Here is a 162,067-nt window from a genome sequence, read left to right on the forward strand (position 1 = left end):
AGTGGATTCATTCTTTACGTGGAATGGTGTACGTTATAGCGTAGCTGCCAACGAAGACCTTTTTGATTCTGTGAAAGGTAAGCCTGGCGTAGTAATTTCAAAAGACACTACTTTCCTGAACGATTTCCTGCGTATCCCTTGCTATACCCAGGATGAGAATGCTGACAATAACCAAATTGGTGGTTTGAATGAAAATTATAATAGTATCCTCTTTAACCAGACCAGCAGACCGATTACCACTAATCTCTATATTAACGCCACTGCACTGAGTTCCAACCAGGTGGAGGCTATTGCACCAAAAGGGCGTGTACTCGTGTACGTGAAATCTGTTTCCAGTCAATATTACGACTTCCTCTTAACCTATGAGAAGGTGAAGCGCAACCCAGGATTGAACAGTCTAATCCAGGCAGTTCAATTGCGTAATAATACTTCCGGCGGCATTGGAATTGTAGGTGGTAGCAACCAGGTACTATACCAGTTATACTACGACGAATTATAAACTTGGTCCCATCCAATACAAAAAGGCGCAAATCGGATATTCCCTCTTTGCGCCTTTTTCATTTCCCCTATTAGGGCGAGTTAATATTATAACGGCATCGTATATATGTTATCGCTTGGATTCACATCTGCCGACCAGGTATTTCCCAAAATTACGGTATTGATTTTTTGGGGAGACGTAAAGTCCACGCGGACGGTCTTCTCGCCATGCTCCCAGCAAGCGATTGTTCGGTGCAGCTTTTGGGTAGTACCATCCTTAAATACAATGGTCAGATCTACCGGTACGGGTTTAGTTCCTTTGGAAGTTACCACCACAGAGCAGTTTTTCCCCTGTTGTTTCACGGAAGTAATGGCTAGGTCTGGATAGCCATCATCGAAGAACCAAATTTTCCAAAACCAGTTCAAATTGCGGCCAGATCCCACATTCATACAATTGAAGAAATCATAAGGCTGTGGGTGTTTGCCGTTCCAGGAGGCAATATAATAGTGTAAAGCCTTCAGGAATAAACTGTCGCCCAATAGATCCTTCACATAGAGATATCCCAATGCAGGTTTTGGATAGGAATTGACCATGTAGGATTCTGTCAGTTGATTGGAGGCCGTCATAATGGGCAGGTCTTGAGAACGGCCAGCGATGGCGTTATAAGGCGCCATACCGTAATTATCTATGATAGTGGAATCAATCATTGGAGAAATGAGCCATTCTCCGATAGTAGCCCAACCTTCGTCCATCCAGGCGTATAATGTTTCATTGGTACCCATGTAAAAAGGAAACATAGTATGCATGATTTCGTGATCTGTCAGTTCGATGGATTGTTCCTTGCTGGCCAGGGCATTATCATTGACCATCATAGGGTATTCCATCTGATCAAGTCCTTCGAAAACGGTTTCATGCGGGTAAGGGTAAGGCCAGCGTGGGAAACGATAGCTCATACTTTCCACTGTTTTCCTGGCATAAAAAGGTACGCCATCGAAATCATCATGGTCCTCATTATACACAGCATCCACGCGGGTTCTGCGTTTGGTTTTCGGATCTACTTCCACACTACTTGATTTCCAAACATAATGATTGCTGACAGCGAAAGCAAAATCGGTTACATTATTTGCTTCATAATGCCAGGTATTGGAAGTACTGTTCTTGGTGATGTTGCCATTGGCCAAGTCGGTACTGTCGATGATAGAGATAATGTCGTTGTTTTTCTCTGCCTGGGCAATGCGTTGTAAGTATTTCGGCTGTAAAACCTCAGCGCCATTTTTCAGGTCGCCGGTAGCCCAGGCCTGGTAATTACCAGGCACGGTAATGTCTACACGGAAATTACAGAAGTCGTTATAAAACTCAGTGGTACCGATATAGGGGATTTTGTCCCATCCATTGATATCATCATAAACGGCTATACGCGGAAAGAAGTAGGCAATAAAATGAGCGCCCGTGTCTACCATACCTGTACGGATATGGGACGTTTCGTTCAGTTTATAGGAAAAATCAAGTTCCAGCTTCAATTGCCCCCCAGGTAAGGTTTCAGGGATATCTAACTGTAAGTTGGTACCGGACGACTTTAAGCCCCCCATACTGATACCATTGACCTTCACATTAGCGAGGGCCACACCATCTCCCATATCACTGGCCGCTATAGGCATACCACGGAGGCTACCATGCTGGAAGAGGTTCGGGAATAGTTTGATATTGAGATTGCGGAGTGTATCCGGACTGTTGTTAGTATACACAACAGTTTCAGATCCTGACACCAGCCTACTTTTCGGAGCAAAAGCAACTTTAATATCATAGTTGGCGCGGTTTTGCCAATACTTTGGGCCTGGAGCACCTGTAGTGCTGCGGGTTCCGTTCTCATAAGCCTGCCTGATATTCCTCGGCATATACAACTGTTGAGCAGTTGCCTGCTGGAACATGGTTCCCAGCAGTATGATAAATATTAATCTTGACTTCATATATTTCTGTCTGCCAGCCAAAATTAATGAATATGCAGCTACTGTATGGAATCTTTACGTGCCGGAATACTATCATGTAGCGGGCTGCGGGAAGAATCTGCCGGGACCGTATGTAAACTATCGCTTGTCTGTGCCAGGGAATCCGCCACTGGTCCGGATTTCTTAATGGGCGCTGTGGGGGCTGTATTTCTTTTGCGGGTATAATCCGAAGAATAACCGTTGCGTTTAAGATCCTTCATTGTCTTTTTATCGAACAGGTATTTCGGATGTTTTTCTGGCCTCAGGCCGTCATCAAATTTGGATTCAGCGCCCATGGCTGGGGCGGTGTACACCTTACTGGAGGTATTGCAGGCCAGCAGGAAACAAATGGGGATCGTATACCTCTTTTTCATGCACTACATCTGGGAAAAAGTGAGCATGGGCAAGGGAGCAGGACCTACGAACAATAACGGGATACCTTACACGTTTATTATCCGGTTAAGTAACTATCGGCCATTTTGAAAATCAATCGGCCTGTATTAAATTTAGCGTAAATTCATTGAATGCCCGCCCCATTGGTCCTGAATATTCTTAAATTTAATCTCTATTTTGTTATTATCACAACGCTATGAAAGTATCTACAACAAGCTTCCCCAGTGTGTTTGAAACCGCCTTTGGGAACACTGAAAACTCCAGTAAAGATTTATTGAACGGTTTAAAAATTAAAAAGGACGAAACATGGTACCTGGTAGGTAACATGGCCAAGCGTGGAGGTATTAATCCCGGCAGAGTGACGAATGCTTCTCCCCAGGAGGAAGACTATGAGATACTGTTTAAGGCAGCCCTGCTGAATACCATCGATAAGGTACAGCAACCGATCTCGATTACGATGGGCTTCCCCTTCTCTACTTATAATATCTATAAAGCTGCTGCAGAACAGTTTTTAAGTAAAAGACATTTCCTGGTTGATTATGATACGCAGACCTTTAACAACAAAGGTGCTTTCAAAAAAGGGATGTTTGATATTGAACGATATGAAGTGATTCCTGAGATTGTAGGTGGTATTATTGGTTTGAAAAAAACGATTCCTGAACCACTGGAAAACTTTATTGCCATTAGTTTTGGATTTGGTACCATTGAAGGTGGCATGGCTACCGGCGACGGTCTGATTCATCGTACTTGCTTCAGTTCTCATGGCATCCGTTACGCGATCAATAACCTGACTCGTGAACTGAACCAGAAGCATTATCTGGAGATGAAAAATGAGCATCAGGTAGACGACGCTTTTATGAAAGGCTCCATCTTTACCAATCGCAAACGCATTGACCTACGCGAGATGAGAAAAGGCGTACTGACACAGTACTACAAGGAAGTTGTATCTCCGCTCATGCGTAAATACTTTACAGACCTGGATTTTGAAACTTGCGAAAAAATCTACCTGATGGGTGGTGGCGCACATTATAAAGAATTAACAGACGCCTTCGCAGATGAATTCAGAGATTTTATCCCAGTAGAAGTAGCTCCGGAGCCTGAAAAACTCGTGAGTGTTGGTTATCTTTACAATTCGCTGCGCATTTCAGATAACAAACAACACCGTAGTGTAGGTTTGGATCTGGGTAATGCTAGCTCCATTGTATCCTATTTTGAGGATGAAAATCGGCCAGCACCCACTCCAACTACAACGGCTGCTGCTGATACAATTCCCATTAACCTGTAAATTGTTTGTGTGATTAACGTTCAACATTTATTCCGTAACCTGATTCGTCCCGGTGCTTTCCGCATTCCTAAATCCGTAACTGTCAATGGCGGTATAGACGCTACTATTTCTGGCCGTATAGATGGCCATGTACGCGGGAATGTAAAAACCACGGGGAAGTTAATAATCAGTGAAAACGCCAGTATCAAAGGGCATATATATGCCACAGATTTGGTTATTTACGGAAAAGTATTTGGCGACGTTTATATCAGCAATAAGGCATATGTCACCACTAAAGCATTCGTGAAGGGGGATGTCAATGCCATGATTCTTGAAATTGAGGAAGGCGCTGTAGTAGAAGGCGCCATCCGTAAAAATATCCAGGCAGTGCAGCAAACCGAGGAACCGGTAGTTGCATTGCCTGTAATGGAAGCCGCTGCACCCACCGTTGTTATTCCACCTCCGCAGCAGGAAGAAGAACAAAATAGTTCGTGGTTCTGAGTTATCTCTTTCCTTTGAGCGGTTCCAACAAATAACCCAATCCGTTCATCTTTATCACCAGCAATGTTTCCAGGAGCATTCCCAGCTTTCCGGCAGGAAATCCTTTGCGCTGAAACCATTCCAGGTAGCTGACCGGCAGGTCGCACAGTATGGTATTTTCATATTTGCCAAATGGCATTTTCATAGTCACTAGCTGTTTTAGCAGCTCCGGGTTGGGTTGTGCCAGTTCCATGCTTATCTTTTGTGCAAAGAAAGGAAAGTTTACATAAAAAAAGTGCCGCATCAATTATGATACGGCACTGATAAAAACAAACAACTGAAACTAGTATTATCGACTGAGCAAGCCTTCATTCTGTAATGCGTCCGCTACCTTTTGGGAGAATGCCTTACCAAAAGAGGCCATGCTACCCGGATTAACGGTTTCTGATTGTCCGGACCATACTAACTTACCATCTCTGTTCAGATCGTAGAGGTTAGATTCAAGGAAATAGGTTTTATCAGTTGTATAGTAGCCAGGGCTGTATAGGGCGCCATACATATATCCATAGTAACCCCAGAAGCTACCATACCAACCATATGCCGGATAAGGCGCATACATATATGTACCAGGCACATAGCGTGTTTCTGATTCCTTTTTGACAATAGAGGCCGTTAAGATAGCGGCATATCCCGCTGCACGGATTTTATCCGCCATATCCTTACGGGATACTTCATTTTTCGGATCAAAATTCGGAGGGAACATATCCAGACTTCTTCCTGTAACGATCCCTTTCTGCGCCAAAGTAGCAGCCAGGTTTGTTTCTATTGTTTGCCGGGCACCCATGTCAGAAGACAGACTGGCAATCAAGATTTTGTGATATCCTCCCGCAGGAGCATCATTTGATTTCCAGGTACCGGTCATATGCACAGTAGTACCGCAGGCTCCTAGTAATAATACCAGGGCTAGGGCTACAAAAAGCTGGCATTTTACAAGATGTTTGAAATATTGGGAATACATAGTGCATTTTTTAATGGGTGAACAGTTGTTACACTGCTGTCATTCCTATCTATGACAGGTTTTCTATTAACAACAAGTGCCAGGGTAAAATGTTCTGGAGGGAAGCGTTTAAGCTTTGCCGTTACAGGCTCAGGGGTAAAATATTTAATATGGGGACGTTGTCAGAAAGAGAGAATTTTGATATTTTTGCAAAAATTGTTTTATTTTTAGATAAAATCTAAATCCAATAGCCTAAATGAGCCACCAGTTAAATATTGACAAATTAGACCTACAAATAATATCTGAGATGTCCAACGATGCCAGCATCTCCTATGCAGAGCTGGGTAAGAAACTTTTCGTGTCAGGTGGCACCATCCACGTACGTATTAAAAAGCTGCATGAAATGGGTGTTATCCGTGGTACCCGTTTGCAGGTGAATCTCCGCGCCATTGGATACGATGTATTGGCCTTCATAGGCATCTATCTGGAGAAAAGTTCCTTGTATGAAAACGTTGCGAAACAGTTGTTAAAAGTTCCACAAATTGTACGTCTGAACTACACTACAGGCGCCTACAGTATGTTTGCAGAAATCATCTGCCGCGACAGTGCGGAGTTACGTAAGATTCTGCAAGATGACCTCCAGCATATAAAAGGAATAGAGCGGACCGAAACTATTATCTCCTTAGAAGAAAGCTTCAGCCGCCCTATTAATGTGAGTGCTGCCATGTAATTACATGGTACAGCCTTCAATGAAACATTTCGTTTCTGCTTCTGCGCATCACTCTATGTGGGCGATACGCCAGCAGGCGAATATTCTTTTCGATTTCTGGATTGTGTACAACAGGACGGGTTTCTGGAGCCAGTTCGTCTTTAATGGCAACAGTAAATGCTTTGCGGAAAAAATTAAATTTGAACATAGTACTGGTTTTGCCCTGCAACCGGCATCACCAGTGGAGGAGACGGTTACAGGAGATGAAATAAATTGTTTTTCGTTGCAGGATCTGAGTCCATGTATTTTTGTTTTGATACGATGCAAAGGTAAGCAGAGAAGTAATGCGAAACTGTTAGAATCATTGTAAAAAGTTATTAGAAAGCTCTTAGAAATACGAAATCCCGGTACACTGGCGGTGTACCGGGATTTTATTTTTGTAACCAAATTCTACTTTATTCGGTGGTGGCTTGTTTGCGCGGGTCTCTCGTACCAGCATAAAGCTCATATTCCAGCAGACGACAATCCAGTGTGCTATTATAGAACTCGATGCGTCGTTTTGCTTTGAGTCCTATTTTCTTTGCCAGGTCGAGGTTTCCGGTGAATATATATCCAAAGTATCCACCACAGCGTTGTTTCATGAAATCACCGATACGGCCATACGTTTCTTCCAAAGCGGTAATTTCTCCGAGGCGTAAACCATATTCCGGGTTCATGAATACCACACCGCCGCCATTTTCTGGCACTGTGGTAGCAGCGAAATCACAGACTCTGAAGGTAATCATATCATCTACACCTGCAGCCCTGGCGTTTTTACGGGCATTTTGAATAGCCTGTTCACTAAGGTCTGTGGCAATAATTTTGAGTCCGGGTACTTCCACGATCTGTTTTTCCAGTAATCCTCTCTCCTCTTGATATACGGTATCATCATAACCGTTGAGGTGCATGAATCCGTAGTTATCCCTGAAAAGTCCGGGCCTGCTGTTGGTAGCAATAAGCGCGGCTTCTATAGCGAGTGTTCCGGAACCGCACATTGGATTGATAAAAGGCGATTTTCGGTCCCAACGGGAAGCCAGGATGGTGCTGGCCGCCAGGGCTTCCAACATAGGCGCTTTTCCTGGAATTTTCCTGTAACCATGACGGGCAAGAGAATCCCCAGAAGTATCGATAAAGATTTCAGCGTCTTCATTTTTCCAGAAGAGGTTTACCACAGCCCCAGTAAGCTCTGCACCGGTAGATGGCCTTTTGCCGGTTTTCTCCCGCAGTCTGTCTACAATCGCGTCTTTTACACGCAGATTGGCAAACATACTGTTGTTGATCGTCTCATTCAGCACATTGCTGGTAATGGAAAAGTAGCCATCTGCTTTGAGGATATTTTCCCAGGCGTAGGCTTTCAGTTGCAGGTAAATTTCATCTGCATTCTGTGCCTTAAATTGTTTCAGGCTATAGAGTACCTGGCTAGCACAGCGCAGGTTCAGATTGAGCCGGATACAGTCGTTAATGGTTCCCTGCAAACGTACCCCTGTAACAAAAGTATCTTCTAGGGTGAATCCTAGATCTTTTACTTCCTGTTCCAGGTAAGGAGTCAGGCGCTTATTACATGTGATGGTAATGGCGCCACTTTTTGTATATAAAGACATAATGGGCGCAAATTACCAATTAATTCCAGATTTCGTTGGCAGCAGTTAGTATTACTGGTGCACCGTCGGTAATGATGATGGTGTGTTCGTGTTGTGCAGTTACGCCTCCACGATTACCGGTGAGCGTCCAGCCATCCTCTTCCTGGTTAGCGAAATTAGATTGCGTGGCGATGAAAGTTTCTATGGCCACTACCCCATGTCTTTTGAACCGACTTTTATTTGCATGGTCGTAGCAGTTAAGAATATCAGCGGGAGACTCGTGTAACTTTTTACCAATGCCATGACCTCCAAGGTTACGAATAACAGAATAGCCAGCGTGACGGGCCTCATTCTCGATGAGCCTACCGATTTCACAAATGCGGATACCACTGCGGATAGCATGGATCGCTTTATGGAGGATTAGTTTGGAAGCATTCACTAGTGGCTGATAGCCGTGGATGTCTTCCCCTACCACAAAGGAACCGCCATTGTCGGACCAGTAGCCATCCAATTCTGCGGAGACATCGATGTTTACTAGGTCTCCTTCCCGGATGATTTTTTCAGCGGTAGGAATGCCATGGGCAATTTCATGGTTTACGCTGATGCAAGTCCAGCCAGGAAATCCGTAGGTCAACTTGGGTGCGGAGTTGGCCCCGAATTTTTGCAGCAATGCGCCTCCATATTCATCAATCTCTCGGGCACTCATGCCGGGCTTGGTAAATTTTCTCATTTCTTTCAGCGTATGGGCCACAATTTCGCTGATACGCTGCATACCATTGAGGTCAGATTGAGACGTAATAGACATATTGTTTTGGTATTTTAACAGGTTTCCGAATGGGTCTACAAATCTAACGAAAGTTATGGGGGTAATCTATATACTTTGCCGGAACAAAATCTGTCAGCCAAACATTATTTTCCGACAGCCAGAAAGTAAGTCCTTCTGCATGCATCTCAGCGGTACGGATGGTCAGGATAACAGGAGCGCCATGTCTGCTACCTACTTTAATCGCGGTTTCCCTATCAATGCTCAGGTGTACATGTTGGCGTGACATCCGTTTGATACCATCCGCTTTGATCTGCGGGATCGTACTACCAGTGGTTCCATGATACAAGAAAGCGGGTGGTACTGCTGGTGGCAGTGCCAGGTCGATATCTATACTATGGCCCTGACTAGCCCGGATGAGGGTTTTGGATTCATTGAAAGCAAACCGTTGTTTCTCGTTGGTGGATACGATTTCCTCCAGTTCCTCCATGGTGAAGCGGTAGCTAGCTTTATGGATTAGTTCCGCAACATCTGCCCATCCGTTGTTATCCAGGCGCAAACCGATTGCGCCTGGACTATGTCTTAATATTTTACTTAGAAATTTACTATGCGTTTTCTTTTCAGCTTCATTCATCTTATTAAATCTTAACTATAACGTTCCTGCGATACATGATCGCAATAGGTATCCAGATAAGGAATACCAGGAATAATGCGCTGGCCAGCGAAGCATTGTATGGAGTGAACAGGTTGTTCCACACCGCCTCATTTAACCAGCTTTGTAAAGAGCCTTCCCCTATTGGGATCATGCTCATAAATTTGGGTACCAGTGCCGATAATACATAGGCAGTAATCGCATTTCTGCCGAAGGCCACAAATGGGGTCAGGTATTTATTCCGTTGTTGTACATCTATCAGCCAATAGCAGGTAGCCAATGCCATGGTGCCTAGTCCACCGGTGTACAATACGAAGGAGCTTGTCCATAGCGACTTATTGATAGGGAAAAATGGGTCCCACATCAATGCCAGTACGACGGCAATAAATCCATACACAAACATCCAGCTTACCTTTACGGCATCCTCTCTGTCTTTTCTTCTGAGCCAGGTACCTACCATAACCCCGAACAAGCCAGTGCTGACAGCAGGAATGGTACTGAGCAGGCCTTCGGGATCCCAGGTTTTACTTTGCGACCACAGGTGTGCAGGTGTAAAGATCAGTCTGTCTAGCCATGCTCCCAGGTTCGCTTCTGGTTCCAGGCTAGGCACGCCTGTACCAGGAACAGGGACCACCGTCATCAGCAGGCAATAGATAATCAGTAGTGATCCGAATACCCATTGGATAGTACGTTTGCTGGTTTTGATATACAGGATGGCAATCACACCAAATACTACACCTATACGCTGCAATACGCCTGGGAATCGTAGGGTCGAGAAATCCCATTTGAACATTATTCGCAGCGCCATTCCGATAAGAATCAGGATAGCCGCCCTTCTCAGCGCATGCAGGATAAGTGTACGGTGTTGGGTGGGATCTTCTTTTTTGGATCCCATAGCATACGGTACAGAAACGCCTACAATAAACAGAAAGAAGGGGAAGATTAGGTCTGTTGGTGTACAGCCATTCCATTTACTGTGTTCCAGTGGGGCATACACATATTTCCAACTGCCTGGGTTATTTACCATAATCATGGCGGCAACGGTGATGCCTCGGAAAAAATCGAGCGATAGTAATCGCGGTTTGGTTGAGTTAGTCATGCGGTTTTTATGATCTCCTCAATTTATATAATTTCCTGAGAGAATCATAAAGAAGCGGATGAACGTACTCAATACTACGCAGCCGGTGTGCTTTTCCGATATTTCTTCACCAGGAACCAGGTAATAGCGCCCAATATCAAGAAAGGCCAGATCGTGATCAGGAACAAGAATAGGTTACGTAAAATCTCTGTTCCATCTATCAGCGCATTTTTCAATTCTGTACCAAAGCCCGCTCTGGTCGCCGCTGCCGGATTCACTTCCACTACGATATCAGCTCTGTCGGGCTGGAACATAGCAACTGTAAGGGTCGCATTATTTACATCATCCATCAAGGAAAGGTTATTCAACTCCCGGTCTATCACCTTTTCTTCCTTTTCGTCTTTATACTTGGCAATATCCAACGAAGTCGCTTTTTTATCTGGTTTTGGCGATTGAATAACTAAGTTATTACGCAAGGAATTAGATAAATACTGCATGGTTTTATCCTCATCTTTCAGGGTACGGTGATCTATATACGTAGCCATGCCGGATAATACATGCACCACGGAATCCATACGGTTTACCGGTACACGCAAGGTAAGCTGTGCAACGGTACCGTACATACGAACATGCATAAGCGAATCAGCGGAATAGGCCACATACTTATCTTGGGTAACCGTATTCTCCTGGTGACTCTCTACCACTACTCCATCTAATTCCTTTGTAACCCGCTCCAGCGTGGTAGTAGCGTCGAATACATTTTTCACGCGGCAACGTACATCGGCGGTGCGTACACGTTTGCGGGAAGCCGCATTCAAAGATGCAATATCAGTGGCAAAAGCTACAGAATCAGCTTTCTCCGTGATTTGTTCTGCATTTGATTTGGCTACCTGTACAGTTGATGCGGAATGATCTGGGGCTGCATTACAGGCAGCAAGGGACAGGGCGGGTAGAACCCACAGTGGTATGGACTTTCGCATGGATGAGTGATTTACCTTTTATACTCAAAATCCAGTGGAGGTAACCCAATGACTTGTTAAAAAAATAAAAAGTAAATAGGTTTTTATAAAATGTTGACGTAGGTTTGCGCCTCGCAACTGGTTGTTAAAGTCGTACTGACTGTAACATTAAAAGGGAATCCGGTGCAATACCGGAGCTATTCCCGTAGCTGTAATCCTGTTTTCATCACCTGAAAACTTTTTTCGGAATTACCTCTGCCACTGTACTTCTTTCTAGTGAAGTACGGGAAGGCCTCCGAAAAGAAGGAAAGCCAGAAGACCTGCCCGTTTGCCTCCATCGTCCGTCACTTTCGGGAGAAAAGAAGGATGAATGCCATACGCTTTTTCGTATGCACTATCATGATAAACAAGTTTGCTGCACGCAGTATCGCGAGCTGTTGCACCAACTGTTTTTATATGTATCGTAAAATCAAGAGAATGAACAAAACTGTACGTTTGATGAAAACGCTGCGCCATATTGATGTCCGCAGTTACCAACTGAAACGCCTATACGGCGCACTGTTTCTCGCTGCCACCCTGGTAATGGGATCCTGCAAAAAGGAAGATAAAGTAATTAGCACTCCTTCCAAATATGATAATGGATTCTTTGTTGCAAATGAAGGCTGGTTTGGGCATGAAACCGGAGATGCACATTTCTATTCCTACACAGGCGACTCTCTCTCCTGGAACGTATATAAAACCTCCAATCCTGGCGACAGTCTTGGTTCTGCGGGCAACACCCTGGATTTCGCGACTATCTTCAACAACAAAATGTACTTCGTGGTAAAAGCTGGCGGTCCATTGGCCGTAGCGGATCTTAACACCATGAAAGTCTACAACCGTAACAATACGCTCCCTAAAAACGATGGTCATGCTTTTGCTGGTATTGATCAGTACAGAGGACTGCTGAGCACTGGCGACGGGGTATATCCAGTAAGTCTTACTACACTGGCCATTGATAAAAAGGTAGACAGCATCAGTAGCTATACGGGCGATATCCTGGTAGCTGGTAAATATGCGTTTGCACTGAGCCAGAAAGAAGGTATCGTAGCCTTCAACACCAGTGATTACAAATTTGCAGGCCGTTTCGGCAATGCCAACCAGGGCTTTGCTAGAGCGAAAGATGGGGATGTATATGCAGCCACCGCTGATTCTATGGTACGCATCAATCCTAATACCCTGGAAAGATCTACTGTAAGTCTGGGCTTTAAAGTAGCCTCTCCATGGGGTGCATGGCGTCATGCCAGCATCTGCGCCAGCACAAAAGAAAATGCCATTTTCATTGCGCCTGGTACTGGGTTTACGGGTGGTACTAAAGCATACCGTTATGTGATTGGAGATCCAACTTCCTTGGCTCAGCCTTTTATTACATTGCCTACTGGTCAGTACTTCTATGGTTCTGCTATTGGTTACAATAAGGCTACCAACGAAATCATTGCCTTAACTATTAATGGCGCTTACAGCGGTAATATTAATCGCATTTTATTCTATGATGCCACTACTGGCGAGCTGAAGAAAACTGTTACTTATAATGGCTGGTACTTCCCTGCCATGCCGGTTTTCCGCCCATAGGCTGTTGTTTTTAATGTGGTATAAAAACAGTAGTGTATAAAAACGAGAAGAGACGTCTGCGACGTCTCTTCTCGTTTTTATTTTTTTCGTCGTGCCTGCCCGCTGGGCAGGCACGACAGAAAGGAGTGTTTTGCCTCGATTCCCTTTGGACAAATTTGATGATTAACTGCCCGCTGGGCTGGCACGACAAGCCAGCGTGTTTTACCTTCATTCCCTTTGGACAAATTTGATGATTAACTGCCCGCTGGGCTGGCACGACAGGCCAGTGCGTTTTACCTTATGAAACAACTAGTACACTTCTTTTCCAAATGGTGCAAAGGTAAGCGTGAGCAGCTTGAAATGCTGCCTGGCGAAGGGTATCCCGATGATAGTGATTGCCAGCAGTAATCCGAATACGAGGTGTCCTAATGCGATCCAAATGCCACCAGCGAATATCCAGATGATATTAAATAAGGTAGACAAACATCCTGTAGGTTGCTGTCTTTCCCTCACTTGTGCGCCGAAAGGCATGAGTGTCAACAGACCGATTTTGAAGCATTGCAATCCAAATGGTATTCCGATGATAGTAATGCAAAAGCCAAAGCCTACCACAAAATATCCTAGGGCGCAAAAAAAGCCGCCAAAGATCAGCCAGATTAAATTTCCTATTAAACTCATGTAATTAGATTTCTTTGATCATCCAGACGGTGCAGGCATCGTGACCGGAGTTACCCAATGGTCCAGGCAGGTACTTGAATCCATTTTTTTCATACATCGCCACCGCCCGGGTCATTTCAGGAAATGACTCCAGGTACAAGGAGTTATACCCTGCTTTTCGGGCAGCGGCATAGCTCTCTTCCAGCAATTTAACGCCTAAGCCCTTTCCTCTGGCCGCAGGCGAAAGAAAAAAACGCACCAGTTCCGCACAGCCTTCCGGCAACCCAGGTGTTGGGTAAATACCGCAGCCTCCAATGACCGTGTCTCCCAAAACTGCTACACAATAATACGAGCCAGGTGTTTGAAAAAGCTGAAACAGGTTATCTGTAGTCGGGTCTGAATGGGCAGTTCCTTCTGTTGGCACATCAAACTCCTCTATTCCTCTGCGGATTATATTCGCTAATAACGGGTTATCCTCTGGGCGAATATTCCTGAATGTGATTTCCATCAGGCTACACTTATTTTTATGACTACTTTTTTTACTGCTACGGGAACGGCTATACGCAAATTAGGCATATGCAGATCTGTAGGGAAAAATATCGCAAACTGACCGGCTTTCAGATGGGTATAAAAAGCTGGTTTCTCCGCGAACAGCATATAATCTTCCGTTTCGGAATAAGCCTTTGAAGGACTTTTATCTCCCAGAAAATCATGCCCTATTCTCTCTTCTCCGTTTACCACATACTGGATATCGATGTATTTGCGGTGGGCTTCCATTTGTTCTCCGGCTTCTTCAATGGTGTCGTATTCATTTACGATAGCAAAGATATGGGTACCATCAATTTCATACTTTCCTTTTTCCACTTTACTGAAGTCGGTCTGGCGGAGATAGTCAAACGCTTTTTCAAATTTCGCTCCTAGCACATGATAAAGCGTTGCACGGTCTAATGTATCAAGAATCATAAGTAATTAAGTAAAGGAGGAAAGATACATCAGTTTTTGCAGCAATGGAATGAAAATAAAAAAATTATGTTGCTGGTAGGAAGACATCGATCCGCGTGCCTGCTCCTGGTTCACAACAGGCGTAAATCCGGCCTCCGTGCATCTCGGCAACCCGTCGGCATAATGCCAATCCAATGCCGTTGCCGGCATAGTTTTCCTGCTCGTGGCCTCTGTAGAACCTATCAAATATCCTCTCGGCCATGGTGGGATCAAATCCTATTCCGTTATCGGTAAATCGTAGTCTTAAAAAGCGGATGCCGGGCGCCAATCCAGGGACAGCCATTTGTTCTTCGTCTGTCATTACTTGTGCAGTAATGATCACTAATGGCTGCTTCTTGCAGAACTTCAATGAATTATTAATGATATTTTGAAACAGCCTATATAATGGAAAATGCATCCCTTGGATACAAGGCAGGTTATCACAATGAATATCTGCTTTTCTTGCCTTGATAATGGGTTCTAAATCCTGTAATGCCGTATCCATTATCTGTTGGAGATCTACAGTGGTCAACACGGCATCTGTCAGCGGTAAACTGGACCATGCCAGCGTTTCCGCTATCAGTTTGGATATACGGGAGGAGGTAGCTGCAATACGTTCCAGCCAGGGCATGGTAGGCTTCCCGGCTTCCTCCTGGGCTTTTGCCGCCTGCGTATAAGTTTGGATATTCTGCATGGGTATCTGCAAATCATGGCTGGCCAGATGAGCGAATTCGCGCAGTTCTTCATTGGTATTTTCCAGCATTTTGACCGTACGTTCCAGCTCTGTTGTTCTGATTCGCACTGTCTCTTCTAGTTCCATTTTTAATTGATGCGTGAGCGTGATATCCAAGATGGTCCCAATCAGTCTTTCTACTTCTTCCCTATCATTGAAATAGGCGCGTCCTCGCATATTGATCCACTTGGTGGCATTATCATCATAGCGACTGATGGGGAATGTAATCTCAAAATACCCATTCTCCCTGTGTTTCATGGCACCGTTGATCGCTTTCTTAACAGGGGTGAGGTATTCTGGCCATATGCGGCTATACAACATATGGAGGTTAATGGGGAGCGCAGTGGAAAATCCGAAGATAGCTCTCGCGACGGCAGAAAGCTGTAGTTGTTCTGTCATTACCTCTAGGTCCCATGTACCTAGATTGGTGGCTGCCACTGCCTGTCGAAACCGTTCCTCCCCTTCCTTCACCAGTTGCTGTAGGCGATTGCTAGGAGTAAATTCGCGGGCAATTACAGACACGCCTTGTAATTCCCCGGAGAGGTGTACAGGAGATACCGTTAGTACTAGGTCCAGCGTCCGACCATCCCGAGACAGTCGTTTGGTTATATGGTGGCTTATTTGTTCTCCCAGGGAGATCCTTTGTCGCAATAGCCGGAACTCCCCCGCTTGATCTGGCGGAACGATTAGGCTGATATGTTTTCCTAGCACTTCTGTGGCCGTATAGCCGAAGAGTGTTGCTGCACCATTGTTCCAACTGGTAAATAATCCGTCTGGGGAGAGACTGTACACTGCATCTGTAGTATTGGCTACAATAGCCGCCAGCAGGGAGTTTTGGTCGTTATAGGTAGCTGCAGCCGGCGTCGCAACACATAACACTGCCAATGGTGCTTTGTTACGTCCATAAAGAAGATGCGTATTCACTTGTACCATTCTGCGGCTACCATCATTTTTTTCCAGGATGACCGCCTTTCCCTGGCAGGGTTGCTGGTGCAACCAGGTATAGGCTGCTGGCGTTTCTGAAGGCAGTAATAATGTACCATTGGGAGAATAAGCACGAACACTAATACACCATTGATCTTCGCCTAGTCGGGGCATTCTACCGGTGAGGATCACGACATGTCGATTGACTGCCCGCAGATATCCGTTGCGGTCACATAGCCAGGCTGCGGCTGGAAAGGCTTCTAAGATAGCATGACAATCAACGCCTTCTGCCTGAAGTTCCTGTTCAAAATGTGGTGGAATGGCAGGTACAGTTGACGTTGTATCAAAATTACTTTTCATACGTGGGCTGATACATTCGATGGTAAACCTGATACATTGGTTTTACCACAATAAAAAATACAGGTTCCGCGGAAATACAGCAGGTATGGGGAAGAAATGGGGAAATGAGGGAAAGTTGCAACCTACAGGCGGTCTGCACCGCCTGCATAAACCAGTATTACTGGCAGTTACTTAGCTAATTTTACCCTTAAAGCTACTGGGCCTTTGGGACCGTTACCAACTTCAAAAGTCACTTTCGCGTGCTCCTTTAATTGGTCCAACGCTTCTTTAATGTGGACAAAATAGCTTTCCTGGTTACGGGAATCTTTAATAAAGCCGTAACCTTTTGACTCATTAAAGAAGGTTACTACACCGTTATGAATCGGATCTTCCTCTTCTTCCACCTGTCTTGCCACACCAATTTGTATATCTTCAACGTTTACTTCCTTACGTTTTGAAGGATCGGGTGGCGTACTAGTGAGATTGCCATTTTCGTCCAGATAAGCCATCATATCTTCCAGGCTTTTTCCTTTGTTCTTGTTAGCCTGGCGTTCAGCCTTTTTCTCTTCCTTCTCTTGTTTCTTTTGTTGTTTCTTTTTCTCAAGATCTTTTTTACCGAAGGTTTCCTGTGATTTTGCCATATGCATTGACCCTTTTTTTACTCGGGGGAATTCGGGTCGTTACGAAGATAAGAAAATTATCTGCCATACAGCAGCAAAAAGCACCGCCGGTAATAACAAAGCTGAGATTTCGGCTTTTTTTAACGAGATTCGTACGTAAAATATTCCATATGAAACTCTTCGGACGCAAACGCCCAGCTTCCACTGAAAAAAAATCGATCTTGCGGGAATGGCTCAATGCTGGCTTGTTTGCCATTGTGGCCGCTACGATTATCCGCATGTTCATTTTCGAAGCCTATTGCATTCCTTCGGGTTCTATGGAACGTACGCTACTGATCAATGATTACCTTTTTGTGAGTAACATAAGTTATGGCCCGCGTTTGCCCATGACTCCCCTAGCGATACCGCTAGTGCATAACAAAATGCCTTTTACCACCTATACCCCTTCTTACAGCACTGCATTTCAACTGCCATATAAGCGACTGCCAGGATTTACTTCCGTGAGCAGAAATGATATTGTGGTATTTAATCTGCCTCCTGGTGATACCGTAGCTTTGGAAGTGGAGAGTTCTACCAGCTATTACGAACTGGTGCGCCAAATGGGACGCGAGCAGGTATGGAACCAGTTCCATATATTGGTTAGGCCGGTAGATAAAAAAGAAAATATTATCAAGCGCTGTGTCGGCGTACCTGGCGATACCATCTCTATCAGCAATAGTATTGTCAGTGTTAATCATCAGCCTGGATATAATGCTCCTACTGCAGAAATGCAATACCTTGTACAAACAAACGGGGAAGTGCTGAACCCTGTTCGCTTGAAGGAAATGGGCATCATTGATGAGCCAATGGCTACCGGACAGCCAGGATTGTATCTCTGTAATCTCAGTACCACCGATGTGGAAACCATGAAAACCTGGTCTATCATTAAGAGCCTAACACCGTATACAGATCAGGAAAATGCGGATCCGGCGCTGTTTCCATACGATACCGCTCAGTTTCACTGGAACCAGGATAATTTCGGTCCGGTGGTGGTTCCTGCCAAAGGCGCTACTGTTCAATTGACTACCGCCAATATTCCGTTATACCGCAGAATCATCCGTATTTATGAACACAATGACCTGAAAGAGGAAAATGGTCAGTTCATCATTAACGGACAGCCTGCCACTTCCTATACTTTCAAAATGAATTACTACTGGGTAATGGGCGATAACCGCCACAATTCCATAGATTCCCGCTACTGGGGATTTTTACCGGAAGATCACCTGGTGGGTAAGGCATGGATTACTTGGATGAGTTATGATCATGATGGCATCCGCTGGAGCCGGATCTTGAAAGCCATCCAATAATTGCTAGCTTATTACGGAAACATGCTATCATTTTATTCTAAAGCCATTCTTCTGTTTGAGGGATGGCTTTCTTATTTTTATCATCTCAAAAATTAATATATGCCGGAACCCCGCGATTATAATACCATCAGTCCTTCCGCGAAGGCATTGCTTTTCCTCAAAAGCGTGACCCAAATACCTTATGCGCTGGAAGCGGCCACCATCGTGCATGCACCTGAACCTTTCCATCCGGATTTTGCAATAACACAGCCTTACTTCTGGGCCAGGGTTTTGCATTTTGAAGACCGCTACTGGAGTATTAATCAGCTATTGGAAGAACTCCCTATTCATAATATCTTGGAACTCTCTTCTGGCTTCTCTTTCCGAGGATTAAATACGGCGGAGCAACCAGGGTATTATTATATAGACACGGATCTGCCAGACCTGATTACCACCAAAGTGGCTTTGCTGGAGCAATTGCACCCCGGCCCGCTGGCAGGTAAACTGGAAGTACTGCCTTTGAATGCATTGGATGAAGCCGCTTTCGAAGCAATTGTAGCGCGATTTCCGCCCGGCCCTATAGTAATTGTAAACGAGGGATTGTTGATGTACCTGGATCCGGAAGAAAAGAAACGGCTATGTCAAATCATTCATAAAATCCTGCAAAAACGTGGTGGCTACTGGATTACAGCCGACATCTACACCCGCGAAGAAGCAGCATTTACCGCTAAGTTGTATAGTCGCCCTGATGATCCGTTGATGGCCTTTTTGAAATCCCATAACATCGAAGAGAAAAAGTTTGAGACCTTCGATAGTGCCAAATCCTTTTTCAATGAGATGGGATTTGAGATAGACAAAGAAGCAGAGAAAGACAATACGCGATTAAGCAGTCTCCCCTACTTCCTGAAATCCTTAACGCCGGACCAACTGGAAAAGGTCAAAGCCAGGAAGAAATCCCGTGCCACTTGGCGATTAAAGCCCATGGATTAAGGCTTCACCGCCTTTGCCAATATATTAACTACACTCACCAATTCCTTGTTATTCAGCGATGCGAAACCGAAGCGCAAACCGTTGAGGGGTTTTGACTTATAGGCATAATGGTAGCCATAACTCATGGAAAGCCCGAAGGTGCCTGCTTTGTCGGCGATGGCAGGTATTTTCAAGTGTTTGGCAAATTGTAGCCAGATGGCCATTCCTCCTTGTGGCAACCGGAAGCTCGCCGCATCGGGTAAATGCCTGATGAGTAGTTCTCCTGCCAGGTCGCGGCGTTCCCAATAGAGTTTGTTTGCTTTCTTCAGATGCCTGTTGATACTGCCATTTTCCAGCATGCCTGCTAGGGCTTCTTCCACCAGGTTATCGCCTCCGATGTCTATCAATCGGCGCAATGCCGCTGCTTTTTGGATAAACTTCTCTGGGGCGATCATAAACCCAATGCGTAAAGAGAGGCCGAGGGATTTTGTAAAAGAGCCCACATAAATCACATTACCGCCATGGTCTGCACTGGCCAATGGCACAATAGGGGCAGCGGAATAATGGAAGTCGAAGTCATAATCATCCTCAATCACTGCTAGTTTATACTTGCGGATGATTTCCAGCAATTTCATGCGCCGTTCCGCGCTGAGCGTGACGGTGGTAGGATGATGATGATGGCTGATGATATAGAGCATCTTTATTTTCTTCGTGCGGCATAACTGTTCTACCGTATCCGTGTCTATCCCCTCATCATCCACCGGCACCCGGATGATATTGGCACCCAGTTGCTCAAAGGCAAGATCTGCATAAAAGTAATTCGGACTCCCAACGATAATATTATCATTTTTCTGAACCACCATCGAAGCCGCCAAGTATATACTCATCTGGGCGCCGCGGGTGATCATTACATTTTCTTCCCGAATGTTAAGTCCTCTGGTATCAGCGAGATATTTCAGCATCTGATTCCGTAAATACATATTGCCTTCTGCCGGGCCAAAGGCCAGGTATTTATGATAAGCGGGGCGTTGAATAATAGATCGGCATTCCCGCGCCCAATCGTCGAGGGGAGCCAGCCGCGCATCAGGGAAACCATCGTTGAGCACCAGTTTTGCGGTCGGGAGATTACGCTTCAGTAGCAATGAAGGCGCCTCATATATCGGAAATGCCGGTCCTTCTGCATAAGCATGATGCGCATTATTATAAGAACGTGGTTTTATTTCCGGAAGGTTTAACGATACCATCATCCCCTTTCTAGGGATGGCTGTGATCCAATCCTGCGCCTGTAATTCATCATAGGCCGCTATGACCGTTTTGCGGTGGAGCGCCAATAATTCTGCTAGTACCCGACTTCCTGGAAGATAGGTCCCTGGCTGGATGAGGCCATCCCGGATGAGGGAAATGAATTGGCAGGCTATCTGCAAATAGACCGCTTGGCGACTGGATTTATCAATTCGAATCAATGTTTTATATGGCAGCATCTGGACTACTTATTAATCATTAACTGGACTACTTGCATAGTCCAGATCAAATATACATTTGTATCATTAAATCATAAAAGAAAGACGAACAATAGTATGGAAGCATTAAGATTTAACCTGGCAGAAGTTTATCCAGAGGCCTATAAAGCCTTAGCAGCAGTAGAAGCGTTAAAAGCTAATTCCAAATTAACTCCTATTCAGAAAGAACTGATAAAGATTAGGGCTTCCCAGATCAACAAATGTGCTTTCTGTATCAATATGCATACAGCGGACGCTCGTAAATACGGCGAAACAGAAGCCAGGATTTATTTACTCAACGCCTGGAGAGAAGCGCAGGTATATACCCCCGAGGAACGCGCTATACTGGCGATGACAGAAGAAGTGACGGAAATCAGCAAGCATGGACTGAGGGAAGAAACCTATCAGGATGTAGTGAAACATTTCGGTATAGACGGAACGGCTCAAATTTTAATGATGATTATTGCCATCAATAATTGGAACAGGGTGGCAATTCCTCTTCATTATCTGCCGGAGGTAAAATAATCGTATATGCGTAAGGTTTATTATGCCGACTCAGATGAAGCCATCATCGGTTGCATTGACACCATCCTAGAATTGCGGCCAAAGCTGCAACGGGATAAAGTGCTTGGTCAAATAAAGGACATGCAAATGGATGATGGCTATATGTTGATTTATGCCATGGCGGACGATGATCACTCTAAAGTGGTCGCCATCGCAGGGTTTCGGCATCTCAACAAATTACTCTGCGGCAAACATATTTATATTGATGACCTGTCTACCCTACCGGAATATCGTGGTAAGGGCTACGGTTCCTTACTGTTAAATCATGTGAAAGAACTGGCTATCCGGCAAGGGTTGGGAAGTGTACGTTTGAGCTCTGGGTACATCAACAACGATGCACACCGACTATACCTACAGCATGGGTATATTATGTCGGCCCATAATTTCATGCTGAAGCTCTAACATTGATACATATAGATTGATACAGAATGAGTTGTGCATAGGTTCTACTTATGGGCAGCTCATTCCACTTTGTCGTAATTCGCCCTTTCCAGGTGACGCAAACCACCCCTTAAATTGACGTTTTCACACAGCATCGAAACAAGATGGTAAATGGATATTTGTAATCTGAAAATCCATTTTACTATGCAAACGAAACACAAAGTAGTATCACCAGCAGAATGGGATCTTGCCCGCAAATCCTTGCTGGTAAAAGAAAAGGAACTAACCCGCATGCGGGATCAGGTAGCCAAAGAAAGAATGGCATTACCCTGGGAGCATGTCAACAAAACCTACGAATTCAATGGTGCACAGGGAAAAGAAACCCTCTCCGACTTATTCGACGGCCGCAGTCAGTTGATAATAGTGCATTTTATGATGGGGCCAGGTTGGGCGGAAGGATGTCCGGGATGTTCCTTTAATGCAGACAGTATTGATGGTTCTTTACCGCACCTGCTCAACCATGATGTGAGTCTGGTAGTGGTTTCCAGGGCGCCGTATGAAGAAATTCAGCGTTTTCAGAAAAGGATGGAATGGAAATTCAAGTGGGTTTCCTCCCATGACAGTGATTTCAACTATGATTATCATGTATCCTTTACACCGGAGGAATTGGATAAAGGAGAAGTCTATTATAACTATGCTAAGATACCCAACAAAGCATCAGAACTGCCAGGAATGAGTGCGTTCTACAAAGAGGAAGATGGAGAAATTTATCATACCTATTCTGCCTATGCAAGAGGTACGGATATAATGGTAAATACCTACAATTACCTGGATATTGCTCCCTTGGGAAGGAATGAGGACGGGCCTCAGACCATGGATTGGATGAAACACCATGACAAGTATGTAGTGCAGCCAGTCGCTACGGGCAACGGCAATTGCTGTCACTAAATACCTTGCCATGCAGCATTCTTGTAATTGCAACCGGGTGAGGAAAGTGCGCCGGCCGCTTATCCGGCGCCTCCTCCATTTCATTCGATGGGCCACACCAGGCGTGGTTCTGGCACTGATACCCAAGTGTCCTGTATGCCTCGCCGCCTATATAGCTTTGGCTACCGGTCTTGGTGTACCGATTACAACGGCCAGATACCTACGCTGGGGGCTTATCGTTACCTGCATTGCAGCGCTGCTGTATCTCTCCTTTCGGTATTTACAGTCCAGGCGCCGACGCAGTTACTCTTGACGGTGTAACCGTATAGGTATATTTCTCTTTCGCGGATGGCTTGATGGCTTTCAAGTGAATGCGGTAAATATTATCTCCCCATTTCTGCTTAATCCCTTCATCCTCCATTTTTGTCAATGCCACCTTTTCCACGCTGGCATTGAGTTTAGCAGCAGGGTAAGTCACTTGGTAATCACGGCCTTCTCCGTGAATAAGCAGTACCCCTGGGGATACTATTTCCACGGGGAAACAGGTCATGAGGTATTGGGTGAGACTATCTGTTTTCGTTAGCACCACCTGGTCTTCAATCACCGCTTTCTGGTTTCTCTTCAACTGAACCGTCCTGTTCCAACTGCTGATCCCTGCTTCTTTCGGATAGGCCTCCGCGATATTCAACTGCATTGTACTAGCGCCTGCATTATTGGTGCTGCTTACATTCGTTGCTTTAAATGCAGGGCCTGGCCTTTGCGTATATCCGTTAACGGTAGGCAGGTTATGATAATCGGAGCAGTTGAACCAGATGTCGTAACGCTTGTCGGAGAAGGTTCTGGCAGTGTAGGTACCACGTCCTACATCTATCAGTACTGGTAGCCCATCGTAATACACAATGAAATTTCCGACATCATTATGGTTATGGCTTTCATCATTGTTGCCTCCTTTCGCGGCCACATAAAAACCTTTGGTAACGCCGCCTTTATCACGAGCGATCATTACTTCCAGATCAGGCCACCAATTGTTTGCAGGCAATGGGAGTGATTTCTCTGCACGCTTGAATTCATCCTGCATAAACAAGGAGAAAAGATTACGGTAATACATATACGTTCCTTTCCAAGGATTATGTTCGGTACGTACATAATACGCGCCGAAGCGCATCATATCTGGATCTTTTACATCTTTACCAAAGCGATAAATTAAAGCACCATTCATTCCCGGACGCGGGTCGGCGTCAGCAAAATCAATAAAATAATCTTCACTGATCTGTGCCTTATAAATGAACTGTGCCATATGTTTCACCTTTTCATCCGCCAATACATACTGGAAAGCATTGGCAGTGGCCAGGTTGAGCAGGCAGATATTATCATATAGTGAGGCAGCGGCTCCACTCCAGTATCCCGGGCCTTCATCGCAGCCACCATCCTGCGGATATGGGTTCAGGAACTGATCCAGTGTACCCAAGATTTTGCTGACAGTGGCGGCACGTTTTGCTTCATCGTGTTCCAGCAACAGCACTGAACATAACCAGTTGGAGGAAATCCAAGGATTCCAGTTATTAGGTCGGCGCCCACTACCACTGGAGCCCATCCAACCATGATGCTTAGTCATGAGCGGTACAAAGATCCTGCGATTGGTTTCGTCGTATATGCGTTTCCGTATTTGCGGCGAAACCGCGTCTAACTTATCACCCATAAAATAATCCACCCAGCCCAACAATTCTGCCGTTTCTGCGGAAAACAGCTCTACAAAAGGATTTGCAGCATCTGGCAGGCCGTTAATTTCCTTTGTGCGAGGCAGATGAGCAGATGCGCCCCAGAAAGATTCTTCACAAACAGACCATATCCCATTGACGATATCATCTGTAAAACGGCCTTTATCTTCATACACTTCCGCCATCATTAATGTGGCGAGTACATCTCTTTTCTTGTTGGCAATTTCCTGGTAATCCCTGCGGTTACCGGTTCTGACGATCAACAGCGAAGTGGTTGCCGGAATACCGGGCCATTCATAATGCAGGTAGCTTTCTGCCAATCGGATGGTCTTGGCTGCCAGTGCGGTATCCACATTCGTCCATACCTGACGGTTGCTACGAGCAGGGAATGGCTCCCAGCGATCCCGCGGAATTAAACGCGTACGTAGTTCTTGCTCCGTAAACCGGCCACTCATCAGGTTTTGCGCCTGTGAGGCAACTACCGCAAAGAAGCAGCAGCCCAATAAAAACAGTTTCTTTTTCATACGTGACTAGTAGGTATATTTTCGTTCAGTACTGATGTCTGTTTGCTGTGGGAGATGCCCGTTTAAGGAGAAGGTATTGTCTTTAAACGTCCCGTTGGCAGTGGCGTAGGAAGCAATACCATAGCCACCATTGCATTGCAACACATTGTTTCTTACTTCTATATTTTTATTGGGTGCGTGTAAGCACGGAAAGATCATTCCACCTTTGTCATTCGCTTCTAACAGTGATCCCGTAATGGCTATATCGCTACAATTCAATGCCAGCAAGCCATACATCGCGTTACGCCCCATTTCACAATTTTCTAGTTTGATATTACTTGACTTATCCAGCACCAGTCCGCAGCCATAAGGAGCACCCACCATCCGACTACTATCTACACGTGCATCTGTGGCATGCGTGATATGTAGGTTATGCAGTAATCCTGCTCCTGGCACCACGCTGGAGCCATTTTCATTGAAATCACATCTTTTGATACAGATATGTTCCCCGCCGAAAATTTGTACACCGGCATAGGTGAAATTCTTTACCGTAATATATTCGAGAGAGATATTGCGGAACAACGTTGGCATTTCGGAACGGAAAATAATTCCACCGCGACTCCCATTCGGTTTCCAAGACCGGCTGCTGTTGGGATCATTGCCATAATCCAGGATTGCCATGCCGTCTAGTACTAGGTTGCGGAGTACTACATCATGCATATCATTGCTGGCATTGGTCATTACATCCCGATCGCCGGAAGCCGGATCTATGTGGAGAATCGTACCAGTACCTTCCCCCACCATCGTCAGGTTGCTGGGAATTTTTAGTGTAGCCGTTACCGTATAGACGCCTGATTTCAGGAGTAAAGTTTTGCCAGTACCGGCGGCTTTCTCCATAGCTTCTTGCAAACTATCAGTAGGTGTAACCGTTATCACCTGACCGGAAACTTGGGGCTGAAAGCCTGTGCCAGCGCCGGCCATGTAATGCATTAGGGATATTTTAGGGAGGATATTTTTTTGTACAGTCATAGGATTTCGCGTGTGTACCAGGATGCTCCTGGAAGCTGTGAGTCGGACGGAGTCTGCCACAGCGAATGTTGCAGGAAATTTTACTTTCATCGCGGCAGCATAGCTGACAGCAGGTTCATAGAAATCGCTGAAGCGCATAGCGCGATCGGAGATTTTACCATAGGCAGACACGTGCCTGCCTAGCAAGTAAGCGGCCGTATATTCATAGCCTTGGAGCAAGCGGTGATTGGCTACCTCAAAGAGATTAAGTCCTTGTGTGAGGGCAATATGCGCTGCACCGGCAAATTCTCCAATTCCTAATTGCACATGCCCCTGATCTCGGAGGGTTTCCTGGCATTGGCCTGTTGGATAGATATAGCGGCAAAGACTACCATTTACAGGTCCATGGTAGTAATGATCTACAGCGTTGTTAAATAACTGCCTATCGTCCAGGAATATTGCCATCGCCATTAACGTATGGATCATTGCCGCATCCCAATTACCATTGGCCTGCGGGTAATAGTCTTTTATAACGGGGTAATAAATAGTGAGGAGCATGCGTTTAAAGGCATCCTGTTCGGCAGTAGGCCATTTAGCATCGGTATACTTCAGGATTTCAGCCGCATTGCAAAGCACATGACCTGTCCAGGCCACCATTAATTTGGCATCATTGTAATCGAAGTCCCACAAGTTTTCGGACCAGGCATGTAGGAGTTGCATGGCATTCGTCGCATATTGTTTTTTGCCGGTAATGTACCAGGCCACTGCATAGTCGTAGGCTAGTCCGGCACTTTTGCTGAGGTCTACCCCGCCAATATTCGGGCGGCCATAAGGGCCTCGCATCACATGTGCAAAAGGTTTGACTTCATAGGCTGTATCCAGATTGGTCATCATTCTGTCGAAGGCCCCTTTCCAAGGCTGCTTTCCCGCCAGGACCATGGATTTCATGTAAGCCAGGTCTTCGGACGACTGGTTAATACCTGGATGTTTGAAAGTAGACTGTCCCATCAGGAGTGCTGGGAACAAGAGTAGCAACACAACTAGTTTTTTCATAACGTTTCCTCCTTAAAAAGGCAACGGGGACTATTTTCATAATCCCCGTTGCGTATAGGCATCCAGGTTATTTCATTGTATAACGCTTGATGCTGATCGTCATTCTCTTTTTTGTATCATCCACCACATTGAAGTAGATGTATGCGCGGTATTTACCGTCTGCAGTTTCTATCCATGCACCTGCTTCCTGTTTAATGTTCAGGAAATAATCCGGTGTATTGGTGAAATCCTGCGCCAGGAAGTCTGGGTCGTCGATAAATATACCGTAAGGCAGGCGGGCCAGTTGCTGATCACGCAGGTTAAAAGCTTTTACCAGGCGTACATCATTTGTGGCGCCAGCCGGCACTACAAAATCCGTCAGGTAGTCTTTAGGTGCTGCCGGTGCTACCAGTGCATGTTTGTAAGTAACCGTCGTGAATGTACGATACATGTAGATCAGGTCAATTTTGGCAGGATCTACAGGTTGGCTTCTGCGGTATACTTTCATATCGGCAATGGAGATATAGCTGGAATCTGCGTCGGTTACCCCGAGGTCCAGCGCCATATCCATTTTGGAAACCGAATAAGGGCCCATTTTATAAGTAACCGTTTCACCGTTGCTGCTTTTCGCAGTGAAAGTGAAAGACACCTGTTTTCCACGTGCTGCATCTGGCGCTTGATAGAAGAAACGCAGGGTAGCCGCATTGGTATCTACTGTGAAGTTCGTCGTAGTGACGTTACCGTTAGTTACGGAAGGATCGCCGATTTTCACCGGAACATCCACCCCGCTGCTATTGGTATAAAAGGACCTGTTTTCCAGGTAGGTGCCGGCTCCGCCAGGGATGCTGGCTTCCACCTGTGCAGACACCAGTTTACCTTTTGCTTTTGGAATAGCCATCGCGTAAGCGAATTCGATATAGCCGCCTACCACATTTGGTCCCAGGGATCGTTTGATACAATCGTTTTGCAGTTGGTTCTTTGGAGTAGGCACTGCATAGTCATCATTCTTGGAACAAGCAGCGAATAGCAGCACGATTCCAGCGAAAAATGGTATATATGATTTGAAATTGATCGTCATGGTTCAGTGTTTACCTTGTTTGAACAGTAATGATTACTTTATAGGTTTTTCTGATCTGCCTGTTGCCGGAAATAACCGTGTATTGACGGGGATTAGCGAGGTCAGAGAAATCAGTTTTACCGGTAACTTTCGGATTCAGTTTGCAATCCTGGGCCAGGGAAAACTGCGGCCAAACACTTCTCAGATCTGTTCCGTACAGTACTTCCTGGTTGATCGTACCTGCAGCCGTATCGATTACCGGCGCTTTAGATCTAACCGTTTGGAAATCGGGTCCTAGCAGTTCGAAGTTGGAAACATAGCAATCCGTGCGGGTAGTGATCAGCAGGCCATCTTCATCCACCGGGGTATCGTCCTTTTTGCAACCAGACAAGATGCTGATGCAAGCCATGAATAATGCGCTGATGATAATATATTTTTTCATACAATTCTTTTTAGAAGGATCAGTCAATTATAACCATGGAGTATTCTGCGTCAGGTTCGGGTTACGATCACGTTCACTCTGTGGTATTTTGAAAATATAGGCTCTGGTATAGTCCCTGTCAATCGCATTGTTGTAGTAGCGATCGTTCTGAGCGCCTTGCGTATCCAGCAGGTAACGGCCAGTAGCGCCTACGCCGCCCCAAACTCTTTCCAGTGCTCTCCAGCGACGGAGATCGAAGCCGCGTTGTCCTTCTGCCACCAATTCAATGATTCTTTCTTGTTCGATAGCAGAGAAGAAGGCATTTTTGTCTGCGTATTTTGCTGCGGTCAAAGGAGGCAGGTTACCACGATGACGTACTTTGTTTACCAGTGCTACCGCATCGGCTTGAGGGCCCAATAATTCATTGGTTGCTTCTGCGTACATTAGGAACACATCTGCCAGGCGCATAACAGGGTAGTTGTAATCGCCGTCACTACGGCCTTGGCCAGCATAGTTGCGAATGAACTTACGGAAGATGTAACCAGATTTGGTACCGTCTGTGTTATAGGTGATATAATCGACTCCACCCAGGGTAATTTTAGCGCCCCAGTTTTTATAGATGTATGGTGCTAAGCCGGTAGATTTCAGAGAAGCCATACCCATGATTTTCTCATAATCCCACAGCATACTAGCTTTCATGCGGTAATCGCGATTAGCATAGCTGGCAGGATTCACAGCGGAATTGAGCGCTGTTCTGGCGCCAGCTTTCGCAGGGTCCATTGGCACCAATTTCGGAGCGAAATCGCCGGTAGTGGTTAACTGATATCTGTCTGCAATTTCATAACGCGGATAGATCCAGTTCTGCGCACTTTCTTGTGTACGTCCGCCGAAATCACGCATCAGCTCCTCCCCTTGTCCGGTGTTGGTACCGCCGTGGGTAAAGGTCATGATCATTTCCGCATCGCCATTAGCGATAGGTTGGAACAGGTAAAAATAGTTAGGCAGGATATCGGCGCCGCCTAAAGTATCGATATTTCCTGGTTCTCCGCCACGGAAGAGGGTCAGGCCGTAATCATTGATAACGTGACCAAAATCGGCAGCAGCCGCAGTAAAAGCAGCAGTAGCGGCAGCAGCATCCGGTTTGAAAGTTGTCAGTTCAGGCCAGCCGTTTTTATTCCAGCAAGCCCAGAAGAGTTGCAGTTTACCGCGGAAAGCCAGTGCAGCAGGTTTTGCAGCACGACCTACCTGCGTGGCTTTTGCAGGAAGGTTATTGAAAGCGTAGGTAAAATCGTCCATGATAGAGTCTTTCACCTGTGCAATCGGCATGCGTGACAGCGAAGCAACATCGCTGTTATTGGTATTTACTTTCGTAAAGTAGGGAACATCGCCCCACATAGAGATCAGGCGGAAATACGTCATACCACGCAGTAGTCTTGCTTCCGCAATGATGCGCTGGAGATTGGCCGCATTACCTATTTTCCTGTTGATCAAGTCCTGCGTATTGACGATCACATAATTGGCCCTGTTAACTGAGCCATATAGTCCTTCGAAATAGTTATCGAATCTATCGCCGTATGATTGTGGGGAATAACCCGCACTATTGGAAGGGTTATACTCCTTTGCATTGGAGGAAGTGGTGGAAGTACCACGTGTTTTCGTGTATTCACCCTGACCATCGAAATAGTAATCGCGGTCGAATACGTTTCGGGTGGCATTATATGCGCCCATTAACGCATAGGTAGCATCATCTTCTGATTGCCAGAATTTATCCACGTTCACTTCCGTGGTTGGCATCTGGTCCAACAGGTTCTTTGTACATCCGGTAGCGAAAATGGCGAGAGTACTAGCTACCAGTGCAGTTTGTATAATAGAGATTGATTTCTTCATGATAATAATTTTAGAATCCTACATTCAAGCCTACAGAATAAGATTTCAGCAGCGGATAGGCTGTGTTCTTGTTACCACTCGCTTCAGGATCCAGGCCGCGGTAGCCGGTGATAGTAACAATGTTTTCAGCGGAGCCATAGATTCTGACACTGTTAATTTTCAGCAGTTTCATCAGGTGTTGAGGCAGGGTGTATCCCAACTGAATATTTTTCAGGCGGAGATAAGCCGCGTTATCCAGCCAATAGGTAGATTCATCGCGGTTACCGCTGTAACCACCGAGGCGAGGCCATGCCCCATCGCGGTTATCAAGGCTCCATGGATTATTCCAGTGATCCCAGGTAGCAGCATAACGTTGCGCAGAGAAGTTGGTATTGTTGTAGTTATTCAACCAGAAATCTTTTCTGCCAGCAGCGCCTTGCACCAGGAAGTTGAAGTCGAATCCTTTCCAGCCCACATTACCACCCAGAGAGAAGTTGGTAGTAGGGCGGTCGCGTTGGAAGTTTTTCTGTGCTACTTTATCATTACCATCTACGATACCATCGCCATTTACATCGTTACGCAGGATATCACCTGGGGAGGCGCCTTGTGGAGTGGCATTGTATATATCCTGCCAGGTTTGCGCAATACCTCTGTCGGTGTAAGTATACACGAAGTGATAAGGCATGTTCAAGAAGGTATAACCACGTCCGAGGTATTCATTCCATTTTTCCAGGTTGGTACGGTTGTAGGAAAAGTTACCAAAGAGGCCGTAACGGATGCCGTTACTTAACTTATCGCTCCATCTCAGGTTCAGTTCCACACCGCGGTTGCGCAGGTTACCGATATTTTTACGAGGGGCGTTATAAGCGCCTGTTAACAGGAGAGACATATCAGAAGGTCTGTTCATGTTGGTGGTCAGGCGATCATAGTAATCCAGTTCCGCGTTGAGTCGACTCTCGAAGAAACCGAGATCCAGACCGAGATTGAATACAGAAGTGGTTTCCCAGGTCAAGTCTTGGTTGACCATTTTCTGGTATACCAGGCCTTTCTGGATATCTTTATCCAGGAAGTAAGTAGCCAGGGCGAGGGTGGAGAGTTGTTCATATCTGCCTACGCCGCTGTTGTTACCCAGGGTACCGTATGAAGCGCGCAGTTTACCATTACTCAGCCAATTGCTGGTGTAAGGTTTGATAAAGCCTTCCTCTATAAAGCGCCAGCCTAGGGCTGCAGATGGGAAGAAGCCATATCTGTGGCCAGGTAGGAATTTGGAGGAACCATCAGAACGGAAATCCAGTTCCAGCAGATATTTATCGTAAGCCGTATAGTTAACGCGACCCAGATAGGAACGAAGACCTTCCGTACTAGAGTTACCGCCTGCACTCATGATACTGGTCAATGCCGCATCAATTTCATGGAGATTAGGATAGATACGATCGTTGCGGCTAGCGCTCAGATTGCGGTCGTACCAATACTCTTCACTATATACGCCGAGAATGGTGAGGTCATGATTTTTATTGAAAGCCTTGTGGTAAGTCAGGCCACCGTTCAACTGTGTTTTGTACCCAGAACTGGTGTTATTGGAAATCCCCGCGTTTGTACCATAGTAAGTACGGCTTCCGTTGGACATTGTCTGGAAGTTATAGGCGATAGTTGGTTGTGCAGCGGAATAAGCAAACTGGTTATAATATGCCAGTGAGTAATCCACTTTACCAGTCAGTCCTTTGATAGGCTCCCAGGAATAATACACATTGGCATTCAAACCTTGACGGTTTTGGTTAGTCAGTGCTTGCGTATATCGCATGTATGGGTTGAAAGCTTGCGCATCTTCGCCATAAGCCATGGTACCACCAAATTTTCCGGTTACTGGATCATATGGCGTAATACCTGCGATCGCATATTGGAGATCCACGTTTCCACCATCAGCATCGGTGAAACCTTCTTCCATGGCGTAGACATACTTCGTCCAGTTACCGGCGAACTTCATACCCACGTTCATATTAGAACGCAGTTTATAATCGAAATTGAAGCGTGCGTTATAGCGTTTAAAGGTATTATTGATCTGTAAACCTTTCTCATCTTGAACGCCGATTGAAGCGAAGAAATTCGAAACATCATTTCCACCGCTTGCAGAGAGGTTATAGTTCTGGTTGATACCATTATGCATGATAATGCTCCACCAGTCTGTATTTGGATAGGCCAGTGGATCGAGCATACTCATCGCCATCCACTGATCAATAGTACCATCTTTGAAGTTTAACAGATTGCGTGCAACACTTACCTGCTGGAGACGTTGTTCCAGTGTGAGTGCGCGGGCATAATCTGCCATGAAATTATACGATTTGGTAGGTTGTGTTACACCATAGTATCCGTTGAAATTGAACTGCGTTTTCTTCTGTCCTTTACCAGATTTGGTAGTGATGAGAATAACTCCATTCGCAGCACGGGAACCATATACAGAAGCAGAAGTCGCGTCTTTCAGTACAGAAATGCTTTCGATATCATTCATGTTGATGGAATTGATATCTACATCTGGCATACCATCCACTACTATCAATGGTTTAGCGTTATTTACCGTACCCAGGCCGCGGATGACCAGGTCTGCGCCGTTTTTACCTGCCATACCACTGGATTGTGTGGCAGAGAGGCCAGGCACCATACCTGAGAGTGCAGAAGAAGCGTTGGAAACAGCGCGACCAGCCATTTGCTCATCCACTTTGATAGCAGAAACTGCACCCACCATATTTACTTTACGTTGGGTACCATAACCGACTACCACTACTTCACCCAGCGCTTTCTGGTCGGCCATCATTTGCTGGTTTAATGTTTTCTGATTGTTATAGGCCACTTCTTTGGGTGTGAAGCCCATAGAAGAGAACACGAGTACAGGTGATTTAACGGAGCTGGGTATACGTAATGAGTATGCTCCTTTTTCGTCTGTAACGGTACCGTGCGTGGTACCTTTGATTGCGATGGTTACTCCTGGTACAGGTTGTGATTTTTCATCCGTGACGATACCCGTTAAAACGTGGTACTGGGACGGCTCTTGCTGAAAGAATGCAGCGGCCACATAACCGGATGCACCGGTCGCCGCATGAGCAGGAGCAGTATACGTCAGCCCGGCTGCGGGTATCAGTGTCAGCATCATCCAGTGTAAACGTAGTTTACCCGATGAAGAACGTGGTAAATAGTGAATCATTAGGTATTAATTTTTTAGCAATAAAAAGGCCGTACCGGCAGCACCGGCAGCATACAGAAGATTAATCCATGATAAAATAGCAATAGAAAGCCTGAGCCGGTAGCCGACTAAATCGATTTTGGCAACAGCAAACGTTTGCATGAAAAATGGCGTGTAGCCCTCTTCACTCGTCAATGAAATTTCATACGTGGGAAGATTTTAGTTGTTTCTCTTTAGTTGATTTAGTTGATTATGGAATTTATTATATCAGTAAAACAGTACATCATCAAAAATACAAAAAGCAATCGATTGAAATAAATATTATTTTAACAAAATCTTGATGCTTGGGGCGCATTTTGATACTTTCTAATAAAAATTAGGGGAATTGATAAAATTGTATATTAATTGACTAGAATAATACCAGGAAAAACCTAGCCCCTGAGATATAATTTTGCGTTTATGCAAACAAAGCAGCAAACGTTTCCGTAAAAATAGTATCAAATTGTCTAGGATAGAATAGCAATAAGGATTGCCATCAGGAAGTTTTCCGATAATTGATTACAGCCCAAGTATTGAGCACCAAAGCAAAGATAATGAGATAGATAAATTCCATATGCACATCCTGGAACGTACTGCCCTTCAGCATTACCATGCGTACCACTTTAACAAAGTGTGTAACCGGTATCAGACTGGAAATAGTTCTTGCCCAAACTGGCATACTTTCAATAGCGGTAAACAAGCCACTCATCAGCGCGAAAATCATCATAAAGAAAAAGGCCACAAACATCGCCTGTACTTGATTGGCACTATAAGTGGATACTAGTAGTCCAAATCCCAACAAAGCGACCAAATAGACCGCTGCAAATGAATATAATAACCAAAGCGGCCCCACTGATACAATACCGTAAATAATCCAAGCCACCAGTAACCCAATTGTGAAGATAATCATACCGATGATCCAGAAAGGTATCAGCTTACCAGCAATAAACTCCCATTTGCGTATAGGGGTTACATTTATCTGCTCCATCGTACCTATCTCCTTTTCCTTTACCACATTCACCGCAGTTAAGAACCCTCCGATGAGGGTTAGTAGCAGCACAAATATACCAGGTACCATATAGTACTTATATTCCTCCCGTGCATTATACCAGATGGAGTAAGTCATTTGGATGAGCGGGAGATTAGCAGCTACCGGATGCGCGTCTCTCACAACATCCAACTCGGTACTCTGACTAAAATCATTGATAATATTATTGAGATACGCCCCGCCAATAGAGGCCCTCGCACCATTTATAGCATCAATCGACAAAGCTACCTGCTGCCGCCCCTCACGTACCAAATTGCGCTCAAAAGCGACTGGTATCTCCAGTACCACATCCGCCGCTTCCCGCTCTACATAAGTTAATGCATGCTGATACGAATCCGCGTAACCCACAATATGAAAATACCCGGAAGCGCCTATCTTGGAAAACATCCGAGCGGTCATACTACTATGATCATTATCTACCACGACTATACGAATATCTTTCACTTCAAAATTCGCCGCCATTGGCATAATGATCAACTGTATGGTAGGCATCGCAAACATCATCACCAGGATAATCCTGTCGCGCACAATCTGCCTGAATTCCTTTTGTAGTAAAAATCCCAGCCTTTTCATGAGAGCCTGGTTTTAAATTTCAATAATGCCAGTGACAACAATGCCGTAGTCATTCCTACCAATACCAGCGTTTCTTTCCATACATAACTGAATCCAAGTCCCTTCAGCATCACGGCTTTCACGATGAGATAATACCAACGGGCAGGCACTACGTTCGACAATAACTGCAACACATATGGCATATTATCCAACGGGTACAAAAACCCCGTCAATAGCAATGTGGGCAGCATCATGCCCATCATGGAAAGCAGCATGGCCGCCTGTTGTGAGTTAGCGATATTGGAGATCAACAGTCCTACTGATAAACAAGTAATGATAAACAAGGTGCTTTCTCCAAAAAGCAGTAGCATACTACCTTTAATGGCTATATCCAAGAAGCCGACGGACAACACCAGGATAAAAGTGAAGTTCACCAAAGACAATACCAGGAAGGGTATTGCCTTAGAGATCAATACCATGATAGGATTAAACGGCGATACCAACAGTATCTCCATCGTCCCTAATTCTTTTTCGCGCACAATGGAAACGGAAGTGAGCGTGGAACACACAATCATAAAGATGAGGGCGATCACGCCCGGTATAAAATTCAGCGACCCATTGCCTTCGGGATTATACAACATCCGTAACTGCGGTACTATTCCTGGCGGCGCATTGGCGCCAACCGCCAACGATTGCTGGTAGTCTCCCAAAATTGCTGTCAGATAATTAATAATCGTTTTAGCAGTATTCGGGTCTGCTCCATCTGCTACTATCTGCACATTTGCTTTTCCTTTATGTTGTAAATCTTCTCCGAACTGAGGGGGAAATATCACCACACACCTGACCACTCCTTTTCGGAAAGCGGCGTCTATCTCCTCTCCTGCCAGGGTTTTCTCCTCTGTGATAAAATATACGGACGATTTAATTTTATTGATAATCCTGGTAGTATTCGCATCCCTGGATTGATCGCTAATGATAATATGTGCGTTCTTCACTTCGCTGGTAAGGGCATATCCAAACAACAGTATTTGCGCTACCGGCAGCCCAAACATAATGAGCAATGTACGCCGATCGCGAAATACATGATAGAATTCTTTCCTGATAAATACCAACAACTGTTTCATAATCGTATCAGTCTGATGAACGTTTGGCGCCACGCGCCAACTGGTAAAATACTTCTTCCATATTATTCGCCTGAAAGCGGGCTTTCAGCGCCTGTGGCGCATCCAGTGCTTCAATCCTGCCATCCACCATGATCGTTACCCGGTTACAATATTCCGCTTCGTCCATATAGTGGGTGGTTACAAAAACTGTGATGCCAGCCGCTGCGGCTGCATATATCATATCCCAGAACTGTCGCCTCGTTACAGGGTCCACACCACCGGTTGGTTCATCCAAGAATACGATCTGTGGCCGATGAAAAATAGCCACAGAAAAGGCTAGTTTCTGTTTCCAACCTAATGGTAGCTCTCCTACCAGTTTACGTGATTCTTGTTGTAACCCCAACTGGGTGATCAGCTCATCGCTGCGTTCACGGATGGTTTTACGGGAGAGCCCATATACGCCGCCGTAAAATTCTATATTCTCCAATATGGTCAGGTTCTCATAGAGGGAGAATTTCTGACTCATATAACCGATATTTCGTTTGATGGATTCCTGTTGTTTGTAGACATCAAAACCTGCTACGGTGGCCGTTCCGCTGGTGGGGTAAGATAAACCACAAAGGATGCGCATCGCCGTCGTTTTGCCGGCACCGTTAGCACCGAGGAACCCGAATATTTCACCGCGACTCACCTCAAAAGAAATCTTATCGACTGCGAGGAAGTCGCCGAACCGTTTGGTCAATTCCTTGCATATGATCACCTGTTCAGCCATCGGTTTGTGTTTTACGATTCATTAAACGGATAAAAGTATCCTCAATTCCTGGTTCTATTGCTTTTACCTCCAACCCCTTATGGCCATGTGCCTGCGCGAATTGCAGCAGTGCCGCTTCATCGCCGGGTTTATCCGCTTTCATGGTCAGATGCAAATATTCTCCAAAAGCATAACAGGAGTCTACGGTATCGAGGGTACGAAAATCTTGCACTAGTTTGTAAATATCATCTGCCTTCGCAGCGTATAGTCGTACAGGATAGCTTTGAATAATCTGATCCGGCGTATCCACTTGCATAATACTTCCTTCTTGTATCAATGCAATGCGCTCGCACAAGATCGCTTCATCCATATATGGTGTAGATACCATAATCGTAATCCCTTGCGCTTTCAGTCGGTTGAGAATATCCCAAAACTCGCGCCTGGACACCACATCCACACCGGTTGTAGGTTCGTCCAGGAAAAGTACTTCTGGTTTATGAATCAGGGCACAGCAAAGCGCCAGCTTTTGTTTCATACCACCTGATAATTTCCCGGCACGTCGATCATTAAAAGGTTTTATCTGATCGTAGATATCTTTTATTACTTCATAGTTTTCAGCAATCGTAGTACCGAATAAAGTAGCGAAGAAAGTCAGATTTTCTTTGACGGTGAGGTCCTGGTAGAGGGAGAATTTACCAGGCATATAGCCTATCTTATCCCGGATTTTCCGGTAATCCTTTACTACATCAAGACCTTGAACGGATGCCGTTCCTTTATCCGCCAACAGCAAAGTGGTGAGGATGCGGAATATACTTGTTTTACCTGCGCCATCGGGCCCGATCAGGCCGAATAGCTCCCCCGACTTCACCTGCAGCGACACATTATCCACTGCATGCACCTTTCCCTCATTGTAGGTTTTCGTAACTCCTTCCAGGATAACACTATTCATGGACTGTCATTTTAAATGAGACCACAATGCTTCGCCGTACATGCCTATTTTGATAAAGCCGTCGTTCACCACTTTGATTTTTACTGCATACACGAGATTGGCCCGTTCGTTTTTCGTTTGAATCGTTTTAGGCGTGAACTCAGATTTATCCGAAATCCAGGTGATGATACCTTTATAGTTTTTATACTCTTTTTTTCCTTGGTCAATGCGTACCTGTACTTTTTGTCCCAGACGGATTTGCGGGAGTTGCGTACCATCGGCATAAGCGCGGAGCCAGATCGTATCTGTGTTTGCAATTTTATACAGCGGCTTTCCTATGGTGGCCAGCTCTCCTGCCAGGGCGTAGCGCGTTAACACCGTACCAGTGATAGGATTGATGATGAGTCCTTTTCGGATTTGTTCCTGGTATTGGGCTGCGGCCATTTGCAGGGGTGCTTGTTCGCTCAGCACTGTTCTGTTTTGTACGCGGGTATTATAATCATCGAGTGACATTTGTTGTTTGGTGGCATTGATTTGTTTACGCATCTGATCCACCTGGCTATTGAGGTCATCCAGTTGTTTCTGCGTAGCTGCGTCTTCCTTTACTAAATTCGTTGTACGCTGTTGCTCCCGCAATAACTGCGCTAGTTGGGATTCTTGCACCTCTAACTGCTTTGCCACCAGTTGGTTTTTCTCAAACGGACTGCTGGTTTTCTGTTGTAGCGCAGCGATGGAAGCTTGTACCTGATCTCGTTGGAGGGTAGGGATTTTCACGTCTATCTGACCAACGGTATCGCCTGCACGAAGCCCCGTTCCTTCCGGCGTCTGGAGGGCGAGGATTTCCCCGTTTTGTTGGGCGGAAACGATTACCTCATCTGCCTCGAAGTTACCGGCTGCATCATAAGGGACGCCTTTATTCCCACAGGAATTGAGCAGGAAAAGGATAGCTGCCAAGGAGAAAAATGATTTCATACTATATGAATTAATTACCGGAAGTAAATTTATGCTGATAGCTGGCCTGCAATAGTTGAAGTTTATGCAGGATGAGTGCTTGTTTTGCCAGATTTTCTGCGTTCAACTGTGCGATGTAATCATGTACCGTGATGACGCCATTGTCTAGTTGCGCTTTCGCAGATTGTTTAACAGATGCCCGTAGGGCGATAGCCTCTTCATCTTCCACAATGATCGCTCTATATTTACGCATATCGCCATCTTCCTGCGCCAAGGAAAGGCGCGTATTAAAGAGAAAAGTTTCTTCCTCCACCGTAATAGACTTACGATTATTCTCCAGGATGCGCTTGTTATTTTTGAGTCCGTATAAACTGCCCAGGTTCCAGTTCATGCGTAGTCCTGTCATATACCAAGGTCCGAAGCTGTTATCCAGGAAGTTTAGGGTAGGTCGGCCATAAGCGCCCTGGAAGAAAGCACTGAACTTAGGGAGATAATCCGCCTTCAACTGCTTTTCTTCTGTGTCCATTACTTTGCGGCGGTTCTTATACCAGTCCAATTCCGGCCGATGAATTTCCGCGGAGATAGGCTGTTCTACGGGCATTTGCAGTTGTGTATTCTCTGGTAGTTCTTTACCAATGAAGATGCCCAACATTTTCATATAGGCGCTACGGTTAGCCTTAAACGTAATGTCTTGGGAACGTGCCGTCGACATCTCCGCTTTCAGTTCATCTACATTACTCCTATAAGCGGTACCATTACGAAGCGATGCGCTTACCTTTTCAATGGCATTATTGAGATCGGAGATACGGAGTGCATTTTGTTTCAGTTGTTCATCCATTAGCAATACAGAGAAGTACAATTGATTGATACGATCTCTGATGGCATACATGTTCACCGTTACATTTTGTTTATCTGCCTCTTCGTTGGCGCGTATATTCTCTTTTCTATAGTGGGCGGCGCTTCCATCATAGATCGTTTGAGACACCTCTCCTACTATTTTATATTGATCCTTACTGAATACCGGCAACTTCACATTAGCGCCTGGAGGCAGGATATTAGGGAATTGTACCACATCCGACTGATAGGTAGCAGCGCCTGAAAAGCTGAGCTGTGGCAGGTATACCTTGCCTGCATTTTCCAGGGAATATTGGCTGGTGGTTTTCACCAGGTCGTAACGTTTGATGAGTGGGTAGTTCTCTCCGGCCAAACTATAGCATTGTTCCAGTGTGAGATCCTGCGCTTGCAGCGGTGCAGCGACCAGGACCCATACCACCAGTATCAGCCATGTATGCAGCTTGTATACCATGATACCTGAGATTAGTATATTGGAAAAAATGATCTGTTACATCATTGCTTTAATCCAGATGGCGACTTTCTTCTTCCGGTCTTCCATCATTGCTTTGAACATCTGCATATCCACAGCGCCCGACCGGATCAAGAGATGCCTGGCTACAAAGGGCAGGATCAGCATGCTCATCATATTCATCACTAGGTGCAGTGGTTCAATGTCCAGTTTTCCTTGTGCCCTTCTTTCCTGTAACTGTTTGACAAAATAGGAATGCAGCATCACGTTGTTTTCCACCAGTTCCTTTCCGATATCCGGTGAACTGTTTGCCACGCCATTCATCACAAACAGCGGCAGATCGGGATGTCCCATTAGCATATCCAGTAATTCTACACAAACGATATCGATCTTTTGTTCAGGTGTGGTATGTTCATCGTTGAGGTGCTTACGCATACCGGATAGTAACTGCTGTATGCCCTCTTTCATGATGATATCGAAGAGTTTCTCTTTGCTGCGGAAGTAATAGTTCACCAATGAGAAATTGATATCCGCTTCCGCCGCGATATCCCGCACCGTAGTGGCCGCGTATCCATTGCGTGTAAAGACGACCCTGGCCGCCTGTATAATCTTTTCCTCCGCAGAAGCGTCGGCAACTTTTTTCTTTCTAGCCGCTTTTGCCATTGTCTGGGATTTGAAATCAAAAGTAGCACTTTGATTAAAATTAAACAAATGTATTAAACAATTGTTCAAAATCGGGAGACACGATTCTCTTAAAAACAGTATAACAAACTAATCTACAATTAGTTATGAATTATTCTTAAGCAGGTTTATTTATTTTATAGAGGACGTGTGGCATCAATGGGTGGTGGGTTGGCAGACTGGGGTGGTTAAATATAGTTAAGAAGGTCATCCCTATTTTTTGCATGACTCTTTCTGAGCGTTGGTTGAGGGTGGCGGTAAAAGACACTACTTCCTCCAGGCCCAATTGATCAAAGCCGTATTGCAGGCAGCGAATGGCTCCTTCAGTGGCAAGTCCGGCGCCCCAGGCTTCGGCGCGCAGGCGCCAGCCAATTTCCACGCAGGGAGTGAACGTGGCTTCAAAGGCTGGATGTGAGAATCCGATGAAACCGATGAACTCCCCTGTAGCCAACAGATCAACGGCGTATAGTCCGTAGCCATACTTGGAAAAGTGTAGTTCCATACGATCCATCATAGCGCGTGTATCCGTAGGCGTTAGTGTATTGGGAAAGAATTCCATCACCGCCTCGTTGACGTTCATAGCTGCAAAGGGCGCTTCGTCTCCCGACAACCATCGTCTGAAACCCAGGCGGGCAGATGTAAAAATGTAATCTTTCATACCTGCAAGGTACAAAATAAGAAAATGGAGAGATGCCTGCGACGTCTCTCCATTTTCTTATTTTTTGTCGCCGCTGCCCACCGGGCAGCGGCAATAGGCATTAGATTTCAGTTTGCATTTACCACCCAGGATTTGCACTCAGGGCTTTATTCATATCTCTTTCTGCTTGTGGGATTGGCCAGAGATAATCCCTTGGATCGAGGAATACGCGTACCTCGCGCTTCATACGTTGCGTGGCGCTTGTGGTATAATCTGGAATATCATTCAGGTCTGTTTCAGAACCGGCGCCACCAAAGGAAGGAACAGCAGCAGGTGCAGCCACAGCCGCCGCAGCGCCATATATTGTCATGTTCATAGCCAGTTTACCTGTCTTCCAACGACGCATATCAAACAGGTGGATACCTTCTGTGGCCAGTTCCACCACTTTCTCTCTACGTACCAGTTGACGCAGTTTTTGCTGACTACCAGCTACCAGCGGGTCTACTACGGGCATGCCTGCACGCTGACGCACCCGGTTGATGGCATCTGTTACGGATGCATCCAACTGATTCAGTTCAATCTTTGCTTCTGCATAGGTAAGCAGGATTTCCGCAAAACGCATGTAAATGAAACCTGTTTTGGAGGTAAAGGCATCTTGCCCTTCATCCAAGGTATATTTCGCCCAAAGGTAGCCTACGCCGTTCTTCACGGGGCCATAGATATTGGATTTGTCCGCATTACTGCTATTATACCAGGTATTGCTCGTGAAGTTAAAGAAGCTGGTGGAATCTTTGTAAATGCTGTATACGCACCTTCTCATCGCACCACTCACTAGCATCGTGATCGTATCACCATCCATAGTAACCGTGCTTTTCAAGCGTGGGTCACGGTTTTTGGAAGGATTTGCAGGATTATACAGTGGAGATTCATCGATGCGTTTACCATCAATGCATTCAAAACGGTCTACCAATGTCTGAATAGGAAAACGACCACTTTGTGCCGATAAAGCACGAGAACCTTGCCCTACGGCAACGAGACTGGTAGGATTGGCCTGATCATCCGGGAAAGGCAGCATAAACAGGATTTCTTTACCCGCGTTTGTGTTCTGTCCTGCTTTTTTGAATAGGTTAGCAAATACAGGATTCAAACCATATTGCGCACTCTTGATCACATCATTAGCAGCGGTAGCCGCTACATCATAGCGTTGTAACAGCAGTGCCAGCTTGGCTTTCAATCCCAATGCGGCCCCTTTGTTCACCCTACCCTGATCCGCCATTTGCCAAGGTAGCTTTGCAGCAGCACTGTCCAGATCATTCAAGAGATAATCTCCTATTTTATTTTTGTCTGTTCTTACCTGGGTATAGAATTCTGTTGGCAGCAAGGGCTTGGTATAAAATGGTACATCCCCGTACAAGCCAATCAGATGGTAGTAGGCCCATGCGCGTAATACCAGTGCCTCCGCTTGCATGCGTGCATAGGTATCCGGCAGCATATTACCTTTTGCTCTTACCATACCATCCAATAGGTTATTGGCAAATGATACCGTTTTATACATCAACTGCCAGGAGGTTCCTATAGTACCTGTGGTGGCGTCATAGGCTCCCGCAGCGATGCCAGGGTTTCTTTCTAGCCCCAGCTCCGTGTATTGGTCAAACGATATTTGAACGGGAATGCTGTTGTTTAGGTTCCAGTAAGTGCTGCTGTAGACGCCTGTCAGGCCCAATGTCACCTGGGCTTCATTGGTATAATACGTGGATGAGGACGGGCTATCCAGCGGCTGTTTGTTGAGATCCTTCTGACAGGCACCGAGGGCAGTTGCCAGGAGGAAGAATATACTGATGCGTTTCATCGCAAAATAGTTTAGATAAATTAGAATTTCAGGTTAATGCCAGCGGTATACGTTTTCATAACAGGATAGAATTCCCCGTTGATGTTATTGATTTCCGGATCAAATCCAGGCGCGTATTTGGAATGCGTAAACAGGTTACTACCGCTCACGTATACACGCAATGAGTTGATTCTCGCAAACTTCAACTGCTTGCCATTGAAAGTATAGCCCAGTGAGACATTCTTCAATCGGAAGTAGGCCCCGTTTTTCATCCAGAAGGAAGAGGTAGGGAAAGAAGGATTCTCCGTCAGACGCGGATAAGCGGCATTAGGATTATTTGGCGTCCAGAAATCTTTCTGCCAGGTGTACATCGTACCGATGAAGTCTGCAGAATAGAATGCCCATGCACCTGTACCACTTACATAGTTATCTCTTTTGCCAACCCCTTGGAAGAAAACATTCAAGTCAAATCCTTTCCAGGATCCATTGAGGTTCAGGCTATACTCATAGTGCGGCATATTATCTCCCAGCACTACGCGGTCGTATCCATCAATTTTTCCATCTGGCGTACCATTCGGTCCACTGATATCTTTGTAGCGGATATCTCCTGGCTTGGTAGTACTCTGATAGAACGGCCCTTTCGTTACTTCTGCATCATTCTGGTAATAACCATCTGCTATATATCCATAATAACTACGTATAGGCGATCCCGGTGTAGTGATAAATGCGCCATCGATGATATTCACGCCACCCAGGTCTTTCACGCGGTTACGAACATCAGAGAGGTTCAAACCTACATTATAGCGGAACTCCCCTATATGATCTTTCCATCCCAAAGCCAGCTCCCATCCTTTGTTTTCCATGGAACCGATGTTGACATAAGGAGGAGTTAGACCCACATAATTCGGAATAGGTTTTTTCAACAACATGGCCGACACTCCTTTCTTATAATAATCGAAAGTGAGACTCAGCCTGTCTTTCAAGAACACCATATCCAGACCAATATCCTGCTGCGTAGATTTCTCCCAGGAGATCATCGGGTTGGCAGCAGCGGTTTGTGCGACACCGGAGTTATTGCGACTATTGAAATAATAGTTATAATCAGTGGTATTCAGCGTGGCTACGAAAGGATAATATTCAGGTAGGGACTGGTTTCCGAGGGAACCGTAGCTGGCTCTGATTTTCGCGAAGCTGATGACATTTGTTAGGCTGCTGAAGAAATTTTCTTGACTCAGTATCCATCCTGCGGAAACAGACGGATAGTATCCCCATTGGTTATGAAATTCCTGTGAGAAACGGGAAGAACCATCTGCCCTTCCATTCAATTCGAGGAGGTACTTTCCACGGTAGTTGTAGTTGAGTCTCCCAAAAAAACTCTGGAGAAAATACTGACTAGCGCCGCCGCTGTTGTTGAAGTTTTTCGTACCAATACCCATGTATGGATCATTGGAAGGAAAATCTGTACGGGAAGCACCCAGGGAAGAAACGCTGAAATCTTCCGCCTGATAACCCGCCAGCAGCTTCAGTTCATGGCCACCGAAAGATTTACTGAATGTACCCTGAATGGTATAGTAGTTCAGTTTATTATTTGAATAGCTTTCTGACAGCATGTTTTGTGCAGGATAATAGCTATCAAACGCCAACTGATTGCTGGTATAATCTGGGCGGTATACCGCATAGTTCTGTGTGAACTTCTTATTATGTGCGTTGTACGTATTGTTAGAGAACCAGGCTTCGAATTCCAGTTCTTTAATCGGTTTATATACGAGCGTAGCTTTCAGGATATTGGAAGGCGTTTCATTTAGATTGAAGCCGCTAGCTTCTGCTTGTCCGACGGGGTTGCGCTTAGCGCTTTGTCCGGCATCGCCATATTTTCCATCGGCGAATTTACCTGCCGCATTGGCTGGCATCCCCAGCATCTGTTTAATAATAAACTCCGGAGTAGCGCCACCAGGTTCGTTTCTAGCGGATTTATTATAGATGAAGTCTCCTTTCATACTTAATTTGTCGCTGATGCGGATATCTGCATTCATGCGCAAATCGTAGCGGGAATAGTAGGTATTGGGTGTAAGACCTTGTTGTTTCAGATAGGTGCCAGAAGCGAAGAAGCGGATATTTTCACTACCCAGACTCAGGTTCAGGTTATGATTTTGCATCATGCCTGTATTGGTCAGGATCAGTTTTTCCCAATCCGTATCGAAGTAATTGAAATTATCTGCCGGATGTTGTTTGTATTTATTGATCAGTGCAGTATCAAAAGCGAAAGCATTTGGATTGTTGGTAGTGTTCTGGCGAGCGATGTTCGCGTATTGCATATGCTCTATGGCATTCACTTTCTCTGGCAGGTTAGTAGCTGCCTGTTTGGCTACAAAGGCATTGTATTGCATGGCAAGTCCCTGCCCTTTTCCGCGGCGGGTAGTTACCAAGATTACCCCGTTGGTAGCGCGGGAACCATAGATGGCGGTGGAAGCCGCATCTTTTAGTACCGTCATGCTTTCAATCGTATTTGGATCTATTTGATCTAGGTTCATCTGCACACCGTCTACGAGGATGAGCGGGCTGGAACCTGCGTATACAGAGCCTTCGCCGCGAATGCGAATACTGGCGCCATCTGTTCCGGGTTTACCGGATTGTTGAGTCACCATTACGCCTGGAACAAGACCTTGCAATAGATTCGAAGCAGAAGCTACTTGTCTTTTGGTAAGATCTTCTGTTTTTAATACCGTGAGTGCGCCGGTGAGATTTGCTTTCTTTTGTGTGCCATAACCTACTACTACCAAGTCTTTCAGCGCAATAGCCTGACCGGAGAGTTGTATTTGCAAGTTGGTAGCGGTACCTACAGTTTGTTCCGTCTGGTTATATCCGACGATCGAACAGATCAGAATATCTTGCGGACCGGCATTGAGTGAGAATACTCCTTTGCCATCCGTTTGTGCCGCGATGGATTTTCCTTTCACCCTGACCGTAACCCCGGGGAGAGGTTCACCACTGTCATGGTCGGTGATTTTGCCGGATATTTTACCGGATTGCCCATGTACTGCGGTTGCAAACAGCATGAGCAGCATAAGACACGGGATAAGGAACCGTTCTTTCATATGCGTCTTTTTTTTAGTGATAGATAGCATCGTTGTGTAATTCATAAGTGAAATGACAATATTGATCCGGACTATGACATAGTCGGTTACGACGTCCGTGGACGCCTGTTTTTATTTTGGTTTCAGGAAAGTTTATCTGTGAAGACGTCCCTGATGTTTGGTTGATGTTCTAATACAGCGCAGTGTGAATATATATATTTTTATTAAACTACAATATAGTTAATATATTTTTTTATTAAGTTTATTTGGAGGTAAATGGAGGGTTGGCTGTCTCTATAATATCATAATTACATAATAATCAATCTATATAGACATATAAATTATTATATATTCCTAAAGTAAACGCCAAAAAAAAATTTAGCAGAAGATTAATAAAGTATCAGTTTGATAAATAATTTTTTTAAAAAGATTAGTTATTGCGCACAGTTGTAATCCAAGATTTGATCATTGTTTGTTCTTGTTCAGACAGTGGGTTGCCCTCTCCCATTGGCATTCTTTTCTTTACAAATACTTGTTGGTAGATATCGGCAGCATTGGTATCCATATTTTTCTTGTTAAAAACGCGATAAGGGTTTGCAACGCGATGGCAATAGTTACATTTGGTTTCCAGGACTTGCAATACCGCTTTTTTATCGGTGTCAGCATTCATACTAAAGAAGGCAGGTAATAAGAGCAGCAGTTTCATGTTCATTTTTATGTAAAACTACTGTGGCGCTATCTCGGGAAATAGAACGAAACCGACAGCCTTCAAAAAAGAGATAAAATATCAAAATGATTTTTGTTTGATTACATTTCGTTATCTTTAATGAATTATCGACCGCAAGACAGGTATTTTCCCCGAAAGCCGAATAACTCCCAAAACACCCTATTATAACCGCAAGCAACTACCATCTATTCTAACAATCGAGATTTATGCGATACTTATTGTCATTGTCATTGATTCTCTGTATCTGCACTTTTGCTTTTGCTCAGCGGCCTATTGCTGCAGCAGAGCTGTCTTTCGCCGCTATGGCGCGCGATTCTTGCAGGTCCGCCTTCTTACACTTCCTTGATAGTGCCGCTGTTAGTTTTTCTAAGGGTATTATCCGTAATGTGCATCCACAGTGGCTACAACTTCCTGAGCCACAAATTCAGCTTTTTGGAAAAGCGGTATATCATAATATGGCTCTTAGTGGCAATACCGAATTTACAACTAGCCCATCTGAGGGGAAAGCCACTAGCGCCACACCTAGCACCTCTTCCAACAGTATAGCTAATAAAAGTGCAGTACCCTCCGCTATCGGTGAGATCAGCGAAGTAGAGTCCTTATTTTTAAAGGACTATCAAACGGCTGGTAACCTGGCATTCAGTGAGTATATCACAAATGCCACCTGGTTTAACCTGGAAGGATATCCACCGCTGCACGACAGTACCAGTATTATGGAGGCTATTGGCGAACTACATAACAATATCACCTTCAAACCAGTAGCAGGCGGACTTTCAGAAGACAAAGACCTGGGCTACGTATATGGTTATACGTTAGAAGGTGCTAAAAGAAACAATTACATGCGTATCTGGTTTCGTACCAGTGCAGGGTGGAAAATCATCTTGCAGATTATACAATGGTAATGCTTACGCGAGATGCGTAGCTCCCTGGCCACTGGCTGCATCTTCCAATGCTTGTATGTCCAGTTTGGTCATCTTCAACATAGCTTCCATTACCCTGGCCGCTTTAACGCGGTCCTTATCTGAGAGCAACTGTCCTAGTTGAACGGGCACGATCTGCCAGGAAAGGCCGTATTTATCTGTCAACCAGCCACATTGATTAGGTACTCCCCCATCTGCCAAGAGTTTGGACCAAAGCTCGTCCACCTCAGCTTGCGTGGTGCAGTTTACAAATAGGGAGATCGCAGGATTAAAGGTAAATACAGGGCCTCCATTTAATGCGTAAAAGGTTTGTCCTTCGATCTCGAAGGTAGCAGACATCACACTCCCCTCTGGGCCAGGGCCCGCAGCAGTATAACGATTCATCTCTACAATACGTGCATTTTTAAACACGGAGATATAAAAATTGATGGCTTCTTCTGCTTGGTTATCAAACCAAAGAAATGGTACTATCTTTTGCATAAAAACAATTTTATAATTGCTGACAAAGAAACTTAAGCGCTTTAGGCAATGACATGGCTTATCTACATTTCTCCTCGTACAGTTTGTTCATCCATCCTATATTTGCTACTCACAAACCAAATTTAACTGCTATGAAAAAGAAATGGTTCACCAGGAGCAACATTTTTAATGCTATTTTCCTGTTGATCCTGGTAGTGGTCATCATTAATCCAACGGCCAAATCTTACGTCATCAGGGGTTTGATGAAGATCGGATTGTTTCAACCATCGGTGCCTACCACTGCTGGCGAACACATGCCAGATGCCTCTTTCAGCGATGAGTCTGGTCAGATGATGAGTATTACTGGTATGCAGGGTAAAGTAATTTTGCTGAATTTCTGGGCCACTTGGTGCCCTCCTTGTAGGGCCGAAATGCCCTCCCTGGATGCCTTGTACCAGGACTTCAAGGGCAATAATCAGCTTGTATTTGTAGCGGTAGATGCAGACAGCGACCTCGTGAAAGCGCGTCGTTTTCTAGAGGAGCACAACTATACACTTCCCGTCTATGCGGCCACTACCGCCATTGCCCGGGATGTATACAATGGTACATTGCCTACCACCATTGTTATCGATAAGAAAGGTAATATACGTGCCCGTTATACCGGCGCTAAAGATTATACGAACACTGATTTTAAAAAATTCCTATCTGCGCTGCTCGCAGAATAGACTGGTAAATACTACATCATTGATGTATATTAGCCCCCAATTTTATTGGACCTTTAATTAAACCATCATTTTATGGAATACAGAGTATTTGGAAAAACAGGCTGGAAAGTCAGCGAGATTGGATATGGTATGTGGGGAATGGCCGGCTGGACAGGCTCTGAAGAGAAAGAAGTGAACATGGCGCTGGATCGCTCCATTGAACTGGGTTGCAATTTCTTCGATACCGCCTGGGGATACGGAGAAGGCTTGAGCGAAGAAATACTGAACAAAACCATCCGTCGTCATCCGGGCAAACGCCTGTATGCCGCCACCAAAGTACCTCCTAAAAACCGTAAATGGCCATCCAGACCTGAATATAAATTATCAGATGTATTCCCTGCCGATTACATCATTGAATACACAGAAAAAAGTCTTAAAAACCTCGGTGTAGAATGCATCGACTTACAGCAATTTCACGTTTGGGAAGATAGTTGGGTACAGCAAGACGAATGGAAAGAAGCCATCACCAAACTGCAACAGCAAGGTAAAGTAAAACATTGGGGGATCAGCGTTAACCGCTGGGAACCAGACAACTGCCTGGAAACCTTGAAAACAGGGCTGATAGATGCCGTACAGGTCATCTACAATATCTTCGATCAGGCGCCGGAAGACAACCTCCTGCCTCTCTGTCGAGAAATGAACATCGGCGTGATTGCCCGTGTACCTTTCGATGAGGGTACCCTCACCGGCACCTTCACCAAAGAAACTACTTTCCCTGCTAATGACTGGAGAGCTAGTTACTTCGTTCCTGAAAATCTGAACAGCAGCGTAGAACATGCAGATGCCTTGAAGCCATTGATTCCCGCAGGGATGACCATGCCGGAAATGGCGCTACGATTCATTCTCAGCAATCCAGATATTGGAACTACCATTCCTGGTATGCGTAAACTGAGAAACGTAAACGCTAATATGGCTGCCAGCGATGGTAAAGGTCTCTCACAAAGCCTGCTGCAAGAACTGAAATCTCATCGTTGGGATAGAACGCCTACCGGTTGGTCTCAATAAATTTTTTCTGCAAAAAAATCGTCCCTGCCCCACTGGGCAGGGACGACAAGCTATAGCGTATTTCTTATTGCAGCTTAGCCAACCACAAAGAAGCATTTAAGTGTAAAGCCGGATGTGAAGTATATCCAGAAGGCACATCGCCAGACCAGCCATTATGCAGCGCATCATTGGGATCGCCGGTGCCATCATCCGCCGGAGAGCTATCACCGATAAATACTACTCTTCCGTTGCCGTAGGTAGACAGTAAGGCCATCACGCCAGTGTTACCATTCAGCGTGGCGCTCATTCTCCAGAACAGCCCTTGTACATTACCATTGACACTTGGATACAGAGTAGCTGTAGTACCATTGTAGAAGGCCAGTTTAGCAGCGGTACCTGCTGCTCCACCCAGTACTTTCTGCGCATAGCTATTGGTACCTGTGTACACCTTGGTAGTAGGCTGTTCGTTGATATCTACAGAGTCTACCACAAAGCCGAAAGGTTTGTTGTTATTAACGCCGTTGTTGCTCATAAAATCATTCCATACACGTGGACTATCGTATCCATCTCCATCCCGATCAGAAGGGTTATAGCCATTAGCATCCACGCCGGAAATATTCTGACCGGTATGATCAGCGATCATCATGAGTCCGCCGCCATTGGCAATAAAATTCATCAGCGCTGTTTTTTCTGAAGCTGTAAACAAACGGTTAGGTTCAATTACCACGAATACATCGTAGTTGCTGAGGTCCTGGGGATTGGTGGCATCGCCGTAAGTTATGGCGCCGCCATTAGGCAAAGATTCTACATATTGTCCTCTTTTCACGAGTTCAATGGCCCAAGAAGAAGTAGCCCCTCTCCAATAGGTTTCAGGCGTAGTGGCAGTAATGCCCGTGTAAGAAGGCGTAGGGAAACGCTGAGCGGCAGTTTCCACGGTAGTTCCGCCGGTATAAATGGGTACATTCTCGGTACCATCGGCATCTATCTGCCAGTCGGCACTACCGGCATTCTCTCTCTTACTGGCATCAAACAGGAATTTCTTTCCTGGCAATGGCGTACCGCCTCCACCACCAAAATCATTGATAACAATGTTGTCGATGTTGATACGATTGGTACCGCCACTCAGTTTACGGATTTCGATACGAGCATTTCCGGAAACGTTGATGGTGAACGTTTGCGTTTGGAGTGTAGCCGTAGACGTGATAGCGGCGCCGGATTGCGTCCAAGTAGTACCGCCGTCAGTGGAGTACCAGAGGCCCCAGGTGCTGGCGCCGTCTGTTCCGTACAAACCATGAGCTACAGATACCGTGCTGATACCAGTAGTTACGTCAAACTGCATCGTAATACGACCTGTATTACGGATGCGGGCCGACCAGGAGCCAACTTTGAGATCTGCGGCGAGATTGCCTATCAACGCATCAAATAGGTTCCATGAATTACCGTGCAACGTGACGTCATCACCCGCCGAGGAGCCCGCCGGGGCTACATCATAGGCTGTTTTGGGACTGGTAGTGCCTACCTCAAAATCCTCACTGAGTGTAACAGATTCCGTTTTTGCTTTGACAGTGCTCTCTGTTTCTGGCTTTACGGGATTGACATTTTTAGTACAGCTAACGATCAGACTTGCTGTGGCGACAGATAGCAGGAATAAAATCCTGAATGGAGTTTTCATCATAACGAAATAGGAGTTTAGAGAAATTTGGATTTGGTGGTGAAAGGGTTATTACGAGTACAATTTCAATGATCTATGTTAACTAGGGGTGTCGGGGACGTTAAGGCTATATTATTTCAATATAACGAAAATCCCTGGAATATTGCGCCCTTCTACGATCTCCTTCTTCTCCCGTTGTTTATAACAAAATATCCCGTCAGATTGTAATTAAACCGATTTACTGTAATCAGCATTTTCATGAAATCCACCACTACTCACCTATTGCTTTTTTGCTTATTTACGCTGTTGCTAATTTCCTGTAAATCAGGAAGGGTAATGGAAATGAATCGGCTACAGATGGAAAGCAATTATTGTGCACCCGCGCCTTCTTTGCATCCCAACAAGGAATATCATCCTTTGATGAACAAAGATTCTTTGCTGAACCAATACCCTGACTGGAAACCGCATACTGTATTAACTGCCAATGCCACCGGTACATTGGAGATGATTGCGCAGTTGCGCCAGATGCGCCGTGATACAGGACTTGCAGCTACTGCTCGAAGGGCTATTCTGCGATCAGATATTCAGCAGCGTTTAATGATTGCCGGTACTGAAATAGCAGGACTAGCTGCACAACTGGACTGTGAAGGAGAAAGGGCAGATCAATTGGGCCGCTATCTTGACGATATCAATGATACCCGCGATAATCGGCTCACCGTAGCATCCATTGCAGCCGGCGCTATTACTACAATCCTCACTATAAAGCTGAACGATGAAAGGGCACAGAATTTTGCAGCAGTAACTGGGGGCGCTATTTCAACAGGATTGGTATTGATGACCATTAATCCGGCTGGTAAGAAGATACGATTACGGTTAGATAAAAACATGTTATCTCCACTGTGGTATGAGAGTGACAGCAGCCACTATTATTCCCCGTTCATCTGGTATATGCTCACAGAGCCTATGTTTAGTAATACCGGTAAACATTCCCTGGCGGCCAGTATCAGAGGGCGCTGGCAGGAATATGATATGGGAACTGAGTTAAGCAAAAAAGAAGAACAAAAATTCTTTGGTAACGGTGGCGTATATACGGCAGATGATCTGCATACCAGGGCAGCCATGTTGAATGAATTGCAATCCTCTATTCGTTCTCTTAACCAAGACCTGCAAGACCTGATGCAGTTTTTGGAAGAAATTCCTATTCAGGGGACTTATTAAAAACGAAGGCCAGCTTCACTATGGGCGGGGACCATCCTTTTAAATATCACGTGTCTCCTTATATATTAAAAAAAATATTTCTATAACAAAAAAAGCTGGTTATCTTTACGCCTGAGATCATCCGCCTATGGGTGGACCATTCCTGTACCGATGCCTATGAATAACATCTACATTAAGAAAGTAGCGCAATTGCTATTTGCATCTGCGGCTATACTGATGAGCGATCCTGTGTCTGTAAAAGCAGCGGGCACACATTTCAGTAGTACCATGGCGGCAGCTCCCAGCATTGATAACCAAGCTTTTACTATTCGGGATGACAGTCCTGTTGGCGCCATTGTAGGCCAACTGACGGCTACCGGCAGTAACCTGCAATGGATCCTCGAAGATGATGGTAGTAAAGGCGCCTTTGACCTGGATGCCAGCGGCAGGCTGGTAGTAAAGGATGCAACCCGCTTACAAGCGAATCGTGGCAATATCGTCAGTGTATACGTGATGGTGAGTGACGGAATATCCAATAGCAATATGGCTGAAATTACGGTGGCTATCATGGATACTTACATGAATATACCGCCTACACTTGATCCTATTGCTGATAAAGGGGCGTGTGCTGGAACATCTGTGGATACTATCTTTCTAACGGGTATGTCTGCCGTAGAACCAGATCAGACCTATAGCTTGGTAGCGGTAGCAGATGCGCCTTTACTGCAACAGTTAAATGTGACCCATGAAGGCGTACTCACCTATCAACTGAAAGGTGGTATTTTAGGCGGTAGTTGCATAATTACTGTGATGATCAAAGATAATGGAGGCGTACGTAACGGCGGCCAGGACACGCGTTTACGCACTTTTACCCTAACCGTCAACCGACTTCCTAACGTCAGCATTGCAACTGATAAAGGTAGTATTATTGCTAAAGGCGATCAATTGACACTTACCGCTTCAGGTGGTGATCAATACCAATGGCGAGCAGCTTCCGGCATCGTTGGAGAAACCGGCTCCGCCAGTATTGTAGTAAGACCTGTATTCAACACCCGCTATATAGTAACGGCCACCAGTAATTTTGGAGGCTGTTCGGATACCGCTGCCATTGATATTCGCCTGTTAGGGGATTTTATTGTCAGAGCTAATAATGTAGTAAGTCCTAATGGAGATGGCCACAATGATCTCTGGAGGATTGAGAACATCGAAGAGTATCCCGTAAATGAACTGACCATTGTAGACAGAGCAGGAAGAACTGTTTATTCTCAGAAAAATTACAACAATACCTGGGATGCGCACATAAATGGGCAGCGACTGGCAGAAGGTACTTATTACTATATCTTCCGGGTAAAAAATCCAGTGACAAAAGCCACCGATGTAGCAAGAGGATTTATTACTGTAGTAGTGGGCGATTAATCTTCACCACTATTCTGTACAAACATAACAGCAATACCAATACAAAGGCCGCATGGGAAACTGTGCGGCTTTTTAATGCCCGCCATTGCCCAGGATAAGCCCAGTGAGGATACTTAGCGCTTTTTTCATTTCGTTCACCCAAGCAGCAGAAACTAGATCTCGTTGCGATTTATATTGCAACATGGCATGACCATATTCCAGGATCAATTGGTTGAATTCCGGTTGTCCGACTAGTACAGCCCCTACATACTCCTGGGATATAAAAACCTCTGCAGGCTTCATTCTACGACCTTCAAACCGTTCTACTGCATGTCTTTCCGGGACATCCATGCAATCATAAAATTTGAAATAAGCAGACGAAAATCCCCAGTTCTCCGACTGGCTAACAACGGTCATGAATTCCGGGAACAACTCATAGTCGATTGTATAAATAGCATTGACAAGTGGGTCAAACTCGGGTTTCATTCGTAACTCAACAGCATGTGGGTTATCAGTGCCATTGCTCTTTTTTAACACCCATTTCATCATGGCGTACCAACAGTTTGGCTTTGTGCTGAAATAATCATACCAAACATCTGTTTACAACGGGTAAACAAGATTAGTTATTGCGGAATAGTTACAGGATCTTTTGAGTCGATAAGTTGAAAATGTGGTTATTAACTCAAGCAGGTTTCATATAATCAAAAGCGCCCTTACGCAGATGTATACCATATTCCAGCCATGCTTTCATACAGGCGAGGAAGTTAGCCCAACCTTCGGTATTGCCTCTGAGCCACTTCAAGCCGGCATCTGTATTAGGCATATCTCCTTCGGTTACTTTTACAACAGTACTATTGCCACCACGGTCTTCTAGTTGTATATCTACTTTGAGCTGATTGCCTGGAGCGCCTTCCCATTCAAATATAATGGACACTGGCGCATGTACGGTGAGCACCTTTACAGGAATTTTGTCTGCGAATTCTGGAAATTTCCAGGTAACCGTATTACCCGCTTCTAGCTTACCAGTACCAGTTTCAATAAAATAATTAGACATTTCATTTGGGTCAACAATCGCCTGAAATACCGTTGCGATTGGCCGGGAAATCTGGATGCCCGCTTTTGCCTGTAGTTCATTCATAAGACATGATTTTAAGCTTACTAATTTAATGATTCTCACGCAAATGAAAAAGTCCTCATTTCCCAGCGACGCCTGCAGGCAAGGATAAAAAATGTAGGTGGTTTACCTGCCAGTCTGTTCAGAACCGATAACTAGTAAAAATTTTGACGTCTGGTTATTTTGTTTACCTTGAGGCATCAACATATTATAAAAATAGATAAACCATGAGAACCAATGAAACGCCAAGAGGATACGCCAGTTTATGAGCAGCTCACGCACCTGCTGAAGGAAAAATTAATGGAGCAACATTACCATGTGGAATTCAACCCTGAACGCATAAGTTTGATGGTGGATCATCAGGTAGAAGTGGTTGCTTCTGATGTAATCCAGGAGGGCTTACATCCCAATTTGACCAAGCTAGTTTTTGTGGTAATGCATCCGGAATATTTTCCGGACGGTATTGTAGAATACTTGGTAGGTGTAGGCACCACCCTACATGAAAAGTTGGAGTCAGGCATTGATAATTTCCTCAGCACGATATTTCCTCCTATTATGGATGGATTCAATGATACACATGATCCAGATCTCGACTTTAACGACCGGGATGGCATTCTGTGGCATCCAAAAGAAGGACAGATAGGCTTACAGGGCAATTGGGAAGAAGAACCAGAAACAGCCAGTATGCGTGAAATCCTGAATATATTTTTAAAGTCCATTATTCCCAACCAGAAATTTAACTGGTTAAAAATATATGCCGCCAAGGATGGTCAAGGCAATATCACGCATGAATGTAACCTGAACAATCAACCATGGGAAGCCGGCGCCAAAGTGGTAGCGGATTTCGCAGCAGATTGGAAGAACCCGAATATATTCTGTGGATTAAAGCAATTCATTGTATACAGGCGTTGTGATGCTTTTGATAATTAAGAGCGCGATCATATTGTTATAAAATAAGAGGCGGCACCCACGGTTACCGCCTCTTGACATTTCTCGAATAGATAAAACCGAATTATTATTTAATAGCAATTTGCTTAGTGGCTTTCACCTGCTGCCCGCTTTTGGGCACATTCAACTTCAGGACGCCATCAGCATAGGTGGCGGTAATACCGTCATCCTTCGTATTTTCAGGGAGCTTGAAAGATCTGGTAAAAGAGCTGTAACTATATTCACGGCGACTATACCTTTTCTTCTCATCTGCTTCTGTTGATTCATGTTTGGATTCCGCACTAATGGTGAGTACATCATCTTCTATGTTTACTTTAAAATCTTCCTTCTTGAATCCGGGAGCAATCACATCCACCACATAATTTTTTTCATCTTCGCTGATGTTTACTGCCGGAAGCTGTCTGGCAGCACGATCGGCTGGAAAAAAGTTTTCCCAGCTAAAGAAATCGCGCCAGGGATCATAACTGAGCGCACGACTTTGTTTTTCAGGAGCATTCATAAACATCGGTTAATTGAGTGAACAATAATTATGGTATGTAATTATTAAACACATTTGGCAGAAAATAGTTCCTTAAAAAGAAAAGAAAAAGGACGTTTAATGCGTAGATAACTATCTTTGCCGGATGGAAAAAATTGAAGTCGTACCTTATGATCCCCAATGGCCGGAGCAATTTCAGGCACTGAAGGAAATTTACTTACAGCGGCTGCAAGCCCTTTATCCGCGCATAGAGCACGTGGGCAGTACGTCGGTTCCGGGTCTGCCTGCAAAACCTATCCTAGATATAGATATCATCATTTCATCGGCAGCGCAGTTGCCAATTGTTACCAGTGCACTGGAATCGTTGGGATATACTTTCCGCGGCGATCTCGGCATTAAGGACCGTTATGCTTATGGCATTACTAGCGCCTATACGCCGGATACCGGCGATCAAACCCTTCGACCTAAACACAACCTATATTGCTGCGTGGATGGCAGTGTTAGTCTGCGTAATCATCTGCTGGTGCGTGATACCCTGCGCGCAGATGCACAGCTCCGTAATGCATATGGCCAACTGAAGGAAACCCTGGCTGCACAGGTAGATAACATCGATGACTACATCGAAGGAAAAAGTGCTTTTATCGGGAAAATATTATTGCAAGGCGGTATTGATGCCGATGATGTAGCAGACATCGAGGATCAGAACCGTAAGAAGTAAGGCTTACTTTCTTCTCAGGCGCGACTGCATCGTGTTCAAGATATTGACGCTTTCTTGTAGTCGCCCTGTATTAGCACTACCATCCACTGCCAGGTCTTTTTTGGTGACATCATAACCTGCCAGGAAAGCTTCTAGGTTGGAGAGGTATACCACCTGATCTCCATAGAGCATATTGTACATCTTTTCATTTAACCGGTCCCCTTCTGAACGGAGGTCGTTATTGGTGAGGTCTGTTACATCTCGCATGCGCTGCATGATACCAGACATTTTCTCTTTCATTATTTCCAGGGTAACTTCATCCTTCTTGCCTGGAGCGATATTATGACGGAAAAGGCTATCCGACAAACGTTTCCGGAACTGCATATATTCCGTGAGTTCCCGACTCAGGTTTCCGAATTTATCATTCAGATCTTCCTTTTTCTCAGCAGTGGCGTATTTGTCCAGCCCTTTATCCAAATGCTTCACCCATTCCAGTATGGAAACGGTGATATCGGATACAGGCGCTTTTCCGGTCGTCTGCGCCATAACATCAACAGTGGAGGCAATACATAACAGGCAGCCAACAATGCCACTAAAAAAATAACGTAAGGTATGTTTCATGATAGTATTAAAATGCTTCCCTAAGAACGTTTAATATTACACCATATTACTGAGACTGACATTATTTTTTTAACGCGCAAACGCGCAAAGGACTGGGCTTTGCGCGTTTGACGTATTTACTTACAATAGTTTCCCTCTATAAATAACAGGTGGCTCCTGGAGCATAACAGGAATTATTCCCACAAACGATTGAATATAGGGTTGCTGGTCATGCTGTGCCAGGCCTTCGGCATTTTCCCAAATCTCATGGAAAGTGAAAATGTTTTCATCCGTATTTTCTTGATGGAGGTCGTACTGTAGGCAGGCGGCTTCCTGTCGGCTCTGCTGCACCATTTGCAACAACTGCGTTTTTACTGCTTCCTGGTATTCTGGTTTACTTTTAATAATTGCGGTTAAATAGACTTTCATGTATAACTAATTTAGAACAGGTGCTTGTAACACGTGTTTATTCGAAAATACTTCGTTTAGATGGGCAGTATAGGCAGACACGTGTTTTTCTATCTGTACGTTTTTCTCCACATCATGGAAATGATAGCTCTTCAGTGGCGCCAGTCCAGCGAATGCATTCATGCGATGGAAGCCATTCATCACGCCGTCATCCACTGTGGTTTGATTAAAAAATTCACCTGGGAGTGTAAATGCCGTTTCTGGTGCATTCCAACTGCTAGTGAGCATATAATGCTTTCCGTGCATCATTCCACCTGTGCCATAGTTGATGGCTGGATTGGCGGATGAGCGACCATCGCTGGTATAGATGCCTGTATTATGCCCTGCGGTGAATACATCATCCAAATATTTCTTAAAGGCAAAAGGTACGGCAAACCACCAAATGGGGGTATGATAAATAATCACATCAGCCCATACAAATTTCTTCACCTCTTCATCTGGGTTATAATCGGCAGTCACATTAGTAATTTGGGCTTCATAACCTTCTTTGGCATCAAAGAAGCGCTTAGTGACATCGGTAATCGTATTGGTAAATTTTCCTCCGGAATGGCCAAATTCCTGGCCTGCATTTATAATTAAAATCTTTTTCATAGTCTTTTTTGCTGTTTGATGGTACAAAGGTAGATGCGCTCCATCAATCAGAAAAAGAATATAAATTATAGGTTAGTATTATAAAAATAATAGATCAACGATTAAACACGGGGATATTTGTGCGGCCACTATGGACTTCGGACTCGTAATAGGAGCCCATTTCCTTGATATAGCGGAGGTAATCGTAATCATTTTCGAAGCTCATCAGCATGGCATAAGTAGGGCGATACGCTACCATAAAGCTTTCCAGGAGTGGGGATTTGAGTCCAGTAATTTTTTGAACGAGGTCCTTATTGAAGCGGTAGTCCACATATTTCTCCTGTTCATCTCTTTGGAGGAATTTGCGGAACTGCTGCATGCGTTTGATTTTACCTATGCTGAAAAGGGCATCCAGGTTGATGCCGGCGCCCCCATTGCCGCTGGTGATATATTCCGGATGGAAGTCGAAATACTTGCGGTATTCTCGGCGGTTCTCCAGGGAATCGTACTGGTAAGACTTAGGTTTGGCCTTTACTTCTACTGTGGCGAGGGTTTTCACTTCCACCAGCAGTTTCATATCAAAAGGCCGGGTAAGGTTGATTTCCCTTACGGCGAATTTTTGGGTAGACTTACCTTGATAAGAAAAGCTAAGCGAATCGGTACGTGGGATTTTGATGGTATAACGGCCCAGGGAATCAGTGACAGCACCGGCTCCGGAGTTGCTGTGCACACTAACGCCCGACAAGCCCATAGTAGCTGTCTTTTCGTAGACAGTTCCGCTGACCTGCACCTGTTGTGCTAAGGCTACAAACCTTATCAGCACCAGCAAAAGTATCAGTAACACCTTTTTTACCAACGTAGATTCACTCATTTGAAGCACCAATCTAAGACAGCTAATAGATATAGACAAGTTTCTGACCTAATATTAACAAATCATTGCATTTGAACGGTTCGGAATAATAGATGGATACATGAGAAATATAATTAAATTTCCAGGAAGGCATATATATTTGAGCAGTCACATTTATATATCCCTATGCGTACTGTCTATTTTACACAACTATTTTGACTGCGAAAAAAATGGGAACAGGGGGATAACGTTTAAATATATACGAAGTTGCAAATTCCCTTTACTACCTTATAATAATTGACTATGGGACCAGGAGAAATCTTAGGCTCCAACAATTTACCTAGTCAAGATTAAAGCATCTATTTCTATGCCCACTGCATTTTCCATATGTATTCGAAAGTATTTCCGAATAATAAAAATTCGATTAGCCTTACTGTCGCAATACAGTAAAGCGATTATTATTATTGGATTGTTATTTTGTTTGATAATAATTGCAGCACTTGTGTTGGAGTTCTTTTTAAGGCCAACACTAGGATGGCCCTCGTATACTTCATCTCCCATCATCTACCTATTATTACTATTGGCTGCTTATTTAATGATAAATATCTTGTTACTATTAGGGTATAAAATGGCCATCCGATTTGCTTTCCTCGTACATGGAATAATAATCCTTACTACCCTATTTTTCTGTTTATTACTTGAAGGAGCGGATCACGTACTGTTGTTCTTCTTACTACCGCATATCCCCTTCTATTATGAATTATTTAAGATAAGGAAGTCATGGGAGACGGCTGTCTCTCATGACTAATCCTATACTTCATGTCAGGCAGGCTGCAAATCATCCGCCAAACCGCAATTTTCCTTAATAATTTGATACGTTGGATAATCAATTAATCCCCTATCTCCTCCCTGGTAAAAGGTTTCAGGATCAGCGGGCGCCAGTGGCAACTGGTACCGTATTCTCTCCACCAAGTCGGGATTGGAGATGAAAGGTCGGCCAAAGGCAATGATATCTGCCAAGCCTTCTTGGAGTCGCGCTTCCGCAGTAGCGGGCGTATATCCACCTGCGAGGATAATCAGTTGATGGAATCGTTGACGAAGATCTTCTAGGTATGCGTGAGGAATGGGTGGCTGGCCATTTACAGACTGATCTGAGAGGTGAATATATAAGATACCCAGTTTATCTAATTCCTCCGCCAGGTATTGATGGGTAGCCAGTTCCTCTGGATAGGTGGGCAGATCATTCAATCCTGAAAACGGCGATAAACGCAGGCCAGTGTGTTCTTTCCCGATAGCTATTGCCACACCTTCCATAATTTCCATTAGGAACCTGCTTCTGTTGACGATACTTCCTCCGTATTTGTCGGTTCGTTGATTGGTAGCAGGATGTAGAAACTGGGCCGGCAAGAAGCCATGTGCCCCATGGATTTCCACCCCATCAAAACCAGCTTCCATAGCGGCGATGGCGGCATCTACATGGGCTTGCACCATCGCGGCAGCCCCTGCTGTGGTCAGGGTATCAGGGACAGGCAATGGTACATGGTTTCCACCAGGGATACCGACCATACCGGCTGCCGCTACATTAGAAGCACCAACAGTAGGCAAGCCCTGTTGATTGGCCGGATGCCCTATCCGCCCTGTATGGACGAGTTGTATGAAAATGGTACCTCCCTGCTGGTGGACTTCATCGGTAATCTGTTTCCAGACTTTTTGTTGGGCGGCGGAAAATATGCCTGGATTATGCTGATAGCCAACCCCATTAGGGGCCACGGCGGTATTTTCTACTATAATTAATCCAGCGCTGGCCCTTTGTCCATAATAGATACGCATATTATCTGTAGGCATCGCGTCGCCGGTTGCTCTTCTTCTACTCATGGGCGCCATTGCAATCCTATTGCGGAAATGGTGACCACCTTTGGTCAATGGGGCGAGTAATTTTGCAGTAGTATTCATTGTTTCATCGTTTGTTGACACAAAGTTAGTTCCACCGAACACGGCAGAACAGTGATAAAAAAAGGTTTGTTTTGTACATTTACAGGTTATGACACAAAAATCGTTGCATAGTCCATTTGAAGTAGGCGTTTCTGATCTGGAACACTGGAATGAAAGGCCACTGGTACATCATTTCTTTGAGATCGTACAGGTGATGGAAGGAAGCGGTATGCGTACTCTTAATCGTAATAAATACCCTTATACCAAGGGAAATATATTCCTTTATACCCCGCTGGACTGTCGCGGTTTTGAAAGTGAAACGCCCACACAACTGTGTTCTATCCGATTTTCGGAGGTATTTCTTGGGAGTAGTAAATCGGCGGCCGACAAAGAACGAACCTTACAATGGTTAAAGCAGTTGGAACATATATTCTTCCACCATAACCGTTTTCAGCATATACAGATCACACATGGGGGCGATTGTCGGATGATTGGAGCGTTTATTCGGCAGTTGGTAACAGAATATGAGCAACAACGGGATTACCATGAAGAGAATCTGCAACACCTTGTTACCTTAATTCTGAATATCCTAACGAGAAATGTAACTGGCAGCAAACCTGCTACTGTAGCCACTATAGAAGAAGAACCATTAATCAACCGGATGCTGGTGCATATTCGTCAACATATTGGAGAGAGTGAGCAACTGAGGGTAGAGCATCTCGCCCAAACCTTTCATCTCTCTATTAATTATGTGGGAGAATATTTTAGAAAATTTACGGGAGAGAGTTTACAACAATATATTGCACAGTACCGGAATAAGCTTGTCCAGCAACGATTAGCGCATAGTGCTATTACTATTGGTCAGATCGCCGAAGAACTTGGTTATACAGATGAGAGTCATCTTAATCGCCAATTTAGAAAACATAATGGTGTGAGTCCGCTTATGTACAGAAAACAGTTTTTATCTGATAGCCAACAAGCATAAAAAGTAATTAGAATCCTTTCTAGTAGCTGATTAAAATACAATATAACGTAGAAGCATATACGAAAAAAAACACGGTGTAAAATATACGTTTGTACATTATTTACCACCGTGTTTTCACCCTATTTTTGTGAATGATCCGTTAACGTCTTTTAGCGATAAAAATAAACCACCTCTCAAAACAAGCCCCCACAAAGCATTTCATCGGAAATGTTTTTTTCACCCGAAGAAGTATTTAACAAAATTTTTAAAACGGTGATGGTGGTCATCAAACAGGAGTCGTAAAGGCTCTAAGTTTGTAATCGTAAACCGCATGCAAATCTTGCGAAACAATTTAAAGAATTTGTTTTTTTACCTCAGAACTTTAAACCCAAATAAAATGAAAGCATTGTTCTTATCGGCTGCAATTGCCATGGCTTCCATGAGCTGCTTCGCTCAGGCTTCAGATCACGCTACAATTCGCGTTGGTTTGTGTTTAACAAACATTATTGACATCGACCCTCCATGCAGTACATTGGTAGGTAACTTTGATGACGAACATGATTATGATCATGGTGTTATCTTGAAAAACACTAAGGGTGATCATGATGTAGACTACAAAGTTAGTTCTAACCGTGACTTCAACGTTACCATCAAAGCGGGATCCGCTAATTTCTCTTATCTGGGCACAGGTACAGACGACAACGTAATGCCTTGCAGCGTTCTGAAATATCACCTGCTCTCCAACAATACTGGTGGTACCAATGCAACTCCATCATTCTGGAATGCACTGACAGTTGCTCCTGCTCCTGTAATCAATGGTGGTGAAGAAGGTCGTAACAAACGCTTCTCACTGCAATTCAAAGCAGATCCAGGATGGAACTACACTGGTGGTCTGTATGGACTGGACGTAATCGTAACAGCAACACAGTTATAATTTCCGTCTCTATCACAGGTAAGCCTTTCCAGGCGAGAGGCTTGCCTGTTTTGTATTTTCAATGTACCCCAACCCCTCGAGATCATGAAATCTCAGTTGATCCGGCTATTGCTCATTGCACTTGTCATTAGCAATATCTGCTGCGTAAAAATATTTGCGCAGTCCGGTGAATCTTTGATGGTACAGCACACTGATTCGCTGGCAGCCAATAAAGACGCTCGATTTCTGTACAATAACTTTACGATAACAAATAAACTGAGCACCGAAAAGGAGTTTACCCTAACTTTACAGGTGCCGGAGTCTTGGAAATTAATTGCCCCGGTAAAAGATCTAACACATAAGCTTGGCCCCAATTCAAAGGTGACAATACCTGTCATCGTCATGAAGGAACAACGCACCTCAGCTAAATGGCTCCCCGTAATTGTGAATATTCGGGAAACTTCAGGCATATTTCATTCGTACAAATTCTACATTAAAGCGGATCCAATCAGCGCGTTCCGCGTGACACCTATTACCCAAATCGTACAGCTCCGTGGTACGGAGAGAGAGGTATCTATCACGACCAGGGTTAAAAACAGTGGTACGATTGAAGGCAATTATAACACTGAATATAAAGACAATAACCTCGGAATAAACCACAACGTAAAAATGAAACTTGCACCAGGTATGGACACTGTATTCACATATAAGTTCAGACTGAATGAAGTTCAATGGAACCGCCTGAAAACGGAACCCATAGCGGTTACTGTTGAAGAAGCCTCTGGTGAAAGCTTCATGAATATAGTGAATCTTGAAAAGGTACAGAGTTTACTCAAAGAGAATATATCTCCTTATCAAACTTTCCCTTTTTCCGTAGAAACTGGCTATATCAATTGGGATGGTCAAGCTACCTATTATGTTGGATTTGCCGGAGATATAGCATGGTCAGATAAAATGCTCTCTTTCTACTATCGAACCAAGCAGTATGGCATGGGTACCCGACTGGAGAAAAACGTATTTGGCGTTACTTATAATACGCCGAAGTGGAATCTGTATGGCGGAAACATGATAGACAGCAAATACTTCTACACTTTTGGTAATGGCGGAAGGGTTACCTATAAATTCACCCCTGATGACTTTATTTCTTTTGCTGTTGCCATACACAGACAAAATATCCCCTACTACGTCAATGATAATGCTACTATTACTGCACAGTATCACATCGGAAAGGTAAAGCTACTACAGGCCGTAGCTGCCAATCATGATACAGTTAACAAGTATAATAGTTTGTTATTTAACAATGAAGCGGTTATAATCAAGAATAATAACATTACCCTGCAATTAAATGCAGGCGTAGGTAAGAACTTCAGCACTATTTATATACCAACAGCACCACCTGATAAGATTGGGTATGCTGGCGGATATCTCTTCAGCCTTTCCAAGAAAAAATTCAATCTGTTCTCTCAGATGCAGTACAATTCAGACGATTATCCAGGACTGTATAGAGGACTACAGATTCAATCGCATTCCTTTACTTACAAAATGGGTAAAAATGGAATTGGCGCTTTTTATCAACAAAACCGCTCCCCTGTCAACATCCTCCGGGATACCGTATTCAATTCAGCGGCGCTTAGCTATAATGTCACCAAGTATGGTCTCAGTTATAGTCATAGTCTGCCCGGCGGAGCCTTTTCCATCAGTGGCGGAAAACTGGAACAAACCGCCCAATTTATAACCTCTTTGCCCAAATACAATTTTGGGGAGTTGGCATACCAGCAGAAATTTAATAAAACATCAGTCATTTATTTCAACAGCCTCAGCGGTTATAACCCGTCTTATGGCACTAATAATAAATCTGTTTTCATTACAAATACATTATTGTCAGCAAACTATAAATGGTTCGGAGTAAAAGGGTATTATATCCAAATTCCCTTATTCGACTCGGCAACAACTAAGAACTTCGCGAGTTATCAGCAGTCTATTCTGGCCGGACCGTATTTTAATTTCGTTTTGTTCAGGTGGCTTAAAACAAGTCTTTACTATAACTGGTCTAAAACAATATCTGACAGTATTACATACCACATCATAGGTGCGGATCTATTATATAGTAATCCTCATAACAACTTGGATGTAATGGTTAACGCATCTATTCCGCTGGAGAACAATGCAAATCCAGCGCTGAATGGGGTTAATACCCGGTATTTCAGTGTAATTATTACGAAGAAATTCAATGTGCCTATTGTAACACACAGAAAATATTTTACGCTCAACCTTTTACCGTTTAATGATGTTAATGGGAATGGCATCATGGATCCTGGAGAGCACACTTTACAAAATCTGGAGATCAGCATTAATGACATTCCGTTTATAACTGATGCAACCGGTAAAGTTACATACAAGAATATTGAACCGGGAACCTATAAGATAGAATTTCGGGCCATTAATACCATCAAAGGGCTTATTCCCGCAGCAGGCCTTTCACAGGTCATCCCAGTTAGCAAAGACATGACAGTTCAACTGCCTTTCAAGAAAAGCAGTGTTATCTCAGGACAATTAAAAATCCTGTCAGATTCTATAGCCCATACTCGTGTACGGCTGGAAAACATAAAGGTAACCGCAACAGATAGTGCAGGGGTAAGTTATAGTACACTTACGGATATGACTGGTGCATATTTTATCAATGTACCTGCTGGTAAGTATACTGTTTCATTAAACCCAGATGCATTTATAGATAAGGTAAGACCCAAAGCCATGGCTCATCCTGTAGACCTGAGTCATGAGATTGAAGGAACAGCAAATTTTGAGATTGTCGATAAAAGCCGGGAAATTAAATTCTTTAAACCAAAAACAAATTGATTACCAAGTACACCTCAGGAACTTAAACAACTAACCCCCAAGTCCGTGCTATACTAGACGTAGCCATTTTTTGGACCCCAATCGAATCTCCCAAAAATGATGACCATATCCTCTTGAATTGTTGATAAACCTCTTCAACAGTAATATTACGTACGCCCTTAACTATTCTAATTTATGCTGATGATGAAAAAAGTAATGATCGCTGAAGAAGTGGAACCGGGACCCACTGTTAATCCCGTAACAACAATCAATGAGTTGCTTAAACTGCAAATTGATGATGGTAATCTTTTACATCTGAAAAAGAAACGCATCATTTACAGCGAAGGCAAATCTGCCACCTGCATCTTCTATGTCCTCAAAGGCAAGGTGAAAACCAGCAAATGGAATGAAGATGGAAAGGAACTGATAACAGGTCTCTTTAATGAAGGAGATTTTCTCGGATTCCAAGCACTCATGGATGGAGGCCGACACCGGGAAACGGCCGAAGTCATGGAAGAAGCCGACCTCGTATTTATATCGCGGGAAGACCTTCATTACCTTTTCCAGTGTAACAATTCATTTCTGTTAGATATCATCAAAATTCTAACCCGCAATATTGCGGACAAACAAGAACAAATGCTACGCATGGCGTATAGCTCCCTGCGAAAAAAAGTGGGTGAAGCATTACTCCTTACGTATGAAAAGTATAACCCTTCCGGTTCAATTGATTTCAGTTTAAATATCAGTCGTTGTAACCTCGCCGCACTTGCCGGCGTTGCAAAAGAATCATTAATCCGCACACTCAGCGACATGCGGGATGAACACATCATAGACATCCAGGAAGGAAAAATAATTATACTCGATCATCACAAATTGGAACGCATCATTTATCATGAAGACATGAGAAACGGAAACGCTTAACTAAATTCAATCACCATGAAAGGATTGCTGCTGCTATTTATCAGCTTTCAATTGATGGCCCAGGGACAAGTACTACCAAACGGACAGGTACAAGGGCAAGGGAAACCTCAAACCCCTACTCCCGCTCCCACTGTAAATTCTACTGCCCCTACAGCCCAGCCCCCGGTTCAGACGCAAAACGCGGACCCAGGCACCGATAAAAGATCAGGCCTGTTATTCAGACCGTCCACTATTGACTTTCAGCTCAATTCAGGACAAACAGGTATAGGAAAGGTGGTTATTACCAACTTTCTGAGTACTAAAAAGCAGTTTCGGATCTACGTAGATGATTTTGTGCGGGACTCCGCTGGTGGCCATACCTATTCCGCAGGTGGCTCCATTCCGCAAAGCTGCGCTAAATGGATACAACTGGATAGAACCTTTTTCGAATTGGATACTGGTCAGACGATAGAAATACCTTTTAAAGTAGTAGCACCTCCGGATTCGCTTTCAAATATTGAAATGAAATGGGCGATGCTTTTCTTCGAGACAACACAGGAACAAATTGTAGAAGATGCAAAAGGCGTAAAAACCACTGTAATGGGAAGATTGCGCATAGGCGTACATATATATCAGACTTCCCCCAGTATTACAGATAAGGATATAACCATCGAAGGATTTAAACTTCCTACAGACAGCAACAGGACATGTGTAATTACGTGCAGAAATACAGGAAAAACGCAACTACTAGTCAAGAGCTATATCGAATTATCTAATACCGCCACCAATGAACGAACGAAACTAAACTTCCCGCTATTCCCCATGTTCCCTGGCCAGAAACGGGTACTCCCGTTCCAATTGCCGAACAACCTGCCGAAGGGAAAATATTCGCTGATAGGTGTGATAGACGCCGGCGGGGATGTTCCGATTGCAGCAGTGCAGGAGAACATTGATATATAGTACACCAGTAAACGCTTCATACATGGCCATCGCCAGCAGCGGTACCCTGCTGCGGGAAGTGGAAAGCAGCACCCCTCGGATGTTTATTGCTACACCAGGCAGTATCTACTGCCGATTCGAGGGAAGCTTTGCAACAGCTCCAGTCCAGGATCCTCAAGGACCTTTGGCTGGCTGCCACGAAAGGCCATGGTCGGGGGCCCTTATAGTTCGGACTTCTTCGACGGGAATATATCTGGATGATTACCTTCAAGGCCAACATCCTATTCATGCATTGCCTGGAATCCTGCCGGGTCAGGATTCAACCGGAGAAATACCTCCCGAAGGGGACTGGGAAATATCCCATGGCTGTACCCCCTTCGTATCCGCCGAAGAAGCCAGCTATATGGTAAAAGAAATTGAAAGAAACTACAGTATGCCTTATAGTGGATACCGCGCTTATATACCGCTACCATCATTTCTATGTTGGGTAGCATCCCATTCAATTATAGCTATTCCCTATGCAGAAACAGGGCCCCTGGCCCTGTTTCCATTATCTGACACAGCAAGTCAGTAGTAAATAAAGTAGTTATGTTTCCTCTTTTATACTGATCTACACTTGTCCTGATAACGGAAACGATTTAGCAACCAGGTCTTTATCTTGGACGGAAGGATAGTTGATATCCTCATCCGGAAAGAATATGCCAAATAACATATCATTACTTTATAATATATTACACAGATAAAATACTTATATATGTCCGATACCGGACCAACGAACGTTCACTAACGGACTATCAATCAATGGATGCCAGCGATGGGCCCTATAATAGAAATTATAAAAATTATTACTAAATTACACGCTCCCCGAACCCTGGCGTATTTTGTCAGGTTTTTACTACAACAAATGTTACGTGTTATGAATACCTTTAGTTACAAAATAACCCTGGATTTATCCAGTAATAAAAATCGCGCATCCCTCAAAACGAATTGAGATGTTGAAATTGATCCGGAAAATAATATTTGCCGGGGTGCCACCGGATGCAGGAAATAAGTATAACAGTGTGATTGTAATCAACGCGCTGGCTTTCCTCACCGCGGTATTTCTGGCGATCATTGGAACCTATTTTTACTTTTTGACCAACAGCATTTTCCTTATTACTGGGGTAATAATCGAATGTTGTTGCTTTGCTGTAGTGATCTATTTTAATCACAAAAAATTTTATGAGTTTGGCACCTTGGGTACGGTATTGATTCATACCGTGTTTGCCTGTTATTTCGGCGCCCTACTAGGCCCCGCCATGCCAGAAGCCTTGATCACGGCTTTTCTACTAACCTTTTTGATTGGCTCCTCTTTCACCGTATACAAACGTTGGGGAATACGTATTTTCAGTCTGGTCATGGCAGTACTGTTGTTTGCGCTCATCGCATTGAATAACCGCTATCATTTCGTAGAGCCTATTGCACTCAGTCTCGATACTACCAATAATATCAAAGTAATCTGTTGGGTAGCAATGTTGGCATTGATAGGATTCAGTACCTGGCTCCTGATCAACCAGAACGACCGCTCCTTAAAAGAAGTACAGCGATTGAATGAAGAGAAGGCCATTTATCATGCAGAGATCAACCATGAATTACGGAATACGGTACACACCATCTCTACCTTTGCAGACTTAATCGCCCATAATCACCTTACACCGGAAGAACAGGCGCATATTGTTAGTTGCTTGAAAAGTTCGTCTGAACAGGCATTGGATATTATCAACAATGGATTATTACTGACGAAAATCGAAGCTGGTAAAAATGATAAGGTAGTGGAAAGTGTGGTAGACATCACGCCATTCCTGCAAGATAAGGTCAATATATTCAAAGTGCTGGGAGAACTGGAAGGCAAACAAATCTTGCTGCACACGGATATCCACTCGGCTATTACCACAGACAGGCTTGCGCTGACTAAAATCGTCAATAACCTGTTGACCAATGCCATCAAACATAGCGGATCAGGAACTATCATTAAGGTAGATGCTGTCCAACAAAATAATGAACTGTTGCTGAAAGTGAGCAATCCCGGGCATATTGACCAATCCCGATTGGCCCAGTTGTTTCTGCCGTTCGACTCCGACAATCATTCCCGATACGATAGTACAGGACTTGGTTTGTATATCACCCATTATTTGGTGACCAGGATGCACGGCACTATAAATGTCACTTCCGAAAATGATACCATTACCTTTACCGTACAACTGCCAGTAAAGGAGGCCCAGCAAACCATTACGACAGAGGAGCGCAAAGAGGATATTGATTTATCAAGATTCAATATACTCGTGATTGAAGATGATTTGATGAACCAGGTAGCACTTTCTCGTACCCTCAGAGATAAACATGCAGTTGTTACCGTTACAGGTAGCGCGAATGAAGGCATCCACCTCATCCGAGAAAACAAGCCAGACCTGATTATTACGGATCTCAACATGCCAGATATGCTAGGTACAGATCTCATTTCTTATCTCCGACAAGACGATACCCTTCGACATATACCTGTTATCCTTATTACCGGTCAAATGATAGAACTGCCTGCCAACGGCTATTCCAATGGTATTGTAAGATTACACAAACCCTTTAAAGTAAAAGAACTCTATCAGGCAGTGCAAACCCAACTGCGCTGCTAACATGCCATTTTAAGCAAAAGGAAAACTCGCTGTCACACCATCCTCTTCCATTCTTCTAAACAAACGTATCCAGGTCCGATAAACAAATTTGCCCCCTGTAGCGTTCCTGATATTTATTGCCCCTCAACACCACTAGATAAGTTCCGATTGATTGGCCTTCTGCCGCAAATTTGTTGAAATCCCTGCTGCCTGGTAACAGGACTGATTTCCTCATTGCATAACACATTAAAAATAAATCAATTGTTTACTGCGGCCACATTTCAGCCTTGTTGGTGTAGAAGATTATTACGCAAGCCACAAGATTAATATATTTATCATATAAGCTCTTAATTTTTCTTTTATGCTAACTGTGAATGTACTATTTGAGATTCGTCTTATCTGGCGTTTTGTCAAAAACGACCTTATGGACACTATTGTCCCTTGTTTCATCACTTTTCTCACGGCTTGGTTTTATGAGGGCAGGCCAGTGAGCGACTTACCCCTGGCTATTTTTACTTGTACCTTGTATACGATGTTTTACATTCTCACATTCTGTGTAGCCAACCAGGTAAATTCGGAAGAAGAGGATGCCATCAACAAGCCAGACCGTCCCTTACCAGCAAAGCTGATTACGAGGAAAGCTGCTATTAAGCGACTCCTCATTTACAATCTCCTCTTTATGCTGATTTCCTGGTGGCTGCATGTGCTTTTATATGCAATCGCATGGCAGGTGATCACGGTAGTGCTCTGCGGCTGGGGAAGTAGACACTGGATCACTAAAAACCTCGTCTGTATTTCTGCCGGCACGGTGGCACTATTGGGCGCAGAATGGCAACTCGCCACCAATCACATCGGCCATAATGTTTGGCTATTTATTATTTTCCTCAGTGTATGGGCCGGCTTTGGCCTACCAGTACAAGATCTAAGAGATCAGGTGGGAGATGCCGTGATGCATCGTAAAACACTTCCCTTGCAGTATGGCGATGGTAAGTCCAGGAAAATGCTCTTCATTTATTTCCTTACCGTCTCTCCCCTACTCTATTATTTTGCTATCATCAGCCAAAACAAATACACCGCTTGGGTAATCACGTTGATTGTGGCACAATACCTCTACCATGCCGTTATTGCCTTCAGAGTGGTGAAATACCGGAACAGTAAGGCGGACGACAAAACCTACCACTATTTCGTTTACATGTTCATCGCGACCATCCCGGTGATCTGTTTCCTGAAATAATGTAAAAAATCCCAACTGGTAATTCACCAGTTGGGATTTTCGTATATACATCGCTGTTACTATGCGCTGGCTAATTCCAGGGCAGCAGTTTCCAGTTCATGAATGATGCGTCCTTTCATGGTAGTATTGATATAATCTTCTGCTTCCGCATAGGAGATATCATACTTGCGAGGAAGGTCCCGAAGATGTTCGGGGAATCGTTCCAATTTCTTATCGTAATAGAGGTCCAGTTTATCCGGCCCAGGCAGTTCATATTTCAGTTTCAACTGGAAACGGCGCAGTAGTGCGGGATCAATGAGGTCATAGAAATTGGTAGCACATACCAGCATACTATCCTGGGGAAAATAATCCACCAATTGTAAGAGGGTATTGACCAATCGGCGCATTTCGCCGGAGTCGTGATCATCCGTAGAGCGCATTTTCCCAATCTGATCGAACTCGTCCAGGAAAAGCACGGCTTTATCTCGGATCGCTTTATCGAACACCGTTTTTAGGTTATGGGAAGTTTCTCCAAGTTTGGAAGAAACCAATGTGCTCAGGTTCAAGATCACAATACTTTTACCCAAAGCAGCCGCAATGGCTTTGGCGGTGGTAGTTTTACCGCAGCCCGACTGTCCGTGGAGTAGTATTTTGTTATCTACTGGGAGCTCGTACTGCCGGAGGGCATGAATATGGCGGTGTTCTTTAATCACCTGTTCCAGGATAGCCTTGTTGGCATCGCTGAAGAAGACATCTTCCAGGTCAATTTTCCTGGGATCAATAATAATCAGATCAAATATGCTCATCTCACTAAATCTGCACGTAGTTATTGTTTGGGCTTCACCCAGTTTTCCCGGGTGATTTCATATACAAAATTATGTCGGTCTGGTTCTCCGTAATAGGCTACTTGTGCCTCTGCCACTTTTTCGGCTCCGATTCGCTGAATAGCCTGCTGGGAGCGGAAATTAGTAGCCCCGATATGAAAATGTACCTTATCTACAAATTGAAGGATATAATCCAGCATCAGTTTTTTGACGGAAGGATTAATACCAGTTCCCCAATAGGCTGTACCATAGAAGGTATAACCGATCATAATGGTATTTGCCGCAGCATCATAATCATAAAATCGGGAGCTGCCGGCTACTTTACCGGTGGCTTTGTCGATAATCTTAAATGCGCCGCCACTTTTCATAGCGCCATCGAAGAAAGATCTAAATACAGGCTCCTGCCAGCGATCTTTATTAGGATGCTGTTCCCAGATTTTAGGATCGGAGGCTACTGCGAACAGTTCCTCAAAATCTGTTGTTTCCAGCGGCACCAGCCTGGCCCGCTCATTTTCCAGTATGGGTTGTATGGAGAAATTCATATATAAATTATTCAGTCCACGCTTTTCAGCGCAGGACACAAAAATAAGTATTTACGCTGGATGTATTTTCGTTTAGCCGAGTACGTAATTGGCAAGCACCTTTTGTACTTCGTAAACGTCTACGGATTTGTTAAACTGTTTGACTATACTGGGATTGGCTTCGGAGGATACCCAGATTTTCAATTCTGCATCCAAATCAAAAGTGCCGGCTGTTTCAACACTGAACCGGGAGATACTCTTATAAACGATACTGCGATATTCAATTTTACTGCCTGTGAGTCCTTGTTTTTCCACGAGAATCAGGCGTTTGTTGGTAAAAAGGAAAACATCTCTAATCAGTTTGAACCCCATTTCAATATGCTCGGTGGCCGTCAGGAGTTTACTGTATTCCTGCACTAGTTCTTCCTGGCTGACAGCGCCGGCGTTCCCCATTAATCCCGAAAATAGGCCCATATCGTTGTTACTTTTTGGACTGGAAAGATATGATAAATTCGTACATTCGAAAGCCTTCTTATCATGAGGTATATACCCAATTTCACAACAACTTTTAGATCATGCTTCAACCAAAATTCCCGCAAACCTGCCAACAGTCCATGTTGTCACTTATCCGTCAGTTGTCGTTTATTGTATTAGTATGTTTTTTTGCCATGGGGGCCGATGCCCAGCAGAGTAGTCCGCCGGCAGTGCGATATGCTTCCGGACGGAAGGTCATCAAAGATATGAGTACCATCCTGAATCCGGATGGCATCCAGGAAAATTTTGAAGCGCCCATTGGTGGGATTAAGCAGTGGGTATGTGTACGCGGCCAGGACACCAGCAATCCAATTATTCTTTTCGTACATGGAGGGCCGGCCTCTCCTATGGCGCCTGTTATGTGGAGCTTTCAACGGCCCTTGGAAGAGTATTTCACGGTGGTGCAATACGATCAAAGGGCATCCGGAAAAACTTACTTGGCCAATGATACGACCGGACTAGGCGCCACTATTCGCGTTAAAACCTTTGTGGAGGATGCCATTCAATTGGCAGAATTGATTCGTAAAAAATATCATAAGCAAAAGCTGATCCTCGTAGGACATAGCTGGGGCACCATTGTAGCCATGCACGCCGCGTTGCAACGCCCGGACCTGTTTTACGCCTATGTAGGGATCGGTCAGGCGATCAATGTGATGGAGAATGAAAAACTCAGTTTTGACTTCGGCATGCAAGAAGCTATTCGTACGAAAAATGATACTGCTATCCAGGAGATGAAAACGATTGCTCCTTATCCTGGCAACAAGCCGGTAACTAGGGAACGGATTATCATTGCCCGTAAGTGGCCACAGTATTATGGCGGCTTAGCTGCCTACCGTTCGGAACCGCAGTATTTTTTCAGTGCGCCTTACCTCTCTCCTGAATATGCCCCAGAAGACGTACCTGCCATCGATTTGGGCAGTATGTTCACATTGGGCCGGGTAATGGATGAATTCCTGGCTACTGATTTCAATGGCGTAAAAGAATTTCCAATTCCAGTATTGATGTTTATGGGGAGACACGATTACACCACCCCGAACGCCCCTACTGATCGTTGGCTGAAGGCGGTGAAGGCCCCGTACAAGAAGGGTATCTGGTTCGAACATTCCAGTCACCTGCTTCCTATGGAAGAACCAGGTAAATTTCTGCTCTCCTTTGTGCAATATGTAAGGCCATTGGCAAAATAATCGCGCAGTTGTTTTGAAAATTCAATTAGTCTATTTACTTTGTAGACTAATTGAATTCTTCAAAGATAAACAGACAGATATGTCCAAGAAACCACTACATTTCGACACCTTGCAGGTGCATGCTGGCTATCAGCCCGATCCAACTACTCATTCCGCAGCAGTTCCTATTTATCAAACCACTTCTTATACTTTTGATAGTGCTGAACATGCGGCTGATTTATTTCAATTGAAGCAGTTCGGGAATATATACACCCGCATCATGAATCCTACAACGGATGTTTTTGAAAAGCGAGTGGCGGCATTGGAAGGCGGTGTGGGCGCATTGGCGGTGGCTTCTGGCCAGGCGGCGCAGTTTATTGCCCTACATAATATTCTCCTTCCTGGAGATAACTTTGTGACCTCCTCCTACCTCTATGGTGGCTCTTATAACCAGTTCAAGGTAAGTTTCAAACGTATAGGCGTGGATGCCCGTTTTGCAGACCTGGACAACCCGGAGTCGTTCGAAGCGCTGATAGACGAAAATACAAAAGCGTTATATGTGGAGACGATCGGTAATCCGGGCTTCGCAATTCCCGACTTTGAAAAGATCAGTGCCATTGCGAAGAAACATGATATTCCATTAGTAGTAGATAATACTTTCGGGGCGGCAGGATACCTGGCCAGACCCTTGGAGCATGGCGCCAATGTGGTGGTGGAAGCCGCTACCAAATGGATTGGCGGTCATGGCACTAGCATTGGTGGCGTGATTGTGGATGGTGGTAATTACAACTGGGGCAATGGGAAATTCAAACAATTCAGTGAGCCAGATGATGCTTACCATGGCATGAAATTCTGGGAGGTTTTCGGATCTCATAGTCCTTTTGGCAATATCGCCTATATCATCCGTGCAAGGGTGGCCGGACTCCGTTCTTGGGGCCCTGCCTTATCGCCGCAGAATGCGTTCCTCTTTATTCAAGGATTGGAAACCCTCTCCCTGCGTGTACAACGCACGGTAGATAATGCCCTAGCACTGGCCAAATGGCTCGAACAACAGCCGCAAGTTCTCAGTGTAAATTACCCAGGACTTCCAGGTAACAAATACCACGACCTGGCCAAGAAATACTTGCAAAACGGTTTTGGCGGCGTATTGAGCTTTAAAATTAAAGGCGGTAGAGAAGCGGCAGACAAGTTCGTACAGTCGTTACAGTTAATCTACCACCTGGCCAATGTGGGAGATGCTAAAACGCTTATTATTCACCCTGCCACCACTACGCACCAGCAACTCAGCGAAGAAGAGCAATTGAAGGCAGGTGTAGCACCAGGACTGCTACGTATATCCCTCGGCCTGGAACATATAGAAGATATCAAGGATGACATATCCCAGGCATTTGCGGCTATTGGATAGCAGTAAAGCCGTTTGGAGCACCGGTTGTCTCCCTAAAACAGACAACCGGTACTCACTTCTCCTCCAGTACGTGATAAATCTTTGTTTGTTATCTATATCAATATCCCTCTTAAAGCAAGTCGAGAACGCACTTAACGCATTATTCAGTTTATCAGGTAATTACACAACAGTTATTTAACTTTTCCTGGCAGTATTACTGCGGATAATTGCCAGATCATCCATAGGCTTTAATCCTGCCTGTTCCTGGATGTCAATAACCTTACGGTGAAGCATATACGCCGTTTCACTCATATTGGTATCGCATAAAAGGTAGTTAGGGATATCGTATTGCGTAGCATACTGGCCTTTGTCAAATGCCGACGCTACCAATGAAAGCGTCTGTTTCTCCAGGAAGGCTTTGTAGCTGATCTCTCGGGCAATTTTCCGAAATATACGGGCAGAAAGCGCTGTGGCAAACTGACTGTCGGTTCCAGAGGAGCAGCCATCCATGACGATAAAAAGATGGGTATTGGTGGAAAGGGCGTCTGTAAATAGGTAATCCTCACAGTGATGCGTGTGGAAGGCGCCCATATGAAGGGTGGTGTATACTCTCATAAAAAAAGCAGTGAAAGTTACCACTTCCACTGCTTTCTGAAAAAATTATTTCTTAGAAATCACAGGTTTTGATCAGTCCTTTTGCCAGGGTGATCTTCTTGGTTTCACCATCTTCTTTGATTTCAACAAATCGTTCCAGTCGGGTGGACCGGCCCACCAAGTAATCCTGATCATAGTAATAATTCGTCACCTGTTGCACAGGACCATTTTGGAAGACATCAGACCCGGTATAAACACGGGCGGTTTTCTGTTGATTGAAACTGTGAATCAACTGGATGAAATATTTTCCTGGTTTCAGTCCCTCGAAAACAAAACGGCCATCATCTCCAGAATAGGCTACCACACAGTATTTGTTTGCTTCGTCCGACATATATACACTCGTATTCTTACCTTCCTTTTTCTCTCTCAGCGCATACCATTCATCTAAATAAGGCGTTTCAGGGAAGAGTACCACTTTTACATTTTTAGCGCTGAAAATAAGTCCATCGATTTTGGTACAGGCCCTACCCATAATGGTGGAAGTACCTCGTTGCAAGGCAGCAGCCGCTAATTTCGGGTCGAAGGTACCTTCTGGAAAAATGCTCCGATGGCTATCACCGCCACTGGCGGTGATTTGGCCTCCCAAGTCAGCGTATTTCTTACGATCCAGATTAGCCTGTTTCTTGTTGCCGATAGCTTCATAGGCATCAGCGCGATTGCCATAGGCAAACATATTTTTGGGGTCCAGCTCAATTGCTTTGGTATAGTTGCTGATAGCGAGACTATACTGTTGCTTATTATGCTGGATCGCTCCCATATTCATATAGCCGTAGGAGTTATTTGGATTTATTTCAATTACTTTTTGAAAATCCGCCATTGCCTTATCGGGGGCCTTCAATTGGCTGGAATAGAGAATTCCTCTTTGAATGAGTACGTTTTCATTACGGGGATCTGCGGCTATGGCGCGATTGTAGTCGGTCATAGCGGAATCGTATTGTTGCCAGCGTTCAAAGATTTGCCCTCTGCTGAAAAGGTAATTTGGATTTTTGGGTGCGAGATTAATTGCTTTGCAGTATTCCTTGAATGCTTCTGGCACTTTATCCGTAGCCATGTACACCAGGGCACGGTTGCCATAGAGGGCAGGGTCTTTCGGCGTTATTTCTTCCACCTTCGCATAATCAGCCAGGGCTTGGTCGTAATGCCCCCATTTCTTATAGGCTACGGCCCTATTGAAATAGGCATCTCCGTCTTTAGGATCATAGGAAATGGCCTTTGTATAATCTGCGATGGCTAGTTCGTATTGGTCTTTACCTGAGTAGGCATTCGCCCGATAGCCGTAGCAGGCCCCATAACTGGGATTGATGGCCAGTGCTTTGGAAATTTCCGCGATACCGTCATCGTTTTTGTCATCGCGCAGGAGGAGGATCCCTCTTCTTAGGTATGCGATGGCCATTCTTTGCTGGAGGGAGATGGCTTTAGCGTAATCGTTCATTGCCGCTGCGGTGTTATGCAGACTTTCATCTATCAGCCCCAGGGCGTAATAATCCAGTGCTGTAGCAGGATTTGACAGCAGTTTATGGGCTTTATCGTAAGTTTTTGTGCTGAGATCCGGCTGTTGCTGGAACTGGTAGCAGGCAGCTTTCAGGGCGTAAAAGAGGCCGTTGTTCGGATTTAGGCGAATGGCCTGGTCATAGCTGGACTGGGCAGCGGTCAGGTTATTATCCAAGACCTGCGATCGGCCGGCAACGGCATAGGCCATAGCGTTATTGTGATCCGTACGGATAGCGGCAGCCGCTAAAGTGCCAGCTTGTTTAAAATCGCCCTCCATCATTTTGATGACGGCTTGGTCTGTCTGGGTGGTCTGTGCTACAGCAGTAGCTGTAGTGAAAGCAATCAAGGAAACAATGGGTACAATACGGTTTCTCGTTGATCTTAGCAAAAATGGAATCAGGAACATGGGTTTAAAATATGGTTCGATGGCCATCAAATGGTTTGCTAAGATAAAACTTTTCCGTTAGTGTGACTTACTAATTGCCGCATGACCGATCATGCCCAGGTGGGTATGTTTGAAATCATCAGCATATTTGAGACCGTATCCCATCATACGATCAAAGGAACTATGTGCAAAGAGCAATAACCCGGCGCTGAGCAGCATTGGGATAGAGAGCCAGTAGCCGAATGCCGCCACCAGGAGCGCCACTCCCCTATGGTGAAACAGGTTGTAGGAAAATGCGCCGACCCGTGGGCCAGCAAGGTACCCCAGGGCGGAGATATCTGGCAGGAGAAACAGGGGTATCCAAAGCCAGAAGGAAATTCCTGGGGTGAAATGCACCAGTAGGTAAATTGAAAATGCGGTGAGTAGGATTTCTTCCGTTTGTAATGTTTTTTTCATATAGCTTGTTTGTGGATGTAAAGTTATCTGGCAAACAGGCTCCTTCTCTTGACAAAAATCAAGAAGTTATGACAATTGCTTTTTCCTGATCCTGCTGAGGGTTTCAGGCGTCATACCCAACATAGAAGCCAGGTATTGTAGTGGTACTTGGTTAAAAAGACCAGGATGCATCCCAAAGAGCCATTGGTAGCGTTGCTCTGCGCTCATGGCCAAGAGATTGAACACACGGTCTTCCATATACGTAAAACAGCGGGCAATAAATCTCTTTTCCAATTCATGCCAGGAAGGAATTTTTTCGCCTAGCTGTTGATAGTCTTTTCGATGAATCGTAAATAGTTCACAATCTTCCAATGCTTGTATACTGCAGCGGGCAGGTTTTCCGAAAAAAAGTCCGTTCAGGTCTGTAACAAAATAGGCAGGAGTACCGATCCATTGCGTAACTTCCTTTTCTGGCAATTGCACAAAAAAGCGTGTGAGGCCGGAATGTTGAAAGCTAAGGGTATCGCAAACCTGCCCTGCTTTCAGGTAGTATTCCTGTTTACGGAGTTGTTGTGGTTGGAAGTAATTGGCAATGGCTGTCAGGTCATTATCCGGCACGCCAAAGAAACTGCTGATATATTGTTCTAATGCTGTCATATTCGTACTAGGAACGAAAATATAAAAACCTTAAATTACATGAAAAAATGCGTACCGGTTTTATCCTGATTACCCTGTTAATCTTCGGCGGAAAATTACAAGCACAAACCGCTGAAGATGAAGTCAAAGTAGCCGTTAATAAGTTATTTATTGCAATGCGCACTTCAGATAGTGCATTACTTAGTTCTTGTTTTAGTGCCAACGCTATTGTACAAACCATTGCAAAAGATCAAACTGTTAAATCCGACACCGTAGAAAGTTTTGCCAGTGCTATTGGGAAAGAGCCTAAAGGGCTACTGGATGAACGTATCTATTTTAAACAAGTGAGTATAGACGGTAACTTGGCCAGTGTATGGACTCCTTATCGTTTTTATCTCAAGGACCGTTTTCATCATTGCGGTGTAAATTCCTTTCAATTGGTAAAAACCAATGGCGTGTGGAAAATTCAGTACCTGATAGATACGCGTCGTAAGGAGGACTGTGTGGAGGAAAGTATGGTCGTGTCTCCCGGAAAATAAAATTGTTTTAAAACAACGACATCTGGGTTTCCTGGCTGCGAATGCCGAATACCTCTTTTACATCGCGGTAGAAAGCCGCTTCATGTTCACCTTCGTGTACATGAAGAAAGAAGAAGATGCGTTCCAGGCCGGCGGCAGTCCATGTATCGAGGCGTGATTTCCATTCCAGCAGGCGTTTGACGTCTGAGGGGTGATTACCTTTTGTCACGAAGCGCAGGAAAAGATCCGGTGTGGTGAGGCCCATATGTAGGCAATCCCTTCTGCCGGGAGTGTCTGTAATAACGGCGCCGATACACATTTCGCGGAGGGTTTTGAAATACTCTTTGAGTTCTGTGGGATTGTTATACCAATCCGCATGGCGTACTTCTACGAAGAAATCGATATCCTCTGGGAGTGAGTCTAGGTACTTAAATAGCGTGGCTTTGCGGGCGGGAGAAAATTGTTCTCCCAGTTGCAAAAACACGGGCCCTAGTTGATTACCGAAAGCGCGGATACCATCTAGGAACGCCTTTGTTTCTTCGGTGGCATTCAGTAGGGTGCTATGGTGACTGATCGCTTGTGGAAATTTCGGGCAGAAGAGGAAATCTTTATTTTTAATTTTCTCCATCCATTTTTGGATTTCGGCGGGAGAATAAATTTTATAGTGGGTGGCGTTTAGCTCCACGCATTGATAGATACGGCTGTATTCCGTCAGTTGGTTCGCGGCGGTCGTTCCTTTAGGATAAAGCGTATTGGTAAATTCTTTCCGTGTCCAGCCGGAAGAGCCAATCTTCAATGTGCCAGGTCCTGGTGTACCAGGAAGTGTACGGGAGGTGATGGGATGATCCGGTGGCAGTTGAATGATTGCCTGATCGTAATTTTTCCAGTTCGCGCCAAAGTCCATAGTAGTGAAAAATAAGTGCGCAAGATAACCATAAAAGGAGTGATATGCATCATTACCGCATTATACCGGCCATAAAAAAAGGATTATTCACTTTTGTAAATAATCCTTTTCTCATATTCTCCGAGAATGACCTTGCCGTAGATCGTTCGTGTCCAGCCATTTTCAAACCCGTGATTATTAGCGATCAGATAGCCTTTGCCGGCATCTCGCTTGATAATTTTGTGGGCATCGATGTAATGGCCTTTCACTTTGCAAAATACAATATCACCGATGTGGTATTCTTCCGCTTTCATAAAAGTAAGGAGTGTGCCGCTTTTTAATATGGGCAACATAGACGACCCGAAAGCCTTCATACGGCCGGTGCCGAGGGTTTCAAGGTCTGATTTCAATCGTTCAAATTTATTCATGTTACATTGTTTTTTTTCACGCCAAGACGCTAGGATGCGTGTAGGCGCAAAGGATTAAATATAGAGTAGCGCATGAAAGATATGCGCTGGATTATTGTTTCACAAACGCTTATTTTATATGCTATACAGCGATGCCACGTAAGCGCAAACGATTACATTCGCAATAGCGCGATGTTGTTGCTCGCATGGCAACACCAACAGCAAAGCAGCATCAGGCCTACGAAGGAGCTATTGCGTTGCGTCAGAAAATGAGATAGAAAAAGAAATGTGAGAAGAAGGTATGGACTGGGATCACCAACAATCTATCAAAATTTTGCTGGTGCAAATATCTAATTTTTTTTCATAAAAAAGAAATTAACTATGATGGGATCTTCGCGTAGCCGGCATGCTGTTTGCTCTGTTCGCTATACAACTATTCAGTGACTGAGTTGTTAGTTTTGGGTAGCAATTTTTTAGCAATCAAATTTTATCCTCATGACAACAAACCAAACAGTAAACAAAGATTGGAAACCCATCCCTCAAAATCCGAATCAGCCACCAGTACCCGAAGAAAGTGGCATCAGCCTATGGGACGCATTACTTGCACAACCTGATTTTTGGGAAGAGGATGAAGTAAAGGAAGAGGAAACACCTGCACCAACTGAGAAAAAAACTGGTGCATCAGGGCAATGAGAAAGTCGTATGACATGCACGCCCATACGACCATTTGTTAAAATTCAAAATAAGTTATTGCTTTTCCGTCTGGCGCTTATAGGAATGGCGCCCTGTAACAATTTCACTTTTTAACTACCGTCAGGTAACTACTTACATGAAATGTCTTGCTGCTGCCAGCTTGCAGGGATTATTAATTTTATAGTAAAATTTTCCAGAAGGGTTCGAATTGAATATCCGCAAAGCTCAACTGATGTAAATCTATATTTTCGTCGCTGATATTGGCAGACAAAAAGTCTTGTATACTACCAGGAAGCTGCCAATGTTCGTTGCGGGAGCGCTGCTGCCAGCCTTGTTTTCGCCAGATGAGTCGTTTTGCATTCATCACTTGGGCGAGTAATTTAGCTTGGGTTTGTGTATCCATATTCGCTTCTTCTGCCACTGCCAATACCGCCATCCATTCAAATGCGACTGTATTTAGGCGGTAAGTATCTCGTTCATTGCAAAGGCTGAAATATACATCGGGAGCAGATTCCAGCTTTGCGCATATCCCTCTTGAGGGAGTCCATATATCTAGAAAGTGAAATCGGCGTGGCCCTGAGTGGGCGTTCAGCGTCCATTTATCATGGCCGATATCATTCCAGGTTAGTCTTCCAGGTTTAAAGGCTTCCGAATATACAGAGTTGGGTTTGGGTACGTATTGAAAGGTTCCTATGCCTGTTTTTTTATAATAGGCAGAAGTATGGAGGACCGTATCTAGGACAGGGGCAATTTGTGTTTTCCATACATCCTGCTGCCATGGCGCGTTTGCTCCTGCTGTATCTCCAAAGAAGAGAAAAAGATTATAATTTCTGCTCCAGTTCATATTCCTTTCATTTTGAAACGGTGGTGATATGGTGCAATGGCTGTCTCCCTATAACCAGCATAGCACATAAAAAAGTAGCATACCTGTTGTGGTATGCTGCCATCAAATATCGGTAAATTATTGCTAATTGGGATGTCACTTAGTAGGCGCCTGTTTCGGTATTCCTTTTATTTTTTTGATCACACGAACGATTATGATCATGATTAGGTTCATGACCGAAGCCAGCATCATGAGTAACAGTGGATTTAGCATGTCTCCTTCTTTTACATGAAAATGCCTTCCCAAGGCTGGACACCAAGAATAGACATGGCAAGACAGTGGAATAGCAATGAGATCAGTAGCCATCATGACAAAACGAATCTGCTCTTTCCAGGCTATATTGCGTTCATGATATTCTTCAATGCGTATAGCAGACCACATCAAAAATAAAGCAGTAAAAAGGATGGCCCCTCCAATATCAATCGGGTTAATGGGGAAATGCAAACGATTCCAGCAGGTAAGCAGTACAACTATGAACGCAGCAATACTGTAACCTGTACGTAACTTTCTTTTGCTCATGGGACGGGTAATTTTTCCCGGGTTATCTGTCAGTGGGTACATGTTGGGGGATTGTTATGATTTTTTTAAGCATCCATACTATCAGCCATAGCATTCCATTTAATATACTGTATAGAAAGATGATGAGCAGTGGATTTATATAGGTCGTTTCATGAAACACGTTTTCAAATGCTGGAAACCATGAATGGATATACAAGGACACTGGAATAACTGCCAGGTCAATTACCATCATCGCTAGTGCAATTTGGTTTTTCCATCTTTTGTTTTCCCTATAATATTTTTCTATTCGTCTCCAAGACCCAAAACCAAACAGGGCGGATAACAGTATCACCCATACCATACCCATTAAAAAATCACCACTGTCAGGGTGATACTTGTTGAATTGAAAATGACACCAATAGGTAAACAGTACATCAAGGAAGACGGCAATACTATAGTCTATACACACTTTTCTTTTATTCATAGCCCGGGACGTTTACTCCTAACCGTTAGACTAAATTACTGCAATTCCGGGATGTTTTGTCGGGATTTCTACAGCATGGAAAGTTGTCTAAAGTAAGGTTGGGGTCTCAGCGTTACAGTTAAGATCCGTACCTTTAAAACAGAAAACGGAACGCATGATACACCTTATTCCAAAGGAAGTAAGTAATAATGAGGAACTGCAACAGATTGCAGCCCTTTCCCTGGCCAACAATGCGGCAGACTTGACAGCCGACGAAAAAGCGAAAGAAGGATTTCTCACCTGGTCTTATCAACTGCCTGTTTTACAGGAGTTACACAAAGTGGTACCTAGTATTATTGTGAAAGATGGCGATAAAGTTGCTGGTTATGCCCTGGTACTTACCCATGACGCCGCTCCTATCTATGAACCATTACAGGATATGATCCGTGTGTTGAACCCTATTCTCTATGCAGGCAAACCTTTGTCGGAACATAATTTCTACATCATGGGGCAGATCTGTGTACATCCGGATTACAGAGGAAAAGGCGTATTTCAACTGCTGTATGATTACCACCGCGAAAGATATGCAGCCCATTATGATTTTCTGTTGACAGAAATTGCCGTAACCAATTTCAGATCACAGCGGGCACATGAAAGAACTGGATTCCGCACCATACATACCCATACAGATAAATTCGGGGATTGGGATATCGTAGTTTGGGATCGGGGTCATGGCTTCACTACCCGGAAACCCTGATTGCTAAAGGAAGCATGGGGATTAACAGTGCCAATGTTTACCGAGTTGAAATAGTTACAGGAGTTTTTACTGCACCACCAGGAACCACCTCTTGCATGAACGACTTTACTATTTGGCTTATCCAGCGGGGCTTTACCGGAACAGAATTCAAATACATTTCCATAGACATCAAATAATCCCCACGGATTGGGCTTAAAGCTGCCCACTGGAGCGGTATACATATAACCATCGGAACTATCGGCCACCAGGTGGTTTCGGCCATGCCAGATATTTGCGTATCGGCTGATTTTTTCTTTTTTGTTGCCCCAGAAGTATCGGTGATCGCTGTTTCCTGCGCGGGAAGCTACTTCCCACTCATCGAGGGACGGCAGCCTGAAGCCGGCCCAATTACAGAAAGCGATGGCATCTGTGTAGCTAATAGTTGTTACTGGATGATCCATCTTTTCTTCAATACCTCCCCTACTCCTACCGTTGGGATAACGCCAATAGGCGGTACTATCTTCTATCCAGCGGAATTCCTCCAAGCCAGGTTCAAACACCAGTGCATTGTGTTTGCGTTCGGCCTCAGTTGTATAACCTGTTGCTGCTACGAATGCAGCAAACTGCGCATTCGTAATTTCGGTAACGGATATACGAAAACTATCTAAGGTTACAGTGCGCAGTGGATTGGAAAGGAAGTCTTTCTCCCCCACCTGGTACCGGGCTGCCGGCACCGTAATAAATACAGGCGGCTGCAGTTGCTGCGCCTGACAGTAACAAACCACGAACAACAACAACTGCAGCCACACATACTTCATACAATACTATTTATGGCGATTTTTATAGAAATCGTTGATACGCTGTAAAATGAGCGCTTCGTTGGCACTGTTATAATCGATAAAGGAACCATAGTCACTGCGTTCGCCGTATAATTTCTTATTGGTCACAGAAGCCAGGAAAGGTTCGTACTTGTTGTTTTTCATGAACAACAGGAAGATCGTCAAGATGTCATGATCCTTTTTATCTCGCAGGTAGAATTCCTGGAGGAATGGAATCATTTCGATCGCGTTCATTTCCACGATAACGGATTTATAGTTAGTGCCCAGACGTTTGCTACGCAAAGCGGATTCTTTGATGATGGCCACTACGGAGTCTTGATTGTCGCGGAACCAATCCATTTGGCGACTACTCCAATCCTTTTCATTGAAGGGGCTTGGAATTTCTCCGAAGATTTTCTTCTGTTCGTCCATGATAGGTGGGACCGCATCGCAGTTCTGGGCATATGTTTCAGCATGAATCATGTGATAGGTGAATTTCTCCCGGAGGGTTAGGCCGGCGTAAGCTTTTGGAGAGAGCGCACTGGTTTCGTCATTATCTGAATCTACTATACCGGCGATCAGGGCTTTCACCTTTGCGAGGCCATAAGGAGGGGTTGTTACCTTATTCCTGTAGTGATTGTATTCCTCACTTTCTTTGCTGGGTTCGCGGTAATCTTGTGCATGTACCGCATTCAATGACAACAGCATGGTTGCTGCTAAAAATATTCTTTTCATTCAATTTTCATTGTGGAAGCAAATGTATTATTTATTCTGAAAGCATAGCAAATAAAAAGGCCTGCGCCGAAGACGCAGGCCTGTGTTACGGAATTTTATTGCGGTTTAGATTAATCCTGCATCTTTCAGCATTTCGTACACCATGGTACCTTTGGTTTTATCGATGGCTTTTTTCTCAATATATTTCACCAAAAGTGGCACTTTAATATCGAGGATTTTCTTACCATCCATCATTCGTGCGGAGGAACTGAGCAAGGTGCGGATATCGAATGCCGAAGCAAATACTTCCGGCACTCCCCTATCTACATTCAGCAAGCGGTAAACGGCTTCCATAGCGGTGCGCACAGAGTATTCCGTCGTAAATACCGTATCCCGTGCTGTTTCCGCGAAGTTGCCTATGAAAGCGATGTTCACAGCGCCTTCTGGTACTACCTGTGGCCTATCGCCAGCAGCACGAGGCATGAAATAAGACATCGCATAAGGCATCATGCAAGGAATGGTATTGGCGGAATTAGCGGCCAGTTCATTGATTTCTGCAGGGGGAACGCCCATATGATACAGCCATTCTGCGGCTATTTCAATACCAGTGCACTCTTTCATCGGCTTCTTAATGAAATCTCCTGGTTTATCAGAAAAGAGGCCGTAGATCCATCCTACCAATTGATGCTTTCCCTGTGATTTGAAGTGTGGCTGGCGATTGAACGTCCAACTGAGTAACCAGCTAGAATCCTTTACAGATACAATTCCACCGGTAACTACCTTACCTGCAAAAGGGTCACGTTGACAGATTTTCTCTATGTAAGGAGGTATTTTATCGTCTAAGGTAGTGACAGTAGCGGAAACGAAATTAGTTTCCTGGATATTACCGCAGAATTTCATAGGGTTCCCGAAAGCTTTATCCTGCTTGGCCAGGTTCATCCAGAGGTTCCAACTACCGCCCAGCGAATCATCCATGATAGCGGCATTATGTTGATCCCCGTAGGTGGAGCATTCTGTGATACTGCCATTGGTGACAAACACTAGGTCATTTTCTGTTAGTGCGATTTCTTTTTTGGTTCCGCCTTCTTCATAAATGATTTTGCGGGCCACTTTTCTGTTATTAGAAGTTTGTACCTCTACATTTTTCACCTGGGAATCGTAGATAATATTCACGCCATTGGCTTTCAGGAAAGATATCAGTGGCAGTACTAGCGATTCATACTGGTTATATTTAGTGAATTTCAGTGCTGATAAATCAGGTAATCCACCGATATGATGGATAAAGCGCATAATATACCTTCTCATTTCCATGGCGCTGTGCCATTCTTCGAAAGCGAACATGGTACGCCAGTATAACCAGAAATTGGAATCGAAAAATTCCTGGCTAAAAACATCGGTGATACGTTTATCATTTAGTTCCTCTTCCGCAGTGAGGAAGAGTTGTATAATTTCTTCTGTCGCCTTATCGGAGAGGGTAAATTTGCCGTCTGTTTGTGCACTCTGGCCCTGCTTCATGGTGGCGCGCATGAGCGAGAAATTCGGGTCTTTCTTATTCAGCCAATAAAATTCATCTAGTACAGAAGCATCTTTAGTTTCCAGAGAAGGAATGGAGCGGAAAAGATCCCACAGGCATTCAAAATGATTTTCCATTTCCCGGCCACCTCGAATGATAAATCCTTCCTGTGGTTGAAAAATTCCATCCAGGCTACCCCCTGGCAATTTCAGTTCTTCGAAGATGGTAATCTTATCCCCTTTCATTTGACCATCGCGGATAAGAAATACCGCAGCAGCCATAGAAGCGAGTCCGGCGCCAATCATATAAGCCGATTTCAGCTCTACATTTTCGGGTTTCACAGGGCGTGCAAATGCTTCATAGTTTCCGTTACTGTAATACATGTCTTCCTTGTATTAAATCGTTAGCAAATAATTGCATTTTTCTCGTTGCTGATAAACAACAACTGTAAGGTCGGGAATGTTTAGGTAATAAATCCCCTTTTTCCGGGATTGATATAGCAAAAAAGATGATGTAATTTTAAAAGGAACCTTCATCTGTACGAAAATGAAAAAGAAAAACCATTCTAAATTGAAACTCACAAAAATCAAAGTGAGTGTACTGAAGAATGCACCAAAAGATAAGCTGAAAGGGCAATCTTTGGTGACAACTCAGTTTATTAGCTGTGGCGAAACCTTTTGGGTATGCTAGTTTCAAGCTGCTCTGTTGATTGATAAAAAAACGCTGTTGTTTGTTACGGCGATTTTTCTGTAGCAGGAAATGCTACAACTAAAAAAGCCCGTTGGCACAATGCTAACGGGCTGTTTGTTATATCAAAGCAATAATGGAATTAATAACTCACGCTATAAACAATATAGCTGGAAAAATCGTTCGGCGCATACTGCACTTTCAAGGCATAATTAGGCTTAGGAAATTTCTGGATGAGTGTTGGTACCGCAGTATAGATTGAGTCTAGTGTTGCTTGTACCTTATTATCATTTGGAATCAGTTTTGTTCCCAGATAGAAAAGTGTAGCATTTTCTTTTCTAAGAAATACGGCTTCACTAGGTGCGACAAAACCAAAAACAGGCAGTGTAAGCGTATCTTTCCCTTCGTATTTTTCCTTATAAATGGTAGCTAAATACTCCAACCAATAACCCGGTCCGTCTTGCAGCGGCTCTTTCGGCCTTACTACTTTTGCTTTAATGATGTAGGTATAGCCGGGCTCCCGTTGGAAATCATGTATGAAGGTGTAAAGCTTCACTTTTTTGTCTGCATTTAGGAAATAGCGTCCATCTCCGCCGGTAGCGTAGTGGTCTACAAACACACTCATTATCTGCCCGTCTTTCGGGCTATCGGAATTTTCTTTACGGCAGGCCACAAAAAGCAGGGCCAGGGCTACAAGCAAGTATAAGTGTTTCATCATAACAGTTACAGCATTGATAATGCAAGGCGTTTCAGATGGAACGCGTCGCTGCTACCAAAAGTTACTATTGAGGATGACGAATTAAAGGAAACTTATCATGAAGCAGTTACTCGCTTCACTTTTCGCTCAAAACGCGCTATCAGCCCGTCCCAATCTGCGCGGAACGCTTGGGTATCATATTTTGCTTTTGCATATTGATAGGTATCTGTAGAGAGATGCCAGTTAAAAATGGGCTCCAGGCTCTCGAAGCCGCTATCAATTACTTGATGCAGCACTTGCTGTTTACTGATATTGTTCGACTCGCAGTATCTATCGAGCCATGCGCCTCTGCCAATTTTCACATATGCCACCAATAGGTCTACTGTAATAAAAGTTGCCGGTACATATTCGATTTGAAAATCTCTAAATTGGATAGCTTCCAAGATAAGATCCGCATCATAGCAGCGTTCTGGGATATCATGGCGAAGCAATCCCCCATGTTTTACTGCGAGGTGGCATAGTTCAGGAGTGATCAATTCATCTGGCAAGTAGCGAAGTGCCATACCATTTATGGCTGCTACTTCAAAAGCCAATTCCGAGGTTAGCATTGCCGACGGAAAATATTTCAGTGCGCCAATTCCTTTTTGTAATGCGGCTTTGCAGAGGGCTGGTGTTTTATATTCGGCAGGTACCCGTTTTAAATCTTGGTAATCCTTTTGTACGCGGTGCAAATGCCATTCCGCATCCCGTGTAACAGGTGCCAGTACTACTTCTCCGGCGGCGAGGTCGCGTTGTATTTCTTCAAATGTTGTGGTGAGTGGATCGTTGAGTAGTTGGGATAATAACGGGGAGATAATGTCGTCTCCATTATCATCCTCCTGGCATGCGTTTTCAGCAGGCATTTCCGGGTCTCGATCGTTGTAATAGAACAGAGGGATATCTTTATTTGCCTGCGGCAGATGATAGTCGTTTACCACCATTACGGGTACACGAAAAACGCCGTCGCATTGCATCCAGCCGTGGTTATAATGTAGCAGGACCATTTCCTTGGCGGTGATATCTCCTTCTACGCGGGTCGGTGCGCCGCCAATGAGCAGACTTTGGCAGGTAATATTTCCTGTTACGTAGAGTATGGGGCCATAGTCGCCGGTATCATTGATGATATTGCCGCTCACATGAAAATCGCCATCGATGATATATCCTTCAATAGGATTACCATCTGGGCCATTGGGCAGATCATCCAACTCTAATTGGAAATGGCCGTTGATGTTCAGGCTACCCTCATGTACATAGTACCAGGTATCTGGGTCGGTGATATCGTGGAAGGCTTCCGGGCTTTCAAAAATGCGGGAAGCAAGTGGGTAGCGGGTTATAACAGTGGCTTTGGGCACCAGTTGAAATGTATGCAGCAAGATTTTTCCGTTTGATGATAGCTGCAATAATACAAAAAGAAAAATACATCCGTTGCTACTGCCCGTTGTAGCAACGGATGTATTTATGTTTATTTCAAAACAGTTGCCAGCAGTGCGTCCAGCCCTTCCATCGCAATGGCGAAGCCTTCTTTGAAGCCCATTTGAATAGTGGCTTCTAAATCTGCCAGGTCGTTGAAAGTGATATTAAAGGAAACGTGGGTATGATCCCCTTTCGCTTCAAAGTTTACTTCCCAATTTGCCTGCGGCATATCCGGCTTGATATTTCCATCTTTGTCGGTGAAAGCATCCTTGCTTTTAAACAGTTGCTGGTCGACAATCTTCGTATAGGTGGCCATGGCCCAGTGTTCCTCTCCTTGGGGGCCCACCATAGCGTATAGCCAAGTGCCGCCTTCTTTGAAATCTAGGTGTTTTGTCCTGGCTTTCCAGGGGTGGGGAGCCCACCATTGATCCAGGATTTCTTTTTTCGTATAGGCGTCCCATACGAGGGGTAGTTCTGCGGCAAATTCTCGGCCAACTGAAATGCGCTTCTGCGCTTTGTCGACCGAAAAATCGTAGGTCAGATTCCTGTTCATTTTTTGTCTTTTTTATGTTTTGTAATACTAAATCCTATTGATAACACCTCGTTTCCCTGATCTTTTTGCTTGGCCTGTCGTTGTGAGTGAATTGCATCTCATCTCGCAACCGTTCAGTTGCAAATATATGAAACTATTCGGTTGCACAAATATTTTTTTCTTTTATATAGTGAGCACAGCAGTGGTATTCGTGCCCCATTCTCTTTCCCAGACTTCATAAACTGGACCAAAGATGCCAATTGTTATAAAATTGACACATTTCAATGTTTCTATCTTTTTTTTCAATTCAATGCTCTACTTTCGTGTTCAGATTTTCAAAAAATAATTATGAAGCAAACAGTTCCTGCACTCGCGCTGCTTTTAATGCTCGCAGCATGTGGCGGTCCTTCTAGCGACCAAGCGAAGACCGAAGAGAAAAAAGAAGCCGCAGTATCTAGCGGTAATACTTACGCTATCGACACAGCCACTACGACTGTTGACTGGCGCGCTACTCACAAAGGTGGCATGGCTCCACGCTTTGGTACTATCAAAGTGATCAATGGCACCCTGACCGTAGAAAAAGGTGCTATAGCTGCTGGTAACTTTGAAATAGACCTGAATACACTGCAGGTAGATCCAGCTTCTATCACTGAAAAAGACAAAAAACCAGCTGACCTGGAAGGTCACCTGAAAAGCCCTGATTTCTTTGATGTAGCAAAACATCCACTGGCTAAATTTGTGATCACTGGCGTAGCTCCTTACGACAGCACTAAACAGAAAAGCCTGCTGCCTGGCGCTACTAACCTGATCAGCGGTAACCTGACTTTGAAAGACAGCACCCTGAACATTACTTTCCCTGCACAGATCGCAGTAAATGGTAATGATGTTTCTGCTAGCGCTAAATTCGTTATCGACAGAAGCGCTTGGGGTATTCACTACAAAACTGAAGGTTCTCCTGAAAACTGGGTGATCAGCAAGGATGTAGAAATCGGCTTTACCTTGAAAGCTGTTAAGAAATAATATCCATTAAGGGATTTTTTAAAAGTGAGTGTGACGTCTGCGACGTCACACTCACTTTTTTTATTTTCGTCGCCCCTGCCCGATGGGCAGGGGCGACAGACAGGAGATTTTGCGTCCATTCCCTTGATTAATTTGGGGGCAACCATTTCGTTTAGCCTTCTGAGTTTGCCCCTGGCAGGGGCGACAGACGGGAGATTTTTGCGTCCATTCCCTTGATTAATTTTGGGGCAACCATTTCGTTTAGCCTTCTGAGTTTGCCCCTGGGCACAGGCGACGCGTGTAGCCTTTATTTGTTAAGTCCTCTGACTGCCGCCCATGGTAGGTACGACAGAATTGAGATTTTTCGTCCATGTCTTTTGGCACCACTTTTTTTGTTTAACCTCCTAACTTTGCTATTTTAAATTTAACCCTTAGATTTGAAGCCATATTCCAATCCCAGCTTGGAGTAACAATTAACCCAAAATATCTTTATTTAATCATGAATGATGTGAACACACTGGCAGAAGCTTTGAAGAAAGGCCTGCTGGAAGACGCAAAACAACGGATTGACCAAGGTGAAAAACTTCCTAAAGATCTTCCCTCCCACGATCGCAGGTATATTTATGATCAGCTTGCCCGTGCCAAAGCCTATGATGTACTGCTTGGTCTTGTAAAAAACCGTAGTATTGAAATGGACCTGTATGAATATGAGAAACTGGATGGCTCTATTTATGAAAGCCTGTTTCGCAATATTGGCAACAGTTCAGATGATATTGCTTTCCTGGAAGCCTTCCTCCAAAAAGCCGATAACATCAATGATGCGGTTAACGGTAAAACATTACTAGCGCTGGCATTCTCCCTAAATGTTCCCCTGGAAATTATTTCGGTATTAGTAGATGCCGGTTGCGATATCCGTTATCGTAATAATGCAGAAGAAAATTACCTGTATGGTATTGTACAGGAATTTAGCATTAAGGAAGACACGGGTCTATCTTACCTCTCCTATCTCATCGAGCAAGGCCTGGATCCCAATGAAGGCAATATTGTACGGGAAACGCCGCTGCAGTTGGCAATAGGAAAAAATAAAACCAAATACATAGACCTCTTACTACAAAAAGGCGCAGATCCTAATCAACCTGGAAAGGATGATGAAACCGCCTATTACTATGCCCTCGTACACCAGGTTTGCGGTACAGCGATGTACGACCGCTTAGCACAATATGCGGCACCTGATTTTGAGGTTGCGAATAAAAATCAAGAAACAGTACTCGGAGGTACGCTACGTATGCGGAGTCGCGCTACGGAGTCCGATATCGCCATTGTGAAAGCATTGTTGCGCGACGGAGCAGATATTTATCAAACTTCTCACTATTACAACCAACCTAAAGCGGCACTCGACTGGGTAGCAGAATACCCGGCAGATATGCTGGAAGCAGTATTGGAAGCAGGCGTGGTGGAAATAGATCGTCGGGACGATGCGGGTAATACGCTGCTGCATAAGGTTTGCGGCTATAACATCAATTATGACCAGGAAGCCGCTCGGCAGTTATACCGTAAAGTAAAGCTGCTGATCGAACACGGCGCAGACACAAATCTCACCAATGATCGCGATCAAAGTGCAATGGATCTCGCTGCTCAGGACAACTTGAAAGCGAAGGTAGTTGAGTTACTTTTAAAACATAAAGCATAATACCATGTCCATGTCTTTTATTGTTGCCTGCGAAAGTGGCAAAAGGAAAATAGCGGAAATCCTCCTCGCCAACAACGAAGTGGATGTAAAATATACAGATGAAAAAGGAAGGACAGCGCTACATTATGCCGCACATCACGGCTACCAAGACCTGGTAAAACTCTTGCTGGAAGCTGGTGCCGATATGGACTACGAAGATCATAACGGAGAAACGCCCTTCTACTTTGCCTGTCTGCAAAAACAAAAACAAACGGCCCTTTTCCTGTTGGAAAAAGGTGCTAGAACAAATATCAACGACCTGCAAGGAAATAGCCTCCTGCACCTGACCGCCCGCACTGGTCAAAAAGAAATCATGGAAGCCCTGATCCATCAAGGCGCGGATGTCAACCTGGAAAATAACCAGGCGGAAACGCCTTTATTCATCGCTGCATCATGGCGTAATCGTGATATTGCCCAGCTATTGTTGGATAATGGCGCGCAGGTAAACAGCACTAGCAAAAATGGGGATAGTCCACTCATCGTAGCCGTTCGGGCGAAAAACCCTGCCATGGCCACTTGCCTGATAGAAAACCAAGCGGATGTGAATCATACCAATCATGTAGGAGAATCAGCGTTATTGATTGCCTGTTATGATACCAATAGGGCGCTTACCAATCTACTAGTAGAAAATGGTGCAGATGTATTTACCACTTCCACCGAGGGGCTGTCGCCTATCTGGTATGCTTGTGCCAATAACCAAAAAGAAATTGTAGCCCTGTTCTTAGACAAAGGTATAGACGTGAATTTCAGTCAACCCTTGTCTGGCAATACCACTACCATGAACAGTTACCTGGATTGGGTGGAAACGGCTAACAGTCTTTCCATTACTAGTGCCTTCAGCTTTAATCATACTTACACCTATGGCGGAGAGAGTATGTTGCATGTAGCCGCTAAAAACGGGCATTTGAGTATGGTGAAGTTACTGTTGGAGCGCGGCGCGAAGATCGATATCCAAGATGAATCCGGGAATACCGCTTTGCATTATGCCTCTTCTGCTGGCAAAAAAGATATTGTAAAATATTTATTGGAGCAGGGTGCAGATGCTACTATTGTGAATACCAAAGAGCAGAAAGCCATTGATTATGCGTCCATTAAAGGTTTCAATGAGATTGCTGCGCTCTTGCTCAGCTTCAATTCTCCTGCTGCAACGGCTACAGTTGCCCCAACAGCCGCTCCAGTAGCCGGTACCAATATCACCGACAAAAAGAAGGCACTGCTGGATTTGAAAGAACTCCTCGATGCGGGCATCCTTTCCCAAGAGGAATTTGACAAAGAAAAATCAAAAGTATTGAATGGATAAACCCATCACCGCCCTCATCATACGGGGGCGGTGGTTTTTCCGTATACCCCTTCCTGTTAGTCCGATTGCTTACATTTGACGCGTATGCGAAAACTGATCATTTTATTATTCGCCTTTCTGTCGTGGAATCTGGCCGTAGCATCTACTCCTGAAACCACTTTGGCTAAAACGCTGGATTCTTTATCCAGCACCCAGAGAGCATTACTATATCAATATGGCACCTTGCAGTCGTGGGCCGGCGCTCCAGTAGCAGATAGCTTCTGGAACAGCCACCAATCCGAGTTAGGCCGACTGAATAAAGAAAGTGCCGCTTTGCTGGCACAGGAACTGTTACATAATACTGACCTGGTGTATACTGTTAAAAAGCCTTCCCGATTACAGGCGTTGCGCGGCGTGTTTACCACATCCCGACTGTTATATGGACTGGCAGCGCTGATTGGGGCCTTTGCCGCTATACAGTTACTGGGAAAATATCTACCTGATTTTTTCAGATGGATCGTCCGATATCTTTCACCATTATTTCGTTGGCTATTTTCCCCTATCGCACTGACGTGGGAATTACTCCTGTTGGGTATTGCAGGGATTTTCCTGGGGCCATATATAACGGAAACGTACACACGCACTATCATTATTCACCTAGGCATTTTCTATATCTGGTCCCAACTAACGGCCATTACTACCCGACAATATCATCTCAAGTATTATAGCAAGTCGATCTGGGATAGTATTGATAACTATCGGTTATCGCCCTGGCAGACGTTTCTACAGGTATCCTTCCCTGCGTTTGCAACCACGGCGGGTATTCTATGGGTCATGCGAGCCACTGGGGATAAATGGTATCCATATGAAGTGATCGTTCCATTAATGATTGGCATCTATGCATTACCTCCTCTTAGAAGAATGGAACTGTTATTGAGCCGGGTGTTATTCCCTTTTGCCCAGGTCAATCTACGCCTGAAAGACCAGCGGCTGGCAGCTTTTGTGGTGATCTGCTTGATCGTTTGGGAGGTCATGTTATTTTTGCCGGTTATTATACCTGAAGCTTTACTGGTACTGAGTGTTTTTCTCTTGCTGATGCTGATCCTGTTTTCCATTGAAGACGTTAGCAACTGTGGCATGAAAAATTTCATATGGCTGCAAGTTATCACCTTATCGTTCTGTATAGCTGTTATCCTGGTGAGTTCGCAGTTGAGTATGCTGGTGCTCAGTTGGGCGGGGATGGGCGGATTACTGCTCTATGTGATGATTAAATATTGGGAGCTTCCTACCCTCTTTGGCTGGAGTTGGAAAAACAGAAACAGAAAAGCCTGGGGAGCGTTGGGAATGGCGGCCCTTATCTGGGGTATTGCCACGCTGATACGTATGCACCCGGAATGGTTTACCGTGTTTCCGGCGTAGTAGATGAGCGCGCAAAGCATACAAAGCGAAACGTGTCTCCCGTTAAAATAATTGTTGATTCCCGTCCATCGAAAGATAGACGGGAATTTATTTTTATCAGCCATCCAAGCGGTATAATTGTGCCGGCGACAATATTCTTTTCACCAGGAGCAAGACGCCCGCAATCAGCAATATGATAGTGATATAACCCGCTGCTAGTGATTGTTGCCCCTCCATATGGATCGCGTTTACTACAACGTAACTGGTAGCCGCTGTCACCAAATAGCCACCACCGCTGGTGAAGCCGCCTGCTGCGCCAGCATTTTCTGGGAAGCTGGTCAGACAGTGAGTAAAGTAGATGTTGTAAACGAATCCCATTAGGAAATGCATGCCTGCTACGAAGCACATCATGGATAACAGGGACGTATATACGCTGGCGCTGGTATACATGATCAGCGCCAATAATAGCTGTATCATGGTGGCGGTCCATAGTTTAGGGAACATTTTACGTTGGATCAAACGCTTGGCCAGCAAGCCTCCTAGCAACAATGATATACCAGAGGCCAGCGCACAATAGCCTGTTGTAACAGCGCTATGGCCGAAAGTTTTTTCAATGAGAAAGGGCGCCGACATCCCAAATACAATGGACATGGAGTAGCTAAACCCTATAATTACCACGCCTGGTGTGAAATCTTTTCGACTCATAAATCGGCCGTAGTTGCCGAGGATTGTCTTTAGATTCCATGGTACCCGCTGTAGTATCGTTTCTCCTCCGTATAGCCATTCCAGTAATACCATCACTACCCCATAGATACCCAAGAAAACGAAGTTGGCTCTCCAACCGAAGATATCCTGTAGGTAACCTCCGAGGAATGGCGCCAGGATAGGCGCTGCGGACCATACCACAGATAAGAGGCTGGTATAATGTTTTCGTTGTTCACCGCTATAGATATCTACAAAAAAGGAGCGTTTGGCTATCATTATCACAGAGATCACCATTCCTTGTAAAATACGTATGGCGAGGATCAAGTGAATATCATTGATAATGGCAATCAGGAAATTACTGAGGGTAAATATGATCAGGGCTATCAAGCCAGTCTTGTAGCGCCCGAAGCTATCAACCAGGCTGCCCAGGAATAGTTGGGACAAACCGTAACTGATGAGAAATACGGTGAGTGTGAGTCGTACCAAATCATTGGTGACGCCCAATTCTTTGGCCATATGCGGGAAGGACGGCACATAGATATCCATTGCCAGTCCGGATATAGGTATCAGTATAAATGCGATGTAAGTAGCGATTTGTTTGTTTTCCGCTTTAAGGTGTTTCATTTTGCCGGATTTAGAAACACAAAATTACAAGGACACTGTTGGAGTGACTTCTGCTATTCAAATGCAGAATTAAACAAATCAAATATTTACAAAAACATCATACTTCCTGGCGGAAAGCTTTAGGGCTTTTCCCGGTATGCTTTTTAAAGAGGTGATTGAAGTGTTGAGGGTATTCAAATCCGAGGCTGTAGCCTATTTCGGCGATGCTCCAATCAGAATGGCGAAGCAGGTCTATGGCTTCTGCTATGATTCGTTCTTGGATAATATGGGAGGTGGTGTTTCCGGTGCTTTTCTTCAGGCAATAATTGAGATAGTTGACATGCACATGCAATGTGCGTGCAAAATCATCTGGCCGAGAACGGATGCTGCCGTTATACGGAGAATCCACCGGGAATTGGTTATTGAGCAATTCGAAGAAAGCATTTACCAATCGGTCGCTGACAGGATGGCCACTCACAGCCCTTTGTGAGTAGCGGATTTTAATACCCAAGTGAACAATCAGCATGAGGATGTGATGGATCATGGCATGCTTCTGCTCATAGTCGCTGTGATAAGCCTCCTGGAGCATAGTGAAGAGCTGCAGGAATTGCGCATGCTGCTCGGGGTCCAGGAACAGGAACGGATATACGTTATCCGCAAAGGCGGCAGACAATTGTTTTAACTCTTTCTTCAGCACAGCGCTGATATATTTCTCATTGAAGAGGCAGATGAAACCCTCCTGGTCATCTGTCACGGTTTTCCAGCCGTGTTCCTTATTGGGACCAGAGAAGAAAATAGCGGGCTTGTCTATCTTTACTTCTCCTTTGTCAGTTATCAAAATGGCGTTTCCTTTACAGACGCATATTTTGAAATAATCCCTACGGCGGTAAGGCAGACTGACCAGGCAGTGTTTGCGTTTCAGGATATTGAAATGGGAGCTGCTGTCTTTTCCATTCAGCAGTTCTGTAGGGATTTGCCGGTTGGTAGACTCATAATACTGTAGGATGGTTTCCGCCTTCTCCATGAAATGAAAGTTAAACAAATCAAAGATAACGAAACTTACTCGTCCAGCGGTTCACAGTCGTCCAGTAGTTCAATGTCAGTGGGAGCATTGTCTGTGAAGATGACTACAATACCGTGGGGATCGCAGTTTTCAAATTTCCCTTCTGCAAAATGGATCAGCCAGTACCCTTCTTCATCATAGAAGGTGAATTCCGGGAACTCCAATGGAAAATCGGCTGTATCCAGCGATAGATAAGGGATTTCTTCGGCTTTGATTTTATATTTTTCGGGATATGCTTTAAAGTTATCCTTAATATAGTGAATAGCCTTTGTGAGGTAATCATCGGTTTGCCCTAATACCTGCGCCGCCGAGTGGATAATTTCGGGAGACAACTGCTTCTCTGTGGTTAAGAGGCTCACTGGGATAGGATCAGAGAACAGCTTGCTAGCATCATCCAGGACGGTTGACCAAAGGGATAGGTCGTCTGGAGCTGCTTTGGGCTGTAACTTTTCCAGTATCGCGATATATGGATTATTTGTTGGTGTCATATTTCAATGTATTTAAAATGGTCTAAAAGTATTACAACAAATCTGCCGTAATATTATGTTTCCCCAGGTATTCTTTTATCTCACTAAAATTATCCGCATAAAATAGTGTCATATGCTGTAGATGCTTGAAATGACGGACATCCTCGAAATTTTGAATGTTGAAGGTATCGTTCTCACCATCCCAGAAACGTAGCATATTCAAGTAGATGTCGTCTCCCCCATCCTGCTGAATTTCCGTAATTTCATCCGCAAATTTCCGGTCAATTTCCAGTGATTCAAAATAAGCAGTCACTTCAGGGATGAATGCGTATCCTTCTTTCTCTACATCGATTTTACGCGGCTGGTAATTCTCCACAAACTCATACAGGTCGAACACCGGCTGCAATAGATTTTTCTCGTACATCAACTGCTGGATAACAGCCAGTTTGAAATTGAAATCCGTGAATTCAATCTTCTCTCCGGTGATCGGTTTGAATTGATATTTATCACTATAGACTTTCGGTGCTGGGGCCACGTACTCTGTGATAGTTATACTATTGATGATTTGGTCATCGATATCAAAATATACATTCAAATTTCCGAGTATCAAGGTAGCACTGTCATCATTTTCGACGATCTTTCTCGCAGCATTTTTATGTGTCTGAAAATATTCCAAGTAACCGGAGCCATTCATAATAAAATCAGACTGGAAGCCGGTTTTAGGAGAAAAATCATACGTACGTGGATGTATATCCAACACAATCCCCTCGACGTCCTTCCCATTTTTGGAATAAGCTAATATGCCGCTATCATCCCATGTATAGATATGGTTATATTGCTTTTTGACATGGCGGGCATTTCCCAGCGTTTCCGTGAGACGGGTTACACTCACTGGAAATTGAATTTGCACATTATTTACTGTTAACTGGTTTTCAATAATTGCTATCTGCATAACATTACAATGGTTCTAATCCGTTAAAGGTAAGTATTTCAAACAAAATGATGTTGTAATAAAAAGCGCGAGTGACGTCTTCGACCTCACTCGCGCTTTTTATATTTTTTCGTCGTCCCTGCCCGCTGGGCAGGGACGACAAGCTTTTAGATTATATACTATTTACTTCGCTTCAATAGTCGTGGAGGCTCCTTGTAAGCCTTCGTCTGTTTGTACGTTCACAGTGATCTTTCCTTTTTGACCTTTCTTTCCTTTCACAATCACCTGTGCCATGCCGTTGAAGGTGGGCCTTACAGTACTGTAGAACGGTACAAATGAGGTAGCATCGCCGTTATCTGTAGCGGCAATCTCCCCAGGACCAGTGATCGAAAATTTCAGTTTGACAGCAGCTCTTGGAACCAGGCGATTATCGTTATCGCATATACGAACAGTGATATAGCAGAGATCCGAACCATCTGCCTGTAGAGAGGTAGTTTCTGCTTCTAGCACTACTTTACTCATTTTACCGGTGGTACGTACCACATCTGTTGCCCACTGCTGGCCATTTTTATAGGCTACCACTTTCACTTCGCCTGGTTGGTATATGATGCTATCCCAAACCAGTCGGAAGTCTTGCCCAGGGCGTTTTGTTTTCTTACCCTGACTTACGCCATTGACGAATAATTCCGCCATATCTCCGGAAGTGTATACATGTACAGGAACAATCTGTCCTACTCTTTCTGGCCAGTTCCAGTGTGGCATAATGTGAGCCATTGGCAACTCCGGACGCCAGTGCGCTTGGTAGTTGTAGTACCTATCTTTAGGGAAGCCGCACAGGTCCACGATACCGAAGTAACTGCTGCGGGAAGGAGGGTTTTTCTTTCTAATTGCTTCTAATGCTTCCTCCAGTTCTTTCCGTTTGGAAGAATCGGTACGGAAGTTTAGCAGGTTCGTTTCATCGGAGTTGAACGGCGTAGGCTCACCCAGGTAATCGAAGCCTGTCCATACGAATTCACCTAGCAGATGCGGGAATTTAGCATTGGTACGGAATTGTTCATCTGGGCTGCATCCCCATCCTGGCCATGCTTCATCGTAGGAAGTAGCCTGGAAATGGTCATATTTGGTACCAAAGAAATATTCTCCTCTGGAGCTAACGCAGGAAGATGTTTCACTGCCCATCGTAGGTTTATTCGCGTACCTTGGGTCTGCATCCCATTTTGGTTGTTGGGAGAAGAAATAATTTACACCCATAATATCCAAAGCAGTAACGGCGCCGCTTTCCCTTCCACCATCTGGATCATTGTATCCATTTGATACAGGACGAGTAGGATCGGCATGTTGTACGATAGAGGCCAGTTCATGCGTCAGCGCTGTGTCTCGCTGATCCATCACTTCATTACCGATAGACCAGATGATCACCGCAGGATGGTTCCTATCACGGTTTACCAGGGCCAGCAAATCTTTTTCGTGCCATTCAGGGAACAGTTTATTATAGTCATTTTTCAGCTTAGGTTTCTTCCAGGCGTCAAATGCTTCGTCCCATACCAGGAGGCCCATTTGGTCAGCTAGTTCCAGCAATTCCGGTGTTGGAGGATTGTGAGAGGTGCGGATGGCATTACATCCCATTTCCTTCATGATTCGCAACTGACGGCGTAATCCAGCAGTATTTACCGCTGCACCCAATGCTCCTAAATCATGATGGAGACAAACCCCTTTAATCTCCGTTCTCTTTCCATTCAGCAGGAACCCGTTCCTGGCGGTGAATTCTAAATGACGGATACCAAAGGTGGTATAATAAACATCTGGTTTCATGCCGCCGGTAGTAACCGTAGTTTTAGCGATGTACAGCGTTGGTTTTTCCAACGTCCATAATCCAGGTTGGGACAATTTCACCCCAGCATTTACTACCGCAACACTGTCTGGTAAGATTTGCACCGGCTTTTCCTGGAGAACGGCTACACGTTTACCTATCTGTTTACCTTCGGTATATTCGAAAATTTCTGTGGTCACTTTACTGTGGGCGGCAGTCTTGGATTGGTTGCTCACTTTTACGGCCACCTGTATAGCTGCCGAGGAATCGGCTACTTGTGGCGTGGTGATGCTAGTTCCCCAATGATCGGTATGCACAGGAGCTGTTTTCACCAACCAAACATGGCGGTAGATCCCTGCACCTGGGTACCAGCGGGAATCCCAGGACTCCGTATCTAAGCGTACTGCTACGGTATTGGGCTGTCCGGGCTTTACGAATGGCGTGATATCCATTCTAAAGGAGCTATAGCCATAAGGCCAAGTGCCCACGTATTGGCCATTTACCCAGATTTTAGCGTAGGCCATTGCTCCGTCAAAATCGAGAAAAATGCGGTTTCCTTTATCTTTCTTATCGATGGTAAACTGTTTCCTGTACCAGCCAATTCCCTTCCAAGGCAGTTTCCCAGATCTACCTGCCAGTTCTATACGGAATGGACCGGCAATGGCCCAGTCGTGCGGCAGGTTTAACTTTGTCCAATCTTTATCATTCCAGGTAGGTTGCTCCATCCCTTCAGGTTCGGGGCGTTTGGTACCATCTGCCTGCAATCCGTAGCGACTGAATTTCCAGTTATCGTCGAATAACTGGACATCGGCATTTCCTTCTCTGATGATCTTCGTTTGTGCATTAACGTGGACAGCAACGGCAGACTGCATTAACAATAATGCTAGGCCGGCTGTAAAGCGCTTCATACTGCGCCTACAGGCATTCTGATTCATTCCCAATTTGCTTTTGAATTTGTATCGCTAAAATTCGTAGAAACAACGGGATATGCCAAACAGAGAATTACCTATTTGTAAGCTTAAATTCACTTAACAGCCGGCTACACATAGCATTTCCTGGCAATTTACCCTAATTGCCTATCATACCAGGTCCCGAAGATCGGTTTCGTTTATGCCGCTACATTCTCTTTTGTGAGATCTGCGAATAGGACCATAAACACCATAAAGCTCCATAGCGTTGTTTCCCGGAATGCAAAAACCTCCTTGCCATCGGTGGTTTTGATGAAGTAGCCTTTCAGGCTGCTATGCTGCAAAGGTTGCAGGCTGGATAATGGGTACTGGGTACCATCCACTATCAAGTATTTACCATTAATCCCCAGTTGCTTTGATTGAGAATTTAAAAAGGTTTGTGTAGAAAGGGCTGTGAAGGAATTTTTCAGAGCGGTGGCACTCGTGATGTAGTTGAAGTTAGCGGTTTGCCCATCTTTAATTTGTTGCAGCAAATACTCACTTCTCTTTTTGGCATTAGCATTGATCAATTCCGCCAAATCGCCTCCATGGTTGATGTTGATCAACTCCCAGATATCACTGCCGGAACTTTTGAAAGCCAGGTTATTGGGGGCCATCGATTTCCCTGTAGTGAATAAGAACAGATCATGCAATCCCGCCAGTGGCATATAGTAAGTCTGGGATTTATACTGGCGCTCTACTCCGTTTTCGTATAACAGATAAACGGGGATATTCATTTTCTTTTTAGCGCTCACATAAAAGATGATCGCCATCACCATACAGAAAACAAAAATGAATTTTCCTGCAAACTCCGCGCCTGGCAAGGCAAAAGTCAATGCTATTCCGCAAATGGCCAACAATACAAAAAAGCCGATTAAGAGCCAGTAAACGCCCCACATAGCTTTGCTTGGTCTATACTCTTGTATGAGTTTACCTTTTTCCATAGAGATATGATTATTGAAATATATAATATATAAAACTGGGTTAATTGTAAGATGGTTAAATCAAACAAACTGCTGCGAATGTAGATTTTTATTTTGAAAAATCAATACATCCCTTTGTAGGGGGATGTATATCGAGGTTGCCGCAAGAATTCATATTAATTTAATATCTCCGCACCCTTTAATTACTCAATTTTGTAGGAATATCGCATGCTGCCAAAGTCTGTACACCATGAAGTTACTAATCATTGAAGATGAGCAATCGCTAACCAAGAGTATCCACAGTTACCTATTACAAAGCAATTTCCTCTGTGATGCCGCTTATCATTATGAAGAAGGCAAGGAAAAACTGGATACTAACGCTTACGACTGTATTATTCTGGATATTACCCTTCCAGGTGGCAGCGGGCTGGATTTGCTTCAGCATATGAAACGGAGGAAAGTCACTGCGGGAGTGATTATTATCTCTGCCAGAAATTCATTGGATGATAAAATTGCTGGTTTAGAATTAGGGGGAGACGACTATCTCACCAAACCATTCCATCTCGCTGAATTAACGGCCAGGGTCAATTCCATTATCAGGCGCAAACAGTTTGAAGGAAACAACATTATTGCGTTGGATAAACTGACCGTTAACATGCTGGATAAGACGGTAAAAAGTGGGACAGACGAAATTCATCTCACTAAAAAAGAATATAAACTCCTACTCTATTTCATCAGTAATCGCAATCGGATTGTCACCAAAGAGGCGATTGCAGAACATTTATGGGAAGAGCAAGCCAGTTTGGGATATAGTCTGGATTTCATTTATACCCATATTAAAAATCTCCGTAAAAAGCTGATGGATAAAGGTTGTCCGGATTACATCAAAGCCTTGTATGGCATGGGATACAAGTTTGCCGCAGACGAAACTCCGAGGGCATGAAGCTGATTGTACATTATAACCGTCAGAACTTTTTAATCCTGACTTTATTGTTCATCTTTTCCGGTATCAGCAGTTACCTACTTACCAAACAGGTACTCCTGTATGAATTAGACGAAAGCCTGGAATCCTCTATGGAAAGGGCAAAAGCGTATGTACGTGTCTCCCGAAATCTTCCCTCCTCCACTGTTTACGACAATTTGCGCATTGTTACCACTACTACCAACAAGCCTATCGATAGTCCTTATATCCTATATTCCGGCGAATATTATCCGGAAAATAACCACTGGCACCTGGGGCGCACACTGGAGTTTACGGTCTACTTGCAGGGACAGTTGTACAATATCAAGATCAGTAAGCCGCTGGAAGGGATTCGGCATATTACTTATGCCGTAGTGGCCATTACTATGGCCATGATACTATTGCTGCTAGCCATTCTTGCTATCATCAACCGGTTCTTTATCTCCCGGCTATGGAAGCCTTTTTATGAGACCTTGTATAGTCTTAAAAATTTCCGGTTGAGCAATCGGGGCACCATTGAATTCAAGAAAAGCAAAATCGATGAATTCCGCATCATGAACGAGCACCTTAGCATGGTCACTTCCAATGCCAGTAAGGAATATCACCTATTGAAGGAATTTACAGAGAATGCCTCGCATGAATTTCAAACCCCGCTCACGATTATACGCTCCAAACTGGACGTATTGATACAACAGGAAAATTTTACAGAAGAACAGGTGGAACTGCTTACAGACGCATATGGCGCGGTTACCAAATTATCGGCGTTAAGCCACTCCCTTTTACTGCTAACGAAGATAGAAAACAATCAATTCGGGCCACAGCAAGCGCTCAACTTGCAGGATGTTATTCAACGAAAAGTGAGTCAGTTTGAGGAAATATGGGAAGACTGCCAGCTCTCGTACCAATTGCAGGTTCACCCAGCAACCATTCAGATTAATCCAGATCTGTTGGACATCTTACTCAACAACCTCTTCAGTAACGCCACGCGGCATAATCAACCCAACGGCAGTATTCAAATACAGTTGCAGGACAAGTTCCTGAGAGTATCCAATACCGGGATCAAAGTGGCGCTGGACGGAGAAAAAGTTTTTTCCCGGTTCTATAAAAGCACGGTGAATAACCACAACAATGGCCTGGGTCTCTCTATAGTCCGACAGATCTGCATTTCCTCTCAAATCTCCCCCTACTATGAATACGCGGAAGAGCAGCATCATTTCATGCTGCGCTGGACTTAACCCAATGATATCCTTTGCTTCAGAATGCTACCAGAATTGTCTGCTAATTTGCGCCCCATAATATAGCGGAACATATGACCTTTCAGAAAATAGCACTTTCAATCCTACTACTTGTATCGACACATTTCCTATACGCACAAACGGCGAAGCCCGGATTCAAGGCAGTGGTCAAAGACGCCACCAGCCAACAACCGCTGGACCGCGCCACTGTGATCCTTACTATGACAGGCGGCAAAACGAACATCCCGCCGGTGTTTACGGATAGTACCGGTACCTTTTTGCTCAGCAATTTGGCCGCTGCTACTTATCAGTTGACCGTGGGATATGCAGGCTACGAAACCTATCATGAGCAGTTTACCATCAAAACTACCGACAAGGGAACTATTGAAAAGGTAATTCTCATGCGTACCAACACCAAAATGCTGAATGGTATCCAGGTGACGGCCAAGAAACAACTCGTAGAAAATAAAATCGATCGACTCGTTTACAATGTAGAAAGTGACGTCACTTCTCAGGGCGCCATGGTAGCGGATGTACTGAGGAAGGTACCACAAGTGACCGTAGATGCTTCCGGCAACGTAGAATTATTGGGTAATCCTAGCGTACAGTTCCTCATTAACGGTAAGCCCTCCACGATGTTTGGTACCAATGTAGCAGATGTATTGCAGTCTATTCCAGCATCGCAGATTCAGAGCGTGGAAGTGATGTCCAGTCCTGGTTCCAAGTACGATGCCAAAGGCACAGGCGGGATTATCAATATCATCCTGAAGAAGAATAAGTCGCAGGGATTTAGCGGTACCGTGAATGCCACTGCCGGCACCCGCCTGGAGAATGGCGCTATCAATCTCTTCTACAAAGCCAATAATATATCCGTTACCGGTTACTTTAACGGTAGCGCACAAACGACAGTACGTACAAAAACTTTCGTAGATCGTTACGCCACAGATACGCTCTCCAAGGATAAATATTATCTGAAACAGAACGGTGGAAATGACTTCAACCGCAGCAGCTATCAGACAGGACTGGGCATTGACTGGGCTGTGAGTAGCAAGGATAATTTAGCGTTCTCACTTAGCTATAACCATTTCAGCAATCGTAATGAAGGTAGTACGAATCAATACAGCAGCACCAGGGATATAAACGGGATTTTACTGGATGAAAGCTCCAATATCCGCGATGCAGGCACGAAAGTAAACAATGGTACTTTGGATCTCTCCCTGGATTATCGTCATAAATTCAAGCGCGATAAACAGGAATTATCTATTGTTTTGTTTAATAGTAACGGTGACAACCATACGTCATATTTTCAGACACAACATGGTATTAATGATCCCAACATTCTTTCTGGCTCACGCAGTTTGAATCCGGGTACAGACCATCTATATAGCGTAGCTATTGATTATGCACAGCCTATCACTAATAAATTTTTGTTGGAGGCAGGTGTAAAAACAGAAGCTGAAACCTTGTCTAGCACCGCTGGCGTGTATACGTTCAGTCCGAAGGAATCCGGATTTATTTATGATGACAAACAATCCTATAGTTCCGTATTTAAGCGTCAGGTGTATGCTGGTTACGTGTCTGGTACGATGAATTTGTTTAATTACTTGAATGTACTGGCGGGTTTCCGTTGGGAATATACCACCAATCATTCTACTTATGATAAAATTGGTCAGTCGAATGTCCCTGATTACAGCAATGCAGGTCCATCCCTGACTATCGCGCATACCTTCAAAGGGCAGCAGACCTTATCTTTCAGCTATTCCTACAGGTTGGAGCGTCCGGATTATCGCGATCTGAACCCATTTGTAAATCTGACAGATCCGCATAATATCACCATGGGTAATCCATTGCTGAAACCGGAAATCGGAAATGATTTTAAATTGGCATTTAACCAGAATTTCAGCGGTGATAATAACCTGAACATCGTACTCTTGTATACACGAAATAGTCCGGATATCAAGTCATATACCACCTTCTACGCAGATTACATGATTGGCGATTCGTTGTATAATAATGTAAATGTGACGAAGAGAGACAACATTGCATCTGAAACCCGTATTGGTACTAATATTTCAGGTACTATAAGCATTGGTCGCAAGATTACCATCCGTCCTAATGTACAGTTGTACAGGAGAGAAACGAACAATATTTACTCCACGCCTACGCATATCAGCGGGTTTGAATATAGATTTAACTTGAACAGCAGTTGGCAGATCAACAAAGATTTGGTAGCAGAAGTTTTTGGCAATTATAAATCAGGCATCAGATGGCAGGGCCGTACAGCGGAATTTTATTCCTATACATTGGCGGTGAAGAAGCAACTGTTCAACAATAAAGGCAGTATTGGCCTGGTAGCAGTGAATCCGTTCGCCAAATACTTGAAACAAACTACTATACAGGAAACGGATTACTTATACGCTACAAATCAGTTGTATATTCCTTACCGTTCTTTTGGGATTAATTTCATGTATAAGTTTGGTAAGATCAAGACCTCCAAACCTAAGGATACAGAGAATTTCCTCACGAAGCCACCGGTAGAGAACTAATAATAGCTATTCAGAATCCAAAAACCGCAAAGGACGTCTGCGACGTCCTTTGCGGTTTTTTTTTCGTTGTCCCTGCCCGCTGGGCAGGGACAACAAGCATAAGCGTTTTTATTTCGTAATACTGAAAGTATCCAGCTCCTTACCATCTTCTGCCACCTGACGGAAAGTAATTTTATTACCGTCTACATCCGCCACTGTAAAGGAATGTGTATGTGCGATATATTTGAAGGTAAACTTCTGCCAGGAATCAGTATCATGTTCCTGTTCTTCATTATATAGTTCCTGTCCGCCGGCGCCTGTTACCAGGTAGATGATGCCGTTCGGTTTTGTTTGTGTATGTCCATCGAATGCTTTGTCCAACGTCCATTTTCCAGGAACTACCCTACCACGGATGGTTTTATTGTCTTTTCCACCTACCAACAGGGTGCCTTTTTTCTCCGGTTGGAAAGTGAGTGGGAAGCTACGTTGATAGTTATGTACGTGACCGTTGAGCACCACATCTACCTTGCCCGCCTCCATTAATGGCGACAGCAGTCGCATTTGTTGTTGTTCAAAATGATCGATGGAAGAGCTGAAGCCCGGATGGTGGAATACAACGATTCTCCAGGCTGCATCTTTGGCTGCCAATAAATCATCGGTTAGCCATTTGCGTAAGGAATTATCTGTCCAGTCTACATAAGTATCTGAGTCGATGAAAGTCCAGTGCACATTACCATAATCGAAAGAGAAATTGCCCATTACCGGATAAGCTTTACCAGCCGCCGTTTCGAAGGCTTTTCTATTTTCAGGAGTAGCTTTAATTGCTGGTACGATAGGGCCGCCTTCCACCGCAGGAAGACCATTCAGCGGTTGATCCCAGAAAGAGTAGTATGCCAGGGCATCCGGGAAACTGTTAAGGTCTCTGGTATCGCCATCATGGTTGCCCAGGGCCGCCACAAAAGGAACAGTGCGCATCAGTGGGGCGCCTTCATTGCTCACAGTATCCGCATTATATACTGGCCAGAAGTTAGTGCGGTATTCGGATATGAGTCCGCGTTCATATACAATATCCCCTGGCACCACCACCAGGTCAGGATTTGCTATATGGGCTTGTTTTGCCAGCAATTTAGCGCTGGGAGTACCAGCGCCGATATCGCCAAAAGCCAAAAATCGGAAAGCCTGATCTTTTCTTTTAGGCGCTTTACCTTGGGCAGTGAATACTTGTTTCTTGTTTTTCAGTACTCGATAGCTGAAACTGTTACCAGTAGGGAGGTTCGTCAGCAAGGTTCTGTACACGAAGTGGGTATTTACATTCGCTACCGCCACACGGGTTAGTTCCGGCTTACCGGCTTTGCTCCAATTAGCAGCCCCGACAGCTTTCACTTCCACGTCCCAATTGGTACTGCTATCGGCGCTATGCCACATCAGCTCCATCGTACCAGGAGCAGGCTGATAGCCGATTTGCAGGTAAGGTGCTGCAATAAAATTAGTGTTCGTCTGTCCAATCGATCCTTTTGAAAAAAGGAGTAAACCAAAAAATAAATAATAAGCCTTATTCATCATATCAAACTTCATTACATTTTAGTGTTGATTGCCGTAGCCATTGAACTGATAGCAACCGATATCTTTTCCTGGAGGCGTGATTTCCGTAGCGCCGTAAATAGGATGTACTGGCACTTCCGCGCGTGGCGTGAAAGTCGTATAGCCTTTACCGATACAAGGGGAAGTGGCCTTCAGGCGGAAATTATATTTACCGACCGTAGAGATATCCCTCAAATTGAGGCCAGCCGGTAAAGGGCAAGGGCCATCCACAAACTGAGGGTTATTAGCACCGATGATAACAGGATTGGCGCTGTATGTAGCACCAGGCGTCCAGTTAGCAGGCAGGAAGGAAGAAGGTGTAGGAATATCTGTGGCAGGTGCTTTGCTGATACACACGCTGATAGCAGTGGTAGGATAAATATTATTAGCCACCGACATTGAATCGCAATACGTATAGTTGTAACCGTAAGTAAGGTTAGCCGTATCGGCAATAGGATTCTGCACTACTCGCAAACCGAATTTACAGTTAATAATCAGGTTATTAAATGCCATACCACCAGCGCCCTCTTCGAAGTTGATGGAGCCACCACGGCCGGCAGAAGATCTTCTGTAACCACAGTTCACGATGGTATTGTTGTATATACGGAGATTACTGTTTGGCACACCCGCAATCGCCCCTGCATTCGACAATTTAGGACCATTTGTAGCCATACCGATACACAGGTTATAAGCAAAATCACCGATCAGACCAGCTTTCCCATTTAGGGCCTCTCCTCCTGTATAACCGCATTTCTCGAAAGTATTCCGCATGATAGACACTTTCCCGCCCAGTATACGCAAAGGATCATCCACGCTGCCATATATCCAGGAGTCCTCCATCACAAATACCCCATGTGGGTTTTGGAAGAAAAGCGGATAAGGGCTGGTGTAGATTTGACGGATACCGCTGGCAGCAGGAATAGCTGCGCCACCGAATTCAATACGTGTCCATTTCATCACCATCAGCGGACAAGTAGGACCACCGATAATACCTACCCATTTACCACGGAGAGCCGGATCAGTATTAGGATCCGCGCCATAGGTATCTGTTTTGGTGATACCTGGATAGGTAAACAGATTAGGTTTCTGCTTCGTACCAAGGGAAATCAAAGTACCACGTACACCCAGGCCATAGTTGCCCGTAAAGTTGATAGTTACCCCCTCTTGGATAATCAGCGTATCATGTTCATTGACAAAAATATCGCCGCAAACGGTGTAGGTTTTACCGGCCAGCATGGTCCCTTTGATCGCATTGTTGAGGGGATCGGAGCCGAGACAGCCCGTATCGCTTACTGGAGAGGCCACTGCCTTCGGCGCCAGGTAGAGTTCTTTTTTATCGGCAGTCTTGTTGCATGCTGCTGCACCTAACAGCAATAGTAGACCAAAAAAGTTATTGAATATATTGTACTTCATGCGATAAGTTTTAAAGTTTGTATCTGAAACCAAACAGGAAAGATGTTTTGTAATAATCTTTCTGCACAATGATCCTGTTGTCGGCATCTGACTGCTGACTCAGCGGCACATTGGTTTTCTGGAGATAGTTATTGTACGACATATGCATACTGGTGATCGTTGGCGCATTCGTCAGGTTGACGATTTTTCCATAGCAAGTCAGTTTATCGAATAAACGCTGTTCAAAGGAAAGATCCAGTTGCGTAGTAGGTTGCAGCCAGTAGTGAAGACCAGCATAAGTATTCAGGATTGCCAATCGCTCCCCAGTATAGACAAATGCTACCTGAATATCAGTACCTGATTTCGGGCTTTTGTACAGTAATGACAAGTTACCGATATGATTGGCCTGTCCTTGCATAGGGCGGGTTTCAGAGACGTATTTGTCCGTAATACCTAACTGTGGATCGCGGTATTTATACAGCATGCTATCATTTGTAATACGGGAATGGGTATACGTATAGTTAGCAGAGATACCGAAAGAGCCAATATACTTGATAAATACAGCTTCAAAACCATAGTTCGTGGCCGCAGTACCGATATTTACGGGTTGGAATACCTGGGTATTGTAACCAAATCTTCTTACAGACAGCTCAATAGGATCATCGATTTTCTTATAGAATACGCCCAGCAACAGTTGGTCTGCCTTACCTGGGAAGAATTCATAACGGAGATCGAAGTTATTGGCAGTAGAGTGCTGCAGTCCTTCGGGGTTACCTCTTTCCTTAAAGAGCTCGTAGTTGTCTGGGCCATCTGGAATCAGTTCGGAGAACTGAGGGCGGGCCACCGCTTTATAATAAGCGAAGCGGAATGCTTGATTATAACGCAGTTGATATTTCAATTGCAGACTTGGGAGGTAGTCGGTATAAGTGATAGTACCTTCCTTATAATCCGCTGTAGCCGGCAATTGTGTGTTGTAATGCTGATAAGTATGTTCTACTCTCAGACCGCCGAGGGCTTCTAGTTGTTTTGTCAACTGCCATTTACCTTGCAGATAACCAGCAGTAATGATTTCTCTGAACGTATAGTTGTTACCGTTCAATTGGGCCGTAGCATCAGAACCGATGAAAGTAAACTTCGCATTATCAACGGTGGTAAACAGTTGGTTAGAACCTCCTGTACGCAGTGGGTTCAGGTTATAATAGTTATAGAAGTTATCGCGATTTTTATTCCTGTACAGCGCGCCTCCTTTCCATTCAAAAGCCCTGTTGAGCAGTTTCGTATCATTGGTATAGTTGGCATAGAAGGACACATCTTTATCGCTGTTTTGCATCCAACTGCGGGTCATAGCGTTAAGGATATCATCGCCCACCAGTTTCACTTTAGGACCGGTTCTATCTACGCTAAGGCCGCCATGGGAGAAAGCAGTTTGATCAGGGATCGTATTTTTCGCAATAGAATAGGCAGCGGACCAATCCACTTTGCTGTTATTGGTTACCTGGTGTTCGCCTTGGAGGGTCGCGTTGTAGATAGACTGATACTGCCAGGTAGTTCTGTACGAATAGGATAAAGTCTGGTTGATCGCATTCGTCGTATCAATAGATTCTCTCACCTGTTTATCATCCAGGTGAACATAGGTAGAGAATAAGGAAATTTTATTTCTTTCGTTGAAGCGGTAATCCACCTTACCGGTAGCGCCTATACGTTGCGTATGGGTAGAATACCTTCTTTCTCTTAAATATTCAAAAGACGGGATATCATCCACGTTGGGAGTAGTAGCAGTAGTGAATACAGAAGTAGCTGTACCGCGGTATTGGTCTTGGTAGCTACCGGAGAGAATCACACCCAGGTTTTTATTCTTACCAAATCGGTTACCGATGCTGATGCCCGCATTAGTATTGATAGGTGTGGATTTAGGTTGATAATTCAAGTGTCCCAGTGAAAATTCAGATTCATTAGCAGCATAGGTAGCGCCATGGATCTGGTTGGGCGACCTTTTATTCATAGAGCTGCTGGAAAAAGATTGGAACGGTTGGTCATTGAAGATATTGTTATATCCGCCACCAACGTTTACCTGCAGCAATTTAGTGGAGGGAGCGTCTTTCATGACCAGGTTAATGGTACCGCCGATAGCATCGCCTTCCATGGAGGGAGTCAGGCTTTTGCTGACTTCCAGTCTTTCCAGCAGTTCAGATGGAAAGAGGTCCAGGGGAATGAATCTGCTTTTATTATCTGGGCTAGGGATTTTGATATTATTAACGAGGGTATTGATATATCTTTTATCCATACCGCGGATGATAGGGTAACGTCCTTCGCCGGAGCTACTTTTCTCCACGGTAACGCCGCTGACGCGTTGTAGGGCGTTGGCAACAGTGATATCTGGTAGTAATTGTAAAGTCTTGGAAGAGAGGATGTTTACTAGTTGATAGGATTTTTGTTCCAGTCTTCTAGCGCCTGCATCTTCATTTTTGCCGCTTCCCACAACGGTTACCCCGGATAGGTCGCTGGAAACCGGTTTAGCGGGGATGTCCACTTCCACGATATCGGAGGGGGCTTTCAGGTGAAAGGGGCCAGCTTTGGCGGTAGAGTATCCGGTATAGGTAGCCACGAGTTCATAATCGCCGGGGTGGAGGTTTTTGAAGTGGAAAGTTCCATCCAGTTTAACGATTGCTTTACCGGAGGAGCCTTTCAGTACCACCGTAGCGCCGACGAGTGGTTCGCCGGTAGCCGCATCGGTTACTCGTCCTTTAATGGATTGGGAGTAGCTGTGAAAAGATAGGCATACGAGGGTAGCTGAAAAAATTAGTTGTGTGAATTTTTTTGCAGTGGCCATAAATAAATTTTAGCGCTACAAAAGTGAATAGGAAAAGTGGCATCCACTAGGGGTTTGGTGTGATTTCACTTAAACATAATTTTTTCATCATATTACCTTAACAATATCTACAGAAAGTAACCAGAATGTGGTGGTTTAAGGAGACACGAACTAATCGGGCAGCGGATGTTTCTCTCAGGATTATTCTAAGAACTTATTGCATATCAGCGTACAACGTATACCCCTTACCGATATAGTAGTTTATTTCCCATGTTATTGAAAAATTTTGGGTGGATGATGTGATTTTTTGGGATGGTTTGCGAATAATGAATAAACGGTTTGTTAACCATAAGCTATTTCATCCATGATAAAAGTGTACGCAGATACCTCTGTGATTGGAGGGTGCTTTGACAAAGAGTTTAAGGAGTATAGTTTGAGGCTGATGGAGGAGTTTAGATTGGGGAGTAAGCGGTTGGTGGTATCGGATTTGGTGATGTTGGAATTGGAGCCGGCTAGAGAAGAAATTAAATTGAAGATCGAAGAAATACCAGATGATTATAAAATTCAAATTGATGAGAATACCAAGGCCAGCGAACTTGCAGAAACTTATATCAGCGAAGGAGCGATTAATAGTAAAGATCATAATGATGCTTTGCATATTGCACTTGCAACTGTTAATAATATTGATATACTCGCAAGTTGGAATTTTAAGCACATTGTAAATCAAGACCGTATCCTACAGTATAATGCTATAAATTTACGATTTGGCTACAACGTTCTAAAAATCCAAACCCCACTTGAAATTTTAAATCCAGACAATCATGAACAAACAAAAACCTTATGACTGCGTAGCAGAAGTACGCAAGATCAGAGAAGCCATGTCTCTCAAATATTACGGTAATACTGAATTATTACTTAAGGATTTGAAGGCTGCCAGGGAGCGATTTAATGCAGAACAAAAACTCCTCCGTGAAAAAAGGCTAAAAAGAGAGCAAGAAAAAATCAATTCTGAGAATAAGGATGTTCAATTAGGGTTATAGTGATTATAATATGTTAATCGCGATCATTTTGATGATCTGTTACACATAAATTAATTAAAAATAGAATTTTCAGAATTAGGAAATCCTTTCTATTAACCATTCTAATTGCAAGTAATTATGAAGCACAAAAAAACTTATGACTGCGTTGCTGAAGTACGTATGATCAGAGATGAACTTGGGCCCAAACATTGGGCTGATGATGAATTATTCAAAAAATATCTGAATGATGGTGTGGAACACTTTCATCAGGATCAAAAAAGAATACGTGAAGAAAGATTAAAAAGAGAGAAGGAAAAAATTATTTCCGAGAATAAGAATAGGAATTTCCAACTAGGAAAATAGTATTTATAGTGCGCTACTGGCGATCATTTTGATGATCAGTAAATTTCAAAGGGAGGGATAAATCTAATTTTCAGAAATTAGAATAACAGCTTAATAAATATTTTAATTGTAGATTATTATGAAACACAAAAAAACTTATGACTGCGTGGCAGAAGTACGCAAAATTAGAGATAAGATGGCTCTTAAATATTGGAATAACGAGGAGTTATTATCTAAGGATTTGGACGCTGCGGTGGAACACTTCCATCGTGACCAAAAAAAAATACGAGAAGAAAGATTAAAAAGGGAGCAGCAAGCACTAATTGCGTAATGAGCCATGATGCTCGACCACAGATGGAATAGCCATACCAATAGTGCTTTAGTATATTATGATCTTAAACGGATTGTTGTAGACACTGATTCTGCATGGATTGTTGTAGCTGCTTGCTACACACATCCGCCGATACTTGCATAACCTCCACGAAAGGTTGCACTAGCATAATAACCCAATTCAATATACGATTGAGGCGGTGAAAAACCGCCTCAATCTATTAAGTATTATAAATCATCTGCATCTTCCGTCAGGTCAATTTTTCTGCCATCCAGATCTTGGATAACCGCGGCATATCCCCACTCCTGCTGTGCGGGCTCGGACACGATAACTGCGCCCATCTCCCGGAGTGTTTTAATCGTCTGTTCCAGGTTATCTACAACAAACCCTAAACGGGTAGTGACATCCAGCGTTACGATCCCTTTCGGCTGCGGATATAATTCCAATACAGGCGCACTACCTACACTGGTATAATGGAAGGGCCCGTTCCCATGCTGATGGTAATCAAACTGAAAGCCTAAAGCAGTGTAAAACCTAGACTGCTCGGGTAATTTATCTGTCTTGATGACGATTAAATTTAAATGCGCCATATCCGGATATATAATTGTACACTAAAGCTAATCAAACCAGGAAATATTTAGCCATTTATTTCCTAGATAGATACCAAGTCACTCTTTGGTACATTTTCAGCCTCCTGCAATTAATTAGGGAATGCTATTCTTACCCTACGCTTCTTTGGCCCTTTTAATGCTTATACCGCCCCTCTACAGCATAATACACCTATATACCGACTACCATGGTATTGCCTGCCAATCATGCGTAAAAAAGCCATTTTCAGGTACATCCTCCAGCGCCGCCCTAACCATGATGTTCGCCCCTTCCGGTACCTCCAGGCATGCCGCCGCAGTACCCATACCTGTTTTTACCCAACCAGGACTCACCGCAAATACACTGATCGCCGTATTCACCAAGAGTTCTCGCAGATAAATGGTGATCAGGTTAACCATCGTCTTGGAACTATTGTATCCAAAACGCTTGACATGATAAACGGGAGAAGTGAGATCCGATTGGTAATGCATACTACCTAATTCGCTACTCATATTGATAATCCGTCCGGCAGGACTTTCTTGCAGTAAGGGCAACAATGTTCTGGTGAGTTGCAAAAGCCCCCATACATTCGTTTCAAAGATGGATTTTACATCTGCAATATCCATACTCAATATCGTATTGGTAGCGCGCTCTCCTGTTTCAGTACTACTTCTGGTGCTGGTTACCGCTGCATTATTTATCAGCACATCCAGCCGGCCATATTTCGCTTTTACCTGTTCATAAATAGTACCCATACCTGCTGGCTCGCTCATAACCAGTGGCATAAAGTCGGCTTGAGGATAGTTTTGTTGTAATTTCGCTGTAATCTCATTTCCTTTTGAAATATCCCGCCCTGTGAGAATTACTGTCGCGCCTTGTTGTAATAACTGCATGGCTGCCTCCAGACCCAATCCCCTGGTAGCTCCTGTGATCAGAACAATCTTTTCTGTCATCGTAATTTGATTTAATGACAGCAAAATTAGCGGGGACACGTCTCCACGAAATTGCTTTAAAGCAATAAAAATATTAGCTTTTTACCTTCCGCCGTAACCGACTCAAAGTAGATGGTGTCACATCAATATAAGAGGCAAGGTACTTCAGGGGAACACGTTGCATAAAATTCGTACTCTTTAGTAACCGCTCATACCTTTCCTGTGGCGTTTCCAGTAATAGGAAATCCACCCTACACATACTTAGTAACAATAGCTGTTCCATCAGCTTACGACCAAATACCTGAAATGCAGGAATCTTATCGTATAATTGTTGCAAAGCATCATATGTAATACTAGCCAGGAGACTATCTTCCAAAGCCTGAATAGTATAGTCGGATCGCCGCTGCAAAAGAAAACTAGTGGGCTCAATTACTGGCATCTGCTCAAATATAAGCCAGGTAGTGGTTTCATTGCCACCTTTATCAACGGTATAACTACGAAATGCCCCTTGCAAATTAATAGAAAACAAATTGCAAGTCTGACCACTGCGTAAAATAACAGATTGAGCGTTCACGGCTGAAAAGGTAAACGCCTGTATTACAGCCTGAAGCTCCTCTCCAGACACCTTGCAATACTTATTGATAAAGCTTGTTAAAGCGATACTTGCCTGATCCATACTTACTCCTGTCCAAATGCAGATTTAAACGCATTGATATTAACGCCATCATGATTCCTATCCAATACAGCAAATACTACAGATTTAAAGCAGCGGCTATATTTACCTCCGGGTGCCAGATAAGTGGCAAAATATTGCGCCACTTTGCGAGGATCGTTTCTAAAAACGCCACAGCCCCATGCACCCAGTAACAGATGTTGCATGCCTGCATAGTACATTAAAGCCAGTACCTTGTCCATACGTTGGAGCATTACCGCCTCCACATATGGCAACTCTTCCCGACGTACATTCAATATAGCGCCTACATTGACAGCAGGACTTGTAACCACAGATAGTTGATACGGCTGCTCCAGCAAATCGCCGTCATCATTACGAAAGAAGACAACATCCGGGCTCCAAATCATGTAATCGGAATATAACATCGTAGATCTGTTCCTGTTATACTCGTACATTTCAAAGTTGGCCATCAAAGTGCCGTAGAGGGAGGAAGATAATGCCAAACTTTCTTCTTGTGCAACAGCACCACCCAAAAATCCACCACCTGGATTTTTAGCAGATGCAAAGTTAAGGCAGCCTACTTTCTCGCCCTGCAAAACCATACTGCTAGCGGCTTTTAGCACGGTGCTATTCTGTACAACAATTTTTGTTTCTTGATTTTCTGTAGCAATGCGGGCCGAAATTTGTTCCATCAGCATATCCAGATCCGCAGGGCTATACAACCTGCTTCCTGCCAGGGATGCAGTAAGCGCATCTTTGATCACTATCTTTTTGTCATTTGCATGGAAATATCCATGCTCCATAATTTCAAGCGTTTCTTTCGCTTTTGTAACTCGGGTTGATTTTTTCATCTTCGGGTTAATAAACTTAAAGCCGCAAAGATAGGGGATTTCAGATTATGTTATATGCGTAATGTACAGTACCTTTCAGCGTTAACCATTTATTTTACTATCGAAAACCATGTGATTATGTCTTTTCAAGCTTATCTAGACAACATTCAAAAGAAAACAGGAAAATCTCCGGAAGATTTCAAAAAGCTCGCTGATGGAAAGGGGTTTAGTGAGAAAGGAAAATTGAAACCAGGCGTAAAGGCAGGTGAAATTGTAGCCTGGCTGAAAGCGGATTTTGAACTGGGCCATGGCCATGCCATGGCAATTTATGCTTTACTGAGCGGGAAAAAAGAATAGCCATAAAACAAGCGGCCGGTAAAATTTACCGGCCGCTTGTTTGTTAAATAAATTTTATCGTCTTGATTTTTTAAGATCGATTACCTCGGTACCAGACCAACGGTCGTGCCATGGATAACATGGATTACCCAATGCGCTGAAAGCTTCGAATGGTACACAACGAGCGATACCACGAATAAACAGTTGCTTAACACTTGGTGTTACACCCGTTTCCGATACCACCGCAGCAGTTCCAGTCATTAATTTTCCTAATGTACGGCCACGAGTAATGATTTCCATCATACCCATGTAAAGGCCAAACAATACTAAGCCCAGTAGCTGATCCGCACCCGGAACCTCTTTTAAATTCACGAAAGATGCAACCACCGAAGGAGAGATCACTGCAATCACCCCCACAACTATAATAAAGAATAGATAAAAACTAATCGAGTCAATGACAGAGTTTAAAAAACGTTTACCACTCGATGCTTGTACTAGGTTCGGTTCATCATCAAAGATAGTCTGCTCTGACGATTCCATAGGATTGTTATATTGTGTGTTCATATCCTAAAGAAAATAAGACTTAATGACTTTAACAAGAGCACTGATAAAATTGACCATTAAGTTGTAGGTAGACACCACTATCCCAGCCCACCTCGGACACTCACTAAAATTATCAAGAGCACAATTAGCGTGATTCCCACATACAGCTTATCCTTCTCCAATGCAAATCCAATAAGGGAAAATATAACCCGCATAATAGGGGTCGCAAACAACATCATCACGCCTAACATGATAAGCGCAGTTCCTTGTCCGGCCCCAATCCCCTGAAAGACATGATGTAGAATACCAAGCATATTATTATCTTGCTCCACAAACTTCGGATGATGTACGATTTCCTGGCCATGCGCTGAAAGATATAACACTCCTCCCGCCAGTGCGATCCCCAGGGAAGTCCATACCCCCCAGCGAAGCAGGTTACCTATTATATATTGCAGATCTCTATCTTTTAAGTTTGCCATAGTATTGATTTTTAATCATGCTATTAAATCCTGCCGGTAATACCATTGTAAATCATTTGCAGGGCCAACAAGGTGATTACAATAGCAAAGAATATCTTCAGTTTTTCCGGAGAGGAACGAATGAGGATTCTAGCGCCTGTTAAGGCTCCCAACAATACGCCGATGACTACGGGCATGCATATATCCGGTTGGATATACCCTCGTTGCAGGTAAACTACCGCACTAGCCGTGGCTGTTACACCCATCATAAAGTTGCTCGTAGTGGTAGATACTTTAAATGGAATGCGCATGATGTTATCCATTGCAATCACTTTTAATGCGCCAGAACCTATTCCCAGCAAGCCGGAAAGCACTCCCGCTACCACCATCATCGCAAATCCACCCACTACGTTCTTAGTACCATATTTCATTAATCCTGTTGGCGTAGGATAATTGCCGTACAGTTTAAGTCGCGCTGCGAGGGGACTCGATTCCTTTAATACATGCACTGTTTTCTTCCGCAGCGAGTTCATAGCAGAGAATATCAGGATACATCCAAACAGAATAGCTATGAAATGTGTCGGCGCAATAGTAGCTAACAACGCTCCTACCACGGCGCCAATAGTGGTGGCTATTTCCAGGAACATGCCTATCCGCATATTCGTAATACCTTCCCGTACATAGGCAGCCGCAGACCCCGAGGAGGTTGCAATCACGGATACCAGGGCGGCCCCGATAGCATATTGAATATCTACTCCCAGGAACACACTAAGCAACGGAATAATCACCACGCCCCCTCCTAGCCCGGTCAGGGAGCCAATCAAACCGGCCGAATAGGCGCCAGCAAACAAGATCAATGTAAACGCTAAAACCGTCATTTTGTAACTCTTAAATTATGCTGCAATAAGGTATCTAAACATGCCAGGGCGGCGGATTCATTTTTATCGGCTACTGCCTGCAATAATTGTTCGTGTAAGGCCTGCGTTCGGCCAAACTGTACTACGCTGCCGGCGTCCCTTTGTTGGAATGCATTACGCAGCACCTTGGAAAAGCTGATAAAAAGATCTGCCAGTACACTATTCTGACTGGCTACTGCTAGTTTGGTATGGAAAAGGATATCCGCATCAATGGCCATCTGGTAATCACCCGCACTCACCGCCTCTTTACGTTTATCCAGGGCCTGTTGCATTTCTTTTAACTGCTGTTGTTTGCGATGCACTACTGCCAGGCGGATTATTTCCCGTTCCAAGAGGGTACGTACTTGGTTTAACTCCTTCTGTGCCGCCCTGCGGAGGCGCTGCTCCAAGGACTCCGCATCTACGCTGATTTCTTTTACATATGTCCCGGAACCTTGCTGTACATGCAATACGCCGTTACGGGCAAGCGTTTTAATGGCCTCCCTAATTGTGGACCTTCCCACTTTGAATTGAGTCATTAATTCCGGCTCGGCGGGGATCTTCGCTCCTTTCTTCCATTTACCAAGAGAGATGTGCTCTTGCAGCTTTTCAATGACTACATCTGCTAATTTCTCACGTTTAGACATGATTATAAAACATCTGATGTTTTACAAATATAGCCATTATACATTTAAAACATCAGATGTTTCAAAATAATTAACCAGTAAAAATTATAACTAATACGTAACAATTTATATTTTGATGCGTATTTTGTATACATTCGTCAAATCCAGATGTAATTTATTTTTATGAGAATATATGCGCTTTTGATGCTGCTGTGCTGCACAGTTTCCAGCTATGCCCAAAACACGATTAACAATTACAAATATGTAATCGTACCAGAGAAATTTGAATTCAGCAAGGAAGTAAACCAGTATGGATTAAATACCATCACCAAGCTACTACTGGAACAGAAAGGATTTACTGCCTTTGTTGGCAACGAGGAATTACCAGCAGATCTGGCAGCCAATAAATGTAATGCCCTCAGAGCAGAAGTACAACAACGAAAGGCCCTGTTTGTCACCAATCTCACCTTATTACTGAAAGATTGCCAAGGAAATATTGTCTATAAAGGTAAAGAAGGAAAAAGCAGAGAAAAAGATTTCGGAGTAGCTTATAATGAAGCCTTACGAGATGCATTTGCCTCTCTCAATGGGGAACCATACACCTATAACGGTACCACCTATACGACGCAGCAGACGGCCCCTGTTATTGCCGTTGCGGCCACACCTGCACCTACTCCTGCTACAGTGACTCCTACTGCTGCACCTGCCACACCGGAAATGAAAGTAGCAACTGGTACCCTATACGCCCAGGCTACTGCCAATGGTTTTCAATTGATTGATACCACACCTAAAAAAGTAATGACGCTGTTGAAAACTTCTGCACCGGATTATTTTATCGCAGACAACGGAATTAATAACGGTATCGTTATGAAGAAAAACGGTGAATGGTATTTTGAATATTATAAAGACAATAAGCTGATCTCCGAAAAGCTTATCATCAAATTCTAACAGACCAAAGAGTTATATACAAAAGAAAAAACCTCGTTCTCGATTAATAGAGAACGAGGTTTTTCTATTTTAGGATATCATATTCTAAATCCCATTTCCATTGCCATTGTCTTGAGGTCCTACTTCACGATAAGGCAGTTTATCTACTTTCCTGTAAGCCCAGCCAAATATGAGCGGGAATACCCACAAGGAGAACACCATCGCACAGAGAATACCTCCAATCACTACTCTCGCCAACGGCCTGGAACTCTCTGATCCAATACCATGGGAAATAGCTGCTGGGAATAACCCGATGGCCGCCATTAACGCCGTCATCATTACCGGACGTATCCTCGTATTCACACCCAATTTAATAGCATTATACAGCATATCCTTCCCTCGCATAGTGGCCAAGTTCTCCTTGAACCGCGTTATCAAGATGATACCATCCTGGATACATATACCAAACAAGGCGATAAAACCAATACCAGCGGATATACTGAAGTTGGTACCCGTAATGTGGAGGGCAAGTATACCTCCTACAAGGGCAAATGGTACGTTGGTAAATACTAGCAGGGCGTCTTTGAAGTTGCCAAACATACTAATCAGCAGTAAAAATATCAAACCCAAACTAATAGGCACTACTAATGCTAATCGCTTTTGTGCTCTTTGCTGGTTCTCGAAATCACCCTGGAACGCCATGGTATAGCCTCTCTTCAAATGCACCTTCTCTTTCACTTTCTCCATCGCTTCTTTAATGGTACTACCCATATCACGCCCGCGAATAGAAAACTTCAATGCGGCATAACGCTGGTTATCATCCCTGAAAATCAAGGCCCCCCCTGTCTTTTGCGTGATGGTGGCTATTTCCTTGATAGGTACCTTACTGCCGTTTTGTGTTGGCACCAGCAATTCCCCTATCTGGGCGGGCGTTCGTCGGAATTCTTCCGGCATCCTCACCCGAATATCAAATATCTTAATGCCTTCATACAACTGACTGGCAGGTACGCCACCAGGCCCTAATCCGGTCATCGCCATACTGATGACGGCATTGGCCTGCGAGGTAGCCACGCCATACAAGGCCATCTTTTGCTGACTGAGATTAATATCCAGCTCTGGCTGTCCTACGTTGTGCATGATACCCAAATCCTCAATACCCCTCACCTTCTTCAACACATTGAAATATTCAGATAGCTTCCCTTCCATATAATTCAGGGAATCTCCATAGATCTTCAATACGATACTTCCCTTCACCCCTGATACAGCTTCCTCCACGTTATCCATAATAGGCTGAGAAAAGTTCAGGTTCACACCGGGAATAACTGCTAATGCCTTGTTCATCGTATCTACCAGTTGCTCCTTGGAAATTTTCGGATTCCATTTAGATTCTGGGAACATCAATACGTCAAATTCATTATTGTAATAGCCCGTAACATCGGTACCATTATCCGGGCGCCCCGTTTGGGATACACAGTATTGCACCTGCGGGAACTTCATGATGATATCCCTGGCCTGCTTGGAAATTTCGACCGACTTATTCAAATCAATACTGTAATTGGCCTGGATACGTATCCAAATACTTCCTTCGTTTAATTCTGGTAAGAATTCAGAACCCAAGAATTTAAAGGAATAAATCCCTATTACCATTGCGATCATGGATAACACCACTACAATCTCTTTTCGCTTGAATGCCCGGATAAAACCCATCAACATAAAGCCCATCATATGATGCACAATAGGATTATGTCTTTCCTTGACATTTTTGCGCATCAACATGCTGATTAATACCGGTACGAGTGTAAGCGTGGTAATCAATGATCCCAATAACGCGAAACTGAGGGTATTGGCCAATGGGGAGAACATCTTACCCTCCACCTTCTGGAAGGCAAAAATGGGTAGCAAGGCCGTGATAATAATCACGTTCAAATAAAATGGACGCTTCCCAATTTCAGCGGCATTCTTGCGGATCAATCCCAACTTACTCAACTTATTAAACCGTTCCATCCCGACCTCTTTGGCCTTCGCATCCAAGACGACAAAGATCCCTTCCACCATCACAATGGTCCCGTCTAGGATGATCCCAAAATCGACTGCTCCCAGCGACAATAAGTTGGCGCTCATCCCCATGATATGCAAGCATATAAAGGCGAACAGCAACGAAATGGGAATGATAACCGCCACCACCAAAGTAGCCCTCCAATCGAACAAGAAGAGAGAAATCAATATGATTACCAGCACAATACCTTCTATCAGGTTATGCAGTACCGTATGCGTCGCATATTCGATGAGATTAGCGCGGTCATAGTAAGGCACAATGCGGGTATCAGGAGGTAATACATAAGCATTGAGATAATCGATCTTCTTTTTCAGGCTCTCCACTACCTCAGATGGATTTTCGCCTTTCCGCATCACCACAATCGCTTCCACCACATCCGGCTGATCTTTTACAGTTCTCTTTCCATCTTTATCAATGGTCCCATCGCTTCTACCAACCCAACCTAATCGCGGTATATTGGAGATTTCAACAGCAGCTACATCCTTTACCAGCAATGGTACGCCATTGTTGTTCTGAACAATGATATTTTTTATTTCTTCTATATCATTCAGTAATCCTATCCCACGTACTACGAAGGCCTGGTTATTCTGGAAGATCATGTCTCCCCCCACATTAATATTCGTATTCTGAACTGCTGTAAATACGTCTAGCGGCGTAAGTCCTAAATTGGCCAGTTTACCTGGGTCTACCTTGATCTCATACGCTTTGGTTTTACCTCCAAAACTATTGATATCACCTACCCCAGGTACACTCCTTAAATGACGGTCAATTACCCAGTCCTGCATCGTTTTCAGCTCTCTTACATCGCGGAAAGTACTGGTGATGGTATAGCGGTAGATCTCCCCGGTAGGCCCTGTAGGTGGCTGTACGGACGGTTGGACACCACCAGGCAAGGTGGCATTCGGCAGCAGGTTCATCACCTGCTGCCGGGCTTGGGCATCTTTGACATCATCATCAAATATCAGTTTGATAAACGATAATCCGAATATAGTAGTGCTGCGCAGACTTATTTTCTTCTGCACGGGGTTCATCGCTATTTCAATGGGAATGGTGACAAACTTCTCTACTTCTTCCGCACTACGGCCAGGCCATTGGGTAATGATGGTAATCTCTGTATTGGTAACATCCGGAAATGCTTCAATCGGCATATTGATGAAGGTGAACACCCCCGTGATGATGAGCAATACTGTAATGAATAAAATGAAATACTTATTCTTCAGCGAAAAGCCAATGATCCTTCTTAATATCTTCGTCATTGTATTGTATTAAAGGATTCTAAGAGTTTTGATGGACACGTGTCTCCCTATCAACTATTTAGTGCCTCATAAATCAAGATCACATCGGTGGCAATCACATGATCACCTTCTTTGAGTCCTGTGATATAAGTTTCACTACCGTTGGCGCCCAGTACCTGTACCGGGGTAATGCGTACATCCTTGTTGCTGTGATAAATCAACACATAATATTGGCTATGGTCAAACATCAATGCATGAGAGGAAATCGTTAATGCTTGTTTGTCCAATGGATTCAATACATTGACACTGGCAAACATCTGCGGTTTCAACAGGTAATCCTCGTTGGGAAGCACCACCCGCACCTTCATCACTTTGCTGGCAGGATCCAACACATTCAACATTTTATCAACCTTTCCCTTAAACACTTTATCAGGGTAAGATAACGTCGTCACATTCACGTTATCTCCCACATGAACGCGGGTAATATTGGACTCATAGACATTGGCCTGAATCCATACGTTTTTGAGATCAGAAATAGTGAACAGATTCGTACCATTATCCGTGCGGATAACGGTGTTATTGGTGATGTTTTTCTGAACGATAAATCCATTGATGGGTGACTTCACCATATATATACCCTGGCGATTATCTCCGTTGATTTTTAGAATCCGTTGTTGCATTTGCAACTGTGCTAATGCTTGATCATAGTTGGTTTGCGCTGTAGTCAGATCCAGTTGAGAGGCAAGCCCATTTTTAAAAAGATCCTTCGTGGCATCCAGTTGCTTTTTAGTACTGGTTACATTCGTTTCTGCTACTACCATATTATTCTGATAGCCTGCCATTTCAGAGCTTTTCACAATCGCCAGTACCTGCCCTTGTTTCACCATATCTCCTAACTGGGTAGTTACGTTTTGTACGATACCGCTGACAGGTGGGAAAATATTTACTTGGTTATCCTGGTTAAAATCCACCATCCCGGTGAGTGTGATGGCATCTACCACTGGCGTCATTTTAACGGTGTCCAGCTTCAATCGCTTCATCAACGAATCGGGAATTACATAAGCTTCTCTTTCATTGTTTTTGTTCTCATTCTTCGAACCACAACCAAAAGCTGTTGCCATGGCGATTATCAGCAACAATCTTGTCAAATTGCTCATTTTTGATATTGTCCGCATGGGGGTATGCATCTTTAATTATTAAAAAAACTAAAGCCAGTATAAAAGTTGATACTTTCTAAAGCATTTAACTTATTCAGTTGTATGCCATTGATTTGAAGGGTATTCTGTTTGTAGGAATCATAAAAATCCAAGAAGTCCAGCAATCCAATCGTACGTTTCTTATATGCATCGAGAGCCGCCGCTATCAGGCGACTGTAATCATTCTTAAAGCTGGGATCAATTTTCTGGAATAACTTATCCGCATCAATCGACTGTTGCAAAGACCTATAAACGTTTTCCTCGACGGTCATAGCCACACTTTGTTCGGATACCTCATTCATTTTAATCGTCGCTTTCGCAGACCTGATATTACCCTGATTGCGATTGAAGAAAGGGAGATCAAAGGCTACTCCCGCCATGAAGAGGTCATGTATGTAACTACCTTGTTTATCATAGTTCATGCTAAACGTAGGATCGGGAACCGCCAAGGCCTTTTGATAGCTGTAATTCATGCGACTGATCTGTGTATTAGTTTGTGCTATCTTAAGATCAGTCCGACGCTGATATGCAGAATCTATCAGCTCTGGCAGCGGATACTTCAAAGGATTCGCCGCTGCAACCATATTGGTATCTACCTGTGGTACCAAGTATGTCAAGTTCTTTACCTGCAAGATTAATTTCAACTCACTCTGCGTGTTATTGATCTGATCAATCAAGCCCTGGTATTCACTTTGCAAGCTATACAACTGGGCTTTCACCCGCACCACTTCCTTTTCAGAAATCCAGAATTTGTTTTCTTTAATCAGGTTATTGTATGCGTTGACCACTACCTGCAAACCATCAATTTCATCTCTATAAACCTTTGCGCTGGCCTGTAGAAAATAGATGGTAAAGAAATCCGTGCGCAGTGTATATCTCAAGGTGCGCATGAGATCATAGAACTGGTACTCAGATAGTCGAGTATTATATTGCGCCAGTTTAATGGCTTTATTCCTTTTGCCCGCTATAACTATTTCCTGGCTGACATTACTAGAAGCCTCTCCCGCAGGGGAAAATGGAGAAGGAAACAGCCTATTCTTAGGAGGAGGATCTATATTAGGATCATGTCCTACTAGGGCAGTGGAAAAAGAGAAATTCGGATTTGGATACAATCTGGCTTGTATTTCCAATGCCTTAACTACATCGATATTATATCGTTGGGCTAAAAGGGCAAGGTTATTCCTTAAGAAAAGATGCTCCGCACTGTCCAAACGGAGACTCATGGTATCCACAACTGGCAAGGGATAACCTTGCTGGGCTTTCGCCCCTATGAAACCCATGCAAAGGAAAATACAAACACGCAACATTTTAAATTGCATAGTCGAAAAATTAGGGAACATTTTATGGCGGAAAATTACAGAAATAGTATCTAGAGCCAGATTAAAAGATGATAAGAACCAAATTAGAAGGTTTTAATGTACAGTAAACGGCCTTAAGTTCTGGCCCCAGAATATGGACGGAATCCTTATTACTTATGGGTTCCGGCAAAAGTGTAATCCATCCCTAATGCATATACGATTTTTTGGTTACCTCTTAGCATATACGAAAATTTAATAGCTATAACACTTATTGTAGGCAGACTGTTTGTTCAGTTGTGCGGAATATTTTTAACCTACCGCTATACCATGAAATAAAAAAGGACAAGCTGTATAGCTGGTCCTTTTAAATCATGGGATGATGGGTAAGGATATTCAGAATCAATTGACTTCTATCTCCCTAAAATATAATAATTTAATTAAATATTCAGTACACCTCGGAACCCTCTTGCCGCATAATAGGAAGAGGCGCCATTGTGGTAAATAAAGACGTGATCATAACGGCGGTCGCCAAAGAGGGCGCCATCCAATTTCCTGATAGCTTCAGGGGTTTTCACCCAACTGGAGGTTTTTGTATCGAATTTTCCCAGGTCTTGCAGTTGGCGATACTGGTCTTCAGACAAGAGTTCAATCCCCATATCAGCGGCCATATCCATAGCTGAATTGGCGGGTTTATGCTCTTTCCTGGCATCCAATGCTGCCCGGTCATAACAGCAATTTCTACGCTCTTTGGGCGTTTCGGCGGAACAGTCAAAGAAGATGTATGCACCTGTTTTTTTATCCTGCCCCACTACATCTGGCTCTCCGCCTGTATTTTCCATCTCATGGAGCGACCAAAGTTTGGCAGCGGAGCCTTCCAGTCGGGATGCTACTTCCTCCCATTCTAGCCCCTTATGACGATGCATGTTTTTCCCGAAACGGGCTTTCAAGGTTTCCAGCAGTGCGGATTGCTGTGCGGATGATAACTTCCTAGTAGTGTTCTTCATAGCTTAATAGTGTTATTTATAGACAAGCATAGCTATAAAGGTAGGAAGTAATTGCAAAAATTTACAGGCTGGCATTAAGCATAAAAATCATTAATCTCATAGCTGCCAATGAATCTGTTGGGAATCAAAACCAGGTCTGCTTCACATAAATTATCATCCATAGACCGCATGGCAACAGGTGCTGCCACCACTACTGATTTGGCATGATGATGCTGGCAGAAATGAATAGCGGCAACTGCCGATGCCCCTGATTTAATACCATCCGTAATCAGGATCGCATTTTTCCCCGTCAGATCCGGAAACTTTTGACCAGCCCGCTGCTGTTCAATCTTTTTATGCATGACCTGTTTAGTCTTTTCCCTTAACTGCAAGTAGGCTTCCAGCTCCTCTGGCGGTGTTTGCGCCATTTCGTATAACTCTTCCTCCTCACATATTGCGCCCCATACATGGTCTTTGTTGGCAGGATCAGCCAGCTTCTGCACGAAAATTTCCATCGTAGGGATGTTCAAAATCTTAGCAATATAACTGGCCATATTTGCTCCTTCGTCATTGATGCCAATGGCTACAGATTCACCTTCCATCAGAGAGGCTTGCAGCAGGATAGCCATGGTTTCAGCGGCCTGTTGTCTGTCTTCAAACAGAATGTTCTTTTCCATAAAACACCGTTTTTAAAGGACTAAAAACAGAAGATTTTTCTACATAAAAACCGCACACAATTTGTGCCACAAAGGAATTCCAGGGATTGGGATATAGGGAGACAGCCAGTCCTCGATCGGCTGTAGTTACACAATGCCGCCTTCTTTAAACAATATCTGCGTAAAACCTGGTACCGTGGCTGAGCGGTTCCAATCGCGCTGTAGCTCGCATAAGAGTTGATTGACGGAGATGAGCTGTGCTCCAGCCTGCTCCATTCTTCTCAGGGCAGCATTATGCGCTTCATGAGAGGTACCTCCTACTGCATCTACCACTGGATACACACCATAACCCACTTTCAAGGCATCAATACAAGGAAAAGTAAGACAGGCTTCGGTCCATAAGGCCGCCATTATCAGCTTTTTCCTATCAGTAGCTGCTACCGCATCTCGGAATTCCTTGTCTTCCCAAGCATTAATAGATGTCCGATCATAGGACGGTAAATCCCTAATGACAGCTTTCAAAGGGTCGATGGTGTCTTTATTCTTGCCGGTAGCCACATTCACGGTAGACAATACAATCGGTAGGTTATACAATCGGGCTGTCTCAGCCAGTCGTACAATCTGTCTTATCAATAAATTCTGATCCATGGATTTAATGGAAGAAACCTGTACTGGCTGATAATCGATGATCAGAAGCGCAGCGTTTTCAGGCGTTAAGAGGTAATCTTCCTGGGGATTTCGAACGGGAGTGATACTGGTCATGGTATTTTAAATTTTAAGGTAAGTTTAATTTAAAACTCCTATGCCACTCCTTATGTTCAAAATCCGCACTTACATCCTCCAGAACAAGGGCATAAAAAAAGGGAACAGTGAAACTGCTCCCTTTTCTTAGTATGATAGTTATAATTATTCTGCGTCATTCTTTCCACCTTTCTGTGCATTCATTGCTTTCAACTGTGTAAGCTGATCAGGGGTGAGAATAGTCTGGAATTGCTGCTTACGGTAAGTAGAAATATCCTTGAAACCAGTACCGCCTTTCTGTCCGCTCGCTTTCAGGGCATCTTTACGACGAATGCATTCAGTATTTACGTCCAGTACTTTCTTATACTGATCGTCTGTCAGGTGTAATTTTGCTTTTAATTCATCTGTGTAGGCGATAGCTCTTTTTTCAGGAGCTGGTAACGCTTTAGGGGCAGCAGTTGGGGTTTTAACAGCGGCCTGTTTTACAGCAGCAGGTGCTTGTTTAGTAGTAGCAGATGCAGGTGTAGCAGTTTGTGCAAAGATTGGAGACGCCGCCATCATGATGGCCATTGCAGCAATTAACTTTTTCATGTGTTTAATTTGTTTTTGTATTTGTACGATGATAATTCAATTTTCTTGCCATTAGGCCAGAACTATATTTAATTCGGCTTAAAATCTCCTTAAAATGAGATAAAAGACCTGGCTTGTCGCGCTGCACCCACATAAAAATGTAGGCCTTCCATCACAAAATTCACCGCTTTCGCAACATTAAGTTATCGCTATAACAGCTTTCCAATAATATTGTTCAGCTTTATTAAAGTTGTTTCATCCATTAAGTATTTTGCTATGCCTTTTACTATTCATACTACCCACTCTCCAGACGGCACCGTCATCCGGTTCAAAGTAGCCCGCTATCAACATATAGCCATTCCCGTTAGCCTGATAGCTGGCCGGCCTATTTCCATAGCGGGTTAAAGGCGCTGGCAGTAGCATTACAACAACCGGATATCAAGACCTTGAATGGATGGACCATTATTCGCCAGAAGGGAATGTTGTCGCGCTAGCAAAACATTTGAAAAATTTCTTTGAAGACAAGGAATGAGATAGAAAAGCCAAATTTCACATCAAGATGTAGGCATTTCGTCACAAAACTCACCTCATCCGTAACAGATAATTATCCCTATGACAGCTTTTCAATAGTATTGTTTTGCCTTATAAACCCATTTTATGCGACTATTCATTATTGGAACATGGTGCCTTCTCTCCTTCGCCAGTAAAGCCCAACAGCGGGACTCAGCCCTGCAAGCCTATTGTAATACCTTATCTGCCCATCATCTTTATGATGGTAATATCGCCATGGCAGAAATGGGCAAAAAAGTATTTGCCTATGCCGGTGGATATGCGAACTATGCTACGCAACAGCCCAATACCTCACAATCCCGGTTTAACCTCGCTTCCATTTCAAAGATTTTCACGTCTACAGCCATTCTTCAGTTAAAAGAGCAAAGAAAATTAAAGCTGGAAGACGAAGTAATAAAGTACCTCCCCACGTTCCCATTTAAAGGCATTACCATCCGCCATCTGCTGACCCATACTTCCGGATTACCCAATCTGGAACTATATGAAGAAGTTGTGAAACAATACCCGGATACTGTGATATCAAATGCCGCTGTTTTACCGCTGCTGCAACAATGGAAGCATGGACTATACTTTCCTCCCGGCGACCAATTTCGTTACTGCAATACCAACTATACCTTACTGGCCTTAATCGTGGAAAAGATTACTGGAACCTCCTTCCCTCTTTATCTGCGTCAGCACATTTTCCTTCCTGCTGGCATGAAAGATACTTATGTAGCTGTTTATGGCAGTAAAACAGATACCCTCTGTGTGAAGCAACAAGTAAAACCAACATACTATGACTCCCTTTATTGCCCTTCAGAACAAGTGAAGCGCTATCGGTTCAGCGAATACAACAATCAGGCTAGTATAGGCCCATCCAATGTCATCACTACTGTAGATGATATGATCCGGTTTGATAATGCTTTCTTTAGTGGGAAATTATTATCATTAAAAACAGTGGAAGAAGCGCTTACACCATTAAAACTGAATAACGGGAAAGAATACACGGAGCAAATGGATACCATGGAAGGAGAAGGCAGCGGCCAGTATGGGCTGGGCTGGGAAATATTCCATCAGCCCAACTTTGGACGCGGCGTTGGACATGGAGGATTTAAGTTCGGACTAGCCACCTTCTATTATCATAATATGGACCGGAACCAAATGATAGTGGCTTATACCAATGGCAACAACCAATTTGGGAAGAATGTTACCTCCTGTTTTCAAATGCTCAACCACCTCCCAGCCCAGCAATTGGACTTAAGAAAATCAGCGGTTCGCGCCTATGCCAAAGCCTTGATAGAAAAAGGGCCAGATCATGCAGCATGTATGTTGCACCTCTATATGGCAGATACTACGCATTTCTATTTTAATAATAGGGAGATGAACTTCCTCGGGTATGATTTTCTGTATCAATGTAGCGCCCCAGGCCACCAGCAATGGTCGCTGGAAACGTTTAAATTGAATACCTTCCTCGATCCACACAACTTCAATACCTATGACAGCTATGGCGAAGCCTTACTGGAATGTGGCTATAAAGCAGATGCGATCCAGATGTATAAACGTTCACTGGAATTGAATCCCACCAGTGAAGATGGGATTAAAGCCATGAAGAAACTGGGATTGATGTAAGTTTCATTAAACGCTAACTAGAAAAATAGAAAAAACTATTTGATGGTATCTTAGGTAAAATAGCCACTTCTTTCAAATAGAGTATAGCCTTCACCGTTATAAGGATAAAGAGATGGGGAGACACCATCTCTTTTTTCTCTTCCACCACCCCTATGAACGTCCCTAACTACCTGAATCCAAGCCCATTGCAATTTTGATCGCACTTTGTTCGGTGTTTGTTTGCACTTTTTAGGCATTTCAACTTGGTCCTGCTTGCCTCCTATTATAGATTTGAACCCACTGACTGAGCCGGCTCATTTTAACCATTCCACTTTAAACATTCCACATATGAAAAAAAACAAGAACATCCCCTGCCTGCTGGGCATGCTAATCCTCCAAGCGGGCTTATGGACCTCCTGTTACAAAGCGGTTATAGATCCTCCCTATCATCAAATGAGTACTGTTGTCACTACTACGCGGTATTATATTGACAACAACGGATCCGACTCCAGCGATGGGAAATCCCCTTCCACTGCTTGGAAAACCCTTAGCAAAGTGAATGCCGTCACTTTCCATCCCGGCGATTCTGTGCTGTTTAAAAGAGGCGGCTCCTGGACAGGAACGCTCGTCATCAAAAGTTCCGGGACCAGCGACGCCAGAATTACATTCGGGGCCTATGGCGATGGAGAAAAACCCCAGATTATCGGGAACAACACTACATTGTCTGCAGTACTCATTCAGGATGCCAAGTACCTTACATTTGAAAATTTCGATGTTAGTCATCCACGAGCGGTGCGCCCACCGGATATCTCCCTCTGTGGTATCTATGTAGCCCTGGCTACCAACGGCGTTTACCCAGGGGTAGTTGTAAAGAACAATAATATCCATGATGTAGAGGGCATGCCGATTATGAACCGACATCTACAAGCAGGTATTTTTGTGCGGTCCAATGCCGCACAGGCGTACTTTGATAGTCTATTGATTGAAGGAAACAACCTGGATCGCTGCTCTTCCAGGGGTATCATGATGGGAGACGGTAGTAATAAGGACACGACCTTTTACAATAATAATGTGGTGATCCGGCAAAATGTGGTCAACAATACTGCCCTAGAGGGGATTATCGTGTATACCTCCAAGAACGTGCTGATAGAGAAAAACAGGGTCTTGAATGCAGGAGCGTATACCCTTGGCGTGAACATGAACATTGTACTAGCAGGTTTATGGGGCCGAGGTAAAAATATGACCATCCAGTATAACGAGGTCGCCTATACGCGACTTACCAACCCCGTACCATATGCCTCCATGGACTCAGAAGCATTCGATATAGACCTCAGCACGCCAGGATATACGATTATCCAATACAATTATTCCCATGATAATGAAGGCGGATTCTTTTTGCATATGGGCAATCCAGGGCCTGATTTCACTTATGGCATTGTACGTTATAATATTAGCCAGAACGATGGAAATGGCTTTAGCAACAGGGTTTTTGAGCTGCATGAGCATCCAAACGGCCTAGTAGTACCCATCTACATCTATAATAACACATTCTATAACGATGTAAAGATCGGGGTATTGGACCGTGCTGGTGGAACGGGTATTCATCCAGGATTGGAGTTTCGGAACAATATCTTCTATTCTGCCGCCACGCAATTCGATGATCAGACCAATATCGTATATGATCACAACCTGTATTATCCAGGCCCTCCTGCTACAAGCGATAATTATGCCCTCACCGCCAATCCTGCCCTGGTGGCGCCAGGTACGGGTGGTAGTGGCATGAATACGACCACTGGCTATAAGATATCGGCTAGCTCTCCAGTGATTGGAGCTGGATTCTTGATGAACAATAATGGGGGTAAGGACTTCTTTAGCCAAATGGTATCTGCTACGCTGAACCCAGCGATCGGTGCGGCGGAGAAGGGGAATTAATCTAGTTATCTATTTTTGGCATAAAAGAAGACCGGCGCAATGGCCGGTCTTCTTGCTATAAATAAGGTGCGATTATTTAATCTCCAATTTATCAAGTATGGCAAATACAATCCTGTCGCAGCGGATAAGGTGGAATGGAAATACCACATCGTTTTTGTAGAAGTTCGTGATATGCTCGCGGAGCATCATCTTGGCGCGGATTTGCCGGACTTTTACATTCACCCTGGAAATATCGAGGGCTTTGCTTGTTTCGGCCACATTCATCTGTTCCATTTCCCGGAGAATAAAAACTGCCCGGTATTTCTCCGGAATGCTTAGCAGCGCCTGCTCTAGCACTTTTCCCAGTTCTTTGTTAATCACTGCGTCAGCAGGGGTTTCTCTGGTTCTAGGGGCATCCTGGTGGTGCTCCACCACAGAAAGATCTTCGCTGGCGGCCTTTTTACCTTTCTTTAAATGCTGATGGCACTCATTGATCAGGATTCTTTTAAGCCAGGTACCAAATGCGGCTTCTTGTCGGAATTGACCCAGGTGCTGATAGGCATTGATATAGGTGAGTTGCATGACATCCTCTACATCCATATCATTGTTCAGGTAAGACATCCCAAGTCGGAATAGACTGGCGTTGTGGCGTCTCATTAGTTGCTCATACAACCGGGTCTCCCCTGCCAGCACTCTGGCGATTAGTTCATTGTCCGTTAGCGTTTCAATAGGTTGAATAATACTCATTCAATCGGGTATTAGATGGATAAGGAGAAAATAAGTTACAAAAAATGACTACATTTTGTAACCTTTTCTAAAATCTGTCCTCTAATTCTTTTGGACGAGCCTGTAAAAGGCTGACTATTAACTGAAACGACCCAAAAGCACAAATTAGAAAAATGCTTAAAAACCAAAACTTTAGACCATCTGGCGATTCACTCCCTCCGTTAACACATCAGCGTGTACAGGAATTGAAACAAACTCCTAAAGGTCAATGCATTATGCAAGAGACGTTCAATGCTTTCCCGGAGTTGGTCAAATCGCTTACGAATGCTTTACAGGAAAAACTCAACAGTTTTACGAAGGCCCGTACCTCCCAAACTGGCAACCAAGAAGACCTAAGTCTAGACGCGCTGGTAGAGGAATATCAGTTCCTGGAATTTGTTCAGTTCATTATGTTTGTGAAATGGAAGGAGGAAAAGAATAAACAAAGCAGCCAATACCTTCCAGGTAATCTCCAGGCAAACTGAACTCCCCAGGTACGTTAAACCCCTCTAGCCCATTGAGCAAATTTGAGTGTATTGTTGAGCATCATCAGCCTGACCAGTTGTAGCAAAGAATTTAAACAAGAAAGGCGACTGAAGGTCGCTTTTCTTGTTTCTCCACAAAAAGGTCCTCTTGGTGGAATCCCCCCATAATTTGTCGCATATGGCCGTTCTCTAAGTCAAATCTTCTCACCATCTTTATAGGGAGGAAAGAATATAGGAAGATCCGTGTCTCTCTAAATAAATATGTTTATGCGAAAGTTAAAATTACAAGTGCATATCAGCGTAGATGGTTTCGTTGCCGGTCCTAATGGGGAACTGGACTGGATATTTACCGGAGCTAGCCAACAGCCTGTTATTGACCTGGCTGATAGTTGCGATACCATATTGATGGGGCGAAAAATGGCTCCCGGGTTTATTGAATACTGGGAAAGTGTTGTAGACAACAAACCCGACAGCAAGGAGATACCCCTCGCACAACGAATGGTAAATATGCGCAAGGTAGTATTTAGTCGTACCCTCACCTCCCTGAACGGTAGAAATGTGGAAGTCACCAACCAAGACTTGGCAACCACCGTAAATGCCCTCAAAATGGAACCTGGCAAAGATATCATCGTGTATGGTGGCGCCGAATTTGTCAGTCAGCTCATCGAACACAATCTCATCGATGAATACCACCTGTTCACCAAACCCACCGCACTCGGCGACGGCCTCCGCATCTTTAAAAGCAGAACAGCCTTAAAGCTGATCAAATCCATTTGCCATGAAAACCTGGTAACAATAAATACGTATGTCCCTGCGGGATAGAAAGGATGTAATAATTACCAACCCATTCGGAAATCGAAAAAGATAATTGCTTGACTACTAATGCTGGTTGTTAAATAACAACTGAAAGTAGCGGTCACACAACTAATAGGAGCCGCCATTTTGCTGATTCCCGCAAGGAAACAGAATATCTTTATAGTGTCGAAAAAATTAAAATTAAAAAGTATGGACACTAAGATAATTGGAGGCAAAATTGCCCAAGCGAGAAAGGCAATAAATATTTCTCAAGCGCAGCTTGCTCAACATTTGTTCATAAGTCCCCAGGCCGTTGGAAAATGGGAACGAGGAGAATCTATGCCAGATATCACCACTTTCAACCGTCTTGCGGAGATACTCGGCGTTGACCTGAACTATTTTTCAGAAAACCTGTCTACACCTGAAAGCCATGAAGCCACGCCGGTTGAACCCCAAGATAAACAACCAGCCATCGATCCAGCCATCCCTTCGCAGGAACGCCAGGTGCAAATGAACTTAACAGCGATCAATCTGCAAGCAGGCGACTTCGCAGACGTTACCTTACATAACGGAAAATTCAAAGCCAGCTCGTTGCGAGGAGCCAATTTTTCCGGCGCAGACCTCACTGGCAGCTCGTTTGAAGTTACGGATGCACGCAGAGCCAATTTTGATGGCGCCAATCTAACCGACTGTAATTTTTCTGTTTCTGACCTTACAGATGCCAGCTTCCGTACATCCATTCTCGTACGGACCATCTTTAATATCTCCGGACAAAACGCGCAATTCATAGATGCACAACTGACGGATGTTAGGTTGATTAAAACCGATCTAAGAAAAACAACCTTTGAAAACTGTGCATTCAGTGGCGTGGACTTCAGTTACTGCGATCTGCGAGGGGTTTGTTTTGACGGCCAAACCTTCATCGGCGTTAAGTTCGATAAATCGGCACTAAACAACGTTTCCTTTAAGGAAGCGACCCTCAAAAATGTCTCATTCACCCCTCCATTTTCCTTGACAAACAAAGCATTCCTTGCGATGAAAACCATCTGCTTTGACGGCGCAAAGATGGATAAGTTGACCTATGCCACACTAAAGGGCCAAGGTGTATTTGAACTATCAAAAGTGACTATCATTTAAAAGAAACTTTATGGAAAACAATTCAATTCAAGTGATAGGACTGAAAAAGTCCTACAGGCAACTGCATGTCCTGAAGGGAGTGGATTTCGAGGTAGAAAAGGGCAGCATCTTCGCCCTCCTTGGGTCCAATGGTTCAGGGAAGACTACCATTGTCAAAATCCTCAGCACCCTGCTCAAACAGGATAGCGGAATGGCTAAGGTAAACGGTTTCGACGTAGCTGTGCATCCAGACAAAGTACGTCAGTCGATCAGCCTGACTGGTCAGTTTGTTGCGGTAGACGAGATATTGACCGGGCGAGAAAACCTGGTGATGATTGGCAGGCTACGGCATCTCAAAAATCCACATGACATCGCAAAACAATTACTACAGCGTTTTGGCCTCACGGAGGCGGCTGATCGCAGGGCTGGTACTTATTCCGGTGGTATGCGTCGCCGACTGGACATCGCGATGAGTCTTGTAGGTAGATCACCCCTTGTTTTCCTGGATGAGCCGACCACTGGCCTCGATCCCGAAGCACGCATTGAAGTTTGGAAAATGGTGAAGGAGCTTGCCGGCAACGGCACTACCGTATTCCTCACTACGCAATACCTCGAGGAAGCAGAGCAGCTCGCCGACAAAATTGCGATTCTTCATGAGGGTAAAATAATTGTTAGCGGTACCCTCGCAGCGCTGAAAAGGCTGTTCCCGCCCGCAACCGTGGAGTATATTGAAAAGCAACCCACATTGGAGGAGATATTTCTTAGCATTATTAACCCAAAAAACGAAAACTAGATGGAAACCACAAAGAACTATTTTCTCATGGATACCAGTGTAATGCTGGGACGATCCTTGCGGCATGTCTTTCGCAGTCTGGATACCATTATCACCGTTACTATCATGCCTATTGCGATGATGTTGCTGTTTGTATATGTATTTGGTGGCGCCATTCAAACAGGCACGCCTAAATATGTAAATTACCTCTTACCGGGTATCCTATTGATTGCCGTTGCAAATAGTATTGGCTACGTGTCTTACCGGCTGTTTACGGATGTGCAAAGGGGTATATTTGAGCGTTTTAATTCCATGCCTATTGCGCGTTCTGCCGCCTTGTGGGGGCATGTACTGACCGCCTTGGTATCCAATGCTATTTCGCTTACCGTCATCGTTCTCATTGCGGTTATCATGGGCTTCCGCTCCCCTGCGGGCGTTTTATCCTGGCTGGCAGTAGCAGGTATACTCGCGATGTTTACACTCGCACTCACCTGGATTGCAGCGATTGCCGGATTGTCTGCAAAATCGGTGGATGGCGCCAGTGTGATTGCTTATCCTATTCACTTCTTGCCATTGATTAGCTCCGCGTTTGTGCCTACTAAATCAATGCCAGCAGGGGTTCGCGCCTTTGCCGAAAATCAGCCGGTAACATCGTTCGTAGAGGCTATACGCGCTTTGCTCTCTGGGCAACCAGTGGGTAATACCATCTGGATAGCGCTTGCCTGGAGCCTAGGTATCATGTTAGTAGCGTATGTATTGGCGATGAATGTTTATAAAAAACGAAAGGCATAAGGTGATTTAAACGATGATGGGCTTATAAAATAATGGCTATAATGGTCAATTTAGTGGTAGTAGCCCCGAGGTAGTATAGGTATCTTAGCAAATGCGTCATTCCAACCTCCTAGCGTGGCTAACTTGTTTTTCTATTCCTGTCGGAAAAAATTTATCCTTCAAATTAAATCATGCCGCCAAAATGATGGCCAGCTATAAAGCTGGCTGTAGGCGGCTTCTTGTCTTATTGCTGCTGGTACCGTTCTCCCGAGGGAATGCCCAAACACCTCCCGTGTCATCGAAGGTAACAGATGTATGGATTGTGGTGAAAAGCCATTTTGACTTAGGATTTACGGATCTAGCGGCCAATGTATTCCATCGGTACCGAGCAGAGATGATGGATAATTCCCTAAAAATTTTCGATCAGAACCGATTACTGCCACCATCACAGCGTTTTGTATGGACTGTTCCCGGATGGCCTTTATCGGCCCAGATGTTAGGACCTCAACAGGATTCTTTACGAAAGTTACGTATTGAGCAAGCAGTACGAGAAGGGGCACTCACTGCACATGCGTTGGCTTTCTCCACGCATACAGAGTCACAAGACTTAGAGGATCTGGTACGAGGACTCGTATTTTCAGCGAATGTGAGTCGTACCTATCACCGTCCATTGCCCATCGCTGCAAAAATGACCGATGTGCCCTCACATAGTTGGATCATGCCGGTTTTACTGCAACATGCAGGTGTTAAGTTTTTACATATTGGTGTAAACCCTGCCAGTCAATATCCCAGAGTACCCAAATTATTCTGGTGGGAAGGTCCCGATGGCTCCAGGGTCCTTTGTGGCTATACGGTGGATTACGGGAGCGACTTCCTACCACCTGCAGATTGGCCTTGCAAAAACTATTTATGTATGATCATGGCAGGCGACAATCACGGTCCTCCTACCCAGCAGGAAGTTAATAAGTGGAAACAGCAGTATGAAGAGAAGATGCCAGGAGTACGTGTTCACTTTGGAACCCTGGATGATTTTGCGCATGCCGTACTTGCAGAAAAAACATCACTGCCAGTTGTCCGGGGCGATATGCCAGATACCTGGATACATGGCTTAATGTCGATGCCACAAGCTACCAAAACAGCCCGCAATATGCGGCCAATGGAACCAGCTTTGGAAAGCTTCGATACTCAGTTGCGTAGTTGGGGCCTCCAGCCGGCTGCTATAGGGGTACCTTTAGCAAAAGCATATGAGCAGAGTTTATTGTACAGTGAACATACCTGGGGTATGAATGCAGAATACGGGCCCCGTCGCTTATATGGCGACGCCTGGAAACAGTGGATGGCCGACCTGGAAAAGGAGCCTTTACCGCCAGATGGCGATTATGCAAAATTACCCAGAGGTAGCAAGCGTAAATGGATGCAATCCTATGAGGACCATCGCAATTATGCCAATACTGCCGCTAACATCATAGATACAGCCATGCGTAATCGGCTTTCGATGCTGGCCAATGCCGTTAAAACGAAAGAAAAAAGCATAGTGGTTTATAATGCCCTTCCGTGGAAGCGTTCGGGTACTATAAACATGAACGGGCAATCGCTTTGGGTGACTGATGTTCCTGCAAATGGTTATAAGACCATTCCTTACCAGGAGATACAACAGCAACCTATGGAGGGGAGTGTAGTTGTGGAGACACGGTTCTTCCTTGCTACATTCGACCTTCAGAAGGGAGGTATCAAGTCCTTGATAGATAAGTCCACCGGCCAGGAAATGGTAAATCAGTCAGGAGAACAGGTTGTCGGCCAGTTTATACATGAAAGATTTAGTACAAACGAAGTGTATGATCGTTTCTTCAACCACTACTCCCGCATCAAGGATGGCTGGGGATTGAATGATATCGGCAAGCCGGGAATGCCGGATGCTACACAGGTGCCTTATCGTATGACCACGCCGGGCGATTGGAAAATCAGCCATACCCTTTCAACTGTGCAACACCAAGTAATACTGACTGCTACCGATTGTAAAGGATTAGCCAAAGGATACACCCTGATCTTTACCTTCCCAGAAGGTAGTCCGTATATTGATGTAGCATGGCAAGTAGACAATAAAACGCCAGATAAGCATCCGGAAGGTGGTTGGCTTTGTTTCCCTTTCAATATCCAGCAACCCAATTTTCGGATTGGTAGATTGGGCGCACCTATTAATCCCGCTACAGATATTGTACCTGGTACTAACCGGCATCTCTTTGCTGTAAATACAGGTGTTGCCATCCAAGGTACCAATGTGGCGGTAGGGATTTGCCCGATGGATGCGCCATTGGTATCGCTTGATGAGCCTGGCCTGTGGCGCTGGACAATGGACTTTATTCCTCATAAACCCAATGTATATGTGAACCTCTACAACAATATGTGGAATACCAATTTTCCCTTGTGGCAGGATGGCAGTTGGAGTGAACGGGTACGCATCTGGCCTATTTCACAGCACACCAGTGTTGATGAAAACCTGATGATACAGTCCTGGGAAGCGCGATTACCATTACTGGCCGCTATTGCCAATAATCCCGATGGCCAACTGCCAAACAGCAAACAGGGCCTCGTTCTTTCGCGAAAAGGAATTTTAGTAACTGCATTCGGAACTGATCCTAACGGCCACGCAGGTACGTTATTGACGCTGTGGGAGCAAGCAGGCATCACGGGAAAAGTAACGATACAGTTGCCGGATGGAATCAAAGCACAGCGGGCGATTCCCGTGGATCTAAGGGGCGAAAAATTGCCACTGCAAGCAATTCCTATTCATCAAGGGCGGTTTGCATTTGCGTGTAAAAAGTTTGCACCGGCCAGTTTTCTTTTACAATAATCTACGTTAGGTATATAAACGATCGAAATGAAGCAAAAACATCTACTAAAAAAATTACTTGGACTGGCTTTTTTGCAAATAGCCGTACTCAGTGCTGGCGCGCAGGTGAATTTCAGCACCAAACAGTGGAGCATTCAGTTGGATAAGGCTGGTAAGCTGACCAGTATGAAGAGTCTAGCATTGCAAAAGGAATTTCTCTTTGCAGACAAAGCCACTGCACTGATGAGTATTAAAAAAGACAGCATTATTTACGCTCCAAGCAGTTGTACCTGGAATCCGAAAAATGCAGAATTGACATTCACTTACCCGCAGACCGGCGTAGCAGCAAAAGTAAAAGTGCAGCGAAATGACAACTATCTCCGTTTCGAACTGATACAACTAACACCACAAGATAAAGTAGACCTTGTATTATGGGGGCCCTACCCTATCACCATTGCAGATACTATAGGTGAGGTAGTAGGCGTGGTACGTAGCAAAGAATTTGCTATCGGTATCCAGGCGTTAAATGTGAAAACATTAGGAGGATATCCCAATGCAGAGAGTGATATCGAGCCATCCTATGACGTATTTGAAGGTGGGAATAAAGTAGATGTAAAAGAAGATGATCTGCACAAACAGTTATTCAGGGGAGACGTAGCGCGCCCTACGGAATATGGTGCGGCATTACAAGCATACTGCCGCAATCGCAGTAAAGACAGGATAATCGAAAACTGGGGACATGCTGCTTACTTGGCTCCTGCCTTCAAAGATGGCGGCGTGGTGGGTAGCAAAATTGCGCTTTTTGGAGTGGCCAATGCAGATGTGCTGCCTACTATTTCACAAATTGAGCAGCGGGAAGGATTACCTCATCCTGTACTGGATGGAGAATGGGGAAAGCAGTCTATTCATGCATCTGAATCTTACTTGATCATGAATTTTGGCGTCAATAACCTGAAAGAGGCGATAGCAGTTACCAAGCAGGCGGGCCTACGTTATCTTTATCATGGCGATCCATTTGATAGTTGGGGACAATTCAAATTGCATAGCAATGAATTTCCGCAGAACTGGGCAAGTATGAAGGAATGTGTTGAAACGGCTAAAGCAGCCGGGGTGCGATTGGGGGTACATACTCTATCCAATTTCATCACCACTAACGATGCTTATGTGACACCGATGGCAGATCCCAGATTAGCCAAAGTGGGTTATTCCCGCCTGAGTGAAGCCATTGATGCCAATACAAAGGATATCGGAATAGAAGATCCAGTTTTCTTCAACCAGTTCCAGAATAATTCATTGAAATCTGTCGCCATCGGCAATGAAATTATTCGTTATGGTAGCGTATCTACTTCTGCTCCATGGAAATTGCTGGACTGCCAGCGGGGCGCTTTTGGCACCAAAGCTACCCCTCATGTACAACATGATTCGATCGGAAAACTGATGGATCACCCTTACAAAGTATTTCTGACCAACTATGCATTGCAGGAAGAAATGTCGAAGACAATTGCACGTCTTTTCAATGAGACCGGCCTAATGCAGATATCCTTTGATGGCCTGGAGGGCTGCTTTTCAACTGGTATGGGTCAATATGCCAAACAGTTATTTACTAAAACATGGTACGATAATTTGAAACCCGAATTAAAGGGAAAAGTGATCAATGATGCCAGTACGCCTACCCATTACTTCTGGCATATTTATACCAGGATGAACTGGGGAGAACCTTGGTATGCCGGTTTCAGGGAAAGCCAACTGCAACTACGACTCAAGAACCAACAGTTTTTCCGCCGTAACCTGATGCCGTCTATGTTGGGTTGGTTCAGCCTAAAACCTGAAACAACACTGGAAGACATAGAATGGATGCTGACCCTTGGAGCTGGATATAATGCAGGATTCGGTCTGTCTACCAGCCTGGAAACATTGCAGAAACACGGAATGAAAAATGAGGTATTGGCATTGATAAAAACCTGGGAACAGGCGCGCATGAAAAATATTTTCAGCGAAGACCAGAAAGCGCAAATGAGAAGTCTACAACATGAATTTCATTTGACGATGACCAGCGAAAATGAATACCAATTGACGCCAGTATATAATGCCTATTTCAAGCATACGCAAAAGCTGAAACAACCAGGTGAACCTGTATTTTCCTCTTTCCAATTTAATAATCCGACCGCATCCCAACCTTTGTCCTTTATCATTTCATTCGCACCAGGCAAGGACTTCGACCCCGATGTCACTTTTGATCAGATAACAATTACCATTAATCAACAAGATGCATTAGTATTGCCGGTTAGTCTTAAGCGGAACCAATTTCTCAAATGCGATGGAAAGGCAGTACGACTGTATAACAAGCAATGGCAATTGCTAGAAACGATAGCACTGCAAAAACCGCTGCCAGTCCTATCAAAAGGGGCCAATGAAATCACATTTGACGGAAAATATTCCGGTGAAAATGGCGCTGATGTCAAATTGGAAGTTCGCTCCATTGGCGAGCCTGCACTCATTCATGCCAAACACTAAGCATACACTTCACCTCCAAATCTTTTTGTTCAACTGTAGCCATTGGGCTTCAGTTGAACAAAAGATTTAGATCGCTCCTCTCAATAGTTTCCTGTCTATTCCTCGATTTCATCTCCGCATCCTAAAATGCCCTAAAAACGCGTATCTTTGCGCCTTTTAAGCCGCCGTCAACAACGGAGTATATGATGGATATAGGAGATGATTGCCAACAGGTTATAATAGCGCAAGCCGACACTGCTTTTTGTCGGTTTGAGGACCAGCATGCAGCCAGGGCAATGGCTGATAGGCTTACATTTAACTTGGAAGATGATATCCATCCCCTTTGTAAAATTGCCGTGGCAGGGCTACAACAACACCTTTCTTTGCAAACCGAGTGGAAGCACAATTTCGGTTTGGACAGCGATGGCGATGGCGCCATCATCGGAAAGATGTTCGGGGTATTGGTAGTACGAAATACCCATGGTGACATAGGGTACCTGTCGGCCTTTTCCGGCAAACTGGCCAATAGCAACCATCACAACAAATTTGTGGAGCCAATATTCGATGGACTAAAAGCAGGCGGCTTTGTAAATGCCGGCATGATCCGTTTGTCGGAAATCAATCATGAAATCGCCACACTGGCCATGGAAGATGCTTTCGGCAATGAAGCCGCAATCGCACAGTTGAAGGAATTCCGTAAAACCCATTCAGTGGCTTTGCAGCGCAGGATCTTGGAGCAATATAATTTCAGGAATAAGGCAGGCAATAGGAAGAATATGGTCGACATCTTCACCAAGCATGGCTATAAACAGCCACCTGCTGGAGCGGGCGAATGTGCAGGGCCTAAATTATTACAGCATGCGTTTCGCCATCATATGGAGCCTTTGGCTTTAGCTGAATTCTGGTGGGGCTTATCTCCCAAATCAGCCACTTGGAAACACGGCGCCTATTACAAGCCATGTAAGGAGAAATGTGCGCCCATATTGGATTACATGTTGAATGAATAAGAAAATTTAGGGAGACGAAACTCAACCGGGCAGCCTTCGTCACTCCCATCTTCGGATTTGCAGCAAAACAGCTATCTTCAATTTTTGCAATTACATATGGAAGAAAGAATCGCCTATAAACTTTTACTAAAGAATCATTGCGAGCAGGTTATCTTGGAACGCATTGCGATCACACAGCAAGCCATGGATGAGGCGCAGGCGGCCGCGAACCAGGAGGGTAAAAGTTCTGCAGGCGATAAGTACGAAACTGCAAGAGCCATGAGCCATTTAGAAAAGGATATGCATGCTAGGCAGTTGCTTGCTCATCAGGAGAGTCTCCAAGCCCTTCGTACTATCAATGTACAAGTCATCTATACGGTGCCCGCTCCGGGAGCGTTTGTACGATCTACTACCACCAACTTCTTTATAGGTGCAGGTCTTGGTAAACAAGTCATCAACGGAGAAACCATTTTCTTTCTTTCGCCCGTGTCTCCACTGGCACAGCAATTATGTAAGAAAAAGGTAGGAGATGAATTTGATTTTAAGGGGAAAGACCGAATAATAGAAACTTATTAAATGAAAAGCATCAAACATAAATCCAAACATAAATACATACAAAGTTATCAGGTAGATCTATACGAGGATCTGAACGCTTTCCATGTTATACAAATGTTGATACCCAATGACATGGGCGTTAAATTTTTTTAGTTGTCCTTAAAAATGCGTATCTTAGAATAACTATTGAACCCCGTTCCTCCTCATTTTTCAGTGGTACCCCCGAATTTTTATTCTTTAATCTTAAGAAACAATTTTTATGAGAAAGATTTATCTTTTCGTAGCGATTGCTTTTTTTGTAGCGTGTACTTCCAACACCAATCAATCAAAAATGGAAACTGTACAGTCAACTGATTCCAATGCTGTAAAACAGGAAGCAATGGCGTATCCTTACACAGCAACCTATTCTTCGGATTTTGAGATCGGTCACGCGAAAAATGCACAAACACTGCTCGAATTGTATAAAAACTGGGACAACAATACCCTCGACAATTCAAGGAGTTCTTTCGCAGACAATGATACCATGATTTTTGCCGATGGTACCATGTTCGCCGGTACTCGGGACAGTCTTTTTGTTATGGCTAAAAAGATGAGAGCACCGTTGGGTACTGTTGTTGATTCGATTCATGCTTGGATACCGCTGAGAAGTAAGGATAAAAAAGAAGATTGGGTGGTGATATGGACCCAAGAGCATTCAACGGATGCCAAAGGGAAAAAGACAGTCCGAGAAATGCAAGAAACATGGCGGTTTGACAAGGATGGTAAAATTAATTTGATGTATCAATATGCACAGCAATATCCTAAAATGCCGACACCGCCGGTAAACAAATAATACTTTTCAATATTCTAAATATCTGATGGAGCAGCGTTTGGGCCGAAAAGAAGAGGGACGAACCTTTGAGAGGAAGATTTGTCCCTTCTATATGGTTCTCCACTGTCATATTCATGAGCCCTTTTTTGGGTAGTGCCATGGGTTATTTTAATTGATACTGAACAGTGTTGAAATTATCCTGCTTATGTGCAAGTATCACGTTAACGCATAAACGGAGGAGGAATAAATATAAACAAAAAGCCTTCAGGTACAATGACCTGAAGGCTTATATTTTGTGATTCCATGGCTTAATAGATAATTGCTAAGGCATGATCATCTTTTATTAATAACCGGGGTTCTGCGGGAACGTATTCGTGGATCTATCAATCTGATCCTGTGGAATTGGGCGCAGGACGTGATTTGGCTTGATATTAGCGCCGCCTTCGACGTTGTGAAGGCGCACCCGTTCCAAGAGTTTGTTGGTTCTAACCAGATCGAACCAACGCATCTCCTCTCCTACCAATTCCCGACCTCTTTCATCCAGCAGAAAATCGATGCTCATATCAGTGGGGCCTACTTTCATGGCAGTGCGGTTTGCTTGGGTTTCCGCATCAGTTGTGCCGACACGTGCCGCTCTTAACCGCACTACGTTCACCAAATCAGCAGCCGCTTGGGCATTTCCCTGCATCAGCATGGCTTCCGATTCGATCAGGTAAGTTTCCGCAAGACGGAAAGAAATGAAGGGTCGTACCCCGGAAGCTTGGTTATCCGGCCGCAAAGCATCTGCAAATTTGTTTAGAGAAGGGTATAGCTTCTCCGTATATAACCGCGGTGGTACCATCATGTATTTTTTGCTGGCGATAACGGAGGCCGGCACATCATATCCTGGCAGGTAAACCGCTGTATCTCCCAGATTCAAGGAAGCGGTAGGCGCGTTAGTAAACCATACGGTAGTGAAGAATTTTTCATAACGCGTATCGTGTATTCTGTCTTTGTACAAGGTATCCAAGAGGTATCTTGTTGGTCTGAAACGCTTCCAGGGCGTGCCGTTGGGCAAATCGCGCTTCATTCCTGGCAATACATCATATTGCATCAGGAAAAAGCGGCAGGCATTATTATCACTGGAATTATACAGCGGATCGGTAGTATACTGTGCGGCCCAGATGGTTTCATTGTTGTTTTCCTTGCCTTGCGCCCATACTTGGCCTGGATCATCTAGCAGTTTGAATCCGTAATTTTTAATCACCATGTCTGCGTATTTGGCCGCATTTGCGTAATCTGTTGGCTGCGCCTGTGGCGAAGAAGCCCTGGTAAGATATACTCTAGCCAATAGATGTTCTGCAGCAGGTTTGGTGGCACGACCCCATTCTGTCTGGGATACTGGCAGGTCTTTTTCTGCATCCAGGAGGTCGTTGATCACAGCGTTATATACCGCCGATATAGAGTCGCGGTGCGCTTCCCGGAGTATCTGCGTATTCTCCTTTAAGCTTAATGGAATAGCGCCAAACATTTCCATCAATACGAAATGATAATGGGCCCTACAGAATTTAGCTTCCGCGATACCTTTCTTTTTGGAAGCATCATCGAGATCTGTGATTTTATCAGCACGGGAGATCACCACGTTACAGGTATTGAGGGTCTGATAAAAACTGTTCCAGACCTCTCTCACATGGTCGTACCGTGAATCCAACTGCGAGGTATATTGACTGGTAAATTTATAGTTACCATCCGAACCATTGGTGATGATATCCGTGCCTGTTTCTGTTAGCGTCATCCCTCTTTCTGTACTGTAAAAGTTACGCATAGATACATAGGACCCATTCACCGCAGTCAGAAAACCAGCCTTGGTATTGAAAAAATCATCTGTCGCATTGGTCACTACCTTTTCATCCAGCATTTTATTACAGGAGGCTGTAGCCAGCGACAGCAGCAACATAGCGGGAATTATATATTTCATAACGATTTTCTTTTAGAGATTTAAAACTTCGCATTAATACCGAATTGCAGCATCCAAGTGGCTGGCGCATCGACTCCAATCACATTCACATCTTCCGGATCAATTCCTTTCCATTTCTGACGGTAAGGCGCCAGGATCAATGGTTGTTTCACTCCAATCGTAAAGCGCAACTCCCGCATAGACCAGTTGTGGACCAGTTTATCCGGCATAGTGTAAGCGAGGGTAATGTTGCGAATCTTGAAGAAAGAGCCATCAAAATAGCTGAGCGATTGATAGTTGCTCGGCCTTTCCTGATTGGCATTCGGCCGCGGAAAATCGTTGGAAGGATTGGATGGCGTGTTATAATTCACATCGAGGTTATTATAACGTCCAAACAAGGTATTGTAGTTGGCGTAGAAATCGCTCTTAATCATACTTCCCCAACGAGCAAACGCCACTACCGATAATTCAAAACCCTTATAAGAAAAACGTTGTGTGGTACCTGCTTGCCATTTCGCTTCAGGAGAGCCCAGGATCAGGCGGTCGTTCTTAGCATCGATTACGGTATCCTTGTTCACATCTTCCAATCTTATTTCCCCTGGTTTCACACCGTATCTGGCTGCTAATGCGGCATCTTTATCTTGCCAGATACCAATCTTTTTAAAGTCGTAGTACACATAAGTAGGCTGACCTACGAACCAGGCATTTCCGATATCAGCAGCTCTGCCGTCCCCAAGCGATAAAATCCTGGACCGGTTGCGGGAATAGTTGACATCCATTTTCCAAGAGAATCCTTGAGGATTATCGATGACGGTAGCAGAGACGCCGATTTCCATACCTCTGTTACGGCTTGTGCCCAGGTTCATCAATACCTGGTTAAAACCATTGCTATAAGGCAGTGTTTGTGGCATCAAAAGGTCGGTGGTACGCTGATTATACCACTCGATCACACCGCTGATACGGCCGTTGAAGAAGCCGAAGTCGAGCCCGATATCTGTAGACGTAGTTGTTTCCCAAGTAAGTGAAGGATTACGTAGGTCTGATGGTACATAACCTAGCACGCCTTTATTTCCGAATGAGTATGGAATCCTTTGCAGCGCACCTTGGGTTGCGTAAGGTGTAATACCAGTATTGCCTATACGACCATAGCTAGCACGAAGTTTCAGGTTATCCATGAGGTGTTGCCCTTTGAAAGGCGCTTCATTCATAATGTTCCAGCCTACCGCCACGGAAGGGAAATAGCCCCATTTTTTTCCAGGAGCAAAACGAGAAGAACCATCGGCACGCATCGTCAGCGTCAATAAGTAACGATCATCGTAGCCATAGTTCACGCGGCCCATGTAAGAGAGGATGGTCCATGTACTAAGACTGCTACTCAATCCTGTAACATTCAGCGCTTGACCGAGGTTGAAGTACTGCTGGGTTTCTACGGGGATACCTCTTACATTAGTACCTTGCATATCGGTGGTCTGACGCTGTACGCTATACAGGCCGGTTACGCCGATACTATGTTTCTTTACCAGTTTATTGTAGGTAAGCAAGTTTTCAATCGTATAAGCGACTACAGAAGCATTGTTCTTCGTAGCAGTGGCATCGCCACCACCGATGAGGAGATTGGTATTATTCTTCCCTTGGAACAGGCCATAGTTATAGGATTGAATATCCGGCCCAACGTTGAGACGGTACTTCAATCCATTGATAATTTCCACCTCTCCGTATAAACTGGTGAATACGCGCAAGCGTTTCATCAGTTCAACACGGTTATCGTTTACATAATCGAGTAGCGGGTTTGGTTGTTGGCTATCGCCGGTTGGGTAGGTAATCAACTTACCGTTATCATCATATGGCGCCGCAATAGGCAGCATTTTCAGGGCGTTATCGATCCCATTGTAAGTTTCACCATTACGGCGACTGTATGCTCCCAGCAAACTAGCCCCTACTCTAACCCTGTTGCCTATACGCTGATCCAAAGCCAAGTTGAAATTGTAGCGCTCGTAGCTCTGTAGCTTCAGTACCCCTTGGTCTTTAAAGTAGCCCAGGCCAATGCTATAGCGGGTATTGTCTGATCCACCGGAAACGTTTACCCCATGGTTACTCTGGTATCCTTGGGATATCATGAGTTTCTGCCAATCGACGTCCACTCCTTTTTTTATATTGGCATATTCCGTGGAGTTAAAGATTTTCTGATCAGATGCATCTTTATTATTATCGTCATATTTCCCGATGGTGCGGTTAGCATCTCGGCGCATTTCAATGAAGCGGGCAGCATTCATCATCTGCGTTTCACCCAGTTGATTCACAATGCCATAGGAACCGCTGTAGGAAACCACGGGCTTTCCTTCCTTACCCCGCTGGGTAGTGACGAGGATTACGCCGTTGGCGCCCCTGGAACCATAAATGGCAGTAGCAGAAGCGTCTTTCAAAATATCCATCGATTGTATTACTCCCGTGCCGATATCATTCAGGCTACCGGAATAAGGAATTCCATCTACTACGTAGAGGGGATCGTTGCCGGCGTTGAGGGAGCGAGAACCGCGGATTCTTACCTGTGGCTCATCTCCCGGTTTGGAGCTGTTATTGATCACTTCCACGCCAGGTGCACGGCCTTGAAGTGCCTGTTGTGGGTTGGTTACAGGCACATCCTGAATCGATTTTGAGCTTACAGTAGAAATGGCGCCGGTGACATCTTTTTTCCGCTGTTGGCCATATCCGACTACCACAATTTCGTCGAGTTTTTTGCGATCTTCTTCCATTACTACGGAAACGGCTGTACGACTACGAACTGGTTCTTCCCGTGTGGCATAGCCTATAAAAGTGAATACTAGTACAGCACCGGCCGGATCTGCTACTTGCAGTTTGAAATGTCCTTTTGTATCCGACTGTGTACCGCTGTTTTTGCCCTTAATGGCAATGGTTACCCCTACCAGTGGCGTTTTCTGGGCATCAAGTACATTGCCCTCTACCGTGATGGCTTTTTGCTGCCCCCAAGAGAATTGATATAATAGCAAGCATGCTATTAGACATAGAAGTCCTGATAAAGGTTTTTTCATAACGTTAATTTTGGAATTAGTGGATTAAAGGGCTTGTATTAAATTCAGATTTTGGTATTTCTATTCACGGTTCTTCGGATAACAAAATAGTAAAATTTTGAAATCCTGCAATCGTTTGCAAATTAATCTGGATCCTTTTTTTGTCGCGTGGCGAAAATTATCAGCGAATGGGGAATTGTAGGGAAAATTGGTTTAAATAGTATGTATAAACATGCTGGAGCAAACTAAATTCCTAATAGTGTATTCAATATAAATAACTGTATATTATACAATTATTGCAGCAATTTTGGTAAAACCATGGAGTGACGTCTGCGACGTCACTCCATGGTTTTATTTTTACTTCGTCCCTGCCGGTGGCAGGGACGACAGGTTGGAGTACAACGTGTCTCCCTATAACCAAAGCTTAATAATTGAGTTACTATCTATTACTAAAGTTATCTGGCTCAAAGATCTATCTGGTTGATCAAGGTAAATAGATTTTCTTTGTACTTTATAAACTACCAACGAACCTAGCAATGAAGCGTGTAGCATTTACTTTACTATTGACCTTATTCTTCTTTAACAGCCAATCACAGACAATTTACGGGCAGACCGATTATATGTATGGTAAGATGGCTAATGCCACTGAAACCCTTGTCGGCTATTTTTCTTTTGATAAAGTAATCTCCAGCAATGGGCAAACGGTCTATTATTGGAAGGGCCCAGGAACCAGGCCCAAAACGTTTCAGTCGCGTAAATATGATTACTTCCAAGGTGATTCCATCTATATGGAAAAATTTGGCACCTTGGCTGCATTAGGAGGAAAGGTGGAGATGATGCTTCCCAGGATAATTGATGGCAGGATTCAGTTATTTGAGTTGACTTTTAGACGGGAATCACTACCTATGTTTAAATCGGACCGTTTTTATGTCAAGAAAGGTCAGGAGAAATTTCAACTGAAGAAAAGGAAGTTTAAAGAGCAAATGAGGACTTTGATTAGTGAAGACGCCGTTTTACTAAATAAGATAGAAAACGAAGAACTGACATTTGACGACATCATAGATGTGATTCTAATGTATAATAAGAATAACCCGGCTTAGATATACGTATAATCATCACAGTTAGTTAAACCAGGTAATGATACTTATAAAAAATATTTCACCATGCAAGAAAAATTAACCCTACTGAATAAATATCTCAAGTCCACCTCCGTCGAGGATTTTGATACCATCCCTAACAGCGTAGTATTTTGGGTAGATTGGAGAGAGGAAGATGATGCAGTGGTAGCATATTGTGAAAAACGGTTGCAAACTGGTCAACTGTCTGCTACCATGGAAGATAAACCTGATGGTCTGGAATTACAGATCACTTTTCAAGGCACTACGCATCGTGATATAGTCGTAGACAGGGATCGCACGATTATCTTCCTAAATTCGATTATTCAACCAAACTATGAAATCCGCTTCTGCAAGGCCAGCGAGGGTAGCGATACCTTGGCATTTCTACCATTAACAGCCACTGAATGGCAACAACTGGAAGCGCAGTATGGAGCTGATGTGATCAACAGTTGCTTTGAAAGCATTAACACCGCATCAGAGATGTTTAATAAGTCGTATGATTTTGAAATGGAGGATGATCAGGACATCGATTAAAATGATATTTTAGAAACCAATATGGTAGGGAGTTTTGCAGTTTTTCCTGCAAAACTTCTTTATTTTTGGTACCCGTAATACCTTTGATTTTATTTACCTGTAGTATTTTGCTTCTGATCAAATGGGGTATAATTTTCCCAGTACCAAGGTGTATAATCATTACCAATTGCTGCTTCCATCAGGGATTTATAAATACCTTCTCCGTTATCGCTGTTGGTCATAATAATGATACCAATCCCTTTTTCTGGAAATCCTATTGCATAATGTCCCCAACCTTCACTATGACCTTCTTTAAAGAAAGCGTAGCCACAAGGTGTTTTAAGTAAACCGACCCCTAATCCGTAAAATATCTTGGTATTGGAAATAGTTTTGTCATCTACTAAAGCATTAGGGCCAAATTGTTGCTTGGAAAGAATGGGCACCTGTGGGGAGAACATTTCATGGCTGCTTTTCTTTGAGAGCCCTTTTTGCTGTAATAAAGCTGTGAAGAAAGTGGAAAAATCGTTTATAGTAGTATACATAGATCCGGCGGAATGAGGGGAAGTCCTTTTATCAAATTCATAAGGCTTTTGTAACGAATCATGCCCGACACAATAGTCTTTATCAAAAACTTCCTGCCATACATAGCTACTGTTTTTCATTAATAAAGGATGGAAAGTTTCTTCCTGGGCAATAGTCTCAAAATCTTTTCCTGTAATTTGCTCCAGTACAAACTGCAACAGATACATTCCTTCCCCTGAATAGCTATACCGCGTTCCCGGATCATATTTAATCCTCAGTTTCCCATCGGTTTCAAACCCTCTGTAATTAGGTAGGCCGGTTGTATGGTTCAGGCACATTCTTGCTGTAATCCTTTCGTATCTTTTGTCCTCTTTGATGTCCTGGTACCCTCGGCTTTTCTTCGTGAAAGCATATTCATATAGTGGTTTCTTCAGGTATTGTACCAATGGGGTATCAAGGTTAATAACACCTTTGTCTACCATTTTTAAAACCGTATAGGCAAACACAGCTTTGCTCAAAGAACAGCTCCAGTAAATGGTGGCAGTGTCCATCTTTTTTTGTGCTGAAAGGTCAGCATAGCCATAACTTTTTATATAGACAGGTTTATCCTTATTGAAGACAGCAACAGATAATCCTGTTACTTTTGCAGTATCCATTAGTCCTTTTATGGTATGGTCTAATTGGTCAAAACGGATCGAAGAACCATCCAGCCGCTTTATATTTTGTGCGGAAAGCTTTGAAGAAAATGATAGTAAAACTAAAGAAACACAAGAAAGAAGTAAGATTTTTAAAGGGTTCATAATGTGTAATCTTTTCCTATTAAAATTTAAAGAATGCTTTGCAATGAATAGTATTACAATGGACTTGCTACTTCAGTAATACCAATATACTGATAATTAATATATTTATCAAATATTATATAAGGCTTCTTGGGGGTATTGTATTGTGTTGAGTTATTAGTGGTATTCAAATACAGCGTATTAAATAGTCTTGGGACTTGGCATATTGAAGAAAAAAATTGAGGGTGTATCAAAAGTAATTTGGGGAGACGCGGAGTATTCGGACAACGATAATTCTCTCCCATTTACCTGCATCAAATCGGGTAAAAATTACTTTTGACACACCCTCCTATTATGATATTGTTAGGCTATCAAAGGCTTAGTTAGCCCACTTTCCAGGATTATTTCTGGTCAGGCAAATACATGATCCGGAAACTTGCATACTTGCTATCGTAGCCGAGGTCCCCGAACAAATTTGAAAATGAAAGGAACGCAACGCTTTGTGTACAGCCTTCATTTGCCGGGTTGAAATCTACCGGGTCATTGTCAAAAGTGGCATTGACATCCCAGGGATTTTGAATTTCGAAAGTGGTACCTTCCGGCGTTAAATCGCCACTGATTCCCCTCAATACCATGGCATGGCTTCCTCCAGAATCCCAGATAAAAGTGAACCATAAAGGACCATACTCGCTGAGCCATTCCTTCCATTGTTGTGGTTCATAATAAACACACGTATCGGCGGGTACGTCGATCACGCTTTTGAATCCATAATGGTCTCTTACATCTTCCAACATATCCCATGAATAACAGGAACTAAGGCTTTTCCCCACTGAATTGGCCAGCATGTCTGGGGTAATGGATTGCTTGCGTTTATATCCCACCACCATGGCCATGGAAGCGGCCCAGCAGGAGTCTTTATTAGGCTGTGGAATGAGTTCAACATCATAATAAATGGAATCATCGGCAGCATTGTCGGCTGAAGTTTCAGCGCTCTCGTTTACTGGATCTGGAAATCTGAAAAATAAATTTGCTTTCATGTTTTTAGTTTTAATGTCTTAAGAATAGGAGTAGCCCGGGAGTGGATTGGGCAGTTTGGGAAACCGGCAGTTGATGGTACCGATTAAAAGCATATCAAACCTTGGATTGGTGCGTCGTTGAAGTGCGATCTCCTTTTGCATGTCGTTATCTAACCGAATGGAGCAACTCGTGTCTTCATACATTTCTTCATTCCTAATCTCGATATTGTAATCATCTTTTTTCAGGCTTGGTAATACTACTGTTCCCGTTCCGCTGGTTTCCATTGAATAGGATGAGCCATCGTTTTTATTGGTAACACTCACCGTAACGCCAGTAATGACGGTATTTAGATTGTCTTTGAAGGTCAAATTCAATGTTGCTGTTGTTTTTGGCGCTTCATTGCCGGCAGGTCCCTGCATAAATAGCCCAGTAACCAATATTGGTTTGAATGTCTCCGATGCAGGGTTAATACTTGAAAATCTAATATTGTCATTTGAAGCGCGCAACAATTTGGCTTGAACATCCATCTTGGGTTCAAGATTTGCTGCAATCTGGTTTTTAAAAATCGGGCGTATGGGCGTATTACCGGCATCCAATAGTCGGTACCTCATGGCTGGCCGATTGATTGGGACGATGGCTTTTAGATCATTTACTTTTTTCAATCCCGCTATATCTTTAAACCGGTAGGAATTCAGGTCAAGCGCAGCAGGTGTACTATTGTTTTCTTCGTGGGTATCTTTATTATACGAACAGATCCTTCTTATGAACATAAATTTATCGATATAGGAAGGCATCAGCCCATTTGTTAGCCCTTGTTCATCGGAAACCGGCTGCATACTGCTGTCGGGAAAGGTCCAGAAAGATGAATTGATCAATTCGGGTTTGAACCAGTTTCTTAAAATGGTTACAAATAGATATTCAAATTCTATCTTACTGAAGGCAAGGCTACTGCTTTGTGCGTTGTAAAATGTTTCTCCCAATGTATTTTTGGCCTCTATTTCCAGCGCATTAATCTCACTTTCTTCCAGTACCATTTTTGTCCAGCCATGATAATCATATCTGAAAAGGTCCTTGGGAAGGCAAGTGGCTGGCAGGAAATCGATATTTGAATTGATCGTGGTCAATTTTTGCAGCTTGGTTTGTAGCCACTTGTATTCCTCGTTCCATTGCGAAATAAATGCGCTCCTTGCATTGGATACTTTTACACTCTTCAGGGCCCTTTCTATACTTTCTTTTTGTCCATTAATTTGCCAGTCATTCAGCAACACTCCTTGCTGGGTCAACAATGCTTCCTGTTCCCGTTTGCTTTCCTCGTCTGATGGATTGTCGGCAACCTTTTCTGTCATGGCGCTCAACTGGTTAGTGCACTCACTATAGCGATCCCTAAAAGAAAGGTACTTTTTGTAAGCTGCCGTGGGCTCCAGGCTTTCATCTTCAAAAAGTAGTTTTCTTGCGTCTACGTACAACTGTTTATCGGCATCACTCAATGAGCCGTCGATCAAAATGGCATTCTCAAATATGCGCTTGTAGGCATTTTGTAAAAACTCATCTGGCAATAAGCTGTAAATTTTATCATTTCGTACAATGCCATTCGCTAAAAAAGTAAAGGCCATTTGATTTTCGAAGCTCTCAGAAAGCTGGTTGGCGGGCAAAGTTGTATCCAGGAAGTTAAAGTCTTCATTGGTGAATACCGTTGCAACCGGCGTAAAAGTCTGGAAACAGGAAGCCTGTTGATTCCCCAATTGGGAAAATACATTTTGCAACTTCCTGAATATAATTGCGTTTAAAAACATACATCAATATATTTTTGGATGTTCGCTCGTTAAAAAACTGTTTCAGGGCAAAATGCTTGGTGCTAGATCCAACTCGTGATATTCGGTAGCGGATTAGGACTTTTAGGCAGCATATGGCAATTGAAACCAATGATCTGCATGCCGTCTACTGCGATACCTTGTCCATCCATATGCGATTGGTAATTAACATGGCTATCGTTGTGTGTATAATTAGCATTCACGGTAAATGGCCCCCAACCTGCAGCACCACTAGCGCTATTTTTTTCAAAATCAGCATGAAACTGCGAATTGTACTGTCCGAAATCCATTTTCAGATTTCTAATAAATAGGATAGCTGTAGGATAACCCGGTAAAATTCCTTTTGGCGGCATGGCCCCATCACAAAGGAATTCACCCCTCGATTGTACTTCGGGATTACCGGCATCTAGCTTCCATGCTTTGGAAGTAAGAAAGGGTGTTTTTAGCCAAGGACGTACAATAGGCACTTGGCACATTTGGAAACTCAGGGAGAAGTTGCTGGCATCAAAGCTCGCATTGGTACTGCCATCACTATGTTGAAAGCCACCGGATGCATTGAAGCCCAAAAAACCGGCGGAAGCAGATGCGCCATAGGAGGTAAACTGGCTATCGCGATGCGAGCTAAAATCGGCCGATTTAAAAGTAAATGTTGTCCAACCGCCATTTACAAAATCACCCGGTACCAAAGAGGTGTAGTAGAAGTCGGACCCAGATGCTAAGCCTGTTAATTTTGCTTTGTCTAACGCGTCTTTATAGTCTGCTTTTAATAAAGACAGATCCTTGCTCATGATCTGATCGATCCTAGCAGCAATGCCCTCGTATTCATTTTTATAGCCGTTTGTTTCCCAATCGAACAGGGCTGCTTTCACTTTATTGCGAAGAGCGTCGGCATTCAGGCTCCAGAAATGTATGGCTTCGGAGTTATTGCCTGCCAGTGCATTCACGCGGTGATTGTTATATTCCACCACCGCATCGGTATAGGCCGACATCTTCTGGTTGTACAATACCACTAGCGGGCTCGGTTCAAGCACTTCAGTTTCTTCATCGGTAATAAGGTCTTTTTTCTTTCGTTTTACCTGCAGCAGTTGTTTGAACTTTTCAATTTTTGCTTTTTCGTCTGCGGTCAATTCTGTGTTGGCTACCTGACTGAATTGCAAGGCGTATCTGTATACATCCGACAAAGTGCCTTCATTCTGGTGAATACTCAGTCTGGATAATCCGCCGTTGGTACCGGCATTGATATCGGGTACGAAATCGACCAGTCTAGAAAGGTTCTCCGCCTGCATATACAATTTACCGGTGTCACTGGCTCTAAGGCGGGCTTTATCATCATCTGAAAGTGGAATGGGTTTTCCATCCTCGTCTTTTTTGGAGTTATCGGTCATCACACCTGTCAGGCCCTGGGTAAGAAACCGCAATTCGTCTGGCGTAATGGGAATTCCGGGAGAACACCAACTGAAGAAATTGTCGCTTGAACTGGGGACTGTCGCATCTCCCTGTGTAAGGATCTCATAAAGTTTACCCAAGATTCCTTGCATTAGTTGACTGGGCAAAATGTTTTTTAGATCTGGCATTTTGTTTACAATTTAAAGGGGTTAAAAAAAGTATTTGAAAATGCTGGTCATGTCAATATAGGTTCACAGAATGAATAGGTTTTAATGACCAGGTGACGAGTTACTACAGTAATCTCTATACCTTGGTCGCTATCTTGAAAAAAAGGGAAACAGTATTATTAAATTCTATTTTTGGCTGTTGGGGAAAAATGGCAGCGAGACTGTCAATTGAGCTCAAGAAGGTATCAACAATAGGGAACTGGTGCTATAGTTTGATAAACTTATTTTGGTATAAGAGAAATCAAATGCTGCATTTAAGTTGAATATCTTGCTTTGATGATTTAGTCTAAAATAAGTAGAAGCCGTCTCAAAACAAGAGACGGCTTCTTCGTTTAGATAATTTGTTTTTATAATGATTTTGTACTTCTCATTTTTAGAAGCGATAGTTTAGCATGATTTTTATGCTATTTTCTTTCTAAGATTGTGCGCCATTGCGACTAATCC

General features: G+C 44.2%; 150 protein-coding genes and 1 riboswitch (1 of these 151 running past the window's edge). Of the genes, 58 read left to right on the forward strand and 92 right to left on the reverse strand.

Annotated elements, in window-relative coordinates; all coding sequences use genetic code 11:
• Positions 1–499: the 3' portion of a DUF4249 family protein gene (locus JO154_RS01430; RefSeq protein ID WP_291941215.1), read on the forward strand. Its footprint begins 521 nt before the window's first position; 499 of the gene's 1,020 nt are visible here — the last part of the coding sequence; its start codon lies off the left edge, out of view; it ends in the stop codon at positions 497–499.
• Positions 500–585: 86 nt separating this feature from the next.
• On the opposite strand, the gene JO154_RS01435 is transcribed toward JO154_RS01430, so the two are convergent.
• Both JO154_RS01435 and JO154_RS01440 read right to left on the reverse strand, forming a co-directional pair.
• Entirely contained in the window at positions 586–2,445 is a 1,860-nt protein-coding gene (locus JO154_RS01435; RefSeq protein ID WP_291941216.1) for a M1 family metallopeptidase, read from the reverse strand.
• 38 nt (positions 2,446–2,483) lie between these two features.
• Positions 2,484–2,837 (reverse strand): hypothetical protein, encoded by a 354-nt coding sequence (locus tag JO154_RS01440; RefSeq protein ID WP_291941218.1) that lies wholly within the window; start codon positions 2,835–2,837, stop codon positions 2,484–2,486.
• 215 nt (positions 2,838–3,052) lie between these two features.
• On the opposite strand from JO154_RS01440, the gene JO154_RS01445 reads away from it, so the two are divergent.
• The gene (locus JO154_RS01445) at positions 3,053–4,141 is read left to right on the forward strand and encodes a ParM/StbA family protein (RefSeq protein WP_291941220.1); all 1,089 of its coding nucleotides are present in this window, start codon (positions 3,053–3,055) and stop codon (positions 4,139–4,141) included.
• Positions 4,142–4,150: 9 nt separating this feature from the next.
• Positions 4,151–4,621: a polymer-forming cytoskeletal protein gene (locus tag JO154_RS01450; protein WP_291941222.1), complete on the forward strand. Its 471-nt coding sequence runs from the start codon at positions 4,151–4,153 to the stop codon at positions 4,619–4,621.
• A gap of 1 nt (position 4,622) precedes the next feature.
• On the opposite strand, the gene JO154_RS01455 is transcribed toward JO154_RS01450, so the two are convergent.
• Both JO154_RS01455 and JO154_RS01460 read right to left on the reverse strand, forming a co-directional pair.
• The gene (locus tag JO154_RS01455; protein ID WP_291941225.1) at positions 4,623–4,853 is read right to left on the reverse strand and encodes a DUF3820 family protein; all 231 of its coding nucleotides are present in this window, start codon (positions 4,851–4,853) and stop codon (positions 4,623–4,625) included.
• Between the two features lie 96 nt (positions 4,854–4,949).
• Positions 4,950–5,618 carry a hypothetical protein gene (locus JO154_RS01460; RefSeq protein ID WP_291941227.1) on the reverse strand — a complete coding sequence of 223 codons (669 nt, stop codon included), beginning with the start codon at positions 5,616–5,618 and terminating at the stop codon, positions 4,950–4,952.
• Positions 5,619–5,853: 235 nt separating this feature from the next.
• On the opposite strand from JO154_RS01460, the gene JO154_RS01465 reads away from it, so the two are divergent.
• Complete coding sequence (locus tag JO154_RS01465; RefSeq protein ID WP_291941229.1) at positions 5,854–6,327, forward strand: Lrp/AsnC ligand binding domain-containing protein; 474 nt, start codon at positions 5,854–5,856, stop codon at positions 6,325–6,327.
• 16 nt (positions 6,328–6,343) lie between these two features.
• On the opposite strand, the gene JO154_RS01470 is transcribed toward JO154_RS01465, so the two are convergent.
• The 6 genes from JO154_RS01470 to JO154_RS01495 all read right to left on the reverse strand — a co-directional run bounded on the left by JO154_RS01470 (position 6,344) and on the right by JO154_RS01495 (position 11,398).
• Positions 6,344–6,514 (reverse strand): hypothetical protein, encoded by a 171-nt coding sequence (locus JO154_RS01470; protein ID WP_291941232.1) that lies wholly within the window; start codon positions 6,512–6,514, stop codon positions 6,344–6,346.
• 247 nt (positions 6,515–6,761) lie between these two features.
• The gene (locus tag JO154_RS01475) at positions 6,762–7,946 is read right to left on the reverse strand and encodes a class I SAM-dependent RNA methyltransferase (protein WP_291941233.1); all 1,185 of its coding nucleotides are present in this window, start codon (positions 7,944–7,946) and stop codon (positions 6,762–6,764) included.
• A 19-nt stretch (positions 7,947–7,965) separates the two neighbouring features.
• On the reverse strand, positions 7,966–8,730 hold the full coding sequence (gene map / locus JO154_RS01480; RefSeq protein WP_291941236.1) for a type I methionyl aminopeptidase: 765 nt from the start codon (positions 8,728–8,730) through the stop codon (positions 7,966–7,968).
• Positions 8,731–8,773: 43 nt separating this feature from the next.
• Positions 8,774–9,322: an RNA 2'-phosphotransferase gene (locus JO154_RS01485; protein WP_291941238.1), complete on the reverse strand. Its 549-nt coding sequence runs from the start codon at positions 9,320–9,322 to the stop codon at positions 8,774–8,776.
• A 4-nt stretch (positions 9,323–9,326) separates the two neighbouring features.
• A complete protein-coding gene (locus JO154_RS01490) occupies positions 9,327–10,439 on the reverse strand; it encodes a heparan-alpha-glucosaminide N-acetyltransferase domain-containing protein (RefSeq protein ID WP_291941240.1) in 1,113 nt (370 codons plus the stop codon).
• Positions 10,440–10,513: 74 nt separating this feature from the next.
• On the reverse strand, positions 10,514–11,398 hold the full coding sequence (locus tag JO154_RS01495) for a DUF4349 domain-containing protein (protein ID WP_291941241.1): 885 nt from the start codon (positions 11,396–11,398) through the stop codon (positions 10,514–10,516).
• Between the two features lie 101 nt (positions 11,399–11,499).
• A riboswitch (cobalamin riboswitch) is annotated at positions 11,500–11,720 on the forward strand.
• Positions 11,721–11,854: 134 nt separating this feature from the next.
• Here JO154_RS01495 and JO154_RS01500 point away from each other — a divergent pair.
• On the forward strand, positions 11,855–12,988 hold the full coding sequence (locus JO154_RS01500; protein WP_291941243.1) for a DUF5074 domain-containing protein: 1,134 nt from the start codon (positions 11,855–11,857) through the stop codon (positions 12,986–12,988).
• Between the two features lie 288 nt (positions 12,989–13,276).
• On the opposite strand, the gene JO154_RS01505 is transcribed toward JO154_RS01500, so the two are convergent.
• From JO154_RS01505 to JO154_RS01525, 5 genes are all read right to left on the reverse strand, one after another.
• Positions 13,277–13,645, reverse strand: coding sequence for a YccF domain-containing protein (locus tag JO154_RS01505; protein ID WP_291941246.1), 369 nt, complete (start codon positions 13,643–13,645; stop codon positions 13,277–13,279).
• 4 nt (positions 13,646–13,649) lie between these two features.
• Positions 13,650–14,132, reverse strand: coding sequence for a GNAT family N-acetyltransferase (locus JO154_RS01510; RefSeq protein WP_291941248.1), 483 nt, complete (start codon positions 14,130–14,132; stop codon positions 13,650–13,652).
• Positions 14,132–14,587, reverse strand: a complete 456-nt coding sequence (locus JO154_RS01515) for a YhcH/YjgK/YiaL family protein (protein ID WP_291941250.1) — start codon at positions 14,585–14,587, stop codon at positions 14,132–14,134. Before JO154_RS01515 ends, JO154_RS01510 begins: the two co-directional genes overlap by 1 nt.
• 64 nt (positions 14,588–14,651) lie before the next feature.
• Positions 14,652–16,622 (reverse strand): PAS domain S-box protein, encoded by a 1,971-nt coding sequence (locus JO154_RS01520; RefSeq protein ID WP_291941252.1) that lies wholly within the window; start codon positions 16,620–16,622, stop codon positions 14,652–14,654.
• A 167-nt stretch (positions 16,623–16,789) separates the two neighbouring features.
• Positions 16,790–17,242: a cold-shock protein gene (locus JO154_RS01525; protein ID WP_291941253.1), complete on the reverse strand. Its 453-nt coding sequence runs from the start codon at positions 17,240–17,242 to the stop codon at positions 16,790–16,792.
• A gap of 149 nt (positions 17,243–17,391) precedes the next feature.
• On the opposite strand from JO154_RS01525, the gene lepB reads away from it, so the two are divergent.
• Positions 17,392–18,567: a signal peptidase I gene (lepB, locus tag JO154_RS01530; RefSeq protein ID WP_291941255.1), complete on the forward strand. Its 1,176-nt coding sequence runs from the start codon at positions 17,392–17,394 to the stop codon at positions 18,565–18,567.
• A 99-nt stretch (positions 18,568–18,666) separates the two neighbouring features.
• The gene (locus JO154_RS01535) at positions 18,667–19,536 is read left to right on the forward strand and encodes a class I SAM-dependent methyltransferase (RefSeq protein WP_291941257.1); all 870 of its coding nucleotides are present in this window, start codon (positions 18,667–18,669) and stop codon (positions 19,534–19,536) included.
• On the opposite strand, the gene JO154_RS01540 is transcribed toward JO154_RS01535, so the two are convergent.
• On the reverse strand, positions 19,533–20,996 hold the full coding sequence (locus JO154_RS01540; RefSeq protein ID WP_291941260.1) for a PLP-dependent aminotransferase family protein: 1,464 nt from the start codon (positions 20,994–20,996) through the stop codon (positions 19,533–19,535). The two genes, JO154_RS01535 and JO154_RS01540, sit on opposite strands and share 4 nt — an antisense overlap.
• A gap of 96 nt (positions 20,997–21,092) precedes the next feature.
• On the opposite strand from JO154_RS01540, the gene JO154_RS01545 reads away from it, so the two are divergent.
• The 3 genes from JO154_RS01545 to JO154_RS01555 all read left to right on the forward strand — a co-directional run bounded on the left by JO154_RS01545 (position 21,093) and on the right by JO154_RS01555 (position 22,907).
• Positions 21,093–21,539, forward strand: coding sequence for a carboxymuconolactone decarboxylase family protein (locus JO154_RS01545; protein ID WP_291941261.1), 447 nt, complete (start codon positions 21,093–21,095; stop codon positions 21,537–21,539).
• A 6-nt stretch (positions 21,540–21,545) separates the two neighbouring features.
• Positions 21,546–21,980 carry a GNAT family N-acetyltransferase gene (locus tag JO154_RS01550; RefSeq protein ID WP_291941263.1) on the forward strand — a complete coding sequence of 145 codons (435 nt, stop codon included), beginning with the start codon at positions 21,546–21,548 and terminating at the stop codon, positions 21,978–21,980.
• Positions 21,981–22,163: 183 nt separating this feature from the next.
• Positions 22,164–22,907, forward strand: coding sequence for a thioredoxin family protein (locus tag JO154_RS01555; protein ID WP_291941265.1), 744 nt, complete (start codon positions 22,164–22,166; stop codon positions 22,905–22,907).
• Between the two features lie 259 nt (positions 22,908–23,166).
• Here the strand turns inward: JO154_RS01555 and JO154_RS01560 are convergent, their stop codons facing one another.
• From JO154_RS01560 to JO154_RS01640, 17 genes are all read right to left on the reverse strand, one after another.
• Positions 23,167–25,128, reverse strand: coding sequence for a heparinase II/III family protein (locus JO154_RS01560; RefSeq protein WP_291941267.1), 1,962 nt, complete (start codon positions 25,126–25,128; stop codon positions 23,167–23,169).
• A gap of 6 nt (positions 25,129–25,134) precedes the next feature.
• Entirely contained in the window at positions 25,135–27,168 is a 2,034-nt protein-coding gene (locus tag JO154_RS01565; RefSeq protein ID WP_291941269.1) for an alginate lyase family protein, read from the reverse strand.
• Between the two features lie 67 nt (positions 27,169–27,235).
• Positions 27,236–28,225, reverse strand: a complete 990-nt coding sequence (locus JO154_RS01570) for a DUF4466 family protein (protein WP_291941271.1) — start codon at positions 28,223–28,225, stop codon at positions 27,236–27,238.
• Positions 28,226–28,235: 10 nt separating this feature from the next.
• Positions 28,236–28,646 carry a hypothetical protein gene (locus tag JO154_RS01575; protein WP_291941273.1) on the reverse strand — a complete coding sequence of 137 codons (411 nt, stop codon included), beginning with the start codon at positions 28,644–28,646 and terminating at the stop codon, positions 28,236–28,238.
• 27 nt (positions 28,647–28,673) lie between these two features.
• Entirely contained in the window at positions 28,674–30,512 is a 1,839-nt protein-coding gene (locus JO154_RS01580) for a RagB/SusD family nutrient uptake outer membrane protein (RefSeq protein WP_291941275.1), read from the reverse strand.
• Positions 30,513–30,522: 10 nt separating this feature from the next.
• Positions 30,523–33,687, reverse strand: a complete 3,165-nt coding sequence (locus tag JO154_RS01585; RefSeq protein WP_291941278.1) for a TonB-dependent receptor — start codon at positions 33,685–33,687, stop codon at positions 30,523–30,525.
• A 514-nt stretch (positions 33,688–34,201) separates the two neighbouring features.
• Complete coding sequence (locus JO154_RS01590; RefSeq protein ID WP_291941280.1) at positions 34,202–35,326, reverse strand: ABC transporter permease; 1,125 nt, start codon at positions 35,324–35,326, stop codon at positions 34,202–34,204.
• Positions 35,323–36,429, reverse strand: a complete 1,107-nt coding sequence (locus JO154_RS01595) for an ABC transporter permease (RefSeq protein WP_291941282.1) — start codon at positions 36,427–36,429, stop codon at positions 35,323–35,325. Before JO154_RS01595 ends, JO154_RS01590 begins: the two co-directional genes overlap by 4 nt.
• A gap of 7 nt (positions 36,430–36,436) precedes the next feature.
• Positions 36,437–37,180, reverse strand: a complete 744-nt coding sequence (locus JO154_RS01600; protein WP_291941284.1) for an ABC transporter ATP-binding protein — start codon at positions 37,178–37,180, stop codon at positions 36,437–36,439.
• Positions 37,173–38,108, reverse strand: coding sequence for an ABC transporter ATP-binding protein (locus tag JO154_RS01605; RefSeq protein WP_291941286.1), 936 nt, complete (start codon positions 38,106–38,108; stop codon positions 37,173–37,175). The genes JO154_RS01600 and JO154_RS01605 overlap by 8 nt, the downstream gene beginning before the upstream one ends.
• 6 nt (positions 38,109–38,114) lie before the next feature.
• Complete coding sequence (locus JO154_RS01610; protein WP_291941287.1) at positions 38,115–39,059, reverse strand: HlyD family efflux transporter periplasmic adaptor subunit; 945 nt, start codon at positions 39,057–39,059, stop codon at positions 38,115–38,117.
• A 10-nt stretch (positions 39,060–39,069) separates the two neighbouring features.
• Entirely contained in the window at positions 39,070–40,344 is a 1,275-nt protein-coding gene (locus JO154_RS01615; protein ID WP_291941289.1) for a TolC family protein, read from the reverse strand.
• Between the two features lie 36 nt (positions 40,345–40,380).
• A complete protein-coding gene (locus tag JO154_RS01620; RefSeq protein WP_291941291.1) occupies positions 40,381–41,004 on the reverse strand; it encodes a TetR/AcrR family transcriptional regulator in 624 nt (207 codons plus the stop codon).
• A gap of 136 nt (positions 41,005–41,140) precedes the next feature.
• Positions 41,141–41,680 (reverse strand): GNAT family N-acetyltransferase, encoded by a 540-nt coding sequence (locus JO154_RS01625; protein ID WP_291941293.1) that lies wholly within the window; start codon positions 41,678–41,680, stop codon positions 41,141–41,143.
• Between the two features lie 118 nt (positions 41,681–41,798).
• Positions 41,799–43,508 carry a RagB/SusD family nutrient uptake outer membrane protein gene (locus JO154_RS01630; protein ID WP_291941294.1) on the reverse strand — a complete coding sequence of 570 codons (1,710 nt, stop codon included), beginning with the start codon at positions 43,506–43,508 and terminating at the stop codon, positions 41,799–41,801.
• 20 nt (positions 43,509–43,528) lie between these two features.
• Entirely contained in the window at positions 43,529–46,582 is a 3,054-nt protein-coding gene (locus JO154_RS01635; protein WP_291941295.1) for a TonB-dependent receptor, read from the reverse strand.
• Positions 46,583–46,991: 409 nt separating this feature from the next.
• Positions 46,992–47,267, reverse strand: a complete 276-nt coding sequence (locus JO154_RS01640) for a hypothetical protein (protein ID WP_291941297.1) — start codon at positions 47,265–47,267, stop codon at positions 46,992–46,994.
• A gap of 227 nt (positions 47,268–47,494) precedes the next feature.
• On the opposite strand from JO154_RS01640, the gene JO154_RS01645 reads away from it, so the two are divergent.
• Complete coding sequence (locus JO154_RS01645) at positions 47,495–48,190, forward strand: hypothetical protein (protein ID WP_291941299.1); 696 nt, start codon at positions 47,495–47,497, stop codon at positions 48,188–48,190.
• A gap of 3 nt (positions 48,191–48,193) precedes the next feature.
• On the opposite strand, the gene JO154_RS01650 is transcribed toward JO154_RS01645, so the two are convergent.
• Positions 48,194–48,688 carry a VOC family protein gene (locus tag JO154_RS01650; RefSeq protein ID WP_291941300.1) on the reverse strand — a complete coding sequence of 165 codons (495 nt, stop codon included), beginning with the start codon at positions 48,686–48,688 and terminating at the stop codon, positions 48,194–48,196.
• 131 nt (positions 48,689–48,819) lie between these two features.
• Between JO154_RS01650 and JO154_RS01655 the strand changes: the two genes are divergently transcribed.
• Positions 48,820–49,392, forward strand: a complete 573-nt coding sequence (locus tag JO154_RS01655; RefSeq protein ID WP_291941302.1) for a TlpA disulfide reductase family protein — start codon at positions 48,820–48,822, stop codon at positions 49,390–49,392.
• Between the two features lie 72 nt (positions 49,393–49,464).
• Complete coding sequence (locus JO154_RS01660; protein ID WP_291941303.1) at positions 49,465–50,436, forward strand: aldo/keto reductase; 972 nt, start codon at positions 49,465–49,467, stop codon at positions 50,434–50,436.
• Between the two features lie 64 nt (positions 50,437–50,500).
• On the opposite strand, the gene JO154_RS01665 is transcribed toward JO154_RS01660, so the two are convergent.
• The gene (locus JO154_RS01665; protein ID WP_291941304.1) at positions 50,501–52,090 is read right to left on the reverse strand and encodes a hypothetical protein; all 1,590 of its coding nucleotides are present in this window, start codon (positions 52,088–52,090) and stop codon (positions 50,501–50,503) included.
• A 312-nt stretch (positions 52,091–52,402) separates the two neighbouring features.
• Here JO154_RS01665 and JO154_RS01670 point away from each other — a divergent pair, with 312 nt between their 5' ends.
• Complete coding sequence (locus tag JO154_RS01670) at positions 52,403–53,284, forward strand: hypothetical protein (RefSeq protein ID WP_291941305.1); 882 nt, start codon at positions 52,403–52,405, stop codon at positions 53,282–53,284.
• 156 nt (positions 53,285–53,440) lie between these two features.
• Positions 53,441–54,679, forward strand: coding sequence for a gliding motility-associated C-terminal domain-containing protein (locus tag JO154_RS01675; protein WP_291941307.1), 1,239 nt, complete (start codon positions 53,441–53,443; stop codon positions 54,677–54,679).
• A gap of 72 nt (positions 54,680–54,751) precedes the next feature.
• Here JO154_RS01675 and JO154_RS01680 read toward each other — a convergent pair whose 3' ends face one another.
• Together JO154_RS01680 and JO154_RS01685 are read right to left on the reverse strand one after the other, a co-directional pair.
• Entirely contained in the window at positions 54,752–55,207 is a 456-nt protein-coding gene (locus JO154_RS01680) for a hypothetical protein (RefSeq protein ID WP_291941309.1), read from the reverse strand.
• 133 nt (positions 55,208–55,340) lie between these two features.
• Positions 55,341–55,796 carry an SRPBCC domain-containing protein gene (locus JO154_RS01685; RefSeq protein WP_291941311.1) on the reverse strand — a complete coding sequence of 152 codons (456 nt, stop codon included), beginning with the start codon at positions 55,794–55,796 and terminating at the stop codon, positions 55,341–55,343.
• Positions 55,797–56,009: 213 nt separating this feature from the next.
• Between JO154_RS01685 and JO154_RS01690 the strand changes: the two genes are divergently transcribed.
• On the forward strand, positions 56,010–56,702 hold the full coding sequence (locus JO154_RS01690; RefSeq protein ID WP_291941313.1) for a DUF6348 family protein: 693 nt from the start codon (positions 56,010–56,012) through the stop codon (positions 56,700–56,702).
• Positions 56,703–56,787: 85 nt separating this feature from the next.
• Here JO154_RS01690 and JO154_RS01695 read toward each other — a convergent pair whose 3' ends face one another.
• Positions 56,788–57,219 carry an Hsp20/alpha crystallin family protein gene (locus JO154_RS01695; RefSeq protein ID WP_291941314.1) on the reverse strand — a complete coding sequence of 144 codons (432 nt, stop codon included), beginning with the start codon at positions 57,217–57,219 and terminating at the stop codon, positions 56,788–56,790.
• 124 nt (positions 57,220–57,343) lie between these two features.
• Between JO154_RS01695 and JO154_RS01700 the strand changes: the two genes are divergently transcribed.
• Positions 57,344–57,916 (forward strand): GrpB family protein, encoded by a 573-nt coding sequence (locus JO154_RS01700; protein WP_291941316.1) that lies wholly within the window; start codon positions 57,344–57,346, stop codon positions 57,914–57,916.
• Between the two features lie 3 nt (positions 57,917–57,919).
• On the opposite strand, the gene JO154_RS01705 is transcribed toward JO154_RS01700, so the two are convergent.
• The 5 genes from JO154_RS01705 to JO154_RS01725 form a co-directional block, all read right to left on the reverse strand.
• The gene (locus tag JO154_RS01705) at positions 57,920–58,516 is read right to left on the reverse strand and encodes a hypothetical protein (RefSeq protein WP_291941318.1); all 597 of its coding nucleotides are present in this window, start codon (positions 58,514–58,516) and stop codon (positions 57,920–57,922) included.
• Between the two features lie 120 nt (positions 58,517–58,636).
• A complete protein-coding gene (locus JO154_RS01710) occupies positions 58,637–58,924 on the reverse strand; it encodes a putative quinol monooxygenase (protein ID WP_291941320.1) in 288 nt (95 codons plus the stop codon).
• Positions 58,925–58,930: 6 nt separating this feature from the next.
• Positions 58,931–59,554 carry an NAD(P)H-dependent oxidoreductase gene (locus JO154_RS01715; protein WP_291941322.1) on the reverse strand — a complete coding sequence of 208 codons (624 nt, stop codon included), beginning with the start codon at positions 59,552–59,554 and terminating at the stop codon, positions 58,931–58,933.
• A 94-nt stretch (positions 59,555–59,648) separates the two neighbouring features.
• A complete protein-coding gene (locus JO154_RS01720) occupies positions 59,649–60,404 on the reverse strand; it encodes a hypothetical protein (protein ID WP_291941324.1) in 756 nt (251 codons plus the stop codon).
• 801 nt (positions 60,405–61,205) lie between these two features.
• Positions 61,206–62,336 carry an alkene reductase gene (locus JO154_RS01725; protein ID WP_291941326.1) on the reverse strand — a complete coding sequence of 377 codons (1,131 nt, stop codon included), beginning with the start codon at positions 62,334–62,336 and terminating at the stop codon, positions 61,206–61,208.
• An 88-nt stretch (positions 62,337–62,424) separates the two neighbouring features.
• Between JO154_RS01725 and JO154_RS01730 the strand changes: the two genes are divergently transcribed.
• The 8 genes from JO154_RS01730 (at position 62,425) to JO154_RS01765 (ending at position 72,745) form a co-directional block, all read left to right on the forward strand.
• A complete protein-coding gene (locus JO154_RS01730) occupies positions 62,425–63,300 on the forward strand; it encodes a helix-turn-helix domain-containing protein (RefSeq protein WP_291941327.1) in 876 nt (291 codons plus the stop codon).
• A 376-nt stretch (positions 63,301–63,676) separates the two neighbouring features.
• A complete protein-coding gene (locus JO154_RS01735; RefSeq protein WP_291941329.1) occupies positions 63,677–64,213 on the forward strand; it encodes a hypothetical protein in 537 nt (178 codons plus the stop codon).
• A gap of 84 nt (positions 64,214–64,297) precedes the next feature.
• The gene (locus JO154_RS01740; protein ID WP_291941330.1) at positions 64,298–67,048 is read left to right on the forward strand and encodes a hypothetical protein; all 2,751 of its coding nucleotides are present in this window, start codon (positions 64,298–64,300) and stop codon (positions 67,046–67,048) included.
• Positions 67,049–67,228: 180 nt separating this feature from the next.
• Complete coding sequence (locus tag JO154_RS01745; RefSeq protein ID WP_291941332.1) at positions 67,229–67,948, forward strand: Crp/Fnr family transcriptional regulator; 720 nt, start codon at positions 67,229–67,231, stop codon at positions 67,946–67,948.
• 15 nt (positions 67,949–67,963) lie between these two features.
• Positions 67,964–68,887 carry a hypothetical protein gene (locus JO154_RS01750; RefSeq protein WP_291941334.1) on the forward strand — a complete coding sequence of 308 codons (924 nt, stop codon included), beginning with the start codon at positions 67,964–67,966 and terminating at the stop codon, positions 68,885–68,887.
• Positions 68,888–68,909: 22 nt separating this feature from the next.
• Positions 68,910–69,440: a hypothetical protein gene (locus tag JO154_RS01755; RefSeq protein WP_291941336.1), complete on the forward strand. Its 531-nt coding sequence runs from the start codon at positions 68,910–68,912 to the stop codon at positions 69,438–69,440.
• A gap of 418 nt (positions 69,441–69,858) precedes the next feature.
• Positions 69,859–71,532: a response regulator gene (locus JO154_RS01760; protein WP_291941338.1), complete on the forward strand. Its 1,674-nt coding sequence runs from the start codon at positions 69,859–69,861 to the stop codon at positions 71,530–71,532.
• A gap of 403 nt (positions 71,533–71,935) precedes the next feature.
• On the forward strand, positions 71,936–72,745 hold the full coding sequence (locus JO154_RS01765; protein WP_291941340.1) for a UbiA family prenyltransferase: 810 nt from the start codon (positions 71,936–71,938) through the stop codon (positions 72,743–72,745).
• Positions 72,746–72,804: 59 nt separating this feature from the next.
• Here JO154_RS01765 and JO154_RS01770 read toward each other — a convergent pair whose 3' ends face one another.
• From JO154_RS01770 to JO154_RS01780, 3 genes are all read right to left on the reverse strand, one after another.
• Complete coding sequence (locus JO154_RS01770) at positions 72,805–73,530, reverse strand: AAA family ATPase (protein ID WP_291941342.1); 726 nt, start codon at positions 73,528–73,530, stop codon at positions 72,805–72,807.
• Positions 73,531–73,550: 20 nt separating this feature from the next.
• Positions 73,551–74,090: a GNAT family N-acetyltransferase gene (locus JO154_RS01775; RefSeq protein ID WP_291941343.1), complete on the reverse strand. Its 540-nt coding sequence runs from the start codon at positions 74,088–74,090 to the stop codon at positions 73,551–73,553.
• 72 nt (positions 74,091–74,162) lie between these two features.
• Positions 74,163–74,543 carry a PH domain-containing protein gene (locus JO154_RS01780; RefSeq protein WP_291941344.1) on the reverse strand — a complete coding sequence of 127 codons (381 nt, stop codon included), beginning with the start codon at positions 74,541–74,543 and terminating at the stop codon, positions 74,163–74,165.
• Positions 74,544–74,644: 101 nt separating this feature from the next.
• Between JO154_RS01780 and JO154_RS01785 the strand changes: the two genes are divergently transcribed.
• Entirely contained in the window at positions 74,645–75,787 is a 1,143-nt protein-coding gene (locus tag JO154_RS01785) for an alpha/beta hydrolase (RefSeq protein ID WP_291941345.1), read from the forward strand.
• 79 nt (positions 75,788–75,866) lie between these two features.
• On the forward strand, positions 75,867–77,171 hold the full coding sequence (locus tag JO154_RS01790; RefSeq protein ID WP_291941346.1) for an O-acetylhomoserine aminocarboxypropyltransferase/cysteine synthase family protein: 1,305 nt from the start codon (positions 75,867–75,869) through the stop codon (positions 77,169–77,171).
• A 174-nt stretch (positions 77,172–77,345) separates the two neighbouring features.
• On the opposite strand, the gene JO154_RS01795 is transcribed toward JO154_RS01790, so the two are convergent.
• The 4 genes from JO154_RS01795 to JO154_RS01810 all read right to left on the reverse strand — a co-directional run bounded on the left by JO154_RS01795 (position 77,346) and on the right by JO154_RS01810 (position 80,772).
• Positions 77,346–77,765, reverse strand: a complete 420-nt coding sequence (locus JO154_RS01795; RefSeq protein ID WP_291941347.1) for a hypothetical protein — start codon at positions 77,763–77,765, stop codon at positions 77,346–77,348.
• A gap of 52 nt (positions 77,766–77,817) precedes the next feature.
• The gene (locus tag JO154_RS01800; protein ID WP_291941348.1) at positions 77,818–79,728 is read right to left on the reverse strand and encodes a tetratricopeptide repeat protein; all 1,911 of its coding nucleotides are present in this window, start codon (positions 79,726–79,728) and stop codon (positions 77,818–77,820) included.
• Between the two features lie 30 nt (positions 79,729–79,758).
• Positions 79,759–80,136 carry a DUF4260 domain-containing protein gene (locus tag JO154_RS01805; protein ID WP_291941350.1) on the reverse strand — a complete coding sequence of 126 codons (378 nt, stop codon included), beginning with the start codon at positions 80,134–80,136 and terminating at the stop codon, positions 79,759–79,761.
• 66 nt (positions 80,137–80,202) lie between these two features.
• Complete coding sequence (locus JO154_RS01810; RefSeq protein WP_291941352.1) at positions 80,203–80,772, reverse strand: Crp/Fnr family transcriptional regulator; 570 nt, start codon at positions 80,770–80,772, stop codon at positions 80,203–80,205.
• A 47-nt stretch (positions 80,773–80,819) separates the two neighbouring features.
• On the opposite strand from JO154_RS01810, the gene JO154_RS01815 reads away from it, so the two are divergent.
• On the forward strand, positions 80,820–81,290 hold the full coding sequence (locus JO154_RS01815) for a nuclear transport factor 2 family protein (RefSeq protein ID WP_291941353.1): 471 nt from the start codon (positions 80,820–80,822) through the stop codon (positions 81,288–81,290).
• 7 nt (positions 81,291–81,297) lie between these two features.
• Here JO154_RS01815 and JO154_RS01820 read toward each other — a convergent pair whose 3' ends face one another.
• The gene (locus JO154_RS01820) at positions 81,298–82,173 is read right to left on the reverse strand and encodes a DUF72 domain-containing protein (protein ID WP_291941354.1); all 876 of its coding nucleotides are present in this window, start codon (positions 82,171–82,173) and stop codon (positions 81,298–81,300) included.
• 83 nt (positions 82,174–82,256) lie between these two features.
• Positions 82,257–82,580, reverse strand: a complete 324-nt coding sequence (locus JO154_RS01825) for a S24 family peptidase (protein ID WP_291941356.1) — start codon at positions 82,578–82,580, stop codon at positions 82,257–82,259.
• Between the two features lie 474 nt (positions 82,581–83,054).
• On the opposite strand from JO154_RS01825, the gene JO154_RS01830 reads away from it, so the two are divergent.
• Positions 83,055–83,252, forward strand: a complete 198-nt coding sequence (locus JO154_RS01830; protein ID WP_291941357.1) for a hypothetical protein — start codon at positions 83,055–83,057, stop codon at positions 83,250–83,252.
• Positions 83,253–83,430: 178 nt separating this feature from the next.
• Here JO154_RS01830 and JO154_RS01835 read toward each other — a convergent pair whose 3' ends face one another.
• From JO154_RS01835 to JO154_RS01845, 3 genes are all read right to left on the reverse strand, one after another.
• Positions 83,431–84,096: a hypothetical protein gene (locus JO154_RS01835; protein ID WP_291941358.1), complete on the reverse strand. Its 666-nt coding sequence runs from the start codon at positions 84,094–84,096 to the stop codon at positions 83,431–83,433.
• A 135-nt stretch (positions 84,097–84,231) separates the two neighbouring features.
• Positions 84,232–84,654: a hypothetical protein gene (locus JO154_RS01840; protein ID WP_291941359.1), complete on the reverse strand. Its 423-nt coding sequence runs from the start codon at positions 84,652–84,654 to the stop codon at positions 84,232–84,234.
• A 22-nt stretch (positions 84,655–84,676) separates the two neighbouring features.
• Complete coding sequence (locus JO154_RS01845; protein WP_291941360.1) at positions 84,677–85,117, reverse strand: hypothetical protein; 441 nt, start codon at positions 85,115–85,117, stop codon at positions 84,677–84,679.
• Positions 85,118–85,271: 154 nt separating this feature from the next.
• On the opposite strand from JO154_RS01845, the gene JO154_RS01850 reads away from it, so the two are divergent.
• Positions 85,272–85,853: a GNAT family N-acetyltransferase gene (locus JO154_RS01850; RefSeq protein ID WP_291941362.1), complete on the forward strand. Its 582-nt coding sequence runs from the start codon at positions 85,272–85,274 to the stop codon at positions 85,851–85,853.
• Here JO154_RS01850 and JO154_RS01855 read toward each other — a convergent pair.
• The 6 genes from JO154_RS01855 to JO154_RS01880 all read right to left on the reverse strand — a co-directional run bounded on the left by JO154_RS01855 (position 85,826) and on the right by JO154_RS01880 (position 92,266).
• Positions 85,826–86,650 carry an SUMF1/EgtB/PvdO family nonheme iron enzyme gene (locus JO154_RS01855; protein WP_291941363.1) on the reverse strand — a complete coding sequence of 275 codons (825 nt, stop codon included), beginning with the start codon at positions 86,648–86,650 and terminating at the stop codon, positions 85,826–85,828. The two genes, JO154_RS01850 and JO154_RS01855, sit on opposite strands and share 28 nt — an antisense overlap.
• A 6-nt stretch (positions 86,651–86,656) precedes the next feature.
• Entirely contained in the window at positions 86,657–87,385 is a 729-nt protein-coding gene (locus JO154_RS01860; RefSeq protein ID WP_291941364.1) for a hypothetical protein, read from the reverse strand.
• A 105-nt stretch (positions 87,386–87,490) separates the two neighbouring features.
• Positions 87,491–89,260: an oleate hydratase gene (locus JO154_RS01865; RefSeq protein WP_291941365.1), complete on the reverse strand. Its 1,770-nt coding sequence runs from the start codon at positions 89,258–89,260 to the stop codon at positions 87,491–87,493.
• Between the two features lie 446 nt (positions 89,261–89,706).
• Positions 89,707–90,282: a hypothetical protein gene (locus JO154_RS01870; RefSeq protein ID WP_291941366.1), complete on the reverse strand. Its 576-nt coding sequence runs from the start codon at positions 90,280–90,282 to the stop codon at positions 89,707–89,709.
• A 95-nt stretch (positions 90,283–90,377) separates the two neighbouring features.
• Complete coding sequence (locus JO154_RS01875) at positions 90,378–91,673, reverse strand: hypothetical protein (protein ID WP_291941367.1); 1,296 nt, start codon at positions 91,671–91,673, stop codon at positions 90,378–90,380.
• Between the two features lie 89 nt (positions 91,674–91,762).
• Entirely contained in the window at positions 91,763–92,266 is a 504-nt protein-coding gene (locus JO154_RS01880; RefSeq protein ID WP_291941368.1) for an SRPBCC domain-containing protein, read from the reverse strand.
• 327 nt (positions 92,267–92,593) lie between these two features.
• On the opposite strand from JO154_RS01880, the gene JO154_RS01885 reads away from it, so the two are divergent.
• From JO154_RS01885 to JO154_RS01900, 4 genes are all read left to right on the forward strand, one after another.
• Complete coding sequence (locus tag JO154_RS01885; protein ID WP_291941369.1) at positions 92,594–93,265, forward strand: YceI family protein; 672 nt, start codon at positions 92,594–92,596, stop codon at positions 93,263–93,265.
• Positions 93,266–93,743: 478 nt separating this feature from the next.
• Positions 93,744–94,934, forward strand: coding sequence for a hypothetical protein (locus JO154_RS01890; RefSeq protein WP_291941371.1), 1,191 nt, complete (start codon positions 93,744–93,746; stop codon positions 94,932–94,934).
• A gap of 10 nt (positions 94,935–94,944) precedes the next feature.
• On the forward strand, positions 94,945–96,273 hold the full coding sequence (locus tag JO154_RS01895; protein ID WP_291941373.1) for an ankyrin repeat domain-containing protein: 1,329 nt from the start codon (positions 94,945–94,947) through the stop codon (positions 96,271–96,273).
• Between the two features lie 84 nt (positions 96,274–96,357).
• A complete protein-coding gene (locus JO154_RS01900) occupies positions 96,358–97,671 on the forward strand; it encodes a hypothetical protein (protein ID WP_291941375.1) in 1,314 nt (437 codons plus the stop codon).
• Between the two features lie 96 nt (positions 97,672–97,767).
• Here JO154_RS01900 and JO154_RS01905 read toward each other — a convergent pair whose 3' ends face one another.
• The 6 genes from JO154_RS01905 to JO154_RS01930 all read right to left on the reverse strand — a co-directional run bounded on the left by JO154_RS01905 (position 97,768) and on the right by JO154_RS01930 (position 105,120).
• Positions 97,768–98,979, reverse strand: coding sequence for an MFS transporter (locus tag JO154_RS01905; RefSeq protein WP_291941377.1), 1,212 nt, complete (start codon positions 98,977–98,979; stop codon positions 97,768–97,770).
• Positions 98,980–99,076: 97 nt separating this feature from the next.
• Positions 99,077–99,982: an AraC family transcriptional regulator gene (locus JO154_RS01910; protein WP_291941378.1), complete on the reverse strand. Its 906-nt coding sequence runs from the start codon at positions 99,980–99,982 to the stop codon at positions 99,077–99,079.
• A gap of 35 nt (positions 99,983–100,017) precedes the next feature.
• Positions 100,018–100,509, reverse strand: coding sequence for a hypothetical protein (locus tag JO154_RS01915; RefSeq protein WP_291941379.1), 492 nt, complete (start codon positions 100,507–100,509; stop codon positions 100,018–100,020).
• Between the two features lie 31 nt (positions 100,510–100,540).
• Positions 100,541–101,440, reverse strand: coding sequence for a hypothetical protein (locus JO154_RS01920; protein ID WP_291941380.1), 900 nt, complete (start codon positions 101,438–101,440; stop codon positions 100,541–100,543).
• 162 nt (positions 101,441–101,602) lie between these two features.
• Positions 101,603–104,164: a beta-galactosidase GalB gene (gene galB / locus JO154_RS01925; protein WP_291941381.1), complete on the reverse strand. Its 2,562-nt coding sequence runs from the start codon at positions 104,162–104,164 to the stop codon at positions 101,603–101,605.
• Between the two features lie 173 nt (positions 104,165–104,337).
• Positions 104,338–105,120, reverse strand: coding sequence for a hypothetical protein (locus tag JO154_RS01930; protein ID WP_291941382.1), 783 nt, complete (start codon positions 105,118–105,120; stop codon positions 104,338–104,340).
• A 229-nt stretch (positions 105,121–105,349) separates the two neighbouring features.
• Between JO154_RS01930 and JO154_RS01935 the strand changes: the two genes are divergently transcribed.
• The 3 genes from JO154_RS01935 (at position 105,350) to JO154_RS01945 (ending at position 109,841) form a co-directional block, all read left to right on the forward strand.
• Entirely contained in the window at positions 105,350–106,042 is a 693-nt protein-coding gene (locus tag JO154_RS01935) for a response regulator transcription factor (RefSeq protein WP_291941384.1), read from the forward strand.
• Entirely contained in the window at positions 106,039–107,295 is a 1,257-nt protein-coding gene (locus JO154_RS01940) for a HAMP domain-containing sensor histidine kinase (RefSeq protein ID WP_291941385.1), read from the forward strand. Before JO154_RS01935 ends, JO154_RS01940 begins: the two co-directional genes overlap by 4 nt.
• Positions 107,296–107,369: 74 nt before the next feature.
• Positions 107,370–109,841: an outer membrane beta-barrel protein gene (locus tag JO154_RS01945; RefSeq protein ID WP_291941386.1), complete on the forward strand. Its 2,472-nt coding sequence runs from the start codon at positions 107,370–107,372 to the stop codon at positions 109,839–109,841.
• A gap of 108 nt (positions 109,842–109,949) precedes the next feature.
• Here JO154_RS01945 and JO154_RS01950 read toward each other — a convergent pair whose 3' ends face one another.
• The 3 genes from JO154_RS01950 to JO154_RS01960 are packed head-to-tail and all read right to left on the reverse strand — an operon-like array spanning position 109,950 to position 115,623.
• Positions 109,950–111,395 (reverse strand): metallophosphoesterase, encoded by a 1,446-nt coding sequence (locus JO154_RS01950; RefSeq protein ID WP_291941388.1) that lies wholly within the window; start codon positions 111,393–111,395, stop codon positions 109,950–109,952.
• Between the two features lie 6 nt (positions 111,396–111,401).
• The gene (locus JO154_RS01955) at positions 111,402–112,814 is read right to left on the reverse strand and encodes a hypothetical protein (protein WP_291941390.1); all 1,413 of its coding nucleotides are present in this window, start codon (positions 112,812–112,814) and stop codon (positions 111,402–111,404) included.
• 10 nt (positions 112,815–112,824) lie between these two features.
• The gene (locus tag JO154_RS01960; RefSeq protein WP_291941391.1) at positions 112,825–115,623 is read right to left on the reverse strand and encodes a TonB-dependent receptor; all 2,799 of its coding nucleotides are present in this window, start codon (positions 115,621–115,623) and stop codon (positions 112,825–112,827) included.
• Positions 115,624–115,966: 343 nt separating this feature from the next.
• On the opposite strand from JO154_RS01960, the gene JO154_RS01965 reads away from it, so the two are divergent.
• From JO154_RS01965 to JO154_RS01980, 4 genes are all read left to right on the forward strand, one after another.
• A complete protein-coding gene (locus JO154_RS01965; RefSeq protein WP_291941392.1) occupies positions 115,967–116,446 on the forward strand; it encodes a PIN domain-containing protein in 480 nt (159 codons plus the stop codon).
• Complete coding sequence (locus JO154_RS01970) at positions 116,424–116,642, forward strand: hypothetical protein (RefSeq protein ID WP_291941394.1); 219 nt, start codon at positions 116,424–116,426, stop codon at positions 116,640–116,642. Before JO154_RS01965 ends, JO154_RS01970 begins: the two co-directional genes overlap by 23 nt.
• A 117-nt stretch (positions 116,643–116,759) precedes the next feature.
• Positions 116,760–116,984, forward strand: coding sequence for a hypothetical protein (locus JO154_RS01975; RefSeq protein WP_291941396.1), 225 nt, complete (start codon positions 116,760–116,762; stop codon positions 116,982–116,984).
• Between the two features lie 118 nt (positions 116,985–117,102).
• Positions 117,103–117,294, forward strand: coding sequence for a hypothetical protein (locus JO154_RS01980; protein WP_291941398.1), 192 nt, complete (start codon positions 117,103–117,105; stop codon positions 117,292–117,294).
• A 227-nt stretch (positions 117,295–117,521) separates the two neighbouring features.
• Here the strand turns inward: JO154_RS01980 and JO154_RS01985 are convergent, their stop codons facing one another.
• From JO154_RS01985 to JO154_RS02000, 4 genes are all read right to left on the reverse strand, one after another.
• A complete protein-coding gene (locus tag JO154_RS01985; RefSeq protein WP_291941400.1) occupies positions 117,522–117,884 on the reverse strand; it encodes a VOC family protein in 363 nt (120 codons plus the stop codon).
• Positions 117,885–118,085: 201 nt separating this feature from the next.
• Complete coding sequence (locus tag JO154_RS01990; protein WP_291941401.1) at positions 118,086–118,835, reverse strand: SDR family NAD(P)-dependent oxidoreductase; 750 nt, start codon at positions 118,833–118,835, stop codon at positions 118,086–118,088.
• 73 nt (positions 118,836–118,908) lie between these two features.
• Positions 118,909–119,490, reverse strand: a complete 582-nt coding sequence (locus JO154_RS01995) for a Crp/Fnr family transcriptional regulator (RefSeq protein WP_291941402.1) — start codon at positions 119,488–119,490, stop codon at positions 118,909–118,911.
• A 2-nt stretch (positions 119,491–119,492) separates the two neighbouring features.
• Positions 119,493–120,338: a TIGR02452 family protein gene (locus JO154_RS02000; protein ID WP_291941403.1), complete on the reverse strand. Its 846-nt coding sequence runs from the start codon at positions 120,336–120,338 to the stop codon at positions 119,493–119,495.
• 117 nt (positions 120,339–120,455) lie between these two features.
• Here JO154_RS02000 and JO154_RS02005 point away from each other — a divergent pair, with 117 nt between their 5' ends.
• Positions 120,456–120,674: a DUF4287 domain-containing protein gene (locus JO154_RS02005; protein ID WP_291941404.1), complete on the forward strand. Its 219-nt coding sequence runs from the start codon at positions 120,456–120,458 to the stop codon at positions 120,672–120,674.
• A 54-nt stretch (positions 120,675–120,728) separates the two neighbouring features.
• On the opposite strand, the gene JO154_RS02010 is transcribed toward JO154_RS02005, so the two are convergent.
• The 4 genes from JO154_RS02010 to JO154_RS02025 form a co-directional block, all read right to left on the reverse strand.
• Positions 120,729–121,217, reverse strand: a complete 489-nt coding sequence (locus tag JO154_RS02010) for an RDD family protein (RefSeq protein ID WP_291941406.1) — start codon at positions 121,215–121,217, stop codon at positions 120,729–120,731.
• A gap of 77 nt (positions 121,218–121,294) precedes the next feature.
• A complete protein-coding gene (locus JO154_RS02015) occupies positions 121,295–121,675 on the reverse strand; it encodes a DUF1634 domain-containing protein (RefSeq protein WP_291941408.1) in 381 nt (126 codons plus the stop codon).
• Positions 121,676–121,698: 23 nt separating this feature from the next.
• Positions 121,699–122,532 (reverse strand): sulfite exporter TauE/SafE family protein, encoded by an 834-nt coding sequence (locus JO154_RS02020; protein WP_291941410.1) that lies wholly within the window; start codon positions 122,530–122,532, stop codon positions 121,699–121,701.
• Complete coding sequence (locus JO154_RS02025; RefSeq protein WP_291941412.1) at positions 122,529–123,197, reverse strand: FCD domain-containing protein; 669 nt, start codon at positions 123,195–123,197, stop codon at positions 122,529–122,531. Before JO154_RS02025 ends, JO154_RS02020 begins: the two co-directional genes overlap by 4 nt.
• A gap of 162 nt (positions 123,198–123,359) precedes the next feature.
• Between JO154_RS02025 and JO154_RS02030 the strand changes: the two genes are divergently transcribed.
• Positions 123,360–124,124: a hypothetical protein gene (locus tag JO154_RS02030; RefSeq protein ID WP_291941415.1), complete on the forward strand. Its 765-nt coding sequence runs from the start codon at positions 123,360–123,362 to the stop codon at positions 124,122–124,124.
• 84 nt (positions 124,125–124,208) lie between these two features.
• On the opposite strand, the gene JO154_RS02035 is transcribed toward JO154_RS02030, so the two are convergent.
• From JO154_RS02035 to JO154_RS02065, 7 genes are all read right to left on the reverse strand, one after another.
• Positions 124,209–127,415: a CusA/CzcA family heavy metal efflux RND transporter gene (locus JO154_RS02035; protein WP_291941417.1), complete on the reverse strand. Its 3,207-nt coding sequence runs from the start codon at positions 127,413–127,415 to the stop codon at positions 124,209–124,211.
• 50 nt (positions 127,416–127,465) lie between these two features.
• Positions 127,466–128,542 carry an efflux RND transporter periplasmic adaptor subunit gene (locus JO154_RS02040; RefSeq protein WP_291941419.1) on the reverse strand — a complete coding sequence of 359 codons (1,077 nt, stop codon included), beginning with the start codon at positions 128,540–128,542 and terminating at the stop codon, positions 127,466–127,468.
• Positions 128,543–128,583: 41 nt separating this feature from the next.
• On the reverse strand, positions 128,584–129,909 hold the full coding sequence (locus JO154_RS02045; protein ID WP_291941420.1) for a TolC family protein: 1,326 nt from the start codon (positions 129,907–129,909) through the stop codon (positions 128,584–128,586).
• Positions 129,910–130,325: 416 nt separating this feature from the next.
• Positions 130,326–130,892, reverse strand: a complete 567-nt coding sequence (locus tag JO154_RS02050) for a DUF4256 domain-containing protein (protein ID WP_291941422.1) — start codon at positions 130,890–130,892, stop codon at positions 130,326–130,328.
• 74 nt (positions 130,893–130,966) lie between these two features.
• Positions 130,967–131,548 carry a phosphoribosyltransferase family protein gene (locus JO154_RS02055; protein WP_291941423.1) on the reverse strand — a complete coding sequence of 194 codons (582 nt, stop codon included), beginning with the start codon at positions 131,546–131,548 and terminating at the stop codon, positions 130,967–130,969.
• A 126-nt stretch (positions 131,549–131,674) separates the two neighbouring features.
• A complete protein-coding gene (locus JO154_RS02060; RefSeq protein ID WP_291941424.1) occupies positions 131,675–132,289 on the reverse strand; it encodes a hydrolase in 615 nt (204 codons plus the stop codon).
• Between the two features lie 144 nt (positions 132,290–132,433).
• Positions 132,434–132,859 carry a hypothetical protein gene (locus JO154_RS02065; RefSeq protein ID WP_291941425.1) on the reverse strand — a complete coding sequence of 142 codons (426 nt, stop codon included), beginning with the start codon at positions 132,857–132,859 and terminating at the stop codon, positions 132,434–132,436.
• Between the two features lie 255 nt (positions 132,860–133,114).
• Between JO154_RS02065 and JO154_RS02070 the strand changes: the two genes are divergently transcribed.
• From JO154_RS02070 to JO154_RS02080, 3 genes are all read left to right on the forward strand, one after another.
• The gene (locus JO154_RS02070) at positions 133,115–133,243 is read left to right on the forward strand and encodes a hypothetical protein (protein WP_291941426.1); all 129 of its coding nucleotides are present in this window, start codon (positions 133,115–133,117) and stop codon (positions 133,241–133,243) included.
• Positions 133,244–133,495: 252 nt separating this feature from the next.
• Complete coding sequence (locus JO154_RS02075) at positions 133,496–135,016, forward strand: serine hydrolase (protein WP_291941428.1); 1,521 nt, start codon at positions 133,496–133,498, stop codon at positions 135,014–135,016.
• A 327-nt stretch (positions 135,017–135,343) separates the two neighbouring features.
• Positions 135,344–136,927 (forward strand): right-handed parallel beta-helix repeat-containing protein, encoded by a 1,584-nt coding sequence (locus JO154_RS02080; RefSeq protein ID WP_291941429.1) that lies wholly within the window; start codon positions 135,344–135,346, stop codon positions 136,925–136,927.
• Between the two features lie 72 nt (positions 136,928–136,999).
• Here JO154_RS02080 and JO154_RS02085 read toward each other — a convergent pair whose 3' ends face one another.
• On the reverse strand, positions 137,000–137,653 hold the full coding sequence (locus JO154_RS02085; protein ID WP_291941430.1) for a sigma-70 family RNA polymerase sigma factor: 654 nt from the start codon (positions 137,651–137,653) through the stop codon (positions 137,000–137,002).
• A gap of 152 nt (positions 137,654–137,805) precedes the next feature.
• On the opposite strand from JO154_RS02085, the gene JO154_RS02090 reads away from it, so the two are divergent.
• The 10 genes from JO154_RS02090 (at position 137,806) to JO154_RS02135 (ending at position 149,306) form a co-directional block, all read left to right on the forward strand.
• Positions 137,806–138,156: a hypothetical protein gene (locus tag JO154_RS02090; RefSeq protein WP_291941431.1), complete on the forward strand. Its 351-nt coding sequence runs from the start codon at positions 137,806–137,808 to the stop codon at positions 138,154–138,156.
• 267 nt (positions 138,157–138,423) lie between these two features.
• Complete coding sequence (locus tag JO154_RS02095) at positions 138,424–138,978, forward strand: dihydrofolate reductase family protein (protein WP_291941433.1); 555 nt, start codon at positions 138,424–138,426, stop codon at positions 138,976–138,978.
• A 183-nt stretch (positions 138,979–139,161) separates the two neighbouring features.
• The gene (locus JO154_RS02100; RefSeq protein WP_291941435.1) at positions 139,162–140,088 is read left to right on the forward strand and encodes a pentapeptide repeat-containing protein; all 927 of its coding nucleotides are present in this window, start codon (positions 139,162–139,164) and stop codon (positions 140,086–140,088) included.
• 10 nt (positions 140,089–140,098) lie between these two features.
• Positions 140,099–140,860: an ATP-binding cassette domain-containing protein gene (locus JO154_RS02105; protein ID WP_291941437.1), complete on the forward strand. Its 762-nt coding sequence runs from the start codon at positions 140,099–140,101 to the stop codon at positions 140,858–140,860.
• Positions 140,861–141,631, forward strand: a complete 771-nt coding sequence (locus JO154_RS02110) for an ABC transporter permease (protein WP_291941438.1) — start codon at positions 140,861–140,863, stop codon at positions 141,629–141,631.
• Between the two features lie 181 nt (positions 141,632–141,812).
• Positions 141,813–144,461, forward strand: coding sequence for a hypothetical protein (locus JO154_RS02115; protein ID WP_291941440.1), 2,649 nt, complete (start codon positions 141,813–141,815; stop codon positions 144,459–144,461).
• 27 nt (positions 144,462–144,488) lie between these two features.
• Positions 144,489–146,954, forward strand: a complete 2,466-nt coding sequence (locus JO154_RS02120; protein WP_291941441.1) for a hypothetical protein — start codon at positions 144,489–144,491, stop codon at positions 146,952–146,954.
• A 182-nt stretch (positions 146,955–147,136) separates the two neighbouring features.
• Complete coding sequence (locus JO154_RS02125) at positions 147,137–147,940, forward strand: pseudouridylate synthase (RefSeq protein ID WP_291941443.1); 804 nt, start codon at positions 147,137–147,139, stop codon at positions 147,938–147,940.
• A gap of 96 nt (positions 147,941–148,036) precedes the next feature.
• Positions 148,037–148,495, forward strand: a complete 459-nt coding sequence (locus tag JO154_RS02130; protein ID WP_291941445.1) for a hypothetical protein — start codon at positions 148,037–148,039, stop codon at positions 148,493–148,495.
• 238 nt (positions 148,496–148,733) lie between these two features.
• Positions 148,734–149,306 carry a hypothetical protein gene (locus JO154_RS02135; protein ID WP_291941447.1) on the forward strand — a complete coding sequence of 191 codons (573 nt, stop codon included), beginning with the start codon at positions 148,734–148,736 and terminating at the stop codon, positions 149,304–149,306.
• 322 nt (positions 149,307–149,628) lie between these two features.
• Here the strand turns inward: JO154_RS02135 and JO154_RS02140 are convergent, their stop codons facing one another.
• Both JO154_RS02140 and JO154_RS02145 read right to left on the reverse strand, forming a co-directional pair.
• The gene (locus tag JO154_RS02140) at positions 149,629–151,242 is read right to left on the reverse strand and encodes a RagB/SusD family nutrient uptake outer membrane protein (protein ID WP_291941448.1); all 1,614 of its coding nucleotides are present in this window, start codon (positions 151,240–151,242) and stop codon (positions 149,629–149,631) included.
• A 20-nt stretch (positions 151,243–151,262) separates the two neighbouring features.
• A complete protein-coding gene (locus tag JO154_RS02145) occupies positions 151,263–154,271 on the reverse strand; it encodes a TonB-dependent receptor (RefSeq protein ID WP_291941450.1) in 3,009 nt (1,002 codons plus the stop codon).
• Between the two features lie 515 nt (positions 154,272–154,786).
• Here JO154_RS02145 and JO154_RS02150 point away from each other — a divergent pair.
• Positions 154,787–155,350 (forward strand): hypothetical protein, encoded by a 564-nt coding sequence (locus tag JO154_RS02150; RefSeq protein ID WP_291941452.1) that lies wholly within the window; start codon positions 154,787–154,789, stop codon positions 155,348–155,350.
• Between the two features lie 63 nt (positions 155,351–155,413).
• Positions 155,414–155,902: a hypothetical protein gene (locus JO154_RS02155; protein WP_291941454.1), complete on the forward strand. Its 489-nt coding sequence runs from the start codon at positions 155,414–155,416 to the stop codon at positions 155,900–155,902.
• A gap of 89 nt (positions 155,903–155,991) precedes the next feature.
• On the opposite strand, the gene JO154_RS02160 is transcribed toward JO154_RS02155, so the two are convergent.
• The 4 genes from JO154_RS02160 to JO154_RS02175 form a co-directional block, all read right to left on the reverse strand.
• Positions 155,992–157,203 carry a serine hydrolase gene (locus tag JO154_RS02160; protein WP_291941455.1) on the reverse strand — a complete coding sequence of 404 codons (1,212 nt, stop codon included), beginning with the start codon at positions 157,201–157,203 and terminating at the stop codon, positions 155,992–155,994.
• A gap of 380 nt (positions 157,204–157,583) precedes the next feature.
• Positions 157,584–158,219 carry a papain-like cysteine protease family protein gene (locus JO154_RS02165; protein WP_291941457.1) on the reverse strand — a complete coding sequence of 212 codons (636 nt, stop codon included), beginning with the start codon at positions 158,217–158,219 and terminating at the stop codon, positions 157,584–157,586.
• A gap of 18 nt (positions 158,220–158,237) precedes the next feature.
• Positions 158,238–159,992 (reverse strand): carboxypeptidase-like regulatory domain-containing protein, encoded by a 1,755-nt coding sequence (locus JO154_RS02170; RefSeq protein ID WP_291941459.1) that lies wholly within the window; start codon positions 159,990–159,992, stop codon positions 158,238–158,240.
• Positions 159,993–160,054: 62 nt separating this feature from the next.
• Positions 160,055–161,548 (reverse strand): hypothetical protein, encoded by a 1,494-nt coding sequence (locus JO154_RS02175; protein ID WP_291941460.1) that lies wholly within the window; start codon positions 161,546–161,548, stop codon positions 160,055–160,057.
• Positions 161,549–162,067: the final 519 nt, after the last annotated feature.

It is taken from the genome of Chitinophaga sp., assembly GCF_019236475.1.
Classification (GTDB): domain Bacteria; phylum Bacteroidota; class Bacteroidia; order Chitinophagales; family Chitinophagaceae; genus Chitinophaga.

What these genes read in the sequence shown, in the direction of transcription:
- JO154_RS02045 (WP_291941420.1), bottom strand. Translation starts at nt 129,909, where the DNA reads ATGCAATTTAAAATGTTGCGTGTTTGTATTTTCCTTTGCATGGGTTTC.
- JO154_RS01680 (WP_291941309.1), bottom strand. Translation starts at nt 55,207, where the DNA reads ATGATGAAATGGGTGTTAAAAAAGAGCAATGGCACTGATAACCCACAT.
- JO154_RS01525 (WP_291941253.1), bottom strand. Translation starts at nt 17,242, where the DNA reads ATGGCAAAATCACAGGAAACCTTCGGTAAAAAAGATCTTGAGAAAAAG.
- JO154_RS02105 (WP_291941437.1), top strand. Translation starts at nt 140,099, where the DNA reads ATGGAAAACAATTCAATTCAAGTGATAGGACTGAAAAAGTCCTACAGG.
- JO154_RS01780 (WP_291941344.1), bottom strand. Translation starts at nt 74,543, where the DNA reads ATGGGCCTATTTTCGGGATTAATGGGGAACGCCGGCGCTGTCAGCCAG.
- JO154_RS01870 (WP_291941366.1), bottom strand. Translation starts at nt 90,282, where the DNA reads ATGATGAAACACTTATACTTGCTTGTAGCCCTGGCCCTGCTTTTTGTG.
- JO154_RS01820 (WP_291941354.1), bottom strand. Translation starts at nt 82,173, where the DNA reads ATGGACTTTGGCGCGAACTGGAAAAATTACGATCAGGCAATCATTCAA.
- JO154_RS01475 (WP_291941233.1), bottom strand. Translation starts at nt 7,946, where the DNA reads ATGTCTTTATATACAAAAAGTGGCGCCATTACCATCACATGTAATAAG.
- JO154_RS01465 (WP_291941229.1), top strand. Translation starts at nt 5,854, where the DNA reads ATGAGCCACCAGTTAAATATTGACAAATTAGACCTACAAATAATATCT.
- JO154_RS01515 (WP_291941250.1), bottom strand. Translation starts at nt 14,587, where the DNA reads ATGATTCTTGATACATTAGACCGTGCAACGCTTTATCATGTGCTAGGA.
- JO154_RS01735 (WP_291941329.1), top strand. Translation starts at nt 63,677, where the DNA reads ATGAAAGCATTGTTCTTATCGGCTGCAATTGCCATGGCTTCCATGAGC.
- galB (WP_291941381.1), bottom strand. Translation starts at nt 104,164, where the DNA reads ATGAATCAGAATGCCTGTAGGCGCAGTATGAAGCGCTTTACAGCCGGC.
- JO154_RS01675 (WP_291941307.1), top strand. Translation starts at nt 53,441, where the DNA reads ATGAATAACATCTACATTAAGAAAGTAGCGCAATTGCTATTTGCATCT.
- JO154_RS01750 (WP_291941334.1), top strand. Translation starts at nt 67,964, where the DNA reads ATGAAAGGATTGCTGCTGCTATTTATCAGCTTTCAATTGATGGCCCAG.
- JO154_RS01625 (WP_291941293.1), bottom strand. Translation starts at nt 41,680, where the DNA reads ATGAAAGATTACATTTTTACATCTGCCCGCCTGGGTTTCAGACGATGG.
- JO154_RS01600 (WP_291941284.1), bottom strand. Translation starts at nt 37,180, where the DNA reads ATGGCTGAACAGGTGATCATATGCAAGGAATTGACCAAACGGTTCGGC.
- JO154_RS01970 (WP_291941394.1), top strand. Translation starts at nt 116,424, where the DNA reads ATGAACAAACAAAAACCTTATGACTGCGTAGCAGAAGTACGCAAGATC.
- JO154_RS02175 (WP_291941460.1), bottom strand. Translation starts at nt 161,548, where the DNA reads ATGCAAGGAATCTTGGGTAAACTTTATGAGATCCTTACACAGGGAGAT.
- JO154_RS01930 (WP_291941382.1), bottom strand. Translation starts at nt 105,120, where the DNA reads ATGGAAAAAGGTAAACTCATACAAGAGTATAGACCAAGCAAAGCTATG.
- JO154_RS02165 (WP_291941457.1), bottom strand. Translation starts at nt 158,219, where the DNA reads ATGAAAGCAAATTTATTTTTCAGATTTCCAGATCCAGTAAACGAGAGC.
- JO154_RS01910 (WP_291941378.1), bottom strand. Translation starts at nt 99,982, where the DNA reads ATGGAGAAGGCGGAAACCATCCTACAGTATTATGAGTCTACCAACCGG.
- JO154_RS02075 (WP_291941428.1), top strand. Translation starts at nt 133,496, where the DNA reads ATGCGACTATTCATTATTGGAACATGGTGCCTTCTCTCCTTCGCCAGT.
- lepB (WP_291941255.1), top strand. Translation starts at nt 17,392, where the DNA reads ATGAAACTCTTCGGACGCAAACGCCCAGCTTCCACTGAAAAAAAATCG.
- JO154_RS01990 (WP_291941401.1), bottom strand. Translation starts at nt 118,835, where the DNA reads ATGACAGAAAAGATTGTTCTGATCACAGGAGCTACCAGGGGATTGGGT.
- JO154_RS02135 (WP_291941447.1), top strand. Translation starts at nt 148,734, where the DNA reads ATGAGAAAGATTTATCTTTTCGTAGCGATTGCTTTTTTTGTAGCGTGT.
- JO154_RS01695 (WP_291941314.1), bottom strand. Translation starts at nt 57,219, where the DNA reads ATGAATGCTCCTGAAAAACAAAGTCGTGCGCTCAGTTATGATCCCTGG.
- JO154_RS01765 (WP_291941340.1), top strand. Translation starts at nt 71,936, where the DNA reads ATGGACACTATTGTCCCTTGTTTCATCACTTTTCTCACGGCTTGGTTT.
- JO154_RS01885 (WP_291941369.1), top strand. Translation starts at nt 92,594, where the DNA reads ATGAAGCAAACAGTTCCTGCACTCGCGCTGCTTTTAATGCTCGCAGCA.
- JO154_RS01770 (WP_291941342.1), bottom strand. Translation starts at nt 73,530, where the DNA reads ATGAGCATATTTGATCTGATTATTATTGATCCCAGGAAAATTGACCTG.
- JO154_RS01980 (WP_291941398.1), top strand. Translation starts at nt 117,103, where the DNA reads ATGAAACACAAAAAAACTTATGACTGCGTGGCAGAAGTACGCAAAATT.
- JO154_RS02065 (WP_291941425.1), bottom strand. Translation starts at nt 132,859, where the DNA reads ATGAAAAAGTTAATTGCTGCAATGGCCATCATGATGGCGGCGTCTCCA.
- JO154_RS01605 (WP_291941286.1), bottom strand. Translation starts at nt 38,108, where the DNA reads ATGAATAGTGTTATCCTGGAAGGAGTTACGAAAACCTACAATGAGGGA.
- JO154_RS01485 (WP_291941238.1), bottom strand. Translation starts at nt 9,322, where the DNA reads ATGAATGAAGCTGAAAAGAAAACGCATAGTAAATTTCTAAGTAAAATA.
- JO154_RS02055 (WP_291941423.1), bottom strand. Translation starts at nt 131,548, where the DNA reads ATGGAAAAGAACATTCTGTTTGAAGACAGACAACAGGCCGCTGAAACC.
- JO154_RS01470 (WP_291941232.1), bottom strand. Translation starts at nt 6,514, where the DNA reads ATGTTCAAATTTAATTTTTTCCGCAAAGCATTTACTGTTGCCATTAAA.
- JO154_RS01565 (WP_291941269.1), bottom strand. Translation starts at nt 27,168, where the DNA reads ATGAAAAAACTAGTTGTGTTGCTACTCTTGTTCCCAGCACTCCTGATG.
- JO154_RS01630 (WP_291941294.1), bottom strand. Translation starts at nt 43,508, where the DNA reads ATGAAACGCATCAGTATATTCTTCCTCCTGGCAACTGCCCTCGGTGCC.
- JO154_RS02095 (WP_291941433.1), top strand. Translation starts at nt 138,424, where the DNA reads ATGCGAAAGTTAAAATTACAAGTGCATATCAGCGTAGATGGTTTCGTT.
- JO154_RS02005 (WP_291941404.1), top strand. Translation starts at nt 120,456, where the DNA reads ATGTCTTTTCAAGCTTATCTAGACAACATTCAAAAGAAAACAGGAAAA.
- JO154_RS02110 (WP_291941438.1), top strand. Translation starts at nt 140,861, where the DNA reads ATGGAAACCACAAAGAACTATTTTCTCATGGATACCAGTGTAATGCTG.
- JO154_RS01520 (WP_291941252.1), bottom strand. Translation starts at nt 16,622, where the DNA reads ATGAAAAGTAATTTTGATACAACGTCAACTGTACCTGCCATTCCACCA.
- JO154_RS01940 (WP_291941385.1), top strand. Translation starts at nt 106,039, where the DNA reads ATGAAGCTGATTGTACATTATAACCGTCAGAACTTTTTAATCCTGACT.
- JO154_RS02020 (WP_291941410.1), bottom strand. Translation starts at nt 122,532, where the DNA reads ATGACGGTTTTAGCGTTTACATTGATCTTGTTTGCTGGCGCCTATTCG.
- JO154_RS01745 (WP_291941332.1), top strand. Translation starts at nt 67,229, where the DNA reads ATGATGAAAAAAGTAATGATCGCTGAAGAAGTGGAACCGGGACCCACT.
- JO154_RS01880 (WP_291941368.1), bottom strand. Translation starts at nt 92,266, where the DNA reads ATGAACAGGAATCTGACCTACGATTTTTCGGTCGACAAAGCGCAGAAG.
- JO154_RS02000 (WP_291941403.1), bottom strand. Translation starts at nt 120,338, where the DNA reads ATGAAAAAATCAACCCGAGTTACAAAAGCGAAAGAAACGCTTGAAATT.
- JO154_RS01915 (WP_291941379.1), bottom strand. Translation starts at nt 100,509, where the DNA reads ATGACACCAACAAATAATCCATATATCGCGATACTGGAAAAGTTACAG.
- JO154_RS01935 (WP_291941384.1), top strand. Translation starts at nt 105,350, where the DNA reads ATGAAGTTACTAATCATTGAAGATGAGCAATCGCTAACCAAGAGTATC.
- JO154_RS01855 (WP_291941363.1), bottom strand. Translation starts at nt 86,650, where the DNA reads ATGAAGTATGTGTGGCTGCAGTTGTTGTTGTTCGTGGTTTGTTACTGT.
- JO154_RS01500 (WP_291941243.1), top strand. Translation starts at nt 11,855, where the DNA reads ATGAACAAAACTGTACGTTTGATGAAAACGCTGCGCCATATTGATGTC.
- JO154_RS01795 (WP_291941347.1), bottom strand. Translation starts at nt 77,765, where the DNA reads ATGAGAGTATACACCACCCTTCATATGGGCGCCTTCCACACGCATCAC.
- JO154_RS02155 (WP_291941454.1), top strand. Translation starts at nt 155,414, where the DNA reads ATGCAAGAAAAATTAACCCTACTGAATAAATATCTCAAGTCCACCTCC.
- JO154_RS02125 (WP_291941443.1), top strand. Translation starts at nt 147,137, where the DNA reads ATGATGGATATAGGAGATGATTGCCAACAGGTTATAATAGCGCAAGCC.
- JO154_RS01985 (WP_291941400.1), bottom strand. Translation starts at nt 117,884, where the DNA reads ATGGCGCATTTAAATTTAATCGTCATCAAGACAGATAAATTACCCGAG.
- JO154_RS01920 (WP_291941380.1), bottom strand. Translation starts at nt 101,440, where the DNA reads ATGCAGATAGCAATTATTGAAAACCAGTTAACAGTAAATAATGTGCAA.
- JO154_RS01725 (WP_291941326.1), bottom strand. Translation starts at nt 62,336, where the DNA reads ATGAATACTACTGCAAAATTACTCGCCCCATTGACCAAAGGTGGTCAC.
- JO154_RS01595 (WP_291941282.1), bottom strand. Translation starts at nt 36,429, where the DNA reads ATGAAACAGTTGTTGGTATTTATCAGGAAAGAATTCTATCATGTATTT.
- JO154_RS01800 (WP_291941348.1), bottom strand. Translation starts at nt 79,728, where the DNA reads ATGGCCATCGAACCATATTTTAAACCCATGTTCCTGATTCCATTTTTG.
- JO154_RS01615 (WP_291941289.1), bottom strand. Translation starts at nt 40,344, where the DNA reads ATGGTATACAAGCTGCATACATGGCTGATACTGGTGGTATGGGTCCTG.
- JO154_RS01845 (WP_291941360.1), bottom strand. Translation starts at nt 85,117, where the DNA reads ATGAATAAAAGAAAAGTGTGTATAGACTATAGTATTGCCGTCTTCCTT.
- JO154_RS01535 (WP_291941257.1), top strand. Translation starts at nt 18,667, where the DNA reads ATGCCGGAACCCCGCGATTATAATACCATCAGTCCTTCCGCGAAGGCA.
- JO154_RS01700 (WP_291941316.1), top strand. Translation starts at nt 57,344, where the DNA reads ATGGAAAAAATTGAAGTCGTACCTTATGATCCCCAATGGCCGGAGCAA.
- JO154_RS01760 (WP_291941338.1), top strand. Translation starts at nt 69,859, where the DNA reads ATGTTGAAATTGATCCGGAAAATAATATTTGCCGGGGTGCCACCGGAT.
- JO154_RS01835 (WP_291941358.1), bottom strand. Translation starts at nt 84,096, where the DNA reads ATGAACTGGAGCAGAAATTATAATCTTTTTCTCTTCTTTGGAGATACA.
- JO154_RS01505 (WP_291941246.1), bottom strand. Translation starts at nt 13,645, where the DNA reads ATGAGTTTAATAGGAAATTTAATCTGGCTGATCTTTGGCGGCTTTTTT.
- JO154_RS01570 (WP_291941271.1), bottom strand. Translation starts at nt 28,225, where the DNA reads ATGACGATCAATTTCAAATCATATATACCATTTTTCGCTGGAATCGTG.
- JO154_RS01995 (WP_291941402.1), bottom strand. Translation starts at nt 119,490, where the DNA reads ATGGATCAGGCAAGTATCGCTTTAACAAGCTTTATCAATAAGTATTGC.
- JO154_RS01440 (WP_291941218.1), bottom strand. Translation starts at nt 2,837, where the DNA reads ATGAAAAAGAGGTATACGATCCCCATTTGTTTCCTGCTGGCCTGCAAT.
- JO154_RS01560 (WP_291941267.1), bottom strand. Translation starts at nt 25,128, where the DNA reads ATGAAAAAGAAACTGTTTTTATTGGGCTGCTGCTTCTTTGCGGTAGTT.
- JO154_RS01805 (WP_291941350.1), bottom strand. Translation starts at nt 80,136, where the DNA reads ATGAAAAAAACATTACAAACGGAAGAAATCCTACTCACCGCATTTTCA.
- JO154_RS01740 (WP_291941330.1), top strand. Translation starts at nt 64,298, where the DNA reads ATGAAATCTCAGTTGATCCGGCTATTGCTCATTGCACTTGTCATTAGC.
- JO154_RS02080 (WP_291941429.1), top strand. Translation starts at nt 135,344, where the DNA reads ATGAAAAAAAACAAGAACATCCCCTGCCTGCTGGGCATGCTAATCCTC.
- JO154_RS01975 (WP_291941396.1), top strand. Translation starts at nt 116,760, where the DNA reads ATGAAGCACAAAAAAACTTATGACTGCGTTGCTGAAGTACGTATGATC.
- JO154_RS01445 (WP_291941220.1), top strand. Translation starts at nt 3,053, where the DNA reads ATGAAAGTATCTACAACAAGCTTCCCCAGTGTGTTTGAAACCGCCTTT.
- JO154_RS02050 (WP_291941422.1), bottom strand. Translation starts at nt 130,892, where the DNA reads ATGAAGAACACTACTAGGAAGTTATCATCCGCACAGCAATCCGCACTG.
- JO154_RS02070 (WP_291941426.1), top strand. Translation starts at nt 133,115, where the DNA reads ATGCCTTTTACTATTCATACTACCCACTCTCCAGACGGCACCGTCATC.
- JO154_RS01665 (WP_291941304.1), bottom strand. Translation starts at nt 52,090, where the DNA reads ATGATGAAAACTCCATTCAGGATTTTATTCCTGCTATCTGTCGCCACA.
- JO154_RS01650 (WP_291941300.1), bottom strand. Translation starts at nt 48,688, where the DNA reads ATGCAAAAGATAGTACCATTTCTTTGGTTTGATAACCAAGCAGAAGAA.
- JO154_RS02130 (WP_291941445.1), top strand. Translation starts at nt 148,037, where the DNA reads ATGGAAGAAAGAATCGCCTATAAACTTTTACTAAAGAATCATTGCGAG.
- JO154_RS01890 (WP_291941371.1), top strand. Translation starts at nt 93,744, where the DNA reads ATGAATGATGTGAACACACTGGCAGAAGCTTTGAAGAAAGGCCTGCTG.
- JO154_RS01860 (WP_291941364.1), bottom strand. Translation starts at nt 87,385, where the DNA reads ATGAAAAGAATATTTTTAGCAGCAACCATGCTGTTGTCATTGAATGCG.
- JO154_RS01635 (WP_291941295.1), bottom strand. Translation starts at nt 46,582, where the DNA reads ATGAAAGAACGGTTCCTTATCCCGTGTCTTATGCTGCTCATGCTGTTT.
- JO154_RS01620 (WP_291941291.1), bottom strand. Translation starts at nt 41,004, where the DNA reads ATGGCAAAAGCGGCTAGAAAGAAAAAAGTTGCCGACGCTTCTGCGGAG.
- JO154_RS01545 (WP_291941261.1), top strand. Translation starts at nt 21,093, where the DNA reads ATGGAAGCATTAAGATTTAACCTGGCAGAAGTTTATCCAGAGGCCTAT.
- JO154_RS01955 (WP_291941390.1), bottom strand. Translation starts at nt 112,814, where the DNA reads ATGAAGTACAATATATTCAATAACTTTTTTGGTCTACTATTGCTGTTA.
- JO154_RS01495 (WP_291941241.1), bottom strand. Translation starts at nt 11,398, where the DNA reads ATGCGAAAGTCCATACCACTGTGGGTTCTACCCGCCCTGTCCCTTGCT.
- JO154_RS02010 (WP_291941406.1), bottom strand. Translation starts at nt 121,217, where the DNA reads ATGAACACACAATATAACAATCCTATGGAATCGTCAGAGCAGACTATC.
- JO154_RS01850 (WP_291941362.1), top strand. Translation starts at nt 85,272, where the DNA reads ATGATACACCTTATTCCAAAGGAAGTAAGTAATAATGAGGAACTGCAA.
- JO154_RS01575 (WP_291941273.1), bottom strand. Translation starts at nt 28,646, where the DNA reads ATGAAAAAATATATTATCATCAGCGCATTATTCATGGCTTGCATCAGC.
- JO154_RS01655 (WP_291941302.1), top strand. Translation starts at nt 48,820, where the DNA reads ATGAAAAAGAAATGGTTCACCAGGAGCAACATTTTTAATGCTATTTTC.
- JO154_RS01825 (WP_291941356.1), bottom strand. Translation starts at nt 82,580, where the DNA reads ATGAATAAATTTGAACGATTGAAATCAGACCTTGAAACCCTCGGCACC.
- JO154_RS01775 (WP_291941343.1), bottom strand. Translation starts at nt 74,090, where the DNA reads ATGAATTTCTCCATACAACCCATACTGGAAAATGAGCGGGCCAGGCTG.
- JO154_RS02160 (WP_291941455.1), bottom strand. Translation starts at nt 157,203, where the DNA reads ATGAACCCTTTAAAAATCTTACTTCTTTCTTGTGTTTCTTTAGTTTTA.
- JO154_RS01490 (WP_291941240.1), bottom strand. Translation starts at nt 10,439, where the DNA reads ATGACTAACTCAACCAAACCGCGATTACTATCGCTCGATTTTTTCCGA.
- JO154_RS01435 (WP_291941216.1), bottom strand. Translation starts at nt 2,445, where the DNA reads ATGAAGTCAAGATTAATATTTATCATACTGCTGGGAACCATGTTCCAG.
- JO154_RS01710 (WP_291941320.1), bottom strand. Translation starts at nt 58,924, where the DNA reads ATGAAAGTCTATTTAACCGCAATTATTAAAAGTAAACCAGAATACCAG.
- JO154_RS01900 (WP_291941375.1), top strand. Translation starts at nt 96,358, where the DNA reads ATGCGAAAACTGATCATTTTATTATTCGCCTTTCTGTCGTGGAATCTG.
- JO154_RS01460 (WP_291941227.1), bottom strand. Translation starts at nt 5,618, where the DNA reads ATGTATTCCCAATATTTCAAACATCTTGTAAAATGCCAGCTTTTTGTA.
- JO154_RS01660 (WP_291941303.1), top strand. Translation starts at nt 49,465, where the DNA reads ATGGAATACAGAGTATTTGGAAAAACAGGCTGGAAAGTCAGCGAGATT.
- JO154_RS01540 (WP_291941260.1), bottom strand. Translation starts at nt 20,996, where the DNA reads ATGCTGCCATATAAAACATTGATTCGAATTGATAAATCCAGTCGCCAA.
- JO154_RS02090 (WP_291941431.1), top strand. Translation starts at nt 137,806, where the DNA reads ATGCTTAAAAACCAAAACTTTAGACCATCTGGCGATTCACTCCCTCCG.
- JO154_RS02120 (WP_291941441.1), top strand. Translation starts at nt 144,489, where the DNA reads ATGAAGCAAAAACATCTACTAAAAAAATTACTTGGACTGGCTTTTTTG.
- JO154_RS01705 (WP_291941318.1), bottom strand. Translation starts at nt 58,516, where the DNA reads ATGAAACATACCTTACGTTATTTTTTTAGTGGCATTGTTGGCTGCCTG.
- JO154_RS01455 (WP_291941225.1), bottom strand. Translation starts at nt 4,853, where the DNA reads ATGGAACTGGCACAACCCAACCCGGAGCTGCTAAAACAGCTAGTGACT.
- JO154_RS01965 (WP_291941392.1), top strand. Translation starts at nt 115,967, where the DNA reads ATGATAAAAGTGTACGCAGATACCTCTGTGATTGGAGGGTGCTTTGAC.
- JO154_RS02100 (WP_291941435.1), top strand. Translation starts at nt 139,162, where the DNA reads ATGGACACTAAGATAATTGGAGGCAAAATTGCCCAAGCGAGAAAGGCA.
- JO154_RS01715 (WP_291941322.1), bottom strand. Translation starts at nt 59,554, where the DNA reads ATGAAAAAGATTTTAATTATAAATGCAGGCCAGGAATTTGGCCATTCC.
- JO154_RS01555 (WP_291941265.1), top strand. Translation starts at nt 22,164, where the DNA reads ATGCAAACGAAACACAAAGTAGTATCACCAGCAGAATGGGATCTTGCC.
- JO154_RS01730 (WP_291941327.1), top strand. Translation starts at nt 62,425, where the DNA reads ATGACACAAAAATCGTTGCATAGTCCATTTGAAGTAGGCGTTTCTGAT.
- JO154_RS01810 (WP_291941352.1), bottom strand. Translation starts at nt 80,772, where the DNA reads ATGACAGCATTAGAACAATATATCAGCAGTTTCTTTGGCGTGCCGGAT.
- JO154_RS01755 (WP_291941336.1), top strand. Translation starts at nt 68,910, where the DNA reads ATGGCCATCGCCAGCAGCGGTACCCTGCTGCGGGAAGTGGAAAGCAGC.
- JO154_RS02140 (WP_291941448.1), bottom strand. Translation starts at nt 151,242, where the DNA reads ATGAAATATATAATTCCCGCTATGTTGCTGCTGTCGCTGGCTACAGCC.
- JO154_RS01905 (WP_291941377.1), bottom strand. Translation starts at nt 98,979, where the DNA reads ATGAAACACCTTAAAGCGGAAAACAAACAAATCGCTACTTACATCGCA.
- JO154_RS01690 (WP_291941313.1), top strand. Translation starts at nt 56,010, where the DNA reads ATGAAACGCCAAGAGGATACGCCAGTTTATGAGCAGCTCACGCACCTG.
- JO154_RS02145 (WP_291941450.1), bottom strand. Translation starts at nt 154,271, where the DNA reads ATGAAAAAACCTTTATCAGGACTTCTATGTCTAATAGCATGCTTGCTA.
- JO154_RS02170 (WP_291941459.1), bottom strand. Translation starts at nt 159,992, where the DNA reads ATGTTTTTAAACGCAATTATATTCAGGAAGTTGCAAAATGTATTTTCC.
- JO154_RS01685 (WP_291941311.1), bottom strand. Translation starts at nt 55,796, where the DNA reads ATGAATGAACTACAGGCAAAAGCGGGCATCCAGATTTCCCGGCCAATC.
- JO154_RS01790 (WP_291941346.1), top strand. Translation starts at nt 75,867, where the DNA reads ATGTCCAAGAAACCACTACATTTCGACACCTTGCAGGTGCATGCTGGC.
- JO154_RS01585 (WP_291941278.1), bottom strand. Translation starts at nt 33,687, where the DNA reads ATGATTCACTATTTACCACGTTCTTCATCGGGTAAACTACGTTTACAC.
- JO154_RS01720 (WP_291941324.1), bottom strand. Translation starts at nt 60,404, where the DNA reads ATGAGTGAATCTACGTTGGTAAAAAAGGTGTTACTGATACTTTTGCTG.
- JO154_RS01895 (WP_291941373.1), top strand. Translation starts at nt 94,945, where the DNA reads ATGTCTTTTATTGTTGCCTGCGAAAGTGGCAAAAGGAAAATAGCGGAA.
- JO154_RS01670 (WP_291941305.1), top strand. Translation starts at nt 52,403, where the DNA reads ATGGAAATGAATCGGCTACAGATGGAAAGCAATTATTGTGCACCCGCG.
- JO154_RS01550 (WP_291941263.1), top strand. Translation starts at nt 21,546, where the DNA reads ATGCGTAAGGTTTATTATGCCGACTCAGATGAAGCCATCATCGGTTGC.
- JO154_RS02035 (WP_291941417.1), bottom strand. Translation starts at nt 127,415, where the DNA reads ATGACGAAGATATTAAGAAGGATCATTGGCTTTTCGCTGAAGAATAAG.
- JO154_RS02060 (WP_291941424.1), bottom strand. Translation starts at nt 132,289, where the DNA reads ATGACCAGTATCACTCCCGTTCGAAATCCCCAGGAAGATTACCTCTTA.
- JO154_RS01830 (WP_291941357.1), top strand. Translation starts at nt 83,055, where the DNA reads ATGACAACAAACCAAACAGTAAACAAAGATTGGAAACCCATCCCTCAA.
- JO154_RS02085 (WP_291941430.1), bottom strand. Translation starts at nt 137,653, where the DNA reads ATGAGTATTATTCAACCTATTGAAACGCTAACGGACAATGAACTAATC.
- JO154_RS02150 (WP_291941452.1), top strand. Translation starts at nt 154,787, where the DNA reads ATGAAGCGTGTAGCATTTACTTTACTATTGACCTTATTCTTCTTTAAC.
- JO154_RS01960 (WP_291941391.1), bottom strand. Translation starts at nt 115,623, where the DNA reads ATGGCCACTGCAAAAAAATTCACACAACTAATTTTTTCAGCTACCCTC.
- JO154_RS01580 (WP_291941275.1), bottom strand. Translation starts at nt 30,512, where the DNA reads ATGAAGAAATCAATCTCTATTATACAAACTGCACTGGTAGCTAGTACT.
- map (WP_291941236.1), bottom strand. Translation starts at nt 8,730, where the DNA reads ATGTCTATTACGTCTCAATCTGACCTCAATGGTATGCAGCGTATCAGC.
- JO154_RS02030 (WP_291941415.1), top strand. Translation starts at nt 123,360, where the DNA reads ATGAGAATATATGCGCTTTTGATGCTGCTGTGCTGCACAGTTTCCAGC.
- JO154_RS01785 (WP_291941345.1), top strand. Translation starts at nt 74,645, where the DNA reads ATGCTTCAACCAAAATTCCCGCAAACCTGCCAACAGTCCATGTTGTCA.
- JO154_RS01590 (WP_291941280.1), bottom strand. Translation starts at nt 35,326, where the DNA reads ATGAAAAGGCTGGGATTTTTACTACAAAAGGAATTCAGGCAGATTGTG.
- JO154_RS01865 (WP_291941365.1), bottom strand. Translation starts at nt 89,260, where the DNA reads ATGTATTACAGTAACGGAAACTATGAAGCATTTGCACGCCCTGTGAAA.
- JO154_RS01640 (WP_291941297.1), bottom strand. Translation starts at nt 47,267, where the DNA reads ATGAAACTGCTGCTCTTATTACCTGCCTTCTTTAGTATGAATGCTGAC.
- JO154_RS01945 (WP_291941386.1), top strand. Translation starts at nt 107,370, where the DNA reads ATGACCTTTCAGAAAATAGCACTTTCAATCCTACTACTTGTATCGACA.
- JO154_RS02025 (WP_291941412.1), bottom strand. Translation starts at nt 123,197, where the DNA reads ATGTCTAAACGTGAGAAATTAGCAGATGTAGTCATTGAAAAGCTGCAA.
- JO154_RS01840 (WP_291941359.1), bottom strand. Translation starts at nt 84,654, where the DNA reads ATGAGCAAAAGAAAGTTACGTACAGGTTACAGTATTGCTGCGTTCATA.
- JO154_RS01950 (WP_291941388.1), bottom strand. Translation starts at nt 111,395, where the DNA reads ATGAAGTTTGATATGATGAATAAGGCTTATTATTTATTTTTTGGTTTA.
- JO154_RS02115 (WP_291941440.1), top strand. Translation starts at nt 141,813, where the DNA reads ATGATGGCCAGCTATAAAGCTGGCTGTAGGCGGCTTCTTGTCTTATTG.
- JO154_RS01610 (WP_291941287.1), bottom strand. Translation starts at nt 39,059, where the DNA reads ATGAAATCATTTTTCTCCTTGGCAGCTATCCTTTTCCTGCTCAATTCC.
- JO154_RS01815 (WP_291941353.1), top strand. Translation starts at nt 80,820, where the DNA reads ATGCGTACCGGTTTTATCCTGATTACCCTGTTAATCTTCGGCGGAAAA.
- JO154_RS01645 (WP_291941299.1), top strand. Translation starts at nt 47,495, where the DNA reads ATGCGATACTTATTGTCATTGTCATTGATTCTCTGTATCTGCACTTTT.
- JO154_RS02015 (WP_291941408.1), bottom strand. Translation starts at nt 121,675, where the DNA reads ATGGCAAACTTAAAAGATAGAGATCTGCAATATATAATAGGTAACCTG.
- JO154_RS01510 (WP_291941248.1), bottom strand. Translation starts at nt 14,132, where the DNA reads ATGGAAATCACATTCAGGAATATTCGCCCAGAGGATAACCCGTTATTA.